We start from the raw sequence: 215604 nt of genomic DNA on the forward strand, positions 1-215604 counted from the left end.
GCCCGCGACCGCCACGCCAAGCTGGCCCGCGACGCCGCCGCCGCCGCGTCGAAGCTGGCGGCGGTGGTCGACGGCATCGCGCGGCTGGAGACCCGACCGGCAGGAGGCCGAGGCCGCTCTGGAGGAGGCGCGGGAGCTGCTGGACGCCCTGCCCGACCCGCGCGAGGGCCGCGACGCCGTCAACGACCGCCGCGCCACGCTCGCTGAGCATCGCGCCGTCCTCGCCGAGAAGCAGAACGCGCTGGACCGCCTGACCCGCGAGGCGCAGTCCCGCCGCCAGCGTCTGGCCGCCATCCAGCAGGACGTCGCCTCCTGGGGCACCCGCTCCGCCGGGGCGGGTGGTCGTGTGGCCGAGTTGAAGGAGCGCGCCGCCGCCGCCGAGTCGGACCTCGCCCAGTTGCAAAGCCGCCCGGCTGCGATCGAGGCCGACCGGCAGGCGCTGCTCGGCCGGATCAGCGAGGCCGAGCGCGCTCGCAAGCGCGCCGCCGACGCCCTGGCCGAGGCGGAGAACCGGTTGGCCGAGACCGAGAAGTTGCTGAAGCAGGCCGAATCCGGTCTGGCCGACGCCCGCGAGGCCCGCGCCCACGCCGAGGCTGCTGTCTCCGCTGCGCTGCAGAACGGCCAGACCCTGACGGAGCGCATCGCCGAACGGCTGAACTGCCGCCCCGAGCAGACCCGCGCCGCCGCCGATCTGCCCCCCGACGAGGCGATGCCCGACGTGGCCGTCGTGGAATCGCGCCTCGACAAGCTGACCCGCGAGCGGGAGAACATGGGGCCTGTCAATCTGCGCGCCGAGATCGAGGCGGCGGAGCTGGAAACGCAGATCGGCACACTGCAGACCGAGCGCGAGGATCTGGTCAGCGCCATCGCCCGCCTGCGCCAGGGCATCGCCAGCCTGAACCGCGAGGCGCGGGAGCGTCTGGTCGCTTCCTTCGACACGGTGAACCGCAATTTCCAGGAGCTGTTCATCCGCCTGTTCGGCGGCGGCAAGGCGCATCTGGAGCTGGTCAACGCCGAGGACCCGCTGCAGGCCGGATTGGAGATCTACGCCAGCCCGCCGGGCAAGAAGCTGCAGGTGCTGTCGCTGCTGTCCGGCGGCGAGCAGGCCCTGACCGCGCTGTCGCTGCTGTTCGCCGTCTTCCGCTCCAACCCCGCCCCGATCTGCGTGCTGGACGAGGTGGACGCGCCGCTGGACGAAGCGAATGTCGGCCGCTTCTGCGATCTGGTCGAGGACATCGCGCGGGAGGGCAACACTCGCTTCCTCATCATCACCCACCACCGTCTGACCATGGCCCGGGTGGATCGGCTGTTCGGCGTGACGATGGTCGAGCGGGGCGTCTCGCAACTGGTCAGCGTGGACCTGCAGAAGGCCGAGGAGCTGCGCGGGGCGGCGTAACCGGCTCCAATTGCCATTCGCGGGCTTTCACGGCTTCATTCCGTCCTCCCGGGCGCCTAAGATAAGGCGGATGAATGACCGGCCGGTCGCCGGAAAGGGAGAATGGACGTGGAGCGGGTGGATTTCCTGATCGTCGGCGGCGGCATGGCCGGCGCCTCGGCGGCCTACGAACTGGCGGCGCACGGCAGCGTCGCCGTGCTGGAGCGGGAGAGCCAGCCCGGCTACCACTCCACCGGCCGGTCGGCGGCGCTCTACACCCAGACCTACGGGCACCCGGTGGTCCGCGCGCTGACGGTGGCGAGCTGGGATTTCTACATCAACCCGCCGGACGGCTTTTCGGAACATCCTCTCCTGACTCCGCGCGGCGTCCTGCTGATCGGGCGGGCCGACCAGACCGCCGCGCTGGACCGCGACTTCGCCGAGGGCCGTCGGCTGACCCCGACCGTGGAGCGCCTCGACCGCGCCCAGACTCTTGCCCGCGCGCCTTTCCTCAAGGCCGATTACGTGGATGGCGCGGTGTGGGAGCCGGCGGCCATGGACATGGACGTCCACGCCATCCACAGCGGTTATCTGCGCGGGCTGAAGGCGCGCGGCGGGCGGCTGGTGACCGACGCCGGGGTGACGGCGCTGGAACGGCGCGACGGGCTGTGGATCGCCACCACCCCGGCGGGCGATTTCGCCGCTCCGGTGCTGGTCAACGCGGCGGGTGCCTGGGCCGACGTTCTGGCGGGCATGGCCGGGGTGCGCCCCGTCGGGCTGGTGCCGAAGCGGCGCACCGCCATCACCTTTGATCCGGTGTTCGCCGATCCCGTGTCCGCCGACCCGGCGGATGGGGCGGGACTCGCCGGCTGGCCGATGACCATCGACGTGGACGAACAGTTCTACATGAAACCGGAATCGGGCCGTCTGCTGCTCTCCCCCGCTGACGAGACGCCCGTGGAACCCTGCGACGTGCAACCGGAGGAGATGGACATCGCCGTCGCCATCGACCGTATGGAACAGGCGGTGCGCTTTTCCGTTCGACGTATCACGCACAAATGGGCGGGCCTGCGCAGCTTCGTCGCCGACAAGGTGATGGTGGTGGGCTACGACGAGTCCGCGGACGGCTTCTTCTGGCTGGCCGGCCAGGGCGGCTACGGCATCCAGACGGCGCCGGCCATGGGCCGCACCGCGGCGGCCCTGGCGACCGGACACGGCCTGCCGCCGGAGGTTGCGGCGCTCGGCGTGCGTGCGGAGGATCTGGCGCCGGCCCGGCTGCGGCGCCCCTGACGGGAGACACGGCGATGCGCGGAACGATGACGAGGATCGGTTTCGGTGCGGCTCTTCTGGCCGCCGGCCTTCTGGGCGGCTGCGCCAATCCGGCCGCCGATCAGGCGATGGTCGCGCAGAACGCGCTGATCGGCATGCCGAAGCAGACGCTGCTGTCCTGCGCCGGCGTTCCCGAACGGCAGGCCACCGCCGGGGACCTGGAATTCTTCACCTACCGCAGCAACCGGCTGTATTCCTACCCGACCTGGGGTGGCTACGGCGGCTACTGGGGCTACCCCTATGGCGCCTGGGGCGGCTACGGCTATGATGTGAGAAGCGTCGACTGCGATGCGACCTTCACCCTGCGCAATGGCGCGGTGGAGCGCATCGTCTATGGCGGGTCGTCCAGCGGCGGAAGCCGACTCGGCCAGTGCTACGTGATCGTACAGAACTGCCTGGGGCAAGTCCCCTCACAGTCCCCACAACCCTCCATGGCCCCAGCGCGTTAAGAGTTCCAGTCCATGCGACAACTCGTCGCTGTTGCAAAGCCGCCTCACTATGACGTTTTGGTTGAGGCGGCATAGCAACCCTAGAAAAACTCTGGTAATACATCTCCAGGCATTAAGCCAAAAAAACGACATCAGCTAATTCTGCCCTGGAGCGAATCCCATGACTTTCCTGAAGCGCGCCGCCGCCGCCCTGCTGGCGACCACGGCTCTTGCCGCCGTTTCCTCCCCGTCGCTGGCCCAGGATTTCAAGGGCAAGTCCGCCGGTGACATCCTGGTGCGCGCGCGCGCCCTGGCCGTGATCCCGCAGGAAAATGGTGACCTGATCGGCGGCGGTCCGTTCGGCGGCAGCAACATCGGCAGCGTGGACATCGAGAACGATTACATCCCCGAACTCGACGTCTCTTACTTCATCACCGACAACATCGCCCTGGAGCTGATCGCCGGCACCACGCGTCACAAGGTCTCCGGTTCGCTGATCACCGGCCACGACATCGACGTGGGCAAGGTCTCGCTCCTGCCGCCGACCCTGACCGCCCAGTACCACTTCTTCACGAAGGAGCGTGTCAGCCCGTACGTCGGCGCCGGCATCAACTACACCTGGTTCTACGACGAGACCGCTGCCCGGAGCACCAACGCGGACGGCTTCACGACCAACACGGTCGACTACAAGAACCGCTTCGGCTGGGCCCTGCAGGCTGGTGTCGACGTCGCCCTGACTGGCAACTGGTCTCTGAACCTCGACGTCAAGAAGATCTTCCTGAAGACCGACGTGACCGCCAACGTCAGCGGCGTTCCGGTCACCTCGGACGTCAAGATCGATCCGTGGCTGATCGGCATCGGCGTCGGCTATCGCTTCTAATCGGCGTCTCCGCGGCCTCCCCCACGGGAGGCCTCGCGAGGCCACGGAATTCAGGCCGGCTACCCCGAAAGGGGTATCCGGCCTGTTCCTTTTTGCGACTTCCTCGAGCAGCGACAGTGGGTGAGCATTCCCTTTCGTGAATCCGCGCGGGAGGAAGCACAGCCATGCACATTGCCGCCGTCTTGAAAAGGAAGGGCACGGAGATCATCACCGCCAATCCGGAGGACCGGATCGATGCGGTCGCCCGCAAGCTCGCCCATCACAAAATCGGCGCCGTCCTGGTGATGCGGGATGACGGCCGGCCCGCCGGAATCCTGTCGGAACGCGACATCGTCCGCGCCGTGGCTGCGGACGGTGCCGCCGCCCTGGAGCGGCCCGTCGGCGACCTGATGACCCGCGACCTCGTCACCGGAAGCCCGGCCGACACGGTGTCCCAGATCATGGGCGTGATGACGCAGCGCCGAATCCGCCATCTGCCGATCCTGGAGGACGGCGAACTCGTCGGGCTGGTCAGCATCGGCGATATCGTGAAGGCGCGGCTGGACGACGCGGAGCTGGAGGTCGAGTCCCTGCGCGGCTACGTCGCCGGGATGGGCTGAGCCACCCCCGCCACCCCATGAACGAAAACGCCCGCGGACGGTCCCGCGGGCGTTTCCAAAGGTCGAGCCGCCAAACGATCCGGTTTGACGGTCAGGCGGAGTGCGACTGCGGGAAGGCCATGGCGGCCTGGGTGCGGTTGCGCACACCCAACGACTTGAAGATCGCCGTCATGTGGATCTTCACCGTCCCTTCCGACAGGCCCAACTCGTGGGCAATCTGCTTGTTGGACTTGCCTTCGCGCAGGCGGTCCAGAACCTCGCGCTGACGCTGGGTCAGCAGATGGTCGAGCTGCGGGTCGCTGGGCGGGATGGCGCCGACGCGCACCTCGGCTTCCCCGGATTCACGCAGCACGGTCGGCGGCACATAGACACCGCCGGAGAAGATGAGATCCAGCGCGCTGAGCATGATCTTCACGCTGGAGGATTTCGGGATGTAGCCTGCGGCGCCATGCTCCAGCGCGTCGCGAACGTCGTGATGCGCTTCGGACGCCGACACGACCACGACCTTGGAGTCGGGCTGCTTTCCCCGCAGGTCTTGGATGCCGGAGAAGCCAGGCCAACCGGGCATGCGCAGATCGGTCAGGACGAGATCGTAAGTCTCGCCCTTGCCAGCCTTTTCCAGAAGCTCATCAAAGTTGCTGGCTTCCTCAAAGCTGGCACCCTCCTTCAGCTGCTCCAGCAGCCTGCGCAATCCCTCCCGGAAAAGCACATGGTCGTCTCCGATCAGGATTTTCATCTGGTGGTGCCCCCGTACTCAGTGCTTTCAATGGTCCGAACGTACAGCCCTGACACAAGGCCAGTGTTCCAAACCTCAGTTTCGGAAAAAATGAAGGTCATTTTCAAGCATCATATGACCCAATTCCAAAAGGTGTAGAAAGTCCTTATGCCGGGTAATGACACATCAGATGTACCACGATTCGGTGGGGTTGGACAACCCGAATTTAACCTTTGTCACATAACAGGCTCTGAGCAATGGCATTACCGAGCGACAGCAATATCCATTTCGCGCGTCGTCCATCCATGACGAAAGTGAACACGATTGTATCAAGCCATAGGCTTGATCATGACAAAGAGCCGTCGTTTTCGTACTTTCTATCTTTCGCATCTCTCGAAACGAAAAGGTCGGAACCGGTGCAGCATACACCGATCCCGGACCAAAGACATAGACCCCGTAAGGCTGATCCTCAGAAGGCGGTCTCTTCCATCTCCATCAGAGGCTTGGACCCGGCCATGATGGTGATGAACAGCGCGTTCGTCTGCGGCAACAGTTTCGCCATGTAGAAACGGGCCGTCCTGATCTTGGCCTCAAGGAAGGCCGCGTTTCCCTCCCCTGCCGCCAGCTTCGCCTGGGCGGCCTTGACCATCCTCAGCCACATCCAGCCGAGCGCCACCAGACCGAACAGGCGCAGATAGTCGGTGGCGGCGGCCCCCGCCTCCTCCGGGTCCTTCAACCCCTTCTGCGCGATGATGGCGGTCGCCTGCTGAAGCTTGGCGAAGGCCTTCGCCAGCGGCAGGACGAACTCGGCCAGTTCCTCCTTTTCCATGTCGGCCTCGATCTCGGCGCCGACGGGGTGGAAGAAGCGGCGCAGCAGCCGGCCCATGTCCTGCGGCAGCTTGCGCCCCACGAGGTCCAGCGCCTGGATGCCGTTGGTGCCCTCGTAGATCTGACAGATGCGAGCGTCGCGGACATACTGCTCCACGCCGGTTTCCCAGATGAAGCCGTGGCCGCCATGCACCTGCACCGCGATGTTGGCCGACTCGAAGCCGATGTCTGTGAACAGCGCCTTGACGATCGGCGTCATGAGCTGGACGAATTCGTCCGCCTCCTTGCGCGTCTTTTCGTCGGCGTGCTTCTCCGCCACATCCAGCTTGTAGCCGGCCAGGGCGCCGAGCGCGCGGGCGCCCTCGGTGTAGGCGCGGGCGGTCAGCAGGTTCCGCCGCACGTCGGGATGCACGATGATCGGATCGGCCGGCTTGTCGGGATGCGCCGTGCCCTTCAGCGAGCGGCCCTGGAGCCGTTCCCGGGCGTAGGCCACCGCGTTCTGATAGCTGACCTCGGCCACCCCCAGACCCTGGATGCCGACGGCGAGTCGGGCCGCGTTCATCATCACGAACATCGCCCGCATGCCCTTGTGCGGCTCGCCGACCAGCCAGCCGGTGGCGTCCTCGAAGTTCATGACGCAGGTCGCCGACGCCTTGATGCCCATCTTGTGCTCGATGGAGCCGCAGGCGACGCCGTTGCGCGGGCCGACGCCGCCGTCCTCGTTGGGCAGGAACTTTGGCACCAGGAACAGGCTGATGCCGCGCGTCCCGGCCGGCGCGTCGGGCAGGCGCGCCAAGACCAGATGCAGGATGTTCTCGGCCAGGTCATGCTCGCCGGCGGAGATGAAGATCTTCGTGCCGGTGATCTTGTGGCTGCCGTCCTCCTGCGGGACGGCCCTGGTGCGGATCAGCCCCAGGTCGGTGCCGCAATGCGGCTCGGTCAGGCACATGGTGCCCGCCCAGGTGCCGTCGACCAGCCGGCCGAGGAAGCGCTGCTTCAATGGGTCCGACCCATAGGTGGAGAGCGCGTTGTAGGCGCCCAGCGACAGGCCGGGATACATGCCGAAGCTGAGGTTGGCGGAGCAGATGAACTCCTCCAGCATGGTGTTGACCAGCTTGGGCAGCCCCTGCCCGCCATAGGCCGGGTCGCAGGACAGCCCCTGCCAGCCCGCCTCGATGTAGGTGGCGTAGGCCTCCTTGAAGCCCTTGGGCGTGCGCACCACGCCGTTCTCGAAGCTGCAGCCCTCGCCATCGCCCGACTGGTTCAGCGGGAACAGGACCTCCTCGCACAGCTTGGCACCCTCCTCCAGGACCTGGGCGATCAGGTCGGGGGTGGCGTCCTCGTAACCCGGCAGTTCGGCCAGCTTCCCCGCCCCGACGATCTCGTCGAGGACGAAGCGGACATCCTCCAGCGGAGCCTTGTAGATCGGCATTGCTCAGTCCTCCCCCATCAGTTCCGCAGCGGCTTGCCGGTGGTCAGCATGTGCTCCACCCGGTCGATGGTGCCCTCGGTGCGCACCAGTTCCATGAAGGCCCGGCGTTCCAGCGCCAGCATCTGGTCCTCGGTCACCGGCTGGGTGACGTCGGCCTTCGGCCCGCCGGTCAGGATTTCGGCCAACTTGCCGCAGACGACCATGTCGTGCGGCGTCGCCTTGCCCTGGAGCGCGAAGCCTTCGAGGAACAGCTCCAGCGCGGCTCGCCCGTTGGGGCCGGGCAGCGTGTAGGTGACTTTCTCGGGCGGGGTGTAGTTCGCGGCCAGTTCCAGCGCCTTGGCCTTGGCGTCGGCCAGCAGGCGGTCGCGGTTCATGGTGATGCCGTCGCCGGGGCGCAGGTACAGCAGGTCCTTGGCCTCCGCCGCCGACTTGGCGACCTTGGCGAGGCTGATGGTCTCGAAGGCTCCGGCGATCGGCGGCATCGGCCCCTTCGGCGTGCGGGGGTTGGCGGCGTGGCGGGCCAGCATCTCCGTGCAGCCGCCCCAGCCGGGGATCAGCCCGACGCCGACCTCGACCAGCCCCATGTAAGTCTCGGCGTGGGCCTGCACATGGTCGGAATGCAGCAGGATCTCACAGCCGCCGCCGAGCGCCATGCCGCTGGGCGCCGACACCACCGGGAAGGGGGCGTATTTCAGGGCGCGGTAGGCGCGCTGCCCGCCCTCCACCAGTTCCTCAATCTGCGGCCACAGCCCGACGTTCAGCGCGAACAGGGCGAGGCCGAGGTTGGCGCCGACCGAGAAATTGTCGGACTCGTTGTGGATGACCAGCGCCTTCCAGTCACCCTTTCCATCGCCGATCAGCTTCATCGCCTTGCCGTAGGCGGCCATGACGTCGCCGTCCAGCGCGTTCATCTTGCTGGTGAATTCGACGCACAGCACGCCGTCGCCGATGTCCCACAGGCTGGCCGAGCCGTTCTTCCACACCGGCTTCGACGCCCGCTTGATGTCGGACAGCAGCAGAACGCCATCGGGACGCACCACGGTGTCGTAGAGGCCGGCGGTGGTCAGATGCTGGAGCTTGCCGTCCTCAACCCGGTAGAAGGGCCGCCCGGCGGCCTGCTCGACCAGCGGCGGGACGGGGATGCCCTCGCTGCGGCAGAGGTCGGCGAACCAGGTGGTGCCCAGCCGGTCGATCAGCTCGAACGGGCCCTGCTTCCAGTTGTAGCCGAGCCGCATGCCCTCATCGACGGCGACGATGCTGTCGGCGATCTCCGGCACCAGCGACGCGGCGTAGGCCAGCGTGTGGGCCAGCACCCGGCGAGCATACTGCCCGGTCTTGTCGGGGAAGTCGGCCAGCGCCCGCAGGTCGCGCCCGGCAGCAGACACGCTCTCCAGCTTCGGCTTGTCGGAGCGGCGGTAGGCGCCGGTGGACAGGTCGATGGCTTCCTTGACCTTGGCCCCGCCGTCGCGGTTCAGGCGGTAGAAGCCGCCCTTGCCCTTGCGGCCCGTGTAACCCTCGGCGATCATCTTCGTGATGACGGGGTGCTCGCGGAAGGCGGCGCGGTAGGGGTCGTTCTCCGGCAGGGTCGCCAGCAGGCTCTTGGCGATGTGCGGCATCAGATCGAGGCCGACGAGATCGACCAGACCGAACACGCCGGTCTTCGGGATGCCCATGGGACGGCCGACGATGGCGTCGGCCTCCTCCACCGTCAGGCCGAGATCGACGGCGGCGTTGATCGCGGTCTGGATCCAATAGACGCCGATGCGGTTGGCGATGAAGCCCGGCGTGTCCTTGCAGCGGACCACGCCCTTGCCCAGCGCGCGGTCGCAGACGTCGGCGACGGCGGCCAGCGCGTCGGGCCGGGTGGCCTCGCCACCGACGATCTCCAGAAGCCGCATGTAGCGCGGCGGGTTGAAGAAGTGGGTGATGAGGAAATCGCGCTTGAAGGCGTCCGACTGCCCCTCGACCAGCACGCCCAGCGGGATGGTCGAGGTGTTCGACGACACCACGGACCCTTCCTTGCGCACCGGGTCGATGCGGCGGTAAAGGTCGGCCTTGACCGCCGGGTTCTCGACGATGGCCTCGACGATCCAGTCGACGTCGGCCAGCAGGGCAAGATCGTCCTCCAGATTGCCCGGAGTCACCAGCTTGGCGTTCTTCGGGTGCATGAAGGGCGCGGGGTCGGTCTTCAGGAGCCTCTGGACGGCCCCCTTGGCGATGGCGCTGCGGTCGTCATCCTCCTTGGCGGGGATGTCGAGCAGGACGACGGGGATGCCGGCGTTGGCGAAATGGGCGGCGATGCCGCTGCCCATCACGCCGGAGCCGATCACGGCGGCGCGTTTGATCTGCATGGTTGGTGCCTCCCTGTGCCGCCGCCGTCAGACCGCTTCCAGGACCGTGGCGATGCCCTGGCCGCCGCCGATGCACTGGGTGGCGAGCGCGAATTGCTTGCCCTCGCGCTTCAGCAGGGCCGCGGCCTTGCCGGTGATGCGGGCGCCGGTGGCGCCGAGCGGGTGGCCGAGCGCGATGGCCCCGCCGTCGAGGTTCACCTTGGCCGGGTCGATGTCGAGGTCGCGCATGCAGGCGATGGCCTGGGCGGCGAAGGCCTCGTTCAGTTCGATCACGTCGATGTCCCGGATGGACAGGCCGGCGCGCGCCAGCGCCTTCTGCGCCGCCGGGACCGGGCCGAGGCCCATCACCTCCGGCGCGCAGCCAGCCACCGCGACCGAGCGGATGCGGGCGAGGATCGGCAGGCCGTTGGCCTTGGCGTAGGCCTCCGTCGTCACCAGAACCGCCGAGGCGCCGTCCGTCAGGGGGGAGGAGGTGCCGGCGGTGACCGAACCGTCGGCCAGGAAGGCGGGCTTCAGGCCGCTCAGCGTCTCGCCATTGGTGCCGGGACGGATGCAGCCGTCGCGCTCCACGAGGCCGGCGGCGGTCTGAATGGCGACGATCTCCTCGACGAGGCGCCCGGCCTGCTGGGCCGCGGCGGCCTTGGCGTGGGACCCGGCGGCCATCGCCTCCTGGTCGGCGCGGGAAATCTCGTAACGGCGGGCGACATTCTCGGCCGTGACGCCCATCGAGCAGTAGGCCTCCGGATAATGGTCCTTCAGGCCCGGATGGGGCAGCGGGTTGTAGCCCATCATCGGGACGCGGCTCATCGATTCGATGCCGCCGCACAGGAAGACCTCGCCCGCCCCCATCTGGATGGCGCCGGCCGCCTGATGGATCGCCTGCATGGAGGAGCCGCAATAGCGGTTGATCGTGGTGGCCCCGGCGGTCAGCGGCAGCTTGGCCAGGAAGGACACGGTGCGGGCGATGTTCATGCCCTGCTCGCCCTCGGGGAAGGCACAGCCGACGACCACATCCTCGATGTCCTGCGGGTTGACGCCCGTGCGCTCGACCAGCGCCGCGACGACGTGGGCCAGCAGGTCGTCGGGACGGACCTTCGCCAGTTCGCCCTTGTTGGCGAAAGTGAAGGGGGAACGGGCGTAGCCGGCGATGACGACCGGGTTGGCGGGCGTGGTCAAAGGCGCCGAGGTCATGGTTGCGTGTCCTCCGGGGTGTGCGTCTCCGTGATTCCGTTCTTGCGGAAATGGTCGGAGATCTGGGTGTCGATGATGCGCAGCTCGCCCAGCGTCTGCTGGACGTCCTGAAGCTGCCGTTCCAGGTCGGCGATGCGGCGGCGGGCGATGCGCTGCATGAAGCGCATCTGCTCCTTCTGGATCTCATCCGCGTCGTAGAGGGTGAGGAATTCCTTGATCTCGGCGAGGCTGAAGCCCAGCCGCTTGCCCCGGCAGATCAGCGCGAGGCGCGCACGGTCGCGGTGGCTGTAGACCCGGACGGTGCCGTCGCGCTGCGGCGCCAGCAGCCCCTCGTCCTCGTAATGGCGGATGGTGCGGTGGGTCAGCCCGAATTCGTCGGCCAGTTCCCCGATGGCGAAGGAGCGCCCGGCACCGTCAGCGCCGGCGGCGAATCCGTCGTCGCCGCGCACGCCCAACCCCATCAACCTTGCGGGTTGCGACATTCCCCACCCTTCCCTTTATCGTCATTGGTTGACGTTTACGTAAAGGTAAGGCGCTTGCCATTTGCTGTCAAGCGGGCAGCCCGCTCTCTTTCCGATGTCCAAGGCGGGGGTGCGGCGCGGGCGCGCTGTGACAGCATGCCACGGGCGGTGCGCCTACCCAGCTATGGCAGGCTCGGGGCATTCAACAAAAAGCCGCCGACGAAACCGGGCCATGAAGGCCGGACGCAACGGCCGGTCGCAGGGCAGGACAAACCGGAGTAACGGCAAACAGGGTTGGGACAGCCGATGTCGTCGCGCGCCATCGTATCGCTGGGCGTCTGGATACTCGCCATGGTGCTGATCGGCACTTTGACGGTCGGGGTCGCGTTGCTGTTCTACGTGGCGCTGACCGCCTTCTTCGCGGTCGTGGTGGCGATCCTGATGCTCATCACCCGACAGCGCGACAACGAGCACAAGACGATCGTCTGACACCGGTCAGGACTGGGACGGCCCAGCTTGGAAACAAGAAAAGCCCCATCGCCCGCGCACGGCGGACGATGGGGCTTCTTCGTTCGGTCCGCCTACTCCGGCAGGACGCGCAGGCGCGACGCGGCGGTGCGGGCCGACTGGTGCGGGCGGTAGAGGTCTTCCACGGTCGCGCCGGGCTGGGCGTAGTCGCCGGGCGTCACCGCGCGCACCAGATAGACTAGCCGGAAACGCGGCGCCTGCTTCGTCATGTCGAGCGCGGCGACGAAGCGGTCGTCGCGGTAATCGACGGCGCGCGGCGCGGTCAGCTCGCCCAGCCAGGACAGGTCGCCCAGCGGCGCCCCGCCCCCGGCGAAGCGGGCGGCCTCGATCTCGAAGCCGGCGGGCAACGGATCGGACACCAGAACCTGCCGGTCCACCGGATCGGAGGCGCTGCCCTCCAGGATCACCACCAGCCGGTCGTTCGGACGGACGGCGCCCGGATCGGCGGGGCGGCCGGTCATGTCGAACAGGCTGCGGGTCACGGTCATGCCCTGCTCCTCCGCCCCTGGCGCCGCGTCGGCGAGGCCGGACACCGACAGGATCTGGCGCAGCGGCTCGCCCCCGGCGTTGCGGATGGCCGGCGGGGCCGCCGGGTCGATGCGCTGGAACAGCGGCTTCGCCCCCTCGGTGACCTGATCGGCCCCTTGCTGGTCCTTCTGGGCGATCTTCATCGACGGCGCCCGGTCGATCAGCGCCTTGGCCGCCTGGAGAAGCCACGCCTGCTCCTGCACGCCGGTGGTGCGGACGGCGGCGTAGGTCTTGGACAGGCGCTCGGTCGCCTGGGTCAGGCGCTCCCGCTCGACCACGCCGCTCTCGCCCATCAGCGCCACTACGCCGGCCTCGTCGCGCAGGGACGAGCCGTAGTCGCGCAGGCTGGCCGACACGACGCGGGCGCCGGACAGCCGGCCGAAGGCTTCCGCCGCACGGTCCTTGTCACCCAGCGCGGCGATGGCCGTGGCGACCTGGGCGCGGGCGAAGTCGGTCTGCAGCTTGTCCCAGAAGGTCTCCTGGAAGTAGCGCACCGCACCGGCGTCGATCATCTTGGCGCGGGCCAGCACATAGAGCGCGTAGGCGCGGGCCGGCTGCTCGTCGGCCTCCACCCAGGCGTTGTCGAGCGCGCCGCGCAGCCCGTCCAGCCCCTTGCGATACGGCCCCTCCGGCACGCGGTAGCCGGCGGCCTTGGCGCGGCCCAGGAAGTCGAGCGCGTAGGCGGTCAACCAGGAATCGGCCTCCCCCTTCGGCGACCAGGCGGCGAAGGCGCCATCCATCCGCTGGAAGGTCAGCACCCGGTCGACCGACCGCTGGACCCGCGCCTTCACCCGCTCGTCCGAGGCGACGCCCAGCGCCACCGCCACGTCGCCCAGCGACAGCAAGGGCAGCGCGCGGCTGGCGGTCATCTCCAGCCCGCCGGGGCCGCCGCGCTCCAGCGCGGTCAGCAGGCCGGGAATGTCGAGGTCCGGCAGGTTGCCGAGCGACAGGGCCGCCGTCGCGGTCTCCGGACGCAGGCCGCTCAGCAGGTCGGCGGGCAGCTCGACGCTGCGCTCCGGGGCGAGCATGGAGGCGGTGCGGCGGGTGACCAGCGGCGAGGCCGGACGCACCGGGATTTCCCACTGGCGCGTGATGCGCAGGCCGTCCGGCCCGGTCACGTCAAGCGCGATGTGGCCGGTGCCGACGCCGTTGGCGGTCAGGACCCGCCCGGCGGTGGCCCGCTTGCCCTTGCCCAGCTCCGGCACGGCGATGTTGCCCTCACCGAGCGACACCGCGCCGCTGGCGATCAGGGAGATGCTGTAGGCGCCCGCCGGCCCGGCGACGTTGTCGAGCGTCACCGGAACCACCGCCCGGTCCCCCGGCGCCAGGAAGCGCGGCAGGCCCAGGTCGGCCAGCACCGGATCGGCGACCAGCATGGAGGATTCGGAGCGGCCCAGCTTGTCCCCGCTCCAGGCCACGGCCATCAGGCGCAGCCGGCCCTGGAAATCGGGGACGTCCAGCGGCACCGCCACCTTGCCCTCCGGACCCACGGTCAGCACGCCGGAGAACAGGGAGACGACGCGCTCCGACTTCTGCGGAACGGTGACGCCGACCTGACGCAGCCGCGGAGCGGCGCCGGGGCGCGTGCGGGTGGCGTCGAGGACTGCCGGATCGATCAGCCGCCCGAAGGAATCGCGCAGTTCCACGCCCAGGCGGCGCTTGCCCAGATAATGGTCGATGGGATTTGGCGAATGCTGGTCGGTGAGCTGGAGCACGGCATCGTCAACCGCGGCGACCGTCACATAGGCCGGTTGGCCCTCCGGCGCGCCCTCCACCACCACCTCGGCGGTGACGGAGCGGCGGGGCTCGGTCTGCGCCGGGGCGGCGACGCGCACGTCCAGCGCCCGCTCGTCCCCGTCCACCGCCAGCCAGGACAGGCCGACGGCGCGGCGCGCCACGCCCTTCGACGGGCCGCCCGCGGCGTCCGGCGCGCCGAAGGCGGTCGCCAGCACATAGACGCCGCCGGTCCAGGTCGGATCGACGGGGATCTCCAGGAAGGCCCCCTCCGGCCCGATGCGGCGGGTCGAGGCATCGCGGATCTTGCGGTCGGCGACGGTGATCAGCACCTCGCTGTCGTAGGGCGGCTTGACATAGACCCAGGCGGTGTCGCCGCCCTTGTAGGCGGGCAGCATGACGGTCACGTCCACCTGATCGGGACGCTCGCCGGCGGTCGGGGTCATCCACCAGCCGGCGGCGAAGCGCAGGCTGCTCGCCACGCCGGTCTTGGGGTCGAACACCTCCAGCCGGTAACGGCCGGCGGTCACCGGGGCCTCCACGGAAGCCGGCTTGGCCGCCTGGGCGGCGAGCGTGCCGCCAGTCACCCGCTGGTCGCGCACCGTGACCTTGTAGTCCCAGCGCCCGTTGGCCTCGAACCAAGCGTAATCGTATTCCTCCTCGAACAGCTCGTAGGAGAGGTCCTCCTTGTCCATCGGCTGGCCGTCCGGCCCAACCGCGACCACGTCGAAGCCGGCGGTGGCGCCTTCCGGCACCCCGTCGCCCTCGAAGCGCGGGCGGATGCCGACGGCGAAGGGCTGGTGACGCACCGGCAGGACCAGATCGCGGCTGACCGAGCGGCCCCCGATGTCGAGCAGGGTGGCCCGGACCACCGCCTCCAGCGGCTTGGTGCTCTCCGGCGCCTTGGGCAGCGCGAGATCGGCCTTGGCCTGCCCGTTGCGGTTGGTCGTGAAGCCCGGCAGGTCGGCGCGCAGCGGCTTCACCTCCTCCTGCGTGAGGCCGAAGCGGTAGCCGGGAAGGTTCGGGTAGGGATTCGCCGCGGCGCGCAGCGTCACCGCCAGTTCGCCCGGCAGGCCCGCCGCCGGAGCGCCGTAGAGGAAATGCCCGTCAATGGTCAGGGTCGTCTTGCCGTCCGCCGGAAGCTCCGCCGCCTCGGCCGCCAGGGCAACCTCAAGGCGCGGCGGCACGAAGTCCTCGACCAGGAACTCGGCGCGGCCCAGCACCGGCCCCATGCTGTTCGGCTGGCTCCCGGCCTCCGGCTCGCCGTGGGCGGTGACGGCCCAGGTGCCGGTCATGGCGTTGGCCGGGATCTCGACGCGGGCGGCGAAGCTGCCGCCGCCGGATTCGGCGAGCGGACGGCGATCCACCTCGAAGCCGTCCGGACGCTGGATCTTCAGCGTGACGGGACGGCCGGTGACCGGCTTGGCGTCGGCGTCGCGCAGCAGCGCCGCCAGATGCACCGTCTCGCCGGGGCGGTAGATGCCGCGCTCGGTGTAAAGGAAGGCGTCGGGCTGGCCTGGGACCGGACGCGCCGGGACCGCCACCGCGACGCCGCCCGGCGCCGCGTTCGGCGCCCCGGCCGCCGGCGGCGCGTTGGCCAGCGTCGGCGTGACGAGGTCGAGGAATCCGAAATCCCCCGCCCCGCGGTAGGCGAACAGCGCCTGCACCGGCTCACGCCCGGCGGCGCGCAGGGCGGCGAGGTCGAAGCGCGCCAGCCCGTCCGCACCGGTCAGCGCCTTGCCAAGCTCCTCGTTGTTGCGGGCGAGCAGGCGCAGCTCGACGCCGGCCTCGGGCGTTGCGCCCTTGACGGAGCGGGCGAAGACGACCAGCGCGTCCTCACCGGTGATGGCGTTCAGGCCGAGGTCGGAGACGACGAACCACTGGGTCGCCTTGTGGTCCCAGCCGCCGGGCTTGATGTCCTCGGTGCTGGCCACGGCGATGTAGACGCCGGGCTCCAGCCGGCCCAGGACGGCGTCGATCGGAAAGGGCGTCACCACCGCCTGGTTGCGGCTGTTGCTGATCGCCATTTCCCCGCGCCACACCTCCTGGCCGGAGCGGTCGAGGATCTCGCCGACCTCGTGGTCGGACATCTGCTGGCCGATGCGGCCGAAATAGATCTTCTCGACCAGACTGCGGTCGTTGATCCGCAGCACCTGGAGCTTCGCCCGGTCGAGGTTGATGGAGCGCAGCGGCAGCCCGTCGGCGCCGATACGCGGCAGGATGTAGCCCGCCCCGCGGAAGGCCAGCGCCGGCTTGCGGTTCGGCACCTCGATGTCGCGCGCGTCGGGGTTGGGCAGGCGCTTCCCGTCGCTGCCCGGCAGCCCGTCGCGCAGGGTGATGCGGTAGCTCTGCCCGTGCTTCAGCCCCTCGACGCAGAGCGTGCGGTCGCGGGCGACGGCGGTTCCGTCGAAAGCCGCCCCGCCAGCCGATGGAGTCACTTCCACATAATCGCGGTAGTTCACCGCGCGCGACTTCTCCAGCCGGTCGGTGAAGGTGAAGCAGGCCTGCGGCACGTCGCGCTCCGCCACCACCTCGGCGGAGGAGACGCCGAAGGGCACCGGCTCGGGCGGCGCGTCGGCGGCGATGACGGGGGTTGAGGACGCGACGAGGACGGCACAGACACGCGCCACTGCACGCAACATTCGATCTTCCCTGGACCAGCCGCCCGGCGCGGCGCGCGCGGGCCTATGCGAAAACTCCGGGCCTGCGAAAACACCGTTTTCGGCAAACCGGCGCGGAGTATGCCGAAGCGCCCCTGGTTTCGCCACGGCTTTGCGGCCCCGCCCGGAAAATCCCGCAAGGTGGATTTGGCCGCGGATGGGGCGCGGATCAGGCGGCGAATTCCAGCGTGAACTGGCTGCCCTCGCCGGGCCGGCTGTCGATGCGCAGGCGCCCGCCATGGGCCTCCATCAGGGATTTGACGATGGACAGGCCCAGCCCGCTGCCCTGCCCCGGCAGCGTCACATGCACCTCGGCCTGCCCAAAGGGCTCCGCGGCCTGATGGAGCTGTTCCGGCGTCATACCGATCCCATTGTCCGTCACCCGGACGCGGCAACCGCCGCCCGGTCCGCCGCCGACCGTCACCAGGATTCGCCCGCCGTCCGGCGTGAAGGTGATGGCGTTGGCCAGCAGGTTCAGGAGCATCTGCTTCAGGGCGCGCTCGTCCGCCGAGACGCTGTGGTGTCCCGGCTCGACGTTCATGTCCAGCCGGATGCGTTTGGCGTCGGCCTGCGGCGCCACCATGCGGAACACCCATTCCACGATCGGCGCGACGTCGAGATCCTCGGGGTGCAGCGGCAATGTCCCCGCCTGGAGCCGCGACAGATCCATGATGTCGTTGATCAGCCCCAGCAGGTGCCGCCCCGATTCGTGGATGTCGCCGGCATAGTCGGCGTAGCGCCCCCCCGCCTGCGGCCCGAGCATCTGGTCGCGGATGACCTCCGAGAAGCCAAGGATGGCGTTCAGCGGCGTGCGCAGCTCGTGGCTGACGCGGGCCAGGAAATTGCGGTTCAGGGCCAGTGCGGCGCGCAGCCGCTCCGCGGTGCGGTGCTGCACCAGAAGGAACAGCGTCACCAGAAGGATGGACGCGGTCAGCATCGTCGCCAGCAGGAACAGCGTGTTGCGCAGGTCCGCCACTCCCTCCTCGATGTCCACCTGAGCGACGCCGACGGTGGCGACCAGCGGATAGTTCTCCACCACGCGATAGGCGAAGGCGCGCAGGACGCCGTCGGTCTGCGACTCCTGCCAATAGACGCCGGCCAGCGAACGGCCCAATTCCCCCCACAGGCGGGACTGGGGGATGGCGAGGCCGACCGCCTCGACGCCGCGCGAGGCACCGCGGGCGCGGATCACCTTGTCCATCCCGATCAGGGTCACCGCCCCCTGCGGCCCCAGGTTGGCCTGCTGGTAGAATTCCCCCAGGATGTCGGGATCGATGTTGGCGATCACCAGACCCGCGAAGCCGCCGTCCCCGTCGGTCAGCCGCCGGCTGAAGCGCAGCAGGGGGCCGCCGCCGGTCGTTCCGGGAAAGGAGGTGCCGATGTGCATCAGGTCGCGGCCGGTGCCCTGGTGGAAGGCGAAGGCCGGCTCGTCCCGCTCGTTCGTCCGCCCGCCCGGCCCTTCGCTGCGCAACAGCACGGCCCCGTCGGCGTCGAGCACGGTGAAGTGATGGATCAGCGTCGGATCGTAGAGCGTCTGGTCGAGGAAGTTGCGGACGCCGGGCAGGCCGTTCTCGCCGAATTCCAGCGCCAGGGAGCGCAGCGTGATGTCCACCTCGTGCACCGCGCGGTGGGTGCTCTTGGCGAAGGCCCGGACCATGATCTCGGCCTTCGCCACGGCCTCCCGCGTCTGGCCGTCCATCAACTCGCGCACCACCTGAGCGTGCGCTCCCCAGACCACCGTGATCGCGACGGCGGCGATGGCGAACACGCACCAGCGGAACGAGATCGGCAGGCGCATCCCGGCTCTTCCACAGGCGGTCCACCGCGGCCGGTCCGGACAATGATCCGTTCCGGCCCGGCATCGACCCTAGAGCACCAGGGGTATCACGCTATGGAAGCGCCGGGCAAGCCCTTCCATCCCGCGTTGATGGAGAGCGCGCCCCGATCATCGCCGCGCGAAATAAGCGGAAAGCCGCTCAACCGCGCCATCGAGGATCTCGTCCTTCTTGGAGAAGCAGAAGCGGATGAAGCTGCGCGGCGCGTCCTCGACGAAGAAGGCGCCGACGGGAATCGCCGTCACCCCGGCCTCGGCGGTCAGACGGCGGCAGAAGTCCTCGTCGTTCCCGTCAAAACCGAAGGGCGACACGTCGGCGACCACGAAATAGGTGCCGGCGGACGGAAGCACCTCGAACCCCACGGCGCGCAGCCCGTCGGCCAGCCGGTCGCGCTTGGCCTGCAACCCCGTGGCCAGCCCGGTGAAGTAGGCGTCGTCCTTGCCCAGCCCATAGGCGACCGCCGCCTGGAGGTTGGGCGGCGTGGTGAAGGTGATGTACTGGTGCGCCTTGACGACGGGTTGGAGCAGGTGCGGCGCGCCGGTGACGTAGCCGACCTTCCAGCCGGTCAGCGAGAAGGTCTTGCCGGCGGAGCCGATCTTCAGGCAGCGGTCGCGCATGCCCGGCAGGGTCATCAGCGGGATGTGCGCAAGCCCGTCGAAGATGATGTGCTCGTACACCTCGTCGCAGACGGCGAAGGCGTCGAAGCGCTGGACGAACTCCGCCAGCAGTTCCAGCTCCGCGCGGGTGAAGACCTTGGCGGCGGGATTCAGCGGGTCGTTGATGAGGACGAGCTTGGTCTTGGGCGAGAAGACCGCTTCCAGGTCGGCGCGCGTGAAGCTCCAGTCCGGGGCTTTCAGGCTGACGAAGCGCGGCACGCCGCCGGCCAGCCGGACGATCGGCAGGTAGCTGTCGTACATGGGCTGGAACAGCACGACCTCGTCGCCCGGATTGATGAGGCCGAGAAGGCTGGCGGTCAGCGCCTCGGTGGCGCCGGAGGTCACCATCACCTCGGTCTTCCAGTCGATGTCCAGCCCGTAGAAGCGCTTGCCGTGCGCGGCCACCGCCTGGCGCAGCTCCGGCGTGCCCATCATCGGCGGATACTGGTTCCAGCCCTCCAGGATGGCCTTGGCCGCCACGTCCAGCACATCGGCGGGGCCGCGCTCGTCGGGAAAGCCCTGGCCGAGATTGATCGCCTTGTGCTCGTCCGACAGGCGGGACATCACCTCGAAGATCGTCGTGCCGTAGCTCGACAGGATTGCGTTGCCGGACTTCACCTTGAGCCTCCTGAACACCGAAGCGGACAGGAATGCCGCAGCCGGGCTGCGCTGTCCAGCGCCCCGTCCGCAGACCGGCCCGGCGGCGGTGGCGGAGGTTTCGCGGCCAAGCAGTGGCGGTCAGGCAAATGACGGTCAGGCGGTAGCGGCGGCCTTGGCTCTGGCGGCGTTGCGGCGGTGGCGCAGCTTGACGCGGATGCGCTCGACGGGGCTGAGCAGCCGGGGATGGCGGCGCTTCAGCCGCACGAACAGGCGGCGCGCGTCCGCGGAGTTGCGCAACAGGATCACCCCCCCGGCAAGCGCCACCGGAAAGCCGAACGGCCCCGGCAACGGCGACATCAGGGCGCCCAGGCCGATCAGGCTCCACCCCGTGCCGATCAGAGCGAGCTGCCGGACACGGGCAAGCGTGGGCCGGGTGAGCAACGACCGGGGGATGGCGGCACGACGATGCATCGGGACTCCTCCTCCTGTGCCAGCAGCCATATGGGGGCGTCCGGACACGGGGAAAGAGGCCGGGGGATGTGACTTTTCGGGGGAGGCGACGGGCAAAAGGGGTGCGTCAATGCAACGGCATGGCGCGGCCGGGCGGTCCCAGGACGAACAGCGCGGCGGTCACCTCGGCCGGGGCCGGCGCCCATTCGAAGTCGCGCATCAGCTCGCTGCGCGCGGCGTCGGCGCGCTCCGCCAGGGCGTTGCAGTCGGTGCACCCCGTCCGCCGGGCCGGCCTGCGGCAGCGCCGGTCGGCGCAGCTTTCCAGCATCAGGCGGATCATCCGCTCCCGCTTGGCGGCGTCGACGAAACCCGACTGGTCGAAATACAGTTTGGTGAAGGCGACCTCGGTCACCGTGGGCGCGTCGCCCTGCTTGCCGACCAGCACCGCCGACACCAGTTCAACGCAGCGACCGGCGTAGTCGGGGATCGGCGCCGTGCCGTCGTCGGCGCGGTCGTACTGGCGGCTCGGCAGCTCGACCAGCCGCCCGGTCGATTCCTTCACGAGGTAACGGCGCCACACCGGCATATCCGCCTCCCGTCTGGTTTCCCCATGGGCTGAAAAAAGGGTACACCAGACCGGACCGCGACGGAACAGCCCCTTTCCGGCTTCGGCCGGGACCGGACAGCACTCACCGGAGGAGAGGCGCGGCTCAACCTTCGGGAACGGGAAGGGTTTAGCCTGATGAAACTTCTGCGATTCGGCCCGCCGGGCCATGAGCGTCCGGGCCTTCTGGACCGCAACGGCGTGATCCGCGACCTGTCGGGCGTGGTGTCGGACATCGGCCCGGCCACGCTGACCGAGGACGGTCTGGCCCATCTGCGCACGCTCGACACCGACCGGCTGGCCCAGGTGCCGGACGGAACCCGGCTCGGCCCCTGCGTTGCCGGGGTGTCCAAGGTGGTCTGCGTCGGGCTGAACTATCGCGCCCACGCCGCCGAATCCGGCCTGCCCGAGCCGGCGGAGCCGGTGCTGTTCATGAAGGCGACCACCTCCATCTGCGGCCCCAACGACCCGGTCCAGATGCCGCGGGGCGCCACCAAGCTCGACTGGGAGGTCGAACTCGGCATCGTCATCGGGCGCACCGCCCGCTACGTCGATCAGGCCGACGCCTTCGACCACATCGCCGGCTATTGCGTCCTCAACGACGTATCGGAGCGCGCCTTCCAGACCGAGAGCACCGGCCAGTGGGTCAAGGGCAAGAGCGCCGACAGCTTCTGCCCGATCGGCCCCTGGATGGTCACCCGCGACGAGGTGCCCGACCCGCAGGCGCTGCGCCTGTGGCTGGAGGTCGACGGCCAGCCGATGCAGGACAGCACGACCGCCGACATGATCTTCGGCGTCGCCGAGATCGTGTCCTACATCAGCCGTTTCATGACTCTTCTGCCGGGCGACGTCATCGCCACCGGCACGCCGCAGGGCGTGGCCCTAGGCCGCGGGCCGAACCACCCCTGGCTCCAGCCCGGCCAGACCATGCGCCTGGGCGTCGAAGGGCTGGGCGAGCAGCGCCAGTCCGTCCGCGCCTTCGAAGGCTGAGCGGCGCCGGGACCGGAATGGGAGTGTCTTCGATGAAGCGAACAAGCCGTCTGGCCGCGTGGCTGCTCGCCGCCGGTGTCGGCACCCTGGCGGCCTCCGGGGTCGCGTCCAGCGCCGCCCGGGCCGAGGATGGCGCCGCGGCGCTGGCCGGAAAGACCTGCGGCACGCTGGCGTCGCGGGTGGCGGAGATTCCCGGCTCCGGCCCGGTGTTCCTGCGCAGCTACGACAGCAGCTTCGGCGTCGGCCAGACGTCGGAGCTGCCGCTGCGCGAGGCCGCCTTCACCTACGACAACGCGCTGGCCGTCATCGCCCTGGTCGCCTGCGGCAAGACGGAGCCGGCGCTGCGCATCGGCGAATCGCTGCTCTCCGCCGCCACGCTGGACCGCGCGCGACGCCAGGGGCGGCTGCGCAATACCTACCGCGCCGGTGCCCAGACCCAGAAGCCGATCCCGCCCAACGGCTGGTGGGACGTCACCGCCAACCGCTGGTTCGAGGACGCCTATCAGGTCGGCTCCGCCACCGGCAACGTCGCCTGGGCGGGACTGGCCCTGATGACTCTGGGCGAGGCGACCGGCGAGGAGCGCTTCCGCAATGGTGCGGCGGAGCTGGCCCGCTGGGTGGTGGCCAACACCGCCGACCCGCGCGGGCCGGGCGGCTTCAACGGCGGCGTCCAGGGCTTCGACGACAAGCCGCAGGCGCTGACCTGGAAGGCGACGGAGCACAACACCGACCTCGTCGCCCTGTTCGGCTGGCTGGAGCGCAGCGGCACGGCCGGCGACTGGGCCGGGCCGGAGAAGGCCGCGCGCGGCTTTCTCGACCGCATGTGGGCGGACGGCGGCGGGCACTTCCCCACCGGCACGGCGCCGGACGGAGTGACGGTCAACCGGGCCACGTCCGGTCTGGACGCCCAGCTCTGGCCGCTGCTGCTGCGCGGCGCGCCGGAGGCGTGGCGGGCGGCGCTGGATTATGCGGAGAAGGCCCACGGAGTCGACGGCGGTTTCGACTTCAACGACGACCGCGACGGGATGTGGGTGGAAGGCACGGCGCAGGCCGCGCTGGTCTACCGCCTGCTGGGCCGGCCCGACGCCGCGCAGCGGCTTCTGGCCGAGGTCGGCAAGGAGGTCAGCCGCGGCGGCCATGTCTGGGCGACGCGCGAGGACAGCATCACCACCGGCCTCGCCATCGGGCCGGACAGCACCACGGACGATTTCCGCTACTACCGCCGCCCCCACTTGGCGGTGACGGCCTGGACGGTCCTGGCCGCGGTGGGCTGGAACCCGTTCACCGGTGAGCGGGTGAAGTGACGAATGGAAAGCCCCTCTCCCGCCTCGGGAGAGGGTGGCGCCGAAGGCGCCGGGTGAGGGTCGTGCAAGGATCAACGCGCTGATCCGTTGCCGCACCCTCACCCTTTCCACGCCTCGCGCGGGCCCCTTCCCTCTCCCGGGGCGGGAGAGGGAGAGGTTCAAAGCCTTACTTGCGGACCTTGTTGATCTCGCCCTGCAGCTCGTTCAGCAGGTCGGCGCCGCCGTCGGCGGCGAACTTGTCCATGGCCGGCTTGACCATCTCACGCATGCGGCCCAGCTCGGCGTCGCTCAGCTCGTTGATCTGCATGCCCTTGTCCTTCAGGTAGGCGATGCTCTGCTTCGACGCCTCGCGGCTGTCCTTGCGCTCGAAATCGCGCGAGGCGACGGCGGCCTCGTTGATGATCTTGCGCTCGTCGTTGGACAGGCCATCGTACCAGCGCTTGGAGGCCAGCACGATCCACGGGCTGTAGACGTGCTTGGAAATGGTCAGGTACTTCTGGACCTCGTAGAACTTCGAGGACTGGATGGTGGTGACCGGGTTCTCCTGGCCGTCCACGGTGCCCGTCTCCATGGCGGTGAACAGCTCGGAGAAGGACAGCGGCACGGCGTTGGCGCCGAAGCCGTTGAACATGTCGATGTAGACCGGGTTCTGCATGACGCGCAGCTTGATGCCCTTCAGGTCCTCGACCTTCTCGACCGGGCGCTTGCTGTTGGTCAGGTTGCGGAAGCCGTTCTCCCAGTAGACGAGGCCGACGAGGCCCTTGTCGTTCAGCTTGGCCGCCAGCTTCTGGCCGAACGGGCCGTCGAACACGGCGTCGGCCTCCTGCTCGTTGTTGAACAGGAAGGGCAGGTCGAAGACCGCGAAGTCCTTGACGATGCCGACCAGCGTGGCGGTCGAGCCGACCATCATCTCCTGCGCGCCGCCGATCAGAGCGTTCTGCATCTGGATGTCGCTGCCCAGGCTGGCGTCGGCGAAGCCCTTGACCTTCAGCTTGCCGCCGGAGCGCTTGGACATCTCTTCGACGAAGAACTTCACGGCGCGGCCCTGGTTGCTGCTCTCCGACAGGCCGTAGCCGAAGCGGATCAGGCGCGGCTTGATGTCCTGGGCGGAGGCGGCGACGGGGGCGAGGATGGCGGCGGCGAGGCCGGTCGCCAGAAGCACGGAACGGAGCAGCTTCATGGGTCGGTTCTTCCCTGTGAGCGTTTGTGATTAATGGCGGAAAAAGGCCAGCGGGGCCGTGACGATCTCCGGAACGGCGATCAGCAGGCACAGCAGAAGCAGGTAGGTCAGCAGGAACGGCCAGATGCCGCGCGTGGCGCTTTCCAGCGAGATGCGGGCGACGCCGCACACCACATTCAGCACCGTGCAGACCGGCGGATGGATCAGGCCCAGCGTGCCGGTCAGGACGAACATCACGCCGAAATAGGTCGGGTCGATGCCCGCCGCCGCCGCCAGCGGGGTCAGCACGGGGCCAAGCACCAGGATCGTCGGCGTCAGGTCCATCACCGTGCCGACGGCGAGCAGCAGCAGCGTGATGGCGACCATCAGCAGCTTCGGCTCGTGCAGCAGCGGGGCCAGCATCTCGTTCATCTGCTGCGGCAGGTCGGCCAGGGTCACCATGTAGGACGACACCAGCGCCGCCGCGCACAGGAACATCACCGTGCTGGTGGTGCGCGCGGCCTGGACCAGCAGCGGCACCAGATCCTTCAGCGTCACCTGCCGGTAGACGAACAGCGCCACGACCAGCGAGTAGACGGCGGCGACCACCGCGGCCTCGGTCGGGGTGAAGATGCCGCCGCGCAGGCCGCCGATGATGATGACCGGCAGGGCCAGCGCCCAGACGCCCTCGACCAGCGCGGTGCGGCGCTCGCTCCAGCTCGCCTTGGGCTGCAGCTTCACGGTCATGCCGCGCACCACGAACATCCAGGTGATGACCAGACCGGCGCCCATCAGCAGGCCGGGCACAATGCCGGCCATGAACAGGCCGCTGATCGAGGTGTTGGTGGTCACGCCGAAGATGATGAAGGGCATGCTGGGCGGGATGATCGGGGCGATGATGCCGCCCGACGCGATCAGGCCGGCGGAGCGCGGCACCGGGTAGCCGTTGTCGCGCATCATCGGGATCAGCAGCGTGGCGAGCGCCGCGGTGTCGGCGATGGCCGAGCCGGACAGGCTGGCCAGCATCACCGACGCGCCGATGGTCACGTAGCCCAGACCGCCGCGGATGTGCCCGACGAGGCTGACCGCGAGGTTGATGATCCGCTGCGAGATGCCGCCGGCGTTCATCAGCTCGCCAGCCAGGATGAAGAAGGGCACCGCCATCAGCGGGTAGTTGTCGGCGCCGCTCAGCATGTTCTGGGCGACGAGCTGGGCGTCGAAGAAGTCGAGATGCACCATCAGCGCCACGCCCGTCAGCATCAGGGCGAAGGCGATGGGCATGCCGAGCAGCATCAGGCCGAACAGCGAGGAGAGGAAGACCGCAAGGGCCATGGAACGGGCTCCGCTTTCAGAAGGCCGGACGGAATCAATGCTCGGCGATGGCGCCGCCCTGCGGGGCGGTGACGCCGTGGGGGTCGCCGTTGCCGGGGATGTGCGCCGTCGCGTCGCCCGACAGGATTTTCCAGAGGTTGGCAAGGATCGTCAGCGCCATGGCGATCGCCGGGAAGAAGCCCGCGGCGGCGTAGAAGGCCATGGGGAAGCTGAGCACCGTGGAGCGCGTCTCCATCCCGATCAGAAGCTGGAACCAGCTCCCCTGGATGAACAGCCACAGCGCGTAGATCATCAGCAGATGGCTGATGATGGCGCAGGCCCGGCGGACGCGGGCCGGCAGGCGGGCCTGGACGATGTCCAGCCCGAGATGCTGGTGGCGGCGCAGCGCCAGCGTCGCGCCCAGAAAGACCAGCCAGACGAACATCAGGCGGGCCAGCTCCTCGGCGGCGACGATGCCGCTGTTGAAGCCGTACCGCAGAACCACGTTGCCGAAGACCAGCGCCACCATCACGGCGAGCATCAGCGCCATGATCCATTCGGTGACCATCTCCAGCGCTTCCACCACGCGCTTCATGCACACTCCTCGGCCTGCCTCGCGGCGGGGCTCACCTGATCGGAAGGGGCGGCGGCAGGGGACGGCGCGGGAAAGCACGCAGGGCGCGACGCACCGGCAGCGGGGCCGGGCGGCGGGTCGGGGTTCCTCCCACTTGGCCTCTTGCCGGGGTCTCTTGCCGGGACCTTGAATTTTCTGTGTCGGAAAATAGAGGAGTCCCGCAACCGAGTGAAGAAGATTTTCTTCATATCGGCGCTGAAACCGTCCAACCATCGGCATAGTGACGAAAATTATCTTCACAAGCCACGCCGCGCCGCATAGCTTGGGGCCCATGGAAGGCGGTGCGACGACCTAGCCGCGCGGGCCAGGGCACGCTATGCCGCTCGCGGCGGCGGTGGTACGGTCCCGCCGCCCAACGACGCCCGGAGCCAAGAACGCCGGGGCCCAAGAACGCTTTCAGGGATGGACGGTCCGTTTCGATGCTCCAGCCGGTGAACATCCTCGATCACATCCGCGGCCGCCTGCCGGAGTTGAAGCGTTCCGAGGCTCAGGTCGCCGACATGGTGCTGGCCGAGCCGCAGAAGGTTCTGGGGCAGAGCATCACCGTGCTGGCCCAGGCCGCCGGGGTCAGCGAGGCGACCGTCGTCCGCTTCTGCCGCAGCATCGGCTGCGCCGGCTTCCCCGATTTCAAGCTACGACTCGCCGAGGGACAGGCCCGCGGCACCCCCTTCGTCAGCCAGGACGTAGCGCCCGACGACGAGACTCCGACCGTCGCGCGAAAAATTTTTTCATCCGCCGCCGCCGCGCTGAACGACGCGGCCGGCGCGCTCGACATGGCGGCGGTCTCCCGCGCCGTGGAGCTGCTGGCCGACGCCTCCAGCATCCTGTGCATCGGCACCGGCGCCTCGGCGGTGGTGGCGGAGGACGCGGCGCACAAGTTCATGCGCTTCGGCATGGCGGCGCAGGCCAGCGCCGACCCGATGATGGTCCGCATGCTGGCGGTCAATCTGGGGGCGCGCGGGGTGCTGCTGGCGATCTCCAACACCGGGCGCACGATCATGGTGACCGAGTTGGCGCAGATGGCCCGCGACCTGGGCATTCCGGTCATTGCGATCACCGCGCCGGGCTCGCCGCTGGCGGCGGTATCGTCGGTCGCCATCGGCCACACCCCGGTCGAGGACGCGGAGATCTACACGCCGATGGCCTCCCGCCTCGTCCATCTGGCGATCATCGACGTGCTGTCCACCGGAGTGGCGCTGAAGCTCGGCGCCGAGGCGCGGCACCATTTGGCGAAGGTCAAGGCCGTGCTGTCCGGCACCCGCTCCTCCCACGGCAAGCCCGCCCGCGGGCGCCAGCGGGCGTAACTTGTTCCCTCTCCCGCCCCGGGAGAGGGGGCCTGCAAAGCAGGCGGGTGAGGGTCACCCAAGGATCACGGCGCTGATTCTTGGCAACACCCTCACCCTCCCACGCTGGCGCGTGGGCCCCTCCCTCTCCCGGGGCGGGAGAGGGCTATGAACGGCGCCACCCTCCTCCCCCCTTGCCATCCGGCCCGGCTTGGTCCAATTGGTGCGCCGCCGTTCCCGATTCACAGACAGTTTCTGCCCATGCCCGCCATTGCCCTCAGCGTCGCGCCGATGATGGACTGGACGGACCGCCATTGCCGGACCTTCCATCGCCTGCTGTCGAAGAACACGCTGCTCTACACCGAGATGGTCACCACCGGCGCCGTGCTGCACGGCGACCGCGAGCGCCTGCTTGGCTACGACGCGGCGGAGCATCCGGTGGCGCTCCAGCTCGGCGGGTCGGACCCGGCGGAGCTGGCCGCCTGCGCCCGCATCGCCGAGGAGTGGGGCTATGACGAGGTCAACCTGAACGTCGGCTGCCCGAGCGACCGCGTGCAGTCGGGCCGCTTCGGCGCCTGCCTGATGGCCGAGCCCGACCTCGTCGCCCGCTTGGTCGGCGCCATGCGCGAGGCGGTGTCGATCCCCGTCACCGTGAAGTCGCGGATCGCCATCGACGAGATGGAGGAATGGCCGACGCTGGACCATTTCGTGCGCACCGTGTCCGCCGCCGGCTGCACCCACTTCATCGTGCACGCCCGCAAGGCGTGGCTGAAGGGCCTCAGCCCCAAGGAGAACCGGGACATCCCGCCGCTGCGCTACGACCTCGTGCACCGGCTGAAGCAGGAAAACCCGCAGCTCACCATCGCCATCAACGGCGGCATCCGCACCCTGGACGAAGCGGAAGGGCATCTCGCCACGCTGGACAGCGTGATGATCGGGCGCGCCGCCTACGAGACGCCCTACATCCTGGCCGACGCCGACCGCCGTCTGTTCGGCGGGGAGCCCGGCCCCGACCGCTGCGCGGTGGTCGAGGCAATGGCGGCCTACGCCGAGGAGCGGATGCACCAGGGCGCGCCGCTGTCGGCGATCACCCGGCACATGCTGGGGCTGTTCCAGGGCCTGCCCGGCGCCCGCGCGTGGCGGCGCCACATCAGCGAGAACGCCCATCTGCCCGGCGCCGGGCCGGAGGTGCTGCTGAAGGCCGCGGCGCTGGTGCCGCACCGCGAAGCGGTCACGCAGCCAGCGGGATGAGCGCGGCGAGCGTCAGGCAGACGACGATGTCAGGCGCGTCCGCAGCGTGCCGAACCAGCGGGGATAGCGTCCGTCCGCCGCCGCGCTGCGGTCCACCGCCCAGGCGAGGAGGAAGGACAGGATCAGCGCCGGCACCGTCAGGCCGGACGGCAGCAGGGTGGCGCCCCACCCCAGCAGCGACGGCGCGACTCCCCAGGCCAGCCACGCCGGCCCGCTCGTCTCGCCGTCCCGCCCAGAAAGGACGCGGCCCCAGTGGATGGCGCCGATGAAGGACAGGATCGACACCGCGTAGACGACCACCGCCCGAACCACGGCGGCCTGCCCGTCGCCCTCCGCCATCCAGGCCAGCGCGGTGCCGCCGACGAAGGGCACCAACCCACCGTAGGACAGCAGCCGGACGACCGAGGCCCGGCGGTCCTCAAAGGGCAGCGCGTCCATGCGCTTACGGCTTCGGAGAGGATTGGGCCAGCGCCTTGTCCACGGCCGCGGTCAACGTGGCGGACTCCGGCGTGACCGAGCTGCCGAACCATTCCAGCAGGCGTCCGTCGCGGCCGATCAGGATCTTGTGAAAGTTCCAGCGCGGCACGCCCTGCGGCCCGGTGACCGCCGCCGCCCAGCGGTAGAGCGGGTGGGCCTGCGGTCCGGTGACGGACTGCTTCTCCATCAGGGGGAAATCGACGCCGTAGTTGAGTTCGCAGAAGGAGGCGACCTGGGCGTTGCTGCCGGGCTCCTGCCCGCCGAAATCGTTGCTCGGCACCCCCAGCACGACCAGCCCGCGGTCCCGCCGTCCGGCCCAGAGCTTCTGCAGCCCCTCGTACTGGCCGGTGTAGCCGCATTGCGACGCCGTGTTGACCACCAACACCGCCTTGCCCCGGAAGGCATCGGACGCGAGCGTGCCGCCGTCGATGGCGGGCAGGTGCAGCGCCGCCCAGTCGAGCGCGTCGGCTGCCGCCGCGGTGCCGGGGGCGGCCGCGAACAGCATCAGGACGGCGGACAGCGTCACGGCGGCGGATTGGGCGGCATCGCGGATCGTCGGCATGGCGGTCTCCCGGTCGGCGGCTCTGGTCGGTACGGCCTTGTCCTATACGGAGGCCGAGGCGTGTCGGATCATGCACGCGCATGGGTGCCATGGCCATCTTGCCATGCGCCGGACGGACGCGTCTGCTTTAGGGTTGTGCCCCCGCCCGCCCCAGACCATAGACCGGCCGACGTCCCCCCATGCGCCTTCTCATTCTGATGCTCGGCCTCGCCGGTTTCGCGAGCGCCTTTTCGCTGCGGACCACCGACCCGATGCTGACCGTCATCGCGTCTGACCTCGGCATCGGCGTGGCCGAGGCGGCCCTGCTCTCCTCCGCCTACACCCTGCCCTACGCGGCGATGCAGCTGATCCTGGGACCGGTGGGCGACGCCATCGGCAAGACCCGGCTGATCCGCCTGTCGCTGGTCGTCCTGACCATCGGCGTGGCGCTGTCGGCGCTGGCGCCCGGCTACTACACCGTTCTGGCCTCGCGAATGCTGGCCGGCGCCTTCGCCGGAGGGATCATTCCGGCCTCCATGGCGCTGATCGGCGACCGGGTGGTCTACACGGAGCGGCAGTTCGCCATCAGCCGGTTCCTGCTGGCGGTGATCCTCGGCCAGATGTCCGGCTCCGCGGTGGCCGGCGCCCTGTCGGAGGTGGCGGGCTGGCGCACCGTCTTCGCCCTGGCGGCGGTGGTGACCGGCCTGATCGCGCTGACCGCCTTCCTGGTCCTGCGGGGCGAGCGGGAGGAACGGCATCCCCTGTCCGTGGCCGACGCGCGGGCGCGCTACGCCTCCGTCCTGGCGAATCCGGTGTCGGTGTGGGTCTTCGCGACGGTGGCGGCGGAAGGGCTGCTGATCTTCGGTGTCTTCCCCTTCGTCGCCCCCATGCTGTCCCGCCATGGGGCGGAGGGCGCGTTCGAGGCCGGGGTGACGCTCGCCGCCTTCGCCATCGGTGGAGTCGTCTACAGTTTCATCGTGCGGCGCCTGCTCGGCACGCTCGGCCAATGGGGGATGATGGGGGCCGGCGGTCTGGTGGCCGGTGGCGCCTATCTGGCGATGCTTGCCCCGGTGCCCTGGCCGGTGGTGTCCCTGCTGTTCCTGGTCGCCGGATTCGGCTTCTATATGCTGCACAACACCATGCAGACCCAGGCGACCGAACTGTCGGCGACGGCGCGCGGGTCGGCGCTCGCCCTCTTCGCCTCCTCCTTCTTCCTGGGGCAGGGGATCGGACCGGTGGTCTACGGGGCGGTCGCCGACCGGGTCGGCCTGCCCGCCCTGTTCCTGTTCGGCGGCGTGCTGACCATGCTGCTGGGCGTCGCGGCGGTGCGGCTGATCCGCCGTCCAGCTTGATGGATGGGCGTGACGGGCGAGCGTGACGGCTCGGCCCGACTGATATTTCAATATTTCGGATATCCCCAGATTCTGTGGATAACTCTGTTGGCGAATCGAGGGGTAACCGAAGGGACAGGCGGCCCCTCAAGGGGTCCGGCAGAAATGCCTTATTTTTGGGCACATTAGAAAACCGCGCCGATCAAGGATTTCTCCCGCGCCGGCCTTGCTTTCGCCCCCGGACCGGCGGCTGCCCCGCCCCGCAACGGGAGTCAAGCGAAGGATGCGCACCCCTGTGAACAACTTTCCTTGACAGGGCCTGCGGGCCACGGCAAAGGGCTGCTCCCGGCGCCGAGACGACTTGCGCGCCACCGGCCCGCGGGGCACTCTGCCGCCATGTTCACCGTCAGCGAAAGCGAAGCCGAAACGATCCGCCGGGCCTTCCACGACCGCGGCGAATGGTCCGCCGTGGTGGAGTTGCGCCGGCTGTTCCCGGTCTTCGCCAACAACCCGGAGGCGCTGCGCTGCGTGCGCGCCATCGCCGGCTGGCAACCCCTCCCCGCCCCCGCCGCGGCCCCGCCCAAGGTGACCCAGTTGCGACGCCGCAAGCCGGCGGAGCCGCAACCCTAAATCAGGTGGCGGTGCGCGGCTCGCGGTCGGTCAAGGTGTCGGCCAGCGGCACGACCTTGCCGCCATCGGCGACCACCTGAAGCTCCGGCACCCCGGACTGGGCGCGGCGCTCGGCCAGGAGAACCTCCAGCATCGCCTCGACCTTCGGCATGTGTACGGTCTGCTGGTCGAAGGGCATCTGGATGCCCTGTTCGCGGAACTGCTCCAGGATGCGCATGCGCAGCTCGTTGCGCACCGGGATGATGTGCTCGGTGTTGGCGACGAAGCAGCGCAGCTCGAACTCCGGCCCGCTCGGCCCGAAGTCGCGGAACATCACCACCGGCTCCGGGTTGCGCAGCACCTGGGCGTGGCCGTAGCCGATCCGCAGCAGCATCGCGTAGACCTGCCGGGCGTCGGTGTCGTAGGTGATGCGAACCTTGATCTCGATGCGGGTGGTCTTGTCCTTCAGCGTCCAGTTGACCACCGACTTGGAGATGAATTCCGAGTTCGGGATGATGACGGAGGCGCGCTGGAAGGTCTGGATCTCCGTCGCGCGGACGCTGATGCGGCGCACGGTGCCCTCCAGCCCGTTGACCACCACCCAGTCGCCCACCTTCACCGGCCGCTCCACCAGCATGATCAGGCCGGAGATGAAGTTGCTGACGACGTTCTGCAGGCCGAAACCGATACCGACCGACAGGGCCGACGCGATCATGGCGAGGCTGGACAGGTCGAGCCCCAGCGTGCCGACCGACATCAGCACCGCCATGGTGGTGCCGAGATAGCCGACGCCCATGCGGATGGAGTTGCGCACGCCGTCGTCCATGTTGACGCGGCCGAGGATGCGCTCGTCGAGCTGGCGCTGGATGAAGCGGGTCACCGCGACGACGACGCCCAGCACCATCAGCGCCGACATGATGTCGCCCGGCGCGATGCGCACGCCGCCCACCGTGACGCCGCTGAGGAAGCCGTCGGCCAGCCCCTTCATCTCCGACAGGGTCATGCCGGTCAGCGGCAGCAGGAAGAAAGCCGCCACGGTCAGCAGCAGCCCGTCGATCACCGTCCGTCCGGCCTGCCCCAGCATCCGCCGGCCGCGGTCGGTGGCGATCACGATGTCGCGCACCTCCGCCACCTGCCCGCTGCCGCGCTCCAGCAGGACGCACAGCAGCTCGCGCAGGACGCCGCGCGCCACCAGCAGGACGCCGCCGATGACGAGGGTGGTCAGCATCAGCTTCGAGGCGTAGATCGCACCGACCAGATAGCCGGCGCCCGAGGCGACCAGCGAGGCGAGCGCCACCGCGCCGATCAGCAGTCGCAGACGCAGCCCAACGACCCGTGGGCGGGCGGGCGGCACGTCCTCCGCCTCGGCCTCGGCGGCGGCAGGGGTCGCGGCCGGCGGCGGCAGGGTGACGTCCACTGCGGCCCCGGGCGTCGGCTCCGGACAGCCGCAATCGTCGGTCGCCTCGGCCTCCGGCGGCGGGGCGGCGAGCCAGAGATGATCGGGGTAGAGGAACAGCAGCGACACGGCGATCAGCGCCATGGTGCCGAAGCCGGTGATCGACCGCAGCTCCGGCGGGGTGAACATCCCCTCCGACAAAGCGATGCCGGTGCCGGCCAGCGCCAGCCCGATCATGACGAGCGGGACGCGGCGGACCAGACGCCGCGCGCTGTCCGGGTCGAGGTTGGCGAGCTGCCAGGACGGATGGTCGGGCGCCAGGGTGGCGCGGGCGACGCCGGTCACCAGGAAATAGGCGGTCAGGCCGCCCGACACCCCGACCACCAGAGCGGTCAGCGGACCGGCGTCGGCTGCGTCGCGCAGCAGCCCGACCAGGGCGCCGCTCAGCACCAGAGTCGGCACCAGCGGAACCAGACAGCGGGCCAGCGCCTCCACCGCCATCGCCACCACCCGCTGGCGGTAGCTGGGCCGCTCCTCCAGATCGCGGTGGCCGTAGCGGCGCAGCAGCACCCGGCGCACCGGCCAAGCGACCAGGAACAGGATGGCGGCCAGCGCGCCCAGGCCGTACAGACGGCCGCGCCATTCGTCGTCGCCCATCACGATGCCGAAGGCCCGCCCGATGCGCTCCTGCACATAGGCCGTCTGCTCGGGCAGGGCGGCCCAGGTGGCGGGCAGCAGCGGCACCGGGCCGCGCCGGACGATCTGCTCGGTGAGCTGGGTCATGCGCTGGTCGGCGGCGGTGCGCAGCAGGATGTCGGCGCGGGTGACGATCAGGTCGGTCTGCTTGGTCCGCCCCTCCGCCTCGCCGATGGTCTGGGTCAGGCGCTTGCGCTCCGCGGCGATTCCCGCCTCCTCCGGCGGAGCGCCCTGGGCCGGCGGCGGACCCAGCGCGTCGAGCATGCGCTGGGCGGTGTCGCGGGCCGCCGCCGCCGCCGCGCCGGCCTCCCGAACCTCGTGCTGGATCTTCGCCAGATCGGCGCGCAGGGTCTCGTACTCGGTGTTCGCCAGATCACCCCCGGCGATGCGGTTGGCCGCCCGCTCCAAGGCGTTCTGCCATTGCGGCAGCTTGGTCTTGAAGTCCGCCGCGGCCTCCGCCGCCGGAGCGGCGGACTGGGCCAGGGCCGATGGAGCGACGGCGCCCACCGCGAGCGTTCCACACAGCATCAGGGCTGCCAGAAGCCGGCCGATCCGGCGGCGGAAAGCGGAAGGAGTCTGCATCACCGTTCGAAATCTCGTGTTGGCGAAAGGCTGCGGCCCCGGCGACCCGGGAAAAGGGATACCTATACTCTTCGGTGTCGCGGCAAAAGTATGGCACAGCGTGTCACCAGGATGTGACAGAGCGGTGCGGCGCTGGGGGGTCCGAGCCCGGCAGCCGGAGCCCCGGTCCGGGGTTTACCGTTTCGTGTGCCTGCCTTCGGATTGGGCATGGCGTGGTTGCGTGTCTTGATGATACAGGTTGCGCATCGTCGCTTCACACGCACGTCATCATCATGGCCGGTTTGACCGACATCGACCGCACCTTGCTCCGCACCGCGCTGAAGGCCGCCAAGCGCAACGACGTCCCCTCCGTCGGGATGCCAACCGAGACGCTGGAACGGCTTTTGGAGTATCTCGCGGCTCTGGAAGACGCGCAGCCCGGCGCGCAGAACGAGGGCAACACGGGGTTGGACTGACCCCCGCAACCATGGCTCGGACGGCCATGGCGGGACCATCGAATTCAGCGATGCATACTATCGTATGCTACCAGATCGTGCCGGACCGGCGCGCCAGGCGAACGCTGCGTTGTGACATTGAATTCGAGTCGCAACCGAAGCTCGACGAACCCTGTCGAAAGAGGTAAGACTTTGGGACCGACACCCTGAGGCGGACGAACCCCTTGTGCCAGTTTGCCACACCGGAATGCGGTCATGCCTGTCGCGCGATCAGGCTCGTCCGCGAACACAGCCGCGGCCCCGTGGGGTTGGACGCGCGCGCCTACCTGATCCGGGTCGAGCGCCGGCTCATGCAGTTCCATTGCGGCGCTCCGCTGGGCATTCCAACGGACGCGCAGCCCTCCCGCGAGGCCGCCGAGTAACCGCCCGACCGATGCCGGGCCGTCGTACGGACGGTCAGTCCCGTCCGCCGGGGGCGTCCGATCGGCCACGATCCGGCTCGCCGCCGCGATCCCCGTCCCGGCCATCATCCCGGCCATCATCCCGGTTGCGCCCCCCGTCCGACGACGCCTCGTCGCGTTCCCGCTGGCGCTGCCATTGATCGAACTTCTCGGGATCGGTCACCAGATCGATGACGGACGGCTTCGGGTTGCCGTTGTCCTGCTGTGCGGGCATGAACACCTCCATCGTTGCACCACACCTGTCCTTTTGCATCATCAACAACGCAAAGGGCCCGGCGCACCAAGCCCCGCAAGGGGAGAACCCCGCAAGCACAGCCCTGCTCCTTTGGCGTCCGGTTTTTGACACAGCACACCCCCGGCCGAATCCTTAGCCTGCGACGACGATCAAGACACAGTCGGGGGCGGGATGCTGCGGTTGGGAACACGGGTGAGGTTTGCGGGCCAGGAGGCCCTCGTCGTCGCACGAACCCTTGCCGGTGAGCCGACCTACGACATCCGTCTGGCCGACGGCCGTCTCATCAAATACGCCGCCGAAAGCGACCTGGAACCGATCGAGGGGCACGGGTCCGAACCCCCGCCCGCCCCGGCGCGGCCATCGGGTCCCGGCGGCTCCAATACGGGGGGCATGCAGTGACCCGCGACGACTTCCCCTATTCGCTCCAGCCCTACGCGATGCCCGACGACGGCGGCGACGGGACGCAGGACAGCGACGGCTGGACTCTGGTGCTGTTCCGCGCCGCCGACGAGGCGGAGCGGCTGTGGTTCCGCGATCACGGCTTCGCCATGGAGGGCCGCCGCTGGGTCCGCCACGCCCCCGCTCCGGACAGCCTCGCGACGGAGCCGGACACCGGCGACGCGCCCGAGGAGGAGGATCCCGGCGACCGTCAATCCGACGAACGGGCGCCGACCGGTGGCGGACCCGCGCCGGACGTCGCCGCCTGACCTTCCGTTCCGGCGTCCGCGGCCTCTTCCTGTGCCGGCGCCCCTGTTCGCGGACACGCACGCCCCATGCCCGACAGCCTCGATTTCGACCGGAACGATCTCGGCCCCACCGACCCAGGGTCGAACCATCTGCGCCCCGACGATCCGCACCGGCCCGGTCCCAGCCCGTCCGTTCCGCCGGCTATGGTTCCGCCAGCCACCGTTCCACCGGCCACCGTTCCACCGGCCACGGTCCCGCAGACCGCCCTGATCCGGCGGCTGCGCCGGGCGGCCTCCGGCAACGTCCCGGCGCCGGAAGGCGTGACGCTCCGCCAAGCCCAGCAGCGCGAGATGATGGTCGGCGCCCACCTGACCCTGAGCATCGACTGGGCGACCGAGGTGGAAGTCCGGCTGGGCGCCGAGATGGTGCGCTTCGCCATCTATTGCCGCAACGCCGCCGAACTGAACGCGACGCTGGCCCGCGATCTGGACGCCGAAGCCGCCTCGCTGGAGACGGCCCACCGCTTCGCCACGCTGCTCGGCCCGCTGGACGAGCGGGTCGAGGCGATGGCCGCGGCGGAGGACCCGCTGCCGCCTCTGCCCTCGCTGCGCGGCCCCTACTACCTGCATGAGGTCTGCACCGGCTGCAACGGCGGCGGGGTGCGGGCCTGCGGCGGCGACGGCTGCCGCGGCGGCAAGATCCGCTGCACCCACAGCGCGACCGCCGAGACGCCGGATTGCCCGGAGTGCGGCGGGCGCGGCCAGCACCGCTGCCCGGTCTGCACGGGCGAGGGGGTGGTCGCCTGCGAGGCCTGCAGCGGGGTCGGGCAGTTCACCCACATCCATCACCCCCGCCTCACCGCCCACCCCTCCTACAGCCTGACCGCCCCGCCGGATGCTCCGGCGGCGGTACGGATGGCGCTTGAGGAGGCCGGCTTTGCCGGTTTCGCGGCGCTCGCCAACCCCACGCCCGCCACGGTGCGCCATTCCGGCACACAGCTCCTCTACCAGCGCAGCGGCACGCTGACGGTGGTCGCGCTGTCCTGGGAATGCGACGGCGTGCCGTTCGAGGTGGAGACCGTCGGGTCGGACGGCGACTCGGCTCCCCTTCCACCCTTCCTGGACACCGTGCTGGCCCCGGTGCTGGCGCGCATCGCGGCGCTGCCACCCGCCGACGCCTTCGCCCTGGCCGGCGCCTACCGCCTGACCCGCTCCGTCGCGGAGGCGGTGCTGGACGGCCGGGAGCCGGACGCCGCGGCGATCGTGGCCGACCATGAGGGGTGCGTCAGCCCCGCCTTCGTGAAGGACATCGCCGCCGTGCTGGCGGAGCGCTTCGCCGAGACCAGCCGCACCGCCGTGGCACGGAGCTGGATCGCCGCGGCGGGTCTGCTCGCCCTGGTCCTGCTGCTGGTGGCGGGGGTGGACGGCCCCGCCCTGCTGACCGGAGCGACGCCCGAACAGCCCGCCCCGGCGGCGCTGCGGTTGGGCTGGGACATCGGGCTCCCCATCATTGCCGGGCTGGGCCTGTGGATGCTGGTGCGCGGGGTAGTGCGCGGGGCGCTCGGCGCGGCCTTCGGCGGGACGGTCCGCGCACCGGACCAGGGCTCCTGGCCGCTCGTCCTGCTGTCCGCCGCGGCGGCGCTCCATCTCGGTCTGCTGACGTGGTGGAACGGCGGGCCGGGCTTCAGCCGGCTGAATCACCGACTTGACGTGGAGGCGATCACCGAAGGGCGCGCGCCGATGCCCACCCCACGCGTCCTGACGCCAGAGGAGCGGATCATGGCGGCGCAGCGGGCGCTGGCCCGGCTGGGGCGCTACGATGGGGCGATCGACGGCAAGATGGGTGAAGGCACGCGGACCGGGCTCGCCAGCCTGACCGGGCTGATCGACACGCCGCCGGGGGTGGCGCCCGAAGACCCGCTGGATCTGGCGGTTGCCATCGCCGCCGACCGGGTGGCCGTCAATGTGCGGACTCCGGAACTGCTGGTCGGGCCGGGCTGGAGCAACGCCACCCGCCTGCGCATGAACCAGGACGACCAGCCGCAGGTCGCCGGGGCCTTCCTGGGGGCGCTGGCCGCGTCGGGCACGGAGCGGGCGTCCGTCGGCCAGGAGTGGATGTCGGGCGACCGCTTGCGGTCCGGCGTGATCACCGTGACGGGCCGCATCGCCGACCCGAAGGACCGCGGCCGCCTGTGCTTCGGCCTGACCCACGTTGTGACCACCCCCGCCGGCCGGGACGCCGGAACGCCGCTGCGCACCTGCCGGACCGCCGGAAACTGGACCCTTGAGGAATGACGGAGACGGCAAGGCCCGCTCCGTGCGGGCATGAAAAAGGGGCCTGAAAGGCCCCGATTTTCATTTTCGTTCGGCGATGCGCCGACGATAAGGATGGTGCGGTCGAGAAGACTCGAACTTCCACAGCATTTCTGCCACAGCGACCTCAACGCTGCGCGTCTACCAATTCCGCCACGACCGCGACTTCATCGTTCGAATGGCCCGGACACAACGGCCCAACCCATTGAATTAACTTGCTTTCCTAGGCGGGACGTTACGCGGCGCCGCTTCGGATTGCAACAACTTTCTGATGGTGCGGCCAAGCCGCCGGCGGGCCTTTCCGCCCGCACGCGCCCCATCCCTGCGCGCCGCGCCCTGTTATCGCATTCCCGAGAGAGAAGCAAGCGGCATGCAAGGCCCGAAGCCGGTCAGCGGTCGAGCACCCACGCTTCACATCCAATGATTGATTTTTACCAAATCAACGACGCCTTACAAGAGATCATCGCGCGCAGGGATGCCGCAAAGCACGATGATGCAGCGCAAAAATTTGGCTTCATGCGTTAGCAGCGCTGTTTTCGACATTTTGTGACTCCTTTTGCCGTTTTCCGCTCTGAGGCGCGGTGCTATCGTTCGCCATCAGTTGTCCAATTGTTGGACCAAACTCAGGCGGCGCGATCATGAACGGCGTCTCAACCGTCAAAGCCATCTTCGAAGAGCTTCGCAAGGAGATCCCCGAGCGCTATCAGCCCGGCGATCTGCTTCCGAACGAACGCCTGCTGGCCGAACGGTTCGGCGTCAGCCGCAACACCATCCGCGAAGTCATCATCTTCCTCGAAGCCTACGGCTTGGTCGAAAAGACGCAGCGCGGCCCGCGCGCCAGCAAACCGGACATCGAGGCGATGTTCCGTATTCTCGATCAATGCTTCGACCGCAGCGTCAAGACCTGCCGGGAAGTCTTGCAGTTCCGCCGGATCATCGAGATCGGCGTGCTGCCCGAAGTGGTTCGGCACATCACCGATGCGGAGATCGACGGGCTCAACCGTCTGGCCGAAGACATGGAGCACCAGTTGACGGTGCGCGAAGCGGCGGAGGTGGACTTCCGCTTCCACGCCGCCATCGTCGCTGCGTCCCGCAACTCCATGTTGCAGAAGATGTATCAGGCGATGTCGCAGCCGATGATCTATTACATGGAGATCGGCAAGAGCAACGCCGTGATCGGGCCGACCACGGTCGATTATCATCGCCAGATCATCGCAGCGCTGCGTGAGCGCTCCGTCGAAAAGGCCGTCGAGGCCAGCAACGCACACTTCCATTTCAGCGAGAGCGTGTTCAACCAGGAGGCGCAGCCGTCGGCTACGCCCAAGCCCTGAACACGTCCGCTTCCTAAAAAAGGACATCACCTGTGAAAGCACTGATGATCGAAGGCGTGGACGTCTGCGCGATCCACGAGGTGGCGGAGCCGACTCCGGGCCCCGGCGAGGTGCTCCTGGCCATCCGCCACGTCGCCCTGTGCGGCAGCGACCTCAGCACCTTCAAGGGGCTGAATCCGCTGGTCTCGCTGCCGCGCATCCCCGGCCACGAAATCGGCGGCGAGATCGCCGCGGTGGGTGAGGGCGTTCCGGCCGAGTATACCGTGGGCCGGCGCGCCATCGTCATTCCCTACACCGCCTGCGGCACCTGCCCGTCCTGCCGCAAGGGCCGCGTCAACGCCTGCCGCAGCAACCGTACGTTGGGCGTGCAGCAGAATGGCGGACTGGCCGAACGCATCGTCCTGCCCTACGGCAAGCTGATCCTGAACGACACGCTGGCGCCGCGCCATCTGGCGCTGGTCGAGCCGCTGTCGGTCGGCTTCCACGCCGCGGCGCGCGGCCGCGTCGAGGCGGCCGACACCGTTCTGGTGCTGGGCTGCGGCATGATCGGCATGGGCGCCATCGCCGGCTCCGTCCATCGCGGCGCCACGGTGATCGCCGTGGACATCGGCGAGGCGAAGACCGGTCTGGCCCGCCGCTACGGCGCCGCCCACACCATCGACGCCGCCAAGGAGGACGTGGCCGCCCGCGTCATGGAACTGACCAACGGCGACGGCGCCGACGTGGTGATCGAGGCGGTCGGCCTGCCCGCCACCTTCACCCAGGCCATCGACCTCGTCTCCTTCGCCGGCCGCGTCGTCTACATCGGCTACGCCAAGGAGCCGGTGTCCTACAAGACACAGTTCTTCAACCTGAAGGAGCTGGACATCATGGGGTCGCGCAACGCGACCTCAGAGGATTTCCAGGCCGTCATCCGCTATCTCGAAACGCTCGATCACGCCCCCGACGACCTGATCTCCAAGGTCTTCCCCTTCGAGGAGGCCGACAAGGCCCTGCCCTATTGGGCCAAGGAGCGCGACACCACGGTCAAGGTGATGATCGAGCGCTGACCCTTCCGGCGGTGCCCACCGGGCGCCGTCACCACCAGAACTGCTGCGGCGGGACATGCCGGTCCCGCCGCCGGGTCCGGCCATGTTCGGCGGGACCCGTCCATGAGCCACGTCCGCAGACGGGCTCCCCGGCATCCACTATGGAGGAAATAACAATGAAGCGCTTTTTGGCGTCTGCCCTTGCCGCGTGCGTGCTGTCGATCGGTGCCGCGTCCGGCGCCATGGCCAAGACCGAGATCATGGTCGCCTATGAGAACAACCCGGGCGAGCCGCTCGACCGGGTGATGCATCACTGGGCCGACCTTCTGAAGGAGAAGAGCAAGGGCGAGATCACCCTGAAGCTGTTCCCCAGCTCCCAGCTGGGCGCCAAGAAGGACGTGATGGAACAGGCGATGATGGGGATGAACGTCATCACCCTGACCGACGTCGGCTTCCTGCAGGACTACGACGCCGACCTCGGCGTTCTCTTCGGCCCGTACCTGACCGACGATCCCCAGAAGCTCTTCAAGATCTACGAGAGCGACTGGTTCAAGAAGAAGGACGAGGGGCTGCGCAAGAAGGGCGTGCACATCGTCATGTCCAACTACCTGTACGGCGTGCGCCACATCCTCGCCAAGAAGCCGATCAACACGCCCGAAGACCTCAAGGGCATGAAGATCCGCGTCCCGAACAACGTGATGCAGATCAAGACGATCGAGGCGATGGGCGCCACCGCGACCCCGATGCCGCTGGGCGAGGTCTATCCGGCCCTGACCACCGGCCTGATCGACGGCGTGGAGAACCCGATCTCCGTGCTGTACGGCGCCAAGCTGCATGAGCAGGCCAAGTATCTCAGCCTCGTCGGCTATCTGACCAACACCTCGGTGTGGGTCGGCGGCGAAGCCTTCTTCAGCAAGCTGCCGGCGGACGTCGTGAAGATGGTCCACGAGACCGGCTACGAGGCCGGTCTCTACAGCCAGAAGCTGGCCGCCGAGCAGGACGCCGAGTTCATCGAGAAGATGAAGGCGACCGGCGTCACCGTGGTCCAGCCGGACCCGGCGCCGTTCCGCGAGGCCACCAAGGTCGTCTACACCCAGTTCCCCAAGTGGTCGGCTGGCCTGTACGAACAGATCCAGAAGGATCTCAAGTAAAAAATAAGGAAATCCGGGCGGAGCCTCCGTTCCGCCCGGATCGTCTGGAGGATTGTGCCATGGAGTTGATCCGGCGTTTGCCGTCGGTCGTCGCGGGAACCGCGCTGGCCGGTCTGGTGGTGATGACCATCGTGGCGGTGATTGCGCGCTATGTCTTCGACGCCCCGCTGCATTGGGGCGAGGAAATGTCCGGGCTTTTGATGATCTGGATCATCATGATCGGCGCCATCGTCGCCGAGCGTGACGGCCAGCATCTGGAAATCCCGCTGTTCGTGGACCTGCTGCCCACCCGCATCCGGGCGGCGGTCGATCTGGCCATTTCGGCCCTGTCGATCCTGGTTCTCGGCTATGCCGGCTGGCTCGGCTACCTGCTGGCCCAGAGCGCCCAATACAAGCTGACGGAAATTCTTCAGATCTCCTGGTTCTGGATCGACATTGCCGTTCCGGTCGGTGCGGCTGGCCTCGTCGCCTATCTTCTGCACCGCTGCTTTATTGACATCATGGTGATCGTGAAGGGGGAAGCGCCATGAGTTGGCCCGTCATCATTCTTGTTATGCTTTGTCTTTTCGCTTTGAACATGCGAATCTACATTGCAATTTTCGCATCGGTTCTTGTCTATTTCGTGTTCTTCAGCCCGGTTCCGGACCAGATCGCGGTGCAGCGGCTGATCGGCGCCTCGCAGAACCTGTCCCTCCTGGCGATCCCCTTCTTCATCCTGCTCGGCACGCTGATGGATCACACCGGCGTGGCCAAGCGCCTGCTGCGCGTGGCCGATCTGCTGGTCGGCAAGTTCACCGGCGGCATGGCCCTGACCAACATCATGCTGAGCACGCTGCTGGGCGGCGTCAGCGCCTCCAACCTCGCCGACAGCGCCATGCTCACCCGCATGCTGGTGCCGGAGATGGAGCGCAAGGGCTACAACCGCGCCTTCGCCGCCGCCGTCACGGCGTCGGGCGCGCTGGTCACGCCGATCATCCCGCCGGGCATCGCGCTGATCATCTACGGCCTTGTCGCCGACGTCTCCATCGGCGCCATGTTCATGGCCGGCATTCTGCCCGGCATCGTCATGGCCATCATGCTGATGGGCGCCGCCTACATCGTGTCCAAGCGCAACGGCTATCCGCCGTCCCGCGACAGCTGGCCCACCGCCTCGGAGACCACCAGCGCGCTGGTCGGCGCCTGGCCGGTGCTGGTTCTGCTGGTCGCCATCATCGGCGGCATCCGCGCCAACATCTTCACCCCGACCGAAGCCGGCGCGGTGGCGGTGCTGATCGTCCTGGTGATCGGTTTCGTGATCTACCGCGAGATGCGCGTCGCCCATGTGCTGGACGCCCTGGTCGGCACCTTCAAGGCCACCTCCTCGGTCATGCTGGTCATCATGGCCTGCTCGGCCCTGGCCTGGGTGCTGTCGCTGGAGCAGGCGGCGCAGCAGCTGGCGACCTTCATCACGGCGCTGACCGACAACAAGTACGTCTTCCTGATCATCCTCAACCTGCTGCTGCTGTTCCTCGGCATGCTGATCGAGGGCAACGCGATCCTCATCGTCATGGTCCCGCTGCTGATGCCGACGGTGCACCAGCTCGGCATCGACCCGATCCATTTCGGCATCGTCGTGATCGTGAATCTCGCGGTCGGCTGTCTGACACCGCCGGTGGGCACGGTGATGCTGCTGGTCTGCAACCTCGCCAAGGTGAAGATCTCGGACTTCATGAAGCAGTCCACCCTGCTCTTCGTGGCGCTGTTCATCTCGCTCATGCTCGTCACCTTCGTGCCGGAGCTTTCGCTGCTCCTGTCCCGCTGACCCGTCCTGCCGCCCTCCCGCTTCCCTCGCTTCTCCCCCAAGGGGCCTGACATGTCGAAGTACCTGAAGATCCATTCCAGCGACACCGTCGCCGTCGCCCTGGAGCCGCTGGCCCAGGGCACCGCGATCGACGGTCTGGGCGTCGTCCTGCTCGACGAGGTGCCGCAGGGCCACAAGTTCGCCGTGACGCCGCACCAGCCGGGCGACCGGGTCATCAAGTACGGCAGCGTGATCGGCCTCGCCAAGGAGGCGATCCCGGTGGGGCGGCACATCCACACCCACAACATCGGGACCGCGCTGGGCGGCGTTCAGGACTACGCCTACGCCGGCCCGGCGAACGACGCGGCGCCGGCCAAGCGGGAGGCGCCGACCATCCAGGCCTTCGTCCGCGCCAACGGCGAGATCGGCGTGCGCAACGACTTGTGGATCATCCCGCTGGTCGGCTGCGTCAACGGCCTCGCCAAGAACGCGGCCAAGCGCTTCGAGAAGATGGGCCTGCTGCCCGAGGGCTCCCGCGTCATGGTGCTGGAGCATCCCTACGGCTGCTCGCAGCTCGGCGGCGACCTCGACAACACCCGCAACATTCTGCGCGACTTCGCCATCCACCCCAACGCCGGCGGCGTGCTGGTCATGGGGCTGGGTTGCGAGAACAACACCCGCGCCCTGTTCACCCAGGGCTTCGAGCATCCCGACCCGCGCCGCCTGCGCTACCTGACCACCCAGGAGGTGTCGGACGAGCTTGAGGCGTCGCTGGAGGCGATGACCGAGCTGGCCGCGGTGATGCGCGAGGACAAGCGCGAGCCGGTTGGCGCCGACCGCCTGCGCATCGGCCTGAAGTGCGGCGGCTCGGACGGCTTCTCCGGCATCACCGCCAACCCGCTGCTGGGCGCCCTCTCCGACTGGCTGTGCGGGATCGGCGGCGCCACCGTGCTGACCGAGGTGCCGGAGATGTTCGGCGCCGAGCATCTGCTGATGGAGCGCGCCGAGAGCCGCGAGGTCTTCGAGGGCGTCGTCACCCTGATCAACGACTTCAAGCAGTATTTCCTCGACCACAACCAGCCGATCTACGAGAACCCGTCGCCCGGCAACAAGGCCGGCGGCATCAGCACGCTGGAGGAGAAGTCGCTGGGCTGCACCCAGAAGGCCGGCCTCTCCCCGGTGCGCGACGTCATCCGCTACGCCGAGCGCATCCGCAAGCCGGGCCTGACCCTGCTGGAGGCGCCGGGCAACGACGGCGTGGCGGTCACCGCCCTGGCCGCCGCTGGCTGCCACATCGTGCTGTTCACCACCGGCCGCGGCACGCCGCTGGGCGGCGTCGTGCCGACCATGAAGATCGCCACCAACACCGCCATGGCCGAGAAGAAGCGGCATTGGATCGACTTCAACGCCGGCCCCATCGCCGAGGCCACCGCCACGGTGGACAGCCTGCTGCCGTCCTTCATCGACAGCATCCTCGCCGTCGCCAACGGCAAAGAGGCGCGCAACGAGGAGAACGACGTCCACGACCTCGTGATCTTCAAGTCCGGCGTCACGCTCTGAACCCCGCCACCTCTCAGACAAGGACGCCGACCATGCAGCGCCTGAACGCATTCTTTCTCAACGGACGGCCGCGCCCGACGACGACGCGGATCGTGCAATTCGGCGAAGGCAACTTCCTGCGCGCCTTCTTCGACTGGAAGGTCGACCGCCTGAACGAGGCCACCGGCGGCGACTGGGGCGTGACCGTCGTCCGCCCCATCCCCGGCGGCTTCCCGCAGACGCTGAACGAGCAGGAGGGCGTCTACACCGTCCTGTCGCGCGGCGTCGACGAGGCTGGCCGGAAGGTTTCGCAGGCCCGGCTGATCGGCTGCGTGCGCAACGAGATCGCGGCGCACGGCGACTGGGGGTCGGTGCTGGAGCTGGCGCGCGACCCGAACGTCACGGTCGTCGTCTCCAACACCACCGACGCCGGCATCGCCTATGTCCCGTCGGTGGCCTACGCCGACGAGCCGCCGGTCTCCTTCCCCGGCAAGATGACCCGCTTCCTGCACGAGCGCTGGAAGGCCTTCGACGGCGCGCCCGACGCCGGCCTGCAAATGCTGGCTTGCGAGCTGATCGACCACAACGGCGAAGAGCTGAAGCGCATCGTCCTGCTGCACGCCCGCGACTGGGCGCTGGAGCCGGCCTTCATCGAGTGGATCGAGACGGCGAACGCCTTCTACAACACGCTGGTCGACCGCATCGTCCCCGGCTTCCCGCGCGCCGAGGCCGACGACCTGCGCCGCGAGCTGGGCTACGACGACAGCTTCATGGCGGCGGCGGAGCTGTTCCACCTGTTCGTGATCGAGCGCAAAGAGGGGATGCCCGCGCTGCGTCTGCCGCTGGGCGAGCATGACGAGGGCACCGTCGTCACCGCCGACGTCACCCCCTACAAGGCGCGCAAGGTCGCCATCCTCAACGGCGCCCACACCGGCCTGTGCGCCCTGGCCCTGCTGGCGGGCGTCGAGACGGTCGGCGAAGCGGTGAGCGATCCCGCCGGGGCGCGCTTCCTCGACCGGCTGCTCAACGAGGAGGTCATCCCCTTCCTCACCCTGCCGAGGCCGGAGCTGGAGGACTTCGCGGCCGCCGTGCTGCGCCGCTTCCGCAACCCCTACATCCGGCACCTGTGGTACGACATCAGCCTGAACGGCCTCGTGAAGTACCAGACCCGCAACCTGGACCGGCTGCTCGCCTACCGGGAGCGGTTCGGACGGCCGGCGCCGCTGATGAGCCTGTCGCTGGCCGCCTGGCTGGCCTTCTATCTCGGCCGCTTCCCCGGCGCCGACACACTGCCGCCGCGCGACTCCGCCGAGATCGTCGAGCGTGTCCGCGCCATCGGCGCCCTGGACGACGGCACCCCGGCGGGGCTGGAGGCGATGGTCGCCGCTTATCTGGGCGAGACGGCCTTCTGGGGCTGCAGCATCGACGACCGCTCGCTGCGCGCCCAGGTGATCGAGGACATCCGCTTCCTGACGGACGAGCCCTTCACCTTCGCCCGCCTTGCCGCAAGGCTGTAGGGCAGACAGCGAAAGGCCCCTTCCGCCGGTGCGGAAGGGGCCTTTTTCTTTGAGAACCGCGTTGTGTTGCGCCGGTCCGGCTCAGTCCGGCGGGATGCCCAGCCGCAGCAGCATCTCCACGAGGCCGCTTTCCCCGACGGCCAGGGCGGCCTGCGACGGGGTCATCCAGCGGCGCTCGCGCTGGCCCTTCTCCGGCCACTCGTCCAGCATCTCGTCGACTTCCAGCAGGAAGACGGTCACCGCGCACAGGACAGACTTGTTGACGCTGAGCCGCTTCATGTAGCGGAAATTGCCGAAGGGCCGGTGATCGACGGTGCCCCGCACGCCGGCTTCCTCGTAGGCCTCCCGCGCCGCCATGTCGCAGGGCTTCACGCCCTCCTCCGCCCACCCCTTGGGGATGATCCACCGCTTGGTTTCCCGCGACGTGACCAGCAGGATTTCCGGCCGGCCGTTGCGAAGGCGGAAAGGAAGGGCGGCGTATTGGGTGGCGGGAGTGCGGTTGCTCATCATATCCAAGTGGGGAGGCCGGACCCGCGATCCAATTCGGCTGAACGGGATGGCGGGCGATCATTCTTATGACGATGGGCGGCTGTGCTTCGTGCCGTCCATCGGCACCATGATCATCCCCTATTAACGTTACTCAGTGGCAAATTCTTCCGTCAGACGGTCAATAATTTCGCCTACGCCAAACCGGATAGGGTCACTGGCCGGAAGGTCATGGGCCTTGGCCGCCGCCTCCAGGCAGGCGCGCGCCTCGTCCTCGCCATAGGCCTTGGTGTTGATGGCGATTCCGACCGGGCGGATGGCCGGGTTGGTCAGCCGTCCGCAGCGGATCGTCAGGTCGATGACTTCCTGGATCGACGGCAGCGGGTGCTGCACGCCGCGCATGGTGCTGCGGGTCGGCTCGTGGCAGACGACGAAGGCGTCGGGCTGGGCGCCGTGCAGCAGCCCCAGCGACACGCCCGCGAAGGAGGGGTGGTAGAGCGAGCCCTGCCCCTCGATCAGATCCCAATGGGCCGGATCGGCCGCCGGGGCGATCCATTCCACGGCGCCGGAGATGAAGTCCGCCACCACCGCGTCGATGGCGACCCCGCGGCCGGAGATGAAGACACCGGTCTGGCCGGTGGCCCGGAAATCCGCGTCCATGCCGCGGGCGCGCATCTCCTTTTCCAGGGCCAGCGCCGTGTACTTCTTGCCGACGGAGCAGTCGGTGCCGACCGTCAGCAGGCGCCGGCCCGGACGCTTGGTCCCCTTGCCGGTGGCGAAGCGCTGGTCGGAATGGCGGACGTTGAAGAGCTGGCGGCCGTGGCGCGCCGCCGCCTCGGCAATCGCCGGGATGCTTTCCAGCCGGGTGTGCAGGCCGCTCGCCACGTCCATGCCGGACTCGATGGCCTGGACGATGAAGCTCGTCCAATGCTCCGGCAGGACGCCGCCGGCGTTCACCACGCCGACCACCAGCGTGCGGGCGCCCTGCCCCGCCGCCTCGGCGATGGTCATGTCAGGGATGCCGAGGTCGGCCTTGCAGCCCTCCAGCCGGATCTGGCCGAGGCACCAGTCGCGCCGCCAGTCCACGATGCCCTGCGCCGTCTTGGCGCCGAGCTGGTCCTGAACATCGCCGAGGAACATCAGGTAGGGATGGGGAATGTTCATTTGTCGGGTCCTCTCGAAGAGACCGGTTGTTCTTCAGGCGGGCTCGGGCGTCAGGCCGGCTCTGGCGTCAGGCGGCGGGCGGACATCTGGCGGAGCAGGACGGGCACGATCAGCGCCAGCCCCAGCAACGACGAATACAACTCCGGCGTCACCAGCAGAATGGCGGCGATGCCGAGCATCACCCGCTCCCAGGTCCGCATGTTGGTCAGCAGCCAGCCTGTCAGGGTGGCGCCCAGACAGACGATGCCGACGATGCAGCCGAGGAAGGCGATGAAGAAGTCCGGCCAGTTGAAGCCCGGCGCCACCAGCAGCAACGACGGCGAGAAGACGAAGACGAAGGGCACCAGCGCCTTCGCCAAGCCCAGCCGGAAGGCGGTGTTGCCCGTCTTGAAGGGGTCGGCCCCCGCCATGCCCGCCGCCGCGTAGGCGGCCAGCGCCACCGGTGGCGTGATGTCGGCCAGCACGCCGTAATAGAAGACGAAGAAGTGCGCGACGATCGGCGCCACGCCCAGCAGGCCGAGCGCCGGGGCGGCGATGGTCGCCATGATGATGTAGTTGGCCGTCGTCGGAATGCCGCAGCCCATCAGAATGCAGACCACGCCGGTCATGATCAGCGTGAACAGCAGCGTCAGAGCCTTGGCGTCGGCCAGCCAGCCCGGCAGGAAGGCCCCCGCCCACACCGCCATCTCGCCCGCGGTGGAGGTGACGATGTAGGAGATCTTGAAGCCGACGCCGGTCAGCGTGACCACGCCGACGATGATGCCCACCGTGGCGGCGGCGGCGCCGACCGCCAGCGCGTATTTGGCGCCGTCGCGCAGCCCGTCCAGAACCTCCCAGATGGTCATGCGCTTGCGCGGGTTCAGCAGGCCGACCGCGATGCACAGGGTGATGCCCCAGAAGGCCGCCATGTAGGGCGTGTAGCCGGCGATCAGGATGCCGATCAGCACGACCAGCGGAATGACCGTCGGCCAGTCGCGGCGGAAGGCCTCCTTCAGATCCGGCATCTCGTCGGGGCGCAAACCGCGCAGGCCGTTGCGCTTGGCCTCGAAATGCACCTGCACCAGCACGCCGAAGAAATGCATGAAGGCCGGGACGATGGCCGCCATGATGATGGTCGTGTAGGGCAACCCCAGGAACTCGATCATCAGGAAGGCGGCGGCGCCCATGATCGGCGGGGTGATCTGCCCACCGGTGGAGGCCGTCGATTCCACGGCGGCGGCGAAATGCGGCTTGTAGCCCATCCGCTTCATCGCCGGGATGGTCAGCGAGCCCACCGTCACCGTGTTGGCGACCGAGGAGCCGGAAATCATACCGAACAGCGCCGACCCGAAGATGGCGACCTTGGCGGGACCGCCGGCGTAGCGCCCGGCCACCCAGGCCGCGCAGTCGAGGAAGAGCTGCCCCAGCCCGATGCGCGTGGCGAAGACGCCGAACAGCACGAAGTGGAAGACGTAGGTCGCCACCACGCCCAGCGCGATGCCGTAAACGCCCTGCGTCGTCAGATAGAGATGGTCGACGAGCTGCGAGACCGTGGCGCCGGGATGCTTCAGCAGCCCGGGCATCTGCGGCCCCCAGATCGCGTAGCTCATGAAGATCAGCGAAATGATCGGCAGCGGCCAGCCGACCGAGCGGCGGGTCGCCTCCAGCAACACGACGATCAGGATGGAGCCGAGGACGACGTCGGTGGTGGTCGGGTTGCCGACGCGGAAGGCCAGATCGTCGAGCGGGATCAGCGGGACGTGCATCACCGCGACGACCGCGCCGATGGCCAGCGCCCAGTCCTGAAGGCCGATGCCCAGCGGGCGCAGCAGCGTGCCCATCACCGGCTCGCCGTAGCCGCGCTTGGTGAAAGGGAAGACCAGGAAGACGAGGCCCAGCACGAAGGAGAGATGGATGCCGCGATGCTCCATCTCCGGCAGCAGGCCGAAGCCGGCGGTGTAATAGTGGAACAGCGACAGAATGATCAGCAGCCCGCCGACCAGCTTCCCCGCCAGCGGCGACAGCGGCCGGAAGCGGATTTCGGAGTCGAACTTCTCCTCCAACTCCCGCGCCTTGGCCTCGTCGAGTTCCATGGACGCGGAATCCAGCCGGATGTCGGATGGCGGATCGCGATGGGTATCGGTCATGGATGCTCCATTCCCCTCTCCCCTCTGGGGAGAGGGGTAGGGTGAGGGGGTTGCGCGTGTCGGGAAGTTCGGCAAAACCGCATCCCCCTCACCGACCCTTCGGGCCACCCTCTCCCCAATTTCGGCGGACCGAAGGTCCGCCTGTCGCGTCAGCGCAAACTTCGTTTGCGCGCGAGCGGAGGGGAGAGGGTTGTACTGGTCGGATGCGGCATGAGAAAATGTAAGGAGAGCGCGCCTTACTTCAGGACGCCCTGTTCCTTGTAGAACTTCTCCGCACCCGGATGCAGCGGGATGCCCAAGCCGTTGGTCGCCGTCTGCAACGTGACGAGCTTGCCCTTGGCGTGGCCGGCTTCGAGCGCGGCGCGGCTCTTCTCGTTGTAGAGCGTCTTGACGATGTTGTAGACGAGGTCGTCCGGCTGCTTGGCGCTGGTCAACCACTGGGCGTTGACGGAGATGGTCGGCGTCTCCGGAACGTCCTTGTAGGTGTTGGCCGGCACCGTGTCCTTGGCGAAGAACTGGTACTGCGCCAGCATCTTGTCGATTTCCGGCCCGGTAATCGGGACCAGCGAGATGCCCGAGGAGGTCGCGAGTTCGGAGATGGCGCCGGTCGGGTAGCCGCCGACGAAGAAGTAGGCGTCCAGCGCGCCGTCGCGCAGGCGGTCGCCCGCCGGACCCGGCTTCAGATACTCCGCCTTCACGTCCTTCTCGGTCAGGCCGAAGGCGCCGAGCACGATGCGCGAATCGACCAGCGTGCCCGAGCCCGGCTCGTCCAGCGACACCCGCTTGCCCTTCAGGTCGGCGACCGACTTGATGTTGGCGTCCTTGCGGGCGACCAGATGGATGGTTTCCGGGTAGAGCGTGGCGATGACGCGCAGGTCCTCCACCTTGCCCTTGCCCTCGAACAGGCCGGTGCCGGTGTGGGCCCAGTAGGCGACGTCCGACTGCGAGAAGCCCGACTCGGACGAACCACCCTTGATGGCGTTGATGTTGGCGACAGAACCGTTGGAGGCCACGGCGGTCGCCACCAGAGCGGGCACGCCGCCGTTGGCGCCGGAGATGACGTTGGCGATCAGCCCGCCCACCGGATAGTAGGTGCCGGCGGTGCCACCCGTGCCGATGCGGAAGAAGGCCGGGGTCTGCGCCACGGCGACGGTGGCGCCGATGGCGACCGCGCCCGCCACGGCGGCGAAGGCCAGACGGCGGGTCTTGGACATGAACTTCACGACAACCTCCCAATTATTTCGCGTCGTAACGAAATGATGCCTTTGGGTCGGAGGCTTGTCGATACGAATGGGAGACCTGTCCGGACATACGGCCCATTCCGGAAGCGGGTGAACCGTTGGGTGGGCCGTATGCCCGAACGAAACGCGTCAGTCGGCCAGCAGCGCCGCCGCGTGGTGGCGCAGATGGTCGTCGATGAAGCTGGCGATGAAGAAATAGCTGTGGTCGTAGCCCGGCTGCATCCGCAGGGTCAGCGGGTGGCCCGCCGCCTCCGCCGCCCGCTGCAGGTTCTCCGGCTTCAGCTGCTTCTCCAGGAAGCTGTCGGCGTCGCCCTGGTCCACCAGGATCGGCAGCTTCTCGGTGGCGCGGCCCAGCAGGGCGCAGCTGTCCCACTCCAGCCACGCCGCGTAGTCGGTACCGAAGAACCGCTCGAACGCCTTCTCGCCCCACGGCACGCTGGCCGGGTTGCCGATCGGCGCGAAGGCCGACACGGCGCAGTAGCGGCCGGGGTTGCGCAGGGCGCAGACCAGCGCGCCGTGCCCGCCCATGGAATGGCCGGCGATGGAGCGCCGGTCGGTCACCGGCAGCTCCGCCTCGACCAGTGCCGGCAGTTCCCGCACCACATAGTCGTGCATGCGGTAGTGCCTCGCCCAGGGCTCCCGCGTCGCGTTGACGTAGAAGCCGGCGCCCAGCCCGAAGTCCCAGGCGCCGTCCGGATCGCCGGGCACGTCGGGGCCGCGCGGGCTGGTGTCCGGCGCCACGATGGCGATGCCGAGTTCCGCCGCCATCCGCATGGCGCCGGCCTTCTGCATGAAGTTCTCATCGGTGCAGGTCAGGCCGGACAGCCAGTAGAACACCGGCACCTTGCCCGATTTGGCGCCCGATTCGGCCTGCGGCGGCAGATAGACGGCGAACACCATGTCGCAGTCCAGCACCGCGGAGCGGTGCCGGAAGCGCTTGTGCCAGCCGCCGAAGCAGCGGTTCGCCGCGATCTGGGTCAGTTGCGACTCCATCCGGTCCTCACGGGTTGTAGAGGATGACGGAACGGATGCTCTTGCCCTCGTGCATCAGGTCGAAGGCCTTGTTGATATCCTCCAGCCCCATGGTGTGGGTGATGAAGGTGTCCAACTCGAACTCGCCCTTCAGGTAGCGCTCCACGTAATCCGGCAGCTCCGACCGGCCGCGCACGCCGCCGAAGGCGGAGCCGCGCCAGACGCGCCCGGTGACCAGCTGGAACGGGCGGGTGCTGATCTCCTCCCCGGCCCCGGCGACGCCGATGATCACCGACTCGCCCCAGCCCTTGTGGCAGCATTCCAGCGCGGCGCGCATCACCTTGACGTTGCCAATGCACTCGAAGCTGTAATCGACGCCGCCGTCGGTCATCTCGACCAGAACCTCCTGGATCGGGCGGTCGTAGTCCTTCGGGTTCACCACGTCGGTGGCGCCGAGCTGCTTGGCGATCTCGAACTTGTCGGGGTTGATGTCGATGCCGATGATGCGCGACGCCTTCGCCATGACGGCGCCGATGATCGCCGACAGGCCGATGCCGCCCAGCCCGAAAATGGCGACCGTCGAGCCCGGCTCGACCTTCGCGGTGTTGCGCACCGCGCCCATGCCGGTGGTCACGCCGCAGCCGAGCAGGCAGACCTTCTCCAGCGGAGCGGCCTTGTTGATCTTGGCGACCGCGATCTCCGGCAGCACTGTGTATTCGGAGAAGGTGGAGGTGCCCATGTAGTGGAATACCGGCTGGCCCTTCGCCGTGAAGCGGCTGGTGCCGTCCGGCATCAGCCCCTTGCCCTGGGTGGCGCGGATCGCCTGGCAGAGGTTGGTCTTGCCGGACAGGCAGAATTTGCACTTGCCGCATTCCGGCGTGTAGAGCGGGATGACATGGTCGCCCACCTGGACGGAGGTGACGCCCGGCCCGACCTCCTCGACGATGCCGGCGCCCTCATGGCCCAGGATCGCCGGAAACACGCCCTCCGAATCCATGCCGGACAGGGTGTAGGCGTCGGTGTGGCAGACGCCGGTGGCGACGATGCGCACCAGAACCTCGCCCTGCTTGGGCGCCGCGACCTCGACCTCTTCGATCTCCAGGGGGCGCTTCGCTTCCCAGGCCACCGCCGCGCGTGACTTCACCATCCCACCGTCTCCATGCGTTCGCGTTTCTTTGATGATCGACGTTAGCATTCCGCGCGCGTTGACAACGCTGCAATGTTGGAGAGGATTGTTGCCGTATGGGGATAATCGGGACGGAATCGGGAGTTTGACGGGTGAGCCGCTGGGATGGCATCGACGAATTCGTGGCGGTCGCCGAGTGCGGCGGCTTCTCCCGCGCGGCGGAGCGGCTGCGCATCTCCTCCTCGCAGGTCAGCCGGCAGGTGGCGCGGCTGGAGGACCGGTTGCAGGCCCGCCTGTTCTACCGCACCACCCGCAGCGTGACTCTGACCGAGGCCGGCCGCTCCCTGCTCGCCCAGTGCCGCCGCCTGATCGAGGAGCGGGACGAGGCGCTGCTCGCCGTTAGCGACCTCCAGGCGGAGCCCAAGGGCCTGCTACGCCTCACCTGCGCCGTGGCTTACGGCGAGCGGTTCGTCGTCCCGCTGGTCAACGATTTCCTGGAGCGCCACCCCCAGCTCCGCGTCGAGATCGAGCTGACCAACCGCCGGCTGGATCTGGTGCATGAGGGGGTGGATCTGGCGGTGCGGCTGGGCCGGCTGATGGATTCCAGCCTCGTCGCCACGCGGATCGCGCCGCGGGTCATGCATCTGTGCGCCGCCCCCTCCTATCTGGAGCGGCGCGGGACGCCGCGCCGGCTGGCCGACCTCGCCGAGCACGACTGCCTGACCGGCACCGCGGACGGCTGGACCTTCGACGCGGGGTCGCTGGAGGACGGCGGGCCTGAGTGGCTGTTCCGGCCGCAGGGCCGCTGGCGCTGCAACAGCGGCACGGCGGTGCTGGACGCCGCACTGCGCGGTTTCGGGCTGTGCCAGTTGCCCGACTACTATGTGGTGGAGCATCTGACGACGGGCCGGCTGGTCTCTCTATTGGAAGCCCACCGACCGCCCAACACCGCCGTCTGGGCCGTCTACCCGCCGCAGCGCCACCTGTCGCCCAAGGTGCGGCTGCTGATCCAGCATCTCAAGGAAGGGCTGGCCCGGCGGCCGGAATACCGCTGAGGTTTGGCGCCGTCTGCTTAGACCGCGCTCCGACAAGCGATAAACCACACCTTTTTGGAGATTTTCTTTTTCATTACGCTCTTGATGCGGCGACCTGACGCATCGAATACGATGTGAAGGAGTGATGGCCGTCACAGTTTTCTGCCCTTCGTTGCCGCTACGTTTTTTATTCTGCCCCCAGAACACGAAAACAGAGCAGCGCTCAATCAGGAGACAGAAAATGGCGATCATTTCGGGAACATCGGAATCCGATTATTTGGAGGGAACACCGGATAATGATTTGATTAGCGGAGAAGAAGGCGACGACGTGCTGATCGGAGGAGACGGTGAGGATGGAATCTATGGTGGGGAAGGGCACGACACCCTAACCGGTGAGAATGGTTCTGACTTGGTCAGAGGCGACCAAGGAGACGACGTCTTGAACGGGGGGAATGGCGATGACAGCCTGTTTGGTGGAGAAGGAAATGATATCCTGGATGGGGGTGATGGCGATGACAATCTGATTGGTGAAGAAGGAAACGACACGCTTTTCGGCGGCAGTGGAGCGGATTTTTTACATGGTGGAGAAGGAGATGACACAATTTACATCGATAGCTTTGATTATTTTTTTGATGGAGGCGATGGGCACGACACCGTAATCGTACTGGGAGATGAAGGGGTTACACTCAACCTCCACCTCGCAAACTTTGAAGTCGCCTACGGGAGCGCCGGCAACGACTCGATCAACGCCGACTATGGATCGGAAAGTGTCGTCATTTACGGAAGGGACGGCAACGACACGATTCGCGGCGGCTCTGCAAACGACACCTTGTCCGGCGACAACGGAGACGATCTCCTGCAGGATGACTACGGCGACGACTCGCTTACCGGTGGGGCTGGAAACGATACGTTGCAAGGCGGCATGGACAACGACTGGCTTGCTGGTGAGGAGGGGGACGATCTCCTGCAAGGCGGCATGGGTAACGACACACTGATCGGTGGAGAGGGGGCCGACACGCTCTTGGGTGAGGAGGGCGATGACTATTTCTACATCAGCGGAAACGAGGCGGTGGTTATCGGCGGAACGGGTTTCGACACCGTCGTTATCCAACAGGACAGTCCAAGATACATAGACCTCGGCGTATGGCAGGTTGAGCGCGTCTATGGTGGTGGTGGCGACGACGTGTTCGACGCCCGCAACGTCTTTAGCGCGACCGAGATCAACGGCGGCGCCGGAAACGACACCTTCGAGGCCGGATTTGGAAGCGATGCGCTTGATGGTGGGGCCGGCACTGACACGGTGAGTTACAGCAGTTCGGTGTGGTCGGGAGTGACCGTGAACCTTGCCACCGGAACCGGAAGCGGAGGTCATGCCGATGGCGATACGTTCAACGATATTGAGAACGTCATCGGAACCAATCAAAGCGATACTCTGATTGGAAGCGCCGCAGCGAACCGACTGAGCGGTGGGGACGACAGCGACTTTCTGTATGGTGGAGACGGTGACGACACTCTCATCGGGGGACTGGGGCCCGATCGGCTGAATGGAGGCGCTGGTGCCGATGCCTTCCGCCTGGGCATCGACCTTTGGTCAGGCGACACCATCGAGGATTTCCAAAGCGGAGAGGATCGCATCGAACTGGAAGCATCGACCTTTGGTCTTCCGGTTGGCGCGCTGGATGCGAACATGTTCGCGCTGGACATGCCGGCCGACGCCGACGACCGCCTCATTTTCGATACGCTGTTCCGCACCCTGTACTATGACGCGGACGGTATTGGCTCCGGCGCAGCAATCCAGATCGCCCGATTCTATGTGGATACGCTGTCCGCTTCGGACATCGTGGTCGTGCCCTCCGGATCGTAGCGCCTTCCGATAAGGGAAGCCGGTAAGGCGTCCATCCGACGCCTTACCGGTCCTTCATTCACGATCCGCTCAGCAGGCGGTCGGACGCGGCGTGCGCTCAACCTCCAGGCCGAAGAACGGACGCAGGGCTGTGCCCAAGTAATTGCCGGCCAGCGCCGCCACGATCCACACCCAGCCGTGCAGGCTTCCCGACGCGATCCCGCTGAAATAGGCGCCGATGTTGCAGCCATAAGCGAGGCGCGAGCCGTAGCCGAGCAGAAGCCCGCCGACCACCGCCGCCACCAGCGACCGCAACGGCAGCTTCCACACCGGGGCGAACTTGCCGGCCAGACCGGCGGCGAGCAGCGCGCCCAGGATGATGCCGAAGTCCATCACCGAGGTGACGTCGGCCAGCACGCTCTCCTGCAACGCCCTGGCCTGGGCCGGCGCCTGCCAGAAGGGCCAGGAGGCGACGTCCACGCCCAGCACGGCCAGCCCCTTGCTGCCCCACAGCGCGAAGGCCGAGGTGATGCCCCACGGACGCCCGGCCAGCGCCAGCGTCGCGAAGTTCAGAACGGCCAGAGCCACCGCTCCCCAGACCAGCGGCCAGGGACCGCGCAGGAAGCGCCGCAGCCCCTCGGTCCTGGCCGGGGCGCCCTCGATCAGGCGGCCGTGGCGCCACTTTTCCAGCGCGAGGGTACCGGCATAAACGGCGGCGAAGAGGACGAGGTTGACCGCCAGCGCCACCGGCCAGCCCCAGGCGGCGACGACCGACACCGGGGCGGCGGTCCATTGCGCCTGCCACCAGGGCAGGTGATAGGCGCCCAGCACCGAGCCGACGATGAAGAAGGCCAGCGTCACGACCATGCGCGTGCTGCCGCCGCCCACCGTGAACAGCGTGCCCGAGGCGCAGCCGCCGCCGAGCTGCATGCCGATGCCGAACAGGAAGGCGCCGGCCACCACCGACAGGCCGACCGGCGACACCAGCCCCTTCACCGGCGTGCCGAACAGCGTCCCCGCCGCCAGCACCGGGAAGAACAGCGCGCAGGCCACGGCGAGCATGACCATCTGCGCCCGCAGCCCCGCCCCGCGCCGGTCCGCGATGAAGACGCGGAAGGCGGAGGTGAAGCCGAACAGCGCGTGGTAGAGCACGAGGCCCAGGGCGCCGCCCACCAGATAGAGCGCCGCCTGCCGCCCCGACACGGCGTCGCCGATCCACAGGCCGCCGCCCGCCAGGGCAAGCAGCGCCACGGTGACCACCCGCCAGTCGATGCCCGGCAGAAGCGTGGCCGAACCCGCCGCCCGGCCCAGAGTCGTGTCCGTCATCCCGACACTCCAAACAACAAAAATTATACGTTGATAAAGGCGATTGCCTGATTGGTTTCAGTAGATAATGGGATGCTTTCCACAGGAAAGGCTGTTCTGCGCATCCCTGTCCTGCGCGGGATGACCCGTCAGCCTTCGGGGAACAGGCGCCGGGCCAGCCGGCCGAGCGTCAGGCTCTGCACGATGATGGTGAAGGCGACCACGGCGTAGCAGGCGACCAGCAGCAGGTCGCGGTGTGGGTTGTCGGGCAGCGACAGAACCAGCGCCACGGCGATGCCGCCGCGCACCCCGCCCCAGGTCAGCACGGCGGTCGCCGCCGCCTTGCGCTGGCTGCGCAGATGGACGGCGACCACGGGCAGCACGCTCGCCAGCCGGGCCACCAGCGCCAGCAGCGGCGCCAGGAACGCCGCGACCATCACCGGCGCCTGCCAGGACAGCACCACCGCGGCCTCCAGCCCGACCAGCATGAACAGGATGGCGTTCAGGATGGCGTCCACCATCGACCAGAAGGCCTTCATGATGAAGCCCGTCCGCTCCGACGAGACATGGTGCTTGGCGGTGTTCCCGATCAGCAGCCCCGCCACCACGACCGCGATCGGGCCGGACAGGCCGAGCCGCTGGGCGAGGCTGTAGGTCGCCGCCGCCAAGGCGAGCGAGATCGACAGCTCCACCGCCGGATCGTCCGCCCGGCTCTTCGCCCAGAAGGCGATCGAGCCGGTCACCAGCCCGAGCAGGACGCCGCCGCCCGCCTCCTTCACGATGTCCCAGGCAACGCCCATTACCGTCACATCGGTGTCAGTCCCGGTGGCCAGCCCGAGCAGCAGGGCGAACAGCACCACCCCCATGCCGTCGTTGAACAGGCTCTCCCCCGCGATGGCGGTGCGCAGCCCTTCCGGCAGAGGCGCCTTGCGCAGAACCGCCAGCACCGCCACCGGGTCGGTCGGGGCCAGCGCCGCCCCCAGCACCAAGCACCAGATCAACGGCACCGGCTGGTCCATGGCGTCGAAGACCAGCCACATCCCGGTGCCCATGACGGTGGTCGAGATCACGACGCCCAGCGTCGCCAGCAGCGCCACCGCCCAGCGCCGCCGCCACAGCGTACCGCTGTCCTGTTCCACCGCACCGGCGAACAGCAGGAAGGCCAGCACCCCCTCCAGCAACGCTTCGGGCAGGTGGGCGCTGGTCACCAGACGCTCCTCCCAGGCGCGGATGTCGATGGCCGGCACCAGCGTCCCGACCACCGCCGTCGCGAAGGCGAAGCCGAAGGCCAGCAGGAACACCCCCGCCGTCGCCGGCAGGCCGAGCAAGCCGCGGCTGGCAAAGCTGAACAGCGCCGCCAGGGTCAGGAGGATGGACAGCAACTCGAAGGTGCCCATGGACATCCGTCGGCAAAGGGACAAGCCATGCCAACAGGATGTCCGCCGCGTTCCTCTCGCGCTTCAGACCTCCGGGTCGTCCAGACCCTCCAGGATCGCCGAGGCGAAGGCGGCCCGCCAGCCCTCCCGGTGCCGGATATCGCCGAAGGCGGGCAACACCAGTTCCGCTCCCGTGGCGGCCACCAGCGCCGTCAACTGGCGCAGCGTCGGATGGACGTTCCAGCGCCGGTAGCGGGCACGGCCGGCATCGACCAAGGTCCGCGACGGCGTGCCCGCGGCGAGGTAGCCGGTGAAGACGATGTCCGGTCCGCTTGCCTCCCCGCCCGCCCCGGCCCAGCGCTCCACCAGCTCGGCGGCGGTGCCGCTGGTGGCGTTGGGACCGGCGGCGAAGGTCACGTCGCGCGGGTCGCCCGGTTGTTTGGCGCGGTCGAGCAACCGGCGCAGCCGCTCCTCCGCGCCGGGACGCAGGGCGGTGTCGGCCTCCGCCAGCAGATGGGCGATGGCGGCGCGGTGGGCGTCGTCGATGGCCGGGACGACGCCGTGGTCCATCGCCCACAGGGCCATTTCCGGACCGCGCCCGTCCGCCGCCACCGGGAACAGAGCGCCACCCGCGTGGAGGAAGGGCTCCAGCGCGGCCAGCCGCTCCGCCTGCGGGGTGTCGTCCAGCCCGTAGGAGGCGTCGAGGATCACCCGCCGCGCCGGCGGCGGCGGGTCGAAGGGGAACAGGGCCGATTCGTCGGAATGGTCGCCCATGTAGAGAATCCCGCCATCCTCCGTACCCAGGTGGATCCACACCCCGCCCGGCGCGTGGCCGGACCGCCCGGTGGTCACCGGAACGCCCTGGATCTCCACCGTTCCGCGCACCGGCAGCGGCAGGGCCGCGACGGTCGGCGGCAGGAGGCGGGCGGCCAGCGGCGTGGCGTAGACCGGCGGGCTGCCGACCCGGTGGCGCAGGCCCAGGGCGCCGGCGTGGTCGCCGTGGGTGTGGGTGACCAGGATGGCGTCCACCCGCCCTGCGCCGCTCAACGGCGGCAGGCGCCCGGCGTCCGGCCCCTCGCCGAAGTCGAGCAGCAGCCGCGCCCCACCGATCATCGCCAGGAAGCAGGCCGGCCCCTTGTTCCCCAGCCCCGACAGGGCGCGCAGCCGGACCTTCTGCCCACGCCCCGCCACAGCCCCCGTCATCGCAGCGTCACTTGACATCACGCCCCCGTTCCGCACTGTGCCTATCCCTCGCCGCCTTCCTGAATAGCGCGACTTCCGGTGCCATGACCACTCAGACGCCTGCTCTCCTGATCGACGACGCCTCCCGCCACTATGCCGGGACGCCGGCACCCGCGGTGGACGGCGTGACCATCGACGTGGCGGCGGGGGAGTTCCTCGCCCTGCTCGGCCCGTCGGGCTGCGGGAAAAGCACGCTGCTGCGCATGGTCGCCGGGTTCGAGCGGCTGGACGGCGGGCGCATCACGGTCGGCGGCCGCACCCTGTCCGGCCCCGGCACCCACGTCCCGCCGGAAGAGCGGCGGATCGGCCTCGTCTTCCAGTCCTACGCGCTGTGGCCGCACATGACGGTGGCCGGCAACGTCGCCTACCCGCTGGAGACCGCCCGCGTTCCCCGTGCGGAGCGGGAGCGGCGGGTGCGTGCCGCGCTCGACACGGTGGGGCTGTCGGGCTTCGACGCCCGCCATCCCGCCGAGCTGTCCGGCGGCCAGCGCCAGCGCGTGGCCCTGGCCCGCTGCCTCGTGATGAGCCCGGAGCTGGTGCTGCTGGACGAGCCGCTCGCCAACCTCGACGTGCATCTGCGCGCGGCGATGGAGGAGGAGTTCGCCGACTTCCACGCCAAGACCGGCGCCACCATGGTCTACGTCACCCACGATCAGGCGGAGGCGATGGCCCTGGCGACGCGCATCGCGGTGCTCGACCACGGGCGGCTGGCCCAGGTGGCGGCGCCCCGCACGCTCTATCGGGAACCGGCAACGCGCATGGTCGCCGGCTTCGTCGGCCAGGGCGCGGTGGTGGACGGCGTGGTGACGGGTCCGGTCGCGGCCGGCCGCGCGCGGGTGCGCCTGTTCGGAGCGGAGGCGCTGGTCCGTTGCCGCCCCGGCCAGCCGGAAGGGTCGGCGCTGGCCTGCCTGCGGCCCGAGGATCTGGAGCCGGCGGCGGACGGTCCCATCGCCGCGACCGTGGTGCGCGCCGCCTACAAAGGCGGATTCGTCCTGGTGGAGGCCGAACCGCAGGCCGCACCGGGCGTGCGCCTGCTCCTGCGGGTGTCCGGCGACGCGCAGGTCGCGCCGGGCGAAGCGCTGCGCCTCGCGGTGCGTGACGGCTGGGTGGTGCCGGAGGGGGTGTGAGGGAGTTCGGGAACCGGGCTCCCACCCAACCCTCCCCCGCTCCCGCAGGGGAGGGCTTCATCTCCTCCCCTTGCGAAGCTCTCGCGCAAACCAGAGGTTTGCGCTGACGCGGCAGGCGGACCTTCGGTCCGCTGAGAGCGGGGAGAGGTCGGGAGGGGGCCCCGTCTCAGGAACGCCTCACCCCCGCCAGGGAATGATCCCCGCCGGCAACCGCCGCCCCAGCCAGCCGACCGCCAGCAGCACCGCCACGACCACCGCGATCGTCACCACGCTGAGCGCCGCGGCGAGCGTCGGGCTGCCGCCCTCCTCCAGCGCGTAGACGACGACGCCCAGCGTCTCCCTCCCCTGCGACCACAGCAGGATCGACACGGTCAGCTCGTTGAAGGCGGTCAGGAACACCAACACCCCGCCCGCCGCCGCCGCGGGCGCCACCAGCGGCGCCACAATGGTGCGCAGACGGCGCAGCGGCCCGGCGCCGCAGGCGCGCGCCGCCTCCTCCATCGCCGGGTCCAGCGCGGCGCAGGCGGCCTGGGCCGGGCGCAGGGCCAGCGACAGGAAGCGCGCCAGATAGGCCGCCAGGATGATTCCCAGCGTGCCGTAGAGGCTGACGCTCAGCAGCGGCAAGGGTTTCAGGAAGACCAGGATGCAGCCGATCGCCAGCACCACGCCGGGCACCGCGTGCGGCAGCTCGATCAGCACGCCGACGGCGCGGACCAGCCGCCCGCCCTTTCCCGGCCCGGCCATCGCGTGGGCCAGCGGGATCGCCAGCAGGACCAGCAGCAGCGCCGCAGCTCCCGACAGGACGAAGGAATTGGTGAAGGCCCGCCCCACCTGATCCAGCCCCAGCACCGTCGCGTAATGCGCCAGCGTCGCCGTCTCCGGCCCCAGCGGCAGACCGTAGACGCGGATCAGGCTGGTCGAGGCCAGCGCCGCCAGCGGCGCCGCCAGGATCAGCGCCACCACGGCCCAGCAGAGGATTTCCAGCGGGCGGCGCGCCCGGCCCAGCCGCAGCACCGCCGCGGGCGCCGAACCCCCGATCACCCGCGCGTCCACCCGCGCCTGGAGCACCATCTGCGCGGCGATGCCGACGCAGGCGATGGCGCCGATCAGCACGGCCAGCACCGCGACCTCCGGCAGGACGGACGGGCCGAACCCCGCCAGCCGCCGGTAGATCAACGTCGGCAGCACCGGAATCCCCGCCGGGATGCCGAGCAGCGCCGGAACCCCGAAATTGCCCAGCGCCGCGACGAAGGACAGGGCCAGCCCGGCGGCCAGCCCCGGCAGGCTGAGCGGCAGGACGATGGTGCGCAGCACCCGCCCGCGGCGGGCGCCCGCCGCCTGCGCCGCCTCGACCAGATCGCGCGGCACGGCGCGCAGGGCGGCGCGTAGGGCCAGGAAGACCAGCGGCGCGTGCTCGATCCCCATCACCAGGATCATCCCGGCGGAGGAATAGACCGGGTTCGGCGTGCCCGGCGCCGGGGCGAGGCCCAGCGGCTTCAGCAACGGGCTGCCCGAGCCGGCGAGGTGAATCCACGACAGGGCCACGATCTGCGCCGGGATCATCAGCGGCAGGATCAGGCAGAAGGCCAGCGCCGTCTTGCCCCTGAGGTCGGTCAGGCCGCAGAGCAGCGCGAAGGGCACGCCGAGCGCCGCCGCCACGACCGTCGCCCCCGCCGCGATGGCGACGCTGTTCCCGGTGGCGCGCCACGTCATCTTGGAGGTCAGCACGCGGGTCAGCGCCGTCAGGTCGCCCGTCGCCATCGGCCCGGCGACCTCCCACACCAGCCGCAGGATCGGCAGCAGGACGATCAGCCCGGCCAGCGCGAACAGCAGCGGCGCCCCGGAAACGGAAAAACGACCGGCGGCGTGGAAAGGCCGCCGGTCGCTGAAAGTGGCTAGACTCATTTTCAATCGCCGGAAGGGCTCAGCCGCCGAACAGGTCGGCGAAGTCCTTCTTGTTGGCCTCGTCGTCCTTCAGGGCCTTGGCCGGGTCATAGGGCATCAGCGAGATGAAGGAGGTGTCCGGGAAGCCGGCCGGCGGAGCGACCCCTGGCAGCGCCGGCAGGAAGCCCTGGCGGGAGGCCAGCTCCTGCCCTTCCTTGCTCAGCAGGAAGGCGATGAAGGCCTTGGCGGCGTCGGGATTCTTGCTGGTGTTCAGGATGGCGACCGGCTCGGTCACCGCGCTGACACCCTCCTTGGGGAAGACGAAGGCGACGGGGGCGCCCTTGGCCTGCTCGCGGATCGGCAAGTAGTCGACGATGACGCCGTACAGCTTCTCGCCGCTCGCCACCGACTTCAGGATGCCGCCGTTGCCCTTGGCCGCGGTGGCGCCGTTGGCCTGGAGCTTCTCGTAATAGGCCATGCCGAGGTCCGGCTGCTCCTTCACGGCGGCCATGTGGATGGCGGCGGCGCCGGAATAGAGGGGGCTGGGCATCACGGTGGTGCCCTTGGCCTCCGGCTTCAGGAGGTCGAGCCAGGAGGAGGGCTTCATCGGCGCTGCCGTGTTGTAGGCGATGCCGGTGGTGATCAGCTTGGTGGCGAACCAGGTGCCGTCCGGATCGTGGGTCCCGGGGCGGTAGCCCTGGACCGGCGCGTCCTTGTAGGCCAGCAAGCGCTTCTCCGCCTTCAGCGACTCCATGGTCACCGCGTCGGCGATCAGCAGCAGATCGGCCTGCGGGCTGCCCGCGGCGATCTCGGCGCGGAGCTTGTTCATCAGCTCGGTCGTGCCGCTGCGGACCCACTCGACCTCGACGCTGGGGTTCTTGGCCTTGAAGGCGTCCACCGTCTGCTTCGCGTCGGCTTCGAGTTGCGAGGTGTAGAGGACCAGCTTCCCGGCCGGCTTGCCGGTGGTGGTCTGGGCGGCGGCATGGGCGGGCAAGGCCAGCAGAAGCACGCCGGCGGCGATGGTCGTTCCGATGGCGGCGAACGCCGCGGCGAGGTGTGTGCGCTTGGCCTTCATGTCTCCCGTTTCCCTCTCTGGTCGTCTCCGCCGGTCCGGAGCCTCCTCTGGAGTGCCCCGGTATGCGAACGAAGGCCCTTGTTTACGCCAGAACCATGACAGCTGCGTGACGGCGGCCGTTCCGGACGGTCGTCAGCGTCATACCCGATTGGGGCGGCACAGGGAAAGGGGACGGCCCGCGCAAGGGGGCTCGGCGGCCGCGGTTTCCTCGTTGCAGAGGCCCAGCGCGTTGCGGGTGGCCTCCAGCCGGTCGGCGGAGCGCGCCACGGCGTTGGCGCTCCTGCGCAGGCGGTGCAGGCTGCGGACCATGCTGTCCACCGCCGCACCGCGGAGCTGGGCGGCGCGGGCGGCGGGAGCGTTCTTGTCGTCGGGCACGGCGTGCAGGCGCGGCGGCTTCGTCACCAGCAGGGTGGAAACCTCCAGCCGCATGGCGTTGTCGCGAACCGCGTGGACGCGGTGGACCAACTCGGCCAGAGAGATGTCGCGGCACAGGCCACGGCACCACAGGGAGCCGGTTTCCGACCGCATGCAGAATCCGCAACCCGTTTCCTCGTTCCACAATCGCTTGGCTGTGTGTACCGGCATGCTCCACCCCGTTGCTCCGACTCCAGCAAAGCGCCGGAGGGGGTCATGAAGCAAAGCGTCTTTGGCAATACTGCTCTGTGGGGAGGCCGCAACGCCCCCTTCGAACGGAGTCGCGCGAAGGGCTTGGAAGACAAGCCGTTCGGCAGCACCCTTAGGCAGGCCCCTCAGGATGACAGCCCAAGCGACAGGAGCGCGGACCGTGACCAGCGAAACCCCCGACCGGCCCATCCTTCAAATCGAATATTGCCGCCAGTGCCGCTGGATGCTGCGCGCCGCCTGGATGGCGCAGGAGCTTCTGACCACCTTCGAGGAGGAGTTGGGCGGCGTCACTCTGATGCCCGGCACCGAAGGCATCTTCGAGGTGCGGCACGGCGAGGCTGTGGTCTGGTCGCGCAAGGAGGAGGGCCGCTTCCCCGACATCACCGAACTGAAGCAGCGGGTGCGCGACCACATCGCCCCGGACAAGCCCCTCGGCCACGCCGACCGCAAGCGGCCGGCGGGGTCATGAGGTCAAACGTCTATTAGCGGACGGCCTTCACGTCGGTGACGGCCACCGTCTGCTTGGGCGGCGCGGAACCGAAGCCCTGCTCCAGCAGGTCGGCGACCTCGCGGTCGCGGGAGGCGGCGGTGGTGCCGCCCAGCACGACGGCGACCAGACGCTGGCCGTTGCGGCTGGCGCTGCCGGCGAGGTTGAAGCCGCTGAGGTTGATGAAGCCCGTCTTGATGCCGTCGTAGCCTTCGACCCGGCCGAGCAGCCGGTTGTGGCCGGGCACCACCGTGCCGTTCCAGTCAAAGCGCGTGCGCGAGAAATAGGCGTATTCCCGCGCCGGGCGGGACACGATGGCGCGCGACAGGCGGGCCATGTCGCGGGCGGTGGTGCGCTGCTCCTTGTGCGGCAGGCCGGAGGCGTTGCGGAAGGTGGTGCTGGCCATGCCCAGCGCCTGCGCCTTCGCGGTCATCATCTCGGCGAACTGCTCCTCGCTGCCGCCCATCGCTTCGGCGAGCACGACGGCGACGTCGTTGGCCGACTTCACGGTCAGGGCGAGGATCGCGTCCTCCACCCGGATGGTCGAGCCGACGGCGAGGTTCAGGCGCGACGGCTTCTGGTTGGTGGCGTGGCGCGACACCGGCAGTTCCTGGTCCAGCCGCAGCGTGCCCCGCTCCAGCGCCTCGAAGGTCAGGAGCAGGGTCATCATCTTGGTCAGCGACGCCGGGTAGGTCAGCGTGTCGGCGTTTTCCGAATCGAGGACCCGGCCCGACTGCGCGTCCATCAGCACATAGGCGTGGACCGGGCGGAAGACGGCGGCGCCCGCCACGGTGCCGGCGGCGGCCCCGGCGGCGACCCGGCCCGCGCGGCGCGCCTTGCCCGTGCGATGGACGGCGGCCTTACGGACAGCAGCCTTCTGGGTGGCCGATTTGTGGACGGCGGCCTTGTGCACGGTCCGGACGGCGGCGGGCTTCGCCGCCGTCTTGGACGCTGCGGCCTTCTGGGGCGCAGCCTTGGCGGCCGTTTTGGCGGTGGGCTTGGGCGCTTGCTTGTGCACCGTCTCCTGGGCGGCCTTGGCGAGGGCGTCCACAGGGTTGACGGCGACGGGCGTGGCGACAGCCAGGGACAGAAGCAGCGGCAGAACGAAACCGTACGGCGAACGCGGCATGATGGCGACCGGATGGAGAGATGGTCGCCTCCTGTACCCTGAAAGCGGTTAACAAAAAATGTGTCGAATCTCTGGCGCCTTGTGTGATTTTGCGGTTCCGGCGTGAGCGTCGCTATTTACCAATCGATCACCCACGGCTCCACCGTTGCCTGTGTCGCAGCGGCAACTCTGCTGTGCACATTGTGGCACAGAAGCATCATTCGGCGCGATGTCACTTGTGCCGCGCCGCCGCGGGCGTCAGATGTCTTATGCCGAAAGGGCGCTGGTTCCCGCGTGTCGTCCGTGCGACCTCACGCATGGACAGAGCCTTTCGTTAGCCGTCTGTTCATCGCCGCGTGGGATGCTTCGATTATGCTGACGACCATTCGCACCTGCGCCCGGCCCGCCCTCGGAGCGAGGGTCGCCGCGTGCCTCCTCGCCGGGCTGCTCGCCCTGCCCGCGCAGGCCGCGCCGTCCACCGCTTCGGGCACCTCCACGGGCCGGGATGTCGTGGGAACCTGGATCGCGCGGATCGACCAGCGCGCCGCCGAACTGGAGGCCATGCCCCGCGTGCAGCAAACGCGCGTGGGCTATGGTTCCGTCCTGAAGAAGGGCGACGGCGGCATGGTCGACGTGGTGGCCCCCGGCCCCGTGCGCCCGTCCGACGTGCCGGAGGGCACCGCCCCGGCCGCCGGGACGGCGCCGACGGTCGTCGTGACTCCGCCCGCCGAACCGATCCCGCAGGCCGATCCGTCGGCGACGCCCGGCTACGCGCTCAGCGGGACGGCGACGCCCGGCACGGTGGTGGAGGTGCTGCCCCCGCCCCCGGCCCTGACCATCCAGGTGCGGGCGCGCGCCGCCGACCGCGTCGGCCGCCTCTCCACCCGGCTGATCGAGCTGGGCTTCCTGAACCAGGAGCAGTGGACGGAGACCTTCGACGACAACCTTGAGGTGGCGGTCCGCGCCTTCCAGCTGTCCGAAGGGCTGATGCAGGACGGCAAGGTCGGCGAGGTCACGCGCCAGGCGCTCGACCGCACGCCCAAGGAGGCCGCCAAGCTGATGCGCGGCGCCACCGCGTCGATGCGCGCCTTCCAGGCGTCGGTTCCGGACACGGTGATCCTGGTCAACCTGCCCAGCCAGACCGTGTCCTACATCGAGCGCGGCAAGCTGAACTTCACCATGCGCGCCGTGGTCGGCCGCCCGTCGCGCCAGACCCCGCTGCTCCAGGACCGCGTCACCAGCGTGACGATCAACCCCACCTGGACCGTGCCGCCGACCGTTCTGGTCGAGGACAAGCTGCCGGTGCTGCGCAAGAAGGGCAACACCGGCATCAAGGACGCCGTCGTCTATCTGGACGGGGTCGAGGTGGTGCCGGAGAGCATCAACTGGTGGCAGGTGACGCCGGAGCGCATCCGCATCGTCCAGAAGCCCGGCGACGACAATGCCCTCGGCCGCTTCCGCTTCAACCTGACCAACGGCGACGGCATCTTCCTGCACGGCACCAACGACCCACGGCTGTTCGAGCGCGACCTGCGCGCCGCCAGCTCCGGCTGCGTGCGGCTGGCCGACGCGCGGATGGTCGCGGAAACCCTGCTGCGCCCCGCCAAGCTCGACTCCGCGGCGATCGAGCGACAGCTCGACAGCGGCAAGACCAAGACGGTCTCCCTGCCCAACGCCGTCCCGGTCCGCTTCGTCTACTGGACCTCCACGGTGGAGACGGACGGCACCGTGCGGGTGCATCCGGGCATCTACGACGACGTGCCGACCAGCTCGTCCAATCCGTCGGCCACCCAGGCCCCCGCCGCCGCGGGAACCGTCTCGGCCCCGCGCCGGGTGGAACCGAAGCCCGTCCGCCCGACCCCGGCCGCCGCTCCGCAGACGGCCCCGGCGCCCGCCCAGTCCTCCTCCACGGCCACCCCGGCCCGCGCCGCCGACACGCGCAACGGGGCCGAGGCCGTCCGCACGGCGATGTGACGCCGTCGCGCAGGGTTCAGGCTTTGCAGAACGTGGAAAAGGCGCCGTCTCGACGGCGCCTTTTTCGTACCCATCTCTTTCTTTATGGCGGCGCCCCGTCCCGCGCCGCGGCGGAGGTGCGTCATGATCCCCTTCCCGGCTTCGGCGCGGCTGTGCGCCCTGCTCCTGCCCATCCTTCTGACGACCCCGGCTCCGGTGTTCGCCGGCGGTTGGCATGGAGGGAATTTCTTCGGCTTCAGCATTTCGCTGCCGCTGGCCTTCGGCTTTCCGCCCCCCGTCTATGTTCCGCCGCCCCCCGTGATTTATCCGCCCGTGGTCTATGCGCCGGTTCCCCAGCCCGTTCCGGCGGCACCGCTCGCCACCCGGACCTCCCCCACCTATCTCGGCCCCGGCGGTCGCTATTGCCGCGATTTTCAGATGCCGGGAGTCGTCGCCGGACGCCCCGCGACGCTCGTCGGGACCGCCTGCCTGGACCCGGATGGCCAATGGCGGGTGATCGGTTGAGGACGGGAGCGGAGAGCAGGCAACTCTATCCGCAATATCGGGATATCCCCAGAAGCTGTGGGTAACTCTGTGAGCGAATCCAGGGGCAACCTGTGAGCACGACCGTGAATCCACGACCTTGACCGAATTGCCTAAATTTCAGGCACCGTTGAACGGGCGAAATTGCCCGGCTTTTGTGGGTTTTAACGGTTCCAAACAAGCTTTAAGAAACAAAAAAGCAACATTTGCAGAGTCAAGGACGCCGTTCAGGTGAATGTGCATAACTCGGACTAACCCGGACCATTGGCCCCACCCACCGTTTCGACGTGAACGCCGGGGAAGTGCCGGGATTCACAGGCACAGGCGGGCCAGAAGATCGGCCAGCCGGCTTCGTTCGTCCGCCGTCAGGCGCCCGGTCAGTTCGGCTTCCGCCTGCGCGATGGCCGGCCCGGCCGCCTCCACCACCCGACGCCCGCTGTCGGCCAACCGGACGAGGTTGCGGCGGCGGTCCAGGCTGTCGGGACTGCGCAGCAGGTAGCCGCGGTCGATCAGCCGCACCACCACCCCCTGCATGGTGGCGGGGTCCATCGCAATGCTGCGCCCCAGGTCGATCTGCGACATCGGCCCGTGCTGGTGCAGCGCCGCCAGCGCCGCCCATTGCGGCGCCGTCAGATTGAAACCGGTCAGAGCCTCGCTCAACATTGCGGTGGCGCGCTGGTGAACGCGCCGGATGCGGCTGTGAATGGCCTCGGCGGGGACGGTGCAAAGGGCGACGTCGCAACCCTCCCTGCCGTCGGCACCATCGTTGCCGGCCATTTCGGTCGGGAAAACCATGAACGCGACGGCCTCGTGTCTATGAACGACACTTTGGCCTTTAACACCGATCTGTGTCGGTTGTGTTTCAGGAGCGGCTTACGACGTTACCGTTCTGAAATACGCCGAAAGTCCAGGTTCATTCCGCCGCCAGACGGATCGGCAACGCGGAGCCATCGCGCGCCTCCCGCCGCTCCAGATCAATGAGTTCGACCATCCGGCGCTCCACGGCGACCAGATACTCGCGGGTTTCCAACCCGCGGCATTCCCGGCTGTGCCGGCGCAGCAAGGTGATGGCCTGATAGGAGGGGTTGCGGTTCCACGGCATGCTCGGCTCGCGCGGACGGACGGTGGCGGGGCTCCGATTACAATTGAGAAATATTACGGGAATGCGAGCGGCGCCATGAAAATTCTTCGTTGCGGACGGGACCCTGGATTGCTCGGAACGGTTACGTCCACCTCCGCCGCGACGCACCGCATGCACGCCTGTCTGCCGGAGCGGATGGCTTTGGGAGAGGCGGTTCGCATGGGCACGACCGGAGCGTTGATGGTGATGGCGGCCCTCGCTCTTCTGGTGGCCGTGGTGAGCTATGATCCGACGCCCTTGCGCGTCGTCGTCACCGCCCTGTGCTGCGCTCTGGCCGGCTTCCTCCTGGGGCGTCGCTGAGGAATATCCCGCCGCCAAAGCAAAATAGAGTTATCCGGGCCGTTAATCGTTGCATCTCCGCCCCCATGTGGCATGAACGCCCTGTGGTGTTTGAAGAACATCCACCGCCGACGGCCCTGTTCCGACGGCCACCCGCGACGATTCGGCCCACACCGATGCGGGAACGGCTGTCCTCCTTCATCAGATTTCCTTGGCAATGCCCCATTACCTGCGTCTGTTTCTCTTGATCGTGGCCGCCGTGGTGCCGCTCGCGGCGCTCCAGTTCATGACGCAGCACAGCCTGTGGCAGGATCGGGAGAACGAGGTGCGCAACGACACCCTGCGCCTTCTCGACCTGCTGGACGCCGAGCAGCAGCGCATCGCCGCGGAGGCGCGGCAGGTGCTGGCGACCATCGTCGAATCCGGCGTGCCGCAGGCGGGACCGCCGGGTTGCCAGCAGACCATGGACCGGCTGCGCGCCCGCTATCCCGCCTATCTGTCGGTGGAGGTCGCCGACCGGCAGGGCCGGGTGTGGTGCGCGACTGACCCGGTCTCGCTGGGCGTCGATCTCGGTGGCATCCGCACCTTCCAGAACGCGCTGGCCACCGGCGCCCTGACGGTGGGCGAGTATGGGCTGCGCGATCCCAACCAACGCCCCATCCTGCCCTTCCGCCTGGCTTACCCGTCGCCGGACGGCATGCCGGGCGGCCCCTTGGACGGCCCCCTGGGCGGCGTGGTGACGGTGCTTCTCGACGCCCGCTGGCTGGAGGAGAATCTGGGCGACCGCCCCCTGCCGCCGGGCATGGAGATGGTGATCGCCGACCGCCAGGGCCATGCGGTGGCGCGCTTGCCGGAGGCGCCCGAGGCCATCGGGCAGCCCCTGCCCACCCCCATGCTCCAGGCCATGCATGCGGCGCGGGGGACACGGTCGGTCGCCGTCTTCGAGACCGGCGGGGTGGAGCGGATGGTGGTCTCCGCCCCCCTGGACACCGGCACCGGCGAATCGATGATCGCCATCGGGATCGACCGCGACGCGGCGATGCGCCCGGTCCGGGACGCCATGGCCTTTTCGCTGGCGCTGTTCGGCGGGGTGCTCCTGCTCACCTGCCTGGGCGCGGCCTGGGGGATGCGCCAGTTCCTGCGCGTGCGCGAGCGGATGCTGGAAACGGTGGTCGAAAAGGCATCGGTCCTGGAGAGCACGACGGACGCCGTGGCCGAACTCGACCGGTCCTGGCGTGTCGTCTTCGTGAACGAACGGGCGCGGACCCTCCTGCCCGATTCCGGAGACGCCGTGGGCCGGAACGGGCGTCAGGCCTTTGCGGAGCTGATGGCCGGCGAATCCGGGCGGACTCTGCAGAAGGCCATGGAGCACCGCGAAGCGGTCGAGTTCGAGACGCAGGGACCGCGCAGCGGCATCTGGTTCGCCGTGCGCGCCTTCCCCTCGCGCAAGGGCTTGGCCCTCTATTTCCGGGACGCCACGGAGCGCCGGCGCCTGGAGGACGAGCGCACGCTCCTGACCCGGCAGCTGGAGGAGGAGCGCAGCCTGCTGACGGCCATTCTGGACCATCTGCCCTCAGGGCTGCTGGTGGCGGAGGCGCCGAGCGGACGGATCGTCAAGGTCAACGACACGGCGCTCAGCCTGCTCGGCGGTCCGCTGCCTCCCGCCGCCGGCTGCGGCTGCGACGGCACGCGGGCCTGCAACGGCGGCGCCTGCTTCGGCGAGGGGCGCTGCCCCCTGTCCCGCGCCCTGCGGATGGGCGAGACGGTGGAGCAGGAGGACATGCCCTACACCCGGCCCGACGGCACCGCCATGACCCTGTCGGTCAGCGCCACGCCGGTCCGCGGCGCCGATGGTCGAACGACCCTGGCGATCTGCACCTTGCGCGACGTCGGGGAGCGCAAGGCGATGGAGTTGGCGCTCCAGCGCGCCAAGGAAGAGGCTGACGAGGCCAACCGCGCCAAATCGAAGTTCCTCGCCGCGGCCAGCCACGATCTGCGCCAGCCGATGCAGTCCATGTTCCTGTTCACGGGCATCCTGCACCGCTTCATTCGCGACGAGCAGGGGCAGCGCAGCCTGGAAATGCTGGAGCGCGGCCTGGACACGCTGAAGGGCCTGCTCGACAGCCTGCTGGACGTGTCGCGGCTGGACGCCGGGGCGGTCGATCCGCGCGTCGAGCCCTTCCCGCTGAACAGCCTGCTGGACGAGATCGCCGCATCCTACGCACCGATCCTGGAGAGCAAGAAGCTGGCCTTCCGCATTGTGCAGGACCGTGCGGCCATGGTGCTCAGCGACCGCGTGCTGCTGGGCCGCATGGTGCGCAACCTGCTGGAGAACGCCGTCAAGTACACCGAGCGCGGGGCGGTGCAGATCGCCGTCCAGGTGCAGGGCGCCCAGGTGCGGATCGAGGTCAGCGACACCGGGATCGGCATCCCGCCCGACCAGCTGACCCGGATCTTCGCGGAGTTCCACCAGCTCAACAACCCGGAACGCGACCGGGCGCGCGGCCTCGGCCTCGGCCTCGCCATCGTGCAGCGGCTGTCGGGGATTCTCGATCATCCCGTGGAGGTGAAATCCCAGCCGGACCGCGGCTCCGTCTTCGCCATCACCGTGCCGCTGGCCGCGGCGGCGACGGTGCCGGCCCCGTCGCCGATCACCGCCTCCGCCTTCACCGGGGGCGGCGAGGCCCCGCGCGCCCTGCTGGTGGACGACGACGCCATCGTCCTGCTGGGGCTGCGCGACATGTTCCGCGAATGGGGCTACGAGGTGCAAATCGCCGGCTCCACCGACGAGGCGGTGGCGAAGATCGAGGCGGACGGGCGCATGCCCGACGTGATGCTGGTCGATTACCGTCTGCGCGAGGAGCGCGTGGGGACGGAAGCGGTGGTGCGCGTCCGCGCTATGGCCGGATGGGACGTGCCCGCGGTGATCCTGACCGGAGAGGCCGGCCCCGAATGCGAGACGGACGCCGCCGCGCACGGGCTGGAGGTGGTCCGCAAGCCGGTGACGCCGCGCCAGCTCCGGCGCGTTCTGGACCGCGCCATGGCGAAACAGGCGAAGACGGCGGATGCCGCGGCCGGGGCGGAGGGCGAGCGTCTCACCCTGTGACGGGCCCCTAACGGATTTGGGCTCCCGGACAAGAAAGCGGCCCGCCGTCCAGGTGAACGGCGGGCCCTTGAGGTGCAAAACAGGGAGGCACACGCCCTTGGGGCAAACTGAAGATAGCGACGGCGCCCGCTCCGCGCGAAAGGGGGAAAGTCGTAGCGTCGGGCGTGTCCGGAGTGCACCGAAGGGAGCAAACGTCCTCCCCCGAAAAAATGACCGCCTCGAACGATTTCGCTTGAGCGTCGGCGGCGTCGCGGCTATATCAGCGCTCCCGCGTCGCCCCAAGGGATGCGGGACAAAGAGCAGACGATGCGCTTGTGGCGGAATTGGTAGACGCGCTAGGTTCAGGTCCTAGTGGCTGAAAGGCCGTGGGGGTTCGAGTCCCTCCAAGCGCACCAACACTTCTTGTGTTGGTCTAATCATAAGTGGGGCCATAGCTCAGCTGGGAGAGCGCTACAATGGCATTGTAGAGGTCAGGAGTTCGATCCTCCTTGGCTCCACCATCATGAAGCCAGCAACCCCGACGGGTTGCTGGCTTTTTCCTTTTGGCACCAGCGCTGCGGCCGATCGTGGTGCGTCGACCGGCGCTCTTGGAACCGGAGTGCCTGGACGCCTCTCAGGGGGCTTGAGGCGGCCGGGCTGCGCAAGCCCGCCATGACCCTGCCAACGATGGCAGGGCCGGCGATACCCTCGGGAAACCGGGCGGGCGAGCCGCGTGGAGCGATGCCCCGGGGCCACCCCGCCCGTGCCTCACGCCTGCCCGACGCTGTGGCCGGCGCCGCGCCCGCGGCGGCCCCGCGCGGCGGGCGGATCGACAACCCCCACATCCTCGCCGAGGGCCGGGTCGCCGGCGCCGTCGGTCTGGTCGGCGCAGCGTTCGGCCAGTTCCCGGATCGCCCCGCGGATTTCCGGATCGCGGATGTTCTGGAAGTAGCGGGCGAGCATCAGCGCCTCGCGGGAGCGCAGCGTGCCCTCGGACTCCTCCGCCTGCGGGCTGGCGGTTCCCGCCTCCTGGGCGGCGTGGCGCTCCTCCAGCCCTTCGAAGAAGACGGAGACCGGGACCCGGAAGAACTGCGCCAGCTTGAACAGCCGGCTGGCCGAAACCCGGTTGAAACCACGTTCGTACTTCTGCAGCTGCTGGAAGGTCAGACCCAGAGCCGACGCGACGTCGCTCTGACTCAAACCGGCAAGCATGCGCAACTCGCGCAGGCGCTGCCCAACAAAGACATCGACCTCATTGAGGCCTTCCTTCTTCTCACGTCCACGTCTTTTCACGGCATTCCCCCATCGGCAACGGTGGCAAAGCCCGAGGTCGCGCGAAGCAACATTCGGTTTTGCGTTGGAAAGATTCCGACGTGCTTGTGCCACGATCTTTTTGGTATCGGACAAGCGACCATTGCAACTCAGCTATGACGTCGAGATCACAAAGTCAACCACCGCTGCGATATTTACTACCTACGTCCAAACAAACCCTAGAAAGAGAATGGGTATATGCACGCAGATCATTCCTTCTTTCGAGGTAACTTTTAATTGCTTTCCTCGGAAACGATCGGACGGCCGCGCTTTTGTGGAGAGCCGCTTCGCCGTTTCTCGCCCATTGGTCGGCAAAGGAGCGTTGCAGGCGCGCACCGGTAGGCACAATTTGCCGGGCACTGGGCAATTTCTGCCCATGGATTAACACTCTCTTCATCAAGACAGCCCAGCATGCGCAAGAAAGCGGAGACCGGCGCGGTTTTTGCAAATTCCTTTTTTGCGTCTGCGAAATCAAGAACTTCCCGGAGATCCACCGGGGCATCCGATCGGGGACTAGCGCGTGAACAACCTTCTGCAGACCCTGCGCAATCTTGGTCCCGCGCGCCTGGCCGCCATCGGCGGCGTCGGCCTCCTCCTGATCGGATTCTTCGTCTATCTGATGACGCGCCTCTCCACTCCGGAGATGGAACTTCTCTACGCCGAACTCCAGCCCACCGAAGCCGCGGCCATCGCCAAGAAGCTGGAGGAGGCGAAGGTCCCCTTCACGGTCGACAAGACCGGCACGAAGATCATGGTCGCCGCCGAACAGGTGGGGCCGACCCGCATGCGGATGGCCGCCGCCGGTCTGCCGTCGGGCGGCTCGATCGGCTACGAGCTGTTCGACAAGGGCGAGGGCTTCGGCGCCACCAGCTTCATGCAGAACATCAACCACCTGCGCGCCCTGGAAGGCGAGATGGCGCGCACGGTGCAGACGCTGAACGGAGTGCAGAGCGCCCGCGTCCATCTGGTGCTGCCCAAGCGCGAGCTGTTCGCGCGCCAGCAGAATCCGGCGACGGCCAGCATCTTCATAAAGCTGCGCCCCGGCGCCCAGCTGTCGCGCGAGAACATCCAGGCGATCCAGCACCTGATCGCCGCCTCGGTGCCGAACCTCGATCCCAGCCGAATCTCCATCGTCGACGACAAGGGCACCCTGCTCGCCCGCGGCACCGGCAACGACAGCGCGGACGCCATGCTGGCCTCGGCGGAGGAGAAGAAGGTCGCCTACGAGAGCCGCATCGCCCGCATCATCGAGGATCTGCTGGGCCGCACCGTCGGCTACGGCAAGGTGCGGGCGGAGGTTTCGGCCGATCTCGACTTCGACCGCATCACCACGCAATCCGAAATCTTCGATCCGGAAAGCCAAGTCGTCCGCTCCACCCAGACGGTGACGGAGGCGAACGAGAGCCACGACCGCGACCCGCTGTCGCCGGTCACCGTGGACCAGAACCTGCCGACCGCGCAGTCGGGCAACAACGCCGGGCCGATTTCGCAGAACAAGCAGAACCGCAGCGAAGAGACGATCAACTACGAGATCAGCCGGACCACCAAGAACCATGTCCGCGAGTCCGGACAGGTGCGGCGCCTGTCGGTCGCGGTGCTGGTCGACGGCACCTACAGCCTGCCCAGGGACGGCAACCCGGCGGCCTACCAGCCGCGGCCGGAGCAGGAGCTGGAGAGCATCAAGGCGCTCGTCCGCTCCGCCGTCGGCCTCGACGCCGTGCGCGGCGACACGCTGGAAGTCATCAACATGCGCTTCTGGTCGCCGGAAGACGACATCCAGAAACCGGAGGAGCTGTTCCTCGGCATGACCAAGGACGACCTGTTCCGCATCGCCGAGATGGTCGTGCTGGGCATCGTCGCGGTCCTCATCATCCTGCTGGTCATCCGCCCGCTGATCACCCGCGCCTTCGAGAAGGCCGACCAGCAGGAGGAGGACGACATGGACCGCCTGCTGGCCGACCAGAGCGGCATGCCCGCCGCCCTGGCCGCGCCGACCGGCGCGCTGGCCCAGGATCTCGCCCTGGAGGCCGCCCAGGCCGACGAGGAGCTGGAGCAGATGATCGACATCAACCGCGTCGAAGGCCGCGTCCGCGCCTCTTCGCTGCGCAAGGTGGGCGAGATCGTCGAGAAGCATCCGGAGGAAGCGGTGTCGATCCTGCGCAACTGGCTGTATCAGGAGAGCTGACGCGATGAGTTCGGTCCGCAAATTCCTGTTCGACGAGTCCTTCGACGTGGACGCGCCGCCGCGCCGCCAGCATCAGGCCGACGACGACTATTTCGACAACATCCCCCTGCCGGAACCGGAGCCCGAACCGGAGCCGGAGCTGCCGCCCGAACCGCCGCCGCCGGTGTTCGGCGAGGCCGATCTGGCCGCCGCACGCGCCGCCGGCTTTGCGGAGGGCGAGACCGCCGGCAAATCGACGGGCTACGGCAAGGGCTTCGTGGACGGCAACAACGCCGGCCGCAAGGACGGCTACGAGCAGGCCCGCGTCGAGATCGAGGCGACGGTGCAGGCGCGGATCGCCAACGCGCTGGAAACCATCGGCAACGGCGTGCAGCATCTGCTGAACGAGCACTACGCCACCAGCGCCCAGCGGGCCGACCAGCCCGTGCACATCGCGCTGGCCATCGTCCGCAAGCTGATGCCGGAGCTGGCGCGGCGCGGCGGGCTGATGGAGGTGGAAGGGCTGGTCCGCTCCTGCCTGACCGACCTGATCGACGAACCGCGCCTGGTGGTGCGAGTCGCCGACGACATGGTGGACGCGGTGCGCGAGCATCTGGATCAGGTGATCGCGGCCCGCGGCTTCGGCGCCAAGCTGATGGTGGTGGGCGATTCCGGCCTCGCGCCGGGAAGCTGCCGGATCGAATGGGCCGAAGGCGGGGTGGAGCGCGACACCGCCGGTCTGCTCGCCCAGATCGAACGGCGGATGGCCGGCCTGCTGGAGGCGCCGCCGGGCTGACACCCCGGCGGACCGATCGCGGCGAACAGGATTTTTTTGAGGTTCTAAGGGCTTCTGGAGACTTCGATGGCCAAGGACAGCTTCTCCCTCGACGAGTTGGACGGCGGCGGCCGCAGCGACATTGCGGAGTATGAGACCGGCCTGGGTCCAGCCAAGGATCTGGAAGCGGTCTACGACATCCCCGTCCAGATCTCCGCCGTGCTCGGCAAATCGACCATGCAGGTCAGCCAGCTGCTCAAGCTCGGGCGCGGCGCGGTGGTGGAGCTGGACCGCAAGGTCGGCGAAGCCATCGACATCTACGTGAACAACCGTCTGGTCGCCCGCGGCGAGGTCGTGGTGGTGGAAGACCGGCTGGGCATCACCATGACCGAAATCATCAAGTCGGACCGCGGATGAGCCTCACACGAGACAGCGCTGAATCGTCCCGCCGGGGTGGGCGTTCCGCCCGGCCGCGCGGCGGGGTGGACATGGCGACGCTGGTCGGTCTGGCCGCCGCCGCCGTGGTCATCTTCGTCGCCATGGCGTCGGGCGGCAGTCTGCGCGCCTTCGTCGATCCGCCGTCGCTCATCATCGTGCTGGGCGGCACGCTGGCGGTCACCACCGCCTCCTTCTCGCTGCCCGACGTGGCCATCGCGTGGCGCGACGCCGGGGCGGTGCTGATCCATCGGACCAGCGACCCGCGCGGCGTGGCCCGGCAGGTGCTGCTGCTGGCCGAGGCGGCGCGGCGCGCGCCGGAGACGCTGCGCAACGTCCTGCCGGAACTGAAGCACGAGTCGTTCCTGCACCGCTCGGTCACTCTGGTGGCCGAGGGGCTGCCGCCCGACGACATAGAGCGGATGCTGATCGGCGAGGTCGAGGCGTCGGGCGCCGGCAAGGTCAAGAGCGCCGGCGTGCTGCGCCGCGCGTCGGAAGTGGCGCCGGCCATGGGGCTGATCGGCACGCTGGTCGGCCTCGTCCAGATGCTGGGCAGCCTGAACGACCCATCGAGCATCGGCCCGGCGATGGCGCTGGCCCTGCTGACCACCTTCTACGGGGCGGTGCTCGGCAACGTCGCGCTGGCCCCGCTGGCCGCCAAGGTGGAGCGGACGGCGGAGGAGGACGCGCTCGTCAAGACTCTCTACACCATCGGCGCGGTATCCATCGCGCGTCAGGAAAATCCGCGGCGTCTGGAGATGCTCCTGAACGCCGTTCTTCCGCCTGGAAAGCGGATTCAGTACTTCGACCGGGACTCCGACCGGGGTTCTCCGAGGGGAGCGTAAGATGCGTCTGCTGATCGTTGGAACGTTGGAAGGGTACATCACCGCCGCTGGCAAGATCGCCATGCAGCGCGGGGCGAAGGTGTCCCACACCGACAGCATCGAGGGCGCCCTGAACGCCCTGCGCGCCGCGGCGGGGGCGGACCTCGTGATGATCGACGTCAAACTCGACATCGCGACCTTCATCGAAAGCCTGAAGGCGGAACGGATCACCATTCCCGTGGTGGCCTGCGGCATCGGCACCGACGCCGCGGCGGCGGTAAAGGCGATCCGCGCCGGCGCCAAGGAATACATCCCCCTGCCCCCCGACGCGGAGCTGATCGCCGCCGTCCTGGAAGCGGTGGCGGAGGAAAGCCACGCCATCGTCTGCCAGGACCCGGCCATGCTGGCGACCCTGCGGCTGGCGGACCAGGTGGCGCCCAGCGACGCCTCGGTCCTGATCACCGGCGAGAGCGGCACCGGCAAGGAGCTGATGGCCCGCTACATCCACCGCAAGAGCCGGCGCTCCGACGCGCCCTTCGTCGCGGTGAACTGCGCGGCCATCCCGGAGAACCTGCTGGAATCGGAGCTGTTCGGCCATGAGAAGGGCGCCTTCACCGGCGCCGTCGCCCGCCGGCTCGGCCGCTTCGAGGAGGCCAACGGCGGCACCCTGCTGCTCGACGAGCTGTCGGAGATGCACCCGCGGCTGCAGGCCAAGCTGCTGCGCGCCATCCAGGAGAAGGAGATCGACCGCATCGGCTCGTCGCAGCCGGTCAAGGTCAACGTCCGTCTGGTCGCCACCTCCAACCGCAATCTGGAGAACGAGGTCCGCGCCGGCAACTTCCGCGAGGATCTCTATTTCCGGCTGAACGTCTTCAGCGTCGCCATCCCGTCCCTGCGCGAACGGCCGGCCGACATCCCGCTGATCGCTGACCATTTCCTGAAGAAATACGCGCAGGCCAACGGTCTGGGCGAGAAGCGGCTGTCGGACGACGCGCTGCTGATGCTGCGCGCCCATCACTGGCGCGGCAACGTGCGCGAGCTGGAAAACACCATGCACCGCGCCGTGCTGCTCTCCAAGTCGGAGACGGTCGGGCCGGACGCGATCATGCTGACCAGCCAGCTGCTCGCCCCGGAAGGGTCGGCGCAGGCGTCGATCCCGACCAACTCGCCGGTCGCCAACCCCTTCGCCGGGCCGGGCGGCACGGTGCCGCAGGCGCCGCGCGGCTATGGACAGCCGGCTCCCGGCTACCCGACCTCCTACGCGCCGCCGCAGGGCCACGCCGCGGGAGCGGCGGCCTACGGCAACGCCGGGGCGTCGTCCTATGGCAACGCCGGAGCGGCGTCCGGCGCCCCCGCCGTCCAGGGGCTCGTCGGCCGTACGGTGGCGGAGGTCGAGCGCGACCTGATCATCGGCACGCTGTCGCACTGCCTGGGCAACCGCACCCACGCAGCGAACATCCTGGGCATCTCCATCCGCACGCTGCGCAACAAGCTGAAGCAGTACAGCGAGGAGGGCGTGCCCGTGCCGCCGCCGGGCAGCGAGGAACGGGCGGCCTACTGATCCGCTGATCGGGGGAAAGGCGGAGGAGCGGCGGCATGGCACTGACCGAACACAATCCGGGGGCACGCGCGGGCGGCGGCGGCAACATGTCGGCGCTGACCGACATGGTGGCCGTCGCCAAAGGGGCGTTGAAGCGCGGCGACATCGTGATGGCGGCCGGCATCATGCTGATCGTCGTCGGGCTGATCCTGCCGCTGCCGCCGATGCTGCTCGACATGATGCTCGGGCTGAACGTCACCATCTCGGTCCTGATCCTGATGGTGGTGCTGTTCATCGAAAAGCCGCTGGAGCTGTCGGCCTACCCGACGATCCTGCTCATCACCACGCTGCTGCGCCTGTCATTGAACATGGCCTCCACCCGCCTGATCCTGACGCAGGGTCATGAGGGCACGGCGGCGGCGGGCCATGTGATCGAGGCCTTCGCCGGCTTCGTCATGGGCGGCGACTTCATCATCGGCGTGATCGTCTACGCGATCCTGACGATCGTGAACTTCAAGGTCATCACCGCCGGTTCGGGCCGCATCGCCGAAGTGGCGGCGCGCTTCACCCTGGACGCCATGCCCGGCAAGCAGATGGCCATCGACGCCGACCTGTCCGCCGGCATGATCGACGAGACCACCGCCCGCGCCAAGCGCAAGGAGCTGGAGGACGAAAGCGCCTTCTTCGGCTCCATGGACGGTGCGTCGAAGTTCGTGAAGGGCGACGCCGTCGCCGGCCTGATGATCATGTTCATCAACATCATCGGCGGCGTGTCGCTGGCGGTCCTGCGCTACGACATGCCGATCATGCAGGCGCTGGACACCTTCACCAAGCTGACCATCGGCGACGGCCTCGTCTCGCAGATCCCGGCGCTGGTCATCTCCATCTCCGCCGGCTTCCTGGTGTCGAAGGCCGGCACCGGCGGCTCCACCGACAAGGCGGTGGTCGGGCAGCTTACCAACCACGTCAGCGCGCTCGGCCTGTCGGCGGGCGCCATTGGCCTGCTCGCCCTGATGCCGGGCATGCCGATGCTGCCCTTCCTGCCGGTGGTCGCCGCCGTCGGGGCGGCCGCCTACTATCTGCCGAAGATGCGCGCGAAGAAGGAGGCGGAGGAGGCGGAGGCCGCCGCCGCCGAGGCCGCGGGCATGGGCGGACCGGGCGGCGGGGCCGCCCCGGTGGCCGACGAGCCGATCGCCACGGCGCTGGCCATCGACCTGATCCGGCTGGAGCTGGGCTACGGCCTGCTGTCGCTGATCAACCAGCCGCAGGCGGGCAGCCACCGGCTGACCGACCAGATCAAGGGCCTGCGCCGCCAGATCGCCGGCGAGGTCGGCTTCGTCATGCCCGCCGTGCGCATCCAGGACAACCTGCAGCTTCCGCCCAACGCATACATCATCCGCGTCAAGGAGATCGAGGCGGGGCGCGGCGACATCCGCCCGAACATGCTGCTGGTCATGGACCCGCGCGGCGAGGCGATGAGCCTGCCCGGCGAGCAGACGGTGGAGCCGACCTTTGGCCTGCCGGCCATCTGGATCGAGCCGGGCTACCGCGAGGAGGCGCTGTTCAAGGGCTACACGGTGGTCGACCCGTCCACGGTCATCACCACGCATCTGACCGAACTCATCAAGGACAACATGCCCGAGCTGCTGTCCTTCACCGAGACCCAGAAGCTGCTGGACGAGCTGGACAAGGAGCACCAGAAGCTGATCGCCGACGTGGTGCCGGCGCAGATCACTGTGGGCGGATTGCAACGGGTGTTGCAGAACCTGCTTGCAGAACGGGTTTCGGTACGCGATCTTGCCACCATTCTGGAGGGCGTGTCCGAGGCGGCAAGCCAAACCCGCAGCATCACGCAGATCACCGAGCATGTGCGCACGCGCTTGGCGCGGCAGATCTGCGACGCGAACATCAACGAGATGGGAGTGATCCCGCTCGTCACCCTGTCCCCCGAGTGGGAGCAGGCGTTCGCGGAATCGCTGGTGGGCGACGGCGACGACCGGCAACTGACGATGGCGCCGAGCCGGCTTCAGCAATTCATCACTTCGGTCCGCCAAACCTTCGAGCGACACGCCATGATGGGCGAGACCCCCGTCCTGTTGACCAGCCCGCTGATCCGTCCCTTCGTCCGCTCGATCGTCGAGCGGTTCCGGCCGGCCACCGTGGTGATGTCGCAGAACGAGATCCACCCCAAGGCGCGGATCAAGACCCTGGGGCAGATCTGATGCAGGCCATGACGAACCAGTGTGACGGGCGGGGAGCGAGCCGATGCGGCTGAAGTCGTTCCACGCCAAGTCCATGTCCGAAGCCATGCGCATGGTCCGCCAGACGCTGGGCGACGATGCCATCATCGTCGCCACGCGCGAGGAGGACGGCGGCGGCGTTCGCGTGACCGCGGCGGTGGAGGACGACGATCTGCTGATGGCGCAGGCGCGCACGGCCCAGCCGACCCGGACCGCCCGCCCCGTGGTGGTGGTCGAGGAGGAGCCGGAGATCGACGTGGGCGAGGTGGTGGCCGACGTGCTGCACCGCCACGGCGTGCCCGCGGCCCTGGCCGAGCAGCTGATCGACGCCGCCGCCGGGCTGGACACCGACGACCCCGCGCTGGCGCTGGGCGCCGCCCTCGATTCCATGTTCACCTTCAGCCCGCTGCAGGACCGGCGCGGCGGCAACAAGCCGCTGATCCTGGTCGGCCCGCCGGGCAGCGGCAAGACGCTGATCGTCGCCAAGCTGGCCGCCCAGGCGGTGTTCCGCAAACGCTCGGTCGGGGTGATCACCACCGACACGGTTCGCGCCGGCGGCATGGAACAGTTGGCCGCCTTCACGCGTCTGATGAAAATCAAACTGGCGACGGTGGAGGACCCCGACGCGCTCGCGGGCGCGTTCGAGGTCAGCCGCGGCGCCGACGTCGTCCTGGTGGATACCGCCGGGCGCAACCCCTACAACCGGGAAGACATGGCCGACCTCAAGGCCCTGCTGTCCGCCGGGGTGGCCGAGCCGATCCTCGTGCTCCCCGCCGGGCTGGACGCCATGGAAGCCGCCGACATCGCCCAGTCCTTCAAGGCGCTGGGCGTGCGGCGGATGCTGATCACCCGGCTCGACATGGCGCGGCGGCTGGGCAGCCTGCTCGGCACGGCGCATCGTTCGCGCATGGCCTTCTGCAACGCCAGCGTTTCCTCCAAGGTGGCCGAAGGGCTGACACCGCTGAACCCGGTGGCCTTCGCCCGCCTGATGATGCCCGCCGAGGACAAGGCGGCGCGCAACCGGCCCAAGCCGGCGGCCCCTGCCAAGACCAAAGCCGTTCGTTCTTCGTCGAGGACCATCCCATGACCGATCCGGTGTTTCCGGCCGCCCTCAAGAACGTTCACCCGCTGCGCGGTGCCAACGTCATCGCCGTGGCCAGTGGAAAGGGCGGCGTCGGCAAGACGTGGTTCTCGATCACGCTCGCCCACGCGCTGACCAAGATGGGCAAGAACTCGCTGCTGTTCGACGGCGACCTCGGCCTCGCCAACGTCGACATCCAGCTCGGCTTCCAGCCCAAGAACGATCTCGGCGCGGTCATCAACGGCGACGTGACGCTGGGCCGCGCGGCCCAGCGCTACACCGAAGGCGGCTTCGACATCATCGCCGGCCGCTCCGGCTCCGGGACGCTCGCCCAGTTGCCGAGCCAGCGCCTGTCCGGCTTGCGCAACGACCTGATGGAGCTGGCGCGGCGCTACGACTGCGTCATCATGGACATGGGCGCCGGCGTCGACCGCACGGTGCGCACCCTTTCCGGCCCGGCCGGGACGACGCTGGTGGTGACGACGGACGAGCCGACCTCGCTGACCGACGCCTACGCCTTCATCAAGCTGACCCACGCCACCAACCCCACCGCCGACCTGCGCGTCGTGGTGAACATGGCGCAGAGCGTGAAGGACGGCGAGCGCACCTACGGCACCATCCTGAAGGCCTGCCAGAACTTTCTGAAATACAAGCCCGCGCTGGCCGGCATCATCCGCCGCGACCTGAAGGTGCGCGACGCCATCCGCAACCAGTCGCCGCTGCTGACCCGCTCCCCCAGCTCCGACGCTGCGCGGGACGTGCTGGCCATCGCCCAGCGGCTTCTGAACGGCCAGTAAGGCCGGGATGGGGGGCGTCCTCCCTCCCACGACCGCTGGTGCGCCCGCCACCCCCGCGGCGGCGGCCACCCCCGCGCCCGCCCCGGTGGTGGTCGCCGAGGGCACGGTCAAGGCGCTGCCGGAGCGGTTGCAGGACATCGCCCGCCCGGTGGTGCTGACCGGCACCGTCGTCGGCACCACGCCGGAGGGCCTCGCCCGCGTGCGCACCCAGGCCGGCGAGGTGCTTGTGCAAACCCCGACGCCGCTGCCCGCCGACAAGCCGGTGACGCTCCAGATCACCCCGGCGCAGGTGCTTCTGGAACAGGCCCAGGCCGCGTCGACCGACCCCGCCGCGACCTCCCCCGCACAGAGCCTCGCGGCGAAGGTTCTGGTGCTGACCCAAGGCACCCCCTCGACCACCACACCAAGTGTGCCGACCTCCGGCGGGCCGGCGCCGGCCGTTCCCGGCCAGACCGGAGCGACGTCTCCTCAGGGTTCGGCCCCTCAGGGTTCGGCGACACCGGTGGTGATCCTGCCCAGCCCGGCGTCCACCACGCCGATGGTGGGACCGGCGGGTCAGGCGCTTCCCCTGCTGCTGCCAGGCACCATCGTTCCGGCACTGGTCATCGCCGCGGCGCCGAAGCCCCCGGCTCCGCCCAGTGCGGCCCCTGCCCTGCCCGGCCAGCCCTCCGCCACACCGGCGGCGCCCCCCCTTCCCATCAGTGACGGAGGCAACGGCCAAGCCCCGGCACCGACACAGGCCGGCCAGCCCAACACGACCCCCGCCCCTTCGCAGGCGCCGCCCACGCCTTCGGGCACATCGCCGCTCCCTGGCAAGCCGATGCTCGACACCACGGTGGAACTCGGCGGCGACGCGGCGCATCCCGGCGGGGACCTTCCGGAAGCCGCCTCCCCCACGAGACCAACCCCCGCGAAGCCTGTGGGGGAACCGGTCCTGACCCAGGGCGGCACCGTCGCCCTCAAGATCCTGACCGTCACTCCCCCGCCGGACCAGCCGCAGGCCGCCCCGCCGGACGACGGGTCTCCGTCACCGGACGGCCAGGGCGCCGGTAACCCGCCCCGCAAGGACGGCGCTCCGTCCCAACCCGCTTCTCCACCCCCGGCAGCCCCGCAATCCTCCCCCGCTCCGCCGCGCGGCACCGCGGCCCCGTCCGCATCGCCCACCATGCCCGGCGCGGCCCCCGGCATCTCCCCGGTGACACCGGAAACGCCTGATGGGCCGGTGCTGAAGGGCACGGTGGCCGGCAGCACGCCGCAGGGCCAGCCGATCCTCGCCACGCCGCAGGGCATGCTGACGCTGAACGTCCAGGCGAGCCTGCCGCAGGGCAGCGCCGTCACCGCCGCCCTGACCGACCCGGCCAAGGCGCTCCAGACCGCGCCGCCCCCGCTCGCCGCGGAACCGGGACTGCTGAGCGAACGGGACTGGCCCGCCATGCGCCAGCTCCTGAGCGCGCTCGCCGGGGTGGACCGCTCCGCCGCGCAGGCGCTGATCGGCACGGTGATGCCGCAGCCGAACCGCAAGCTGGGCGCGGCGATGAGTTTCTTCCTGTCGGCGATCCGCGGCGGCGACGCCCGCGGCTGGCTGGGGGAGGACGCCGCCTCCGCCCTGGAGAAATCCGGCCAGGGGAGCCTGCTGTCCCAGCTGGAGCGCGAATTCCGCAGCCTTCAGCAGCAGGCGGGCGATCCGCTGCCCGGCGACTGGCGCCCCTACACCCTGCCGATGATGGACGCCAACGGGCTGCTGCCGATCAAGCTGCACATCCATCCGATACATTCGGAAGAGGACGGAAAGACGGGCCGAAAGGGCGGCGACAAGGGAAGCCGCTTCCTGCTTGACCTGGATCTCAGCCGTCTCGGCCCGATGCAGCTCGACGGGCTGGTGCAACCCAACCGGTTCGACCTGATCCTGCGCAGCCACACCCCGCTGACCCCGGAGATCCGCCTGGACCTGATCCAGATTTTCGCGGACAGCATCCGCGCCGTGGGCTACATCGGCGGCCTGTCCTTCCAGTCCGGCGCCAAATGCTGGGTCAAGCTGACCCGGACCGGAGCGGGCGGCAGCAGCTACACCGCCTGACGAGCCTGGACGCCATGCACCGCCGCGAACTTCTGGCCACCGCCGCCAACCCGGACGCCCGCCACGATTATCTGGTGGAGCTGCACGGGGAACCGGCGCCCGGCACCCGCCTGACCCTGCGCTACGTCCCCGACCGCGCGGTTGCCACGCCGGACGGCGTCGCCGCCTATTTCGGCGCCCTGTCCGGCACCGCGGCGGCGGCCGGTCCGGAATCCCTGGCCGTCGCCGTGCTCGACGATCTGAACAACGAGCTGATCCCCCGCTGGGTGGAGATCACGGTGGAGCGGACCCTGCCCGTCCCCCAGCGCGTGGTCATCGAGGACCGCCAGCCCGGTTGGGACAACCCGCATCTTTTCGCCCGAATGCGGCGCGTCTGATCCTCCGATCCCCGTCTCGCCCGTCGTCCGGCATGGCTGCACCGCGCCAAGTCACAGCTTTCGCCGCTTGATTTCCTCAACCCGCATGAGAATAAAGCGGGTCGGCCGGTGCGTGGATGAGTCCGTTGAAACGTACACGAATATTGAGGCGCGTCCAAACCCTCTGGGCGCGCGTTGGGCTTCGCGCACGCCTCGAAGCCTTCATTCTGCTCGCCCTTCTTCCGATGGTGGGCTTGGTCGTCGTCCTTCTGCTTCAAGAACGCAATCAGGACATCGAGCGGGCGCGCGATGCCACCCGTCTGCTGGCGGACCGCGGGGCGCAGCAGCAGGCGCAGATCGTTCAGCAGGCGCATAGCGTCCTCCAGCTTCTCACCCTGGTCCCCGACATCCGGGAGGCGAGCCCCGACCGTTGCGCGACGATGTTGAAACAGGCGACCGACCTTTATCCTTGGAGCACCGGCTTTGGGGTGTTCAACCCCGATGGCAACCTGTTGTGCAGCAGCAACAGGAGCCGGCCCATGAACGTGGCCGACCGTGATTATTTCCGCGAGGCTCTGGCGACGCGCGGCTTCACGGTCAGCAACTTCCTGATCGGACAGAACAGCAAGCAACCCCGCGTGGTCGCGGCCCTGCCGATTCTCGGCGACGATGGTTCGGTCATCCGCGTCCTGCTGGCCGGGGTGGACTTGAACTGGCTTGCGGAACTGTCCGTCGAAATCGCTCATGAATCCGGTGGAACCGTATCGCTGTTCGATTCCGAAGGGACGATCCTCGCGCGCGTGCCGGACCCGCAGGGGATTGTCGGGCGATCGATGACCGATCACCCGATGGTGCGAAAAATCATGGAGGAGGAGGCCGGGATCATCGAGGACGACGGTCTGGACGGCATTCCCCGGATCAGCGGATTCTCGACCCTGGAGGAAACAGGCGCCAAAATCGTCGTCGCCGTCGCGCGCGACGACATCCTGGCCGCGGCCGACCGGAACCTGTTGCTGGGAACCGGCGTCATGGCCGGCGTGGTGCTGCTGATCGTCGGCGGGGTCTGGGTTCTGATGGAGGTGATGGTCCTGCGCCGCCTGCGGGATCTCAAGGCGTCGGCGGCGTTCCTGTCGTCGGACCTCTTCGATCCCCATGCCCCCTGTATGCCCGCGCCGGTCCACCCGACCGAATTCAGCCAGGTCGCCCAGGCCATGCGGACGATGGGACGGACGCTGAGCGCCATCGCCTTCGAGGACCGCCTGACCGGGCTCGCCAACCGGCGCTTCTTCGAGGCCCATGTGGAGCGCCTTCGGGAGCAGCCGGCGCAGGATCAGACCGCGGTCGCCATCCTCTACATCGATCTCGACGGGTTCAAGCCGATCAACGACCAGCATGGGCACCACACCGGCGATCTGGTGTTGAAGGAGATCGGCGACCGGCTGGCCCGTTGCGTGCGCCAGGGGGATTTCGCCGCGCGCCTCGGCGGCGACGAATTCGCGGTGCTGCTCTCTCTGGCGGACGGCCATCAGGCGCACTACGCCATGGACGTGGCGCGACGGATCATCAACAGCGTCTCCGCTCCGATCACCGCCGACGGGCTCGACGTCGGGATCGGGTGCAGCATCGGGGTCGCGCTCTGGCCGGCGGACGCCGCGGACCTATCCGTGGCGCTCCAGCACGCCGACCGGGCGCTGTACGCCGCCAAACGCGCCGGCCGCGCGCGCGTGGTGTCCTATTCGGATCTCCCCACCGACAACGCCATGGTCGATTGAACAGCTCGGGTCGTCAGGTTTCCAGTTCGCTTTCTTCCCGCTGCCGGCGGCGGAAGCCGACCAGAGCGGTCTCGTCCAGCATGTTGGCCTCCTTGCGCTTGAGCTTTTCCTTCTCGCGCTTCAGCCGCTCTTCCTCGGCCAGCTCGTAGCGCTTCAGCTCCTGGAAGGCTTCGGCCATCTCGTCGGTGGCGACGGCGATCTGGGCCTCCACCTGCCCCATGGACTGGGTCAGCCGCTTGCCGCGCTCCATCGCCGCCTGGATGTAGTTGCTGTAGGTGAAGGCGTATTCGACGTTGCCGCGGGCGGTGTCGCGCTCCGCCGCGATCTCCTCCTTCAGCCGCTCGATCTCGGCCTGAAGCCGGTCCGCGAGATTCTGCAGCTCCGCCAGCGCCCGGCGCTTCTCGTCGAGCTTCCATTTCTGGAGGCGGATGATGGTCTTCAGACTGCTCATTCTTGCGGCGGCCATTGTTCAATGCCGAAGATGGCGGCAAGCTGGGCGTAGCTGTTGTCGAGGTCGGTCGCCTCGCGCTTGCCCTGCTTGAGGAATGCCTCCAAAGCCGGCTGGAAATGGATGGCCTCGTCCACCTGCGGGTCGGTGCCCTTGCGGTAGGCGCCGAGGCGGATCATCTCCGCCATGTTATCGTATGACGACATCAGCCGCCGCGCGTGGTTCACCAGCTCGTTCTCCATGGGAGAGTTGCAGCCGGGCATGGTGCGCGACACGCTGCGCAGGATGTTGATGGCCGGATAGCGCCCACGCTCGCCGATCTGGCGCTCCAGGACGATGTGGCCGTCCAGGATGCCGCGCACGGCGTCGGCGATGGGTTCGTTGTGATCGTCGCCTTCCACCAGCACGGTGAACAGGCCGGTGATGGAGCCCGACCCGCTGAGGCCCGGCCCGGCGCGTTCCAGCAGGCGCGGCAGCTCGGCGAAGACGGTCGGGGGGTAGCCCTTGGTCGTCGGCGGCTCGCCGGCCGACAGGCCGATCTCGCGCTGGGCCATGGCGAAGCGGGTCACGCTGTCCATCATGCACAGCACGTTGCAGCCGGCGTCGCGGAAGGCCTCCGCCACGGCCAGCGTCATGTAGGCGGCCTGACGGCGCATCAGCGGCGCCTCGTCGGAGGTGGCGCAGACCACGACGCTGCGCGCCAAGCCCTCCTCCCCGAGATCCTCGGTAATGAATTCCTGAAGCTCGCGCCCGCGTTCGCCGATCAGCCCGATCACCGCGACCTCCGCGCCGGAGAAGCGGGCGAGCATCGACATCACCGACGACTTGCCGACGCCGGAGCCGGCGAAGATGCCCATGCGCTGGCCACGGCAGCAGGTGAGGAAGGCGTTGATGGCGCGGATGCCCAGGTCCAGCTTCTCGCCCACGCGGGCGCGGGAATGGGCGGGCGGCGGGTTGTTGCGGATGGGAACGCCGTGCGTTCCCTTGGGCAGCGGCCCCTTGCCGTCCACCGGCTCGCCCAGCGCGTTGATGACGCGGCCGAGCCACGCCTCCGTCGGGAAGACCATGGGCTGGCTGTCCGAAACCAGCGCGCGGCAGCCCAGCCCGACCCCGTCGATGGAGCCGAAGGGCATCAGCAGCGCGCGGCCCTGGCGGAAGCCCACCACCTCGCAGGGGACCTGCCGGCCGTCGCGGGATTCGACGATGCAGCGGCCGCCCACCGACAGCTCCTTCTCGATTCCCCCGACCTCGACCAGCAGGCCGAGCACGGCGGTGACCCGCCCGAACCGGCTGCAACCGGAGACGGACTCGATTTCCTGAAGGATGCGGGCGACGTCGGCGGGCACGGTCTTGCGGATCAGCGGACGGAATTGGGACGGGTGAGCCGGGTGCGGACGGCGCAATTTGCGGTGGGCTCGAAGTCCGCCACCATGCCGCCCGCGTCATGCTCGTCCAAAAACATTAACGTTAAATGAAGTGCTATGCCTCTGGCGTTAAGCTGAATCGTCTGTTAACTTGTGTAAACGGACGCACCGATCTGTTAAGGGAATTGGTTAAGGAACTGCGGGAAAGCAACGCCGCATCGGAAGCCAGAAACGCGCCATCTAACATCGGGATACCGCCATGAGGGTTCTGCTGGTCGAAGACGACTCCTCCACGGCCAAGAGCATCGAACTGATGCTCCAGTCGGAAGGCTACATCGTCGACTCTACCGACCTCGGTGAGGATGGGCTCGAAATCGGCAAGCTGTACGATTACGACATCATCATCCTCGATCTGATGCTGCCGGACATCGACGGCTACGAGGTGCTGCGCCGCCTGCGCGCCGCCCGTGTGACCACGCCGATCCTCATTCTTTCCGGCCTGTCGGAACTGGACCACAAGATCAAGGGTCTGGGCTTCGGCGCCGACGACTACCTGACCAAGCCCTTCGACAAGCGCGAGCTGATCGCCCGCATCCAGGCCATCGTCCGCCGCTCCAAGGGCCATTCCGACAGCATCATCCGCACCGGTCGTCTGACCGTGAACCTGGACACCCGCACGGTGGAGGTGGACAACCAGCCGCTCCATCTGACCGGCAAGGAATACGGCATCCTGGAGCTGCTGTCGCTGCGCAAGGGCACGACCCTGACCAAGGAGATGTTCCTGAACCATCTCTATGGCGGCATGGACGAGCCGGAGCTGAAGATCATCGACGTCTTCGTCTGCAAGCTGCGCAAGAAGCTGGCCGCGGCGACCCAGGGCGACAACTACATCGAGACGGTGTGGGGCCGCGGCTATGTGCTGCGCGACCCGCACGAGGAGGCGTCCCCGATCCCGCGCGTCCCGCACCAGCAGGCCCAGGCGGCCGGCTGACCGCCGACCGCCCATCACGGTTAACATTCATGCCGGTGAGCGGCGGGCTCAGGCCCGCCGCCATCCGCAGTCATTCCAGCGCAGTCATTCCGGCGCAGTCATTCCTGCCAGAACGCCTTGTCGGCTTCGCGGCGGGCGTCCGTGCGGCTCAGCCCAACGTCGCGCAGGAGATGGTCGTCCAGCGCTGCCAGGGAGCGGCGCTGCCGGTGGCGCTCGATCATTCCCAGCACCTCCCCGAGCGCCCGCTTCACAAACCCCTGCGCGCCGTCAGTTCCGGCGTGTCCGAGGGACAACATGCCCCGGTCTGCGGAAACGGCGCCCAGCGCTCTCCTGCTCATGATCCGACACTCCGCTTGATGAATTCCGTTCCCTAGGAATGCACCCGGAAGCGGCTTGTCCGCAAAGGATGGTTTCTCTAACCTGCATGAGAGAATTTCATGCGGTCGGGCAACAATCCGGCGGCAACAATCCGGCGGATGCGGACCCATGCAGATCCCTCCCCTCAACGGCCTGCGCGCCTTCGAAGCGGCGGCGCGCCATCTCAGCTTCACGCGCGCGGCGGAGGAGCTGAACGTCACCCAGAGCGCGATCAGCCACCAGATCCGCACGCTGGAGGATCGGCTGGGCATCCGGCTGTTCCGCCGGCTGAATCAGGCGCTGGTGCTGACCGACGCCGGCCAGCTCCTGCTGCCCAGCGTGCGCGACGCCTTCGCGCGGCTGGCCACCGGCCTTGAGCGGGTGATGGAGCATGAGCGCTCGGGCGTGCTGACAATGAGCGTCTCGCCCTCCTTCGCCAGCCGCTGGCTGATGAGCCGCATCGGCCGCTTCCGCGCCCGCCACCCGGAAATCCACCTGCGCATCAGCGTCAGCCAGCACGAGATCGATTTCGAGCGCGAAGCCGACATCGACATAGGGCTTCGCCATGGCCTGGGGGTGTGGGAGGGCTTGCGGGCCGACCGCTTCCTCGACGACGCGGTGTTCCCGGTGTGCAGCCCGGCGCTGCTTCAGGGGCCGACGCCGCTGCGGCAGCCAGCCGACCTGCACCACCATGTCCTGGTCGAGGAGACCGGCCACAGCTATTGGGCGACCTGGCTGGCCATGGCCGGGCTCGGCGATCTGAAGCCAAGCTCCGAGATGGTCTTCGACGAGATCGGCATCGCCATCGAGGCCGCCGAGAACGGCCAGGGCATCGCGATGGCGCGCGGCACCCTGGTGTTGGAAGAGCTGGCGAGCGGGCGGCTGACCCGGCTGTTCGACCTCGCCCTGCCGGGAGACTTCGGTTACTACCTCGTCTGCCCGGAGGTAACCGCCGACCGGCCCAAGATCGCCGCCTTCCGCCGTTGGATCATGGAGGAAGGCGCCGCCGACCGTCTCACCGTCACACCACCCTGATCACACCGCCCTAATCAGACGGCCCTGATCAGACGGCTGCCCGGAGCCCGCTCGGCACCTGGAAACCACCCAGGCTGTAGAGGCCGCGCTGGCCTTCCACCGGCTTGAAGCGGTCGGTGATGCCCAGCACGGTTTCCGCACCGCCCAGATAGAGCACGCCGTCCTGCGGCATCTGGCGGGCGATCGCCTCCAGCACCTTGGTCTTGGTCGGCTGGTCGAAATAAATCAGCACGTTGCGGCAGAACACGATGTCGAACTGCCCCAGCGTGGACAGGTCGCCCAGCAGGTTGAACTCGCGGAAGGAGGCCATCTGGCGAAGCTGCTGGCTGATCTGCCACTTGTCGCCCTGCTGCTTGAAATGCCTCACCAGCATTTGAATCGGCAGGCCGCGCTGCACCTCGAACTGGGTGTAGATGCCCGACTTGGAGCGTTCCACCATCTCCGCGGAGATGTCGGTGCCGACGATCTCGATCCGCCAGCCGGCCAGCTTCGCCGCGTCCTCGCTCAGCAGCATGGCCAGCGAGTAGGCCTCCTGCCCGGACGAGCAGGCCGCCGACCAGATGCGGATCGATCGCTTGGCGGCACGCGCCTCCAGCAGCTTGGGCAGGACGATCTGCTTGAACTGGTCGAAGGGCTTCTGGTCGCGGAAGAAGGACGACTCGTTGGTCGTCATCGCCTCCGTGATGTCGCGCAGCAGCGCTTCGTCCTTGCGCGTCCGCACGGTGGAGGCCAGTTCCTCCAGCCCCTTCATGTTCCACTTGCGCGCCACCGGCATCAGCCGGGATTCGAGCAGGTAGGCCTTGTCCCGGGTCAGGACCAGACCGGAACGCTGCTTGAGCAGCGTGGAGAACATGTCGAAATCTTCGACTCTCATGCTGCCCTCGATGCGAACTTGCGGATGTAGGGACCGATTTCCTTGAGCGGCAGCACCGCGGAGCAGATGCCCGCCTGGGCGACGGCGCCCGGCATGCCCCACACGACGCTGGACGCCTCGTCCTGCGCGATCAGGGTGCCGCCGGCGTTCACCACCTCGGTGCAGCCCTTCAGCCCGTCCTGCCCCATGCCGGTCAGGATGCAGGCGAGAACCTTGCGCCCGCCGAAGGCGCGGAGGATGGACCGCATCATCGGGTCCACCGCCGGGCGGCAGAAATTCTCGGGCGGATCCTTGGTCAGCGAAATCACGTTGGCGCCCGCACGCTGGGTCACCAGCATGTGGAAGTCGCCCGGCGCGATGTAGCAGCGCCCCGACACGACCGGCTCGCCGTCCTTCGCCTCCTGGGCGTTCAGCCCGCACTGGCGGGTGATGTGCTCGGCCAGGATGGTGGTGAAGGTCGCCGGCATGTGCTGGGTGATCAGGATCGGCTGGGTGACGCCGGTCTTCAGATGGGCCAGCACCTCGAACAGCGCCTGCGGGCCGCCCGTGGAGCTGCCGATGGCGATCACGTCCGGCTTGACCTGGCCGACGGAGCCGACGGCGGGGGCCGGGCGCAGCGTGACGGGCGGCGCCTCGCGCTTCAGGAAGGCGGCGGGCACCGGGGTCAGCGGGCGCAGCTCGCCGCGGGTGCGGGAGCCGGCGCGGCGGGCCGCGGCGCCCAGTGCCTTGACCTTGGACACCAGCTCACGCTTGAAGGCGTCCGCCCCGCCGATCTCACGGGTGGAGGTCGGCTTGGGGATGTAGTCGGCGGCCCCAGCGGACAGGCAGCGCATGGAGATGTCGGCCCCGCGCAGCGTCAGCGTGGAGGCCATGATGATCTTCACCTGCGGCGCCACCGCCAGCAGCTTCGGGATGGCCGTCAGACCGTCCATCACCGGCATCTCGATGTCGAGGACGATGACGTCGAGCGAGTTGCGCTGCAGGGCGTTGACCGCCATCTGGCCGTCGCCGACCGACGCGACCACGCGGATTTCGGTATCGCCTTCCAGCGCGCGGGTCAAAAGGCCACGGATCACGGCGGAATCGTCGACCACCATCACCCGGACGGGATCGCCGCCGCCCGCGCCGGTGGGATGGCCCGCCGGTGCGGGGGGAGGAGGTCTGCCGAAACGATCGGACATAACGCAATCAGCCTTTCAGGGTCGGAACGGTGCGCGGTGCGGTGGTCCCGCCCGTCACAGCAGCCCGACCTGCTCGAACTTGGTCTGGATGATGTCGCTGTCGAACGGCTTCATGATGTACTCGTTCGCCCCGGCGGACAGCGCCTCCTGGATGTGGGCGAGGTCGTTCTCCGTCGTGCAGAACACGACCTTGGGAATGTCCCCGCCGCTCATCTTGCGCAGGCGGCGCAGGAACTCGATGCCGGTCATCACCGGCATGTTCCAGTCCAGCAGGATGGCGTCCGGCATCTTCTGCGCGCAGGCCTCCATGGCCTGCTTGCCATCCTCCGCCTCGGTGCAGGCGAAGTGCAGCTCTTCCAGGATCTTTCGCGCGACCTTGCGGACCACGCGGCTGTCATCGACGACCAGACAAACTTTCATGGTGAACGGGCCTCAGGCTTCGCTTTGCACACCGACCGGGGTTTCGCCTCAGGCCGCTTCCATCGTGGTGAAGTTCAGCAGACGCGGCACGTCCAGGACCACCATGAGCTGGCCGTTCAGGCGATAGATGCCCGTGGACACCTCGCGCCAGCGCGGGTCGAGGGTGGCCGGGTTGCGCTCGAAGTCATCGTTGGAGAGGCTCAGCACCTCCCCCACCGAATCGACCATCAGGCTGTAGAGTTCGCCGCGCAGGTCCACCACGATGGACATGCCCGGCTTGTCCTTCGGGCGCGACGTCAGGCCGAGCCGCAGGCGCACGTCGATGGCGGTGACGATGCGCCCGCGCAGGTTCAGCGAGCCGGCGACCTCCGGCGGGGCCAGCGGGATGCGGGTGATCCGCTGGTGCCCCAGAACGTCCTGGACCTGGAGGACCGGGATGCCGAACAGCTGGTCGGCGATCGTCATGGTCACATAGTCCTGGCTGCCACCGGAGGTGATCTCGTCGCCCTTGGACTTCTTGGTGGTGGCGGGCAGCTTGGCGTTGCTCATGCGGCACCTTTCTGCTCGGACAGGGTCTGCTGCAGCGCGTACAGCAGAGCGTCACGGTCGAACTTGGCGACATAGTCGGTGAACCCGGCCTGACGGCCGCGGTCGAGGTCGCGCGGGGAGGCGTGGCTGGACAGGGCGACCATCGGCGTGCCGCTCCAGCGGGTGCCGCCCTGGCGGACCGCCTCGGCGAAGTCGAAGCCGCTCATCCCCGGCATCTCGATGTCGGAGACGATGACGTCGAAGTCCTCGCCCGCCTCGCACAGCGCCAGCGCCTCGTTGGCGTTCTCCACGGCGGTGACGTCGTAGCCGGCGACCGACAGCAGCGGGGTCAGCAGGTTGCGGAAGAAGGGGCTGTCGTCGACCAGCAGCACACGCTGGAGCGTCCTCTCCTCCTCGTAGCCGTCGGTCGAGGACGAGCCGAACCAATCCTTGTAGGCTTGGGTCAGGAAGAAGCCCGCGTCGAGCACGTCCGTCGCCTTGCCGGCGATGATCGCCGAGCCCATCAGGCCCGGACGGTCGGCGGTGAGCTGCACCACCAGACGCTCCTCCACGATGTCGACGATCTCGTCGACGATCAGGCCCATCGACCGGTCGCCGTCGGCGAAGACCAGAACCGGCTGGCGGCCTTCCTGGCCGATCATGAAGCCCGGGTCGATCGGCACCAGCGGCATCAGCTTGCCGCGGTACTGCACCACCGGCATGCCGTTGGACGATTCGACGCTGGCGAGGTCCACATCCTCCAGGCGAGCGACCAGCGACAGCGGCACCGCCTTCGGCGCGCCGGCCCCGGCGCGGAACAGCAGGAGGGCCATCTTGTCCTCCTGGCGGGTCGCCTGGACGGAGGTCGCCTCCTTCGACATGGTCTCGCCCATGGCCATCTCGCCGGTCGCCGACGCGATGCCGTTGGGGTCGAGGATCATGATGACCGAGCCGTCGCCGAGGATGGTGTTGCCCGAGAACATCTCGATGTGGCGCAGGATCGGCGCCACCGGCTTCACCACGATTTCCTCGGTGTCGAACACGCGGTCGACCATGATGCCGAAGGTGTAGGTGCCGACCTGCGTGACCACGATGAAGGTCTCGTCGGTCTTCTTCTCGCCGCCCTCCTGGTCGTCCAGCCGCAGCAGCTCCTGCAGCGAGACCAGCGGCAGCAGGCGGTTGCGCAGGCGCAGGACCGGCGTGCCCTTCAGCCGCTCGATGGTGTGCTCGCTGTCGGCGGCGGCGCGCACCAGCTCGACCACGCTGATCTGCGGGATGGCGAAGCGCTCGCCGGCGCACTCCACGATCAGGGCGGAGACGATGGCCAGCGTCAGCGGGATCTTGATGACGAAGGTCGAGCCCTTGCCCTGCTGGGACTTGATCTCGATCGTGCCGCCGATCTTCTCGATGTTGGTCTTGACCACGTCCATGCCGACGCCGCGGCCCGACACGTTGGTGACCTTCGCCGCGGTCGAGAAGCCGGGCTTCATGATGAACTGGATGATCTGCTGGTCGGACATCGCCGCCAGCTCGCCTTCCGAGGCCATCCCGTTCTGGATCGCCTTCTGCTTGATGCGGTCGATCGCCAGGCCCTTACCGTCGTCCTGGATCTCGATGATGATGTGGCCGCCCTCGTGATAGGCGTTCAGCGTGATGCGGCCGGTCTCCGACTTGCCCGCGCGCACGCGGTCGGCGGGCACCTCCAGGCCGTGGTCGGCGGAGTTGCGCACCATGTGCGTCAGCGGGTCCTTGATCAGCTCCAGCACCTGGCGGTCCAGCTCGGTGTCGGCACCGAGCATCTGGAGGTCGATCTTCTTGCCCAGTTCGTGCGACAGGTCGCGCACCAGACGCGGCAGCTTGGCCCAGGCGTTGCCGATGGGCTGCATGCGCGTCTTCATGACGCCTTCCTGCAGCTCCGACGTCACGTGGTTCAGGCGCTGCAGCGGGGCGGCGAACTCGCTCTCCTTCTGCGACCGCAGGATCTGGAGCAGCTGGTTGCGGGTCAGCACCAGCTCCGACACCATGGTCATCAGGTTTTCGAGCAGGTCCACGTTGACGCGGATGGTCTGCGCGGCGACTGCCGATTCCTTGGTCGCGGCCTCGCCGCCCGCACCGGCGCCCGACGCGGCCTCCGCGGCGGGAGCGGGCATCTTGGCGGCGGCGGGGACCGGATCGGGGTCCGGGACCACCAGATCGTGCGAGGGGGCGGGCTCTTCCGCCGGCTCCGCGGCGACCGGGGCCAGCGCGGTGCTGGTCGGGCCGGGGGTGGCGTTCCAGATCGCCTCAAGCTCGTCCAGCGTGAGGTTCCCCGAGGAGGAGACCGGGACCTCCTCCGCCGCCGCGACCGCGGGGGCCGGCGGCGGCACCGGGGCCGCGGCGGGCTTGGCCGGGACGGCGGCGGCACCCAGCTTGCCTTCGGCGCACAGGTTCAGCCGCTCGATCAGCGGCAGGTCGTCGCCCGGCGGCTCCGCCTCCGTCGCCTCCAGCACCGCCAGCAGGCTCTTGATGGTGTCCAGCGCCTGAAGGATCAGCGAGACCGCTTCGGGGTTGATGGTCAGTTCCCCGTCGCGGAACTTGCCCAGAACGTTTTCCGAGGCGTGCGCGACCTTTTCCAGGCGCGGCAGGCCGAGGAAGCCGCAGGTGCCCTTGATGGTGTGCACCAGACGGAAGATGTTCGACAGAAGTTCCGGATTGTTGGGATTCTGCTCCAGACGGACCAGTTCCACGTCGAGAACCGACAGGTTCTCGTTGGTTTCCGTCAGGAATTCGGAGAGCAGATCATCCATGTCGCGATCCCCACGCCCGCAATTGTATCCGTTTCCGGCCGGCCGTCCGGATGGCGGCGTGCGCGACGCCGCCGGTACGGGCCTTTCCAGCTACGGTGGGAGCCTGTCAAACACTGATTAAGAGAACCTTACCTCCTTCGATACCACTCTTGGGCTCCGCCGTCATGCCGGGCCACCCGGCCCAAGGTCACAGCCCGCAAGGCCGGTGCCGGCGCGGCAGCCTATGGCCGTCACGCACGTTCCACGCAGCCATGGCGAAGCGCCGCGCGCCGGAACGGCCGCGGTTTGAAGCACGTCATCATTGCGCGGATTAAGCCCCGGGCGGGGGCCGCGTCACCACTCGACGGTGAAGACCAGCCGGTCCGGCCCGGCCGGGGTGGCGGCGACCCGGTAGCCGTCATCCTCCGCGAAGCGCCCGGTCATGTAGGCGTGGATGCTGCGCGGGGTCAGGTCGGCGGCGGCCACCGTGCCGGCCAGCGCCGCCGCGGACTCGTCCTTGAGGGCGCCGGGGCGCCCGGCGGCGGTGATGGTGAAGCGCCCGGCCTGCTCGTCCCCCTCCGCCGCGACGGTGATGATGCCGCCGTGGGTCAGCGCCTCGTCGGCCAGGATGATGACGTTGAGCAGCACCTTCGCCGCCCCGCGCTTGAAGGCGAGCTGGTCGTTCGGCACCCCCGCCGGCCAGTCCAGCGTGGTGCGCCCGCCCTCCAGCAGCCCCTGCGCGGAGGAGCGGGTGTCGCCGAAGCCCTTCTGCTCCCGCCCGGCGAGGCCGTAAGCCAGACGGAAGACGCGCAGCCGCCGGTCGGCCTGCCCGGAGGAATGCTCGATCAGCTTCACTGCCTCGCCTAGGAAGCCGCCGGCGGGCTCGTCCTCCATCTCCTCGATCAGCTCCAACCCGTTGCGGATCGCTCCCACCGGGCTCACGAGGTCGTGGCAGATGCGGGAAGCGACAAGCTCGATCACGCGGATGTCCAGCGGCACGGGGGGTCTCCAGATCGTTGATGGCCGACCGTCGGCGAACCGGGTTGGCGACCATGGCCGCAGCCCAGGGAACGTCGTCCAGGAACTTCCCCCGGCCGGGCGGCATTCTGTTGCATGCCGGCGTCCCATGGGGATGGCCGGCGGCGACGTTCGTTTGTATCATTCCAAGAGCGCGGATGCCGCCGCTTTTCCACGGTCATCCCGCGAAAGCGATAACCAATTCCAGCGGATTCAGGAGGCGCGGCATGGACGATTCATTGGTTCCCGGCGCCTGGGTGCGCCACCCCGCCCGTCCCGACTGGGGGTTGGGGCAGGTGCAGTCGGCCATCGGCGACCGCGTCACCGTGAATTTCGAGAATGCCGGGAAGCTGCTCATCAACACGTCCGTGGTCGCGCTGACCGTCACCGATCCAGACGACGCGCCATGAGCGGGAAACTGCCGCTGGCCGCCCTCCTCCTGCTGGCCGCCGGCAGCCCCGCGCTGGGCGACAACGCGCCCGATCCGGAGCGCGGCAAGGCGCTGTTCCGCGCCTGCGCCTTCTGCCACACGCTGACTCCGGACGGCGGCAACCGCGCCGGCCCGACGCTATGGCGGCTGTTCGGGCGCCCCGCCGGGGCGGTGGAGGGCTATCACTACTCCCCGGCGCTGAAGGGCAGCGGCATCGTCTGGGACGAGGCGGCGGTGGGCCGGCTGTTCGAGATCGGCCCCGACGTGATGACCCCCGGCAGCAAGATGCCGATGCAGACCATCACCAGCGCGGCCGACCGCCGCGATCTGGTCGAATATCTGAAGGAAGCCACGGCGCCGTAAGTCCGGATTGCGAGGCCCGCAAGCGGAATTGAGGAGCATGGCCCCGGGCGGCCCCCATCCCCATCTCTGTCTGTCGAACCCCCTTTCCGGGCCCCTTTTCCGAGCTGTGGTTTCCCGATGATTCCCCGCGCCGTTCGCAAGCCCCTGGCCATCCTGGTCGCCGTTATCGCCCTGGTGGTCGTGGTGCCGGTGCTGGGGGCGGGTGGGTTCCTGCTGTGGCTTCGCCAGCAGACCCCGGCCTATGAGGGCGCCGCCACCGTCCCTGGGCTGGAAAGCCCGGTGGAGATCCTGCGCGACCGCAACGCCGTCCCGCACATCTTCGCCGCCACCGAGCGGGACGCCTATTTCGCGCTCGGCTACGTCCACGCCCAGGATCGGCTGTGGCAGATGGAGACGATGCGGCGCAGCGGCGCCGGGCGTCTGGCCGAACTGGTCGGCACGCGCTTCGGCGACTGGGCGCTGCGGCTCGACCGCTCCATGCGCACGCTGGGCGTCTACCGGCGGGCCGAGGAGGCCTATGAGGAGCTGTCGCCGGAAGCCCGCACGGCCTTCGACGCCTACGCCGTCGGGGTCAACGCCTGGATGGAAACGCGCCGCGAGGCGCTGCCCATCGAGTTCCAGCTCCTGCGCCACACGCCGGAGCCCTGGCGGCCCGCCGACAGCCTCGTCTGGGGGAAGCTGATGGCGCTCCAGCTCTCCGGCGATTCGCGGGACGAGCTGTTCCGCGCCAGCGCCCTGAAAAGCCTGACGCCGGAGCAGATGCGCGACCTGTTCCCGGACTCCGACCCCACCGCCCCGGTGACCCTGGCGGCCGCGCTCGACGGCCTGGATCTGCAAAAGGCGCTGGCCGCCCTGCCCGACCTCGGCTTCGACACCGCGTCCAACGAATGGGCACTGACCGGGGCGCGCAGCGCGACCGGCAAGCCGATCATCGCCAACGACCCCCATCTCGGGCTGGAGGCGCCGATCCTTTGGTATCTGGCGCGCATCGTGACGCCGGAACACCGCATCGCCGGGGCGACCATCCCCGGCGTGCCGCTTCACATCCTGGGGCACAACGGGCGCGTCGCCTGGGGCTTCACCACCACCCACAGCGACACCCAGGACCTGTTCATCGAGAAGCTCGACCCGCAGGACCCTGGCCGCTACCTGACGCCGGACGGCAGCGCCGACTTCGAGACCCGCCAGGAGACGATCCGCATTGCCGGCCAGCCGGACGAGACGCTGACGGTGCGCGAGACGCGGCACGGCCCGGTGCTGACCACGCCGGACGCCGCCGACGCGGCGCCCGAAGGCCATGTGCTGGCGCTGGCCTTCCCCGGCCTGTCCGCCGCCGACACCACGGCGGAGGCGCTGTACCGCCTCAACCATGCCGCCGACGCCGCGGCGGTGCGCGAGGCGCTGTTCCTCCACGTGGCACCGCAGCAGAACGTCGTCTACGCCGACACGGCGGGGACGCTGGGCTTCCTGTCGCCGGCGCTGGTCCCGGTGCGGCGCGGCGGCGACGGGCGCGTTCCGGTGCCGGGCTGGACCGGCGAGTACGACTGGATCGGCTACATCCCCTTCGACGCGCTGCCCCAGGCGGTCGATCCGCCGTCGGGCCAGTTCGTCAACGCCAACAACGCGGTGGTCGGCCCCGGCTACCCCTACGCCCTGGCGACCGAATGGCCGGACCCTGCCCGCGCGGAGCGGATCGTGCACATGCTGGGCGACGGCCCACACACGGTGGAGGAGGTCACCGCCCAGCAGATGGATGAGCTGTCCCTGCCGGCGCGCGACCTGCTGCCGCTGATGCTGGAGCCGCTGCGCAGCGTGCCCGATCTCAATGGGCAGGCCCGCGCCGCGCTGGACCGGCTGGCCGGCTGGGACGGGCGGATGGACCGCGACCGGGCCGAGCCGCTGATCTTCTCCTGGTGGGAGCGGGAGCTGGTGCGCAGCGTCTTCGCCGACGAGTTGGGGCCGCTGTTCCAGAGTTACTGGGACCTGCGCCCGCGCGCCCTGCACCGCGTGCTGACCCAGGCGCCCCAATGGTGCGACGACCGGACGACGCCGGCCCGCGAGGACTGCACCGTCATGCTCGCCGGCTCCCTGAAATCGGCGCTGGCGGAGATCGAGCGGCGCCACGGCGCGGACATGAACGGCTGGCGCTGGGGGGCCGAGCACAAGGCCGCCCTGAACCACCGGCTGCTCGGTCGGGTGCCGCTGCTGGGTTCGGTGTTCGACCTGTCGATCCCGACCGGCGGCGGCGCCTTCACCGTCAACCGCGGCACCACCCGCGTGCGCGACCCGCAGGACCCCTTCTCCCACGTCCATGGTCCGGGGCTGCGCGCGGTCTATGATCTGGCGGACCTCGGCAACTCCCGCTTCTCCATCGCCACCGGCCAGTCGGGCAACCCGCTGTCGCCCCATTGGGGGGATCTGGTGCAGGGCTGGCGCGACGGGGTGGGCCTGCGGCTGGCCGGCGACCGCGGCACGCTCGCCCGCGACGGCGCCACGCTGCTGACGCTTTCCCCCACCCGTCCAGGGAGTTCGCCATGACCGAGGCTACACCGTCTCCGAACCCGCCCCTGACCCTGCCCCTGACCCTGCCCCTGACCCTGGACGACGTCCGCGCCGCCGCCGCCCGGATCGGCAGCCACCTCCCCGTCACCCCCACCGAAGCCTCGCCCCGCCTGTCGGAGATCACCGGCTGCTCGGTGGTGCTGAAGCTGGAGAACCAGCACCTCACCGGCTCCTTCAAGGAACGCGGGGCGCTCAACAAGCTGCTGTCACTGGGCGAGGCGGAACGGCGGGCCGGGGTGATCGCCATGTCGGCGGGCAACCACGCCCAGGCGGTGGCCTGTCACGCGACACGGCTGGGCATCCGCTCGGTCATCGTGATGCCGTCCTTCACCCCCTTCACCAAGGTGGAGCGCACGGAAAGCCTCGGCGCGCGGGTCGAACTGCACGGCGAGACTCTGAGCGACGCCGCGGCCTACGCCCAGGAGCTGGCGGCGCGCGAGGGGCTGGTCTTCGTGCATCCCTACGACGACCCGCTGATCGCCGCCGGCCAGGGCACCGCCGCCCTGGAACTGCTCGACGCCGCGCCGGACCTGGACATGCTGGTGGTGCCGGTGGGCGGCGGCGGGCTGATCGGCGGCATGGCGGTGGCGGCCAAGGCGCTGAAGCCGGACATCGCGGTGATCGGGGTGGAGTGCGCCATGTTCCCGTCAATGCGCCAGGCGCTGGCCGGGCAACCCATCACCTGCGGCGGCGCCACCATCGCCGACGGCATCGCGGTGAAGGCCCCCGGCGCCGTCACCCTGCCGCTGGTCCGCCGGCATGTGGACGCGGTGGTCGAAGTGGGCGAGCCGCGGCTGGAGGAGGCCGTCTACCGCCTCGCCACCGTGCAGAAGCTGGTCGCCGAGGGGGCCGGGGCGGCGGGTCTGGCCGCGGTGCTGGACGATCCGGAGCGGTTCCGCGGCAAGCGGGTGGGCATCGTGGTGTCCGGCGGCAACATCGACGCGCGCATCCTGGCGCAGGTGCTGACGCGCGGGCTGGTCTATGAGGGGCGCATGGTGCGGCTGCGCATCGGCATCACCGACGCTCCCGGCGCGCTCGCCCGCGTCGCCCGCCTGCTCGGCGAGGCCGGCGCCAACATCGTCGAGGTGCACCACCAGCGCCTGTTCCACGACGTGCCGGTGCGCATGGCCGAGATCGACGTGGTGCTCGAAACCCGCGGGCGCAGCCACGTCCAGCGCCTCGTCGCCCACATGGAGGATGCGGGCTTCCCGACGGAACTGATGACGGATATCTCCTGAACCGGTCCCGGCTCAGGGAAGCTGCGCATAGGCGCCGCGGAAGTAGAGCAGCGGCTTCCCGTCCTCGCTGCCCGACAGGCGGCGCACACGGCCCACGATGATGACGTGGTCGCCGCCGTCATAGACATGCTCACGGTCGCATTCCAGGGTGGCAAGGCAGCCGGTGAGGATCGGCACGCCGCTGTCCCAGCGCTCCACTCCCACCCCGTCCCAGCGCTCCTGCAGGTCGCGGCGCGAGAAGCGGTTGGACAGCTCCGCCTGGTCTTCGGCCAGGATGTTCACCGCGAAGGAGGGCGCGGCGGTGAAGGCCTCGAACGACATAGCCGCCCGGCCCAGGCAGAACTGCACCAGCGGCGGGTCGAGCGACACCGACGAGAAGGAGTTCACGGTCACGCCGATCGGCTCGCCGTCCGGTGCGACGGTGGTGACCACGGCGATGCCGGTGGCGAAGCATCCGAGGGCGTTGCGGAAGGCCCGAGAGTCGATGGTCATGGCGGCCTGTGTGGGCTCGTCGGTTATTGGGGCGAGGGTGCGGCGGCGAAACAGCGGGATTAACCCAGCCGGACCCTTGGCGCAAGCCGCATCTGTCCCGGACCGTCCGGAAGCGGGCGGAAGCCGCCATGCGCCGCATTAAATGGATCTTAAGGATAACGCTTCACCCTTCGGGTGCCCGCACGGACCACGAATTCCCGACCACAGGGCCCCACTCAGCAAGGCTTCATGTCAGCGAACCCGTCCGGCGGCGAACAGCCGATCATCATCAAGAAGAAGAAGGGTGGTCATGGCGGCCACCATGGCGGCGCCTGGAAAGTGGCCTATGCCGACTTCGTGACGGCAATGATGGCCTTCTTCCTGCTGCTGTGGCTGCTCAACGTCACCACGTCGGACCAGCGCAAGGGCATCGCGGACTATTTCTCGCCCAGTTCGGTCAGCCGCGAAACCTCCGGGTCCGGCGGCATGCTGGGCGGGCGCACCATCACAGCACCCGGCGCCCAGATGTCCCCCTCCTCCCCGATGTCCGCCGACGTCCCGGTCTCCGGCCCGCCCGGCAACTCGACCCAGGAGGACGACGAGGCGAACGACCCGACCGACGCCGCCCCGCCTCCGCCCGCCTCGACCGCCGAACAGAAGTCCAACGAGTCGCGGCTCGACTACCAGAAGCGGCTGGAGGAGCAGGCCAAGCAGCTCGGCATTCCCGGCCAGAAGCCGGGCGAGCGGCTGTCCGACTTCGCGGAGCGCGTGAAGGAGGGCGGCGAGAAGCTGCAGGACGCCCAGAAGGAGGCCCGCCAGTTCCAGCAGGCCGCCACCGAGATCCGTCAGGCCATCCAATCCGTGCCGGAGCTGGAGCCGCTGGCCCAGAACCTGATGATCGACCAGACGCCCGAGGGCCTGCGCATCCAGATCGTCGACCAGGACCGCGTCTCGATGTTCCCCGGCGGCTCGGGTCAGATGTACCCGCAGACCCGCCAACTGGTCATGCAGGTGGCCAAGGCGCTCGCCAAGCTGCCCAACAAGCTGTCGATCAGCGGCCACACCGACGGCATCCCCTTCACCTCCGGGGCCGGACGCGACAACTGGGACCTGTCCACCGAACGCGCCAACGCCACGCGCCGCGCCCTGATCGCCGGCGGCATCCCGGAGGAGCGCGTCCAGGACGTGATCGGCCGCGCCGACCGCGATCTCCTCGTGCCCGACCAGCCGGGCAGCCCGCGCAACCGCCGCATCAGCATGGTGCTGCTGCGCGAAAGCAAGACCACAACCCCGCCCGCCGCCACGAATTGATACCAAAGCCGATGATGAGTTGGTACCAAGGCGTTAGTTCCTTGCCTTTGAACGTACCCCTTCTTGTTTTGTCGATGCGCCGCACAACGCGGGGAATGTTTGCCCTGTTCAAAAGGCGAAGCGATGGTTCATACTTCGCGGCAGACACCATTGCCATACGGCATCGGTCAATCAAGGGCGTTAGCTGCGGGGGAGTCTGTGAGCGTACCCGAAGGCAAGGCGACTGACCTTTTGACGAACTATGATCCCGGCCTTTACTACGACGAATTGTTCGGAGGCCGTGATTATCCAGCCGAGCACTCGGCGCTGATCCGGCAGAGACTGGCCGGTCTGAACTTCGGGGATCTGTTGCGGCGGTCGCAGGACGCCGAACGTGAACTGTACAATCTGGGCATCACCTTCCTCGTTTACTCGAACAAGGACGCGGTGGACCGGATCCTTCCCTTCGACATCATTCCCCGGGTGATCTCGGCCAAGGAATGGGCGCATCTGGAGGCGGGAATCACCCAGCGCGTCACGGCGCTGAACCTGTTCCTCCACGACATCTACCACGACCAGAAGATCCTCAAGGACGGGGTGGTCCCGGCCGACCTCGTGCTGGGCAACGGCTGCTTCCGGCCGCAGATGGTCGGGCTGGACGTGCCGTTCGACACCTACATCCACATCATGGGCACGGATCTGGTTCGCGACCGCGAAGGGACCTTCCGCGTGCTGGAGGACAATGGGCGCGTGCCGTCCGGCGTGTCCTACGTGGTCGAGAACCGCCACATGATGCAGCGCGTGTTCCCCGACCTGATGCAGGACATCGGCATCCGTCCGGTGGACAATTACGGGCACAAGCTGCTCGACGCGATGATGGAGATCGCGCCGCAGGACGTGGCTGACCCGCAGGTCGTGCTGCTGTCGCCCGGCTCCTACAACTCCGCCTATTTCGAGCACATCTTCCTGGCGCGCGAGATGGGCGTGCCGCTGGTCGAAGGCCGCGATCTGGTGGTGGAAAACGACCGCGTTTACATGAAGACCACCAACGGTCTGGCGCGAGTCGATTCGATCTACCGCCGCATCGACGACGCCTTCATCGACCCGAAGGCCTTCAACCCGGACAGCATGCTGGGCGTGCCGGGCCTTCTGGAGGCCTACCGCAAGGGCAACGTGGCGCTGGCCAACGCCATCGGCACCGGCGTGGCGGACGACAAGGCGATCTACTGCTACGTCCCGCGGATGATCAAATACTACCTGGACCAGGAGGCGATCATCCCCAACGTGGACACGCGCATCTGCCGCGAGGCCGACGCGCTGCAGTACACGCTGGACAACCTGGACAAGCTGGTGGTGAAGCCGGTCGGCGAGGCCGGCGGCTATGGCATCACCATCGGCCCGCGCGCCAGCAAGGAGGAGTTGGCGGATTGCCGGGCCAAGCTGCTGGCCGATCCGTCCAACTACATCAGCCAGCCGGTGGTCGACCTGTCGGTCTGCCCCACCGTGACCGACGACGGCATCGATCCCCGCCACGTCGATCTGCGCCCCTTCGCCATCACGGGCAAGAACACCTGGGTGCTGCCCGGCGGCCTGACCCGCGTGGCGCTGAAGAAGGGCACGCTGATCGTCAACTCGTCGCAGGGCGGCGGATCCAAGGACACCTGGGTACTCCAAGATGGGGTACTCCAGGATGGGTCACAGGAAGGGAGCGCGTCGTGAATCTGCTGGCCCGTTACGCCGAATGCATTTTCTGGATGGCGCGCTACATGGAGCGCGCCGAGAATCTCGCCCGGATCCTGGACGTGCATGAGACCTTCGCGCGCGACACGCGGGGGATGACCAACTGGTTCTCCATCGTCCAGCTCAACGCCGACGAGAAGGACTTCTTCAGCCGCCACGACCGCCCCACGGCGGAGGCGGTGGTCCATTACTACATGTTCGACACCCAGCACACGAACTCGCTGGTCTCCATGCTGCGCATGGCGCGGGAGAACGCCCGCGTCCTGCGCCCCTGGATCTCCACCGAGATGTGGACGCAGATCAACGTGTTCCACAACAAGCTGGTGGAGATGAACGGCAAGGACGTGGCCCTGCCCAACCTGTCCAAGGTCTGCACCTGGATCAAGGAGGAGTGCCAGACCCACACCGGCATCACCGAGGGCACCTTCTACCGCGACCAGGGCTGGTACTTCTACCAGCTCGGCAAATACATCGAACGGGCGGACCAGACCACGCGCCTGCTCGACATCAAGTACCACACGCTGCTGCCCTCCCCCGTCGTGGTCGGCTCGACCCTGGACATGAGCCAGTGGACGACGGTGCTGCGCTCGGCCGCCGGGTACCACGCCTTCCGGCGCGTCTACCCGCGCGGCATGTCGCCCACCACGGTCGCCGGCTTCATGATGTTCAACGAGGGCTTCCCACGATCGGTTGTGATGTGTGTGCGACAGATCGACGGCCTCTTGACCCGCCTGAAATCCCGTTACACCCTGCGCAACGGCAGTGAGGCGATGGAGAAGGTGGACGAACTGCTCGGCGCGCTTCTGACCCGCCCGATCGAGGAGGTGATCCAGCTCGGCCTGCACGAGTATCTGGATGGCGTGCAGGCCCAGCTCTGCGGCATCACCAACGAGATCGGACGCGCCTTCTTCGGCCAGGACACCGCCACCATGACCCAGAGCCAGTCCCAGTAGTCTTCGTTCAACACCTCTCCAGCCGCCGAACCCCAACAGCCGACCCACGGGCCGGTGATTCAGAAGTCAGCCAGCCCGATGTCGGTCATCCAGCCGCAACTCCGCCCGCTCCAGCAGTTCTTCCGGTCCGGGCCGATGCCCTGCCCCTATCTGCCGGGACGGGTGGAGCGCAAGCTGTTTACCCGGCTGTTGGGTCCCTATTCGGCGGAGGTCAATTCCACCCTGTCGCGCGCCGGCTTCCGGCGCAGCCACGACATCGTCTACCGGCCGGTCTGCCCGAACTGCCAGGCCTGCGTCCCGGTCCGCATTCCCGTGGGGGCCTTCACCCCGACCCGGTCGCAGAAGCGCGTTCTCCGCGGCAACGGCGATCTGACCCTGGCGGAGGCCGCCGCCGCCGCCACGACGGAGCAGTACCGGCTGTTCTCGCTCTACCAGAACTCCCGCCACGGCGAATCCGACATGGCACGCATGGCGATGGCCGATTTCGCCGCCATGATCGACGAGGGCCGGGCCGACACCAGCCTGCTCGAAGCCCGCGACGCCGAGGGGCGGCTGGTCGGCTGCATGCTGACCGACCGCCTGACCGACGGCTACTCCGCGGTCTACAGCTTCTACGACCCCCGCCAGGACCGCCGCAGCCTGGGCAGCTTCATGATCCTCAGCCTGCTGGAGCGCGCCCAGGCGGACGGCTTGCCCTACGTGTATCTCGGCTATTGGATCGCCCAGAGCCGCAAGATGGCCTACAAGGCCAAGTTCCGCCCCCTGGAGGCGTTGGGCCGCGACGGCTGGTTCCGCCTGCCCAACGATCCGACTGACTGACGGGCTGTCGGCCGGATTGCTTGCGATCGGAGACTATTGGGGCAATCACGTATAAAGGCTTTCAAGCTCTTGCGCTGTCGGGGCGTCCTGCGGAATATTGCCGCAGCAAACACCCCATGGTGTTACCATAAAAGATTGAACCGGCGCCCAGCGCCACCGTTCACAGGGCAACAAAAGGAACGGATCGGGCAGAGACCCGGTCCCAACCAACAGGGAGGCTCTCCGTTGAGGTTCCTGCTCCGAATCAGCGGGCTGATCGATGCTGTCAACGACGGCATCGGCAAACTCGTCTATTGGCTGGTGCTGGTCGCCGTGATCGTCAGTTCCGCCAACGCGGTCATCCGCTACAGCCTGCATTACAGCTCCAACGCCTGGCTTGAGCTGCAATGGTACCTGTTCTCCGCAGTGTTCCTGTTGTGCTCGGGCTACACGTTCCTGCGCAACGAACACATCCGCATCGACATCGTGCTGGGCCGCTTCTCCAGGCGCGTCCAGTGCATGGTGGACATCTTCGGGATCCTCTTCTTCCTGTTCCCGATGGCCATCCTGATCATGTGGCTCTCCTGGCCGATGTTCTGGGACAGCTTCATCACCAAGGAAATGTCGAGCGACGCCGGCGGCCTGATCCGCTGGCCGGTCAAGATCCTGGTTCCCGCCGGTTTCTTCCTGCTGACCATGCAGGCGGTGTCCGAGCTGATCAAACGCATCGCCTTCCTGGCCGGTCTCATTGACCAGCCCGGCGAGAAGATGCACAGCCACTCCTAAGAGACCGGGAACCACACACGATGGCCGCCTTCCTCATTGAGAACATGGCGCCGCTGATGTTCGCGGCGCTTGTTCTTTTCCTTTTGATGGGTTTCCCGGTCGCCTTCGCGCTCGCCGCGAACGGCCTCCTCTTCGGTCTGATCGGCATCGAGCTGGGCCTGCTGACCCCGGCGCTGTTCCAGGCGCTGCCGGAGCGCGTCTTCGGCATCATGCGCAACGACACGCTGCTGGCCATTCCCTTCTTCACCTTCATGGGCCTGATCCTCGAACGATCCGGCATGGCCGAAGATCTGCTCGACACGGTCGGGCAGCTCTTCGGCCCGCTGCGCGGCGGTCTGGCCTACGCGGTGATCTTCGTCGGCGCGCTGCTCGCCGCGACCACCGGCGTGGTCGCCGCCTCGGTCATTTCGATGGGCCTGATCTCGCTGCCGATCATGCTGCGCTACGGCTATGACCGGCGTCTGGCGTCGGGCGTCATCGCAGCGTCCGGCACGCTGGCCCAGATCATTCCGCCGTCGCTGGTGCTGATCATCCTGGCCGACCAGCTCGGCCGTTCGGTCGGCGACATGTACGCCGGCGCCCTGGTCCCCGGCCTGGTGCTGACCGGCCTCTACGCCGGCTACATCCTGGTCGTCAGCATCGTCCGCCCCGAGTTCACCCCGGCCCTGCCGCCGGAGGCGCGGAGCCTGCGCGGCGCCAAGCTGCTGTTCCGGGTGCTGACCTCGCTGGTGCCGCCGCTCGTCCTGATCTTCCTGGTTCTGGGCACCATCTTCATCGGCATCGCGACACCGACGGAAGGCGGCGCCATGGGTGCCGCGGGCGCCATGATCCTGGCGCTCATGAAGCGGCAGCTGAGCTGGTCGCTGATGCGTCAGGCGATGGACACGACGGCCAAGCTGTCCTCCTTCGTCATCTTCATCCTGATCGGCTCGACGGTCTTCGGTCTGGTGTTCCGCGCCGTGAATGGCGACCTGTGGGTGGAGCATCTGCTGACCAGCCTGCCGGGCGGCGAACTGGGCTTCCTGATCGTCGTCAACATCATGGTGTTCCTGCTCGCCTTCTTCCTCGACTTCTTCGAGCTGGCCTTCATCATCGTGCCGCTGCTCGCCCCGGTCGCGGAAAAGCTGGGCATCGACCTGATCTGGTTCGGCGTCCTGCTGGGCGTCAACATGCAGACCTCCTTCATGCATCCGCCCTTCGGTTTCGCCCTGTTCTTCCTGCGAAGCGTCGCTCCACGGGAGGATTACAAGGACAAGATCACCGGGAAGATCATCAAGAAGATCACCACTGGCCAGATCTACTGGGGCGCCGTGCCGTTCGTCTGCATCCAGCTGATCATGGTGGCGCTGGTCATCATGTTCCCGGAGATGGTCTTCTCCGGCCTGGACCGCGGCGAGCCGATCGATCTGGACAATGTGAAGATCGAGATCCCGGCCTTCGATTCGGGCGAACCGCCACCGCCCTTCGGCGCGCCGGAGCAACCCACCGAGGATCCCAACGCCGACCTCATGCGGCAGTTGCAGGGCAAGTAACCGCTCCCTCCTCCCCCGCCCAGCGGGGGAGGAACCGGAAAGCCCGCCCGCTTATCGGCAACAAAAAAGCCCCGCTTCCGCGGGGCTTTTTTGTGTTCGGCGTTCTTTCAGGATTTCTTCTTCGGCGTCGGGGCCGAGTAGACGAAGTTGTCGAAGGTGTTCTCGGCGACGCGGAACCACAGATACTCCTCGTCACGGAACTTGCGCCACGGCTCGTAGACCTTGCGGAATTTCTCGTTCTTGGCGGCCTCCTCCTCGTAGACGTCGAAGGTCGCCTGATAGCAGGCCTGGAGGATGTCGCGCGGGTAGGGCTTCAGCACGGTGCCGGCGCCGACCAGACGCTTCAGCGCGTGCATGTTCACCACGTCGTACTTGCCGAGCATGTCGGCGGTCGCGTCGGCGCAGGCGGCCTCCAGAACCGACTTGTAGTGCTTGGGAAGTTGCTCCCACTGCGGCAGGTTGATCAGGAAGGACACCTGCGGACCGCCTTCCCACCAGCCGGGATAGTAGTAGTATTTGGCAACCTTGTTGAAGCCGAGCTTCTCGTCGTCGTAGGGGCCGACCCACTCCGCCGCGTCGATGGTGCCCTTCTCCAGCGCCGGGTAGATGTCGCCGCCGGCGATCTGCTGCGGCACCACGCCCAGGCGCTGCAGGATGGTGCCGGCGTAGCCGCCGATGCGGAACTTCAGGCCCTTAAGGTCCTCGACGGACTTCAACTCGTTGCGGAACCAGCCGCCCATCTGGGTGCCGGTGTTGCCCGCCGCGAACTGGATGATGTTGTAGCCCTTGAAGAACTCGCGCATCAGGTCCATGCCGCCACCGTGGGTCATCCAGGCGTTCTGCTGGCGAGCGTTCAGGCCGAAGGGCATCGCCGCGTCGAAGGCGAAGGTCGGGTCCTTGCCGACATAGTAATAGGAAACGGTGTGGCCGCACTCCACGGTGCCGTCCTTCACGGCGTCCAGCACCTGAAGGCCGGGAACGATCTCGCCGCCGGCGAAGGTGCGGATCTGGAACTTGCCCTCTGTCATTTCGGCGACACGCTTGGCCACCCGCTCGGCCCCGCCGTAGATGGTGTCAAGGCTCTTGGGAAAGCTCGACGCGCAGCGCCACTTGATCTCGGGGTTGCTCTGCGCGATGGCGGGGGCGGCCAGCGTGCTGGCGGCGACACCGACACCGGCGCTGGTGATGAAGGTACGGCGTTTCATGGCGGTCTCCTTGGGTCCTCTCGTCCCGGCGTGGGCGCACACCGCCGTTCCCGCCCCCGCAAAGGGGGCGCGGCGTGCAAACCGAAAGGCTGTTGTTTTGTGAAAATTTTCTGGCAACGCCGGATCGACGTCACCGTGCGGGTTACGGACCGGGACTGCCGGGGCCGATGGACCCCCGTGCCACCGCTGTGCCTTCACACGGATCTGTGGTGACCATGCGCGTGCCTCCCCTATGCCCGGTGTTCCTTCAGCCTTGATGCCCGCGTTCTGGGCACCGCTTCGGCCGATGGCACCGAGTTCCTTTTGATATGACGACTATGCCGGAATCGCGGGTCAGAGTTCAAGCATAAGCATGGCTCAACCCTACCAATTCGGGAACTTTCCGTCGGAAATTCCGCCAAAAGTGAAACGGAGGGCCGAAAGCCCTCCGTTTGCGCGCAACGTTAGGTGTATGAGCCCCGGAGACGGCCGGCTTACGTGAAGCGATTCACCTTGGGGAAGCCGTTGGGCGGCATCTTGCCCACGCCGGCGCGGTTGCCCAGCCAGCCGGTCAGGTTGGTGACGTTGAACTGCCGCTCGCCGTGCTTCCAGCTCAGCCCCTCGGCGATGGTGAAGACCTTCAGGTCGGACAGGCTGCCGTCCTTGTACTTCTGGAGTTGCACGCCCTTGCCGCGGGCCATCACCGGCACCTGCTCCAGCGGGAAGACCAGCAGCAGGCGATTGTTGCCGATAACAGCCACATGGTCGCCCTCCGCCGGGATGCAGATCTTGGCGTCCTTGTTGTCGTCGGGGTTGAGGATCTGCTTGCCGGAACGGGTCTGGGCGACGACCTCGTTCTCCTCGACCTGGAAGCCGCGCCCGTCCTCCGACGCGACCAGCAGGCGGCGGTCGGGCTGGTGCTTGAACAGGGTGATGATGTCCGCCTCGTTGCCGAGATCGATCATCAGCCGCACCGGCTCGCCGAAGCCGCGCCCGCGCGGCAGCTTGTCGGCGGACAGTGTGTAAAATTTGCCGTTGGTGCCGAAGACAAGGAGCTTGTCGGTGGTCTCGCAATGGACCCAGAAGCCTTCCTTGTCGCCTTCCTTGTACTTCACGTCGAGGCGTTCGGCGTCGGTCAGGTGGCCGCGCACCGCGCGAATCCAGCCCTTCTGGGAGCACAGCACGGTCAGCGGCTCGCGCTCCACCATGGCGTCGACGGGGATGTCGATGACGGCCGTGGCCTCGGCGACCTGGGTCCGGCGGTCCTCGCCGAAGCGCTTGCGCGTCTCCTCGGTCTCCTTGCCGATGGTCTTCCAGCGCAGGCTCTCGTCCGCCAGCAGCTCGCTCAGGCCGGCCCGCTCGGCGGTCAGCGCGTCGTTCTCGCGCTGGATCTCCATCTCCTCCAGCTTGCGCAGGTTGCGCAGCCGCATGTTGAGGATGGCCTCGGCCTGCACCTCGGTCAGGGAGAAGGCCCGCATCAGCGCCTGCTTGGGCTCGTCCTCCTCGCGGATGATGCGGATCACCTCGTCGAGGTTCAGATAGGCGATCAGGTAACCGCCCAAAACTTCCAGCCGGTGGTCGATCTTGGCCAGCCGGTGGCGGGACCGCCGCTCCAGCACCTCCATCCGGTGGTCGAGGAAGGCGTCCAGCACCTCGAACAGATTCATGACGCGCGGGACGTTGTCCTTGTCCAGCACGTTCATGTTCATGGCGAAGCGGATTTCCAGATCGGTCGTCTGGAACAGCGAGGCCATCAGGACCTCGGGATCGACGTTGCGGCTCTTCGGCACCAGGACGAGTCGCACGTCCTCCGCCGACTCGTCGCGCACATCCTCCAGCAGCAACAGCTTCCGGTTGGTCAGAAGCTCGGCGATCTTCTCGACCAGCCGGGCCTTCTGCACCTGATAGGGCATCTCGGTGACGACGACCTGCCAGGTGCCCTGCCCCAGCTTCTCCACCTCCCACCGGGCGCGCAGGCGGAAGGAGCCGCGGCCGGTGCGGTAGGCCTCGACCACGTTGGCTCGCGGCTCGACCAGCACGCCGCCGGTCGGGAAGTCGGGGCCGGAGATCAGGGTGACCAGATCCTCGATCTTCGTCGGGGCCGGCTTCTCCTTGCCGGCCAGCGCCGCCTTCACGCAGTCCTGCTTGTGCTTCAGCACCAGCCGCAGGGCGGAACAGAGCTGGGCGGCGTTGTGCGGCGGGATGTTGGTCGCCATGCCGACGGCGATGCCGCTGGAGCCGTTGGCCAGCAGGTTGGGGAAGTTGGCCGGCAGGACCGCCGGCTCGTCCCCGTCGCCGTCGTAGGTCGGGCGGAAATCGACCGCGTCCTCGTCGATGCCTTCCAGCAGGGCCTTGGCGACGTCGGTCAGGCGCGCCTCGGTGTAACGCATGGCCGCGGCGTTGTCGCCGTCGATGTTGCCGAAGTTCCCCTGCCCGTCCACCAGCGGGTAGCGCACCGCGAAGTCCTGCGCCAGACGGACCAGCGCGTCGTAGACGGAGGTGTCGCCGTGCGGGTGGAACTTGCCGATCACGTCGCCGACGACGCGGGCCGATTTCTTCGGCGGCGTCGAGGGGTCGAGCCGCAGCTGGCTCATGGCGTAGAGCAGACGCCGGTGCACCGGCTTCAGCCCATCGCGCACGTCGGGCAGCGACCGCGCCATGATGGTGGACAGCGCGTAGCTCAGGTACCGCTCGCTCAGCGCGTCGCGGAGCGGCTTCTCCTGGATGTCGAGGACGGGGTCTTGGGCAGGGTCTCGGGACGTCATGGCGTGTGGATACCAAATCTAGCGGCGGCGCGCCACCGTGTTCTCGTAACGTTCTCTTAATCGCAGCCTTGCGGGCGGCAGCGGGCCGTTGAGCAGATGGCGCTCCAGGAAATGACCGGTCAGACGCAGTCCCTCCGCCACCGCCTGCGGCCCGCCGCCGCCCAGCCCGATGAGGAATCCGGGCAGCGGCAACAGCCGGTCGCGGTAGGGTTCCCCGGCGGAGGCCGACACCGCGCGCCCGGTGCGCGGGCTGACATAGGCGAGGTAATCGTTGGCTCCGGTGACCGCGCAACGGTCGAGATCCAGCCCGAATCCGAGTTCGGCGAGCAGCCCGACCTCCCATCGCACGTAAGACTCGGCCCAGGCGTCGCCACTCAGCAGGCCGAACAGCGCCAGAAGCCCGTCGAACAGCGCCGGGTGCGGCTGGTGCTCCGGGAGGGCGGCCTCGGCCAGCGCGCAGGCGGCGGTCAGGGTCGCGAGTCGCAACGGATCATCGAGAAAGGCGGCGGAATAGCCCTGCACCACCTCCAGCGTCAGGTTGCCCAGATGCTCCGGCAGGCGTCCGCGCCAGCGCGCCGACACCAGCGTGCCGGGCTCCAGCGCCGCCCGGTTGCGGCTGGATCGCCCGCCCATGACCATGCCGGCGTGCCGGCCGTGGTCGCGCGTCAGCAGGGTGACGACCGCCGAGGTCTCGCCATGCGGCCGCGCCGACAGCACGACGCCCTGATCGGACCACTCCATGCTTCCGCTTCCTCACAGTGACGGCCTGCGTTCGACTCGCCGATAACATCCCGGGACGCCTCCGGGCGCCCGCGAAGCGGGTTTGTTCGTCCTTAACACCAGCATGACGCAAATCCTTCGCAACGGGGCTTCATTTCTCATTCACCATTCGGGCACTATGTTGCGAGTCACAGGATGCGGGCACGCCGCGGCGGTGAGGGGGCTTTGAGCAGCACGATCGAGCGATATCTGCTGGCCGAGAAAGCCGGCTCCGAAGGCGTCTGGGACTGGGACCTTCGCAACGATACGATGTTCCTGTCTCCCCGCTTCAAGGAGTTTCTCGACCTGCCGCCGGGCGACGTCAATCGCCCGGAAGATTGGCTCGACCGCGTCCACCCCGACGACATCGACTGGCTCTACGCCTCCTTCGAAGGCCAGATGGTCGGCGTCTCGCTGCCTTTCCAGATCGAACACCGCGTCCGCCGTGCCGGAGCCGGCTTATCGCCGGACGGTGGCGACACCGGCTGGCGCTGGCTGGTCTGCCGCGGCATGGCGGTCCCCGACGAATCGGGCGATCCGGTCCGCCTCGTCGGGTCGGTCGCCGACATTACCGACCGCAAGCACGCCGAACGCCAGCTGCGCAAAAGCGAAGAGCGCTACGCGCTCGCCGCCGCGGCCAGCAACGACGGCCTGTGGGATTGGGACCTCGAAACCGGCACCGTCTATTATTCGCCGCGCTGGCTATCGCTCCTCGGGCTCGAGGAAGGCGGCGTCGGCAGCAGCCCCGACGAGTGGATGGAGCGCGTCCATCCCGACGACCGCCCGTCGCTGCGCGCAGCGCTGGACGCGCTGGGCGGCGACGACACCGTCTTCACGATCGAGTACCGCGTGCGCCACGCCGATGGCGGCACCCGCTGGATGGCCTGCCGCGGCATCGCCGTGCTGGACGCGCAGGGCCGCCCGGTGCGGCTGGTCGGCAGCCAGGCCGACGTCACCGACCGCAAGACCGCCGAGCAACGCCTGCTGCAGAGCGAGGAGCGCTACGCGCTCGCCGCCGCCGGCGCCAACGACGGGCTGTGGGACTGGCGGCTGGACACGGACGAGGTCTACTATTCCCCGCGCTGGGCGGCCATGCTCGGCTGCGCCGTGGACAGCCTGTCCAACCGGATCGGCGAATGGTTCGACCGGGTGCACCCCGACGATCTGGCCGGGCTGCGCACCGCCATCGACCTGCATCTGACCGGCGAGCGCGAGCATCTCCAGCACGTCTTCCGCATCCGCGCCGCCGACGGGGACGAGCTGTGGATGCTGGTCCGCGGGCTCGCCGTTCGCGACGGGTCGGGCCGGTCGGTGCGAATCGCCGGTTCGATGACCGACATCACCGCCCAGAAGCGGGCGGAGCAACAGCTTCTGTTCGACGCCTTCCACGACGGCATGACCGGGCTGCCCAACCGCACCCTGCTGCTGGACCGCATCGGGCAGGCGCTGGACCGCAACCGGCGGGCCGGCGGCAAGGCCTTCGCCGTCATCTTCATCGACCTGGACCGCTTCAAGTCGATCAACGACGCGCTGGGGTCCAGCGTCGGCGACCGGCTGCTGAAGACCATCGCCGAGCGGCTGGACGGGACCCGGCGCATGGGCGACACGCTCGCCCGCCTCTCGGCGGACGAGTTCGCCGTGCTGCTGGACAGCGTCGACGACGTGGGCGACGCCCTGTCCGCGGCGGAGCGCATGGGCGAGGCCGTCGCGCGGCCGCTGGCGCTGGACGGCCACGAGCTGGTGCTGTCCGCCTCCATCGGCATCGCCCTCAGCGTCTCCGGCTACGACCGGGCGGAGGAGATGCTGCGCGACGCCAGCCTTGCCATGTACCGCGCCAAGTCGGGCGGGCGGGCGCGCATCGACGTGTTCGACAGCAACCTGCGCCGTCAGGCGATGGCCCAGATGCGCACGGAAACCGATCTGCGCATGGCGTTGGAGCAGGATCAGCTCGTTCTCTACTATCAACCGATCGTCGCCCTCTCCTCCGGGCACATCGCCGGCTTCGAGGCGCTGATGCGCTGGAAGCATCCCGAGCGCGGGCTGGTCCCGCCGGGCGAATTCATCCCGCTGGCCGAGGAATCGGGGCTGATCGTCCCGATGGGCCGCTGGGCGCTGCGCGAGGCGGCGCGCCAGCTCGCCCAGTGGCAGACCCGCTTCCCCCGCTCCACCCCGCTGTTCATGAGCGTAAACGTCTCCTCCCGCCAGTTCAGCGATGACGACCTGATCGGGCTGGTGAGCGAGGTGCTGCAGGAAAGCCGGGTCCCGCCCTCCAGCCTGAAGCTGGAGATCACGGAAAGCCTGCTGATGAAGGACCCCGCCAAGTGCCGGGTGCTGATGCAGGGCATCCGCGACATGGACGTTCGCCTGTCCATCGACGATTTCGGCACCGGCTATTCGTCGCTGTCCTACCTGCACAAATTCCCGGCGGACACGCTGAAGATCGACCGCAGCTTCGTCCAGGCCATCTCGTCGGGCGAAGGCAACGCCGCCATCGTGCAGGTCATCGCCACGCTGGCCGCCATCCTGGGCATGGAGGCGGTCGCCGAGGGCGTGGAGACCGAGATGGAGTCGGAATTCCTGCGCGACATCCTGTGCAAGTACGCGCAGGGCTACCTCTACGCCCGCCCGGCTCCCGCCGACGCCATTGAGGCGCTGCTGATCCGCGAGGCGGAGGAACCGCTGGTCGCTCCCAGCCTGGCGTAAGGCGCCCCCCCGGCAATCCTTCCGGGGCCGCCGACCTGAACCTTGCGGCTTTCTCCCGCAGGTTGATTGTTTGCGGAGGGAAATAACCCGACGCTTGCTTTCACACAATCGTACTATCAATAATCGTTCCGCGCGATTGTGGTCGGAGATTCCCCTCCTGAACTCATCCGCGCGATGGCGCGCCACTTATCAAAAGCATAAAATCAAAGGAAAAAACAATGATAGCGGGAAAAATTCGCGCGGCCCTCCTGGCAATGGGCACGTTGCTGTTGCTTAACGCCTGCGCCAGCACACACATGCGGGATGTGCCGGAACCAATCGCAGCAACCAAACCCGCAGAAAACTCCGCGACACTTGTCCTGATGCGGCCATCCTTCTTCGGTGGTGCCATTCAGTCTTCGGTTTATGACATAACGACAGGCAATTCCGAATTCATCGGCATCGTGTCTGCTGGAAAGAAAATTGCTTATGAAGCACCCGCAGGCAAACGCCGCCTGATGGTTGTTGGCGAGTCGGCTGACTTCATGGACGCTGACTTCGCGGCCGATCAAATTTATTACGCTCGTGTCGTTCCGCGACTTGGCGTGTGGAAAGCGCGCTTTTCGTTGGAGCCGGTTCCAGCCTCCTCGTCCGAGCTGGAGAGCGATCTGAAATCCTGCACTTGGGTGGACAACACGCCGGCTTCGCATGATTGGGCGCGTGCAAACATTCAAAGCGTGGATGCGAAAAAGGCGGAATATCTGGAAGATTGGGAAAAGGGGTCGGACAAGCCGTTCATTGCCCGGGACGCCGGCCAGAAAGCGCGCCCGTAGGGAGGGCACAGAACGCCCCAAGGGTTCCCAACAAAAATCCGGTCAACCGGCTGATCGGCCCGCTGGGGCGTTCCCCCATCCAACGGACACTTTCCCCGGCACCGCCCTTTGTGCGAGTGTCCGCGCTCTTTCATTGGGACAGATCAGGATCTCGCGTTATGGCCGACCGCAACTGCGGAGAATGCACGCTGTGCTGCAAGCTGATGGGCGTGCCCGAACTGAAGAAGCCTTCGGCCAAGTGGTGCGTGTCCTGCGACCAGGGCAAGGGCTGCACCGTCTATGAGGAGCGTCCGCAGTCCTGCCGGAACTTCCAGTGCTTCTGGCTGATGGACGAGAATTTCCCCGACGAGTTCCGACCCGACCGCATCAACGCCCTGGCCGCCTTCAACGACGTGAAGGACAGCTGCGTCCTCCACGTCGATCCGGCCAAGCCGCGCGCCATGTCCAGCCCGAAGGTCAACGCCCTGATCGACGCGCTTCTCAAGAGCTACGCCAAGGTGTTCGTGCTGTCCGGCAAGGAAAGCGCGCTGATCCAGCGCTGAGTCCGGTTACGCCGCGCCGCCGCGGAAGTTGAGCAGGCTCGGCGCCTTGTCGATGATCTCCTCCAGGATCAGGGAGGCGGTCTCCAGATCGCGCTCCAGGTCCTGGCCCAGCTTGCCGGCGTAGTTGGGGCGCTTCAGCTTCTCGTGGGCGTCGTGCAGGCTGCGCAGCTCCGCGACGAAGATCTCGCGGGCGCCCATCGGCAGGATCGGGTTGGCCGACAGCACGAAGAAGAAGCGCATGCTGGCCCGAACCAGAAGGGCCAGCATCACCGTGTCCAGCCGCTCGAACTGGTCGCGCAGGTCGTCGGAGCGGGTGTCCACGAGGTTGCGCAGCCGTTGCTCGATCAGGATGACCAGCGCCTGGAACTCGCCCACCTTGTCGCGGAATTCGCGGTAGGCGCCGAAGCTGTGCTTGCTCGCCTCATGCTCGGCCAGCTGGGCGAGCTTCGACGCCTCCCGGCACTGGCGCTCCAGCGCGGACAGCAGTTCCTTGACCTCGGCGCGGGTGTATTGGCGCTTGCTCATGACGGCGGAAAGACCCTTCGACGCGACGGCCTGCCCTATAGCACGAAGACAGGCGCCGGTCACCGGGACGCTTCACCGGCGCGAAGACGGTGTCACTCCGATCAGTGATCCGCCGCCGCCGGTTTGCCGCCAGGACGCCGCACCAGCGGCATCAGCAGGAGCCCGGCGAAGAACACCCCGGCCATCAGCAGCAAACAGTCGTTGAAGGTCAGCACCATCGCCTCGCGCTCGACCATGCGGGCCAGCGTCTTCATGGCGGCGGCCTGCGGGTCGGCGACCAGCCCGTCGAACTTGGCCGCCAGCCCGTCCAGCGTCTCCTGCACCAGCGGACGGGCGAGGTTGAGGTTGTCGCCCAGCCGGTTCATGTGCAGGGAGGCCCGCTCCAGCAGCACGGTGTTGATCGCCGCCAGACCGATGGCGCCGCCCAGGTTGCGCATCAGGTTGTAGAGACCCGACGCGTTCTTGAGCTGCTCCAGCGGCAGGGTGCCGAGCGCGATGGTGTTCACCGGGATGAAGCAGAGCATCAGCGACAGGCCGCGCACCGCCTGCGGCAGGAACAGCTCCCAGAAGCCGGACTGGTTGGTCAGGTGGGCGTTCAGCCAGACGCCCGTGCCGAACAGGCACAGCCCCATCGCCAGCATCACCCGCAGGTCGAGCTTCTTCGACAGCGCGCCGGCGATCGGCGCGGACAGGAACTGGAAGGCGCCCGTCACGAACATGATCGTGCCGATCTGCAGGCTGTTCAGCCCGCGCACCCGCGCCAGGAACAGCGGCTGCAGATAGACCGCCCCGTAGAGCCCGATGCCGATGATGAAGCTGTAGAGCGAGCCGATGGCGAAGTTGCGGTCCAGGAAGGCGCGCAGCTCGACGATCGGGTTGCCGTAGGTCAGGACCCGCCAGAAAAAGCCGATGGCGGACACCGCGGCGACCACGGCGAAGATCGCCACATACTCGTCCTGGAACCAGTCCTGACGCGGGCCTTCCTCGACCACGAACTCCAGACTGCCGAGGAAGGCGGCCATCAGCCCCAACCCGATGAAGTCGAAGCCCTTGCGCAGCGCCGGGTTGGGCTTGTCCACGTCGACCAGCGTCCACACCAGCGAGGTCACGGCGATGCCCGGCAGCACGTTGGCCAGGAACAGCCAGTGCCAGGAGAAGCTCTGGGTCAGCCAGCCGCCGAGAGTCGGGCCGAGCGTCGGCGCCATGGTGGCGACCAGACCGATCATCACCGACACGCCGGCCCGCTTCTCCGGCGGGAACAGGGAGAAGCTGGTGGCGAAGACGGTCGGGATCATCGCGCCGCCGATGAAGCCCTGGAGCGCCCGCCACACGATCATCGATTCGATGCTGGAGGTGAAGGCGCAGGCGACGCTGGTCAGGGTGAAGCCGGCGGCGGCGATGGTGAACAGCACGCGGGTGGAGAGAATCCGCGCCAGCATGCCGGACAGCGGGATCATCACCACCTCGGCGATGAGGTAGGAAGTCTGCACCCACGAGATTTCGTCGGCGCTGGCCGCGAGGCCCGCCTGGATTTCCGACAGGGAGCTGGAAACGATCTGGATGTCCAGGATCGCCATGAACATGCCGACGACCATGGACAGGAAGCCCAGCCAGTCGCGCGTGCTCACCGGGCGCGGCGCGGCGCTGGGTCCTGCGTTGGAAGAGGAAGGAGCCGCCGCGCCCCGGCCCGCGGGGGCGGGGAGTTTGGAGCCGGGACGCGGCGGTCTCGCCGCCCGCGTCCGCCGGGGGATTGGCGTTGCGGGCGGTGGGCGTGTCGTCGTTGGTGATGGCGGTCATGGTCGCCCTCTCCAGGACGAAAGAGATTGAAACGAAAAACGGGTGTTGGCGCGGTTACTTCGACGCGACCGTCCGGCCGGGGATCAGAGCACCCATGACGGTGCCCGCGTTGTGCGGCTGGTCTTCGGCGCCGCGGGTGTCGACCTCGGCGACCACCGACAGGCCGGGGCGCAGCAGGCCGGACAGCACGCTGTCGCGCGGCAGGGCGATGCGCACAGGCACGCGCTGCACGATCTTGGTGAAGTTGCCGGTCGCGTTCTCAGGCGGCAGCAGGCTGAACTGCGAGCCCGACGCCGGCGCGAAGCTCTCCACCCGGCCGAGCAGATGCTTGTCCGGATAGGCGTCCACCTCCACCGTCACCGGCTGGCCGGGACGCATGCGGGCGAGCTGCGTCTCCTTGAAGTTGGCGACCACATAGACATCGGGCAGCGGCACCAGCGAGAGAAGCTGCACGCCCGGACGCGCGTACTGGCCGACCTGGACGCCGCGGTTGCCGACCACCCCGTCCACCGGGGCCCGGATGACCGTGTTGTTCAGATCGTTGCGCGCGGTCTGCAGGGCGGCCTCCGCCTGACGCAGGCGGGCGTCGGTCTCGCTGCGGCTGGCGTTCAGCACGCCGACCTGATCCTGCTCCGCGACCAGAGCGGCGCGGCTGCGGGCGGTCTCCGCCGTCGCCTTGCGCAGGTCGGCGTCCGCCGTCTCGAACTTCTGGCGGCTGGCCCAGCTGTCGCTGGCCAGCGCGCGGGTGCGATCGAAATCCTGCTGGGCGCGGCGCTGCTCGGCCTCGGCGCTGGAGACCGAGGCGGCGGCCTGGTCGATGATCGCCTTCTGGAGCTGCAGCTTGCTGTCGATGGTGCCGAGCGCCGCCTTCTGCGCGGCGACGTTGGCCTCGGCCTCCGCGACCTTGGCGCGGAAGTCCTGGTCGTCGAGAACCGCCAACACGTCGCCCGCGGCGACCTGCTGGTTCTCCGCCACCCGGACGTCCCGCACATAGGCCGAGACCTTGGGGCTCACCACCGTGATGTCGCTGTGGACATAAGCGTTGTCGGTCGACTCGAAGAAGCGACCCTCGGTCCACCACTCCCAGCCGGCGTAGCCGCCACCGGCCAGCGCCGCCACCGCCACACCCGACAGAACGATCTTCCGCACGGTCTTGACCATCGTAATCCAGCCCACCCGTTTCGGTTCTTTGCCCGGCACGATCCGGCTTGCCGCCGCCCCGCCGAAACTGAACCGTTCAGTTTAGTCTTGCGAAAAGATGATCGCGGGCCTACCTGTTGTCAAGAGTGAACTGAACGGTCTAGTTTTAACGTTTGGGATTGTGGTTGAATGCGGAACGCGTTACGGCAGCGGGGACTCGGCGCACGAAGTCCCGCAAGGACCGCCGGCACCGTGGTAGAACAGGATGCAAGGCCGGTTTCAGGACACCCGGCTTCAGGACATGAGGAACGCATGAGCACGCTGGTCGCCCCCACCCCGGAGGCAGGATCGAAGCCCGCGCAGATCCTGGAGGCCGCCGGAAAGCTGTTCCTGGACCATGGCTACGGCGCCGTCAGCATGGACGCCATCGCCAAGACGGCCAACGTGTCCAAGGCGACGCTCTACGCCCATTTCGGCAGCAAGGACGAGCTGTTCCGCGTCATGGTCGCCCGCGAATGCAAGGGGCAGGCAATGGCCGCCGTCTGCGAGGAGGCGCGCGCGCTTGACATGGCCGACGGGCTGCGCCTGATCGCCCGCCATTTCGTCACGCTGATCCTGTCGCCGCAGGCGCTGGCCGGCTACCGCGTGGTCGTCGGCGAGGCCCACCGCTTCCCCGAGCTGGCGAGCGCCTTCTACGAGGCAGGCCCGGCCCGCACCATGGAGCACATCAGCGCCTTCATGACCGATCTCGACCGCCGCGGCCTGCTGCGCATCCCCGACCCGCAGCTTGCGGCGGAGCAGTTCGTCGGACTCGTCAAGTCGCACACGCATTTGCGCTTCATGCTGTGCCTGTCGGAACGCCCGACGGAGGAACAGCTGACCCGGATCGTCGACGGCGCGGTCTCCCTGATCATCCGGGGCTACGCGCCATAACGGAACCGCGGTCAGCAACCGCCTCAGCGCCCTCCGTCGAAGGTGATCATGACCTCCAGCACCCCGGCGGCGTCCGCCTGGACATCGCGGAAGGTGGCGATCTCACCGGGAAGGATCTGCGGCGGCACCGGCGCGACGGTCCAGTTCCGCAACGGCTGGCGGTCGGCGCCCAGCGCGGTGACCCGCAGCGCCGGCACCGTGCGCAGCGTCTCGGAGACGTTGACGATCTGCCCCTCCACCAGCAAAGCGGCCTTGCCGTCCTCGGCCTTCTGCTCCGAGCGGACGTTCTGAAGCTGGAGGCCGGTGCCCGGCGGCTCCATCGGCAGGCCGACCGTCTCGTAGAACAACGCGGCCGGAGGCCACAACCGCACCACGGTGGCGCGGCCGAAATAACCGGCGGCACCGATGGCCAGCAGCACCGCCACGAAGCCCCCCCAACCGACCAGCGCCCGGCGCCGCGCGCCGGGGGCCGCCGCGGGCTTGGCAGCCGCCTTCGTCTTGGAGGGCGGCGTCTTGGCAGAGGACGGCGGGACCGGGTGGAACTCGGTCACCGCGTCGGGATGGAACACGGGATCGTCCTGCGGCGACTGCCACCACATGTGGCCGCATTGGGCGCAACGCACCTTCCGGCCCTGCGGACCAACCGCCGAATCGGCAAGAGTGTACCGTGTGTCGCAGGCCGGGCAGGTGATGATCATAGATGCCGATCGTTGTCACCGAATTTGCAGACTGTCCTTATAGGTAGTCATGAGGTGTGAAGCAAGGAACGCACGGGCGCCGCGTACGGCCGCTCCTACCAAGGCAATGGGCGCGGCAAGACGGACAGCGGTGGACGCGCCGGCCCCTGCCGGTGCATTGTCCATCCGCGCACCCGGCGGGACGCCGCCGGGGCCTTCCGTTGCGCCTTTGGTGGGACCGTGATCCGTTTCGAGAATGTGGGACTGCGCTATGGCACCGGCCCGGAGGTGCTGCGCGACATCAGCTTCACCCTGCCGCCCGGCTCGTTCCACTTCATGACGGGGGCGAGCGGGGCCGGCAAGTCGTCGCTGCTGAAGCTGATGTATCTGGCGCTCCGCCCGTCGCGCGGGCTGGTCACCCTGTTCGGCAAGGACATGGCGCGGGTCAAGCGCACCGACCTACCGGCGCTGCGCCGCCAGATCGGCGTGGTGTTCCAGGACTTCGCCCTGCTCGACCATCTCTCGGCGCTCGACAACGTGGCGCTGCCGCTGCGCATGGGCGGTGCGCGCGAGTCCGATGTAGTGGAGCACTGCACGGAAATCCTGCGCTGGGTGGGGCTGGGCAACCATCTGAACTCCCTGCCCTCCACCCTGTCGGGCGGGCAGCAGCAGCGCGTCGCCATCGCCCGCGCGGTCATCAACCGCCCGCGCCTGCTGCTGGCCGACGAGCCGACCGGCAACGTCGACGACGGCATCGGCATGCGCCTGCTCTACCTGTTCGAGGAACTTCACAAGCTGGGCACCACCGTGGTCATCGCCTCGCACAACGAGGCGCTGATCCGCCGCTTCGAGCACCCGCGCCTGATGCTGGAGAACGGACGCCTGCACGTCCTGCCGGCACACGCCTCGCGCTGGGCCTGACGCGGAGGGAAGGAGACACGCCATGGCCCTGCCGCCGCTGACCCGCCGAAACTCCGACCTGCCGCTGGCGAAGGACCCGACCTCGCGCTTCCTGATGTGGCTGACCGCGCTGATGGTCTATCTGGCGGCGCTGGCGCTGGCCGGGGCCCTGCTCGTCTCCGACATGACCCGGCGTTGGGACAGCGGTCTGGCCGGCGGGCTGACCGTGCAGATCATGCCGCTGCCCGACAGCGCCCAGGCCGCCCCGCTGGAGGAGCGGACGGAGGCCGCGCTGACCGTCCTGCGCGCCACCCCCGGCATCGCGACCGCCAGCGTCCTGTCCAGCGGCGACGTCGGCCGTCTTCTGGAGCCGTGGCTGGGCAAGGAGGCCGCCGATCCGCTGCTGCCGATGCCGCGGCTGATCGACGTGATGACCAACGGGCCGGTGGACACGGCGGCGCTGTCCGCGCGCCTGACCTCCGCTGCCCCCGGCGCCACGCTGGACGACCACGCGGTGTGGCTGGCCGACCTGCGCCGCTTCGCCGGGGCGATGCATCTGGCGGCGCTGGGCATTGTGGCGCTGATCGGCGGGGCGGGCGTGATGGCGGTGGTCTTCGCCGTGCGCTCCGGCCTCGCCATCCACCGCCATGTGGTGGAGCTGCTGCACCTGATGGGGGCCACCGACCGTTACGTGGCGCGGCAGTTCGAATCGCACGTCATCGGCCTGACCCTGCGCGGCGGCATGACCGGGCTGCTGCTGGCCGCCGGCACGCTGGGCGGGATCGGCCACGCCGCCGCCGGGCTTCACGCCAGCCTGCTGCCCGACCTCGCCACCTCGCCCTGGTGGGCCGTCGCCGCGCTGGCCGCCGTGCCGCTGGCCGCCTGCCTGCTGGCCGCGCTGACCGCGCGCTGGACGGTGCTGCGCACGCTGGAGTCGATGCCGTGACCGCCCGCCCGATCCGTCCGTCCGGAGGCTGAGGGATGGCCCACTCGCGGCGCGCCCGGGTCCTGCGGGCTTTGCGACGGCTGCTGCTGCTGGCGATGCTGGGCGGGCTGGCCTGGCTCGGCGGGCTGTTCTGGTTCGCCGCGTCGATCCCCCGCACTCCGCCGCCGCCCGGCAGCGCCGAGGCCACCCGCAACACCGACGCCATCGTGGTGCTGACCGGCGGCAGCGGCCGGCTGAGCACCGGGCTGGAGTTGCTGGCCGACGGGCGGGCGCACCGGCTGTTCGTCTCCGGCGTCTACGAGGGGCTGGAGGTGCAGGAGCTGCTGAAGCGCTCCCGCCAGTTCCCCGGCGAGATGGAATGCTGCATCACGCTCGGCTATTCGGCGGACAGCACGATCGGCAACGCCTACGAGACGGCGGATTGGCTGCGCGCCCAGGGCTACGGCTCGATGCGGCTGGTCACCGCCAATTACCACATGATGCGCAGCCTGCTGGAGTTCCGCATGGTGATCCCGGAGATCGAGGTGGTGCCCCACCCCGTCGCCTCTCCCAACGTGCATCTCAACGACTGGTGGCTGTGGCCGGGCACGGCGAATCTGCTGATGACCGAGTACAACAAGTACATTGTGACGCGCCTTCGCTACACGCTTGAGAAGCTGATCGAATCCTGACAAGTTCCCGGCCATGATCTTCCTGCGTTCCCTCGCCTTCAACGTCGCCTTCTATGTGTGGACGGCGGTCATCTGCGTCGGCATCCTGTGGTCGCTGCTGCTGCCGCGACGCAGCATGATCCGCGTGATCACGTGGTATTTCGGCACCGTCTCGTGGCTGGAGCGCACGCTCGCCGGCATCCGTTACGAGGTGCGCGGGCGCGAGCACGTCCCCAAAAGCGGGTCCTTCCTCCTGGCCGCCAAGCACCAGTCGGCCTGGGAGACGATGAAGCTGCACTTCCTCGTCAACGACCCGGCGATCATCCTGAAGCGCGAGCTTCTGTGGATTCCCATCTGGGGCTGGTACGCCGCCAGATCCCGGATGATCGCCGTCGACCGCGGCGCCAAGGGCCGCGCCGTCGCCTCCATGGTCCGAAACGCCCGCCCGGTGCGGGACGAGGGGCGGCCCATCGTGATCTTCCCGCAGGGAACGCGGGTCGCCGTCGGCGCCTACCGCCCCTACCGGATCGGCGTCGGCGTGCTCTACGACCATCTCGACATCCCCATCGTGCCGATGGCGCTGAACGCCGGCCTCTACTGGGCGCGCAACAGCTTCATCAAGCGGCCGGGCACCATCATCGTGGAATTCCTGCCCCCCATCCCGCCGGGCCTGGGCCGCGCCAAGGCCATGCAGGAACTGGAGGAGCGGCTGGAGGCGGCCACCGACCGGCTGGTCGTCGCCGCGGGCGGCCCAGCGACCGTGCGGCCGAAGGCGGCGGAACCGGCCACCACCGCGGTGAGCGAAACCGCGTCCTGATGCGCCGGGGCGCGGCCATTATCCTCCTCGCTGGTCTTGTGCTGGCGATATCGATGGTGGTGACGACGGACGCCCACGCCCAGTCGCAGCCGAGCGCGGAGCGTTTTTCCAACGCCGCGGTGACCGGGGGCGTCACCATCACCCGCAAGGCCTGCGCCGCGTTGGAGGCGCAGGAAACCGCTGCCTGGGTGGAGGTGAACGGGCGCGGGGAATGCCTGCGCTACTACGCGGCGGGACTGCGCCCCGCCCCCAGCCCCAACCCCATCGCCGCGGCCTGGATGCACGGCGACATCATGGGAACCAAGCCGACCTCCGTCGGCCACCAGGAGGGGCTGGGCGTCGCCGCCATGATCGACCAGGAACGCGCCCTGGCGGAGCGGTTCGGCATCCCTTTCCTGTTCCTCGCCCGGCCCGGCGCCTATGGCAGTTCCGGCCGTTTCTGGACGACGCGCCACACGCCGCGCGAGGCGGCCCTGATGAACGCCCTGCTCGACGTCCTGAAGGCCCGCTACGGCGTGACGGCATGGGCCCTGGGCGGCCACAGCGCCGGCGGCACGCTGACCGCGGAGTTCCTGGCCCGCCGCCATGATCTGCGCTGCGCGGTGATCTCCTCCGGCGCGCCGGCCTACCGCGCCTATCTGGAGGCACGCGGGCTGCGGACGCTGCTGGCCCGCCCGCAGGGCTGGTTCGACCCCGCCGCATCGCTCGACCGCATCCCGCCCGATCCTGAACGCCGCGTCTTCGTCATCGGCGACCCGCGCGAGACCAACATCCCGTTCGACACCCAGCGCGGCTACTTCGACGCCCTGACCGTGCGCGGGCACGCGGCGTGGCTGGTGCCGCTGGAGCGGGCGCCCGCCCCGCGCCACCACAGCCTCGTGGACTTCGGCGAGACCGCTCTCGGCCTGTGCGGGTCCGGCGCCGACAGCGGCCAGATCGTGGCGACGCTCAAGGCGATGCCGGATCAGCGGGAGCGGATCAGCAACTGACGACAGGAACGCAAGTGGCCGGAACGCAAGAGGAACGACCAAGCCGCCCCCACGGTTGACCCCCGGAAGGGCGCCCCCTACTCTTGGACACCGCTGTCGGCGGATCGGAGGTGCGGACCGGCCGCCCGCGCAAGGGGAGGATGCATGACGGGGATCGCCACCATTTCCCAGCGGATCTGGGACATGAAGTACCGCTTCAAGTCCGCCGCGGGCGACCCCATCGACCAGACCATTGCCGACACATGGCGCCGCGTCGCCACGGCGCTCGCCGCGCCCGAGTCCGATCCTCAGGTCTGGGCGCCGCGATTCGAGCGGGCGCTGTCCCGTTTCGAGTTCCTGCCCGCCGGGCGCATCCTGGCCGGAGCCGGCACCGGGCGGACGGTGACGCTGTTCAACTGCTTCGTCATGGGGCGGATCGAGGACGACCTCGGCGCCATCTTCGCCCATCTGCGCGAAGCGGCGCTGACCATGCAGCAGGGCGGCGGCATCGGCTACGACTTCTCCACCCTGCGGCCCAAGGGCGCCCTCGTGAAGGGTGTGGGCGCCGACGCCTCGGGCCCGCTGTCCTTCATGGACGTGTGGGACAGCATGTGCCGCACCATCATGTCGGCGGGCGCCCGGCGCGGCGCGATGATGGCGACCCTGCGCTGCGACCACCCCGACATCGAGGACTTCATCGACGCCAAGCGCGAGCCCGGCCGGCTGCGCATGTTCAACCTGTCGGTCCTGGTCACCGACGCCTTCATGGACGCCGTGCGCGAGGACCGGCCCTGGCCGCTGGTCTTCGACGGGCAGGTCCACCGCGAGGTGCGCGCCCGCGGCCTGTGGGACCGCATCATGCAGGCCACCTACGCCTATGCGGAGCCGGGCGTCATCTTCATCGACCGGGTGAACGGGCAGAACAACCTGAATTATTGCGAATCCATCTCCGCCACCAACCCATGCGGAGAGCAGCCGTTGCCCCCCTATGGGGCCTGCCTGCTCGGCTCGATCAACCTTGCCGCCCTGGTGATTGACCCGTTCGAGGAGACGGCCCGGCTCGACACCGACCGGCTGAAGGAGCTGACGGCGCTCGCCGTGCGGATGATGGACAATGTGGTCGATGCCTCGCGCTTCCCGTTGGAACCGCAGGCGCAGGAGGCCCACGCCAAGCGCCGCATCGGGTTGGGCGTCACCGGGCTGGCCGACGCGCTGATCCTCTGCCGCACGCGCTATGGCGGCGAGGCGGCGGTGGCGCTGACCGAGTCCTGGCTGAGGACCATCCGCAACGAGGCCTACCGCGCCTCCGCCCTGCTCGCCGCGGAGAAGGGCGCCTTCCCGCTCTACGACCGCGACGCCTATCCGAACGCCCCGATGGTGCGCGGGCTGGATGAGGACGTGCGCGCCCTGATCGCGGAGCATGGCATCCGCAACGCGCTTCTGACCTCCATCGCGCCGACCGGAACGATCTCGCTGTTCGCCGACAACGTGTCGTCGGGGATCGAGCCGGTCTTCTCCTACAGCTATGAGCGCACCGTCCTGATGCCCGACGGCACCCGCCGGACGGAGGAGGTGAGCGACCACGCCTACCGCCTGTTCCGCGCGCGGTTCGGGGACGAGGCCCCCTTGCCCGACTGGTTCGCAGACGCGCAGTCGCTGACCCCGGCGGAGCATGTGGTGATGCAGGCGGCGGCCCAGCGCCATGTGGACAGCTCCATCTCCAAGACCATCAACTGCCCGGAGGATCTGCCCTTCGACGCCTTCAAGGACGTCTATTGGCAGGCCTACGAGCTGGGTTGCAAGGGCTGCACCACCTACCGCCCGAACGCGGTCACCGGTTCCGTCCTGTCGGTGAAGAAGGAGGCCGCCGCCCCGTCCCCGACCCAGGCCGCCGATCCCACCGCGGCCCCAAGCGCCATGGCGTCGTCCAAGCCGCCCGATCGTCCGGAGACCCTGCCGGGCGAGACCTACAAGGTGCGCTGGCCGGACAGCGACCACGCCATGTACATCACCATCAACGACATCGTGGAGAACGGGCGCCGCCGGCCCTTCGAGGTCTTCATCAACTCTAAGAACATGGAGCATTACGCCTGGACCGTGGCCCTGACGCGGATGATTTCCGCGGTCTTCCGCCGCGGCGGTGAGGTCGGCTTCGTGGTGGAGGAATTGAAGGCGGTCTTCGACCCACGCGGCGGCGCCTGGATGCAGGGCCGCTACGTCCCGTCCCTGCTGGCGGCCATCGGTGACGTGATCGAACGGCACCTCAAGGCCATCGGCATGCTGCCGGACGACGGGACCGCCGACGGGACGCCGACCGCGCCACCGTCTGCCGACGCCGCCCCCGGTTCCGCACCGGTGGTCATCGGAACCGAGTCGGCCAATCTCCGGCAATGCCCGAAATGTGGCCAGCCCGGCCTGATCCGGCAGGAAGGCTGCGACAGCTGCCTGAACTGCGGCTATTCAAAATGCGCCTGAGGGCGGTCAGCACCGCTGTCGGTTTGCGCTGTTTTGTCGGTTTGCGCATAAATTGAGAATGACACCCCATAAGATGAGAACCGACACTCCATAAGCTGAGAATCCGGTAAGTGAAACGAAAGGGGCCAAATGGCCCCTTTTGGACTCCAGACGCAAGTCAGTGGCCACGAAGGCTACCCGACCCCTTCGTTCCGGGCAAAATCTTCCAAAATGGCTGCGACGGTCGGGTTGGAATAGAATATATTTCGCCGAAACCCGCAAGCTGCGGCGATAGCACGTTTATTGGGTTTCCTCCCACGCATTCGCGGCAACAAAATTCTCTGACGCTTAATCTCGGCGAGGTAGCTGTTGAGAGCCGCAAGGTCATCACGTTTTCTGATAGAGGCACGTTTGCAATCTTCGGCATCAAATGACTTGAGAAGCGCTATAGATTCATTTTCATAAAGAAAATTTCGGTCAACTTCAGCGGCTTTCGCTATCGCAACCTTATTCGGCATTCCGCCTCGACGCGGCAATAAGGCTCCTGTGCTTCGAAGTCTGTCAAAATAATTTATGAGACGCTCCCGTGAACTAGACCTCCTGGACGCTTTCCTTTGGCGAGCCACCAAAACCCGTGGAAAGTGGGCTGAAGCCGTTGATTTACCTCAGCCCTACCCGGTTTTGATCCGCACTCTAAGCGCCCGATGAGATCAGCCAACGCCTCGCTGGGATGCAGCATTGCCGGGTCGTAACGGATGTATCCCGCGGCATGCGCGTCGATGTCCAGAAGTTCGTCGCGCTCGCCTAGCCCACACGGGCGGGGCAGCCCAACCACCTCCCACACGCCGATGAACAGCGTAACGTTCTGCTCTTCTCTAGGCAGGCCCGGCACACGCTCGGTCAGGCAGGCCACGGGCGTCTTGATAAACTTCAGTAGGTAGCGCGCCGCCTCATACCGTGGCCCAGCCTCGGGATTTTGGGTGCGGTAGTAGCTCTCGAACCGGGGGTCTGAGTAACGCCAGGCGTCGAACATTACGCGATCGCCGACACGGTCTTCATCCGCATGCCGGACCAGCAGCGTCCCTCCATCCTGCAGGGGCAGGTTCGCCTCGGAGATGTAGAGCGCCTAACAGAACCATCTCTGGACGAAGCGCCAGCAGATGAGGCTGGCCGCGATATGGTGAAAGGCAGTGAAGATGTCGGCGCGCCGTTCGTAGCGGACGGCGATGCGGCGGAAGCGGGCAAACCAAGCGAGCGTACGCTCGACCACCCATCGATATCGGCCGAGACGCTCGCTGCTTTCGACGCCACGCCGGGCAATCCGCGGAATGATCGCTCGTTGGCGCAGCGCCCGCCGGCAGTGAGCGAAGTCGTAGCCCTTGTCGGCATGCAGCTTGGCCGGTCGCCGCCGGGGCCGGCCCGCACACTGGCGGATCGCCGGCACGGCATCGACCAGCGCCTCCAGCAGCCTGCTGTCGTGCCGGTTGGCTGGCGAGATCCTCAGGGCGAGCGGGATGCCGTTAGCATCGACGAGGATGTGGCGCTTGGAGCCCGGCTTGCCGCGATCCGTCGGGTTCGGGCCGGTCTCCTCACCCCCCTTTTTGCCGGGACGCTGGCGCTGTCCACCGCCGCACGATCCCAGTTGATGGCGTTGGCATAGCCGAGACGGTCGAGCAGCACACGATGCAGCCGTTCCCACACGCCAGCCCGATGCCACTCGTGCAGACGCCGCCAGCAGGTCATACCCGAGCCGCAGCCCATCTCCACCGGCAGAAGCTCCCAAGGAATACCCGTGCGCAGCACGAACAGGATGCCGGTCAGCGCAGCACGATCGCACAGCCGGGGCCGTCCGCCTTTCGGCTTGGGCGGCTCCGGCGGGATCAGAGGTTCGATGATCGCCCACAAGGCGTCGCAAACAAGAGGGGCTGCCATGCCCTTACCAACCGTTCCCAGTCGGTTTTGTTACGCACTCGTAGTCGCTCAGCAACGGCATCGGGCGCCCCTTGGCGGTTCGCACCGGCTCAAAGGATCGAAGCTCGGGCTATTCTTGAAACGGACGCCGGCAACGACAGGTTCCCTGTCGCCGCCCGCTTCCTGCCTCATCGGCGCTTGCCCGGTTTCTGGAAGACACTGGGGATGCGCTGGGGAAGCCCGTCGGAAAAGTGTGGCACCGTTGAACTCCGGTCTGCTCGTCCAGTCCCGTCATCCCGCTCCGTTGGCGCCACCCATCGACACGCCTTCGGGCTGCCGTTCCAAAACACTGATGAATGATACGGGCTAGGGGCGTTTAAGGGCGATTGTGCACGTGTCGCCGCAAATTGAAGGCTTGCACTTTCTATTACGTTGGAGGCGCGGCACTCACATTACTGTTGATCGATCCTGCAATATGCCAGAAGACCATTCGAATGGGCGGGCTGGAGCGGAAGATCTCAGGATTTGCGCAAATCTGTGCGGAAATTCTCACTTTATAGGGGCTTTCAGTCGCGACTTATGTTGTCAGGCCGTCCTTGAAATGCCTACCGTGCCTCACTCGGATATCTCAGTTTATGCGCAAACCCACAGAAATCGGCGGCGCCGGCACGCAGGGCGTGTCGCCTCCGTTCCGGGTGACGGCCGGCGTCACCGCGGCGCCGGACAGGAGGTCCTCGATGCCGACCCCCTTCGCGATGGCGATGCCGGGCGCCATCATCAAGGGCACCCAGATCACCGCGGACAGCAGGTTGGCGGCCTGGAAGCTGTGGTGCGGCATCGCCATCATCCCGGCGGTGATCGGCACCACCGGCCGCAGCGGACCGAGGAAGCGGGCAAAGAAGACGCTCTTGCCGCCGTGGCGCAGGAAGAAGCGGCTGCCCCGCTCCAGCAGTTCCGGCCGCTGACGGAACGGCCAAGCCGCCGGGACCCGATCGCCGAACACCCGGCCGAGCCAGTAGGACACGGCGTCGCCCAGCACCGCGCCCAGCGCGAGGGCGACGTAGACCTGCCAGAAGCCGAGGGCGCCGGAGGCGACCAGCGCGCCCCCCGCGGCGATCAGCACCACGCCCGGCACCACGAACCCGACGAAAGCCAGGGACTCCGCGAAGGCGCACAGGAAGAAGATCACCTCCGCCCAGGATGCGTTCGCTTCGATGAAGGCGCTCCAACGCTCCATGCCGTCGATCAGCACGTTCCTTGCTGCGTCGTTCATTCAGGTTCCCTGTGAGGCGGCTCGTTGGAGCGGACTGTGCCACAGATCGGCAGCGTCGTGCAGATCGATGGAAACCCCATCCCGCCTCACCGCACAGAAATCAGGACACGGCCTGAAGCCACTCGGCCAGCATCTTTTGCCCGGCCTCGCGCAATTCCGGGCCGATCCGCGCCGCTTGACCGCGCAGCAGGCGCGGGTCGATGCCGGCCCCGGCCAGTTCGGCGGCATGGCCCGTCAGCCATCGCTCGATGCCGGCGGCCACATCGACCTCCGGATGGAATTGCAGGGCCAGCGTGTGGCGGTCGACCGAAAACCCCTGGGTTGCGCAGAGCGGCGTCGACGCCAAGCTTTCCGCCCCGGCGGGAATCTGGAAGGCGTCCCCGTGCCAGTGAAGCACCGGAACGCCCTCCAGATGGCGAAGTGGCCCGACCCGTCCGGCATCGGTCAGTGTGAGCGGCCCGAAGCCGATTTCCTTGTGGCCCATGGGGCGCACCGCCGCGCCGAGCGCCTTGGCGATCTGCTGCGCCCCGAGACAGATGCCGAGCGTCGGGCGCCCCGCGGCCAGCCTTGCCGCCAGGAGCGTAGATTCCTCGGCGAGATACGGATAGGCGTCGCTTTCATAGACCCCGACGGGACCGCCAAGGACGATCAGCAAATCCGGTTCCAGCGGATCGAGCGTCGCGAAAGGCGCCGCGTCGAGATCATGATAGCGGACCGAATAGCCGGCCTCCGACAGCACCGCGCCGAAGATGCCAAGGTCTTCAAAATGGACGTGCCGGATCGCCAGTGCCGTTTTGTGCATGGGTCGCCTCCCGCTCCCGCGCCGGGAACGTCGTGGATTGGTCGGCTCTCGGATACCAGACGAATGGCTCGCTGTGCCCAGCCATTTTTCGGCAATGGTCCAGACCAATTTCCTCGTTCCGGAGGCCCGCCGACTTTACGGCTTCGTCGCCGCGCGGAACGCCGTCTCCAGCTTTCTGACCGCGGTCTCGATTTCAAAAGGCGTGTAGGCCGCGAAGCCCATCAGGAAGCCCGCCTTGCCGTCACCTGCAGCGTGCAGCGCCGACAGGCCGAGCAGTTCGATCCCGGCCCGCCGCGCCGCATCGACGGCGGCGCGCTCCGTAAGGTCGCCGGTCAGCAGGCAGGGCATCTGCAGCCCGCCGATGGGAACCTGCGGCTCGACGAAGTCCGACAGGTGTCTGCGGACGAGACCCGCCAGCGCGTCGAGGCGCTCGGCATAGACGCCGCGCATCGTCCGGACATGCGCCCCGAAATGCCCGCCTTCCATGAAGCGGGCCAGCGTGAGTTGCGCCATCGGCGCCGTGTGGCCATCCAGCAGGGTGCGCGCGACGGTCATCGGCTTCACGAGCGACGGCGGCAGCACGGCATAGCCGATCCGCAATCCGGGAAAGAGCGATTTGGTGAAGGTGCCGATGTAGATGGTGCGGCCATGCGGATCGAGACCCTGCACGCAGGCCGTCGGCTTGCCCGCGTAGCGGAACTCGCTGTCATAGTCATCCTCGATGATCCAGGCCCGATGCCGGGCCGCCCACTCGATCAGGGCCAAGCGGCGGTCCAGCGCCAGCGTCGCGCCGGTCGGGAACTGGTGGGACGGCGTCAGGAACACCGCCTTCGCCCGCTGCGGCTCGGCCAGGATGTGATCGACGACGATGCCCTGCCGGTCGACGCGGATCGGAACGCAGTCCAGCCCCGCCGCCTCGAACGCCTTGCGCGCCCCGTAATAGGCCGGGTCCTCCAGGAAAATCCCGTCGCCGGGGTCGAACAGAAGGGTCGCGCACAGCGACATCGCCTGTTGCGAACTGGTCAACACCAGAACGCGGTCTGCGGTGGCGCGCGCGCCGCGTTCGAGGTTCACATAATCGGCGATGGCGCGGCGAAGCGGCTCGGTCCCCTGCGGATCGCCGTGAAACAGGCTTTGCGCGCCGACCTCCTTGCGCACCTGCCGTTCCAGCCGCTCCCAGAGCGCGAGCGGAAAGGTCCGGGTTTCCGGAACGCCATGGGCGAAGGGCCGCGGCACCGGCATCTCGCGCACGCCGCCCCCCTCGAACACGGCGGCCCCGCGCCGGCTAAGGGCCGGTGCCGGATCGCTCGGGAGCGTGTCGCGCCGGGACCGGCGGCGGCCGGGGGTGAACTCGCTGATCTCCGCGACGAAGCTGCCGCTGCCGACGCGCCGGTCGATGAAGCCTTCGGCGTGAAGCTGGGCGTAGGCCGTCTCGATCGTGTCGCGGGACACCCCCAGCGAGGCGGCGAGCGCGCGCGAGGCGGGCAGTGGCTTGCCCGGCCCGAGCGCGCCGTCGACGATCAATTGCCGGACGGCCCGCTGAATCCGCGCGTGGAGCGGCATGGCCGCATGGGCGGGGTTGGCGATCCACGCCTTCACGGACTCAAGCTGGGAACGCCGGAACAATTGGTCTGGCCTTCTTCGATAAAGCGGATGGGCACATCAGGCCATTGGTCGGGTAGTTGTCAAGGCCGCCCATCGCCCTTGCGGCTCGAACCGTCCGGAGGTCCCGCGCAACCATGCCACCCAATTCGTCCCCCATCCGCCTCAACGACCTCACCCACCCCGTCGTGGCGGGCCTGATCTCCGTCATCGTCAATTACGGCGGCACCTTCATCCTGGTCTTCCAGGCGGCGAAGGTCGCGGGCCTCAGCCCCGACCTCACCGCCTCCTGGGTCTGGTCGGTCTCCATCGGCGTCGGGCTGACCGGGCTGTTCCTGAGCTGGCGCCATCGCGAGCCGATCATCACCGCCTGGTCCACCCCGGCCGCGGCGTTCCTCGTCACCGCGCTGGCGACGACGCCCTACGCCGAGGCGGTCGGCGCCTACATGATCTCGGCGGCGGCTTTCGTCGCGCTCGGCCTGTCGGGCTGCTTTGAGAAGGTCATCCGGCTGATCCCGCCCGGCATCGCCTCCGGCCTTCTCGCCGGCATTCTGCTCCCCTTCGGCATCGGGGCGTTCGGCGGGGCCAGCGTCGACCCGCTGCTGGTCGGGTTGCTGATCGTCGCCTATGTCGCGCTGAAGCGGTTCTCCGCCCGCTACGCCGTGGTCGGCATCCTGGTCCTCGGGCTCGCCTTCCTGCTGACGCAGGGCCGCGTCGATCTGTCTGGGCTGTCGCTGGAGTTCGCCGCCCCGGTCTTCACCGCGCCGGACTTCTCGCTGAACGCGCTGCTGTCGGTCGCGCTGCCGCTGTTCCTCATCACGCTGTCCGGCCAGTACATGCCGGGGATGCTGGTCCTGCGGAACGACGGCTTCAAGACCAGCGCCAACCCCATCGTGACGGTGACCGGCCTCGGCTCGCTGCTCATGGCCCCGTTCGGCTCCCACGCCTTCAACATCGCCGCCATCACCGCCGCCATCGCGACCGGCAAGGAGGCGCACGAGGACCCGTCCAAGCGCTGGATCGCCGGGATCGCGGCGGGCGTCTTCTACGTGCTCGTCGGCGTGTTCGGGGTGACGTTGGCCGCCGTCTTCATGGCGTTTCCCGCAACCTTCATCACCGCGCTCGCCGGTCTGGCGCTGCTCGGCACCATCGGCGGCAGCCTGGCCGGGGCGATGGCCGACCCGGCGTCCCGCGAGGCGGCGCTGATCACCTTCCTGGCGTCCGCCGCGAACATCAAGCTGCTCGGCATCGGCGGGGCCTTCTGGGGCCTGCTGATCGGCCTCGTCGCCCATCTCGTCCTCAACGGGCGCCTGCGCCTGCCGGGCCGCGCGCGCCGTGGCTTGGCGGTGACCGAGGGGGCCGCCCCTTAATCACCCTATCGGCTATCCCCGGACGACCGCTCGATCCCGGGGATGGTCGCGACCGCCTCCGCCAAAAACTCGACCAGCAGCCGGACCCGCGCGATGCCGGCCCGCTCCGGGACGATCAGCAGGTTGAGCGGCACGGCGGGCGGCGCGTGGTCGGGCAGGAGAACCTCCAGGCGGCCGTCGGAAAGCAGGTCGTCCACCAGCCAGACATGGGCCGGGCCGATGCCGCGGCCGGCGAGGTAGGCCTCGCGCGCGGCCAGCCCGTGATCGACCCGCAGGCGCCCCCCGAGCGAAACGGCGTGGAAGGCGCCATCCGGCCCTTCGAGCGTCAGCCGGTCACTCCCCGCGATGTTCGACATGCGCACACCCTCGAACCCCGCCAGGTCGGCCGGCGTCGTCGGCCGGCCGTGCCGCTCCAGACAGGCCGGCGCCCCGACAAGCACGCGCCGGCTCGACCCGAGCGCTCGCCGTTTCAGGGAGCTGTCGGTGAGCGGGCCGAGGCGGATGGCGATGTCCACGCCGTCGCGCACGAGGTCGATGCGCTCGTCGGTCAGGCCGAGATCGACGGCGATGTCCGGGTGGCGGTCCTGGAAGGCGAAGATCAGCCGGCTGATGTGCCGGACGCCGAGCGCCGCCGTGCAGGACACGCGCACCGTTCCGGCCGAGGCGCGGCCGGTGTCGCGTGCCTCGTCGCCCGCCTGTTCGACGAGGCGCAAAATCTGGACGGCGTTGGCGTAGTAGCGCTCGCCCTCCGCGGTCAGCGCGACGCGCCGCGTGGTGCGGCTGAACAGGGCGACACCCAGCGCCTCCTCCAGCTCGCGGATGTGCCGGGTGACGCTGGATTGCCCGATGGCCATCTCGCGCGCCACCGCCGACAGGCTTCCCCGTTCGGCGACGCGGACGAAGGTCCGCATGCGGTCCAACGTGACGTTGGCGGATATGGCGCTCAATTGATCCAATTTACGGCAGAGTTCTATCCATTCACCTTGTCTACCGGATCAATCTCCACCGGCTTAGCGTGAGGCGCAAGCGTTTCAAGCGAACAGGTGCCTGTGATGAACGTGCTGATCGTCTTCGCCCACCCCGACCCCCGCTCCCTCAACGCCGCCCTGCGCGACGCCGCCGTCGCGGAACTGGAGGCGCAGGGCCATACAGTGAGGGTCTCCGACCTCTACGCCATGAACTGGAAGACCACGGTGGACCACGCCGACTTCCCCAGCCTCGGCGAGGGGGAGCGCCTGAAGGTGGCCGCCGCCTCCGGCGCCGCCTTCGCCGCCGACGCGCTGACCGACGATGTGAAGGCCGAGCAGGAGAAGCTGCTGTGGGCCGACACGCTGATCCTTCAATTCCCGCTCTGGTGGTTCACCATGCCGGCGATCCTCAAGGGCTGGGTTGACCGCGTCTACGCCTACGGCCTCGCCTATGGCGTCGGCGAGCACAGCGACCGCCGCTGGGGCGACCGCTATGGCGAGGGCCGCTTCGCCGGCAAGCGCGCCATGCTCGTGGTGACGACGGGCGGCTGGGCCGAGCATTACGCGCCGCGCGGCATCAACGGCCCGATCGACGACCTGCTGTTCCCGATCAACCACGGCATCCTGCATTACCCCGGCTACGACGTGCTGCCGCCCTTCGTCGCCTACCGGGTGGACCGCTTCGACGAAGCCGGCTTCACGCGGGCGGCGGAGGGCTTGCGGGAGCGGATGCGGACGCTGGAGACGACGGCGCCGATCCCGTTCCGCCGCCAGAACGGCGGCGATTACGCCATCCCCAGCCTCGAACTCCGCCCGGAGTTGGAAGCCCCCGGCGCGTCGGGCTTCGCCCTGCACCGAACCTGAAAGGGGTCCTACAGCCGGATCAGGACGACGCCGAGGATCAGGGAGGCGGCGCCGGCCAGCCGGGTCGGGCTTATCGGCTGCTGCGGCAGGCCGAGCAGACCGACATGATCGAAGGCGAGGGAGCCGAGCATCTGGCCGACCACGATCAGCGCCAGCACCGTCGCCGCCCCCAGGCGGGGCACCATCAGGATGGCGGTCCCGATGAACAGCGCGCCGAACAGCCCGCCGGTCCAGGTCACCCACGACCCCACCCCGCCCACCGCTTCGGCGAGGCGGGGTCCGGGTGCGAGGAGTGCCACCGCCAGCATCGCCAGCATGCCGACGACGTAGCTGACGAAGCCCGCCCACCAGGGCGAGCCGAGGTCGGCCCTGAGGTTGGCGTTGAGGACCTGTTGCAACGCGACGCTGACCCCGGCGCCGACCACCAGGAGGTACGAGACGGCGGACACTGCGATGGACATGCCATGCTCCCAAGCTTGCCTGTGGCCGCGCCGCCGGACCGTGTCCGTGCGGCGCTCTCGGGCGGATGGGTAGCAGGCGGAGCGGCGGCGGTCTGGTACGGATGTGACCTATCCGGCGCGGTAGCGGCCCGGAGTCACGCCGAAGGCACGGCGGAAGCAGCGCCCTAGATGGCTCTGGTCGGTGAATCCGGTGTCCGCCGCGACCGCGGCGATGGACTCCCCGGCGCGGAGCAGCAACCGCGCCTCGTTCAGCCGCTCCTGAAGCCCGAAGGCATGCGGCGGCACACCGTGGTGCTTGCGGAACCGGCGGGAATACCCCTCGCGGCTCATCCCGGCGCGGCGGGCCGCGTCGCCGACGCTGTCCCACGCGTCGCAACCGGTGAACGCGGATGCGGGCTCCACCCCGGTCCCGATGGGGCGGCGGTGGTCCTCGGCGATCCGCGTCAGGTCGGGCCAGCCCAGCCCACCCGTCCTCCGCCAGTGCCCGGCCAGCCCGGCAATCGCCTCCGGCGCGGCGTACAGGCCGGGCGGCGTGTAGAGGTTGATGCAGACGACCTCGTCCGCCCCGCACAGCGAGCGGTGCGGCGTTCCCGCCGGGATGTGCACACCCTCGCCGGGACCGGCCTCGCGCAGGTCGCCCGCGATGACGAAGCGCCGCCGCCCCGCCAGGACGAAAGTCAGTTGATCCTCGCGATGGAAATGCACCGGCAGGGCGACGTCGAGGCCGCGCACCGTCCCCAGCTCGACGATCCCGCTGCCGCCCCCGCTGCCGATGGGGCGCCAATAGTCCCAAACCTGCGGCGGACGCCCCATGGCGGCGACCCTTCCCATGACACTGTTTCCGGATTGCGATTTTCGCATGGCGCCGATCTGGACTCCATCGCACCGCACATCCTGTGGCATAAGAGCCCCCGCCACGCCATGGGAACAACGCCGCAGGAACGCAGCCGCACATGATCCGCTTCGACAACATCAGCAAGCAGAATGGTCACCGAATCCTCTTCCTCGAAGCATCGGCGGCGTTGAACCGGGGCGAAAAGATCGGGCTGGTCGGTCCCAACGGGGCAGGCAAGACGACGCTGTTCCGCATGATCACCGGCGAGGATTTGCCGGACACCGGTCAGGTGGCCATCGAGAAGCAGGCGACCATCGGCTACTTCAACCAGGACGTCGGCGAGATGTCCGGCCGCTCCGCCGTCGCCGAGGTGATGGACGGCGCCGGCCCGGTCAGCACCGTCGCCGCTGAGCTGGCCGAGCTGGAGGCCGCCATGGCCGACCCCGACCGCGCCGACGAGATGGACGCCATCATCGAGCGCTACGGCGAGGTCCAGGCCCGCTTCGACGAGTTGGGCGGCTACGAGCTGGAGGGCAAGGCGCGCGAGGTGCTGGCTGGTCTCAGCTTCAGCCAGGAAATGATGGACATGGACGTCGGCATGCTGTCCGGCGGCTGGAAGATGCGCGTGGCCCTGGCCCGCATCCTGCTGATGCGGCCCGAGGTCATGCTGCTCGACGAGCCGAGCAACCATCTGGACATCGAAAGCCTGATCTGGCTGGAGGGCTTCCTGAAGGGCTTCGAGGGCGCCCTGCTGATGACCTCGCACGACCGCGAGTTCATGAACCGCATCGTCAACAAGATCATCGAGATCGACAGCGGGTCGCTGACCAGCTACTCCGGCGACTACGGCTTCTACGAGCGCCAGCGGGCGCTGCGCGAGAAGCAGCAGGAGGCCCAGTTCGAGCGCCAGCAGGCCATGCTGGCCAAGGAGCTGAAGTTCATCGAGCGGTTCAAGGCCCGCGCCTCGCACGCCAGCCAGGTCCAGAGCCGGGTGAAGAAGCTCGACAAGATCGAGCGGTTCGAGCCGCCGAAGCGCCGCCAGATCGTGACCTTTGACTTTCCGCCGGCCCCGCGCTCCGGCGACGACGTCGCGGTGCTGAAGAACGTGCACAAGGGTTACGGCAGCCGGACCATCTACGAGGGGCTGGACCTGACGATCCGCCGCAAGGAGCGCTGGTGCGTCATGGGCGTCAACGGCGCCGGCAAGTCGACGCTGCTCAAGCTGGTGGCCGGCGCGACCGAGCCGGACAACGGCACCGTCATGGTCGGCGGCAGCGTGCGCATGGGTTATTTCTCCCAGCACGCCATGGACCTGCTCGACGGCGACAAGACCATCTTCGAATCGCTGGAGACCTCCTTCCCGCAGGCGAGCCAGGGAGCGTTGCGCGCTCTGGCCGGCTGCTTCGGCTTCTCCGGCGACGATGTGGAGAAGAAGTGCCGCGTCCTGTCCGGCGGCGAGAAGGCCCGGCTGGTCATGGCGATCATGCTGTTCAACCCGCCCAACTTCCTGGTGCTGGACGAACCGACCAACCACCTCGACCTCGACACCAAGCAGATGCTGATCTCGGCGCTGGGCGCCTATGAGGGCACCATGCTGTTCGTCTCGCACGACCGGCATTTCCTGGCCGCCCTGTCGAACCGGGTGCTGGAGCTGACGCCGGAGGGCATCCACCAGTATGGCGGCGGCTACACCGAGTATGTGGCGAGCACCGGGCAGGAAGCGCCGGGCATCCACTGACTCCAGCCCGGACGGGGCGGGAACGCGTGCGCCGCAACAAGCGTCTTGCGCGGCCAGCCCCCTCCATGGAAACTCGTGCCCGTGTCGTTCGGGCTGGGTTGCGCAACCATGGAGATTTTGTAATGGCTGGGTACGACAACGCCGACGGCCCCGCGGGGCTGGTCATCCGCCTGATCGACACCGCGGTGAAGGCCCTGGACGAGATGTCCGACGCCGCGGGCGAAATCGCGCCGGACGTCGGCACTCTGACGGACACGCTGGTCGCCGCCCAGCGCATCGCCGACCGCGCGTCGCAGGATCTGCAGCGCCTGTCCCAGAAGCTGGCCGCCCAGTAGCGGCCGAAGCGGTGCGGCGCCGCAGCGCCGCACCGATCCTCCTTTACCGACGCTGCCCGGCGGTGAAGGTGAAGTTGTCGAAGCTGTTCTCGGCGACGCGGAACCACAGGAATTCCTCGTCGCGGAACTTCTTCCACGGCTCGTAGATCTTGGCGAACTTCGGGTTGTTCTTGGCCGTCTCGTCGTACAGCTCATAGGCCGCCTTGTAGCAGGCTTCCATCACCTCGCGCGGGAAGGGACGGAGCTGGGCGCCGCCGGCCACCAGACGCTTCAGCGCGGCGGGGTTGTCGGCGTCGTACTTGGCGTTCATGATCGCCAGCGCCTCGAAGCAGGCCGCTTCCAGGGCCGCCTGATAGGGCTTCGGCAGCTCTTCCCACTTCTGCTGGTTGACCAGAAGCGACACGTTCAGGCCGCCTTCCCACCAGCCGGGATAGTAGTAATACTTGGCGACCTTGTTGAAGCCGAGCTTCTCGTCGTCGTAGGGGCCGATCCACTCGGCGGCGTCGATGGTGCCCTTTTCCAGCGACGGGTAGATGTCGCCTCCGGCGATCTGCTGCGGCACGACGCCCAGCTTGGTCAGCACCTGACCGGCGAAGCCGCCGATGCGGAACTTCAGGCCGCTCAGGTCCTGGACCGTCTTGATCTCCTTGCGGAACCAGCCGCCCATCTGGGTGCCGGTGTTGCCCGCCGGGAAATTGACGACGTTGTAGCCCTTGAAGAACTCGCGCAGCAGCTCCATGCCGCCGCCCTGGAGAATCCAGGCGTTCTGCTGGCGGGCGTTCAGGCCGAACGGCACCGTCGCGTCGAAGGTGAAGGTCGGGTCCTTGCCGACATAGTAGTAGCTGGCGGTGTGGCCGCACTCGACCGTGCCGTTCTGCACGGCGTCGAGAACCTGGAGGCCGGGGACGATCTCACCGGCGGCGAAGGGCCGGATCGTGAACTTGTTGTCGGTGATGGCGGCGACGCGGCGCGAAATCACGTCGGCCGCGCCGTAGATGGTGTCCAGGCTCTTCGGGAAGCTGGAGGCGAGGCGCCAATGCACTTCCGGCGTGCTCTGGGCGATGGCCGGAGCGGCAAGGGTGCTGGCCGCGACGCCGACACCGGCGCTGGCAAGGAATGAACGGCGTTTCATACGGGAAGTCCCCTCCTGTTCTTTTGTTCAGGAACGAACCTATCAGCGTCTTTCGAGCCCCCGCAAAAGGTTAGCCGTGCAATGGGCGAATGGCTTCCCCGACGAAATATGTCGTGACAAATGGTCCGTGGTTGAAACTGTTGATTACGACACCGCCAACCGGTGGTCGCGGAAGCGGCCATACGTGTAATGGGCGGCGCAGCCCCCCTCCGCCGACACCATGCAGGAGCCCATCGGGTTCTCCGGCGTGCAGACAGTGCCGAACAGCTTGCAATCGCTGGGCTTCTTCACCCCGCGCAGGATGTCGCCGCACTCGCAGCCCTTGTGATCGGGCACCGCGCGGCCCGGCACGGCGAAGCGCCGCTCCGCGTCGAAGGCGGCGAATTCCTCCTTCAACCGCAGGCCGCTGTCGGGAAGCGAGCCGAGGCCCCGCCATTCGAAGCCGGATCGCACGTCGAAGGTGTCGGCGACGAGCCGCTGGGCCTTCCAGTTGCCCTCCGGGGTCACCGCGCGGGTGAACTGGTTCTCCACCACCGCCCGCCCCTCGTTCACCTGACGGATCAGCATCAGGATGGCCTGGAGCACATCCAGCGGTTCGAACCCGGCGATCACCACCGGCTTGCCGTAGGTTTCCGCCACGAACTCGTAGGGGCGACTGCCGATGACCACGGAGACATGCGCCGGCCCGACGACGCCGTCGAGCGCCAGCGTGCCGAGGTCCCGAACCTCCGGGCTGTCCATGATGCCCCGGATGGCCGCGGGGGTCAGGACGTGGTTGCAGAAGACGCTGAAATTCCTCAGACCCTTGGCCCGGGCGGCGTGGACGGCCACCGCGGTCGGCGGGGTGGTCGTCTCGAAGCCGATGGCGAAGAAGACGACCTCGCGGTCCGGGTTTTCCTCGGCGATGCGCAGCGCGTCCATGGTGGACAGCACCATCCGCACGTCCGCCCCCCCGGCCTTCGCCTTCAGCAGGCTGACCCGCCCCGAGCCCGGCACGCGCAGCACGTCGCCGTAGGTGCACAGGATCACGCCGGGCTGGCGCGCGATGGCGATGGCGTCGTCGATCCGCCCCACCGGCAGGACGCAGACCGGGCAGCCCGGCCCATGGATCATCCGCACATTGTCCGGCAGCAGGTCGGGGATGCCGTAGCGGGACACCGCGTGGGTGTGGCCGCCGCAGAATTCCATCAGGTGATAGGGCCGCCCGGTCGCCGCTTCCCGCGCGATGGCGGCGGCGATGCCGCGGGCCAGCGCCGCGTCCCGGAATTCATCGACGTATTTCATCGCACCCGCCCCTTCCGCCTGCCGTGACGGCATTTGGACAGCGGCGGGAAGGGCTGGCGTTGATGCGGATCAAGAATGGGGCGCGCGGGGGGACGTCGTCACAACGTCCCCGCCGCGCCACACCCTCATATCGATACCCTTACTTCGAAGCGCCCATCACGGGCAGCGACAGCTCCGGCCCGCGCCCCGAATCCTCGATGGCGATGGCGGAAGAGCCGGGGGAGCCCAGCGCCACGCTCACTGGACGCCCGTTGTTGTGGTTCTTCCACATCTCGTAGAGCGCCAGCGCCGCGTAGATCTTGGCCTCGCGGCTGGTGTTGTAGAGCCATTCCTGGGTCGGGATGACGCGCAGCGCGCCGTTGCCCGACTGCTCCACCCGCTCCGCGAAGCGGTAGCCGAGCTGGTTGTTGATGCCGGCCAGCAGCCCATCGAAGCCCGAGGAGATGCGCCCGAACCCGGCGTCCGACGCCGCGGAGGAGGCGCCGCCCAGCGTGCTGGGCGTCTGCCGCTTCACGAGGTCGCCGAAGACCCAGCCCTCCTCGCCGGTGCGCATCGAGCGCACGCCGATCCAACTTCCCTCCTGCTTCAGCTCGATCACCTCGTCGCCGCGGGTGACCGTGGAGCGGACCGAGGCGTTGTCGGACGGGGCCGCGCGCAGGTTCACCTTTTCGCCGGTCACCGTGTGGATGTCACCAGGGGCCGCCGCCGCGGGCATGGCCAGTGCCGCCGCCACGCCGAGGCCGGCCAGGGTTCCGAGGAAAGTCTTCGTCATCCGAGACATGTGCATTCTCCCGCAGAACGCGCGCATCGCGCGCCGTTTCCCCTAAAACAGGCAAAGGCGGGGTATGCTCCATGGACAGATGCCGGACGGACGGGGCTACTCGAAAGACACACGCAGCGGGCTGTCGCCGGCGGGCCAGACGCCGCGGTCAACGGCGCGGGCGCCCTCGAAGACCAGCCAGCTCTGCCGGCCGTAATGGGGCAACGGGCGCAGCAGCGCCTGGAGCGCCGCCGCGTCGTCCGCGGCCACCGCCAGCAGCGGGCGGCCCTGCGGGGTCCTTGCGGTCCACACCCGCGCCGTGCCGCGCCCCTTGAGGCTGTCCGGCATCGGCGGCAGGCCGAGCCGGGCCAACAGCCGGTCGACCTCCCCTGTTGTCCCGATCACGGCGAGCGGAGCGGCCGGGTTGGCGTGGCCATCAGCGCGGTCAGCGGCGATGCGGGGTTTGCCGTCCGCCAGCCTCTCGGCCAGCGCGCGGGCGGCCTCCGCCGCGGGGCCGTCGGCGGCAATGACGGTGGTGGCCGCATGGTCCAGCGTCACGTCGCGCAGGGTCGGCGGCGCCTCCCCCGGCGCCAGACGGCGGAACAGGCCGAAGCCGGGATCGACCGCGAGCGCCCGCGGCGCGGCGGCGGTCCGGATCGTCACCGTCGTTTCGCGTCCGTCGAGGCGGACGTCGTGGCGCTCCGTCCCCGCCGCGGTTTGCACCTCCACCGGCACGGTCAGGCCATAGGCCGGCTCACCCTGGCGCAGAATCAGCGCCACCCCGTCACCGTTGCCCTTCGCTTGCACCAGTTCCAGCGTCGGCGCCCCCACGCGGGTCAGCCATTGTTCGAAGAAGGGGCCAAGGTCCCGCCCCGACGACGCCTCGAAGGCACGGCGCAGGTCGTCCCACCCCGCATCCTGAAAGTGCTTCTCTTCCCAGAAGCGGCGGATGCCAGTGTCGAAGGTGTCCGTCCCGATCTCGGCGCGCAGCATGTGGAACAGCATCGCCGCCTTACCGTAGCCGACGATCTGGGCGGCGTCGTGGACCTTGGCGCGGAAGTCGGTCAGAGCCGAATCGCGCTCCGCCGGCAGGGCGGCGTAGTCGCGCAGCCAGTCCAGCCGAATGGCCTGCGCCGCGTCCTCCCCGCGCGCCTCCGCCGCCGCGTAGTCGGCCATGAAGGTGGTCAGTCCTTCCGACCAGTTGCCGGGCCAGTTGCCGTTCCCGCCGACACGCACCCCGTTGCCCCACCAGTTGTGCAGGATCTCGTGGGGCAGCGACTGGGCGCGGATGAAGGGCAGCGGCATCACTTGCCGCCCGATGTAGGTCAGCCCCGGAAAGCCCAGACCGACCGGCAGCGGCGCCGACAGGATGGCGAAACCGGCGAAGGGATAGGCGCCGATCCGCGCCGCCTGCGCGTCGATGGTCCGGACGCTGAGGTCCAGATACTCGTCGGCCAGCGGGGCCTGTTCCGGATGGAAATAGGTGCGGAGACGAAGACCATTGTGCATCCGTTCCGTCACCTGCCACGGTCCGGCGAAAAGCGACGGCTCCTCGACGCTGCGCTCCTCCGCGAAGGTCGCGGTGTAGCCGGCACCATCGCGCGCCTCCTCGACCAGACGGCCCGTCGCCACCGCGACGAAGGGCGCCGGCACCCGGACGGACAGGCGCCAGGAGGGCGGCGATGCCGGGCCGCCCTCGGGCGTTGGAATCCAGCCGGTGCCGCCGGGCAGATAGGCGCCCTCCGCTCCGCCGCCCCCGCCACGCGACTCCGGCGTCAGGGACGGCAGGGTCCCGGCATAGCGCAGGCGAAGCTCGCCGCCGCCCTCCGGAACGGTGACCGGCAGGGCGTTGCCGCGCACCGCGACCGGCTTGCCGTCGAGCCGGGCCTCGTCGATTGCCAGCCCCGGCGCCAACAGCAGCCGGTGGGTCCCGGCGGGCAGGCGCAGCCGATCCTCCACCTCCAGCCGCCGCGCGGAGGGGTCCAGCGTGACGGTCAGGTCATGATGCAGGCCGGCGGTCCAGCCGGGCGCGGCGACAAGGATGCCCAGAAGGGCGAGGAGAAGGGTACGCATGGCCCAGCACTATAAGGCTTGGGCTGCGCCGCGCCAGTGCTTGCCCCCACCCCGGCCCTCCCCCGCTTCGCGGGAGAGGGAGAATCACGTCCCCTCCCCTGCGCAGCGGGGGAGGGTTAGGGTGGGGGCAACATCGGAACCACCTCACCCCACCCGCGCGCGCACCGCGGTCAGCAGGCTGCACAGCCCGCGGTCGTGGATGCCGATGGCCTCCAGATGGGCGACCGTGTTGGCCAGATAGTCCAGGTTCGGGCCGCGCTCGCCACGGCAGCAGGCGATGCGCTCGGCCATCGCGGTCTCGTCCATGCAGCCGCAATACTGCCGATGGCGGCGGTCCACGATGAAGGTGCAGGCGGTGACCGGCGCCCCGCCGTCGCGCGGGCGCACCGGCAGCAGCTTGGGCCGGTAGACGCGGTTCAGCATCTCGCGGTCCCACAGATAATCCAGCGTCTCCGGCACCCGCTCCGCCGCCACGCGGAAGACGATGCCCCGGCAGGAGCCGCCGCGGTCCAACCCGAGCACCAGACCGGGCCGCTCGGGCGTGCCGCGGTAGCGGTGGGAGGAGACACAGAAGCGGCGATGGTAGCCGCCCAGCACCGCCGGATGGCGCTCCAGAAAGGGGAACTCCGGGTTCCACATCAGCGAGCCGTAGGCGAAGACCCACAGGTCGGCGCCGGGCGTCACGGCGATGTCGGTGGACCAGGAAGAGGCGGATGATGCCAGACGCTGCGTCGGTGCGGTGACCGGAAGCTCGGCAACAGGCGATTGCGTATCGAGCAGCATGACCCTTAAGTAATGCAGCGTGCGCCGACTGGTGGCGACACGGTGAATGCTAGCACGGCCCCAGGCCGCCCGCTATAAGGTGGGTGCCACAAAACGGAAATGCCACAGATGCGCGTTCGGAAGATCTTGGGCTTCGCCGTTCTCGCCCTGGCCCTGCTGGCCGGCGCCTATTCGGTGTGGTGGTGGCAGGCCGCGGCGGCGGTGGAGCGCGGCGTGCTCGCCTGGATGGACGAGCAGCGGGCGGTGGGCGCCGTGGTGGCCCATGGCGGGCTGGGCGTCGGCGGCTACCCCTTCACCATCCGCGCCGCGCTGGAGGCGCCACACTTCGCCACCCGCGACGTGGAATGGCAGGGCGCCCGGCTGGTGGCGGAGGCGCCGCCCTGGAACCACACGCGCATCGCCCTGTCGTTGCCCGGCGAGCAGCGGGTGACGGTGGTGCAGGCGAACCAGCCGCCCTTCACGCTGGTCGCCCGCGACGGCGGCCATGGACATGTCGGCCTCACCCTGACCGGCCAACCGGTGGAGGCGCAACTGGCCTTCACCAACCTCGTGGCGCAGCCCGACGCCCTGCCCGTTCCCATCGCCGCCCTGGACCTGACCGCTACCCAGCCCGCCGCGCCGCCGGCCAGCCACACCGACACCGGCCTGTCCGTCACGTTGGAAGCGCGCGGCGCCACCCTGCCCGACGGCGCTCCGGACTCGCTGGGCCGCGAGGTGCAACGGCTCCTGCTGACCGCCCGCATCCTCGGCCAGCCGCCGAAGCCGGAGCCGGTCAGCCTGTCGGCCTGGAGCCGCGACGGCGGCACGCTCCAGCTCGACGGGCTGAATGTGGATTGGGGACCGCTGAAGCTCGCGATGAACGGCACGCTGGCGCTGGACGCCGCCTTGCAGCCGCAGGCCGCGCTGACCGCGGAGGTGCGCGGGTATCAGGCGGTGCTGGACGCGCTTCAGGGGATGTTCCGGCCCAAGGAGCTGGCGATGGCCCGCACCATGCTGGGCCTGCTGGCCCGCCCCACCGGTCCGAACGGCGAGCCGGTGCTGACCGCCCCGGTCACCGTGCAGAACCGCGGGCTGTTCCTGGGTCCGCTGAAGGTCGCGGCGCTGCCGGCGGTGGTCTGGTAGGGCGACGTATTGCCCCCACCCTTCCCACGCTTCGCAGGAGAGGGAGAAACAAGTCCCCTCCCCTGCGTCAGCGGGGGAGGGTTAGGGAGGGGGCAATACGCCGCTAAACAACAGCCTCACGCCGCCTTCAGCATCCCCTGCATGTCCTCGTAGGACGGCAGATGGTCCAGCTTGCCGACCGCGGACACCGCCATCGGGCCGGCGAAGACGCGGTTGGCCGCCGCCGCCACATCCTCCGGCGTCACGGCGTCGATGCGTTCGAAGATCTGCTCGATGGTCCGCACCTCGCCGGTGCGCAGCAGCGTGCGGGCGAAGCGGTCGGCGCGGCGCATGGTCGATTCCAGTGACTTGCCGACCGAGAAGCGCATCTGCTCCTTCGACCGCTCCAGCTCCACCGCGGTCACACCGTCACGGGCCTTGCGCAGCTCCTCGAAGAAGACCGGCACCAGCTCCGCCACCTCCTCCGGCCCGGTCCCGGCGTAGAAGCTGAGCGCGCCGCCGTCGGCATACTGGATGGGTGCTGCGTAGACCGAATAGACCAGCCCGCGCTTCTCGCGGATCTCCTGGAACAGGCGCGAGGTCATGCCGCCGCCAAGGATGTTGGCGAGGTGGCGCAACGCATAGCTCGCCGAGTCCTCGGTGCCGACGCCGGGGAAGGCCGCCATGAAATGCACCTGCTCGGCGTCACGCTTCAGCAGCGCCGCACCGCCCTTGTTGACCACCGTCTCGTGGAACGGGTCGTCCTTGGCGGTCAGATGGCCGAACAGCGCCTCCGCCCGGCGCACCACCGTGCCGTGATCGACGTTGCCGGACACCACATAGACCATGCGGCGCGGGTCGTAATGGGACACATAGTCGAACAGATGCTCCCGCCCGAAGCCCGCGACGTTCTCCTTCGGGCCGAGGATCGGGCGGCCCAGCGCCTGCCCGTCGAAGGCGGTGCGGCGCAGCGCCTCGTAGACCACGTCCTCCGGCTCGTCGGCGTAGCGGCCGATCTCCTGGATGACCACGCCGCGCTCCTTCTCCACCTCCTCCTCCGGGAAGACGGAGTTGAGCACGATGTCACCGATGATCTCGCAGGAGACGTCGACGTGCTTGGCGGCCATCTGCGTGTAATAGGCGGTGACGTCGTAGTCGGTGTAGGCGTTGAACTCGCCGCCGCGGTTCTCGATCTCCAGCGCGATGCCCAGCGCGTCGCGGCTTTCCGTTCCCTTGAAGATCATGTGCTCCAGGAAATGGGCGATGCCGTTCACCGCCGGCCGTTCGTTGCGCGCCCCGACGCCGACCCAGACGCCGCTGGTCACCGTGCCGAGATGCGGCAGGTGGTCCGTCAGCACGCGGAATCCGTTGGCGAGGGTGGTCAGTTGGATCGTCACACAGGGTCTCCTGGTAGGGCACGGGATCGCCCGGAACATCGGGGGCGTTGCATTGACGTGGGGCGCCGTCCGCGCAGGAACAACGCCCCGCGGTTTGGGGTCAAGTGCGTCGTCAACCGCGCGGTGGCGTCAAAGCGGCGCTGAGGGCGCGGCGGTTGCGGTGGGCGCGCATCAGCAGCGGCGCTGGAACGTCGCCCGGCACCAGCAGACGCCCGCCCGGCAGCAGCCGCACGCCGTGCCGCTCCAGTTCGTTCAACAGCTCTGCCATGGACCTGCGCATGGTCGTCCTCCACCGAGCAGACTTTCACTGCTCGCATCATGGCGGAGAAGTTCGATAGGATCGATGCGGATCATCCTATCTCGCCGATAGGATGATCCTATTCATTCCTCAATGCCGGCTTTTCAGGGAGGCCAGACGGTCGGACAGGCTGCTGGGCGCCGGCTTCGCTCCGGTGGCGGCATCGAGCGCCGCCTTGATGTTGGGATCGTCCTCTTCCGGCTTGGACGGCTTCAGCAGGCGGGCCTTGGCGCTGGACGCCTCCGCCTGGGCAAGATCGCGGGCCGCCGCGTCCTGCATCGCCTTCAGCGCCGTGCCAAGGCTGGAGGTGGCGCCGCTCAGCCCCGCCGCCTGCCGTGCCGCCTCCGCCCGCTGCTCGGCCATGTCGCGCTGCTGGGCGGCGCGGCCCATGTCCCGTTCGGCCCGCTGCAACGCGCTGCGGGCGGCCTTCAGCTTGCCGCCGGCCTCGGCGTAGGTCATTTCAAGCATGGTCAGGAACTCGCGCGCGTCCACGGCGTCCTGCTCCTCCCGATCGATGTCCGGAGCCATCTGCTCCAGCATCCCCACCAGCGTTTCCAGGCTCTTTTCGAGCTGGGCCTTGCGGCCGGCGTCGGTTTCCGCCTCCATCTGGCGCTGCAGATGTTCGGCGGCGGCCATGCGCTGGCGGGAGAGTTGAAGGATGGCCTCCGCCTCCTTCTGCTCCTTCTCATAGGCGGCGCGGGCCTGCGCGACCTGAAGGCCGAGACTGTCCAGATGCTCTTCCATCGTGCGCAGTTCGGCCTCCGTCGCGGCCTTCGGGTCCCAGCGCACCAGGGCTTCCACCGCCGACTGGACGGCCTGATCGGTCTTCACCCCGACGAGGTTGCGGATGAACGAGATCATGGTTGCGGTTCCTCTCTGTTTCGGCGGGTCTTCACCCCGCCATGGCTCCGGCGTTCAGCAGCGCGACGGCGATCTGGAGTCCGGCCAGCGCCGTGCCCGCCGCGACGTTGCCGGATTCGATCATCGTGCGCAGGTCGCGGAACAGCCAGATGGCGATCAGGAAGGTAATCAATTGCAGCACCAGCGCAACGGCTCCCCAGATCAGGATGTCCGCCAGGACGAGGCTGGTCGCCAGCGTTGCCGCCAGCGGAATCGCCAGCGCCACCATCGTGCCGCCCAGCACCACGCCGGCGGCTTGGTTGCCGCTCGCCAGCAACTCGCGCTCGTGCAGCGGGGTGACCGCGATGTAGACGGCCACCCCGATCAGGAACAGGGCCAGGGTCGCTCCGAAATGCAGAAGCAGCAGCGGCAGGCCGGATTCGAGGCCTTGCAGGATTTGCGCGACGCTGGTGTCCATGGTGTCTTCCATAGGGGCTGGCGGGATCGGGCGGGAAACGAGGGAGATGGCCTCAAGAAAGGGAGAGCGAGGCGGGATTGACGTCGATGCCGGCGCGGACCTCCACCCACGCCTCGCCACCGTCCTCCACCGCCGTGACCAGCACATACTCGGTCCGCGGCGCCGGGTCCGCGGCGCCGGTGGGAGCCGCGTAGAGCATGGCGGTCAGGCGGCGGGTGCGGCTGCCGCGGTGGTCGGTCAGCGTCTCGTCGAAGGTGACGGGGGCGATGCGGGACGCGCCGGGCGACCATTGCCGCCCGTACAGCTTGCCGTCCTTGGTCTGGAACTGCGGGTAGCCGATCATCCCGTCGGCAGGGTCCAGCCAGAAGCCCCATTCGTCGTTGTCGGTGGGGTGCACCTCGTCCAGGACGCTGAACCAGCGGCATTCATCCGGTGCGCTCCCGGTTCCCAGATGAAGCTGATAGAAGCCGCTCCCGCCGGGAAGATAAAGCCGGTGCAGGGTCACGCCGCCGCCCGTCAGCGTGCCGACGGCCGCCACGCTGACCATCGAGCCGGCGCCCTCCGGCGCCGTGGCCTTGATCGCGCCGCCGCCCAGCAGGAAGGGCGTGGGATCGGGCGTCAGCGTCATGCCCACGCGGAACAGCGACGGTTCGTAGGACGCGCCGGTGGCCTTGGCCTTCACGATGCCGGCGGCGGTGCTCCAGGGAGAACGGGTCATGGCGGAACCTCCGGATCGGGAGCCCGACGAGCGGCGGCGCAGGACGGTCACGGCCACCACCATCCCCCCGACGAGCACAATCAACAGAAGCAGGGTGCCCAAGCCCCCTCCGGAGCCCCCATCGGACTCTCCTGGGGAAGCCGGCGTCTGCGGCGTGGCCTGCGCGACGTCGCGCGGGATGTCGGGGGGCAGGTAGTTGGGATCGCGCGGCCGGTCCTCCTGCGCGCGCAGGCGGGTGTCGAGATCGTCCAGGCGGCGGCGCAGGTCGGGGTCGTCCTGCGCGCGCCGCTCCGCCTCCGTGCGCCATTCGGCGTAGCCGGGGTCGCCCTGGTGGTTGTGGAACCAGTCGGCGTAGCCGGGGCGCGACAGGTTATCGAGCAGGAACCACAGGAACAGCCCATCCCACAGGCCGAAGCTGGGACGGCTGCCGTAGGCCCAGCCCGGCGGACGCCAGCCGCCGTACCAGCCGCCCGGCCCATAGCCGCCGGTGCGCCGCTGCCCCCAGCCCGCGCCGGAACTCGATCCCCAGCCGCCGCCCTGCCATCCTCCTCCGCCCCAGCCGGACCCGGAAGCGGACCCGGACCCGGAACGGGGAGGCGGCGCGGCGACCGGCGGGGTGCGTTCCCGCTGTTGCTGCTGCTGCTGCTGCGCCCGGTAGCGGTCCAGCGCCTCGCCGCTCGACCGCCGCGACACGCCCAGATCGCCGCCGCCGGACGGCGACCCGCCGGGCAAGCCATAGGACGGCCCGCTCTGGGGACGGTTGTAGCCGCCGCTGCCGGTCGACGGCGTGCGCGACGGGGCGGAGCGGGTGGAGAAGGACGGGGTGCGCACGGCCGGACGGCTGTATCCCCCGCTGGAGCTTCGGCCTCCGCCGGCCCGCGCCTCGACCTCCTGCGGCCAGAGCAGCGCGGCGGTGGCCGCGGCCAGCCCGGCGGGCACCGCCGCAGGGGCCGCGGCGGGCAGCGGCTGGAGCGGCGCCAGCGCCATAAGGACGCTCAGGAACCGGGCGATAATCCGGTGTCGAAGGGGCATGGGGCCTGCGCGCTGCCGTGGATGCACAGCCAGAACACCCTACATGCCCAATTGTTCGCCATCAACCTCTTCGCCGACGGGTTAGCCATGGTGATGCGGCGGTCCGTGCAGAAACCCCGGCGGGGCGTTCATTGCAAAGACCATGAGAAATTCAGGAAATCGCCGCCCCTCCACAGGGCCGGCGGGAGCAAGTTGTAATACCACTTCTATGGCCGGCGGCTGAAAACGTGTCGCAGGCGGAGCGTTGACTTGACGACTCCCAAGGAGGCGACGTAAGACATCTCCGTTCCGCGGAAGTTCCTTCCGGAATGGTAGGACCAGCGGCGTGGCAAGACGCCGCAAGGGCAAAAAAGCCGGGTCCGCGAGCGCGCCCCCCGGTCGGGGAATCGGACGACTGTTGAGCAACCTTGGATGAGAGGACCGCACCGTGCTTGAAGCTTACCGCCAGCATGTCGCTGAGCGTGCCGCGCTCGGAATTCCCGCCCTGCCGCTTTCGGCCAAGCAGACCGAGGAGCTGGTCGACCTTCTCCTGAACCCGCCACAGGGCGAGGAAGCCTTCCTGGTCGACCTCATCACGCACCGCGTCCCGGCGGGCGTCGACGACGCCGCCAAGGTCAAGGCCGCCTTCCTGGCCTCGCTCGCCAAGGGCAACGAGACCTCGCCGCTGATCTCCAAGGTCAAGGCGACGGAGCTGCTGGGCACGATGCTCGGCGGTTTCAACATCAAGCCGCTGATCGACCTGCTGGGCGACGCCGAGTGCGGCGAGGCCGCCGCCGCGGGTCTGAAGACCACGCTGCTGATGTTCGACTACTTCCACGACGTCAAGGAACTGGCCGACAAGGGCAACGCCAACGCCAAGGCGGTGCTGCAGTCCTGGGCCGACGCGGAGTGGTTCACCTCGCGCCCCGAGGTCCCGGCCAGCCTGACGCTGACCATCTTCAAGGTGTCGGGCGAGACCAACACCGACGACCTGTCGCCGGCCCCGGACGCCTGGTCGCGCCCGGATATCCCGCTGCACGCCCTGGCCATGCTGAAGAACCCGCGCCCCGGCATCGTGCCGGAGGAAGCCGGCGTCCGCGGTCCGATCAAGCAGCTTGAGGATCTGAAGGCCAAGGGCAACCTCGTCGCCTATGTCGGCGACGTGGTCGGCACCGGCTCCTCGCGCAAGTCGGCCACCAACTCGGTGCTGTGGTGGACGGGCGAGGACATCCCCTACGTCCCGAACAAGCGTTTCGGCGGCGTCTGCCTGGGCTCCAAGATCGCCCCGATCTTCTACAACACGATGGAAGACGCCGGCGCCCTGCCGATCGAACTCGACGTCTCGCAGATGGAGACGGGCGACACGGTCGAGCTGCGCCCCTACGAGGGCAAGGCGCTCAAGAACGGCGCGGTGATCGCCGAGTTCTCCGTCAAGTCCGATGTGATCTTCGACGAGGTCCGCGCCGGCGGCCGCATCCCGCTGATCATCGGCCGCGGCCTGACCGCCCGTGCCCGTGAGGCGCTGGGCCTCGCCCCGTCGACCCTGTTCCGCCTGCCGTCCTCCCCGGTCGACAGCGGCAAGGGCTTCACGCTCGCCCAGAAGATGGTCGGCCGCGCGGTCGGCCTGCCGGAAGGCCAGGGCGTGCGTCCGGGCACCTATTGCGAGCCGAAGATGACCACGGTCGGCTCGCAGGACACCACCGGCCCGATGACCCGCGACGAGCTGAAGGATCTGGCCTGCCTCGGCTTCTCCGCCGATCTGGTCATGCAGTCCTTCTGCCACACCGCGGCCTATCCGAAGCTGGTGGACGTCAAGACCCACCGCGAGCTGCCGACCTTCATCTCGACCCGCGGCGGCGTCGCCCTGCGTCCGGGCGACGGCGTGATCCACTCCTGGCTGAACCGCCTGCTGATGCCCGACACCGTCGGCACCGGCGGCGACAGCCACACCCGCTTCCCCATCGGCATCAGCTTCCCCGCCGGCTCGGGCCTCGTCGCCTTCGCCGCGGCCACCGGCGTCATGCCGCTGGACATGCCGGAATCGGTGCTGGTCCGCTTCAAGGGCGCGCTGCAGCCGGGCGTCACGCTGCGTGACCTCGTCAACGCGATCCCGCTCTACGCCATCCGCCAGGGCCTGCTGACGGTGGAGAAGAAGGGCAAGAAGAACATCTTCTCCGGCCGCATCCTGGAGATCGAGGGTCTGCCCGAGCTGAAGGTGGAGCAGGCGTTCGAGCTGTCCGACGCCTCGGCCGAGCGGTCCGCCGCCGCCTGCACCGTCCGGCTCAACAAGGAGCCGATCATCGAGTACATGCGCTCCAACATCACCCTGATGAAGTGGATGATCGCCAACGGGTACGAGGACGCCCGAACGCTCGGCCGCCGCATCAAGGCGATGGAGGACTGGATATCCTCCCCGTCGCTGCTTGAGCCGGACGCCGACGCCGAGTACGCCGCGGTGATCGAGATCGATCTGGCCGACATCAAGGAGCCGATCGTCGCCTGCCCGAACGACCCGGACGACGTGAAGCTGCTGTCGGAGGTTGCCGGCGACAAGATCGACGAGGTCTTCATCGGCTCCTGCATGACCAACATCGGCCACTTCCGCGCCGCCGGAAAGATCCTGGACGGGAAGACCGACATCCCGACCCGCCTGTGGATCGCCCCGCCGACCAAGATGGACGCCCAGATCCTGACCGAGGAAGGCTATTACGGCGTTCTCGGCAAGTCGGGCGCCCGCATGGAAATGCCCGGCTGTTCGCTGTGCATGGGCAACCAGGCGCAGATCCGCAAGGGTTCGACGGCCATCTCGACCTCGACCCGCAACTTCCCGAACCGCCTGGGCATCGACACGCGCGTCTATCTCGGCTCCGCCGAGCTGTCGGCCGTCGCCGCCCTGCTGGGCAAGCTGCCGACCCCGGCCGAGTATCTGGAGCAGGTGAGCGTCATCAACCAGAAGGCCGGCGACATCTACCGCTACATGAACTTCGACCAGATCAAGGAGTTCCAGGACGTGGCCGACACGGTCGCCGCCTGATCCACTCTTCCCCTCCCCCGCCCAGCGGGGGAGGCCGGGAGGGGGGCCAAGCACGAGGACTTCTGCGCTAATGAAAAGCCCCGCCGGGATCGCTCCGGCGGGGCTTTTCTTCTTCATTGCCGTGGGTCAACCACAGAGACGCTGAGACACAGAGGATTTGGAGGCGATGCGCCATCCATTGATTCTCTGTGTCTTTGCGCCTCTATGGCTGATCTTCCTTGCGATGCCACTTCTCGCAACTGACCAGCCGATGAGCCGGCCCCTTCACCGATGTCGGGCTGGCAGGATTCTATTCAACTTTCACGCAACACCTGATGCTCGACCATGGCTCGAATGAGTTTGAGCGCCAATGTTCGCCCATCGGCATCAAGTGCAGCAAAAGCAGCCAGCACTTCATCCTGTTCCATTTTCGGCGGTTCTTCCACGCCCAGGATCGCATTCGGCGTGGTCAGAAGCACCCGACAAATCCGCAAGAACGTCTGGAAATCGGGCTCGCGCGCTCCACGCACGTAGTTGCCGTAGCGGCCCACATCCAGCCCGGAACGCCGGGCGACTTCCGTGTCCGAAAGCCCGAGTTCTTCGGCGCGTGCCCGCAATGCTCGTCCAACCTCAATCATCGCTGCCAATTTGTTCTGGACGAAAGGGCTTGGGCGACTTACGTTTGGACGAAAATTTTCATACGTATCGTTTAAATGAATTCTGACGATCCGTTGGGAGGTCGCTATGAGCGTGTCCCGATCAGCCCTGCTCGCACCGTTCCTCGTCGCGCAGTTCGCAACCACCCCCGCCTACGCCGACGACCACATATCCGGATATGTCGCCCATCAGCGCTGGCTGCAAGCCGCCGATGTGGCCGCCAACGAGCAGGTTACCCACGAAATTTGCGGTTGGGGCTTCATCGATCTGCGCACGCCGTTCCTACAATCCGCGATCCGCCAGGGTGTCGATGCGCTTCTATGGGACGAGTTGGCCCAGCGATTCGACGGTGCCATCCGCGAGCGGCGGCGGACGGAAGCCATCCTGACCGCCCATGGGGCCAACGCTCCGGCTCAGCGCCTCTCCGGTTTGCACGCCACCGGCGGATGCTCCGAGACGGTGCGGGAGCGCATCCGGCGCTTGGCCTCGGCGCCGTCACCCGGTTGACGCCGTCCGCACAAGATAAGCGCGCGGTGACGCCCCCAGTGTCCGTTTGAACATTGTCGTGAAGGCCGCCGGGTTGTCGTAGCCGAGATCCAGCGCGACCGTCGTCACCGGAACCCCGGCGACCAGCCGCGGCAGGGCGGACACCAAGCACGCTTGCTGGCGCCATTCGACGAAGCTCAGCCCGGTCTCCCGCCGGAACAGCCGCGTGAAGTTGCGGCGGCTCATGCCCAGACCGTCGCTCCACGCCTCGATCGTCGCCTGGATCGTCGGCTCCTGGAGGAACCGCCGGCAGCGCTCCGCCAGGGCGGCGTGGGCGGGAAAGGGCAGCGACAGCGGCTCCACCGGCAACCGGCGCATCTCGTGCAGAAGCAGGGCCATCACCGCGCCGTCGTGGCTGTCCGGGTCGTAGTCCACCGGCACGTCGATCGCCCGCCCGATCAGACTGCGGAAGAAGGGCGACAGCGCCACCACCTCGCAGCGGCCCGGCATGGTGTCGGCCAGCGCGGGAGCCAGATAGAGGCTCCGCGTCATGACCATCCCGATCATGCGGACCTCGTGCGGGACGCCCGGCGGAATCCACAGCCCGCAATGGGGCGGCATCACCCAGCGCCCCTGGGCGGTGGACAGCAGCAGCGTCCCCGTCGCCCCGGACAGCAACTGGCCACGCCGGTGCGTGTGGGCGGCCAGCACGGTGCCGTCCGCGTGATCCTGTCCCAGGGTGATCAGCGGGCGGGGCGACTCCTCGACCGTCTCGATGCGCAGGTTCCGGACCATGGCCCAGTCTCGTAAGAAATCGGCCTGCCCGCGGTGGCAGGCCGTCGCGGCTCACCATAGGCTGTTGCTCCACACCAAGCAACGCGCCGCCCGCCGGCCAAGCGCCAAACCCGGCCAAGCGCCAAAAAAGGCTTCCTTCCGTGACCGACACCACCCTGTCCCGGCCCAAGGCCGGGGGGACGGCCCTGCCCGTCCTGGGGACGATCAGCGTCTGCCATCTGCTGAACGACCTGATCCAGTCCCTGCTGCCCGCGATCTACCCGATCCTGAAGGGCGGATTCGACCTCAGCTTCGCGCAGATCGGCCTGCTCACCCTGACCTACCAGATCACCGCCTCGCTGCTTCAGCCGATCATCGGGCTCGCCACCGACCGGCGGCCGGCGCCCTACTCCCTGACCATCGGCATGGGGGCGTCGCTGGTCGGGCTGGTCACGCTGGCCTTCGCACCGAACTACGCGGCGCTGCTGATCGGGGCGACCCTGCTGGGCTTCGGCTCCTCGGTCTTCCACCCCGAGGCGTCGCGGATCGCCCGTCTGGCCTCCGGCGGTGCGCATGGGCTGGCGCAGTCGCTGTTCCAGGTGGGCGGCAACGCCGGCTCGGCGCTGGGGCCGCTGCTGGCCGCCTACATCATCCTGCCGCGCGGGCAGGAAAGCCTGTCCTGGTTCGCCCTCGCCGCCCTGGGCGGCATGGCGCTGCTGACCGGCATCGGACGCTGGTACGCGCGCAGCGACCACGCCCGCCCGGCTCGCCGCGGCGCCGCGGTCCGTCACCCCGGCCTGACCCGCGGGCAGGTGAACCGGGCGCTGGCCGTGCTGATGGTGCTGATCCTGTCCAAATACGTCTATCTGGCCTGCCTCACCAGCTACTACACCTTCTTCCTGATGGAGCGGTTCGCCATGGCGCCGGACTCCGCGCAGCTCTGCCTGTTCGTCTTCCTGGCGGCGGTGGCGGCAGGGACGATCATCGGCGGGCCGGTCGGCGACCGGATCGGGCGCAAGACGGTCATCTGGATCTCGATCCTCGGCATCCTGCCCTTCACGCTTCTGCTGCCCCATGTCGGGCTGACGGCGACGGTCGCGCTCAGCGCGGTGATCGGGCTGGCCCTGGCCTCGGCCTTCCCCGCCATCATCGTCTACGCGCAGGAACTGATGCCCGGCCGCGTCGGCATGGTTTCCGGGCTGTTCTTCGGTCTGGCCTTCGGCATCGGAGGCATGGCCGCCGCCGGGCTCGGCGTCCTGGCGGATTGGAAGGGCATCGGCTTTGTGTTCCAGGCCTGCTCGGTCGTTCCCCTGCTCGGCCTGTTCGCCGCGCTGCTGCCCAACGTTTCCCCGCACAAAGACTCCTGACCCCCCTGAAGGCCGCGCCGTCCCTGGCGGCGCGGCCTTCCCTTCTCGGAATTCCCACAAATCCGTCATGGTCATATTGCAAATGCGAATCATTCTTATTATCATTCGATGCAGGCCGGACGTTCTCGCCTTTGCTTGCCGGCCCTGATCCGATTGGCCCACAGGATTGCCCAGAGAGAGACCATGAACGTCACGATCATCTATGGCTCCGACGGCGGCGCGACCAAGTCGGTCGCCTCGCGCATCGCGAAGAAGATTCAGGGGAAGACCGTCGACATCGCCCGCGCCTCCGCCGCGGATTTCGAGAATTGCGACCTGCTGATCCTCGGCGCGCCGACCTATGGCATCGGCGATCTGCAATGCGATTGGGAGGCCAATTTCGGCACGCTGAAGGCCGCCAACCTGAACGGCAAGAAGGTCGCCCTGTTCGGCACCGGCGATCAGGTGACCTACCCGGAGTCCTTCGTGGACGCCATGGGCACGCTCTACGATCAGGTGGTGGCGCAGGGCGGGGTCGTCGTCGGCTTCACCGACACCACCGGCTACGAGCATTCGGGCTCCACCGCGGAACGCGACGGGCGGTTCGTCGGGCTGGCGCTCGACCAGGACAACCAGTCCTCCCAAACCGACAAACGGATCACCGCATGGATCAGCCAACTGGCGTGATGCCCCATGATGGGTTGACCCATGATGGGTTGGCCATGCCTGTCCATCTGCTCGGTCACCATCTGTACGAGTACAGCAAGGGTGTCCGGCCCATGGTCATGATGACGCTCAGCACGCGGGACGCCGACACGGTGATCCGCAAGCTGGCGGAGCGGTTCGTCGACTACCACGTCCAGACGGTGACCGAGGCCAAGGTCAACGTCTTCTTCGGCAACCCGGCCTGCGTCGCGATGGTGCGGAGCGTGGTGTGCAAGCCGCTGAACCAGCTGACGCCGGAGGAGGACTTCATCCTCGGCACCCTGCTCGGCTACGACCGCGAGCAGCAGTGCCGGCGCTTCCTGGCTATGGCCCATGCCGGAAGAGAGGGGGCCGGAAGGGAGGGGGCCGGGCGGGACGGGGCGGTGTCCTGATCCATCCGTCAGGACACCGTCTCCACCATCCGGAAAAAGGCCGTTTCGGCCTCGACAGGCCGGGCCGCCGTCGTCCAGACTGCTTCCCCAAATAGAATGGAAAACAACCAAGGGGAGGCAGGGATGGCGGCGGCTCCGTCCGGGATGATGTTCGAGAATCCCACGAACGGCCAGCGGGAGGCGGTGACCAACCGCGAGATTCTCTGGGCCTTTCTGCTCGGACCCGTCTACTTCGCAAAAAAGGCCGAGTGGCTGCACGCCGCAATTCACGCGGCCCTGATCCTCATCTCCATCCCACTGTGGCCGGTCGGCGCCCTGATGACGCTGGGCGTCTGGGTCGGCTACGCCTGCGCGGCGCCGACGATCCTGGAATACCGGTACCAGAAGATGGGGTGGGAGAAGGTCGCGGGCTGAGATGTGACGGGGCGCCGTCGCTGGTGCCCCCACCCAACCCTCCCCCGCACAGCAGGGGAGGGCTTTCAAAAGCCCAGCTCAGCCGGTTACGCCGAACTCCTCGGGAGTCAGCACCAGCACGCCGTCCTCGTCGGCGAAGACCAGATCGCCGGGGTTGATGCGGATGCCGGCCAGAGTCACCGGCAGATCCTTCTGGCCCTCGCCGTTGCGGACGGTCTTGCGCGGGATCGCCGCCAGCGCCTTGATGCCGAGGTCCAGCGTGGCGAGCACGGCGGCGTCGCGGACGCAGCCGTGAATGACCACGCCCTCCCAGCCGTTCTTCACCGCGTCCTTGGCGATCAGGTCGCCCATCAGGGCGGCGCGCAGGCCGCCACCGCCGTCCACCACCAGCACCTTGCCCCGACCCGGCGTGCCCAGCACCTCCTTGACGCGGGAATTGTCCTCGAAGCACTTCACGGTCACCGCGGCGCCGCTGAATTTGCAACGCTGGCCGAAATCGCGGAAGACGGGGTCGGCGACGCGGGCGGTCTTCTCGAACCGGTCGTAGAGGTCGCAGGTGCTGTCGAAGTCGGTCATGCGCTTTCGCTCCCCTTCTTTAGGTATTGGCGAAAGAATACCCATAGATCGGCGATGGTCAATCCTCCGGGGCGGCGATGGCCCCCGTGCTGGTGCGCTCCAGGATGGCGCTGCGGCGGAAGCGGTAGAGTTCGGCGGGGCGCCCGCCGGTCTGGCTCTCATACTGGCCGGTCGGCTCCACCAGCCCGCCGGAGATCATCAGACGCCGGAAATTCTGCTTGTGCAGCCGCTCGCCGGACAGCGCCTCCACCACCTGCTGAAGCTGGTGCAGGGTGAAGGTCGGGGGCAGCAGCTCGAACACGATGGGGCGGTACTTCAACTTGCCGCGTAACCGCTCCAGCGCCGTCGCCAGGACGCGGCGGCCGTCGCGGGCCATCGGGCGGCCCAGCGCGCGGGGCATCTCCAGCCGCACCGTGCGCTCCTCCACCCCCGCCCGGCGGGCCAGGTCGTGGTCGCGGAACGCCTCCACCACCAGCCCGGCCTCGTAGAGAAGTTCGTAGCGCTCCAGCACCCGTTCGGAGTCCCACTCCCCGCCGTCCAGGGCGAAGGCCATGCGGGCGCGCTCGCCGCGGCGGGCGCGGGCGGGCTCGTCCGGCGCCGCGGCGACCCAGCGGGCCAGCGCCGGGCGGATCACCGAATCGAGCAGCGCCGGCGGCGAATCGCGCCAGTCCTCCCAGGGGAAGAACTCGTACAGGCCGCGCCACTCCGCACCGTCGATGCGCAGCGGCGCCTCGCGCAGCAGCGCCAGATAGCCGACCACCAGCGACCGCGGGCCGCCGAACAACTCGTGCGGGTCGCGGTAGCGGTCGCCGAAGCTGTAAAGCTGTTCGACATAGCGCAGGGTCAGCCCGGCCGCGTCCTCCGCCACCGCGCGCAGGCCGTCCTGAAGCGTGCGGAAGCGTTCGGGATCGAAGGGGGCGCCCGGCAGGGCGTCGCGGTGGGGCGGCGGCTCGTCGCCGCGGCGGTGCGATTCGGGAATCTCGAAGCCGCTGCGCACGGTCACCACGCGCGGCTCGGCGCCGTTCGCCGGGGACACGCCCACCGAAACGATGGCCGCCGTCAGGCCGATTTGTGTTTCCGAGCCGATCCGTGTTTCCAAGCCGATCCGTGTTTCCCCTGCCACGCGCCACCCCGTTGCCGATCCGTCGGCGGCAGGATAAGCGGCCCGCCGCGGCAAATCACCGGTCTTTCCGCCGGGTACCCCCGTGAAATCTCGCCGCAAGCCGGCCCGGCATGACACTTTTGTGACTCCCACGGGCGCCGGGGATGTTACACCAGCCGCGACGCTGAGGCTCGCGCGCGTCCGTGCGGGTCCCCAGCAGTGCAGGCCGGCGTAAGTTGGAGAACCACGCATGCTGAATTTGTTCCGGGCCCTGATGCCGCGCGAAGAACGGTTTTTCGACCTGTTCGCCGAGCATGCCCGGACCGTCGCCACGGGCGCCGAGGCGCTGCGGGCGATGATGGCCAGCGGCCAGGACCTGGAGGAGCGGTTCCAGACCATCCGCCGGGTCGAGAGCGAGGCCGACGCCATCGAGAAGGAGATCCAGCTCGCTGTCCACCGCACCTTCATCGTGCCCTTCGACCGTTCGGACATCCAGGAACTCGGCAAGCGGATGGACGACGTGCTCAACCTCATCGAGGAGACCGCGCGTCACCTCGTGGAGGCGGGCTTCACCGACTACACACCGGAAATGCACGCCCAGGCCGATGCCATCGTGCGCTGCACCGCCCGGCTGAGCGCGGGCATCCCCCTGCTCCGCGACATCCCCAAACACGTCGAGCAACTCCACGCGATGACCGCCGAGGTCTCGCGGATCGAGAGCGAAGGCGACCGGCTCCTGCGCGAGGCCAATCACCGGCTGCGCGACGAGAGCGGCGGGCTCGACTCCCCCATCACCCACCGCCACGCCCTTCAACGCGAGATCATCGAGCTGCTGGAACGCGTGCTCGATGCGTGCGAGGACGTGGCCGACACCATCGACGGCATCATCGTCGAACAGGTCTGATCCCATGGAAGCCGCTACCCTCGCCCTGCCCATCCTCATCGGGCTGATCGGCGTCGCCCTCCTCTTCGATTTCCTCAACGGGCTGCACGACGCGGCCAACTCCATCGCAACGGTCGTCTCCACCCGCGTGCTGTCGCCGCGGACCGCGGTCGCGATGGCCGCCTTCTTCAATTTCATCGCCTTCCTGTTCTTCGGGCTGCATGTGGCGACCACCATCGGCACCGGCATCGTCGGGGCGGGGGTGGTGGATCCGCACGTCATTTTCGGCGCGCTGATGGGCGCCATCGTCTGGAACGTCTTCACCTGGTGGCTGGGCATCCCGTCCAGTTCCTCCCACGCGCTGATCGGCGGCCTCGTTGGGGCCGGCGTGGCGAAGGCCGGGCTGGACGCCGTGGTGGTGTCCGGTCTGGCGAAGACCGCCGCGGCCATCGTGGTCTCGCCGGTGGTCGGCTTCCTGCTGGCCAGCGTGATGATCGTGGCGGTGTCCTGGATATTCCGGCGCAGCACGCCCTTCGCGGTCGACCGGCTGTTCCGCCACATCCAGATCGGCTCCGCCGCGCTCTACAGCCTGGGACACGGCGGCAACGACGCGCAGAAGACCATGGGCATCATCGCCGTCCTGCTCTATTCCCAGGGCCTGTTGGGGGAAACCTTCCACGTGCCCTTCTGGGTGGTCATCACCTGTCAGGCCGCGATGGGGCTGGGCACGCTGTTCGGCGGCTGGCGCATCGTCAAGACCATGGGCTCCAAGCTGACCGACCTGAAGCCGGTCCAGGGCTCCTGCGCGGAGACCGGCGGCGCCATCACGCTGTTCGTCGCGACGTGGCTCGGCGTGCCGGTCAGCACGACCCACACCATCACCGGGGCGATCATCGGCGTCGGCGCCGCCCGCCGCACCAGCGCGGTGCGCTGGGGGCTGGCGCAGGGCATCGTCATGGCCTGGGTCATCACCCTGCCGGCGACCGCCGTCGTCGGCGCGCTCTTCTACGAGCTGTCGCTGGCGCTGTGGTGACAGACCCGGCGGGGCCGGCGGGCCGAAAGGCCCGCCACCGGTTCCGCCCCGGCGGCACAAGCCCTGGAGACACGGCGCAAAACGCGAAAAGGGCGGCCCGAGGCCGCCCTTTTTCGTACCATCCGCGCTGTGTAATGGAGCGGGCGAAGGGATTCGAACCCTCGACCCCAACCTTGGCAAGGTTGTGCTCTACCCCTGAGCTACGCCCGCGCCGCTCCAGCGGAGGAGCGCCCGTATACGCCCCGGCGACGGCCAAGGCAAGCCTATTTTTTCACGCGACACCATTCCGTGCGTCGAGGCAAGGCGGGCACGGCTGGACTGCAGGCCAGGACGGGCCGCCCCTCGCCGATTGCACGAGGAAACATACCATCATATGTTAGGCTGAGGTTTCCGGAGTGAAATTACCCTTCCCTTGTTTTGAATGTCTGCGCATTCGAAATTGTTTCCTCTAACATGCCGATGACGCTCCGCAGGGGGGCTTCGATGGCCGGAACGGACATGGACCTGGGCGAATCGCAATCGATGCCCACGGCGGCGCCTCGGGAGGCGTCGTGCCGGCCTATGCCTGCGCCCAACGCCGGGTCCACCGCCGCCGATTCGCCGGATGGCGGAGCGGCCTTGCGCAACAGCGCGGAACGCAAGGTCGTCACCATCCTGTTCGCCGACATCGTCGAATCCTCCAGCATGGTCTCCGGCCGCGACCCGGAGGAAGCCGACCAGACCCTACTGACCATCCTCCAGATCCTCACCGACGCGGTGGGGCGCTATGGCGGCACGGTGGCCCAGGTGCTGGGCGATGGCATCATGGCGGTGTTCGGCGCCCCCTCCGCGCTGGAGGATCATGCGCTGCGCGCCTGCCTCGCCGCGCAGGACATCGCCCGCTCGGCCATCGATTCGGACGAGTTCAAGATGCGAATCGGCATCAGCTCCGGCGAGGTGGTGGCCCAGATCATCGAGACGGGCGTCTGGACCGACTACCGCACGGTGGGCGAAACCGTGCACGTCGCCGCCAAGCTCCAGCAGCGGGCGCAGCCCAACAGCGTGCTGCTGAGTCGCGAGACGCTGGACCTCGTGCCCAAAGGGTTGACCGTCCGCCCGGCGGGGACGCTGCGCCTGTCCGCCACGGCGGAGCCGGTGAGCGCCTTCGCGCTGGAGGCGGCGCGGGCGATGCGGCTCACGGCGATGGACCTGCTGTCGGCCGAAGGCACCCTGTTCGTCGGGCGCCGGCCCGAACTGGCGGTGCTGACCGGCGCGCTGCGGCAGGCCGAGCGGGGCCGCGGCGCCTGCGCCGTCCTGGTCGGGGAAGCCGGCATCGGCAAGTCCCGGCTGACCGGAGAGCTGATGCGCAGCGCGGAGGCGGAGCCCTTCATTACCACCATCTGGCCGCAGTTCCCGATCCGCCGCCTGGGCGACCCCGACGACCTGGAGGCGGCAGCCCGTTGCCTCGCCCTGGCGGTCTGCGGAACGGCGGATGACCCTTCACCGGATGCTGCGGCAGGGGACGGCGTGGCGGTGGCGCGCCTGACCGCCGCCGCCACGCGCAACGGCGGCGAGCTGGCCGGCGAGGCGATGCGGGAGCTGCTCGGCCAGCCCTCCGTCCACCCGCTGTGGCAGGGGCTGGACCCCGCCCAGAAGGCCGATTTCAGCGTCGAGGGGCTGGTCGCGGCGATCCGCGAGCTGTCCGTGGAGCGTCCGCTGCTGATCCTCGTCGAGGACGCGCACTGGACGCGCGGGCTGACCAACCGCCTGCTCGACGCCCTGGCCGAGGGGGTGGAGGACGCCCGGGTCTTCGTCCTGGTCACCTCGCGGCCCGACACGCCGGGCGGCTGGTCCGCGCCGGATTCGGTCCACACCATCGCGCTCGAACCGCTGGAGCCGTTGCAGGCCGACGAGTTCCTGGACCATTGGCTGGGGCATAGCCCGTCGCTGGCCGATCTGAAGGCGCGCGTCGCCACGCAAAGCCAGGGCGTGCCGCTCTATCTGGAGGAGTCGCTGCGCACCCTGGAGACCACCGGGGTCATCGTCGGCAGTCCGGGCCGCTACAGCCTTGGCAAGACCGATGCCCGGATGGTCCTGCCGGCCACGGTGCACGGCTTGCTGGCCTCGCGGATCGACGCGCTGGAACCCGGTCCGCGGCGGGTGCTGATGCACGCGGCGGTGATCGGCACCTCGGTCGATCTCGGCCTGCTGCGCGCGGTGTCGCCCATCCCCGCCGCCGATTTGCCGGCCGCCCTGGCCCGGCTGGAGCAGAGCGGCTTCTTCGCGCGCTCCCGCCTGCTGCCCAATCTGGAGCTGACCTTCCGCCACGCGCTGGTTCAGGAGGTCGCCTACGCCACCCTGACCAAGCGGGAGCGTCAGCCGCTGCACGGGCGCGTCCTGCACGCCCTGCGGCGGCGGTCCGACCGCAACCTGCCCAACCGGGCGGAACTGATCGCCCACCACGCCTTCTACGCCGAGGATTGGCCGCTCGCCTGCGCCTATGGCCGCCGGGCCGGGCGCCGGGCGGAGATGCGCTGCAAGCATTTCGACGCCGGGCGCTTCTACGAGCAGGCTCTGAAGGCCCTGGACCATCTGCCGGACACCCGCCGCAACACCCAGCGGCGGATCGACCTCTGGGTCGGCATTCCCCTCGTCCTGCTGCCGCAGGGGCGCCAGCTGGCCGGCGACCCGCTGGAGGAGGCGCGGGACATGGCGCTGGAGATCGACGACCGCATCCGCTACGCCCGCGCGACCTCGCTCAAGGCGTCCTTCCAGTGGGTCTACGGCGTGCTCGACGGGGCCATCGCGCTCAGCCGCAGCGCGCTCGACCATCTGGGCAACCAGGGGACGATGGAGCTGCGCATCCAGGGGCTGATGCGGCTGGGCGGCATGCTGGTGGACAAGGGGCACTTCCCGGAGGCTCAGGAGAAGCTGGAGGAGGCGCGCACCCTGGCGCTGGCTCATGCCCCCCGCGCGCGGTTCGGCCTGACCGCGGTGGCGGTCGCCATCACCGCCGCCTACCAGGGCCGCTGCCTCGCCGAGCTGGGGCGCGACGACGAGGCCGTCCGGGTGATGCTCCACGCGCTCGACATCGCGGAGGAGGTCGGGCACGCCTTCTCCGTGTCGTCGGTGAAGGTCCATCTGGCGCTGGTCCACATCATCGGCGAGCGCTTCGCCGACGCGCTGCCTCTGCTGAAGGACGCCGTGACGATCACCGAGGCGACGCGCCTGCACATCTTCCAGCCGATCACGCTGGGCGCGCTAGGCTACGCCATCGCCCGCACCGGTGGCGCCACGGAGGGCGCACGGCTGCTCAACGCCAGCCTGGAGCAGGCGCACATCCTGAACCACTCGCTGCCCCGGCCGCGGATTCTGAACTGGATGTCCGATCTCGCCCTGGAAACGGCGCAGCACGACACCGCGATCGGTTGCGCCGCCAAGGCGCTGGGCATCGCGACGGACGCCGGCCAACTGTCCGAGCAGGGCTGGTCGCACTTCGCCCTGGCCCAGGCCTTCACCGCGGTCGGCCAGCATCGCGAGGCCATGGAGCATCTGGCGGCTGCCGAGACGATGAGCCGCCAGCTGTCCATGATGCCGCTCGCCGACCGCTGCCGGGCCTTCCGCCGCTGCCTCGCCGCGTCCGGCCCAGTGACGTGATCCGGCTGACGCGATGCGGGTGACCTGATCCGGGCGAACGCTCCTCCGGAGCGTCAGGCAACCAGCGTGGTGCTGCCCGCGGCGGTGCGGCGGAAGTGATTCAGCACATAGACCCGGACGCTGGTGGCGAAGGGAATGCCCTCCGTCCGGCTGTCGTGGATGTCGGCGCACAGCGCCTCCAGCGATTTGCCCTGGGACTTGGCGATGTCCTTCAGCCCGTCCCAGATCGTCGCCTCCAGCCGCAGGCTGGCGCGGCGCCCCCCGATCGTCAGCGAGCGCGTCACCACGGCGGGCGGCGCCGTGAGCGAGCTGAGGTCGGCCATCTCGTCGAGGCTGCGGGGAATACGGCGGTCCAACTTCATCGGTACGCTCCTGTCTCGGCTTGCCGGTTCTCGGCCTCGCGGTTCTTTCCCGGATCTCCGGAATTTTTCCGGGACTGCACATCCGGGACCGACATGCGCGTGGACTGACATACGCGTGTGCGTGTGTAAGCGATTCTTACCCGGGCACGGGGCGTCCGGCATGTGAAGTTCTTCACAGTCCGGACGGGGCATTCCAGCGAAGGTTCCGACATACCGCAGTATTCGCGGTTCCTCGAAACCCACGCCCAGGAGCTGTTCCCATGACCGCCATCATCGACCAGACCGCCCTCATCCGTGGTGCCGACGGCCGTCTCTTCGCCGTGACCGCCCAGGGTGTGACCGAAGTTGCCGAGCAGGCCGCCGCGCTGACCGCCACCGCCCGCATCGGCGACCGCCGCGCCTTCAACAGCGACGACCACGAGGCCGCCCGCCACGCGATCACCCCGGGCCTCTGATCGGCGGGGCGAACCTGCAGGGCCCGCTGCTCGGGCCTGTTCTTCGGGCCGTGGCGGCCGGCGTTTTCCCTGGCCGGCCTGCCACGGTCCCCGCCCGCTCCCTCGTCCTTCGCCGGTTTTCCGTCCGGCTCAACCACGGGCATACCAGGTCGGCATCCTACGGCGGAGACCCTCTTCCATGCCCCTCGATTTCGTCCGCGGCCTCGCCCGGGACCCGGCCATGTCCGACCAGCCGTTGAAGGTCCACACCACCGGAACCCACCGGATCGCCACGCCGGACCAGACTCTGGCCCGCGTCGCCCCCTTCCTTCCCGTCATGGGCATCACGCGGGTGGCGAACGTCACGGGGCTGGACAACGTGGGCATACCGGTCGTGATGGTGACCCGGCCGAATTCCCGCTCCATCTCCGTCGCCCAGGGCAAGGGCGTGACCCTGGCCGCCGCCAAGGCGTCGGGCGTCATGGAGTCGATCGAGAGCTACCACGCCGAACGCATCACCCTGCCCCTGAAATTCGCCAGCTACGACGAGCTGCGCTGGACCCACCGGGTGGTCGATGTCGCCCGCCTGCCGCGGCTGTCGACCAGCGCCTTCACCCCCCACACCCCGATGCTGTGGATCGAAGGCGACGATCTGCTGGGCGGCGGGCGGACGTGGGTGCCGTTCGAGACGGTGCATCTGAACTTCACGCTGCCGATGCCGCCGGGGTCCGGCTGCTTCCTGGCCGGTTCGAACGGGCTGGCCTCGGGCAACAGCCTCGCCGAGGCGACCGCGCACGCCATGACCGAACTGGTCGAGCGCGACGCCGCCACCCTGTGGCGCCTCGCCTCTCCGGAGGCCCAGGCCGCCACCCGCATCGACCCGGACAGCGTCGCCGATCCGGTCTGCCGCTCGCTGCTCGACCGCTTCGACGACGCGGGAGTCGCGGTCGGCCTGTGGGACATCACCAGCGACATCGGCCTGCCGGCCGTCCTCTGCCGCATCGCGACGCGGGACGACGCGCCGCAGCACAGCATCCGTCCGGCCATGGGCATGGGCTGCCACGCCGCGCGGGAGGTCGCCCTGTCCCGCGCCCTGACCGAAGCGGCGCAGAGCCGGCTGACCTTCATCGCCGGGGCGCGCGACGACATGCCCCGCTCCGAATACGAACGCCACCTCGACCCGGCGCAGCACACGCGCTGGACGGCGCTGATCACCGAGGGGGCCGGGCGCCGTGACTTCGCCGCCATCCCCAGCCTCGCCGGGCGCACCGTCGAGGAGGATCTGGCCTGCCAGCTCGCCCGGCTGCGCGCCGCCGGCATCGAGGAGGCCGTGGCGGTGGACCTGACCAAGCCGGAATTCGGCATCGCCGTGGTCCGTCTGGTCATCCCCGGCCTGGAAGGGCTGGACTCCTCCCCGGACTACGCGATGGGCGCGCGGGCGCGCGCCGTGGCCGGCGTTTGAGGCCGGAGTTGGTATCGTGAGAGCAAAGGTGGAGACTCCCATGCAGACGCCGGACGGCCTCTACGTCTTCCTCGGCCCCACCCTGCCCCGCCCCGACGCGGCCCGGCTTCTGGACGCCACCTATCTGCCGCCGGTCGCCCAGGGCGACGTCATCCGGCTGTGCGAGCGCAAGCCGCGGGCGATCGGCATCGTCGACGGTTACTTTGAGAACATCCCATCCGTCTGGCACAAGGAAATCCTGCACGCCATCCACCAGGGGGTGGCGGTGTTCGGGGCATCCAGCATGGGCGCCCTGCGCGCCGCGGAGCTGCACCCCTTCGGCATGATCGGCGTCGGCGCCGTCTTCGACGCCTTCCGCGACGGGCGGCTGGAGGACGACGACGAGGTGGCGGTGATCCACGGCCCGGCGGAACTCGGCTATCCCAGCCTGTCCGAGGCCATGGTGAACATCCGCCGCACGCTGGCGGACGCCGCGCAGGAGGGCGTCGTCCCCGCCGCCACGGCGCGGCGGCTCGAGGCGATCGCCAAGGCCCTGCCCTATCGCGAGCGCGGCTATGGCCGGCTGCTCCGCGTGGCCGCCGCCGAGGGCCTGCCGGAGGAGGAACTCGCCGACCTCCGCCACTGGCTGCCCAAGGGACGGTGCGACCAGAAGCGGGAGGACGCCCTGGACCTGCTCCAGACCATGCGCCGCTGGGCCGCCTACGGCGCGCCCGCGCCCGAGGCGCGGTTCCATTTCGAGCACACCGCCCTGTGGGACCGCGCCCTGCGGGACGGGGCGCATCGTCCCGCCCCGCATCCCTCGGCGGGGAATCCGCTGGACTGATCGTCCGCCGGGTGCCATCAACGGTCCGACGGAACTCAACCGGGACCGCGAGCGCCATGGCCTTACTGAAGGACGTCGCCGGCATCCTGCGGCGCAACCGAATGTTGGGCGTTCTCGACGACGCCCGGATGCAGGAACTGGTCGCGCTGGGCCGGGTGTCGCGGTTCCACGAAAACCAGACCGTTTTCAGCAAGGGCGATCCCGGCGATTGCCTGTACGCGATCATGAAGGGGCAGATCGCCGTCTCGACCTCGTCCGAGGACGGCAAGACGATGCTGCTCAACATCCTGAACCCCGGCGACGTGCTGGGGGAAATCGCGCTGATCGACGGCAAGGACCGCACCGCCGGGGCCACCGCGCTGCGCCCGGCGGAACTGTTCCGCATCGACCGTCCGGAATTCATCTCCTTCCTGGAGCGCCACCCCTCGCTGTGCATCCGCATGATGGGCGTGCTGTGCGAACGGCTGCGCTGGGTGTCGGAGAACATCGAGGATGCGGTTTTCCACGACGTGCCACGCCGGCTGGCCCGGCGTATCCTTCTGCTGGCGGACACTTATGGGCAGAAGACGCCCGCCGGACTGCGCATCAACCAGCCGGTGTCCCAGGAAGCCCTGGCGTCCATGCTGGGTGTCACCCGCGAGATGGTGAACAAAAGCCTGCGTGCATTGCGCAGTGCCGGAGCGATTACCTATAACAAAGGTTTTATTGTCGTCACCAATCTATACATGCTTAGGGATATGGCGGGAGAGTCGGGTGACGTGCCGTAAGGTCACTCAGCACGTCCGGTGAGTTTTATCGTCGCAAATTTTTTCAATCACGCTATATTGACTGCACGATAAAAAACACGGCTGACAGTCAAGGAATACAGGGCTATGTCGGGTCAGGATTCACAGGCGTCCAACGCGCCATCGCCGCTGAACGCCATCCCGCTGGTGGCGCGTACCGTCAAGCTGTTTGGGCGCCCGACGCAGCTTCGGCTGGAGCCTTCCTATTGGGAAGCGCTGGACGACATCTGCCAGCGGGAAGACCTGACCGTGGATGAACTGTGCAGCGACCTCAAGGACCGCCTTGATTCGCAGTCCCGCAGGTCGCGCGGCAACGCCGTGTCGCTGGCCAACGCGGCCCGCGTGTTCATCGTCGGCTACTACCGCAAGGCGGCGACCGAGAAAGGTCACGACCGGGCCGGCCATGGCCGCGGTGACCCCTTCGTCAGCACGCCCTTCGATCTGCCTCCGGCCCAGCCCGCCAAGGAAGGCTGATTTCCTGGTGGTGTTTCCGCCCAACAGACCATGGTGCGAAGACAGGACGGTGGCCACCGTTCTGCCGTGAGGAATTGCCGCGTCGGCTTGACAAGGTGCAACGTCCGGCTTGCACCGCGACGGGATTTGGTGTGTTGATCGGTCCTGCGGCGTCGCGCGGTCGGCTGACCCGGCCATCCGTGGGCCGCCCTTCCCGTCAACCGCGGAGCCGACCGTTCATGAGCGGGACCCAGCCGTCCGCCATCCGACCGATGTTTGCCCGCTGGCTCCGGGACCGCTCCTTCCTGTCGGGCTTGGCCGCCCTGCTGGTTCTCATGGCGGTTCTGACCGTGCTGGTCCGTCACAACTACCTGCTGTTCCATCTCTGCGTGGAGATGTTCGCCGTCGCCATCTCCATGACGATCTTCACGATCGCCTGGAACACGCGCGACACCAACCAGTCGCCTTTTCTCGCCTTCGTCGGCCTGTCCATGCCCGGCATCGCGCTGCTGGACCTGCTCCACGCCATCGCCTTTCCCGGCATGAACGTCATCGGCGAGGCCAGCGCCAACCAATCCACCCAGCTCTGGATCGCCGCCCGCGGCCTTCAGGCGGCGGTTTTCCTGGCCGCGCCGCTGCTGACCGAGACGCGGCTGCGCGCGGGCGACGTGCTGCTGATCCAGGCCGCCGCGTTGGCCTGCGCCTTCCTGTCGATCTTCACCTTCGGCATCATGCCCGACGCCTTCGTGCCGGGCGTCGGGCTGACCTCCTTCAAGATCGCGGCCGAATACACGTTCAGCGCCGCGGCGGTCGTTGCCTGCCTGCTGCTGTGCGGCAAGCGCCGGCAGTTCGAGCCCAGGGTGTTCGGCCTGACCTTCGCCGGCATCGCCCTGCTGGCCCCGCAGGAACTGATCTTCACGCTCTACGACGATCCCCATGGGGCGATGAACGCGCTGGGGCATTTCATCAAGATCCTGTCCTTCTACCTGCTGTACCGGGCAATCATCGTCACCGCCCTGCGCAACCCCTACGACCTCGCCTTCTACCGGATGCGCCGCAGCGAGGAGGCCCTGCGCGACCATCTGAGCGGTCTGGAGACGCTGATCGCCACCCGCACCGCCGAACTGCGCGAGAGCGAGGCGCGTTGGCGCGCGCTTCTGGAATGCTCCAACGACTGGTTCTGGGAAACCGACGAGCGTGGGCGCTTCACCGCCCTGTCGCCGCGGGCCCAGGAATCCACCGGGCGCGGCGGGGCGGAGCTTCTGGGATTCACCCACGCCGATCTTCTGGACCGCAACCGTCCCGAGGAGGATTTCCCCGTCCTGACCGAGGCCCTGCACCGGCGGGAGCCCTTCCGCCGCCTCTCCTTCCCGCTGGCCTCGCCGGGTGGAGCCGCGCGCTGGGTGATGGTCAGCGGCACGCCGCGCTATGACGGCAGCGGCACCTTTCTCGGCTACCGCGGAACGACCAGCGACATCAGCGCGCGGCGCCAATCGGCGGAAGCCGCGCGGCAGAAACAGACCATGGCGGCGCTCGGCAGCCTCGTCGGCGGCCTTGCCCACGAGATCAACAACCTGCTGCAACCGGTCATCAGCCTGTCCGATTTGGCGCGCGGCCGCGTCGAGGAGGATCGCAAGCTGCAGGCCTACCTGAACGCCATCCATGACAGCGGCGTGAAGGCCCGCACGATCATGCGCGACGTCCTCCAGTTCGCCCGCGTCGAGGTGGCCGAGTCGCCGCCGGGCAATCTTGAGGAAGCCGTGCATTCCGCCCTGGAACTGGCCGCCCCCTCGATGCCGCCGTCCATCGAGACGCGTGCGCGTCTGGAACCCGGTCTGGCCCCGGTGACGATCACCGCAACCGAACTGACCCAGGTCCTCCTCAACCTGATCCAGAACGCCCGCGATGCCATGCCGCAGGGCGGCACCCTGGCCATCAACGCCCTGTCCCTGACCCGGAAGGAGCGGGACACGCCCCTCCACCCGCTCGGCGAAGGCCGGTATGTGCGGCTGGCTGTGACCGACACCGGCACGGGAATGGACGAGGCGACGCGCCAGCGCGTGTTCGACCCCTTCTTCACCACCAAACCGGTCGGGAAGGGGACGGGGCTTGGGCTTTCGGTGGTATATGGTATTGTGCGCAACGGGGGCGGCGACGTTTGGGTCGAGAGCACCCCCGGACGCGGGACGTCCTTCATCATCGACCTGCCCACCGCCCCACCCGGCGGACCGGGCCAAACGACAGATGGGATGCTGGTTCATGGCGAAGGTGCTGGTCGTTGAGGATTCAGCCGCCGTGCGGCTGGCGGTGACCGAAGTGATCGAACAGGCGGGCCATGAGGTCATGGAGGCGGAAAACGGCCGCGTCGCCATCGCCCTGCTGGACGGAGGCGCGGTCTTCGACCTGATCGTCACCGACGTGCTGATGCCCGAAGCCGACGGGGTGGAGGTTATCAAGGCCGCGCGCACCCGCAACCCCGACGGAAAGGTGCTCGCCATGTCGGGCGGGGCGCCGAACCTGCCCGCGGGCTATGCCTTGAAGATGGCCGAAATGTTCGCGGCGGACGCTGTGCTCTACAAGCCCTTCCTCAATGAGGAGCTGCGCAAGGCGGTGGCCCGCCTGCTGTCCGTGACACCGGACTCCGAGCCCGGCTGACGGCCGCAAACCAACAGCATGCCATCGAGCAGCGGGCCAAAGAACAGCGGGCAAAAGACAGCGGGCCGACACCGTCCCGCTGTGTCTTCCGGCACACAATGTGTCCGGCAGGCATCATGGCGGCCATCGCTCCCCTTGACCGAAGTTATCCACAAAAAAGTGCATAAGATGGTGGATAAGGCTGTTGAACCCTCGGTCCCGCCTGCCCGCCGCGAGGGTACCGCGAGACACCCCTGAAACGGCACCGATTCGGGATCCGCCTCCCCGAACGGCCAGCATCGGCGCACCCCATGCACCGTCCCCTACCCCTAAGATGGTCTGGTCCGTCCCGCCTCCCCTCGCCACTATGACATCATGCTTTGCGATGGTGGAAAGGACGGCGGATGGCCCATTTTCTCGTGACCGGCGGCTGCGGATTCATCGGATCGCATCTGGCCGACCGGCTGATCGGCGACGGGCACCGGGTCACCATCCTGGACGACATGAGCACCGGCCGGTTGGAGAACAAGCCGCTTCTGGCGAAGCTGGTGGTCGGCGATGTCGCCGATCCGGACGCGGTCCATCAGGCGATGCAGGGGGTGGACGGCGTGTTCCATCTGGCAGCCGTCGCCTCCGTCCAACGCTCGCGCGAATTGTGGGCGGAAACCCACCGCACCAACCTGTCGGGCACCGTCACCGTCTTCGAGGCGGCGCGCAGCGCCCGCAACGGCAACCCGGTGCCGGTGGTCTATGCCTCCTCCGCCGCGGTCTACGGCGACAACACCGCCACCCCGCTGCGCGAGGACGCCGCGACGCGTCCGCTGTCCGCCTACGGCGTGGACAAGCTGGGCTGTGAGCTGCACGCCAACGTCGCCTGGGCCATCCACGGTGTGCCGACGACGGGCTTCCGCTTCTTCAACGTCTACGGGCCGCGGCAGGACCCGTCCTCGCCCTATTCCGGGGTGATCTCGATCTTCGCCCGCCGCGTGGCGCAGGGTGAGGACGTGACGATCTTCGGCGACGGCGAGCAGGTTCGCGACTTCGTGTTCGTCGGCGACGTCGTGCGCTTCCTCGTAAAAGCGATGGAGCGCCAACCCCAGGGGGCGGAGGTCTTCAACCTGTGCACCGGCCGCCCGACCTCGCTGCTGATGCTGCTTGAGGTGCTGCAGGAGCTGTGCGCCAGCCGGGTCCGCCGCCTGCACCAGCCGGCGCGGGCGGGCGACATCCGCGTGTCCATCGGCGACCCGGCCCGGCTGCGCGCCACCTTCGGCGAAGGCTGCCGGTTCGGCCTGCTGCAAGGGCTGAGCGCGACCCTGACCGGGGAGATGCCGCGGTAAACCCGCGGGGGTCCCTCCCCTACACGTCGCGGCTTTCCAACCGGGGCAGCCCGACGACCTTCAGGCGGCTTTCGCTGAGTTCCCCCACCTGATCGAGGATCGGCAGGGCGACCGCGGCGACGTGGGCGTTGATACGCTTCAGGTCGCGCAGGATGTCGAGCACCAGGGCGCTGGTCTCGATGCTGGCGGCGTCGCCGCGGCGCACGCGGTCGAGATGGCGGGCGGTGGCGGTGCGCTCCAGCGCCCGCACCGCGTCCTTGCCGGCGATGAGCTGGCGGGCCAGCCGCCGGTCCTCCCCGATCAGAATGCCCAGCGCCGTGCGCAGGTTCTCCACCGTGCGGCGGTGCAGCTCCTCGACCTCGCGGAAATCCTCCGGCGCGAAATGCAGGTGGTGACGGATGCGCTTGGCGGCGAGTTCCATCAGGCTCTTGTCGATGATGTCGCCGATGTGCTCCAGGTTGATGGCGAAGGCCATCAGGTCATCGACCCGCCGGGTCTCCTCGGCGTCGAGGTGGCGGCGGCCGAGCTTGGCGAGGTAAAGCTTGAGGGCGGTATGCAGCCGGTCCACCCGGTCGTCGGCGCGGCTGACCTCGGCGATCGGACGCTCGTCGTTCTGGCGCAGGGCGGTCAGGCTGCGGCGCAGCATATCCTCCACAAGATCGCCCAGCCGCAGGGTTTCGCGCACCGCACCGGCGATGGCGACGGAGGGCGTCTCCAGAGCCGATTCATCGAGATGCCGGGGCGTCGCCGCGTCCTCCCCCGCGTCCTCCGGCTGGGGCAGCAGCCCTTCGGTCAGCCGGGCGAGCGGAGTCACCAGCGGCAGGAAAAGCAGCGCCAGCGCCGCGTTGAAGGCGACATGCGCGCTGACCACCGCCGTCAGCGGGGCCATGCCGGCCAGGAACGACGACGCCACCGGCACCAGCGGCAGGGCCAGCAGCGACCCGGTCACCCGGACCAGCAGATTGCCCAGCGGCACCCGCCGCGCCATCGCTCCGTCGGCCGACGTCGCCAGCACCGCCGGGATGGCGCCGCCGAGATTGGCGCCCAGGACCAACGCCACCGCCGTCTCGGTCCCGATCACCCCCGCCCCGGCCAGCGACCCCGCCAGCATCACCGTGGCGAGGCTGGAATGCACCGCCGCGGTCAGTGCCGCCGCGACGATCAGGGCGAAGAACGGCTCGCCGCCCAACGCCTCCAGCATCGCCTGGACCAGCGCCGACTCCCGGACCGGCAGGGTGGCCGCGCCCAGCAGCTTCAGGGCGAGCAGCATCAGCCCGATGCCGACCAGGATGCGGGCCAGCGCCCGCCGCCCGCGATGCTCGCCGCCCAGCGCGTGCAGCGCCCCGCCGAGCAGCAGCAGGCTGGGCGACAGCCAGTGGAGATCGATGGCGAGCAGCCGGGCGACGAGGCTGGTCCCGACGTCGGCGCCCAGCATCACTGCCAGCGCCATGGGGGTGGTCATGAAGCCCTGCCCGGCCATCGAGGCGGTCATCAGGGCGGTGGCCGTGCTGCTCTGCACCGCGATGGTGGCGGCGACCCCGGCCAGGAAAGCGGCCAGACGGTTGCGCGTGCCGTAGCCGACCCAGCGGCGAACCGCCGCGCCGCCCCACCGGAAGACACCCGTCCGCACCAGCCGCAGCGCCCACAGCAGCAGCGCCACGGCGCCGAGGATGTCGATCAGGACCAGGGTGGGCGAGACGGCGGCGGTCGTGATGGCGGGCCTCCCGGCGTGTGGGCCTCAACAACAGGACGATGGAGAGTGGGGCGTCATGAAAACGTAACAATCGCAGGGCGCAACCTGATCCCCCGCGAAAGGCGTATCCCTTTTTGCCAGGATACGGCTTTTACCCCCGCGTCACCAGCCGGATGCCCAGCGCCACCGGCAGGATGCCCAGCAGGTCCCAGGGCTGCACCGTTTCGCCCAGCAACGCCCAGCCGAACAGCATGCCGAGCGGCGGCATCAGGAAGTGATAGGCGCTGGCCTCCGTGGCGCTCGTCCGCTGCAGCAGGCGGAACCACAGCAGGTAGCCGCCGATCGACACCACCAAGGCCTGATAGGCCAGCGATCCGGCAAAACCGGCGGTCAGCCGGATCGACCCGGCGTCCTCCAGCAGCAGCCCGAGGGGCAGCAGCGCCAAGCCCGCCGCCAGCACCTGGACCCCGGTCCCGGCGAGCAGCCCGGTCCGTGGCGCCAGCCGCTTGAACAGCAGCGTCCCCGCCGACAGCGCCACCAGCGCGCCGACCGCCAGCGCGATGCCCAGCGGCGCGTCCGTCCCGCTGCCCAGCCGCCCGCGGACAACCAGCGCCACCCCGGCCACCCCCAGCGCCAGCCCCAGTGCCTTGCGCCGGTTCATCGCCTCGCCCAGCACCAGGGCGGCCAGCGCTGCGGTCAGCACCGGGTTCGCGCTGACGATCAGCGCCGTCAGGCCGGAGGACACGTGGGTCATGCCGCTGTAACTCAGCCCCAGATAGAGCGCGTGGTTGAGCAGGCCGAGCAGCGCCAGCAGGCCGAGCGTCCGCCCAGCCATCCCCCGATACTCGCCCCGCCACGCCGCGACCGCGACGAGCAGCGTCCCGGCCATCAAAAAGCGGAAGGCCAGCAACAGCAGCGGTGGGCAGTTGGCCAGCCCGATCTTCCCCGCGGCGAAGGCCGAACTCCAGGCGAGGCAGAAGGGCACGACCAGGGCAAGCGGCGCTGCCCGCGGATCGGCCAGGGGTAAGGGGTGCGTGGCGGCGTGAGTCATGGACGGTCCTCTCCCATGCGGAAGGTTGTGCATTGGAGAGAGGATGGCGCGAGGTCTTTCCATTTGGAAATTGGATGATATCATCCATTGCATTCGAAACCTGAATGATTGGTCCGATGCGCGAGATGGATCTGGGCCTGTTGCGCACCTTCGTTTCGGTGGTGGACGCCGGCGGCTTCACGCGGGCCGGCGAGCGGGTGCACAAGACGCAATCGACGGTCAGCCAGCAGATCCGCCGGCTGGAGGAGCAGGTTGGCCTGCCGCTCCTCGACCGCAACAGCCGCGCCGTCGCACTGACCGACGACGGCGAGCGGCTGCTCGGCTACGCCCGCCGGCTGCTGGCGCTGAACGACGAGGCGAACGCCGTGCTGTCCGGGCGCCCGGCGGCGGAGGTGGTGCGGCTGGGCGTGCCGGAGGATTACGCGGTGGAGCGGCTGCCCCGCCTGCTCGCCGACTTCGCGCGGGCGAACCGGCGGCTGCGGCTGGACGTGCGCTGCGACCTGTCGGTGCGCCTGCGCGCCGACGTGGAGTGCGGCGACCTCGACATCGCCCTGATCAAGCAGGAACCCGGCCGCCCCGGCGCACTGCGCGCGTGGCGGGAGCCGCTCTGCTGGATCGGCCCGGCGGCGGAGGACCTGCACCGCGAGGACCCGCTGCCGCTGGTGCTTTTTCCGCAGGGCTGCGTCTACCGCAACCGCGCGGTGCATGAGCTGGAACGCGCCGGGCGGCGCTGGCGGGTCGCCTATTCCAGCCCCAACCACGCCGGGGTCCGCGCCGCGGTGTCCGGCGGGCTGGGCGTCAGCGTGCTCCCCCACAGCGCCCTGCCGCCCGGCGCGCGCTTCCTCGGCGTGGCGGACGGCTTGCCGGCGCTGCCGGAGACGGAGCTGGCGCTGCTGACCGGAAGTGCGACGCGCGGCGCGGGGGTGGAGATGGTCACCGCGCTGCTGACGGAGAGCCTTCCCGAACCGGTGTGGGCGTGAGGAGCACGGCGGGGCGGGGCAAGGACGGGTTAGCCCTTTCGCGCACCCCAAAAAGGTCACGCCCCCCACGGTCGTCGGATGGATGAAGACTCCGCCCCCGGATGTTCATTCGGGTGAGACGTACCCTGGAGCCATCATGACGCACATCCGCTTCACCCCCAAATCCATCGCCATCGCGCTGCTCGCCGGTGTGGCGGCCTTGGGCGCTGGAGCGTCCCCGGTCCTCGCCGACCCGCCCGATTGGGCGCCGGCCCACGGCTGGCGCGCCAAGCAGGAGCGCCATCACGAGCGCGAGCGCCACGAGCGGGGCCGCTATTACGAGCACGGCTACATCGACGGCGGCTATGGCGACGGCCGCGTGGTGATCGTGCGCCGCCCCCCGCCGGTGGTGGTCTACGAGGAGCCGCCGGTCGTGCATTACGCCCCGGCCCCCGTCTACATCGAGGAGCCGCCGCCGGTGATCGTCCAGCAGCGCCCGCGCGTGGTCCGCGCCGCGCCACAGGTGGTGGAGTGCGGGCCGCTCGACGGCGACCTGATCGGCGTGCTCGGCGGGGCGGCCGTCGGCGGGCTGGTCGGCTCGCAGTTCGGGCGCGGCGACGGCAAGCTGGCGGCCACCGCCGCCGGCACGCTGGGCGGCGCCATGCTAGGCGGCGCGATGACGCGCGGCGGCGGCTGCTAAGCCCCGAAAGAGGTCAGCCGACTCCCCAGCCGCCGGTGTCCGGGAAGGGGACCGGCGGCGCCGGGGCCGTGGTGACCGCGGCTGGGGCCACCAATCCCGTGGGCAGCGGCGGCGCGTCCGCCGGGGTCGGCAGCAGCCGCGCGGCCTTCGTCCACCAGCGCGGCTGTGCGGCCTGGATCGAGCGGGCCGCGGCGGCGGCGTGCTCCGCATCGGCGTAGAGGCCGAAGCAGGTCGCGCCGCTGCCCGACAGGCGGGCCAGCAGGCAGCCGTCCGTATCGTCCAGCGCCGCCAGTACCGCGGCGATCACCGGAGCGACGGTCAGCGCCGGGTCGGTCAGGTCGTTGCGCCGTTCCCTCAGCAGCGCGGCCAGCGCCGCGGCGTTGGCCGGCGCCCCGGTGAAGCGGGCCGGAGCGGAGAAGGCTCCCCGGCGCGCCTTGAACACCGCGGGAGTCGGCACCGGCACGCCGGGGTTGACCAGCACCGCGAAGGTCTCCGGCAGGGCCGGCGCCTCCTCCAGCACCTCCCCCACGCCGCCGAAATAGCAGCTCCGCCCGGCGACGCAGACCGGCACGTCGGCGCCCAGCGACGCCGCGACCTCATAGAGGCGCTGGTCGGTCACCGGCACGCCCCACAGCCGGGCCAGGGCACGCAGCGTCGCGGCGGCGTCCGCCGAACCGCCACCGATTCCGGAGGCGATGGGCAGGACCTTTTCGAGCGCGATCATCGGGTCGGCCTCGCGCCCCAGCCGGGCGGCCAGCGCGTAAGCGGCGCGGATGACAAGGTTCTGTGCCGGGTTCTCGCCCATCAGCGCCGGGCCGAAGGGGCCGGAGATGGCCAGTCGCGGCCCGACCGGCGGCAGATCGACCCCGCGCAGCGCGATCCGCGCCACGCCCGGCTGCACCGTCACCCGGTCCGCCACCTCGGCGAAGGCGACGAGGCTGTCCAGCTCGTGATAGCCGTCGTCCCGGCGGCCCACCACATGCAGATAGAGGTTCAGCTTGGCCGGCGCAGCTTCGGCGATGGCGTTCATGGTCGGGTCCCCGCAAACGAAAAGCCCTTCCTCCCGACAGGGGGAAGACGGGCTTTATGCGGCATGGCCGCGGTGAGCGCCAGAGCCCTGGTGCCCGGTCACCGGACAAACGGGGTGGGCCGGGCGCGTCTTCCACCCTTGACGCCCCGCTCCGGCGCGCCTAGCTTTCCGGCCATGACGACGCGCACGCACCATTTCAGCCGCTATTATCCGCTGCTCCCATAGGGCGGCGCGTTCGGTCTTGACCATATGAACCATGCCGCCGCTGACCGGCGGCATGTGCTTCGACAGATGATCTCCGGGACGCGGCCCTTCCCTTCCGGAGATCAGCACCATGGCGACCCCCGCCGCTTCCAGCCCCTTCCAGTCCGACTTCCTGCGCGTGCTCGATGAGCGCGGCTTCCTGCATCAGGGCAGCGACCTGTCGGGCCTCGACGCCTTGCTGCGCCAGGGGCCGGTCGGCGCCTACATCGGCTTCGACGCCACGGCGGACAGCCTGCATGTCGGGCATCTCGTCTCGATCATGGTGCTGCGCTGGTTCCAGAAGACCGGCAACCGGCCCGTCGTGCTGATCGGCGGCGGCACCACGCGCATCGGCGACCCCAGCTTCCGCGACACCAGCCGCCCCATGCTGGACGACGCGCAGATCGCCGCCAACATGGCCGGCATCGGCCGGGCCTTCGCCCAGTACCTGTCCTTCGGCGACGAAGAGCCGAACGGCGCGGTGATGGTCGACAACGCCGACTGGCTGGACGAGTTGCGCTACATCCCGATGCTGCGCGACATCGGGCGCCATTTCACCGTCAACCGGATGCTGAGCTTCGATTCCGTCAAGCTGCGGCTCGACCGCGAGCAGCCGCTGACCTTCCTGGAGTTCAACTACATGATCCTCCAGGCCTTCGACTTCCTGGAGCTGTCGCGCCGCCACGGCTGCCGGCTGCAGATGGGCGGGTCGGACCAGTGGGGCAACATCGTCAACGGGATCGAGCTGGCCCGCCGCGTCGACGGGACGGAGCTGTTCGGCCTGACCACGCCGCTGCTGACCACCGCGTCGGGCGCCAAGATGGGCAAGACGGCGGCGGGGGCGGTGTGGCTGAACGCCGACCGGCGCAGCCCGCACGACTTCTGGCAGTTCTGGCGCAACACGGAGGACGCCGACGTCGGCCGCTTCCTGCGCCTGTTCACCGAACTGCCGCTGGACGAGATCGCCCGGCTGGAAGCGCTCCAGGGATCGGAGATCAACGAAGCCAAGAAAATCCTCGCCCATGAGGCGACAGCCCTCTGCCACGGCGTGGCGGCGGCGGCCGAGGCGGGGGAAACCGCCCGCCGGGTCTTCGAAGAGGCCGGGGCCGGCGGCGGCCTGCCGACGGTGGAGGCCGCCCGCGCCGACCTCACCGCCGGCGTCCGGCTGGCCGATCTGCTGGCCGCCGCCGGGCTCGCCGAGTCGAAGGGGGCAGCACGGCGGCTGATCCGCGACGGCGGGGCGCGGGTGAACGGCACTCCCGTCACCGACGAGGCGGCGCTGCTGACCACGGCGGACCTCGACGGCGAGGGCCTCATCCGCCTGTCCGCTGGCCGCAAGCGCCACGCGCTGGTCCGGGTTCGGTGAGCAGAGCCGAAGCCGGGCGCCCTCAGCGGCCCCCGGCTTCGGCCACCACCTGCTTCAGGTGATGGGACGACACCGGCTTGTGCAGGATGGCGAAGCCACTGCGCTGGGCCTCGACGATGCGTTCGGGGGCGGTGTCGCCGGTCAGGATGATGCTGGGAATCGACGCCCGGCAATGGGCGTGGATCGCGCGCAACGCCTCCGGCCCGGTCTTGCCGTGGCGCAGCCGGTAGTCGGCCAGGATGACGTCCGGCCGCCGCCCGGCCTCGTCGAGCAGGCGGATCGCCTCGTCCCCGGCGGTGGCGGCGATGACCTCGTAGCCCCAGCCTTCCAGCATGGCGCGCAGCCCCATCAGGATGATCACCTCGTCGTCGATGATCAGGACGAGCCGGCACCCGCCGCCCTCCGTCCGGCCGACCGCGGGAACCGTCGTCACGGCGGGCCGCGGCGGCTCGGCGGCGGGAACGGTGACCAGGAAGGTCGATCCGCTGCCCGGCCGCGACCGCAGGGCCACGGAATGGCCGAGCAGGGCGCACAGCCGCCGCACGATGGCGAGGCCGAGGCCCAGCCCCTTCTCGCGGTCGCGCTCCGGGTTGCCGAGCTGGGTGAATTCCTCAAAGATATCCTCCTGGCGGTCCGGCGGGATGCCGGCGCCGCTGTCGCACACGGCGATGTGGAAGCGGCGGCGCGACCGCCGCACGCCCAGCAGCACCCCGCCCCGCCCGGTGTAGCGCAAGGCGTTGTCCAGCAGGTTGCGGACGACCCGCTCCAGCAGCATGGGGTCGCTGCGCGCGTGCAGCGTGGTCGGGACGACGCGCAGGGTCAGGCCGCGCCGCGCCGCCTCCGGCGCGTATTCGGCGGCGAGGCGCTCGAAAAGGGGCTGGATCGCCACGGTGGTGGTCACCGGCTCGACCACCCCGGCGTCGAGCTTGGAGATGTCCAGCAACCCGTCGAGCAGGCGCTTCAGCGCCTCCAGCGCCTGCTGCATGGTCTTCAGCGTGTCGTGACCCGGGGTGCCCCGGGTCTGCTCGTCCAAGGCCGAGGTGAGGAAGAAAAGCGATTGCACCGGCTGGCGCAGGTCGTGGCTGGCCGCGGCGAGGAAGCGCGACTTCGCCCGGTTGGCCCGCTCCGCCTGGTCCTTGGCGCGGCGCAACGCCGATTCGGTGCGCTTGCGCTCGGTGATGTCGCGCAGGATGGCGGTGAAGAAGCGGTCGCCGCCGTCGCTCCAGGCCGAGAGCGACAGCTCCAGCGGCACCGCCAGCCCGTCGCGGCGCCGCCCCTCGACCTCGCGCGCGACTCCGTCGGCCAGCCGGTCCGGGCTGAGAGGCTCGGGAACAAGGCCGCCCGGAATCAGCCGGCCCACGTCCGTCCCGACCGCGTCGGCCGGGCTATGGCCGAAGATGCGCTCCGCGCCGCGGTTGTAGGTGTGCACCGTGCCCTTGGCGTCCACCAGAAGGATCGCGTCGGCGGCGGTTTCCAGCAGGGAGCGGTGACGCTCCACGGCCCGCCGGATCGCCCGTTCGTCCTCCTTGCGGCGGGTCACGTCCTGGGCGTAGACGGCCAGCCGGTCGCCGGTGGCGAACAGGCGCAGGGCGTACCAGTCGCCACCGGCCCGTTTCTCGTCACCGGCCAGCCGGATTTCGAATTCCTCCGGCTCTCCCCGGTCCAGAGCATCGCGGAAGCGCGCGGTGAAGGGCTCGGCCACGCCGGGCGGCAGCAGGGCCACGAAGACGTGCCCCACGAGGTCCCCGCCGTCGCCGAACAGGCGCGCCGCCTTCTCGTTGGCGAAGGTCACATGGCCCTCATGGTCCAGCTCCACCACCGCGTCGGTGGAGGCGGCGAGGATCGCGGCCATGCGGTGTTCGGCGGCGTGGGCGGCGTCGCGCGCCTGCTCCCGCGCCTGAAGCTCCTGCGCCATCGAGTCGAAGGCGCGGCCCAAGGCACCGATCTCCGAGCGGTCGCCCGGCCGTCCGATCCGCGCGTTGCGGTCCCCGGCGCTCCAGCGCTCGACCACCCGCTTCAGCCGGGCCACCGGGCGCAGCACGAACAGGCGCGCGCCGATCCAGGCCGCGGTCAGGGAGAGCGCCGCCGCCAGCGCCAGCAGGAAGGCGCTCCGCTCCGCCGCGGCGGTGACGGGGCGCAGCGCCTCCGTCCGATCCAGCCCGACCGCCAGGAACAGCTCGCGAACCTTCTGGTCCACCGGGGCGTAGGCCAGGATCCGCGGCTCGCCGTCCAGGCCGGGCATTTCGGCGACACCTTCGGACGGTGCGCGCAACAGGGCCATCAGCGGTTCGGGCAGCGGCTTGCCCACCCGCTGGTCGTCGCTGCCAGGGAAACGGCCCAGCAGCGTGCCGTTGCGGTCGGCCAGCACCAGCATGGCGTTCGGCGGCAGCGGCTTCTCCGCCAGATACTCGCGCAGCCATCCGGCGTCGAGCGCGATGGACACCACCCCCGCCATGCGGCCCGCCCCGTCGGTGTAGGGCGCCGCGAAGGGCAGCACGGGCCGACCGTCCAGCCGCCGCACCGCGTAGTCGCCGACGACGAAGCCCTGCCCGTAGAGCGCCATGCGGATGTGCGGCAGCGTCCCCACCATCAGGCCGTTCAACTTCGCATCGCTGGCGCAGCGGACCGAGCCGTCGAGATCGGTCAGGGCGATTCCCTTCACACGCGGCAGCCGGCCACGCAGGCGGTTCAGGGTGGAGGAGCATTGCTGGGGGTCGATGGCGAGCCGCGGCGCCATCTCGGCCACCGTCACCAGCACGCCGCGCATGCCCTCCACGACCCGCTGTTGCTCATCCTGGATCAGGGTCAGCAGGCGGCGGGCCTCGGCCTCGGCCTGCCGCTCCCCCGCCTCGATGGCGGTCAGGCTGTTGTGGGCCAGGATGCCGATGGCCGGCAGGCTGGCGAGGAGGACGAGCAGGACAAGGCGTGTGAGAATGCTCATCGGCAGCCCGGGAAAAGCACGGCGGAAGGGAACGGCACGACCCTGCACTTCCCAAGGGACGCATGGCACCCCGGGTCCGATGCACGCCGTCGTATCCGCGGCAGCGGTGCCCCGCTACCCCGCCGGCCACATCCTTACCTTGCGTTTACCAAAAGGAGGGGCCGCGCTCAACCGACTATTTCGCATACGAATTATAAAGGCGCCGGAGGAACCGGCACCCGATGCCCCGGCGCCGAGGGATTTTCCGCCCGTCCTCAGGCGGATTCGGCGATGGACTCGACGCGGCCGTCGAGCGCCATCAACAGCAGTTCCACCTCCAGACCGGGATGCCGCGCCTTGATCGCGGCGCCCAGCGCGCGGAGTTGCTCAGCGTGGGCGGCGGTTTCCTTTTCCCGGTCCGCCACCAGATCTGTCCCCAGGAAGACGCGGTAGGCGCCGCAGTCGCGGTGGTCCATGACCATCACGCGCTTGATTTGGTGCAGTTGCCTGGCGACCGCCACATGGTCCCAGAAGGCCTCGCCCCACGCCTTCTTCCGGTCGGTCAGGGCGCCCAGCGACGCGCCGGCCAGAATCACATGGTCGTAGCGGTTGGTCAGCCCGCGCCCATCCATGTAGCGGCCGATGTCGTCGATCAGCCGGTAATCCATGCAGGAGAGCAGAAGAGCGTCCACCTCGCCGCCGGGCTGGGCGGCACGGGCGCCGCCGGAGGTCAGGGGCGCCATCAGCGCAGCCCCGGCGCCCAGCGTGGCGAGCTTCAGAAAGGTCCGGCGGGAGTCGTGCCGAAGGCCACCGCAACAGGTCGAGCCGAAGTCAAGTCCGGAGCTTTGTCGGTACTGCATGAGGTCTCCACGTCGTTGAGGTTTCGTGGGGCCGAACGCCCATGGAGACCGCAGTACAGCACCGCTTCCGAGACCGCATTATTCGTAGACGAATCTTTCATGGACCAGAAGGGCACAGCATGATGACAGGACTATCTGGACAAACTGGAACGAGAACCTTCGGCCCGTCCACCGGACACCAAAAAGAAACGGGCCGCTTCCCAGGTGGGAAACGGCCCGTTCGGCATGGTGCTGCCGGTGTTGCGTTGCTGGTATCAGCCGCGGGTGCTGCCCGAAGCCCGGTCGCCGGTGGCGACCGTGTCGCTGGCCGGCTTTTGCGTGCCGGCGCTGGCGCTGTGGCTGGAGGAGCAATCCGCGCTGGCGACCCCCGCCGTCAGGAGGGCGGCGAGACCGAACAGAACGGCTACCGGCTTGGCTCCATGAGACATTGGATCACCTCCTTTCAAATCTGTTGAACACCGCAACAGCATGTGAGGACGATCCGGCGCGAGTCAACGCCTTATACCGCCCGTACAGGGTGCAAGCCCCTCTCCCGCCCCGGGAGAGGGTGGCCCGAAGGGCCGGGTGAGGGTCTCACGAGGATCAAGGCGCCGGTCCTTGCCTGCACCCTCACCCTTCCCACACGAGTGGTGTGGTCGGCGTCTCTCGGGGTCTCACGAGGATCAAGGCGCCGGTCCTTGCCTGCACCCTCACCCTTCCCACGCTGCGCGCGGGCCCCTTCCCTCTCCCGGGGCGGGAGAGGGTGTGGCAGGTCCGATCACGCCGTCTCAAGCGCCTCCCGCATGGTGCGGAACAGCTCCGCCTTGTCCTCGAAGCCGATGCCGGGAAGCTCCGGCAGGCGGACGCGCCCGTCCTCGACCGCGATGCTGTCGGCAAAGCCGCAGAAGGGCTTGAACACGTCCGGGTAGGACTCGTTGCCGCCCAGATGCAGGCCGGCGGCGATGTTCAGCGACATCTGGTGGCCGCCGTGCGGCACGACGCGGCGGCTCGACCAGCCGTTCTCCGCCAGCATGTCCAGCGTGCGCATGTACTCGACGAGGCCGTAGCTGAGCGCACAGTCGAATTGCAGCCAGTCGCGGTCCGGGCGCATGCCGCCGTGGCGGATCAGGTTGCGGGCATCCTGGTGGCTGAACAGGTTCTCGCCGGTCGCCATGGGGCGGTCATAGTGGTTCGCCAGCTCGGCCTGGAGCGCGTAGTCGAGCGGGTCGCCGGCCTCCTCGTACCAGAAGAGGTTGTAGGGCTTCAGCGCCTCGGCGTAGGCGATGGCGGTCTTCAGGTCGAAGCGGCCGTTGGCGTCGACGCAGAGGTTCCGGCCGTCGCCGACCACCTCCAGCACCGCCTCGATGCGACGCAGGTCGTCCTCCAGCGAGGTGGCGCCGATCTTCATCTTCACGACCTTGTAACCGCGGTCGCGGTAGCTGCGCATCTCGTCCTGGAGCGCCTCCACCCCCTTGCCGGGGTAGTAGTAGCCGCCCGCGGCGTAGACCCACACCGACTCGTCGGCCACGCCGCCGCGGTAGCGGTCGGCGAGCAGGCGGTAGAGCGGCTTTCCGGCGATCTTCGCCACGGCGTCCCACACCGCCATGTCGATGGTGCCCACCGCGACCGAGCGTTCGCCGTGGCCGCCCGGCTTCTCGTTGGTCATCAGCCGCGCCCAGATCCTGAACGGGTCGAGGTTGCCGTTCGCCTCGTCGATCAGGCTGTCGGGGGCGGCGGACGTCAGGCGGGGGATGAAGCGCTCCCGCATCAGGCCGCCGGCGCCGTAGCGGCCGTTGGAGTTGAAGCCGTAGCCGATCACCGGCTTGCCATCGCGCACCACGTCGGTGATGACCGCCACGGTGGAACAGGTCATCTGGCTGAAGTCGATGTAGGCGTTGGCGATGTCGGACTTGATGCCGACGGTCTTTTCCCGGATCTCCACGATGCGCATGGCGCTGCTTCCCTTTGGCTTTTCCGATGCCCCGGGTGGCAGGATAGGGATGGACGGGACCGCCGGGCCAATGCCAGTTTCAAATCGCGTGATGCGCATCCGGCATGGGCTAACGGAATATTGTCTGGCGGAACAGCGATGGAACTGAACTGGCTTGAGGATTTCCTCGCCCTGGCGGAGTGCGGCAACTTCTCGCGCGCGGCTGAGGGGCGCAACCTGACCCAGCCGGCCTTCAGCCGCCGCATCCGCGCGCTGGAGGACTGGACCGGCACGCCCCTGTTCGACCGCAGCACCCAGCCGGTCGGGCTGACCGAGGCCGGGCGCCGCTTCCGCCCCTTCGCCGACGAGACGGTGCGCCGCCTCCTGCAAGGGCGGGAGGAGGCCCGGCTGGCCGGCGGCGCGGCGGCCACGGCGCTGCGCTTCGCGGCGACCCACGCGCTGTCGCTGACCTTCTTCCCAACCTGGCTGAGCCGGCTGGAGGAACAGGCGCGGCTGGGCGCCATCCACCTGCTGTCCGACAGCATGCAGGCCTGCGAGCAGGTGATGACGCAGGGGCAGGCGCAGTTCCTGCTGTGCCACGCCCATGCGGCGGCCCCCTCCCGGCTGGAGGCCGGGGCCTTCCGCTCCACCGCGGTGGGAAGCGACCGCTTGGTGCCGGTCTGCGCGCCGGACGGGTCCGGTGCGCCGCGGCACCCCCTGTCTGGCGGGGGGGTGTCCGGCGACGGAAGCGCTCTGCCCCATCTCGCCTACAGCCCGGAATCCGGCATGGGGCGCATCGTCACGGCGGCGCGCGGAGGCTTTCCGGCGCCTCTGGCGCTCGATACCGTCTTCACCTCGCACCTCGCCGCGGTGCTGCGCACGCTGGCCCGCGACGGGCGTGGCGTGGTGTGGCTGCCGGACAGCCTGATCGGCGAGGATCTGGCGCAGGGACGGTTGGTGCGGGCCGGCGGGGCGGGTTGGGAAATCCCGGTGGAGGTGCGGCTCTACCGCCCCCGCGCGCGCCAGAGCCCGGCGGCGGAAGCCTTCTGGGCTTTGGCGGCGGAACAGGCACCCCAAGACGGGAGGGATCGGGAATGAGCGGAGCGGACTACAGGCTCTATGGGGCCCCCGGCTGGGGGTCCGTCCTGACGGAAGCCATGCTGGTCCAGTGCGGCGTCCCTTTCGTTTTCGAGGACGTCGCGGGCTTTGACGCGCAGGGCGAGGCGCGACAGAGGCTGCTGACGCTGAACCCGTTGGGGCAGGTCCCCACCCTGGTCCTGCCGGATGGGACGGTGATGACGGAAAGCGCGGCCATCGCGCTGCTGCTGGCCGAACGGCACCCGGACGCCGGACTGGCCCCGCCGCCGGACTCGCCGGAGCGCGCCACCTTCCTGCAGCTGCTGGTCTGGCTGGTGGCGAACGTCTACCCGACCTTCACCTACGGCGACTATCCGGAACGCTGGGTGACGGAGGCCTCGGAGACGCTCGGCGCGGCGATGGTGGAGCAGCGCAAGACGCTGTGGCTCTGGCTGGAATCTCAGTTGGGCGACGGCCCATGGGTGCTGGGGGAGCGCTTCAGCGCGCTCGACATCTACGTCGGGGCGATGGTGCACTGGCGGCCCCGCCGCGCCTGGTTCGCGGAACACTGCCCGAAGCTCTCGGGCGTGGCGGAGCGGGTACTGGCCCTGCCGAACCTGAAACCGGTCTGGAGCCGGAACTTCACGCCGGCATCCTGAACCGGGAAGCACCGAGTTCATACAACACGGGGGGCGACCGCTGGGCCGCCCCCCGTTCCACAATCAGCGCTCGTTGAGGGCGCGATACACGATGTAGGCCGGGGTCGCGCGCAGCCAGGCGGCGAGGAACTCGCGGACGGCCTGGAGGGTGGAGGACTGGGCGCGGTCGTTGCCGATGTGGCTGTAGGTCGAGCTGTTCATGATGGTCTCCAATCGTTGGGAGGCGTTATCGGGGGCGTTGTTCGTTGAGACCAATATGCCCTGGTATACCCAATACCACACGCGCGCTTCTTGCAGGGCAGACCCCAAAAAACGCAACGCTTTCAATGCTTTAATCGTCTGACATTCCGCCCCGGAAACTGTTTGCTGCGCGGACACGAAATTCTTGCCGCATCGCGGCAGGCGGCGGCCTAGCCAAGGCCACACCACCACCCCACTTCTGGTGTCATGCCGCGCGACGACAGCCAGCCCCGCTTTCCCGCCGTCCCGTCCGACCACTGGGACGGGCGCCGTTTCTTCAACCCCCACGCCGACACGGACAAGAGCCCGCGCGAGCTGTGGCGGCTCTACAAGGCGCGCGGCCCGCGCTGGACGCCGCCGGACCCGCAGCCGCCCCGCCCTTTCCGCGCCGTCACCCCGGCGCGCGGCGAGGTGGCGGTGACCTTCATCGGGCAGGCGACCTTCCTGATCCAGATCGGCGGGGCGGCCTTCCTGACCGACCCCGTCTATTCCGACCATGCCGGCCCCTTCGGGCGGCTGGGGCCGAAGCGGGTGCGCCCGCCTGCGGTGCGCATGGAGGATTTGCCGGCCATCGACGCGGTGCTGCTCAGCCACAACCACTACGACCATCTCGACGCCCCGACGCTGCGCCATCTGGCGCGGCGGCGCGGCGTGCCGCAGGTGATGACGGGGCTCGGTAACGGCCCGATGATGCGCCGGGCCGGCTTCGACGCGGTGCATGAGCTGGATTGGTGGGACAGCCTGCCCGGCCCGCACGGCACCCGGATCACCTTCGTCCCGGCGCAACACTGGTCGGCCCGCACCCCCTTCGACCGGCGCCGGACGTTGTGGGGCGGCTTCGTGGTCGAGACGCCGGAGGCCGCCGTCTATTTCGCGGGCGACAGCGGCTATTGCCCGCATTTCCGGGAGATCGGGCGGCGGTTCGGCGCCATCGACGTCGCCCTGCTGCCGATCGGCGCCTACGAGCCGCGCTGGTTCATGGCCGCCCAGCACATGAATCCGGCCGACGCCGTGCGGGCGCACCGCGACCTGGGGGCGCGGCACAGCGTCGCCATGCATTTCGGCACCTTCCAGCTGACCGCCGAGGGCATCGACGCCCCCATCCGGGCGCTGCACCACGCGCTGGCGGAGCAGGCGGTCGATCCCGGCCATTTCGCCATCCCCGGCTTCGGCGAACCCATGCGCTTCCGTCGCCCTTCGGCCTAATGGCGAAGGGGAGGATTCGCCCAGCGGCCTATGGCGCAAGCGTCATGGACGGGACCGCGCGGATCGGGGTAACGCCTTGAGGGACAGCACCCACCACACAGGCGGAGCCGGGCGTAAATGCAGTTGGAAATCAGTGCCTTCGTCAGTTCCCTCGGCAACGAATCGGACCACGGCCCCGACGCGCTCGAGCGGGTGCGGGACAGCATGCGATCCCTGGCCGACACGCTCGCCGCGCTGAACCTGGGCATCGTTTTGGAAGTGCGCGACGTGCAGCGTCTGCAGACCGTCGCCCGCATCGTGCAGGCCAACGCGCCGAACCGCTGACCGTCCCCCGGTTATTGCCCGATCATCGCCGCAGCGGGCAGGCCCTGCGGGCCAGCCGGGCGTTCAGGTCGCCCGTGTCCACCACCGGCTCGCCCTGGCTGCGCATCACGAAGCCGAAGGTGTCCATCACCCGGTCCAGGACGATCTCCTGGTCGTCCGGGCGGCGGCTGACCATCACCACGGCGTAGCCGGCGGAGCGGGCCACCGCCGGTTCGCCGCGCAGGCCGCGCACGCCCCAGCCGACCAGCGCGCTCTTGCAGCGGAACAACTCCACCGACAGCCCGGCGCCGCCGGTCGCCCCGGCCACCACATAGCCGGCAGCCACCGCCAGCGGGGCCAGCAGCCCGTCCCAGTCCAGGCAGTCCTCCCGCGACACCCACATGCCGCCGACCGAGCAGGGGGCGGCGCCAATGGCCTCGCCCAGCCCGGCGCGGAAGGCGCGCAGCACCTCCACCGCGTCCGTCGCGGGCATCGGCTCCACCCGGTTGCCGTCCGGCATCAGCATCAGCCGCCCGGCCCACTCGGTGGAGGGGGGAAGCTGTTCGGTGAGGCGGGCGAGGAGGGCTTCGCGCGCCTGGGCGAAGGGAACGACCTTGGACATGGGGAACGGGGACCAGCGGCAGATAACGGGAACCGGGGCCGGAAGGAAGCGAAAGCCGCGCCCGCTGTCAACCGGCGCGCGAGGCCTTCGCCACATTTCCGCCCCATTGTCACGGCCCTGCATCGCCGCCGCGGGCGTGGCGCGGAAAATCCCGGCGACGGGTCGTTTTCCCCTTGCCAGCCCCCGGAAAGGGGCTTATAAGCCGGCCTCCGTTCCGGATTAGCTCAGTCGGTAGAGCAGCGGACTGTTAATCCGCGTGTCGCTGGTTCGAGTCCAGCATCCGGAGCCATATTGCGGGTGTAGCTCAGTTGGTTAGAGCGCCGGCCTGTCACGCCGGAGGCCGCGGGTTCAAGTCCCGTCACTCGCGCCACCTTCCCTCGTCGGTGGCTTTCTCCTCTCCCCTCAGCGCATCACGGTGACCGTGGCGGCCTCTGTCCGGCTGATCACCACCTCGTCGCCCGGCTTCACCGTTTCCAGCCCTTGCACCTCCGGCGGCACCGGAACCGTGCGCGTGCGCCCCTGCGGCCCGCGCAGCGTGACCATGCGACGGTTGAGGTCAATGGCCTCGACGACCTCCGTCACCTGGGTGGTGGTGATCGCCGACGCGCGCGGCATCTCGCCGACCGCGGCGCGGTCCGTGCTGCTCCGCTGAACGGCGCCCGGCCCGCCGCCCGGCGGCTGGGTGACGATGTTGGTCAGGCGGGCGTACTCGATCTGCACGGTGTCGCCGACCTTGATGCGGTTGAAGTTCCGCACTTCGCTTCCGGCGGTCACCGCCTCTTCCCGCCCATCCGGGAATTGCAGGATCACCGTCCGCGCCGCCTTGTCGATGCCGCGGACCTTGGCGGTGGAGCGGACGTTCTCGACCATGGACAGCCGCGGCGTCGGCTCGGCGCTCGCCGGGGCCATGGCGGCGGACGGCGGCGCGGTTTCGGACGCCGGCGCGCAGCCCGCCAGGACCGCGCCGCTCAGGAACACCGCCAGGACGGCACGGGTTTGGTGCTTCATGGGATCGCCTCCACCTCTTCTGGGACCGGCTTCCGGGCGTATGTCCGGTTCGCTTTGGTCCGGTTCGGGCGCAGGAACGGCACGGTCGCGCGGATGTTCCATATTCCGACCCTGGCCGACCCTGTTTGCGGGTGCAACTTACCGTAACTTCGCCCCTTCGACCTGTCCGATGGATGGGAGCCGTCGCCCGGAGGGGTCAGAATTTGAACACCGCCTCCATCCCGACGAAGTGGATCGTCTTCGCGGGGCCGGTGTCCTGAAGGAAGGAGCCGGGCTGGAACAGCGAGTAGGACAGCAGCCCCTCGACCGTGCGCCCGGCGGCGTAGGACAGCACAAGCTCCCCCTGCGTGCCGATGTAGCGCGACCGCGACCCGGCGCCGGAGCGGAGCAGGTTCCCGGACAGGTCGTAGACGCCGTCCTCCAGGCTCATCCGCCAATAGGCGATGGCCGAGGCGGACAGGCTGAACTCGTCCGACAGCGCCACATCCACGGAAGGATGCAGGTTCATCAGGTTCAGCGGCCCGACCGGAGTCAACTCCCCGAAATACTTCGCGCGGGGGAAGAGGGGGTTGAAGGTGCCCAGCCGCCCGTCGCCGGGATCGCGGTCGCCGCTGGCGATGTTGGCCTTCAGCCCGAGCCGCGGGCGCAGCGGGACGCCGTCCCAACGGTGGCCGGTGTCGCTGGCGACCGACCATGCAGCAATCGTCTCCCCATCGATCTGGCCCGTCTGGAGCATGGCCTCCCAGTTCCAGTCCCAGCCGTCGGCCTTTCCGAACAGGCGGGTGCCCAGCGTGTGCCGCTCCTCCCGCCCCTGCCCGCCCTCGAAGGACGCCGCCCTGTTACCGTAGCCGATGTAGTAGGCGTCCAGCCCCGTACCCCAGCCCGACCCCGCGCCATGCGTGGCGTACAGCCCCCAGGCGGAGCGCCCGCCGTCGCGCCGGTCGTCGAACAGGTCGGGGGCCGCGCGGACCGGGCGGCCGAGGAAGCCGTCCACCCGCCAGGGGCCGGATTGCACGATGCCCGTCACCGCGTCGAAGGCCCGCGGGACGTTGGCGCCGTAGCGCAGGCTGATCAACCGTTCCGACCCGTAGGCGAGCATCTGGCGCCCCGCCCGCAGCGTGCCCTGCGCGTCCCCCAGCGGGACGGAGAGGTCGGCGAAGCCCTGCAGCAGGTCGGTGCGATCGACGTCCGGCGCGCCCTCCGGCCCGAGCTTGCCCGCCGAGCCGGCCATGATCAGTTGGCCGAAGACGCGCAGGGCCGAGCCGGCGCGCAGATCGGCGTAGGGCAGCAGGCGCCACAGGCCGTAGGCGTCGTTCCTCGGCTCATCCTGCCCCCAGCCGCTGTTGCGCACGGCCTCGCCGCGCAGCCGCGCCTCCAGCCCGGTGGACAGGGAGACCGTGCCGCCGGGGGTGAGCGGGATCGCCTTGAACCGCTCCCAGAAGGCGCCGCCGCCCGCCGCGGGGTCGAGGAGGTAGCGGTAGTCCTCGTCGTAGCGGCTGTTGGTCAGGGGCGGCGGCGTCTCCGCGAGGACCGGGGCGGACTGGAGCAGCAGAGCCGCGACCAGCGCCCCGCGCCACCGCCTCACGAGGCCGGCCCCGCATGGTGCTCCAGCGCCAGGAAATGCGACACCCGCGGCGGCCCATCGCCGCGGTGGAAGGCCAGCGCCTCCTTCTGCACATCCGCGTCGGCGTGCGACACCCGGCGGTGCTGGCGCTGGTGCTCCGCCCAGGATTCCACGAAGAACCACTCCAGCACCCGTTCCGGATCGCCGGAATCCTGGCTGACGCCCCAGGCGTAGGCGCCGTCCCGCCGCCGCGCCTCCGACAGGCGGCGGAGTGCCGCGTGGAAGGCGTGCTGGTCGGCTGCGGCCACCCGGTACTCGATGGTGATCAGCACCGGGCCGCGGTCGTTGCGCACCGGCTCGGCGGTCAGCGGCTCCGGCCAGTGATTGGACGGGGTGAGGTCGGCCTCACCCTCCGGCAGCGGCACCGCGCGGGACAGCACCGCCACGGCCAGCAGCCCGGCGGCGCTGACCCACAGGGTGGCCGGCACGCCGATGCCGTCGGCCAGAGCGCCCCAGCCGAGGCTGCCCGCCGTCAGGGCGCCGTTGAACACGGTCAGGTACAGCGCCAGACCGCGCCCGCGCACCCAGTTGGGCAGGATGGCCTGGGTCGTGGCGCTCAGCGTCGTCAGGACGGCGATCCAGGCCGCACCGGCGCCCAGCAGGACCGGCAGCGCCAGCCAGCGCGGCGGGGCCAGGGCCAGGATGCCCATGACCACGGCGGTGACCAGCGCCGCCGCCAGCATCAGGCCGTCCGCTCCCAGACGCTCGCGCAGGCGCGGCAGGACGGTCGCTCCGCCAATGGCCCCCGCTCCCACGGCGCCGAGCAGAAGGCCGTAGAAGCCCGGCCCACCGCCCAGCATCGGCCCGGCGACGATGGGCAGCAGGGCCCACAGGGCGCTGGCGCAGGCGAAGAACAGGCCGGCGCGCAGGAAGACGCGGTGCAGCTCCTTGCTGGCGCGGGCGTAGCGCAGCCCGGCGCGCAGCGCGCCGCCGAACTGCTCCGACAGATCGTCGCGGGTGTCGGGGGTGCGCCGCCACCACAGCAGGGCGGCGATGACGATGATGTAGGAGGAGACGTCCACCGCGTAGGTGGCGGCGGCCCCGGCGGCAGCCAGGATTGCGCCGCCCGCCGCCGGGCCGATGGCGCGGGCGATGTTGATGCCCAGGCTGTTCAGCGCGACGGCGCCCTTCAGCTCGCCGCGCGGCACCAGCTCCGGCACGATGGACTGCCAGACCGGCGCCATCAGCGCCGCCCCGACACCGCCCAGGAAGGTCAGTCCGGCGATGGAGGCCACGCTGGCGACGCCCAGCGCCGCCTGGACCATCAGCGCGGCGCTGACGCAGGCGAGCAGGCACTGGATGACGATCAGCATCCGCCGCCGGTCCATGATGTCCGACAGCACCCCCGCCGGGATCGCCAGCAGGAAGATGGGCAGCGAGCCCGCCGCCTGGATCAGCGCGACGGTGGACGGCGATCCCGACAGGTCGAGCACCAGCCACGCGCTCGCCACGTCGCGCATGAAGGTGCCGACGTTGCCCAGCACCGCCGCCACCCACAGCACGGCGAACAGCCGGTTGCTCAGCGGCGCGAAGGCCCCGGCCGGCTTGGAGGCGGCCGGCTTGTGCCCGGGCGGCTTGGTGCCGGGGTTCGGGACGGCCTCGGCGGTCATGCGCGTCCTCCCCGGCGATGGGTCAGCACCGCCGCCGCCGCGAAGCCGCCGACGATGGCGAGATGCTCCAGGAAGGTGGCGGTCTGCCGCGCGCGGTCCAGCCCCTCATAGGTCCAGAAGGCGTGGGCGAGCAGCGTGGCGACCACCGTGAAGCCGGCGAGAATCCCGGCGCCGAGCCAGCACCAGCGCCGTGTCAGAAACAGCGCCGACCCGCCGAGCTGGGTGACGATCACCGCCACCGCGACGAGGACCGGCAGGCCGAGCCCCAGCCCCGCCGCCTCCGCCACGGCGCCGTTGAAATCGGTCAGCTTGACGAGCCCGCTGACCAGGAAAGGCGCCGCCAGCGCGAGGCGGGCGAACCAGGCGGTCCCCGGCCAGTCGAGCAGGGCGGCGACCGGCGCAGCAGCAGCGTCCTTGCGCGTGGAGAGGGTGTCGGCCATCGTCCCGCTCCCCCTCAGACCGCCCAGCAGCCGCAGCCGAACACGCCCCAGAAGCTGCGCGCGTCGGACGAAGGCACGTCGGCGCCCAGCGCCGCCGCGTGGTCGTGGCCGTGCACGGCGCAGCCGGAGCGACAACCGCACTCCGCCGCCTGCCGCTGCACCGTCTTGGGGTCGCGGTAATAGCCGCCGACCGTGGCGACCGGCGACCAGTCGGGCATCGGCTTGGGCAGCGGCGGGGCGAGCGTGTCGTAGTCGCCCTCGCCATGCACCACGGCGCCGCCCAGCAGGGTCAGGACGGAGCGGATGTGGGGGATGCGATCCTCCGGCACCGCCATGTAGTCGTCGCTGAGCAGCGCCGCGTCGGCGAGTTGCCCGGCCTCGATCCGGCCCTTCTTGCCCTGCTCGTTGGAGAACCAGGTGTTGGCCTCCGTCCACAGGCGCAGCGCCGTCTCGCGGTCCAGCCGGTTGGCCATCGGGTAGAGCGACAGCCCGCCCACCGTCTTGCCGGTGACCAGCCAGGACAGCGAGACCCAGGGGTTGTAGCTCGCCACGCGGGTGGCGTCCGTCCCGGCGCCCACCGGCACCCCGGCGGCCATCATCTTCGCGATGGGCGGCGTGGCCTCGGCGGCCTTGGCGCCGTAGCGCTCCACGAAATACTCACCCTGATAGGCCATGCGGTGCTGCACGGCGATGCCGCCGCCGAGCGCCGCGATGCGGTCGATGTTGCGGTCGCTGATCGTCTCGGCGTGGTCGAAGAACCAGTTCAGCCCCTGCAGCGGGATGTCGCGGTTGACCTTCTCGAAGACGTCGAGCGCCCGGCCGATGGTCTCGTCGTAGGTGGCGTGCAGCCGCCAGGGCCAGCGCCGCTCGGCGAGCAGGCGGACCACCGGCTCCAGATCCGTCTCCATGTTGGGCGGCATCTCGGGCCGGGCGACGCGGAAGTCCTCGAAATCGGCGGCCGAATAGACCAGCATCTCCCCCGCCCCGTTCAGGCGGTAGCGGTCGTCGCCGTCGCCCGGCTTGACCTTGTCCGACCAGGTGGCGAAGTCCTGCAACTCCTCCTTCGGCTTCTGGGTGAACAGGTTGTAGGCGATGCGCAGCGTCATCTCGCCGTCGGCGTGCAGCTTCTCGATGATCGCGTAGTCGTCGGGGTAGTTCTGGAAGCCGCCGCCGGCGTCGATGACGCTGGTGACGCCCAGCCCGTTCAGCTCCCGCATGAAATGGCGGGTGGAGTTGACCTGATACTCCTCCGGCAGCTTCGGCCCCTTGGCGAGGGTGGAGTAGAGGATCATCGCGTTGGGCAGGGCCAGCAGCAGGCCGGTCGGGTTGCCCGCGGCGTCGCGCTGGATCTCGCCGCCCGGCGGGTTGGGCGTGTCCTTGCCGTAGCCCACCGCCCGCAGCGCCGCGGCGTTCAGCAGCGCACGGTCGTACAGGTGCAGGATGAAGACCGGAGTGTCGGGAGCGGCGGCGTTCAGCTCCTCCAGCGTCGGCAGGCGCTTCTCGGCGAACTGGTGCTCGGTGAAGCCGCCGACGACGCGCACCCACTGCGGGGCCGGCGTGCGGGCCACCTGGGCGCGCAGCATTGCCATGGCGTCGGCGAGGGTCGGCACGCCGTCCCAGCGCAGCTCCATGTTGTAGTTCAGGCCGCCGCGGATGACGTGGATGTGGCTGTCGATCAGGCCGGGGATCAGGCGGCGTCCCTTGGCGTCGATCACCGTGGCGTCGGGAGATGCTGCGGCGCGCACCTCGGCCTCCCGCCCCACGGCGAGGAAGCGCCCGTCGCGGATCGCCACGGCGTCGCCCTGCGGGTTGGCGCGGTCGAGAGTCGTGATGCGGGCGTTGACGATCAGAAGGTCGGAAGACGGCATGGCGGCATTCCCAAGGCGGGTGAGCAGGGGCGAGGCGAGCAGAGTGGCGGCGCTTCCGGCGATGGCGCCGCGGCGACCGATTCCGGGGCGACCAATCCCCGGGCGACCGGTCCCGGTCATGCCCGGCCCCGCGGGGGTGCGTCCGCGGACGGGGCCGGCGGGGTCGCGGCATCGGGAGCAGCGGCGCTGCCGGCCTGCGGCCCCAGGATGTGGCGGGCGCAATCGTTCTGGATGAAGGCCAGCACCGGCTGCCCGGCGATCAGCCGCTTGACCACCGGCACCGCCTGCTCGCCGACCAGCATGCCGAGCAGACCGATCAGGGCGATGGTGGGCGGCGCCGGGGAGCGGACACCGAGCAACGCGTAGAGGACGCCGACCAGGATGCCGGCGCCGAGGGAAAGCAGGTAAGGCATCATGGCGTGCCTGTTCTTCGTCCGGATGGGCGGGAAGAGGCGGACCGGCCCCGGGGAGGGTCGGGACCGGTCCGTCGCGGCGCGGGGCATCGGGCGCCGCGAAGCAAGCGCCCCGAACCAAGCGCAGCAGGTCAGGCGGCGGCGCTGTGGCCGCCTTCCGACGCGCCGAACATCGTCTTGGCGTAGATGATGCCCAGACCATAGGCGCCGCCGTACTTCTTGGCGATGCCGGTGGTCATCTCGTAGGTCTCGGTGCGCGCCCAGTCGCGCTGCAGTTCCAGCATGTACTGGAGCGAGGTCATCGGGCGGACACCGGCCTGGACCATGCGGTCCATGGCGCGCTGGTGCGCCTCGACCGAGACGTCGCCGCAGGCGTCGGCGATGACGTAGACCTCGAAGCCCTGGTCCAGCGCCGACAGGGTCGGGCCGACGATGCAGACCGAAGTCCACAGGCCGCAGAAGACCAGCCGGGTCTTGCCCAGGCCGTTCACCCGCTTGATGACGTTCGCGTCCTCCCAGGTGTTCATGGAGGTGCGGTCGCTGACCTCCGCCCCCGGGAAGGCCTCGGTGATCTCGGAGAAGATCGGGCCGGAGAAGCTCTTTTCCGCGACCGTGGTGAGGATGGTCGAGACGCCGAAGCCGGCGGCGGCGTGGGCGACCAGCGCGGTGTTGGTGCGCAGCGTCGTGGCGTCGATCGAATGGGTCGCGAAGGCCATCTGCGACTGATGATCGATCATGATCAGCGCGTGGTCCTTCGGCGATACGAGCAGTTTGCCGGGAGTCGCGGTGGCGGTGATGGTCATGTCTCTATCCCCGTTGTTTTTGGCGCCGGTGCCAATGGCGTTGCCTCTGACGATGTCTATGGCCCGGCGGTGTGTCGAAGCATCGGTCAGGGACGGAGGACGGCGACATTGAACTTGCGTTTGCCGGCCCTATACCTTGGTATATCAGGCCAAGGCGCCGCTCGCCGCCGGTACCGGTCAGGGTAAAGGGACGGGGTAAAGGACTGGGGTTGAGGGCGGACGTGACCCGACGGGCGGGCGAGCGAGGGTGATGCGCACGAGCGATGACCCCGGGGACCAGCGGTTTCTTCTGGCGACCCTGCCTCCGCGGGCGGGGCAGACGCGGCTGGCCATCGGCACGGTGGCCGGGCTTCTGGTCGCCCTGGCGGTGGCCGCCCCCTTCGCGCGCCTGACGCTGGACGGGACGTCGGTCCTGCTGCCCGCCTACGCCACCGCGGTCCTTCTGACCGAGCTGATGACCGCCGTGCTGCTGTTCGCTCTCTACGCCACGCAGCGCACGCCGGCCCTGCTGGCGCTGGCCGCGGGCTACCTGACCACGGCGCTGCTGATCGTTCCCTGGGCGCTGACCTTTCCCGGGGTGTTCGCGCCGACCGGGCTGCTCGGCGCCAGCCTGCAGAGCACGGCCATCGTCGCCGCCGGACGCCGCCTCGCCCTGCCGCTGTTCATCCTCGCCTACGCGCTGCTCAAGGCGATGGAGGCCGGCCCACGCGACGCGCACCGCCCGGCGCTGCCCGCCATCGCCGGCGGCATGGCGCTGGCGGCGACCCTGGCCGGGGGCCTCACCGCCTTCGCGCTGGCCGACGACGCCCTTCTGCCGCGGCTGATGATCGACACCATGCGGGAAACGCCGCTGTGGCGGGTCGTGCCGGTGACCGCGCTGGCGCTCTGCGCCGCCGCACTGGCCGTCCTGTGGCGGCAGCGGCGCTCCGTCCTGGACCTGTGGCTGATGGTCGTGCTGAGCGCCTGGGCCATCGAGACCTGCCTGCTGAGCTTCATCAGCGCCGGACGCTTCAGCGCCGGCTGGTGGTCGGGGCGGGTGTTCGGGCTCGCCGCCTCCAGCATCGTCCTGCTGGTCCTGCTGGCCGAGATGACGACGCTCTACGGGCGGCTGGTCCGCTCGGTGGCGGCGGAGCGGCGGGTGCGCGACGCGCGTCTGGCCAGCCTGGAAGCGCTCTCCGCCTCCATCGCGCACGAGGTCAACCAGCCGCTGGCGAGCATGGTCACCAACGCGGGCGCCGGTCTGCGCTGGCTGGACCGCCCATCGCCCAACCTGATGGAGGTGCGGGCGGCGCTGAAGCGGATTTCCGACGACGGGCACCGCGCCGCGCGGGTGATCGCCTGCATCCGCGATTCCTTCCGCAAGGCGCCGCCCCGGCGCAGCCGGATGGATATCAACGGCGTGATCCACAGCGCGCTCGACCGCACGGAGGGCGAGCGTCGCCTGAACCGCATCGCCGTGCGCACCGACCTTCAGCAGCGCCTGCCGGCGGTCAACGGAAGCGCCGTGCAGCTCGAACAGGTGCTGCTGAACCTGATCGCCAACGCCGACGACGCCATGGCCGCGGTCACCGACCGCCCGCGCGTGCTGAGCATCCGCTCGCGCCGCCGCGGGCTCACGGACGTCATCGTGTCGGTGGAGGACACCGGCACCGGTCTGCAACCGGCCCAGGAGGAGCGACTGTTCGAACCTTTCTTCACCACCAAGGAGCATGGGATCGGCATGGGGCTGACCATCTGCCAGTCGATCGTGGAGGCCCATGGCGGCCGGTTGTGGGTGGCCGCCAACCAGCCCCACGGCGCCGTCTTCCGCTTCACCCTGCCCGCCGACGACGAGCCGGAGCGGCCGGAGGCCGGAGCGGCGCTGGAGCGGACATCATGAGCGACCGGTCCATGTCCGACCGGGCCGCCATGGCCACGGAATCGCCCTTCGTCGCCATCATCGACGACGATCCGTCCATCCGGGAGTCGCTGGTCAGCCTGCTGCGCTCGGTCGGGCTGACCGCCCTGCCCTTCGCCTCGGCGCAGGAGTTCCTGCAGCAGCGCCTGCCCGACGCGCCGGGCTGCCTCGTGCTCGACGTCCGCCTGCCCGGCCAGAGCGGTCTGGAGTTCCAGCGCGAGCTGAGCGGGACGGACATCCATCTGCCGGTCGTCTTCATCACCGGCCACGGCGACATTCCCATGTCGGTGACGGCGATGAAGGCCGGCGCCGTCGAGTTCCTGGCCAAGCCCTTCCGCGACCAGGATCTGATCGACGCCGTCCACACCGGCATCGAGCGCGACCGCGACCGCCGCCGCACCCTGGACGCGCTGTGCGACCTTCGCGAACGATTCCGCAGCCTGACCCCGCGCGAGCGGGAGGTGATGCGGCTCGTCGCCGCCGGGCAGCTCAACAAGCAGATCGCCGCCGAGCTGCAGCTCAGCGAGATCACCGTGAAGGTCCACCGCGCCAACGTGATGCGCAAGATGCAGGCGCGGTCCCTGCCCGATCTGGTCCGCATCGCCGACAAGGTGACCCTCGCCGGCGACGCCTGACCGGTCCCGGCTTACGTCCCCTTGATGAAGGCGAGCACGTCGGCGTTGAAGCGGTCCTGGTGGGTGGCCGTCAGGCCGTGCGGCGCCCCCTCATAGACCTTGAGCGTCGCCTGCGGCGCGATCTCCACGGCGCGGCGGGCCGCCGCGTCGATGGGCACGATCTGGTCGTCGTCACCGTGGATGAGCAGCGTCGGGAGCGCCATCTTCCTCAGATCCTCAGTGAAGTCGGTTTCCGAGAACTGCTGGATGCAGTCGTAGGCGCCCTTGATCCCGGCCATCATGCCCTGCAGCCAGAAGGATTGCCGCAGCCCCTCCGACACCTTCGCCCCGTCCCGGTTGAAGCCGTAGAAGGGCATGGTCAGGTCCAGGAAGAACTGCGACCGGTCGTCGTAGGTGCCCTTGCGGATGCCGTCGAAGACCTCCATCGGCAAGCCGCCGGGGTTGGCCGCGGTCTTCAGCATGATCGGCGGCACCGCCCCGACCAGCACGGCCTTGGCGACCCGTCCGGTGCCGTGGCGCCCGATGTAGCGGGCGACCTCGCCGCCGCCGGTGGAATGGCCGATCATCACCGCGTCGCGCACGTCCAGCGCGTCGAGCAGCTCGGCCAGATCGTCGGCGTACTGGTCCATGTGGTTGCCGGTCCAGGTCTGGTCGGAGCGGCCATGGCTGCGCCGGTCGTGAGCGATGACCCGGTAGCCCTGTTGGCCGAAGAACAGCATCTGCCCGTCCCAGGCGTCGGCGCTGAGCGGCCATCCGTGCGAGAAGACCACCGGCTGTCCGCTGCCCCAATCCTTGTAGAAGATGCGGGTGCCGTCCTTGGTGGAAATCGTGCTCAACTCTCCCTCCTTTTTCGGGCGCGCGAAAGGTTCCGCGACGGGATCGGCCAAGCGGATGAAGGCCGCTCCATGGATGGCGCGGATCGATGTCTTCCTCACAACTTTGCCGGAGGTGGGCCGGCCTGGATACTATACGGAGGTATCGGTGGAGCGGATGCGTCGGCGGGCTGCCCGCGCGCCGGGTCCGAACCGCGGCTGCCCGCGGCCCCGTTCTCACCACACGGGAAGGTTTCTTTGGAAATGCCGACATCAGCATGGACCGTTTCGCAAGCCCGGAAGAAACGCGAGCCCTCGCGGGCATTTTTCGCCCGACAGTGGAAATGTTTCGTTTTTTCAATCAGTTCTGGTGCCATTCATGAGGATTTGATGTCCTTTGCGTCTTCCGAAGAGGCGCAGCATCGTTTATCGTCGGTTGACGGTGGGCACAAAGCCTATCCATCTGGGAAATAAGCTCACGGTTTCTTGGAGGAGTAGAGCTTGCGGATGCTCGTCGCCGTGGCCGATGAACTGCGCCGGCAGAGTCGCAGCATCATCGTCCGTCTTATGCTGTTTGGACTAGTTCTGGTCTTCGTCGGCGCCTGCGCGCGCATCTGGGTCCTGTCATCCTTCTTGGAGGACAAGATCAACAACCTTACCTCGTCCCAGCAGCAATCGACGGCGTCCTACGTCGCCCACGACATCGACGAGAAGATCAAGGCGCGGCTCGATCTCCTGCGCCGCGCCGCCGGAAGCTTGCCATTGGCAGCCCTCGACGACCCCACGGCCCTGCGCGACTGGCTGAAACGGCATCAGGACATCGCGCCTTTGTTCTCGCGCGGGCTGATGGTCGTCCGGCCCGACGGCCACGAGGTCGTCGCCGATTATCCGGAACGGCAGCGGTCGCCGGATTTCGACGTCTCAAACCGCGATTGGTTCCAGGCGGCGCTGAACTCCCGCGAACCGGTGATCGGGCGGCCCGCCCGCTCCTCCCTCGACGACGAGCCGATGGTGGTCATGGCAACAGCGGTCACCGACGCCGCCGGACGCCCAGTCGCGGTCCTGAGCGGCGCCACCGCCCTGTCGTCGCCGGGCTTCCTCAATTTGGTCCAGGGGAACCGCATCGGTCGCAGCGGCGGCTTCCTCCTGGTGTCCCCCCGTGACAGGCTGTTCGTGTCGGCCAGCGATCACGGGATGATCCTGACCGCGACCCCGCCGGAGGGGGTGAACCCGCTGCACGACCGGGCCATGGCCGGTTACCGCGGCACCGGCGTCACCGTCAACGCGGCGGGGGTGGAGGAATTGTCGGCCATCGCCGCGGTCCCGACGGCGGGCTGGTTCCTGGTCGCCCGGCTGCCCACGGCGGAGGCCTTCGAGGGGGTGCGCGATCTCCAGACCTTCATCGCCACCAACAGCCTGATGATCGCCGCCTTCGCCGCGACCGTGCTGTTCATCGGCATGCGCCGCTTCTTCCGCCCGCTGACCGAGGCGGCCAAGCGGATGCACCAGATGGCCGACGGGCATATGGAACTGGCGCCCCTGCCGGTCCACCGCATGGACGAGGTCGGGGAACTGGCGCAGGGCTTCAACTATCTGCTGGGCAAGCTGCGGGAGCAGGAGGCCGCCCTGCGGGCGAGCGAGGCGCGGATGGCCCACATGGCCCACCACGACGCGCTGACCGGACTGCCGAACCGCACCATGTTCCACGACCGGCTGCAACAGGCCATCGACCGGGCGGAGCGCGGCGGCACCCTGTTCGCCCTGCTCTACATCGACCTTGATGGCTTCAAGCCGATCAACGACACCCACGGCCACAGCCGGGGCGACGAGGTGCTGCGGGTGGTGGCGCGCCGCCTGTCCGGCCTGCTGCGCAAGGCCGACCTGATCGCCCGCATCGGCGGCGACGAGTTCGCCATCATCCTGGAAGTGGAGGTGACCCCCGCCGGGGCGGAAACCGTCGCCGACAAGTGCCGGACGGCGCTGGCGGAGCCCATCCTGATCGACGGGCTGCGGCTGCCGCTCGCCCTGTCGATCGGCGTCGCCGTCTACCCGCAGGACGGGCGGGACGCCCAGCAGCTCATCGTCCACGCCGATCAGGCGATGTACGCGGTCAAGCGGGGCGCCGCCCGCGTCCCGGCCCTGTAGGAACGCCCGCTCAGTGGCAGCCTGAACCGCCGCCGACCGGGCCGCAGCCCTTGCACCCGCCGCCGCAACCAGCGCCCTTCGGCGCGGCCTTGCCCAGGAGGCGCGCGCGCAGCCCGGCCGGCAGGATCAACCGCCACACCGTCCACGCCGCGGCCAGCGCCACCACCACCGCGACCAACAGATCCTGCCACATGGCCGTGCCCCCCTCTTTACAGCAGCGCAGACGCGACGCGGTAGGTGATGAAGCTCGCCCCGTAGGCCAGCGTGATCATGTAGGCGAACATCACCGCCGGCCAGAACCAGCCGTTGGTCTCCCGCTTCACCACCGACAGGGTGGCGACGCATTGCGGGGCGAAGACGTACCAGGCGAGCAGCGACAGGGCGGTCGGCAGGCTCCAGGAGGCGGCCAGCGCCCCGGCCAGCGAGGATTGCAGCGCGTCGCCGCTCTCGCTCAGCGCGTAGATCGTGCCCAGCACGCCGACCGCCACCTCGCGCGCCGCGATGCCCGGCACCAGCGCCACGGCGATCTGCCAGGTGAAGCCGATGGGCGCCAGCAGCGGTTCCAGCGCGTGGCCGATCATGCCGGCGATGGAATACTGGATGGCCGGCTCGGTCGCCCCCTCCGGCGCGCCGGGGAAGCTCGCCAGGAACCACATGACGATCATCAGCGCGAAGATCGTCGTGCCCGCACGCGCCAGGAAGACCTTGGCCCGCTCGAACAGGCCCAGCGCGATGTCGCGCGGGTTGGGCAGGCGGTAGGCCGGCAGCTCCATCAGCAGCGGCTCGCGCGCGCCCTTGAACACCGTGCTCTTCAGCACGAAGGCGACGGCCAGCGCCGCCAGGATGCCCGCGGCGTAGAGCGCGAACATCACCAGCCCCGGCAGCCCGACCAGACCGCCCAGCAGCGGACGGTCCGGCACGAAGGCCGCGATCAGCAGCGTGTAGACCGGCAGCCGGGCCGAGCAGGTCATCAGCGGGGCGATCATGATGGTCGCCAGCCGGTCGGCCCGGTTCTCGATGGTGCGCGCCGCCATGACGCCGGGAACCGCGCAGGCGAAGCTGGACAGCAGCGGGATGAAGGCTCGCCCGTGCAGCCCCACCCCGCCCATCAGCCGGTCCAGCAGGAAGGCGGCGCGGGCGAGATAGCCGGTCGCCTCCAGCACCAGGATGAAGAAGAACAGCACGAGGATCTGCGGCAGGAAGATGACCACGCTGCCCACCCCGGCGATGATCCCGTCGGTCAGCAGGCTGCGCAGCGCGCCGTCCGGCAGGGTGGCGGCCACCCAGTCCTTGAGCCCGCTGACCGCGCCGTCGATCAGGTTCATCGGCGCCTCGGCCCAGGCGAACACCGCTTGGAACATCAGGAACAGAACGAGGAACAGGAAGGCCAGCCCGAACACCGGGTGCAGCAGCACGGCGTCCACCCGCCGAGTCGCCAGCGGCGGCAGGCCGGCGTCGGCCACGCAGCCGGCCAGCAACCCCTCGACCTCCTGGTGGTAGGCCCGCAGGTCGCGCGAGGAAGGCTCGCTCCAGCCGCAGGGTGCCGGGTTCTCCGCCGCATCGGCCGCCATGGCCATGGCGCCATCGATCTGCTCCAGCAGCGGCTGGACGCCGCCGCGGCGGATGGCGACGGTCGGCACCACCGGCACGCCGAGGGCGGCGGACAGGGCCGCCGCGTCGATGCGGCAGCCGCGCTTCTCCGCCGCGTCCATCATGTTCAGCGCCAGGATGATCGGGCGACCCAGCCGCTTCAGCTCCACCACCAGCCGCAGGTTCAGGCGCAGGTTGGTGGCGTCGGCGACGCAGACCAGCAGGTCGGGGCTGTCCTCGTGCGAGAAGCGGCCCAGCACGACGTCGCGGGTCACCTCCTCGTCGGGGGAGCGGGCGCGCAGGCTGTAGGTGCCCGGCAGGTCGATCACCTGAACGCGGCGGCCGAGCGGGCTGACGAAATGCCCGATCTTCCGTTCCACGGTGACGCCGGGGTAGTTCGCCACCTTCTGGCGGGAACCGGTGAGCGCGTTGAACAGAGCGGTCTTGCCGCAGTTCGGGTTGCCGACCAGCGCGATGCGCGGCGGCAGGGCGGAGTCCAGGACCGACATGGCCGGATGTCCTTGCAGGAGGTCGCTTTGAAGGAGGGTGGCGGCGCCGCGGGTCCGATGGCGCGCGTCAGGCGGCGGGCGCCACCAGCACGGCCCGCGCCTCGGCGCGGCGGAGCGCCAGCGTGTGCTCGTTCACGCGGATGGCGATGGGGTCGCGGCCCGGGAAGGCTTCGTGCAGGACCTCGACGTGGGAGCCTTCGACCAGCCCCATCTCGATCATGCGCCGCTCCAGCTCCCCTTCGGGAAGGGTGGTGACGACCCCCCGCTCATCGACACCGGTCACGCGGGCGCGCTCGCCCTTCTTCAACTCGCCCAAATGCCGTCCGCCGGGGGACTGGCCCGTTTCGGGGGTGGGATGACCGCTCATGGCTGCACCTGATCGCACCGGGAGGTGGGGGGCGCGTTCCTGTCCGCCCCTCTTCGCCGTGAATGATCCTGCGAAGCGTTCGCACTCGTCCAGCCGTCTAAATGTCGCAGGAGCCTTGTAAAATGAGCGTATCGGCCCTACTGCGACTAGGGCTTTGCGGGGGCTGCACCGCTCTTCGCGTCGCCCTTGGCCGCCGGTGCGGGCGCCGGCGCTTTGGCGGAGCGGTCGAGGTTGGCCTGCGCCGTCTTCGCCGCCGCGCTGTTCGGCGTGTTGCGGACGATCTGGCTCCAGTCCTCCCGCGCGCCCGGCAGATTCCCGGTCTGCGCCTTGATGGTGGCGCGCAGCAGCAGGGCGTCGGGATCGCCGGGGCGCAGTTCCAGCGCGCGGTCGATGTCGGCGACGGCCTGCCGGTCGTTGGCCAGCGCCTTGTGGGCGGCGGCGCGGTAGAGATAGGCCTCGGCCCGCCGCGGGTCCTTCTTCAGCGCCGCGTCCAGGTCGGCCACGGCGTCCCAGAAGCGCTCCGTCTCGGCCCGCGCGATGGCGCGGTCGATCAACAGGTCCACATCGTCCGGCTGGAGCGCCAGGGCGCGGCTGTAGGCCCGCTCCGCCCGCACATTGTCACCGGCGCGCAGCCACGCCCAGCCGGCCCGTCCGAGGATCGAGGCCCCGGCCTTCGGGTCGTCCTTGCCCAGCACCGGGGCCAGCTCCTCCAGCCGCGCCCCGGCGGTGGTGAAGTCGCCCTTGTGGAACAGCGCCAGCGCCTGGCACAGCCGGGCATGGTCGCCGCCACCGCGGTTCAGCCAGGTCTGCGCGCTCTCCAGCGCTTCGGCCGGGCGCTTTTCGGCGAGCGTCAGGCAGGCCTGGAATTCCCGGTTGTGATCGACGGCGGGAGCGGCAAAGGCCTGAATGGAGAAGGCCGGGCCGGCGGAAAGGAGCGCCAGCGCGGCCGTGATGAGGTAAGCGTTGCGTCGGTTCATGGCGGCCTTACACTCCGTCATTGCCGCTTCCGACGCAAGGACCCCGCAAGACATGGCTTCACCCCGTCTGTTCGTCTTCGGCCTGGGCTTCACCGCCCGCGTGTTCGCCGACCGGCTGAAGGCCGAGGGCTGGCGGATCGCCGCCACCTGCCGCGGCGAGGACAAGCGCGCCGCCCTGGAGGCGCAGGGCATCGAAGCGTTCCAGTTCGACCGGGGCCGCCCGCTGGAGGACGCCCGCTCGGCGCTCGCCGGCACCACCCACCTGCTGGTCAGCGTGCCTCCCGACGAGCGGGGCGACCCGGTGCTCGACCAGCACGCCATGGATCTGGCGGACCTGCGGACGCTCGACTGGGCCGGTTACCTTTCCACCACCGGGGTCTACGGCGACACCAAGGGCGAATGGGTGGGTGAGGCGGCGTGGCTGCGCCCGACCGGCGAGCGGCAGAAGCGCCGCGTCGAGGCGGAGCGCGGCTGGCTGAACCTCTACCGTCAGTACGGCGTGCCGATGCATCTCTTCCGGCTGGCCGGCATCTACGGGCCGGGGCGCAGCGCGCTGGACAACGTGCGCGACGGCACCGCCCGGCGGGTGGACAAGCCCGGACAGGTGTTCAGCCGCATCCATGTGGAGGACATCGCGGCGACGCTGCACGCCTCGATGGACAAGCCGACGCTGGGCGCGGTCTACAACGTCGCCGACGATCTGCCCTCCCCCTCCCACGAGGTGGTGAGCTACGCCTGCGGCCTGCTGGGGGTCGAGCCGCCGCCGCTGGTGCCCTTCGAGGAGGCCGGGCTGTCGCCGATGGCCGCCAGCTTCTACGCCGACTGCCGCCGGGTGAAGAACGACCGCATCAAGCGCCAGCTCGGCGTCGAACTGACCTACCCCGACTACCGCGCCGGGCTGGACGCGCAATTCGCGGCGGAGAGCGGGCGGTAGAGTCGCGGCGACGCGAATCGCGCGCCCTCCCGACCCGGCCGCAATCCCCCTACGGCAGCACCCCGCGGGGGCGTCACGGGCCTCCGGATGGGCTGGAATCGTCGTTTCCGGCGACCGCCCGACCGCGCCGAACGAATTTGGTTCGGCAAAACCGACGTTGTGGTATCATGCGCCCCCGTTCCGGCCCGCTGGATTGCGGCCGGACCGGCATGGGTACGCCTGCGAATCGCAAAAAACACGACCTGCCGAGACGACGACCAGC

The 215604-nt window shown here is 68.9% G+C and carries 191 protein-coding genes, 6 tRNA genes and 2 pseudogenes (1 of these 199 running past the window's edge); 101 read left to right on the top strand and 98 right to left on the bottom strand.

From position 1 onward, the window contains the following. The 5 genes and pseudogenes from ABAZ39_RS21685 to ABAZ39_RS21705 form a co-directional block, all read left to right on the top strand. Nucleotides 1-1396 (top strand): annotated as a pseudogene (locus tag ABAZ39_RS21685) (chromosome segregation SMC family protein) (it extends 2067 nt beyond the left edge of the window). A gap of 102 nt (nucleotides 1397-1498) precedes the next feature. Further along, nucleotides 1499-2665: an NAD(P)/FAD-dependent oxidoreductase gene (locus tag ABAZ39_RS21690; protein ID WP_040134867.1), complete on the top strand. Its 1167-nt coding sequence runs from the start codon at nucleotides 1499-1501 to the stop codon at nucleotides 2663-2665. 26 nt (nucleotides 2666-2691) lie between these two features. After that, complete coding sequence (locus tag ABAZ39_RS21695) at nucleotides 2692-3153, top strand: hypothetical protein (RefSeq protein ID WP_247881681.1); 462 nt, start codon at nucleotides 2692-2694, stop codon at nucleotides 3151-3153. 160 nt (nucleotides 3154-3313) lie between these two features. Then, entirely contained in the window at nucleotides 3314-4012 is a 699-nt protein-coding gene (locus ABAZ39_RS21700; RefSeq protein ID WP_014198347.1) for an OmpW/AlkL family protein, read from the top strand. Between the two features lie 164 nt (nucleotides 4013-4176). Then, nucleotides 4177-4611 carry a CBS domain-containing protein gene (locus ABAZ39_RS21705; RefSeq protein ID WP_040134871.1) on the top strand — a complete coding sequence of 145 codons (435 nt, stop codon included), beginning with the start codon at nucleotides 4177-4179 and terminating at the stop codon, nucleotides 4609-4611. Nucleotides 4612-4702: 91 nt separating this feature from the next. On the opposite strand, the gene ABAZ39_RS21710 is transcribed toward ABAZ39_RS21705, so the two are convergent. The 5 genes from ABAZ39_RS21710 to ABAZ39_RS21730 all read right to left on the bottom strand — a co-directional run bounded on the left by ABAZ39_RS21710 (nucleotide 4703) and on the right by ABAZ39_RS21730 (nucleotide 11610). Beyond that, the gene (locus ABAZ39_RS21710) at nucleotides 4703-5347 is read right to left on the bottom strand and encodes a response regulator (RefSeq protein ID WP_014198344.1); all 645 of its coding nucleotides are present in this window, start codon (nucleotides 5345-5347) and stop codon (nucleotides 4703-4705) included. A 448-nt stretch (nucleotides 5348-5795) separates the two neighbouring features. Beyond that, nucleotides 5796-7586 carry an acyl-CoA dehydrogenase C-terminal domain-containing protein gene (locus tag ABAZ39_RS21715; protein WP_040134873.1) on the bottom strand — a complete coding sequence of 597 codons (1791 nt, stop codon included), beginning with the start codon at nucleotides 7584-7586 and terminating at the stop codon, nucleotides 5796-5798. A 17-nt stretch (nucleotides 7587-7603) separates the two neighbouring features. Further along, the gene (locus tag ABAZ39_RS21720) at nucleotides 7604-9937 is read right to left on the bottom strand and encodes a 3-hydroxyacyl-CoA dehydrogenase/enoyl-CoA hydratase family protein (RefSeq protein ID WP_040134875.1); all 2334 of its coding nucleotides are present in this window, start codon (nucleotides 9935-9937) and stop codon (nucleotides 7604-7606) included. 27 nt (nucleotides 9938-9964) lie between these two features. Beyond that, nucleotides 9965-11128 carry a thiolase family protein gene (locus tag ABAZ39_RS21725; protein WP_051658339.1) on the bottom strand — a complete coding sequence of 388 codons (1164 nt, stop codon included), beginning with the start codon at nucleotides 11126-11128 and terminating at the stop codon, nucleotides 9965-9967. Continuing rightward, entirely contained in the window at nucleotides 11125-11610 is a 486-nt protein-coding gene (locus ABAZ39_RS21730; RefSeq protein ID WP_040134878.1) for a MerR family transcriptional regulator, read from the bottom strand. Before ABAZ39_RS21730 ends, ABAZ39_RS21725 begins: the two co-directional genes overlap by 4 nt. Nucleotides 11611-11895: 285 nt before the next feature. Here ABAZ39_RS21730 and ABAZ39_RS21735 point away from each other — a divergent pair, with 285 nt between their 5' ends. Beyond that, complete coding sequence (locus ABAZ39_RS21735) at nucleotides 11896-12078, top strand: hypothetical protein (protein WP_040134880.1); 183 nt, start codon at nucleotides 11896-11898, stop codon at nucleotides 12076-12078. 92 nt (nucleotides 12079-12170) lie between these two features. Here ABAZ39_RS21735 and ABAZ39_RS21740 read toward each other — a convergent pair whose 3' ends face one another. The 5 genes from ABAZ39_RS21740 to ABAZ39_RS21760 all read right to left on the bottom strand — a co-directional run bounded on the left by ABAZ39_RS21740 (nucleotide 12171) and on the right by ABAZ39_RS21760 (nucleotide 21166). Continuing rightward, nucleotides 12171-17021 carry an alpha-2-macroglobulin family protein gene (locus ABAZ39_RS21740; RefSeq protein ID WP_040134882.1) on the bottom strand — a complete coding sequence of 1617 codons (4851 nt, stop codon included), beginning with the start codon at nucleotides 17019-17021 and terminating at the stop codon, nucleotides 12171-12173. 187 nt (nucleotides 17022-17208) lie between these two features. Beyond that, complete coding sequence (locus tag ABAZ39_RS21745) at nucleotides 17209-18837, bottom strand: sensor histidine kinase (protein ID WP_040134884.1); 1629 nt, start codon at nucleotides 18835-18837, stop codon at nucleotides 17209-17211. Between the two features lie 147 nt (nucleotides 18838-18984). After that, nucleotides 18985-20148, bottom strand: a complete 1164-nt coding sequence (locus tag ABAZ39_RS21750; RefSeq protein ID WP_040134886.1) for an aminotransferase — start codon at nucleotides 20146-20148, stop codon at nucleotides 18985-18987. A 135-nt stretch (nucleotides 20149-20283) separates the two neighbouring features. Then, nucleotides 20284-20601, bottom strand: a complete 318-nt coding sequence (locus ABAZ39_RS21755; protein WP_051658341.1) for a hypothetical protein — start codon at nucleotides 20599-20601, stop codon at nucleotides 20284-20286. A gap of 106 nt (nucleotides 20602-20707) precedes the next feature. Continuing rightward, on the bottom strand, nucleotides 20708-21166 hold the full coding sequence (locus tag ABAZ39_RS21760; protein ID WP_040134888.1) for a hypothetical protein: 459 nt from the start codon (nucleotides 21164-21166) through the stop codon (nucleotides 20708-20710). Between the two features lie 156 nt (nucleotides 21167-21322). Here ABAZ39_RS21760 and ABAZ39_RS21765 point away from each other — a divergent pair, with 156 nt between their 5' ends. Beyond that, nucleotides 21323-22174 (top strand): fumarylacetoacetate hydrolase family protein, encoded by an 852-nt coding sequence (locus tag ABAZ39_RS21765; protein ID WP_040134889.1) that lies wholly within the window; start codon nucleotides 21323-21325, stop codon nucleotides 22172-22174. A gap of 32 nt (nucleotides 22175-22206) precedes the next feature. After that, complete coding sequence (locus ABAZ39_RS21770; RefSeq protein ID WP_040134890.1) at nucleotides 22207-23478, top strand: PH domain-containing protein; 1272 nt, start codon at nucleotides 22207-22209, stop codon at nucleotides 23476-23478. 166 nt (nucleotides 23479-23644) lie between these two features. Here ABAZ39_RS21770 and ABAZ39_RS21775 read toward each other — a convergent pair whose 3' ends face one another. Genes ABAZ39_RS21775 through ABAZ39_RS21785 form a run of 3 tightly spaced genes read right to left on the bottom strand, consistent with a single transcriptional unit; the run spans nucleotide 23645 to nucleotide 26543 of the window. Then, nucleotides 23645-24658, bottom strand: coding sequence for a TRAP transporter substrate-binding protein (locus ABAZ39_RS21775; RefSeq protein ID WP_035676433.1), 1014 nt, complete (start codon nucleotides 24656-24658; stop codon nucleotides 23645-23647). A gap of 30 nt (nucleotides 24659-24688) precedes the next feature. Further along, nucleotides 24689-25969, bottom strand: a complete 1281-nt coding sequence (locus tag ABAZ39_RS21780) for a TRAP transporter large permease (RefSeq protein ID WP_040134893.1) — start codon at nucleotides 25967-25969, stop codon at nucleotides 24689-24691. A gap of 34 nt (nucleotides 25970-26003) precedes the next feature. Then, nucleotides 26004-26543, bottom strand: coding sequence for a TRAP transporter small permease (locus tag ABAZ39_RS21785; RefSeq protein ID WP_040134895.1), 540 nt, complete (start codon nucleotides 26541-26543; stop codon nucleotides 26004-26006). Between the two features lie 458 nt (nucleotides 26544-27001). Here ABAZ39_RS21785 and hexR point away from each other — a divergent pair, with 458 nt between their 5' ends. Together hexR and dusA are read left to right on the top strand one after the other, a co-directional pair. Beyond that, a complete protein-coding gene (gene hexR, locus ABAZ39_RS21790) occupies nucleotides 27002-27886 on the top strand; it encodes a transcriptional regulator HexR (RefSeq protein ID WP_040134897.1) in 885 nt (294 codons plus the stop codon). A gap of 240 nt (nucleotides 27887-28126) precedes the next feature. Then, nucleotides 28127-29116, top strand: a complete 990-nt coding sequence (gene dusA, locus ABAZ39_RS21795; RefSeq protein WP_040134899.1) for a tRNA dihydrouridine(20/20a) synthase DusA — start codon at nucleotides 28127-28129, stop codon at nucleotides 29114-29116. Nucleotides 29117-29128: 12 nt separating this feature from the next. Here dusA and ABAZ39_RS21800 read toward each other — a convergent pair whose 3' ends face one another. Next, nucleotides 29129-29554 (bottom strand): DUF3429 domain-containing protein, encoded by a 426-nt coding sequence (locus tag ABAZ39_RS21800; protein WP_051658342.1) that lies wholly within the window; start codon nucleotides 29552-29554, stop codon nucleotides 29129-29131. 4 nt (nucleotides 29555-29558) lie between these two features. Then, nucleotides 29559-30155 carry a glutathione peroxidase gene (locus ABAZ39_RS21805; RefSeq protein ID WP_040134901.1) on the bottom strand — a complete coding sequence of 199 codons (597 nt, stop codon included), beginning with the start codon at nucleotides 30153-30155 and terminating at the stop codon, nucleotides 29559-29561. Between the two features lie 179 nt (nucleotides 30156-30334). Between ABAZ39_RS21805 and ABAZ39_RS21810 the strand changes: the two genes are divergently transcribed. Beyond that, nucleotides 30335-31486 carry an MFS transporter gene (locus tag ABAZ39_RS21810; protein WP_040134903.1) on the top strand — a complete coding sequence of 384 codons (1152 nt, stop codon included), beginning with the start codon at nucleotides 30335-30337 and terminating at the stop codon, nucleotides 31484-31486. Between the two features lie 375 nt (nucleotides 31487-31861). Continuing rightward, the gene (locus tag ABAZ39_RS21815; RefSeq protein ID WP_014197397.1) at nucleotides 31862-32095 is read left to right on the top strand and encodes a hypothetical protein; all 234 of its coding nucleotides are present in this window, start codon (nucleotides 31862-31864) and stop codon (nucleotides 32093-32095) included. A gap of 1 nt (nucleotide 32096) precedes the next feature. Here ABAZ39_RS21815 and ABAZ39_RS33275 read toward each other — a convergent pair whose 3' ends face one another. Then, entirely contained in the window at nucleotides 32097-34748 is a 2652-nt protein-coding gene (locus ABAZ39_RS33275; RefSeq protein ID WP_051658343.1) for a DUF3772 domain-containing protein, read from the bottom strand. Between the two features lie 272 nt (nucleotides 34749-35020). Between ABAZ39_RS33275 and ABAZ39_RS21825 the strand changes: the two genes are divergently transcribed. Beyond that, a complete protein-coding gene (locus ABAZ39_RS21825) occupies nucleotides 35021-35203 on the top strand; it encodes a hypothetical protein (protein ID WP_040134906.1) in 183 nt (60 codons plus the stop codon). Between the two features lie 435 nt (nucleotides 35204-35638). Here the strand turns inward: ABAZ39_RS21825 and ABAZ39_RS21830 are convergent, their stop codons facing one another. After that, nucleotides 35639-35857, bottom strand: coding sequence for a hypothetical protein (locus ABAZ39_RS21830; RefSeq protein ID WP_247875176.1), 219 nt, complete (start codon nucleotides 35855-35857; stop codon nucleotides 35639-35641). A 213-nt stretch (nucleotides 35858-36070) separates the two neighbouring features. On the opposite strand from ABAZ39_RS21830, the gene ABAZ39_RS21835 reads away from it, so the two are divergent. The 3 genes from ABAZ39_RS21835 (at nucleotide 36071) to ABAZ39_RS37105 (ending at nucleotide 38859) form a co-directional block, all read left to right on the top strand. Continuing rightward, on the top strand, nucleotides 36071-36277 hold the full coding sequence (locus tag ABAZ39_RS21835) for a hypothetical protein (RefSeq protein WP_040134909.1): 207 nt from the start codon (nucleotides 36071-36073) through the stop codon (nucleotides 36275-36277). Beyond that, nucleotides 36274-36585 carry a hypothetical protein gene (locus tag ABAZ39_RS21840; RefSeq protein WP_040134911.1) on the top strand — a complete coding sequence of 104 codons (312 nt, stop codon included), beginning with the start codon at nucleotides 36274-36276 and terminating at the stop codon, nucleotides 36583-36585. Before ABAZ39_RS21835 ends, ABAZ39_RS21840 begins: the two co-directional genes overlap by 4 nt. Nucleotides 36586-36651: 66 nt before the next feature. After that, nucleotides 36652-38859, top strand: coding sequence for a hypothetical protein (locus tag ABAZ39_RS37105; protein WP_040134914.1), 2208 nt, complete (start codon nucleotides 36652-36654; stop codon nucleotides 38857-38859). A gap of 94 nt (nucleotides 38860-38953) precedes the next feature. Here the strand turns inward: ABAZ39_RS37105 and ABAZ39_RS21850 are convergent. After that, a tRNA-Leu gene (locus ABAZ39_RS21850) sits at nucleotides 38954-39040 on the bottom strand. 418 nt (nucleotides 39041-39458) lie between these two features. Between ABAZ39_RS21850 and ABAZ39_RS21855 the strand changes: the two genes are divergently transcribed. The 7 genes from ABAZ39_RS21855 (at nucleotide 39459) to ABAZ39_RS21885 (ending at nucleotide 47223) form a co-directional block, all read left to right on the top strand. Then, on the top strand, nucleotides 39459-40208 hold the full coding sequence (locus ABAZ39_RS21855; protein ID WP_247881682.1) for a FadR/GntR family transcriptional regulator: 750 nt from the start codon (nucleotides 39459-39461) through the stop codon (nucleotides 40206-40208). Between the two features lie 32 nt (nucleotides 40209-40240). Further along, on the top strand, nucleotides 40241-41257 hold the full coding sequence (locus ABAZ39_RS21860) for a zinc-binding alcohol dehydrogenase family protein (protein ID WP_307832782.1): 1017 nt from the start codon (nucleotides 40241-40243) through the stop codon (nucleotides 41255-41257). 221 nt (nucleotides 41258-41478) lie between these two features. Further along, nucleotides 41479-42387 carry a C4-dicarboxylate TRAP transporter substrate-binding protein gene (locus ABAZ39_RS21865; RefSeq protein ID WP_247881735.1) on the top strand — a complete coding sequence of 303 codons (909 nt, stop codon included), beginning with the start codon at nucleotides 41479-41481 and terminating at the stop codon, nucleotides 42385-42387. A 59-nt stretch (nucleotides 42388-42446) separates the two neighbouring features. Further along, entirely contained in the window at nucleotides 42447-42917 is a 471-nt protein-coding gene (locus ABAZ39_RS21870) for a TRAP transporter small permease (RefSeq protein WP_040134921.1), read from the top strand. Next, on the top strand, nucleotides 42914-44188 hold the full coding sequence (locus ABAZ39_RS21875; RefSeq protein WP_040134923.1) for a TRAP transporter large permease: 1275 nt from the start codon (nucleotides 42914-42916) through the stop codon (nucleotides 44186-44188). Before ABAZ39_RS21870 ends, ABAZ39_RS21875 begins: the two co-directional genes overlap by 4 nt. 51 nt (nucleotides 44189-44239) lie before the next feature. After that, a complete protein-coding gene (locus ABAZ39_RS21880; RefSeq protein ID WP_040134925.1) occupies nucleotides 44240-45727 on the top strand; it encodes a UxaA family hydrolase in 1488 nt (495 codons plus the stop codon). 32 nt (nucleotides 45728-45759) lie between these two features. Continuing rightward, nucleotides 45760-47223 (top strand): tagaturonate reductase, encoded by a 1464-nt coding sequence (locus tag ABAZ39_RS21885; protein WP_040134926.1) that lies wholly within the window; start codon nucleotides 45760-45762, stop codon nucleotides 47221-47223. Nucleotides 47224-47304: 81 nt separating this feature from the next. Here ABAZ39_RS21885 and ABAZ39_RS21890 read toward each other — a convergent pair whose 3' ends face one another. From ABAZ39_RS21890 to ABAZ39_RS21915, 6 genes are all read right to left on the bottom strand, one after another. Further along, a complete protein-coding gene (locus ABAZ39_RS21890; RefSeq protein ID WP_040135837.1) occupies nucleotides 47305-47730 on the bottom strand; it encodes an NUDIX hydrolase in 426 nt (141 codons plus the stop codon). A gap of 129 nt (nucleotides 47731-47859) precedes the next feature. Further along, nucleotides 47860-48873 carry an N-acetyltransferase DgcN gene (gene dgcN / locus ABAZ39_RS21895; protein ID WP_040134928.1) on the bottom strand — a complete coding sequence of 338 codons (1014 nt, stop codon included), beginning with the start codon at nucleotides 48871-48873 and terminating at the stop codon, nucleotides 47860-47862. A gap of 50 nt (nucleotides 48874-48923) precedes the next feature. Next, the gene (locus tag ABAZ39_RS21900) at nucleotides 48924-50999 is read right to left on the bottom strand and encodes a TRAP transporter permease (RefSeq protein WP_051658344.1); all 2076 of its coding nucleotides are present in this window, start codon (nucleotides 50997-50999) and stop codon (nucleotides 48924-48926) included. A 236-nt stretch (nucleotides 51000-51235) separates the two neighbouring features. Beyond that, the gene (locus tag ABAZ39_RS21905; protein ID WP_014197519.1) at nucleotides 51236-52222 is read right to left on the bottom strand and encodes a TAXI family TRAP transporter solute-binding subunit; all 987 of its coding nucleotides are present in this window, start codon (nucleotides 52220-52222) and stop codon (nucleotides 51236-51238) included. Nucleotides 52223-52369: 147 nt separating this feature from the next. Further along, on the bottom strand, nucleotides 52370-53233 hold the full coding sequence (gene fghA, locus ABAZ39_RS21910; RefSeq protein ID WP_040134930.1) for an S-formylglutathione hydrolase: 864 nt from the start codon (nucleotides 53231-53233) through the stop codon (nucleotides 52370-52372). A gap of 7 nt (nucleotides 53234-53240) precedes the next feature. Continuing rightward, on the bottom strand, nucleotides 53241-54359 hold the full coding sequence (locus ABAZ39_RS21915) for an S-(hydroxymethyl)glutathione dehydrogenase/class III alcohol dehydrogenase (RefSeq protein WP_040134931.1): 1119 nt from the start codon (nucleotides 54357-54359) through the stop codon (nucleotides 53241-53243). 131 nt (nucleotides 54360-54490) lie between these two features. On the opposite strand from ABAZ39_RS21915, the gene ABAZ39_RS21920 reads away from it, so the two are divergent. Both ABAZ39_RS21920 and ABAZ39_RS34595 read left to right on the top strand, forming a co-directional pair. Further along, nucleotides 54491-55393, top strand: a complete 903-nt coding sequence (locus ABAZ39_RS21920) for a LysR substrate-binding domain-containing protein (protein WP_040134933.1) — start codon at nucleotides 54491-54493, stop codon at nucleotides 55391-55393. 220 nt (nucleotides 55394-55613) lie between these two features. Beyond that, complete coding sequence (locus tag ABAZ39_RS34595; protein WP_160174848.1) at nucleotides 55614-57236, top strand: calcium-binding protein; 1623 nt, start codon at nucleotides 55614-55616, stop codon at nucleotides 57234-57236. A gap of 69 nt (nucleotides 57237-57305) precedes the next feature. Here the strand turns inward: ABAZ39_RS34595 and ABAZ39_RS21930 are convergent, their stop codons facing one another. The 3 genes from ABAZ39_RS21930 to ABAZ39_RS21940 form a co-directional block, all read right to left on the bottom strand. Further along, a complete protein-coding gene (locus ABAZ39_RS21930; RefSeq protein ID WP_051658345.1) occupies nucleotides 57306-58541 on the bottom strand; it encodes a YeeE/YedE family protein in 1236 nt (411 codons plus the stop codon). A gap of 128 nt (nucleotides 58542-58669) precedes the next feature. Further along, on the bottom strand, nucleotides 58670-59917 hold the full coding sequence (locus tag ABAZ39_RS21935; RefSeq protein WP_040134937.1) for a cation:proton antiporter: 1248 nt from the start codon (nucleotides 59915-59917) through the stop codon (nucleotides 58670-58672). 63 nt (nucleotides 59918-59980) lie between these two features. Next, nucleotides 59981-61117 carry an MBL fold metallo-hydrolase gene (locus ABAZ39_RS21940; RefSeq protein WP_247874902.1) on the bottom strand — a complete coding sequence of 379 codons (1137 nt, stop codon included), beginning with the start codon at nucleotides 61115-61117 and terminating at the stop codon, nucleotides 59981-59983. Nucleotides 61118-61182: 65 nt separating this feature from the next. Here ABAZ39_RS21940 and ABAZ39_RS21945 point away from each other — a divergent pair, with 65 nt between their 5' ends. After that, a complete protein-coding gene (locus ABAZ39_RS21945) occupies nucleotides 61183-62265 on the top strand; it encodes an ABC transporter ATP-binding protein (protein ID WP_040134939.1) in 1083 nt (360 codons plus the stop codon). Between the two features lie 177 nt (nucleotides 62266-62442). Here the strand turns inward: ABAZ39_RS21945 and ABAZ39_RS21950 are convergent, their stop codons facing one another. From ABAZ39_RS21950 to ABAZ39_RS21960, 3 genes are all read right to left on the bottom strand, one after another. Beyond that, nucleotides 62443-64170: an ABC transporter permease gene (locus tag ABAZ39_RS21950; RefSeq protein WP_051658347.1), complete on the bottom strand. Its 1728-nt coding sequence runs from the start codon at nucleotides 64168-64170 to the stop codon at nucleotides 62443-62445. 19 nt (nucleotides 64171-64189) lie between these two features. Next, nucleotides 64190-65224, bottom strand: a complete 1035-nt coding sequence (locus tag ABAZ39_RS21955; RefSeq protein WP_051658348.1) for an ABC transporter substrate-binding protein — start codon at nucleotides 65222-65224, stop codon at nucleotides 64190-64192. A 138-nt stretch (nucleotides 65225-65362) separates the two neighbouring features. Further along, the gene (locus tag ABAZ39_RS21960; RefSeq protein ID WP_040134941.1) at nucleotides 65363-65752 is read right to left on the bottom strand and encodes a hypothetical protein; all 390 of its coding nucleotides are present in this window, start codon (nucleotides 65750-65752) and stop codon (nucleotides 65363-65365) included. Between the two features lie 256 nt (nucleotides 65753-66008). Here ABAZ39_RS21960 and ABAZ39_RS21965 point away from each other — a divergent pair, with 256 nt between their 5' ends. Next, the gene (locus ABAZ39_RS21965; protein ID WP_040134943.1) at nucleotides 66009-66317 is read left to right on the top strand and encodes an Rdx family protein; all 309 of its coding nucleotides are present in this window, start codon (nucleotides 66009-66011) and stop codon (nucleotides 66315-66317) included. Between the two features lie 13 nt (nucleotides 66318-66330). On the opposite strand, the gene ABAZ39_RS33280 is transcribed toward ABAZ39_RS21965, so the two are convergent. Continuing rightward, nucleotides 66331-67464 carry a D-alanyl-D-alanine carboxypeptidase family protein gene (locus ABAZ39_RS33280; RefSeq protein WP_051658350.1) on the bottom strand — a complete coding sequence of 378 codons (1134 nt, stop codon included), beginning with the start codon at nucleotides 67462-67464 and terminating at the stop codon, nucleotides 66331-66333. A 351-nt stretch (nucleotides 67465-67815) separates the two neighbouring features. On the opposite strand from ABAZ39_RS33280, the gene ABAZ39_RS21975 reads away from it, so the two are divergent. After that, nucleotides 67816-69417 (top strand): L,D-transpeptidase family protein, encoded by a 1602-nt coding sequence (locus tag ABAZ39_RS21975; RefSeq protein WP_051658351.1) that lies wholly within the window; start codon nucleotides 67816-67818, stop codon nucleotides 69415-69417. A 123-nt stretch (nucleotides 69418-69540) separates the two neighbouring features. Beyond that, the gene (locus tag ABAZ39_RS33285) at nucleotides 69541-69921 is read left to right on the top strand and encodes a hypothetical protein (protein WP_051658352.1); all 381 of its coding nucleotides are present in this window, start codon (nucleotides 69541-69543) and stop codon (nucleotides 69919-69921) included. Between the two features lie 330 nt (nucleotides 69922-70251). Here ABAZ39_RS33285 and ABAZ39_RS21985 read toward each other — a convergent pair whose 3' ends face one another. Continuing rightward, nucleotides 70252-70734, bottom strand: a complete 483-nt coding sequence (locus tag ABAZ39_RS21985; protein WP_051658353.1) for a MarR family winged helix-turn-helix transcriptional regulator — start codon at nucleotides 70732-70734, stop codon at nucleotides 70252-70254. Nucleotides 70735-70852: 118 nt separating this feature from the next. Beyond that, nucleotides 70853-71041, bottom strand: a complete 189-nt coding sequence (locus ABAZ39_RS21990; RefSeq protein WP_040134945.1) for a hypothetical protein — start codon at nucleotides 71039-71041, stop codon at nucleotides 70853-70855. 198 nt (nucleotides 71042-71239) lie between these two features. Here ABAZ39_RS21990 and ABAZ39_RS36250 point away from each other — a divergent pair, with 198 nt between their 5' ends. The 4 genes from ABAZ39_RS36250 (at nucleotide 71240) to ABAZ39_RS22010 (ending at nucleotide 74965) form a co-directional block, all read left to right on the top strand. After that, nucleotides 71240-71380 carry a hypothetical protein gene (locus tag ABAZ39_RS36250; RefSeq protein ID WP_160174849.1) on the top strand — a complete coding sequence of 47 codons (141 nt, stop codon included), beginning with the start codon at nucleotides 71240-71242 and terminating at the stop codon, nucleotides 71378-71380. A gap of 196 nt (nucleotides 71381-71576) precedes the next feature. Beyond that, nucleotides 71577-74465, top strand: a complete 2889-nt coding sequence (locus ABAZ39_RS34600; RefSeq protein ID WP_081863204.1) for a hybrid sensor histidine kinase/response regulator — start codon at nucleotides 71577-71579, stop codon at nucleotides 74463-74465. 308 nt (nucleotides 74466-74773) lie between these two features. After that, nucleotides 74774-74860 (top strand) — tRNA-Leu (locus ABAZ39_RS22005). Nucleotides 74861-74889: 29 nt separating this feature from the next. Then, nucleotides 74890-74965 (top strand) — tRNA-Ala (locus tag ABAZ39_RS22010). 247 nt (nucleotides 74966-75212) lie between these two features. Here ABAZ39_RS22010 and ABAZ39_RS22015 read toward each other — a convergent pair. Beyond that, nucleotides 75213-75737, bottom strand: a complete 525-nt coding sequence (locus ABAZ39_RS22015; protein ID WP_081863205.1) for a helix-turn-helix domain-containing protein — start codon at nucleotides 75735-75737, stop codon at nucleotides 75213-75215. Between the two features lie 538 nt (nucleotides 75738-76275). On the opposite strand from ABAZ39_RS22015, the gene fliF reads away from it, so the two are divergent. The 11 genes from fliF to ABAZ39_RS22070 all read left to right on the top strand — a co-directional run bounded on the left by fliF (nucleotide 76276) and on the right by ABAZ39_RS22070 (nucleotide 89816). Then, nucleotides 76276-77940, top strand: coding sequence for a flagellar basal-body MS-ring/collar protein FliF (gene fliF, locus ABAZ39_RS22020; RefSeq protein ID WP_040134949.1), 1665 nt, complete (start codon nucleotides 76276-76278; stop codon nucleotides 77938-77940). A gap of 4 nt (nucleotides 77941-77944) precedes the next feature. Continuing rightward, nucleotides 77945-78715 carry a FliH/SctL family protein gene (locus tag ABAZ39_RS22025; protein ID WP_040134950.1) on the top strand — a complete coding sequence of 257 codons (771 nt, stop codon included), beginning with the start codon at nucleotides 77945-77947 and terminating at the stop codon, nucleotides 78713-78715. 66 nt (nucleotides 78716-78781) lie between these two features. Then, nucleotides 78782-79111, top strand: coding sequence for a flagellar motor switch protein FliN (gene fliN, locus ABAZ39_RS22030; RefSeq protein ID WP_014198330.1), 330 nt, complete (start codon nucleotides 78782-78784; stop codon nucleotides 79109-79111). Next, the gene (locus ABAZ39_RS22035) at nucleotides 79108-79974 is read left to right on the top strand and encodes a motility protein A (RefSeq protein ID WP_040134953.1); all 867 of its coding nucleotides are present in this window, start codon (nucleotides 79108-79110) and stop codon (nucleotides 79972-79974) included. The genes fliN and ABAZ39_RS22035 overlap by 4 nt, the downstream gene beginning before the upstream one ends. Nucleotide 79975: 1 nt before the next feature. After that, nucleotides 79976-81514, top strand: a complete 1539-nt coding sequence (locus ABAZ39_RS22040; RefSeq protein ID WP_040134955.1) for a sigma-54-dependent transcriptional regulator — start codon at nucleotides 79976-79978, stop codon at nucleotides 81512-81514. Between the two features lie 35 nt (nucleotides 81515-81549). Next, entirely contained in the window at nucleotides 81550-83715 is a 2166-nt protein-coding gene (gene flhA / locus ABAZ39_RS22045; protein WP_040134957.1) for a flagellar biosynthesis protein FlhA, read from the top strand. Nucleotides 83716-83758: 43 nt separating this feature from the next. Next, nucleotides 83759-84820: a flagellar biosynthesis protein FlhF gene (locus tag ABAZ39_RS22050; RefSeq protein WP_014198326.1), complete on the top strand. Its 1062-nt coding sequence runs from the start codon at nucleotides 83759-83761 to the stop codon at nucleotides 84818-84820. Then, on the top strand, nucleotides 84817-85611 hold the full coding sequence (locus ABAZ39_RS22055; protein WP_014198325.1) for a MinD/ParA family protein: 795 nt from the start codon (nucleotides 84817-84819) through the stop codon (nucleotides 85609-85611). Before ABAZ39_RS22050 ends, ABAZ39_RS22055 begins: the two co-directional genes overlap by 4 nt. A gap of 7 nt (nucleotides 85612-85618) precedes the next feature. Beyond that, entirely contained in the window at nucleotides 85619-87688 is a 2070-nt protein-coding gene (locus tag ABAZ39_RS22060; RefSeq protein WP_040134961.1) for a hypothetical protein, read from the top strand. Nucleotides 87689-87702: 14 nt separating this feature from the next. Then, nucleotides 87703-88065, top strand: a complete 363-nt coding sequence (locus ABAZ39_RS22065) for a hypothetical protein (protein WP_051658354.1) — start codon at nucleotides 87703-87705, stop codon at nucleotides 88063-88065. 233 nt (nucleotides 88066-88298) lie between these two features. Further along, nucleotides 88299-89816 carry a sensor domain-containing diguanylate cyclase gene (locus ABAZ39_RS22070; RefSeq protein WP_160174850.1) on the top strand — a complete coding sequence of 506 codons (1518 nt, stop codon included), beginning with the start codon at nucleotides 88299-88301 and terminating at the stop codon, nucleotides 89814-89816. Nucleotides 89817-89829: 13 nt separating this feature from the next. Here ABAZ39_RS22070 and ABAZ39_RS22075 read toward each other — a convergent pair whose 3' ends face one another. Next, the gene (locus ABAZ39_RS22075; RefSeq protein ID WP_035678541.1) at nucleotides 89830-90267 is read right to left on the bottom strand and encodes a flagellar FliJ family protein; all 438 of its coding nucleotides are present in this window, start codon (nucleotides 90265-90267) and stop codon (nucleotides 89830-89832) included. Then, nucleotides 90264-91610 (bottom strand): flagellar protein export ATPase FliI, encoded by a 1347-nt coding sequence (gene fliI / locus ABAZ39_RS22080; RefSeq protein WP_014198319.1) that lies wholly within the window; start codon nucleotides 91608-91610, stop codon nucleotides 90264-90266. The genes ABAZ39_RS22075 and fliI overlap by 4 nt, the downstream gene beginning before the upstream one ends. A 277-nt stretch (nucleotides 91611-91887) precedes the next feature. Between fliI and ctrA the strand changes: the two genes are divergently transcribed. Beyond that, the gene (ctrA, locus tag ABAZ39_RS22085) at nucleotides 91888-92619 is read left to right on the top strand and encodes a response regulator transcription factor CtrA (RefSeq protein ID WP_040134966.1); all 732 of its coding nucleotides are present in this window, start codon (nucleotides 91888-91890) and stop codon (nucleotides 92617-92619) included. A gap of 98 nt (nucleotides 92620-92717) precedes the next feature. Here the strand turns inward: ctrA and ABAZ39_RS37565 are convergent, their stop codons facing one another. Next, nucleotides 92718-92840 (bottom strand): DUF1127 domain-containing protein, encoded by a 123-nt coding sequence (locus tag ABAZ39_RS37565; RefSeq protein WP_204165731.1) that lies wholly within the window; start codon nucleotides 92838-92840, stop codon nucleotides 92718-92720. Between the two features lie 265 nt (nucleotides 92841-93105). Between ABAZ39_RS37565 and gcvA the strand changes: the two genes are divergently transcribed. After that, nucleotides 93106-94011 (top strand): transcriptional regulator GcvA, encoded by a 906-nt coding sequence (gcvA, locus tag ABAZ39_RS22095; protein ID WP_040134968.1) that lies wholly within the window; start codon nucleotides 93106-93108, stop codon nucleotides 94009-94011. Between the two features lie 28 nt (nucleotides 94012-94039). Here gcvA and ABAZ39_RS22100 read toward each other — a convergent pair whose 3' ends face one another. The 6 genes from ABAZ39_RS22100 to ABAZ39_RS22125 form a co-directional block, all read right to left on the bottom strand. Continuing rightward, nucleotides 94040-94885 carry a CheR family methyltransferase gene (locus ABAZ39_RS22100; RefSeq protein WP_040134971.1) on the bottom strand — a complete coding sequence of 282 codons (846 nt, stop codon included), beginning with the start codon at nucleotides 94883-94885 and terminating at the stop codon, nucleotides 94040-94042. Next, nucleotides 94882-95982: a protein-glutamate methylesterase/protein-glutamine glutaminase gene (locus ABAZ39_RS22105; protein ID WP_051658355.1), complete on the bottom strand. Its 1101-nt coding sequence runs from the start codon at nucleotides 95980-95982 to the stop codon at nucleotides 94882-94884. Before ABAZ39_RS22105 ends, ABAZ39_RS22100 begins: the two co-directional genes overlap by 4 nt. Nucleotides 95983-96120: 138 nt before the next feature. Next, nucleotides 96121-96486, bottom strand: a complete 366-nt coding sequence (locus ABAZ39_RS22110) for a response regulator (RefSeq protein WP_014198312.1) — start codon at nucleotides 96484-96486, stop codon at nucleotides 96121-96123. Nucleotides 96487-96534: 48 nt separating this feature from the next. Further along, nucleotides 96535-97035 carry a chemotaxis protein CheW gene (locus ABAZ39_RS22115; protein ID WP_014198311.1) on the bottom strand — a complete coding sequence of 167 codons (501 nt, stop codon included), beginning with the start codon at nucleotides 97033-97035 and terminating at the stop codon, nucleotides 96535-96537. After that, nucleotides 97032-99800, bottom strand: a complete 2769-nt coding sequence (locus tag ABAZ39_RS22120; protein ID WP_040134976.1) for a hybrid sensor histidine kinase/response regulator — start codon at nucleotides 99798-99800, stop codon at nucleotides 97032-97034. Before ABAZ39_RS22120 ends, ABAZ39_RS22115 begins: the two co-directional genes overlap by 4 nt. 333 nt (nucleotides 99801-100133) lie before the next feature. Further along, nucleotides 100134-100778, bottom strand: a complete 645-nt coding sequence (locus ABAZ39_RS22125; protein ID WP_040134978.1) for a histidine phosphotransferase family protein — start codon at nucleotides 100776-100778, stop codon at nucleotides 100134-100136. Between the two features lie 245 nt (nucleotides 100779-101023). Between ABAZ39_RS22125 and ABAZ39_RS22130 the strand changes: the two genes are divergently transcribed. The 4 genes from ABAZ39_RS22130 (at nucleotide 101024) to ABAZ39_RS22145 (ending at nucleotide 105389) form a co-directional block, all read left to right on the top strand. Beyond that, nucleotides 101024-101206, top strand: a complete 183-nt coding sequence (locus ABAZ39_RS22130; protein WP_014198307.1) for a DUF3553 domain-containing protein — start codon at nucleotides 101024-101026, stop codon at nucleotides 101204-101206. Next, nucleotides 101203-101589 carry a c-type cytochrome gene (locus tag ABAZ39_RS22135; RefSeq protein WP_051658356.1) on the top strand — a complete coding sequence of 129 codons (387 nt, stop codon included), beginning with the start codon at nucleotides 101203-101205 and terminating at the stop codon, nucleotides 101587-101589. Before ABAZ39_RS22130 ends, ABAZ39_RS22135 begins: the two co-directional genes overlap by 4 nt. Nucleotides 101590-101706: 117 nt before the next feature. Beyond that, entirely contained in the window at nucleotides 101707-104127 is a 2421-nt protein-coding gene (locus tag ABAZ39_RS22140; protein WP_040134981.1) for a penicillin acylase family protein, read from the top strand. Further along, a complete protein-coding gene (locus ABAZ39_RS22145) occupies nucleotides 104124-105389 on the top strand; it encodes a threonine ammonia-lyase (RefSeq protein ID WP_051658357.1) in 1266 nt (421 codons plus the stop codon). The genes ABAZ39_RS22140 and ABAZ39_RS22145 overlap by 4 nt, the downstream gene beginning before the upstream one ends. Before the next feature lie 12 nt (nucleotides 105390-105401). Here ABAZ39_RS22145 and ABAZ39_RS22150 read toward each other — a convergent pair whose 3' ends face one another. Then, complete coding sequence (locus ABAZ39_RS22150; protein ID WP_040134983.1) at nucleotides 105402-105881, bottom strand: flavin reductase family protein; 480 nt, start codon at nucleotides 105879-105881, stop codon at nucleotides 105402-105404. A gap of 228 nt (nucleotides 105882-106109) precedes the next feature. Between ABAZ39_RS22150 and ABAZ39_RS22155 the strand changes: the two genes are divergently transcribed. The 6 genes from ABAZ39_RS22155 (at nucleotide 106110) to ABAZ39_RS22180 (ending at nucleotide 112959) form a co-directional block, all read left to right on the top strand. Continuing rightward, nucleotides 106110-107171, top strand: a complete 1062-nt coding sequence (locus ABAZ39_RS22155) for a flagellar motor protein MotB (RefSeq protein ID WP_040134986.1) — start codon at nucleotides 106110-106112, stop codon at nucleotides 107169-107171. 231 nt (nucleotides 107172-107402) lie between these two features. Then, complete coding sequence (locus ABAZ39_RS22160) at nucleotides 107403-108869, top strand: circularly permuted type 2 ATP-grasp protein (protein ID WP_040134988.1); 1467 nt, start codon at nucleotides 107403-107405, stop codon at nucleotides 108867-108869. Next, entirely contained in the window at nucleotides 108866-109843 is a 978-nt protein-coding gene (locus tag ABAZ39_RS22165; protein WP_040134990.1) for an alpha-E domain-containing protein, read from the top strand. The genes ABAZ39_RS22160 and ABAZ39_RS22165 overlap by 4 nt, the downstream gene beginning before the upstream one ends. Before the next feature lie 78 nt (nucleotides 109844-109921). After that, a complete protein-coding gene (locus tag ABAZ39_RS22170; RefSeq protein WP_040134992.1) occupies nucleotides 109922-110662 on the top strand; it encodes an arginyltransferase in 741 nt (246 codons plus the stop codon). A gap of 225 nt (nucleotides 110663-110887) precedes the next feature. After that, a complete protein-coding gene (locus ABAZ39_RS22175) occupies nucleotides 110888-111427 on the top strand; it encodes a TRAP transporter small permease subunit (protein ID WP_040134993.1) in 540 nt (179 codons plus the stop codon). A 20-nt stretch (nucleotides 111428-111447) separates the two neighbouring features. Then, nucleotides 111448-112959 carry a TRAP transporter large permease gene (locus tag ABAZ39_RS22180; RefSeq protein ID WP_040134995.1) on the top strand — a complete coding sequence of 504 codons (1512 nt, stop codon included), beginning with the start codon at nucleotides 111448-111450 and terminating at the stop codon, nucleotides 112957-112959. Between the two features lie 107 nt (nucleotides 112960-113066). Here ABAZ39_RS22180 and ABAZ39_RS22185 read toward each other — a convergent pair whose 3' ends face one another. The 3 genes from ABAZ39_RS22185 to recO form a co-directional block, all read right to left on the bottom strand. After that, the gene (locus tag ABAZ39_RS22185) at nucleotides 113067-114164 is read right to left on the bottom strand and encodes a TRAP transporter substrate-binding protein (RefSeq protein ID WP_040134997.1); all 1098 of its coding nucleotides are present in this window, start codon (nucleotides 114162-114164) and stop codon (nucleotides 113067-113069) included. A 473-nt stretch (nucleotides 114165-114637) separates the two neighbouring features. Beyond that, nucleotides 114638-116908, bottom strand: a complete 2271-nt coding sequence (gene parC / locus ABAZ39_RS22190) for a DNA topoisomerase IV subunit A (protein ID WP_040134999.1) — start codon at nucleotides 116906-116908, stop codon at nucleotides 114638-114640. 18 nt (nucleotides 116909-116926) lie between these two features. Then, complete coding sequence (gene recO, locus ABAZ39_RS22195) at nucleotides 116927-117649, bottom strand: DNA repair protein RecO (RefSeq protein ID WP_040135001.1); 723 nt, start codon at nucleotides 117647-117649, stop codon at nucleotides 116927-116929. Nucleotides 117650-117853: 204 nt separating this feature from the next. Here recO and ABAZ39_RS22200 point away from each other — a divergent pair, with 204 nt between their 5' ends. The 3 genes from ABAZ39_RS22200 (at nucleotide 117854) to ABAZ39_RS22210 (ending at nucleotide 121724) form a co-directional block, all read left to right on the top strand. Next, nucleotides 117854-120370, top strand: coding sequence for a sensor domain-containing protein (locus ABAZ39_RS22200; RefSeq protein WP_040135003.1), 2517 nt, complete (start codon nucleotides 117854-117856; stop codon nucleotides 120368-120370). Nucleotides 120371-120588: 218 nt separating this feature from the next. Continuing rightward, nucleotides 120589-121182, top strand: a complete 594-nt coding sequence (locus ABAZ39_RS35775) for a hypothetical protein (RefSeq protein ID WP_144243606.1) — start codon at nucleotides 120589-120591, stop codon at nucleotides 121180-121182. Nucleotides 121183-121340: 158 nt separating this feature from the next. Continuing rightward, a complete protein-coding gene (locus ABAZ39_RS22210) occupies nucleotides 121341-121724 on the top strand; it encodes a hypothetical protein (RefSeq protein ID WP_040135007.1) in 384 nt (127 codons plus the stop codon). Between the two features lie 6 nt (nucleotides 121725-121730). On the opposite strand, the gene ABAZ39_RS22215 is transcribed toward ABAZ39_RS22210, so the two are convergent. The 3 genes from ABAZ39_RS22215 to ABAZ39_RS22225 all read right to left on the bottom strand — a co-directional run bounded on the left by ABAZ39_RS22215 (nucleotide 121731) and on the right by ABAZ39_RS22225 (nucleotide 125195). Further along, the gene (locus ABAZ39_RS22215) at nucleotides 121731-122249 is read right to left on the bottom strand and encodes a hypothetical protein (protein WP_014198289.1); all 519 of its coding nucleotides are present in this window, start codon (nucleotides 122247-122249) and stop codon (nucleotides 121731-121733) included. 101 nt (nucleotides 122250-122350) lie between these two features. Then, nucleotides 122351-123844: a DHA2 family efflux MFS transporter permease subunit gene (locus ABAZ39_RS22220; RefSeq protein ID WP_081863262.1), complete on the bottom strand. Its 1494-nt coding sequence runs from the start codon at nucleotides 123842-123844 to the stop codon at nucleotides 122351-122353. A 256-nt stretch (nucleotides 123845-124100) separates the two neighbouring features. Continuing rightward, nucleotides 124101-125195, bottom strand: coding sequence for an HlyD family secretion protein (locus ABAZ39_RS22225; RefSeq protein ID WP_247881683.1), 1095 nt, complete (start codon nucleotides 125193-125195; stop codon nucleotides 124101-124103). Between the two features lie 303 nt (nucleotides 125196-125498). Here ABAZ39_RS22225 and ABAZ39_RS22230 point away from each other — a divergent pair, with 303 nt between their 5' ends. Next, nucleotides 125499-126119: a TetR/AcrR family transcriptional regulator gene (locus ABAZ39_RS22230; protein WP_014198285.1), complete on the top strand. Its 621-nt coding sequence runs from the start codon at nucleotides 125499-125501 to the stop codon at nucleotides 126117-126119. A 23-nt stretch (nucleotides 126120-126142) separates the two neighbouring features. Here ABAZ39_RS22230 and ABAZ39_RS22235 read toward each other — a convergent pair whose 3' ends face one another. Together ABAZ39_RS22235 and ABAZ39_RS37770 are read right to left on the bottom strand one after the other, a co-directional pair. Continuing rightward, on the bottom strand, nucleotides 126143-126688 hold the full coding sequence (locus ABAZ39_RS22235; RefSeq protein WP_247881684.1) for a DUF3426 domain-containing protein: 546 nt from the start codon (nucleotides 126686-126688) through the stop codon (nucleotides 126143-126145). Nucleotides 126689-126724: 36 nt separating this feature from the next. Next, nucleotides 126725-126817 (bottom strand): annotated as a pseudogene (locus ABAZ39_RS37770) (zinc-ribbon domain-containing protein); the annotation flags it as partial. A 219-nt stretch (nucleotides 126818-127036) separates the two neighbouring features. On the opposite strand from ABAZ39_RS37770, the gene ftsE reads away from it, so the two are divergent. The 6 genes from ftsE (at nucleotide 127037) to ABAZ39_RS22265 (ending at nucleotide 133552) form a co-directional block, all read left to right on the top strand. Next, nucleotides 127037-127717 (top strand): cell division ATP-binding protein FtsE, encoded by a 681-nt coding sequence (gene ftsE / locus ABAZ39_RS22240; RefSeq protein WP_014198283.1) that lies wholly within the window; start codon nucleotides 127037-127039, stop codon nucleotides 127715-127717. Between the two features lie 22 nt (nucleotides 127718-127739). Further along, nucleotides 127740-128642 (top strand): cell division protein FtsX, encoded by a 903-nt coding sequence (locus ABAZ39_RS37570; RefSeq protein WP_040135019.1) that lies wholly within the window; start codon nucleotides 127740-127742, stop codon nucleotides 128640-128642. Nucleotides 128643-128677: 35 nt separating this feature from the next. After that, on the top strand, nucleotides 128678-129313 hold the full coding sequence (locus ABAZ39_RS22250) for a YdcF family protein (protein WP_040135021.1): 636 nt from the start codon (nucleotides 128678-128680) through the stop codon (nucleotides 129311-129313). A 13-nt stretch (nucleotides 129314-129326) separates the two neighbouring features. Continuing rightward, complete coding sequence (locus tag ABAZ39_RS22255) at nucleotides 129327-130109, top strand: lysophospholipid acyltransferase family protein (protein WP_040135023.1); 783 nt, start codon at nucleotides 129327-129329, stop codon at nucleotides 130107-130109. 53 nt (nucleotides 130110-130162) lie between these two features. Next, complete coding sequence (locus ABAZ39_RS22260; RefSeq protein ID WP_247881685.1) at nucleotides 130163-131098, top strand: alpha/beta hydrolase family protein; 936 nt, start codon at nucleotides 130163-130165, stop codon at nucleotides 131096-131098. 144 nt (nucleotides 131099-131242) lie between these two features. Then, a complete protein-coding gene (locus tag ABAZ39_RS22265; protein ID WP_040135027.1) occupies nucleotides 131243-133552 on the top strand; it encodes an adenosylcobalamin-dependent ribonucleoside-diphosphate reductase in 2310 nt (769 codons plus the stop codon). 173 nt (nucleotides 133553-133725) lie between these two features. Here the strand turns inward: ABAZ39_RS22265 and ABAZ39_RS35780 are convergent, their stop codons facing one another. The 6 genes from ABAZ39_RS35780 to pdxR form a co-directional block, all read right to left on the bottom strand. Further along, nucleotides 133726-134049: a hypothetical protein gene (locus ABAZ39_RS35780; RefSeq protein ID WP_144243607.1), complete on the bottom strand. Its 324-nt coding sequence runs from the start codon at nucleotides 134047-134049 to the stop codon at nucleotides 133726-133728. A gap of 53 nt (nucleotides 134050-134102) precedes the next feature. Then, nucleotides 134103-134564, bottom strand: a complete 462-nt coding sequence (locus ABAZ39_RS35785; protein ID WP_144243608.1) for a hypothetical protein — start codon at nucleotides 134562-134564, stop codon at nucleotides 134103-134105. Between the two features lie 93 nt (nucleotides 134565-134657). Then, nucleotides 134658-135463 (bottom strand): IS5 family transposase gene (locus ABAZ39_RS34605; RefSeq protein ID WP_144243609.1). Its coding sequence is split into 2 segments (ribosomal slippage): nucleotides 134658-135136 and nucleotides 135136-135463, totalling 807 coding nucleotides; the frame shifts between segments, so codons are not numbered across the junction. 607 nt (nucleotides 135464-136070) lie between these two features. Then, nucleotides 136071-136715: a DedA family protein gene (locus ABAZ39_RS22280; RefSeq protein WP_247881686.1), complete on the bottom strand. Its 645-nt coding sequence runs from the start codon at nucleotides 136713-136715 to the stop codon at nucleotides 136071-136073. Between the two features lie 100 nt (nucleotides 136716-136815). Beyond that, the gene (locus tag ABAZ39_RS22285; protein ID WP_040135029.1) at nucleotides 136816-137517 is read right to left on the bottom strand and encodes a glutamine amidotransferase; all 702 of its coding nucleotides are present in this window, start codon (nucleotides 137515-137517) and stop codon (nucleotides 136816-136818) included. Between the two features lie 135 nt (nucleotides 137518-137652). Further along, nucleotides 137653-139143: a MocR-like pyridoxine biosynthesis transcription factor PdxR gene (gene pdxR / locus ABAZ39_RS22290; protein ID WP_040135032.1), complete on the bottom strand. Its 1491-nt coding sequence runs from the start codon at nucleotides 139141-139143 to the stop codon at nucleotides 137653-137655. Nucleotides 139144-139256: 113 nt separating this feature from the next. Between pdxR and ABAZ39_RS22295 the strand changes: the two genes are divergently transcribed. Further along, entirely contained in the window at nucleotides 139257-140489 is a 1233-nt protein-coding gene (locus tag ABAZ39_RS22295; protein ID WP_040135034.1) for a benzoate/H(+) symporter BenE family transporter, read from the top strand. A 5-nt stretch (nucleotides 140490-140494) separates the two neighbouring features. Here the strand turns inward: ABAZ39_RS22295 and ABAZ39_RS22300 are convergent, their stop codons facing one another. After that, nucleotides 140495-141400, bottom strand: coding sequence for a LysR family transcriptional regulator (locus ABAZ39_RS22300; RefSeq protein WP_040135875.1), 906 nt, complete (start codon nucleotides 141398-141400; stop codon nucleotides 140495-140497). Between the two features lie 141 nt (nucleotides 141401-141541). Between ABAZ39_RS22300 and ABAZ39_RS22305 the strand changes: the two genes are divergently transcribed. Continuing rightward, nucleotides 141542-142321 (top strand): NAD(P)H-dependent oxidoreductase, encoded by a 780-nt coding sequence (locus tag ABAZ39_RS22305; RefSeq protein WP_040135036.1) that lies wholly within the window; start codon nucleotides 141542-141544, stop codon nucleotides 142319-142321. An 8-nt stretch (nucleotides 142322-142329) separates the two neighbouring features. On the opposite strand, the gene ABAZ39_RS22310 is transcribed toward ABAZ39_RS22305, so the two are convergent. Both ABAZ39_RS22310 and ABAZ39_RS22315 read right to left on the bottom strand, forming a co-directional pair. Then, complete coding sequence (locus ABAZ39_RS22310; protein WP_040135038.1) at nucleotides 142330-142782, bottom strand: DMT family transporter; 453 nt, start codon at nucleotides 142780-142782, stop codon at nucleotides 142330-142332. 108 nt (nucleotides 142783-142890) lie between these two features. Continuing rightward, nucleotides 142891-143613: a helix-turn-helix domain-containing protein gene (locus ABAZ39_RS22315; RefSeq protein ID WP_051658360.1), complete on the bottom strand. Its 723-nt coding sequence runs from the start codon at nucleotides 143611-143613 to the stop codon at nucleotides 142891-142893. 122 nt (nucleotides 143614-143735) lie between these two features. Between ABAZ39_RS22315 and ABAZ39_RS22320 the strand changes: the two genes are divergently transcribed. Further along, nucleotides 143736-145355 (top strand): ABC-F family ATP-binding cassette domain-containing protein, encoded by a 1620-nt coding sequence (locus tag ABAZ39_RS22320; RefSeq protein WP_040135040.1) that lies wholly within the window; start codon nucleotides 143736-143738, stop codon nucleotides 145353-145355. Nucleotides 145356-145477: 122 nt separating this feature from the next. Next, nucleotides 145478-145690: a hypothetical protein gene (locus tag ABAZ39_RS22325; RefSeq protein WP_040135042.1), complete on the top strand. Its 213-nt coding sequence runs from the start codon at nucleotides 145478-145480 to the stop codon at nucleotides 145688-145690. 43 nt (nucleotides 145691-145733) lie between these two features. On the opposite strand, the gene ABAZ39_RS22330 is transcribed toward ABAZ39_RS22325, so the two are convergent. The 5 genes from ABAZ39_RS22330 to ABAZ39_RS22350 form a co-directional block, all read right to left on the bottom strand. Continuing rightward, nucleotides 145734-146822 (bottom strand): TRAP transporter substrate-binding protein, encoded by a 1089-nt coding sequence (locus tag ABAZ39_RS22330; protein ID WP_040135044.1) that lies wholly within the window; start codon nucleotides 146820-146822, stop codon nucleotides 145734-145736. Nucleotides 146823-146966: 144 nt separating this feature from the next. Beyond that, nucleotides 146967-148106 (bottom strand): hydrogenase formation protein HypD, encoded by a 1140-nt coding sequence (hypD, locus tag ABAZ39_RS22335; RefSeq protein ID WP_040135047.1) that lies wholly within the window; start codon nucleotides 148104-148106, stop codon nucleotides 146967-146969. A 139-nt stretch (nucleotides 148107-148245) separates the two neighbouring features. Further along, the gene (locus ABAZ39_RS22340; RefSeq protein WP_081863263.1) at nucleotides 148246-148887 is read right to left on the bottom strand and encodes an SH3 domain-containing protein; all 642 of its coding nucleotides are present in this window, start codon (nucleotides 148885-148887) and stop codon (nucleotides 148246-148248) included. A 96-nt stretch (nucleotides 148888-148983) separates the two neighbouring features. Beyond that, nucleotides 148984-150939: a M1 family metallopeptidase gene (locus ABAZ39_RS22345; RefSeq protein WP_040135051.1), complete on the bottom strand. Its 1956-nt coding sequence runs from the start codon at nucleotides 150937-150939 to the stop codon at nucleotides 148984-148986. A 144-nt stretch (nucleotides 150940-151083) separates the two neighbouring features. Beyond that, entirely contained in the window at nucleotides 151084-151722 is a 639-nt protein-coding gene (locus tag ABAZ39_RS22350; RefSeq protein WP_051658361.1) for a gamma-glutamylcyclotransferase, read from the bottom strand. A 108-nt stretch (nucleotides 151723-151830) separates the two neighbouring features. Here ABAZ39_RS22350 and ABAZ39_RS22355 point away from each other — a divergent pair, with 108 nt between their 5' ends. Then, nucleotides 151831-152844 (top strand): DUF2125 domain-containing protein, encoded by a 1014-nt coding sequence (locus ABAZ39_RS22355; protein WP_040135055.1) that lies wholly within the window; start codon nucleotides 151831-151833, stop codon nucleotides 152842-152844. 116 nt (nucleotides 152845-152960) lie between these two features. Here the strand turns inward: ABAZ39_RS22355 and ABAZ39_RS22360 are convergent, their stop codons facing one another. The 5 genes from ABAZ39_RS22360 to ABAZ39_RS22375 form a co-directional block, all read right to left on the bottom strand. After that, complete coding sequence (locus tag ABAZ39_RS22360; protein ID WP_040135057.1) at nucleotides 152961-154220, bottom strand: M16 family metallopeptidase; 1260 nt, start codon at nucleotides 154218-154220, stop codon at nucleotides 152961-152963. A 112-nt stretch (nucleotides 154221-154332) separates the two neighbouring features. After that, the gene (locus tag ABAZ39_RS36595) at nucleotides 154333-154500 is read right to left on the bottom strand and encodes a hypothetical protein (RefSeq protein WP_200885640.1); all 168 of its coding nucleotides are present in this window, start codon (nucleotides 154498-154500) and stop codon (nucleotides 154333-154335) included. Nucleotides 154501-154608: 108 nt separating this feature from the next. Beyond that, nucleotides 154609-155379 (bottom strand): hypothetical protein, encoded by a 771-nt coding sequence (locus ABAZ39_RS22365; RefSeq protein ID WP_040135059.1) that lies wholly within the window; start codon nucleotides 155377-155379, stop codon nucleotides 154609-154611. Between the two features lie 31 nt (nucleotides 155380-155410). Next, nucleotides 155411-155836 carry a DUF350 domain-containing protein gene (locus ABAZ39_RS22370; RefSeq protein WP_051658362.1) on the bottom strand — a complete coding sequence of 142 codons (426 nt, stop codon included), beginning with the start codon at nucleotides 155834-155836 and terminating at the stop codon, nucleotides 155411-155413. 52 nt (nucleotides 155837-155888) lie between these two features. Further along, the gene (locus tag ABAZ39_RS22375) at nucleotides 155889-157541 is read right to left on the bottom strand and encodes a DUF2491 family protein (RefSeq protein ID WP_051658363.1); all 1653 of its coding nucleotides are present in this window, start codon (nucleotides 157539-157541) and stop codon (nucleotides 155889-155891) included. Between the two features lie 472 nt (nucleotides 157542-158013). On the opposite strand from ABAZ39_RS22375, the gene acnB reads away from it, so the two are divergent. Then, nucleotides 158014-160599, top strand: coding sequence for a bifunctional aconitate hydratase 2/2-methylisocitrate dehydratase (acnB, locus tag ABAZ39_RS22380; RefSeq protein WP_040135065.1), 2586 nt, complete (start codon nucleotides 158014-158016; stop codon nucleotides 160597-160599). A 293-nt stretch (nucleotides 160600-160892) separates the two neighbouring features. Here acnB and ABAZ39_RS34620 read toward each other — a convergent pair whose 3' ends face one another. Continuing rightward, complete coding sequence (locus ABAZ39_RS34620; protein WP_247875032.1) at nucleotides 160893-161216, bottom strand: helix-turn-helix domain-containing protein; 324 nt, start codon at nucleotides 161214-161216, stop codon at nucleotides 160893-160895. Between the two features lie 106 nt (nucleotides 161217-161322). Between ABAZ39_RS34620 and ABAZ39_RS22385 the strand changes: the two genes are divergently transcribed. Further along, a complete protein-coding gene (locus ABAZ39_RS22385) occupies nucleotides 161323-161742 on the top strand; it encodes a hypothetical protein (RefSeq protein WP_040135067.1) in 420 nt (139 codons plus the stop codon). On the opposite strand, the gene ABAZ39_RS22390 is transcribed toward ABAZ39_RS22385, so the two are convergent. After that, complete coding sequence (locus ABAZ39_RS22390; protein ID WP_051658365.1) at nucleotides 161731-162516, bottom strand: AraC family transcriptional regulator; 786 nt, start codon at nucleotides 162514-162516, stop codon at nucleotides 161731-161733. The genes ABAZ39_RS22385 and ABAZ39_RS22390 overlap by 12 nt on opposite strands. Nucleotides 162517-162656: 140 nt before the next feature. On the opposite strand from ABAZ39_RS22390, the gene ABAZ39_RS22395 reads away from it, so the two are divergent. From ABAZ39_RS22395 to ABAZ39_RS22410, 4 genes are all read left to right on the top strand, one after another. Further along, nucleotides 162657-163862, top strand: coding sequence for an MFS transporter (locus ABAZ39_RS22395; protein WP_040135069.1), 1206 nt, complete (start codon nucleotides 162657-162659; stop codon nucleotides 163860-163862). A 183-nt stretch (nucleotides 163863-164045) separates the two neighbouring features. Then, the gene (fldA, locus tag ABAZ39_RS22400; RefSeq protein WP_040135071.1) at nucleotides 164046-164528 is read left to right on the top strand and encodes a flavodoxin FldA; all 483 of its coding nucleotides are present in this window, start codon (nucleotides 164046-164048) and stop codon (nucleotides 164526-164528) included. Nucleotides 164529-164563: 35 nt separating this feature from the next. Then, on the top strand, nucleotides 164564-164938 hold the full coding sequence (locus ABAZ39_RS22405; protein WP_040135074.1) for a DUF2023 family protein: 375 nt from the start codon (nucleotides 164564-164566) through the stop codon (nucleotides 164936-164938). Between the two features lie 123 nt (nucleotides 164939-165061). Further along, a complete protein-coding gene (locus tag ABAZ39_RS22410; RefSeq protein ID WP_040135076.1) occupies nucleotides 165062-165352 on the top strand; it encodes a hypothetical protein in 291 nt (96 codons plus the stop codon). Between the two features lie 78 nt (nucleotides 165353-165430). Here ABAZ39_RS22410 and rraA read toward each other — a convergent pair whose 3' ends face one another. Both rraA and ABAZ39_RS22420 read right to left on the bottom strand, forming a co-directional pair. Next, the gene (gene rraA, locus ABAZ39_RS22415) at nucleotides 165431-165928 is read right to left on the bottom strand and encodes a ribonuclease E activity regulator RraA (RefSeq protein ID WP_040135077.1); all 498 of its coding nucleotides are present in this window, start codon (nucleotides 165926-165928) and stop codon (nucleotides 165431-165433) included. Nucleotides 165929-165986: 58 nt separating this feature from the next. Next, nucleotides 165987-167027, bottom strand: a complete 1041-nt coding sequence (locus ABAZ39_RS22420) for an NUDIX hydrolase (RefSeq protein WP_040135079.1) — start codon at nucleotides 167025-167027, stop codon at nucleotides 165987-165989. A 253-nt stretch (nucleotides 167028-167280) separates the two neighbouring features. Here ABAZ39_RS22420 and ABAZ39_RS22425 point away from each other — a divergent pair, with 253 nt between their 5' ends. Both ABAZ39_RS22425 and ABAZ39_RS22430 read left to right on the top strand, forming a co-directional pair. After that, nucleotides 167281-167934: a DUF47 domain-containing protein gene (locus tag ABAZ39_RS22425; RefSeq protein WP_014197657.1), complete on the top strand. Its 654-nt coding sequence runs from the start codon at nucleotides 167281-167283 to the stop codon at nucleotides 167932-167934. A 4-nt stretch (nucleotides 167935-167938) separates the two neighbouring features. Beyond that, the gene (locus ABAZ39_RS22430) at nucleotides 167939-168946 is read left to right on the top strand and encodes an inorganic phosphate transporter (RefSeq protein WP_014197658.1); all 1008 of its coding nucleotides are present in this window, start codon (nucleotides 167939-167941) and stop codon (nucleotides 168944-168946) included. A 135-nt stretch (nucleotides 168947-169081) separates the two neighbouring features. Here ABAZ39_RS22430 and ABAZ39_RS22435 read toward each other — a convergent pair. Next, nucleotides 169082-169156 (bottom strand) — tRNA-Gly (locus ABAZ39_RS22435). 351 nt (nucleotides 169157-169507) lie between these two features. Between ABAZ39_RS22435 and ABAZ39_RS22440 the strand changes: the two genes are divergently transcribed. Beyond that, nucleotides 169508-172582, top strand: a complete 3075-nt coding sequence (locus tag ABAZ39_RS22440; protein ID WP_051658366.1) for an ATP-binding protein — start codon at nucleotides 169508-169510, stop codon at nucleotides 172580-172582. A 53-nt stretch (nucleotides 172583-172635) separates the two neighbouring features. Here ABAZ39_RS22440 and ABAZ39_RS22445 read toward each other — a convergent pair whose 3' ends face one another. Beyond that, nucleotides 172636-172944: a ribbon-helix-helix domain-containing protein gene (locus ABAZ39_RS22445; RefSeq protein ID WP_051658367.1), complete on the bottom strand. Its 309-nt coding sequence runs from the start codon at nucleotides 172942-172944 to the stop codon at nucleotides 172636-172638. Nucleotides 172945-173204: 260 nt separating this feature from the next. Between ABAZ39_RS22445 and ABAZ39_RS22450 the strand changes: the two genes are divergently transcribed. The 8 genes from ABAZ39_RS22450 to ABAZ39_RS22485 all read left to right on the top strand — a co-directional run bounded on the left by ABAZ39_RS22450 (nucleotide 173205) and on the right by ABAZ39_RS22485 (nucleotide 180872). Next, complete coding sequence (locus ABAZ39_RS22450; protein WP_040135081.1) at nucleotides 173205-173399, top strand: hypothetical protein; 195 nt, start codon at nucleotides 173205-173207, stop codon at nucleotides 173397-173399. 178 nt (nucleotides 173400-173577) lie between these two features. Then, complete coding sequence (locus ABAZ39_RS22455; RefSeq protein ID WP_040135084.1) at nucleotides 173578-174840, top strand: YcaO-like family protein; 1263 nt, start codon at nucleotides 173578-173580, stop codon at nucleotides 174838-174840. Nucleotides 174841-174880: 40 nt separating this feature from the next. Continuing rightward, nucleotides 174881-175663 carry a TfuA-like protein gene (locus tag ABAZ39_RS22460; protein ID WP_051658368.1) on the top strand — a complete coding sequence of 261 codons (783 nt, stop codon included), beginning with the start codon at nucleotides 174881-174883 and terminating at the stop codon, nucleotides 175661-175663. 56 nt (nucleotides 175664-175719) lie between these two features. Continuing rightward, entirely contained in the window at nucleotides 175720-176430 is a 711-nt protein-coding gene (locus tag ABAZ39_RS22465; RefSeq protein ID WP_040135086.1) for a Crp/Fnr family transcriptional regulator, read from the top strand. Between the two features lie 105 nt (nucleotides 176431-176535). Next, nucleotides 176536-176922, top strand: coding sequence for a ribbon-helix-helix domain-containing protein (locus ABAZ39_RS22470; protein ID WP_051658369.1), 387 nt, complete (start codon nucleotides 176536-176538; stop codon nucleotides 176920-176922). A gap of 218 nt (nucleotides 176923-177140) precedes the next feature. Continuing rightward, on the top strand, nucleotides 177141-179183 hold the full coding sequence (locus ABAZ39_RS33295; protein WP_051658370.1) for an MASE3 domain-containing protein: 2043 nt from the start codon (nucleotides 177141-177143) through the stop codon (nucleotides 179181-179183). Beyond that, on the top strand, nucleotides 179161-179556 hold the full coding sequence (locus ABAZ39_RS22480; protein WP_040135088.1) for a response regulator: 396 nt from the start codon (nucleotides 179161-179163) through the stop codon (nucleotides 179554-179556). Before ABAZ39_RS33295 ends, ABAZ39_RS22480 begins: the two co-directional genes overlap by 23 nt. Before the next feature lie 383 nt (nucleotides 179557-179939). Next, nucleotides 179940-180872, top strand: coding sequence for an NAD-dependent epimerase/dehydratase family protein (locus ABAZ39_RS22485; RefSeq protein ID WP_040135090.1), 933 nt, complete (start codon nucleotides 179940-179942; stop codon nucleotides 180870-180872). 19 nt (nucleotides 180873-180891) lie between these two features. Here the strand turns inward: ABAZ39_RS22485 and ABAZ39_RS22490 are convergent, their stop codons facing one another. Together ABAZ39_RS22490 and ABAZ39_RS22495 are read right to left on the bottom strand one after the other, a co-directional pair. Then, a complete protein-coding gene (locus ABAZ39_RS22490; protein ID WP_247881687.1) occupies nucleotides 180892-182532 on the bottom strand; it encodes a Na/Pi cotransporter family protein in 1641 nt (546 codons plus the stop codon). Between the two features lie 184 nt (nucleotides 182533-182716). Beyond that, nucleotides 182717-183616, bottom strand: a complete 900-nt coding sequence (locus ABAZ39_RS22495) for a DMT family transporter (protein WP_040135094.1) — start codon at nucleotides 183614-183616, stop codon at nucleotides 182717-182719. Nucleotides 183617-183732: 116 nt separating this feature from the next. Between ABAZ39_RS22495 and ABAZ39_RS22500 the strand changes: the two genes are divergently transcribed. Further along, a complete protein-coding gene (locus ABAZ39_RS22500; protein ID WP_247875013.1) occupies nucleotides 183733-184596 on the top strand; it encodes a LysR substrate-binding domain-containing protein in 864 nt (287 codons plus the stop codon). A gap of 136 nt (nucleotides 184597-184732) precedes the next feature. Then, on the top strand, nucleotides 184733-185275 hold the full coding sequence (locus tag ABAZ39_RS33300; RefSeq protein ID WP_051658373.1) for a glycine zipper 2TM domain-containing protein: 543 nt from the start codon (nucleotides 184733-184735) through the stop codon (nucleotides 185273-185275). Nucleotides 185276-185288: 13 nt separating this feature from the next. On the opposite strand, the gene ABAZ39_RS22510 is transcribed toward ABAZ39_RS33300, so the two are convergent. Next, on the bottom strand, nucleotides 185289-186305 hold the full coding sequence (locus ABAZ39_RS22510; RefSeq protein WP_040135098.1) for a 4-(cytidine 5'-diphospho)-2-C-methyl-D-erythritol kinase: 1017 nt from the start codon (nucleotides 186303-186305) through the stop codon (nucleotides 185289-185291). 334 nt (nucleotides 186306-186639) lie between these two features. Here ABAZ39_RS22510 and tyrS point away from each other — a divergent pair, with 334 nt between their 5' ends. Then, on the top strand, nucleotides 186640-187914 hold the full coding sequence (gene tyrS / locus ABAZ39_RS22515) for a tyrosine--tRNA ligase (protein WP_040135100.1): 1275 nt from the start codon (nucleotides 186640-186642) through the stop codon (nucleotides 187912-187914). Nucleotides 187915-187936: 22 nt separating this feature from the next. Here tyrS and ABAZ39_RS22520 read toward each other — a convergent pair whose 3' ends face one another. The 4 genes from ABAZ39_RS22520 to ABAZ39_RS22530 all read right to left on the bottom strand — a co-directional run bounded on the left by ABAZ39_RS22520 (nucleotide 187937) and on the right by ABAZ39_RS22530 (nucleotide 193624). After that, nucleotides 187937-190855 carry a PAS domain S-box protein gene (locus ABAZ39_RS22520; protein WP_040135102.1) on the bottom strand — a complete coding sequence of 973 codons (2919 nt, stop codon included), beginning with the start codon at nucleotides 190853-190855 and terminating at the stop codon, nucleotides 187937-187939. Nucleotides 190856-191109: 254 nt separating this feature from the next. Next, the gene (locus ABAZ39_RS22525; protein ID WP_040135104.1) at nucleotides 191110-191694 is read right to left on the bottom strand and encodes a carbonic anhydrase; all 585 of its coding nucleotides are present in this window, start codon (nucleotides 191692-191694) and stop codon (nucleotides 191110-191112) included. 254 nt (nucleotides 191695-191948) lie between these two features. Then, nucleotides 191949-192122 carry a hypothetical protein gene (locus ABAZ39_RS36255; protein ID WP_155903579.1) on the bottom strand — a complete coding sequence of 58 codons (174 nt, stop codon included), beginning with the start codon at nucleotides 192120-192122 and terminating at the stop codon, nucleotides 191949-191951. 329 nt (nucleotides 192123-192451) lie between these two features. After that, a complete protein-coding gene (locus tag ABAZ39_RS22530) occupies nucleotides 192452-193624 on the bottom strand; it encodes a mandelate racemase/muconate lactonizing enzyme family protein (protein WP_040135106.1) in 1173 nt (390 codons plus the stop codon). Between the two features lie 138 nt (nucleotides 193625-193762). Between ABAZ39_RS22530 and ABAZ39_RS22535 the strand changes: the two genes are divergently transcribed. Further along, nucleotides 193763-194701 carry a LysR substrate-binding domain-containing protein gene (locus ABAZ39_RS22535; RefSeq protein ID WP_040135109.1) on the top strand — a complete coding sequence of 313 codons (939 nt, stop codon included), beginning with the start codon at nucleotides 193763-193765 and terminating at the stop codon, nucleotides 194699-194701. Next, entirely contained in the window at nucleotides 194698-195339 is a 642-nt protein-coding gene (locus tag ABAZ39_RS22540) for a glutathione S-transferase family protein (protein WP_040135111.1), read from the top strand. Before ABAZ39_RS22535 ends, ABAZ39_RS22540 begins: the two co-directional genes overlap by 4 nt. Nucleotides 195340-195402: 63 nt before the next feature. Here the strand turns inward: ABAZ39_RS22540 and ABAZ39_RS36600 are convergent, their stop codons facing one another. Beyond that, nucleotides 195403-195540, bottom strand: a complete 138-nt coding sequence (locus ABAZ39_RS36600) for a hypothetical protein (protein WP_198129217.1) — start codon at nucleotides 195538-195540, stop codon at nucleotides 195403-195405. A 246-nt stretch (nucleotides 195541-195786) separates the two neighbouring features. Between ABAZ39_RS36600 and ABAZ39_RS22545 the strand changes: the two genes are divergently transcribed. Continuing rightward, entirely contained in the window at nucleotides 195787-196785 is a 999-nt protein-coding gene (locus tag ABAZ39_RS22545; RefSeq protein ID WP_063922685.1) for an MBL fold metallo-hydrolase, read from the top strand. A gap of 117 nt (nucleotides 196786-196902) precedes the next feature. Beyond that, nucleotides 196903-197109 carry a hypothetical protein gene (locus ABAZ39_RS22550; protein WP_014197748.1) on the top strand — a complete coding sequence of 69 codons (207 nt, stop codon included), beginning with the start codon at nucleotides 196903-196905 and terminating at the stop codon, nucleotides 197107-197109. A 22-nt stretch (nucleotides 197110-197131) separates the two neighbouring features. On the opposite strand, the gene ABAZ39_RS22555 is transcribed toward ABAZ39_RS22550, so the two are convergent. Next, complete coding sequence (locus tag ABAZ39_RS22555; protein WP_014197749.1) at nucleotides 197132-197710, bottom strand: hypothetical protein; 579 nt, start codon at nucleotides 197708-197710, stop codon at nucleotides 197132-197134. Between the two features lie 213 nt (nucleotides 197711-197923). Between ABAZ39_RS22555 and ABAZ39_RS22560 the strand changes: the two genes are divergently transcribed. Both ABAZ39_RS22560 and ABAZ39_RS22565 read left to right on the top strand, forming a co-directional pair. Next, nucleotides 197924-197999: transfer RNA gene (locus tag ABAZ39_RS22560), tRNA-Asn, on the top strand. A 4-nt stretch (nucleotides 198000-198003) separates the two neighbouring features. Further along, nucleotides 198004-198080, top strand: a tRNA-Asp gene (locus ABAZ39_RS22565). 32 nt (nucleotides 198081-198112) lie between these two features. Here ABAZ39_RS22565 and ABAZ39_RS22570 read toward each other — a convergent pair. The 7 genes from ABAZ39_RS22570 to ABAZ39_RS22600 all read right to left on the bottom strand — a co-directional run bounded on the left by ABAZ39_RS22570 (nucleotide 198113) and on the right by ABAZ39_RS22600 (nucleotide 205476). After that, nucleotides 198113-198718, bottom strand: coding sequence for a hypothetical protein (locus ABAZ39_RS22570; protein ID WP_051658374.1), 606 nt, complete (start codon nucleotides 198716-198718; stop codon nucleotides 198113-198115). Nucleotides 198719-198914: 196 nt separating this feature from the next. Next, nucleotides 198915-200303, bottom strand: coding sequence for an alginate export family protein (locus tag ABAZ39_RS22575; RefSeq protein WP_040135116.1), 1389 nt, complete (start codon nucleotides 200301-200303; stop codon nucleotides 198915-198917). Next, nucleotides 200300-201952 (bottom strand): MFS transporter, encoded by a 1653-nt coding sequence (locus ABAZ39_RS22580; protein WP_040135118.1) that lies wholly within the window; start codon nucleotides 201950-201952, stop codon nucleotides 200300-200302. The genes ABAZ39_RS22575 and ABAZ39_RS22580 overlap by 4 nt, the downstream gene beginning before the upstream one ends. Further along, a complete protein-coding gene (locus ABAZ39_RS22585) occupies nucleotides 201949-202392 on the bottom strand; it encodes a DoxX family protein (protein WP_198129216.1) in 444 nt (147 codons plus the stop codon). The genes ABAZ39_RS22580 and ABAZ39_RS22585 overlap by 4 nt, the downstream gene beginning before the upstream one ends. 14 nt (nucleotides 202393-202406) lie before the next feature. Continuing rightward, nucleotides 202407-204380: an amidohydrolase gene (locus ABAZ39_RS22590; protein WP_051658375.1), complete on the bottom strand. Its 1974-nt coding sequence runs from the start codon at nucleotides 204378-204380 to the stop codon at nucleotides 202407-202409. After that, entirely contained in the window at nucleotides 204377-204676 is a 300-nt protein-coding gene (locus tag ABAZ39_RS22595; RefSeq protein ID WP_040135121.1) for a XapX domain-containing protein, read from the bottom strand. Before ABAZ39_RS22595 ends, ABAZ39_RS22590 begins: the two co-directional genes overlap by 4 nt. Nucleotides 204677-204804: 128 nt before the next feature. Then, on the bottom strand, nucleotides 204805-205476 hold the full coding sequence (locus tag ABAZ39_RS22600; RefSeq protein WP_040135122.1) for a hydrolase: 672 nt from the start codon (nucleotides 205474-205476) through the stop codon (nucleotides 204805-204807). Nucleotides 205477-205726: 250 nt separating this feature from the next. On the opposite strand from ABAZ39_RS22600, the gene ABAZ39_RS22605 reads away from it, so the two are divergent. Beyond that, nucleotides 205727-207355 carry a sensor histidine kinase gene (locus ABAZ39_RS22605; RefSeq protein WP_051658376.1) on the top strand — a complete coding sequence of 543 codons (1629 nt, stop codon included), beginning with the start codon at nucleotides 205727-205729 and terminating at the stop codon, nucleotides 207353-207355. Beyond that, complete coding sequence (locus ABAZ39_RS22610; RefSeq protein ID WP_081863211.1) at nucleotides 207352-208008, top strand: response regulator transcription factor; 657 nt, start codon at nucleotides 207352-207354, stop codon at nucleotides 208006-208008. Before ABAZ39_RS22605 ends, ABAZ39_RS22610 begins: the two co-directional genes overlap by 4 nt. An 11-nt stretch (nucleotides 208009-208019) precedes the next feature. Here the strand turns inward: ABAZ39_RS22610 and ABAZ39_RS22615 are convergent, their stop codons facing one another. Continuing rightward, on the bottom strand, nucleotides 208020-208844 hold the full coding sequence (locus tag ABAZ39_RS22615) for an alpha/beta fold hydrolase (RefSeq protein WP_040135908.1): 825 nt from the start codon (nucleotides 208842-208844) through the stop codon (nucleotides 208020-208022). A 483-nt stretch (nucleotides 208845-209327) separates the two neighbouring features. On the opposite strand from ABAZ39_RS22615, the gene ABAZ39_RS22620 reads away from it, so the two are divergent. Next, nucleotides 209328-210965, top strand: a complete 1638-nt coding sequence (locus tag ABAZ39_RS22620) for a bifunctional diguanylate cyclase/phosphodiesterase (protein WP_040135125.1) — start codon at nucleotides 209328-209330, stop codon at nucleotides 210963-210965. Between the two features lie 10 nt (nucleotides 210966-210975). Here ABAZ39_RS22620 and ABAZ39_RS22625 read toward each other — a convergent pair whose 3' ends face one another. The 4 genes from ABAZ39_RS22625 to ABAZ39_RS22640 form a co-directional block, all read right to left on the bottom strand. Next, entirely contained in the window at nucleotides 210976-211158 is a 183-nt protein-coding gene (locus tag ABAZ39_RS22625; protein ID WP_040135127.1) for a hypothetical protein, read from the bottom strand. A 16-nt stretch (nucleotides 211159-211174) separates the two neighbouring features. After that, nucleotides 211175-213064 carry a ferrous iron transporter B gene (gene feoB / locus ABAZ39_RS22630; protein ID WP_040135129.1) on the bottom strand — a complete coding sequence of 630 codons (1890 nt, stop codon included), beginning with the start codon at nucleotides 213062-213064 and terminating at the stop codon, nucleotides 211175-211177. 67 nt (nucleotides 213065-213131) lie between these two features. Further along, the gene (locus ABAZ39_RS22635; RefSeq protein ID WP_051658377.1) at nucleotides 213132-213431 is read right to left on the bottom strand and encodes a FeoA family protein; all 300 of its coding nucleotides are present in this window, start codon (nucleotides 213429-213431) and stop codon (nucleotides 213132-213134) included. A 146-nt stretch (nucleotides 213432-213577) separates the two neighbouring features. Continuing rightward, a complete protein-coding gene (locus ABAZ39_RS22640) occupies nucleotides 213578-214408 on the bottom strand; it encodes a tetratricopeptide repeat protein (protein ID WP_063922686.1) in 831 nt (276 codons plus the stop codon). 52 nt (nucleotides 214409-214460) lie between these two features. Here ABAZ39_RS22640 and ABAZ39_RS22645 point away from each other — a divergent pair, with 52 nt between their 5' ends. Further along, nucleotides 214461-215342 (top strand): SDR family oxidoreductase, encoded by an 882-nt coding sequence (locus ABAZ39_RS22645; protein WP_040135130.1) that lies wholly within the window; start codon nucleotides 214461-214463, stop codon nucleotides 215340-215342. Nucleotides 215343-215604 lie beyond the last annotated feature (262 nt).

This window comes from Azospirillum argentinense, assembly GCF_000632475.1.
Taxonomy (GTDB): Bacteria; Pseudomonadota; Alphaproteobacteria; order Azospirillales; family Azospirillaceae; genus Azospirillum; species Azospirillum baldaniorum.

What these genes read in the sequence shown, in the direction of transcription:
- ABAZ39_RS21775 (WP_035676433.1), bottom strand. Translation starts at nt 24,658, where the DNA reads ATGAAGCTGCTCCGTTCCGTGCTTCTGGCGACCGGCCTCGCCGCCGCC.
- ABAZ39_RS22295 (WP_040135034.1), top strand. Translation starts at nt 139,257, where the DNA reads ATGCCACCCAATTCGTCCCCCATCCGCCTCAACGACCTCACCCACCCC.
- ABAZ39_RS22250 (WP_040135021.1), top strand. Translation starts at nt 128,678, where the DNA reads ATGGCCCACTCGCGGCGCGCCCGGGTCCTGCGGGCTTTGCGACGGCTG.
- fldA (WP_040135071.1), top strand. Translation starts at nt 164,046, where the DNA reads ATGAACGTCACGATCATCTATGGCTCCGACGGCGGCGCGACCAAGTCG.
- ABAZ39_RS22265 (WP_040135027.1), top strand. Translation starts at nt 131,243, where the DNA reads ATGACGGGGATCGCCACCATTTCCCAGCGGATCTGGGACATGAAGTAC.
- ABAZ39_RS22620 (WP_040135125.1), top strand. Translation starts at nt 209,328, where the DNA reads ATGCTCGTCGCCGTGGCCGATGAACTGCGCCGGCAGAGTCGCAGCATC.
- ABAZ39_RS33275 (WP_051658343.1), bottom strand. Translation starts at nt 34,748, where the DNA reads ATGCAGACTCCTTCCGCTTTCCGCCGCCGGATCGGCCGGCTTCTGGCA.
- ABAZ39_RS22060 (WP_040134961.1), top strand. Translation starts at nt 85,619, where the DNA reads ATGGGGGGCGTCCTCCCTCCCACGACCGCTGGTGCGCCCGCCACCCCC.
- ABAZ39_RS37570 (WP_040135019.1), top strand. Translation starts at nt 127,740, where the DNA reads ATGGCCCTGCCGCCGCTGACCCGCCGAAACTCCGACCTGCCGCTGGCG.
- ABAZ39_RS22530 (WP_040135106.1), bottom strand. Translation starts at nt 193,624, where the DNA reads ATGCGCATCGTGGAGATCCGGGAAAAGACCGTCGGCATCAAGTCCGAC.
- hexR (WP_040134897.1), top strand. Translation starts at nt 27,002, where the DNA reads ATGCTCCAGCCGGTGAACATCCTCGATCACATCCGCGGCCGCCTGCCG.
- ABAZ39_RS22610 (WP_081863211.1), top strand. Translation starts at nt 207,352, where the DNA reads ATGAGCGACCGGTCCATGTCCGACCGGGCCGCCATGGCCACGGAATCG.
- ABAZ39_RS22140 (WP_040134981.1), top strand. Translation starts at nt 101,707, where the DNA reads ATGATTCCCCGCGCCGTTCGCAAGCCCCTGGCCATCCTGGTCGCCGTT.
- ABAZ39_RS22460 (WP_051658368.1), top strand. Translation starts at nt 174,881, where the DNA reads ATGCAGACGCCGGACGGCCTCTACGTCTTCCTCGGCCCCACCCTGCCC.
- ABAZ39_RS22645 (WP_040135130.1), top strand. Translation starts at nt 214,461, where the DNA reads ATGGCTTCACCCCGTCTGTTCGTCTTCGGCCTGGGCTTCACCGCCCGC.
- ABAZ39_RS22055 (WP_014198325.1), top strand. Translation starts at nt 84,817, where the DNA reads ATGACCGATCCGGTGTTTCCGGCCGCCCTCAAGAACGTTCACCCGCTG.
- fliN (WP_014198330.1), top strand. Translation starts at nt 78,782, where the DNA reads ATGGCCAAGGACAGCTTCTCCCTCGACGAGTTGGACGGCGGCGGCCGC.
- ABAZ39_RS21825 (WP_040134906.1), top strand. Translation starts at nt 35,021, where the DNA reads ATGGCCGGTTTGACCGACATCGACCGCACCTTGCTCCGCACCGCGCTG.
- ABAZ39_RS22365 (WP_040135059.1), bottom strand. Translation starts at nt 155,379, where the DNA reads ATGATCTCGTTCATCCGCAACCTCGTCGGGGTGAAGACCGATCAGGCC.
- ABAZ39_RS22450 (WP_040135081.1), top strand. Translation starts at nt 173,205, where the DNA reads ATGACCGCCATCATCGACCAGACCGCCCTCATCCGTGGTGCCGACGGC.
- recO (WP_040135001.1), bottom strand. Translation starts at nt 117,649, where the DNA reads ATGGAGTGGTCCGATCAGGGCGTCGTGCTGTCGGCGCGGCCGCATGGC.
- ABAZ39_RS21885 (WP_040134926.1), top strand. Translation starts at nt 45,760, where the DNA reads ATGCAGCGCCTGAACGCATTCTTTCTCAACGGACGGCCGCGCCCGACG.
- ABAZ39_RS22570 (WP_051658374.1), bottom strand. Translation starts at nt 198,718, where the DNA reads ATGAAGCACCAAACCCGTGCCGTCCTGGCGGTGTTCCTGAGCGGCGCG.
- ABAZ39_RS21780 (WP_040134893.1), bottom strand. Translation starts at nt 25,969, where the DNA reads ATGGCCCTTGCGGTCTTCCTCTCCTCGCTGTTCGGCCTGATGCTGCTC.
- ABAZ39_RS22440 (WP_051658366.1), top strand. Translation starts at nt 169,508, where the DNA reads ATGCCTGCGCCCAACGCCGGGTCCACCGCCGCCGATTCGCCGGATGGC.
- ABAZ39_RS22110 (WP_014198312.1), bottom strand. Translation starts at nt 96,486, where the DNA reads ATGAAAGTTTGTCTGGTCGTCGATGACAGCCGCGTGGTCCGCAAGGTC.
- ABAZ39_RS21800 (WP_051658342.1), bottom strand. Translation starts at nt 29,554, where the DNA reads ATGGACGCGCTGCCCTTTGAGGACCGCCGGGCCTCGGTCGTCCGGCTG.
- ABAZ39_RS21935 (WP_040134937.1), bottom strand. Translation starts at nt 59,917, where the DNA reads ATGGGCACCTTCGAGTTGCTGTCCATCCTCCTGACCCTGGCGGCGCTG.
- ctrA (WP_040134966.1), top strand. Translation starts at nt 91,888, where the DNA reads ATGAGGGTTCTGCTGGTCGAAGACGACTCCTCCACGGCCAAGAGCATC.
- tyrS (WP_040135100.1), top strand. Translation starts at nt 186,640, where the DNA reads ATGGCGACCCCCGCCGCTTCCAGCCCCTTCCAGTCCGACTTCCTGCGC.
- ABAZ39_RS22510 (WP_040135098.1), bottom strand. Translation starts at nt 186,305, where the DNA reads ATGAACGCCATCGCCGAAGCTGCGCCGGCCAAGCTGAACCTCTATCTG.
- feoB (WP_040135129.1), bottom strand. Translation starts at nt 213,064, where the DNA reads ATGTCGGTCCTGGACTCCGCCCTGCCGCCGCGCATCGCGCTGGTCGGC.
- ABAZ39_RS22050 (WP_014198326.1), top strand. Translation starts at nt 83,759, where the DNA reads ATGCGGCTGAAGTCGTTCCACGCCAAGTCCATGTCCGAAGCCATGCGC.
- rraA (WP_040135077.1), bottom strand. Translation starts at nt 165,928, where the DNA reads ATGACCGACTTCGACAGCACCTGCGACCTCTACGACCGGTTCGAGAAG.
- ABAZ39_RS22580 (WP_040135118.1), bottom strand. Translation starts at nt 201,952, where the DNA reads ATGACCGCCGAGGCCGTCCCGAACCCCGGCACCAAGCCGCCCGGGCAC.
- ABAZ39_RS21940 (WP_247874902.1), bottom strand. Translation starts at nt 61,117, where the DNA reads ATGTCAAGTGACGCTGCGATGACGGGGGCTGTGGCGGGGCGTGGGCAG.
- ABAZ39_RS22375 (WP_051658363.1), bottom strand. Translation starts at nt 157,541, where the DNA reads ATGGCGCTGGCGCCGCTCCAGCCGCTGCCCGCCGCGGCCCCTGCGGCG.
- ABAZ39_RS21985 (WP_051658353.1), bottom strand. Translation starts at nt 70,734, where the DNA reads ATGGTTTTCCCGACCGAAATGGCCGGCAACGATGGTGCCGACGGCAGG.
- ABAZ39_RS22255 (WP_040135023.1), top strand. Translation starts at nt 129,327, where the DNA reads ATGATCTTCCTGCGTTCCCTCGCCTTCAACGTCGCCTTCTATGTGTGG.
- ABAZ39_RS22625 (WP_040135127.1), bottom strand. Translation starts at nt 211,158, where the DNA reads ATGTGGCAGGATCTGTTGGTCGCGGTGGTGGTGGCGCTGGCCGCGGCG.
- ABAZ39_RS21745 (WP_040134884.1), bottom strand. Translation starts at nt 18,837, where the DNA reads ATGCGCCTGCCGATCTCGTTCCGCTGGTGCGTGTTCGCCATCGCCGCC.
- ABAZ39_RS22280 (WP_247881686.1), bottom strand. Translation starts at nt 136,715, where the DNA reads ATGAACGACGCAGCAAGGAACGTGCTGATCGACGGCATGGAGCGTTGG.
- ABAZ39_RS22355 (WP_040135055.1), top strand. Translation starts at nt 151,831, where the DNA reads ATGCGCGTTCGGAAGATCTTGGGCTTCGCCGTTCTCGCCCTGGCCCTG.
- ABAZ39_RS22535 (WP_040135109.1), top strand. Translation starts at nt 193,763, where the DNA reads ATGGAACTGAACTGGCTTGAGGATTTCCTCGCCCTGGCGGAGTGCGGC.
- ABAZ39_RS22385 (WP_040135067.1), top strand. Translation starts at nt 161,323, where the DNA reads ATGAGCGTGTCCCGATCAGCCCTGCTCGCACCGTTCCTCGTCGCGCAG.
- ABAZ39_RS33300 (WP_051658373.1), top strand. Translation starts at nt 184,733, where the DNA reads ATGACGCACATCCGCTTCACCCCCAAATCCATCGCCATCGCGCTGCTC.
- ABAZ39_RS22310 (WP_040135038.1), bottom strand. Translation starts at nt 142,782, where the DNA reads ATGTCCATCGCAGTGTCCGCCGTCTCGTACCTCCTGGTGGTCGGCGCC.
- ABAZ39_RS21830 (WP_247875176.1), bottom strand. Translation starts at nt 35,857, where the DNA reads ATGCCCGCACAGCAGGACAACGGCAACCCGAAGCCGTCCGTCATCGAT.
- ABAZ39_RS22635 (WP_051658377.1), bottom strand. Translation starts at nt 213,431, where the DNA reads ATGAGCGGTCATCCCACCCCCGAAACGGGCCAGTCCCCCGGCGGACGG.
- ABAZ39_RS36255 (WP_155903579.1), bottom strand. Translation starts at nt 192,122, where the DNA reads ATGTCTCATGGAGCCAAGCCGGTAGCCGTTCTGTTCGGTCTCGCCGCC.
- ABAZ39_RS21805 (WP_040134901.1), bottom strand. Translation starts at nt 30,155, where the DNA reads ATGCCGACGATCCGCGATGCCGCCCAATCCGCCGCCGTGACGCTGTCC.
- ABAZ39_RS22550 (WP_014197748.1), top strand. Translation starts at nt 196,903, where the DNA reads ATGCAGTTGGAAATCAGTGCCTTCGTCAGTTCCCTCGGCAACGAATCG.
- dusA (WP_040134899.1), top strand. Translation starts at nt 28,127, where the DNA reads ATGCCCGCCATTGCCCTCAGCGTCGCGCCGATGATGGACTGGACGGAC.
- ABAZ39_RS21955 (WP_051658348.1), bottom strand. Translation starts at nt 65,224, where the DNA reads ATGAAGGCCAAGCGCACACACCTCGCCGCGGCGTTCGCCGCCATCGGA.
- ABAZ39_RS22390 (WP_051658365.1), bottom strand. Translation starts at nt 162,516, where the DNA reads ATGGTCCGGAACCTGCGCATCGAGACGGTCGAGGAGTCGCCCCGCCCG.
- ABAZ39_RS34620 (WP_247875032.1), bottom strand. Translation starts at nt 161,216, where the DNA reads ATGATTGAGGTTGGACGAGCATTGCGGGCACGCGCCGAAGAACTCGGG.
- ABAZ39_RS22590 (WP_051658375.1), bottom strand. Translation starts at nt 204,380, where the DNA reads ATGACCGGGACCGGTCGCCCGGGGATTGGTCGCCCCGGAATCGGTCGC.
- ABAZ39_RS22180 (WP_040134995.1), top strand. Translation starts at nt 111,448, where the DNA reads ATGGCCGCCTTCCTCATTGAGAACATGGCGCCGCTGATGTTCGCGGCG.
- ABAZ39_RS21890 (WP_040135837.1), bottom strand. Translation starts at nt 47,730, where the DNA reads ATGAGCAACCGCACTCCCGCCACCCAATACGCCGCCCTTCCTTTCCGC.
- ABAZ39_RS22405 (WP_040135074.1), top strand. Translation starts at nt 164,564, where the DNA reads ATGCCTGTCCATCTGCTCGGTCACCATCTGTACGAGTACAGCAAGGGT.
- gcvA (WP_040134968.1), top strand. Translation starts at nt 93,106, where the DNA reads ATGCAGATCCCTCCCCTCAACGGCCTGCGCGCCTTCGAAGCGGCGGCG.
- parC (WP_040134999.1), bottom strand. Translation starts at nt 116,908, where the DNA reads ATGACGTCCCGAGACCCTGCCCAAGACCCCGTCCTCGACATCCAGGAG.
- ABAZ39_RS36600 (WP_198129217.1), bottom strand. Translation starts at nt 195,540, where the DNA reads ATGAACAGCTCGACCTACAGCCACATCGGCAACGACCGCGCCCAGTCC.
- ABAZ39_RS22520 (WP_040135102.1), bottom strand. Translation starts at nt 190,855, where the DNA reads ATGAGCATTCTCACACGCCTTGTCCTGCTCGTCCTCCTCGCCAGCCTG.
- ABAZ39_RS37105 (WP_040134914.1), top strand. Translation starts at nt 36,652, where the DNA reads ATGCCCGACAGCCTCGATTTCGACCGGAACGATCTCGGCCCCACCGAC.
- ABAZ39_RS22485 (WP_040135090.1), top strand. Translation starts at nt 179,940, where the DNA reads ATGGCCCATTTTCTCGTGACCGGCGGCTGCGGATTCATCGGATCGCAT.
- ABAZ39_RS22455 (WP_040135084.1), top strand. Translation starts at nt 173,578, where the DNA reads ATGCCCCTCGATTTCGTCCGCGGCCTCGCCCGGGACCCGGCCATGTCC.
- ABAZ39_RS22470 (WP_051658369.1), top strand. Translation starts at nt 176,536, where the DNA reads ATGTCGGGTCAGGATTCACAGGCGTCCAACGCGCCATCGCCGCTGAAC.
- ABAZ39_RS22445 (WP_051658367.1), bottom strand. Translation starts at nt 172,944, where the DNA reads ATGAAGTTGGACCGCCGTATTCCCCGCAGCCTCGACGAGATGGCCGAC.
- ABAZ39_RS22155 (WP_040134986.1), top strand. Translation starts at nt 106,110, where the DNA reads ATGTCAGCGAACCCGTCCGGCGGCGAACAGCCGATCATCATCAAGAAG.
- ABAZ39_RS33280 (WP_051658350.1), bottom strand. Translation starts at nt 67,464, where the DNA reads ATGCCGCGTTCGCCGTACGGTTTCGTTCTGCCGCTGCTTCTGTCCCTG.
- ABAZ39_RS22410 (WP_040135076.1), top strand. Translation starts at nt 165,062, where the DNA reads ATGGCGGCGGCTCCGTCCGGGATGATGTTCGAGAATCCCACGAACGGC.
- ABAZ39_RS22330 (WP_040135044.1), bottom strand. Translation starts at nt 146,822, where the DNA reads ATGAAACGCCGTTCATTCCTTGCCAGCGCCGGTGTCGGCGTCGCGGCC.
- hypD (WP_040135047.1), bottom strand. Translation starts at nt 148,106, where the DNA reads ATGAAATACGTCGATGAATTCCGGGACGCGGCGCTGGCCCGCGGCATC.
- ABAZ39_RS22600 (WP_040135122.1), bottom strand. Translation starts at nt 205,476, where the DNA reads ATGACCATCACCGCCACCGCGACTCCCGGCAAACTGCTCGTATCGCCG.
- ABAZ39_RS22545 (WP_063922685.1), top strand. Translation starts at nt 195,787, where the DNA reads ATGCCGCGCGACGACAGCCAGCCCCGCTTTCCCGCCGTCCCGTCCGAC.
- ABAZ39_RS22170 (WP_040134992.1), top strand. Translation starts at nt 109,922, where the DNA reads ATGTCGGTCATCCAGCCGCAACTCCGCCCGCTCCAGCAGTTCTTCCGG.
- ABAZ39_RS21755 (WP_051658341.1), bottom strand. Translation starts at nt 20,601, where the DNA reads ATGCATCGTCGTGCCGCCATCCCCCGGTCGTTGCTCACCCGGCCCACG.
- ABAZ39_RS21760 (WP_040134888.1), bottom strand. Translation starts at nt 21,166, where the DNA reads ATGCCGGTGTGGCGCCGTTACCTCGTGAAGGAATCGACCGGGCGGCTG.
- ABAZ39_RS22210 (WP_040135007.1), top strand. Translation starts at nt 121,341, where the DNA reads ATGGCCGACCGCAACTGCGGAGAATGCACGCTGTGCTGCAAGCTGATG.
- ABAZ39_RS21810 (WP_040134903.1), top strand. Translation starts at nt 30,335, where the DNA reads ATGCGCCTTCTCATTCTGATGCTCGGCCTCGCCGGTTTCGCGAGCGCC.
- ABAZ39_RS21870 (WP_040134921.1), top strand. Translation starts at nt 42,447, where the DNA reads ATGGAGTTGATCCGGCGTTTGCCGTCGGTCGTCGCGGGAACCGCGCTG.
- ABAZ39_RS21705 (WP_040134871.1), top strand. Translation starts at nt 4,177, where the DNA reads ATGCACATTGCCGCCGTCTTGAAAAGGAAGGGCACGGAGATCATCACC.
- ABAZ39_RS22115 (WP_014198311.1), bottom strand. Translation starts at nt 97,035, where the DNA reads ATGAGCAACGCCAAGCTGCCCGCCACCACCAAGAAGTCCAAGGGCGAC.
- ABAZ39_RS33285 (WP_051658352.1), top strand. Translation starts at nt 69,541, where the DNA reads ATGATCCCCTTCCCGGCTTCGGCGCGGCTGTGCGCCCTGCTCCTGCCC.
- ABAZ39_RS37565 (WP_204165731.1), bottom strand. Translation starts at nt 92,840, where the DNA reads ATGATCGAGCGCCACCGGCAGCGCCGCTCCCTGGCAGCGCTGGACGAC.
- ABAZ39_RS22345 (WP_040135051.1), bottom strand. Translation starts at nt 150,939, where the DNA reads ATGCGTACCCTTCTCCTCGCCCTTCTGGGCATCCTTGTCGCCGCGCCC.
- ABAZ39_RS22145 (WP_051658357.1), top strand. Translation starts at nt 104,124, where the DNA reads ATGACCGAGGCTACACCGTCTCCGAACCCGCCCCTGACCCTGCCCCTG.
- ABAZ39_RS22430 (WP_014197658.1), top strand. Translation starts at nt 167,939, where the DNA reads ATGGAAGCCGCTACCCTCGCCCTGCCCATCCTCATCGGGCTGATCGGC.
- fghA (WP_040134930.1), bottom strand. Translation starts at nt 53,233, where the DNA reads ATGGAGTCGCAACTGACCCAGATCGCGGCGAACCGCTGCTTCGGCGGC.
- ABAZ39_RS22370 (WP_051658362.1), bottom strand. Translation starts at nt 155,836, where the DNA reads ATGGACACCAGCGTCGCGCAAATCCTGCAAGGCCTCGAATCCGGCCTG.
- ABAZ39_RS21815 (WP_014197397.1), top strand. Translation starts at nt 31,862, where the DNA reads ATGTTCACCGTCAGCGAAAGCGAAGCCGAAACGATCCGCCGGGCCTTC.
- ABAZ39_RS21865 (WP_247881735.1), top strand. Translation starts at nt 41,479, where the DNA reads ATGGCCAAGACCGAGATCATGGTCGCCTATGAGAACAACCCGGGCGAG.
- ABAZ39_RS21975 (WP_051658351.1), top strand. Translation starts at nt 67,816, where the DNA reads ATGCTGACGACCATTCGCACCTGCGCCCGGCCCGCCCTCGGAGCGAGG.
- ABAZ39_RS22215 (WP_014198289.1), bottom strand. Translation starts at nt 122,249, where the DNA reads ATGAGCAAGCGCCAATACACCCGCGCCGAGGTCAAGGAACTGCTGTCC.
- ABAZ39_RS22185 (WP_040134997.1), bottom strand. Translation starts at nt 114,164, where the DNA reads ATGAAACGCCGTACCTTCATCACCAGCGCCGGTGTCGGTGTCGCCGCC.
- ABAZ39_RS22150 (WP_040134983.1), bottom strand. Translation starts at nt 105,881, where the DNA reads ATGACCATCGACTCTCGGGCCTTCCGCAACGCCCTCGGATGCTTCGCC.
- ABAZ39_RS35780 (WP_144243607.1), bottom strand. Translation starts at nt 134,049, where the DNA reads ATGCCGAATAAGGTTGCGATAGCGAAAGCCGCTGAAGTTGACCGAAAT.
- ABAZ39_RS22105 (WP_051658355.1), bottom strand. Translation starts at nt 95,982, where the DNA reads ATGGTGGTCGACGATTCCGCCGTGATCCGTGGCCTTTTGACCCGCGCG.
- flhA (WP_040134957.1), top strand. Translation starts at nt 81,550, where the DNA reads ATGGCACTGACCGAACACAATCCGGGGGCACGCGCGGGCGGCGGCGGC.
- ABAZ39_RS36595 (WP_200885640.1), bottom strand. Translation starts at nt 154,500, where the DNA reads ATGCGCAGGTCCATGGCAGAGCTGTTGAACGAACTGGAGCGGCACGGC.
- ABAZ39_RS36250 (WP_160174849.1), top strand. Translation starts at nt 71,240, where the DNA reads ATGGGCACGACCGGAGCGTTGATGGTGATGGCGGCCCTCGCTCTTCTG.
- ABAZ39_RS22540 (WP_040135111.1), top strand. Translation starts at nt 194,698, where the DNA reads ATGAGCGGAGCGGACTACAGGCTCTATGGGGCCCCCGGCTGGGGGTCC.
- ABAZ39_RS34595 (WP_160174848.1), top strand. Translation starts at nt 55,614, where the DNA reads ATGGCGATCATTTCGGGAACATCGGAATCCGATTATTTGGAGGGAACA.
- ABAZ39_RS21960 (WP_040134941.1), bottom strand. Translation starts at nt 65,752, where the DNA reads ATGCGGTCGGAAACCGGCTCCCTGTGGTGCCGTGGCCTGTGCCGCGAC.
- ABAZ39_RS22350 (WP_051658361.1), bottom strand. Translation starts at nt 151,722, where the DNA reads ATGCTGCTCGATACGCAATCGCCTGTTGCCGAGCTTCCGGTCACCGCA.
- ABAZ39_RS22480 (WP_040135088.1), top strand. Translation starts at nt 179,161, where the DNA reads ATGGCGAAGGTGCTGGTCGTTGAGGATTCAGCCGCCGTGCGGCTGGCG.
- ABAZ39_RS21990 (WP_040134945.1), bottom strand. Translation starts at nt 71,041, where the DNA reads ATGCCGTGGAACCGCAACCCCTCCTATCAGGCCATCACCTTGCTGCGC.
- ABAZ39_RS34600 (WP_081863204.1), top strand. Translation starts at nt 71,577, where the DNA reads ATGCCCCATTACCTGCGTCTGTTTCTCTTGATCGTGGCCGCCGTGGTG.
- ABAZ39_RS22230 (WP_014198285.1), top strand. Translation starts at nt 125,499, where the DNA reads ATGAGCACGCTGGTCGCCCCCACCCCGGAGGCAGGATCGAAGCCCGCG.
- ABAZ39_RS22100 (WP_040134971.1), bottom strand. Translation starts at nt 94,885, where the DNA reads ATGAGAGTCGAAGATTTCGACATGTTCTCCACGCTGCTCAAGCAGCGT.
- ABAZ39_RS22130 (WP_014198307.1), top strand. Translation starts at nt 101,024, where the DNA reads ATGGACGATTCATTGGTTCCCGGCGCCTGGGTGCGCCACCCCGCCCGT.
- ABAZ39_RS21730 (WP_040134878.1), bottom strand. Translation starts at nt 11,610, where the DNA reads ATGTCGCAACCCGCAAGGTTGATGGGGTTGGGCGTGCGCGGCGACGAC.
- ABAZ39_RS22640 (WP_063922686.1), bottom strand. Translation starts at nt 214,408, where the DNA reads ATGAACCGACGCAACGCTTACCTCATCACGGCCGCGCTGGCGCTCCTT.
- ABAZ39_RS21900 (WP_051658344.1), bottom strand. Translation starts at nt 50,999, where the DNA reads ATGACCGATACCCATCGCGATCCGCCATCCGACATCCGGCTGGATTCC.
- ABAZ39_RS22025 (WP_040134950.1), top strand. Translation starts at nt 77,945, where the DNA reads ATGAGTTCGGTCCGCAAATTCCTGTTCGACGAGTCCTTCGACGTGGAC.
- ABAZ39_RS22285 (WP_040135029.1), bottom strand. Translation starts at nt 137,517, where the DNA reads ATGCACAAAACGGCACTGGCGATCCGGCACGTCCATTTTGAAGACCTT.
- ABAZ39_RS22340 (WP_081863263.1), bottom strand. Translation starts at nt 148,887, where the DNA reads ATGTCTCGGATGACGAAGACTTTCCTCGGAACCCTGGCCGGCCTCGGC.
- ABAZ39_RS33295 (WP_051658370.1), top strand. Translation starts at nt 177,141, where the DNA reads ATGAGCGGGACCCAGCCGTCCGCCATCCGACCGATGTTTGCCCGCTGG.
- ABAZ39_RS22500 (WP_247875013.1), top strand. Translation starts at nt 183,733, where the DNA reads ATGCGCGAGATGGATCTGGGCCTGTTGCGCACCTTCGTTTCGGTGGTG.
- ABAZ39_RS22525 (WP_040135104.1), bottom strand. Translation starts at nt 191,694, where the DNA reads ATGCAGTACCGACAAAGCTCCGGACTTGACTTCGGCTCGACCTGTTGC.
- ABAZ39_RS35785 (WP_144243608.1), bottom strand. Translation starts at nt 134,564, where the DNA reads ATGTTCGACGCCTGGCGTTACTCAGACCCCCGGTTCGAGAGCTACTAC.
- ABAZ39_RS22040 (WP_040134955.1), top strand. Translation starts at nt 79,976, where the DNA reads ATGCGTCTGCTGATCGTTGGAACGTTGGAAGGGTACATCACCGCCGCT.
- ABAZ39_RS22605 (WP_051658376.1), top strand. Translation starts at nt 205,727, where the DNA reads ATGCGCACGAGCGATGACCCCGGGGACCAGCGGTTTCTTCTGGCGACC.
- ABAZ39_RS22305 (WP_040135036.1), top strand. Translation starts at nt 141,542, where the DNA reads ATGAACGTGCTGATCGTCTTCGCCCACCCCGACCCCCGCTCCCTCAAC.
- ABAZ39_RS22300 (WP_040135875.1), bottom strand. Translation starts at nt 141,400, where the DNA reads ATGCGGACCTTCGTCCGCGTCGCCGAACGGGGAAGCCTGTCGGCGGTG.
- ABAZ39_RS22465 (WP_040135086.1), top strand. Translation starts at nt 175,720, where the DNA reads ATGGCCTTACTGAAGGACGTCGCCGGCATCCTGCGGCGCAACCGAATG.
- ABAZ39_RS22120 (WP_040134976.1), bottom strand. Translation starts at nt 99,800, where the DNA reads ATGGATGATCTGCTCTCCGAATTCCTGACGGAAACCAACGAGAACCTG.
- ABAZ39_RS21875 (WP_040134923.1), top strand. Translation starts at nt 42,914, where the DNA reads ATGAGTTGGCCCGTCATCATTCTTGTTATGCTTTGTCTTTTCGCTTTG.
- ABAZ39_RS21695 (WP_247881681.1), top strand. Translation starts at nt 2,692, where the DNA reads ATGACGAGGATCGGTTTCGGTGCGGCTCTTCTGGCCGCCGGCCTTCTG.
- ABAZ39_RS21715 (WP_040134873.1), bottom strand. Translation starts at nt 7,586, where the DNA reads ATGCCGATCTACAAGGCTCCGCTGGAGGATGTCCGCTTCGTCCTCGAC.
- ABAZ39_RS22495 (WP_040135094.1), bottom strand. Translation starts at nt 183,616, where the DNA reads ATGACTCACGCCGCCACGCACCCCTTACCCCTGGCCGATCCGCGGGCA.
- ABAZ39_RS35775 (WP_144243606.1), top strand. Translation starts at nt 120,589, where the DNA reads ATGATAGCGGGAAAAATTCGCGCGGCCCTCCTGGCAATGGGCACGTTG.
- ABAZ39_RS21930 (WP_051658345.1), bottom strand. Translation starts at nt 58,541, where the DNA reads ATGACGGACACGACTCTGGGCCGGGCGGCGGGTTCGGCCACGCTTCTG.
- ABAZ39_RS21770 (WP_040134890.1), top strand. Translation starts at nt 22,207, where the DNA reads ATGAAGCGAACAAGCCGTCTGGCCGCGTGGCTGCTCGCCGCCGGTGTC.
- ABAZ39_RS21785 (WP_040134895.1), bottom strand. Translation starts at nt 26,543, where the DNA reads ATGAAGCGCGTGGTGGAAGCGCTGGAGATGGTCACCGAATGGATCATG.
- ABAZ39_RS21915 (WP_040134931.1), bottom strand. Translation starts at nt 54,359, where the DNA reads ATGGTGAAGTCACGCGCGGCGGTGGCCTGGGAAGCGAAGCGCCCCCTG.
- ABAZ39_RS22595 (WP_040135121.1), bottom strand. Translation starts at nt 204,676, where the DNA reads ATGATGCCTTACCTGCTTTCCCTCGGCGCCGGCATCCTGGTCGGCGTC.
- ABAZ39_RS22260 (WP_247881685.1), top strand. Translation starts at nt 130,163, where the DNA reads ATGGTGGTGACGACGGACGCCCACGCCCAGTCGCAGCCGAGCGCGGAG.
- ABAZ39_RS21710 (WP_014198344.1), bottom strand. Translation starts at nt 5,347, where the DNA reads ATGAAAATCCTGATCGGAGACGACCATGTGCTTTTCCGGGAGGGATTG.
- ABAZ39_RS22325 (WP_040135042.1), top strand. Translation starts at nt 145,478, where the DNA reads ATGGCTGGGTACGACAACGCCGACGGCCCCGCGGGGCTGGTCATCCGC.
- ABAZ39_RS22065 (WP_051658354.1), top strand. Translation starts at nt 87,703, where the DNA reads ATGCACCGCCGCGAACTTCTGGCCACCGCCGCCAACCCGGACGCCCGC.
- ABAZ39_RS22135 (WP_051658356.1), top strand. Translation starts at nt 101,203, where the DNA reads ATGAGCGGGAAACTGCCGCTGGCCGCCCTCCTCCTGCTGGCCGCCGGC.
- ABAZ39_RS21735 (WP_040134880.1), top strand. Translation starts at nt 11,896, where the DNA reads ATGTCGTCGCGCGCCATCGTATCGCTGGGCGTCTGGATACTCGCCATG.
- ABAZ39_RS22555 (WP_014197749.1), bottom strand. Translation starts at nt 197,710, where the DNA reads ATGTCCAAGGTCGTTCCCTTCGCCCAGGCGCGCGAAGCCCTCCTCGCC.
- ABAZ39_RS21725 (WP_051658339.1), bottom strand. Translation starts at nt 11,128, where the DNA reads ATGACCTCGGCGCCTTTGACCACGCCCGCCAACCCGGTCGTCATCGCC.
- ABAZ39_RS21945 (WP_040134939.1), top strand. Translation starts at nt 61,183, where the DNA reads ATGACCACTCAGACGCCTGCTCTCCTGATCGACGACGCCTCCCGCCAC.
- ABAZ39_RS22320 (WP_040135040.1), top strand. Translation starts at nt 143,736, where the DNA reads ATGATCCGCTTCGACAACATCAGCAAGCAGAATGGTCACCGAATCCTC.
- ABAZ39_RS21880 (WP_040134925.1), top strand. Translation starts at nt 44,240, where the DNA reads ATGTCGAAGTACCTGAAGATCCATTCCAGCGACACCGTCGCCGTCGCC.
- ABAZ39_RS21950 (WP_051658347.1), bottom strand. Translation starts at nt 64,170, where the DNA reads ATGAGTCTAGCCACTTTCAGCGACCGGCGGCCTTTCCACGCCGCCGGT.
- ABAZ39_RS22075 (WP_035678541.1), bottom strand. Translation starts at nt 90,267, where the DNA reads ATGAGCAGTCTGAAGACCATCATCCGCCTCCAGAAATGGAAGCTCGAC.
- ABAZ39_RS22585 (WP_198129216.1), bottom strand. Translation starts at nt 202,392, where the DNA reads ATGGCCGACACCCTCTCCACGCGCAAGGACGCTGCTGCTGCGCCGGTC.
- ABAZ39_RS22220 (WP_081863262.1), bottom strand. Translation starts at nt 123,844, where the DNA reads ATGGTCGTCGGCATGTTCATGGCGATCCTGGACATCCAGATCGTTTCC.
- ABAZ39_RS22315 (WP_051658360.1), bottom strand. Translation starts at nt 143,613, where the DNA reads ATGGGAAGGGTCGCCGCCATGGGGCGTCCGCCGCAGGTTTGGGACTAT.
- ABAZ39_RS22425 (WP_014197657.1), top strand. Translation starts at nt 167,281, where the DNA reads ATGCTGAATTTGTTCCGGGCCCTGATGCCGCGCGAAGAACGGTTTTTC.
- ABAZ39_RS21690 (WP_040134867.1), top strand. Translation starts at nt 1,499, where the DNA reads ATGGACGTGGAGCGGGTGGATTTCCTGATCGTCGGCGGCGGCATGGCC.
- ABAZ39_RS21740 (WP_040134882.1), bottom strand. Translation starts at nt 17,021, where the DNA reads ATGTTGCGTGCAGTGGCGCGTGTCTGTGCCGTCCTCGTCGCGTCCTCA.
- ABAZ39_RS22035 (WP_040134953.1), top strand. Translation starts at nt 79,108, where the DNA reads ATGAGCCTCACACGAGACAGCGCTGAATCGTCCCGCCGGGGTGGGCGT.
- ABAZ39_RS21720 (WP_040134875.1), bottom strand. Translation starts at nt 9,937, where the DNA reads ATGCAGATCAAACGCGCCGCCGTGATCGGCTCCGGCGTGATGGGCAGC.
- ABAZ39_RS21765 (WP_040134889.1), top strand. Translation starts at nt 21,323, where the DNA reads ATGAAACTTCTGCGATTCGGCCCGCCGGGCCATGAGCGTCCGGGCCTT.
- ABAZ39_RS21700 (WP_014198347.1), top strand. Translation starts at nt 3,314, where the DNA reads ATGACTTTCCTGAAGCGCGCCGCCGCCGCCCTGCTGGCGACCACGGCT.
- dgcN (WP_040134928.1), bottom strand. Translation starts at nt 48,873, where the DNA reads ATGAACATTCCCCATCCCTACCTGATGTTCCTCGGCGATGTTCAGGAC.